This window comes from Burkholderia sp. AU19243 (assembly GCF_018148075.1).
In the GTDB taxonomy this organism is placed as follows: Bacteria; Pseudomonadota; Gammaproteobacteria; order Burkholderiales; family Burkholderiaceae; genus Burkholderia; species Burkholderia latens_A.
The window spans coordinates 283,286-506,705 of record NZ_JAGSTV010000001.1 but is presented as its reverse complement, the minus strand read 5'-3'; the positions used below and the strand labels follow the sequence as shown (position 1 = coordinate 506,705).

The 223,420-nt window shown below is 66.4% G+C and carries 228 protein-coding genes, 6 tRNA genes and 1 riboswitch; of the genes, 105 read left to right on the top strand and 129 right to left on the bottom strand.

Translation table 11 applies throughout. The annotated features are described in order from the left end of the window. Positions 1-164: 164 nt before the first annotated feature. Positions 165-791: a flavin reductase family protein gene (locus KDW55_RS02530; RefSeq protein WP_209821580.1), complete on the bottom strand. Its 627-nt coding sequence runs from the start codon at positions 789-791 to the stop codon at positions 165-167. 490 nt (positions 792-1,281) lie between these two features. On the opposite strand from KDW55_RS02530, the gene KDW55_RS02525 reads away from it, so the two are divergent. After that, entirely contained in the window at positions 1,282-1,545 is a 264-nt protein-coding gene (locus tag KDW55_RS02525; protein ID WP_212159931.1) for a hypothetical protein, read from the top strand. Here KDW55_RS02525 and KDW55_RS02520 read toward each other — a convergent pair. From KDW55_RS02520 to KDW55_RS02495, 6 genes are all read right to left on the bottom strand, one after another. Continuing rightward, complete coding sequence (locus KDW55_RS02520) at positions 1,525-2,157, bottom strand: lipase (protein WP_212197854.1); 633 nt, start codon at positions 2,155-2,157, stop codon at positions 1,525-1,527. The two genes, KDW55_RS02525 and KDW55_RS02520, sit on opposite strands and share 21 nt — an antisense overlap. Continuing rightward, the gene (locus tag KDW55_RS02515; RefSeq protein ID WP_212159929.1) at positions 2,154-2,600 is read right to left on the bottom strand and encodes a hypothetical protein; all 447 of its coding nucleotides are present in this window, start codon (positions 2,598-2,600) and stop codon (positions 2,154-2,156) included. The genes KDW55_RS02520 and KDW55_RS02515 overlap by 4 nt, the downstream gene beginning before the upstream one ends. 43 nt (positions 2,601-2,643) lie before the next feature. Continuing rightward, positions 2,644-2,850: a hypothetical protein gene (locus KDW55_RS02510; RefSeq protein ID WP_212197853.1), complete on the bottom strand. Its 207-nt coding sequence runs from the start codon at positions 2,848-2,850 to the stop codon at positions 2,644-2,646. Between the two features lie 2 nt (positions 2,851-2,852). Further along, complete coding sequence (locus KDW55_RS02505) at positions 2,853-3,485, bottom strand: hypothetical protein (RefSeq protein ID WP_212197852.1); 633 nt, start codon at positions 3,483-3,485, stop codon at positions 2,853-2,855. Between the two features lie 61 nt (positions 3,486-3,546). Further along, positions 3,547-4,179 carry a glycoside hydrolase family 19 protein gene (locus KDW55_RS02500; protein WP_212197851.1) on the bottom strand — a complete coding sequence of 211 codons (633 nt, stop codon included), beginning with the start codon at positions 4,177-4,179 and terminating at the stop codon, positions 3,547-3,549. Then, a complete protein-coding gene (locus KDW55_RS02495) occupies positions 4,161-4,484 on the bottom strand; it encodes a hypothetical protein (RefSeq protein WP_212197850.1) in 324 nt (107 codons plus the stop codon). The genes KDW55_RS02500 and KDW55_RS02495 overlap by 19 nt, the downstream gene beginning before the upstream one ends. Before the next feature lie 106 nt (positions 4,485-4,590). On the opposite strand from KDW55_RS02495, the gene KDW55_RS02490 reads away from it, so the two are divergent. After that, complete coding sequence (locus KDW55_RS02490) at positions 4,591-5,673, top strand: acyltransferase (protein ID WP_212197849.1); 1,083 nt, start codon at positions 4,591-4,593, stop codon at positions 5,671-5,673. On the opposite strand, the gene KDW55_RS02485 is transcribed toward KDW55_RS02490, so the two are convergent. The 34 genes from KDW55_RS02485 to KDW55_RS02320 all read right to left on the bottom strand — a co-directional run bounded on the left by KDW55_RS02485 (position 5,670) and on the right by KDW55_RS02320 (position 32,396). Further along, the gene (locus tag KDW55_RS02485) at positions 5,670-7,955 is read right to left on the bottom strand and encodes a hypothetical protein (RefSeq protein WP_212197848.1); all 2,286 of its coding nucleotides are present in this window, start codon (positions 7,953-7,955) and stop codon (positions 5,670-5,672) included. The two genes, KDW55_RS02490 and KDW55_RS02485, sit on opposite strands and share 4 nt — an antisense overlap. A gap of 55 nt (positions 7,956-8,010) precedes the next feature. After that, a complete protein-coding gene (locus KDW55_RS02480; protein WP_212159923.1) occupies positions 8,011-8,223 on the bottom strand; it encodes a hypothetical protein in 213 nt (70 codons plus the stop codon). Continuing rightward, positions 8,223-8,969, bottom strand: coding sequence for a hypothetical protein (locus KDW55_RS02475; protein ID WP_212197847.1), 747 nt, complete (start codon positions 8,967-8,969; stop codon positions 8,223-8,225). The genes KDW55_RS02480 and KDW55_RS02475 overlap by 1 nt, the downstream gene beginning before the upstream one ends. Then, positions 8,966-9,868 (bottom strand): hypothetical protein, encoded by a 903-nt coding sequence (locus tag KDW55_RS02470; RefSeq protein ID WP_212197846.1) that lies wholly within the window; start codon positions 9,866-9,868, stop codon positions 8,966-8,968. The genes KDW55_RS02475 and KDW55_RS02470 overlap by 4 nt, the downstream gene beginning before the upstream one ends. A gap of 2 nt (positions 9,869-9,870) precedes the next feature. Then, on the bottom strand, positions 9,871-11,283 hold the full coding sequence (locus tag KDW55_RS02465) for a baseplate J/gp47 family protein (protein ID WP_249181303.1): 1,413 nt from the start codon (positions 11,281-11,283) through the stop codon (positions 9,871-9,873). Beyond that, on the bottom strand, positions 11,280-11,627 hold the full coding sequence (locus KDW55_RS02460; RefSeq protein ID WP_212159920.1) for a hypothetical protein: 348 nt from the start codon (positions 11,625-11,627) through the stop codon (positions 11,280-11,282). Before KDW55_RS02460 ends, KDW55_RS02465 begins: the two co-directional genes overlap by 4 nt. 12 nt (positions 11,628-11,639) lie before the next feature. After that, positions 11,640-12,296 carry a hypothetical protein gene (locus KDW55_RS02455; protein ID WP_212197845.1) on the bottom strand — a complete coding sequence of 219 codons (657 nt, stop codon included), beginning with the start codon at positions 12,294-12,296 and terminating at the stop codon, positions 11,640-11,642. Next, on the bottom strand, positions 12,289-13,260 hold the full coding sequence (locus KDW55_RS02450) for a hypothetical protein (RefSeq protein WP_249181302.1): 972 nt from the start codon (positions 13,258-13,260) through the stop codon (positions 12,289-12,291). The genes KDW55_RS02455 and KDW55_RS02450 overlap by 8 nt, the downstream gene beginning before the upstream one ends. A 3-nt stretch (positions 13,261-13,263) precedes the next feature. Beyond that, complete coding sequence (locus KDW55_RS02445) at positions 13,264-13,542, bottom strand: hypothetical protein (protein ID WP_212159918.1); 279 nt, start codon at positions 13,540-13,542, stop codon at positions 13,264-13,266. After that, on the bottom strand, positions 13,539-14,273 hold the full coding sequence (locus KDW55_RS02440; protein ID WP_212159917.1) for a hypothetical protein: 735 nt from the start codon (positions 14,271-14,273) through the stop codon (positions 13,539-13,541). Before KDW55_RS02440 ends, KDW55_RS02445 begins: the two co-directional genes overlap by 4 nt. A 5-nt stretch (positions 14,274-14,278) precedes the next feature. Then, a complete protein-coding gene (locus KDW55_RS29695) occupies positions 14,279-16,021 on the bottom strand; it encodes a lytic transglycosylase domain-containing protein (protein WP_212197844.1) in 1,743 nt (580 codons plus the stop codon). A gap of 120 nt (positions 16,022-16,141) precedes the next feature. Then, the gene (locus KDW55_RS02430; protein WP_349252587.1) at positions 16,142-16,720 is read right to left on the bottom strand and encodes a hypothetical protein; all 579 of its coding nucleotides are present in this window, start codon (positions 16,718-16,720) and stop codon (positions 16,142-16,144) included. Positions 16,721-16,749: 29 nt separating this feature from the next. Further along, positions 16,750-17,196 carry a hypothetical protein gene (locus KDW55_RS29285; RefSeq protein ID WP_249181301.1) on the bottom strand — a complete coding sequence of 149 codons (447 nt, stop codon included), beginning with the start codon at positions 17,194-17,196 and terminating at the stop codon, positions 16,750-16,752. Between the two features lie 12 nt (positions 17,197-17,208). Continuing rightward, on the bottom strand, positions 17,209-18,531 hold the full coding sequence (locus KDW55_RS02420) for a hypothetical protein (protein ID WP_212197842.1): 1,323 nt from the start codon (positions 18,529-18,531) through the stop codon (positions 17,209-17,211). Positions 18,532-18,549: 18 nt separating this feature from the next. Beyond that, positions 18,550-18,843, bottom strand: coding sequence for a hypothetical protein (locus KDW55_RS02415; protein ID WP_212197841.1), 294 nt, complete (start codon positions 18,841-18,843; stop codon positions 18,550-18,552). A 5-nt stretch (positions 18,844-18,848) separates the two neighbouring features. Next, the gene (locus tag KDW55_RS02410) at positions 18,849-19,808 is read right to left on the bottom strand and encodes a hypothetical protein (RefSeq protein WP_212159912.1); all 960 of its coding nucleotides are present in this window, start codon (positions 19,806-19,808) and stop codon (positions 18,849-18,851) included. Next, positions 19,808-20,242 carry a hypothetical protein gene (locus tag KDW55_RS02405; protein WP_249181300.1) on the bottom strand — a complete coding sequence of 145 codons (435 nt, stop codon included), beginning with the start codon at positions 20,240-20,242 and terminating at the stop codon, positions 19,808-19,810. The genes KDW55_RS02410 and KDW55_RS02405 overlap by 1 nt, the downstream gene beginning before the upstream one ends. Continuing rightward, entirely contained in the window at positions 20,242-20,700 is a 459-nt protein-coding gene (locus tag KDW55_RS02400; RefSeq protein WP_212197840.1) for a hypothetical protein, read from the bottom strand. Before KDW55_RS02400 ends, KDW55_RS02405 begins: the two co-directional genes overlap by 1 nt. 99 nt (positions 20,701-20,799) lie before the next feature. Continuing rightward, positions 20,800-21,318 (bottom strand): hypothetical protein, encoded by a 519-nt coding sequence (locus tag KDW55_RS02395; protein ID WP_212197839.1) that lies wholly within the window; start codon positions 21,316-21,318, stop codon positions 20,800-20,802. A 79-nt stretch (positions 21,319-21,397) separates the two neighbouring features. Next, the gene (locus KDW55_RS02390) at positions 21,398-22,423 is read right to left on the bottom strand and encodes a DUF2184 domain-containing protein (RefSeq protein WP_212197838.1); all 1,026 of its coding nucleotides are present in this window, start codon (positions 22,421-22,423) and stop codon (positions 21,398-21,400) included. A gap of 12 nt (positions 22,424-22,435) precedes the next feature. Next, positions 22,436-23,032 (bottom strand): hypothetical protein, encoded by a 597-nt coding sequence (locus KDW55_RS02385; RefSeq protein ID WP_212159909.1) that lies wholly within the window; start codon positions 23,030-23,032, stop codon positions 22,436-22,438. Positions 23,033-23,035: 3 nt separating this feature from the next. Further along, positions 23,036-24,523, bottom strand: coding sequence for an NUDIX hydrolase (locus KDW55_RS02380; protein WP_212197837.1), 1,488 nt, complete (start codon positions 24,521-24,523; stop codon positions 23,036-23,038). 1 nt (position 24,524) lies between these two features. After that, positions 24,525-25,361, bottom strand: coding sequence for a hypothetical protein (locus KDW55_RS02375; RefSeq protein ID WP_212197836.1), 837 nt, complete (start codon positions 25,359-25,361; stop codon positions 24,525-24,527). Between the two features lie 3 nt (positions 25,362-25,364). Beyond that, positions 25,365-26,822, bottom strand: a complete 1,458-nt coding sequence (locus KDW55_RS02370) for a phage portal protein (RefSeq protein ID WP_249181299.1) — start codon at positions 26,820-26,822, stop codon at positions 25,365-25,367. Continuing rightward, positions 26,823-28,094, bottom strand: a complete 1,272-nt coding sequence (locus KDW55_RS02365; RefSeq protein WP_212197835.1) for a terminase family protein — start codon at positions 28,092-28,094, stop codon at positions 26,823-26,825. Further along, positions 28,075-28,566 (bottom strand): terminase small subunit protein, encoded by a 492-nt coding sequence (locus tag KDW55_RS02360; RefSeq protein WP_212197834.1) that lies wholly within the window; start codon positions 28,564-28,566, stop codon positions 28,075-28,077. The genes KDW55_RS02365 and KDW55_RS02360 overlap by 20 nt, the downstream gene beginning before the upstream one ends. A 318-nt stretch (positions 28,567-28,884) precedes the next feature. After that, positions 28,885-29,478 carry a DNA-binding protein gene (locus KDW55_RS02355; protein ID WP_212197833.1) on the bottom strand — a complete coding sequence of 198 codons (594 nt, stop codon included), beginning with the start codon at positions 29,476-29,478 and terminating at the stop codon, positions 28,885-28,887. 6 nt (positions 29,479-29,484) lie between these two features. Then, the gene (locus KDW55_RS02350) at positions 29,485-29,955 is read right to left on the bottom strand and encodes a RusA family crossover junction endodeoxyribonuclease (protein ID WP_212197832.1); all 471 of its coding nucleotides are present in this window, start codon (positions 29,953-29,955) and stop codon (positions 29,485-29,487) included. Beyond that, positions 29,952-30,125, bottom strand: a complete 174-nt coding sequence (locus tag KDW55_RS02345) for a hypothetical protein (protein WP_212197831.1) — start codon at positions 30,123-30,125, stop codon at positions 29,952-29,954. The genes KDW55_RS02350 and KDW55_RS02345 overlap by 4 nt, the downstream gene beginning before the upstream one ends. After that, positions 30,122-30,607, bottom strand: a complete 486-nt coding sequence (locus KDW55_RS02340; RefSeq protein WP_212197830.1) for a hypothetical protein — start codon at positions 30,605-30,607, stop codon at positions 30,122-30,124. Before KDW55_RS02340 ends, KDW55_RS02345 begins: the two co-directional genes overlap by 4 nt. Then, positions 30,604-31,476: a hypothetical protein gene (locus KDW55_RS02335; RefSeq protein WP_212197829.1), complete on the bottom strand. Its 873-nt coding sequence runs from the start codon at positions 31,474-31,476 to the stop codon at positions 30,604-30,606. Before KDW55_RS02335 ends, KDW55_RS02340 begins: the two co-directional genes overlap by 4 nt. A gap of 85 nt (positions 31,477-31,561) precedes the next feature. Beyond that, positions 31,562-31,816, bottom strand: a complete 255-nt coding sequence (locus KDW55_RS02330; protein WP_212197828.1) for a hypothetical protein — start codon at positions 31,814-31,816, stop codon at positions 31,562-31,564. Beyond that, positions 31,813-32,136, bottom strand: coding sequence for a CII family transcriptional regulator (locus KDW55_RS02325; protein WP_212197827.1), 324 nt, complete (start codon positions 32,134-32,136; stop codon positions 31,813-31,815). Before KDW55_RS02325 ends, KDW55_RS02330 begins: the two co-directional genes overlap by 4 nt. Further along, the gene (locus KDW55_RS02320) at positions 32,133-32,396 is read right to left on the bottom strand and encodes a Cro/CI family transcriptional regulator (RefSeq protein WP_212197826.1); all 264 of its coding nucleotides are present in this window, start codon (positions 32,394-32,396) and stop codon (positions 32,133-32,135) included. Before KDW55_RS02320 ends, KDW55_RS02325 begins: the two co-directional genes overlap by 4 nt. A gap of 51 nt (positions 32,397-32,447) precedes the next feature. On the opposite strand from KDW55_RS02320, the gene KDW55_RS29280 reads away from it, so the two are divergent. The 29 genes from KDW55_RS29280 to KDW55_RS02175 all read left to right on the top strand — a co-directional run bounded on the left by KDW55_RS29280 (position 32,448) and on the right by KDW55_RS02175 (position 47,196). After that, a complete protein-coding gene (locus tag KDW55_RS29280) occupies positions 32,448-33,248 on the top strand; it encodes a S24 family peptidase (RefSeq protein WP_249181298.1) in 801 nt (266 codons plus the stop codon). Positions 33,249-33,254: 6 nt separating this feature from the next. Continuing rightward, a complete protein-coding gene (locus tag KDW55_RS02310) occupies positions 33,255-33,587 on the top strand; it encodes a hypothetical protein (RefSeq protein WP_212197825.1) in 333 nt (110 codons plus the stop codon). A 597-nt stretch (positions 33,588-34,184) separates the two neighbouring features. Next, positions 34,185-34,628, top strand: coding sequence for a hypothetical protein (locus KDW55_RS02305; RefSeq protein ID WP_212197869.1), 444 nt, complete (start codon positions 34,185-34,187; stop codon positions 34,626-34,628). Between the two features lie 26 nt (positions 34,629-34,654). Then, positions 34,655-34,966: a hypothetical protein gene (locus tag KDW55_RS02300; protein ID WP_212197824.1), complete on the top strand. Its 312-nt coding sequence runs from the start codon at positions 34,655-34,657 to the stop codon at positions 34,964-34,966. 28 nt (positions 34,967-34,994) lie between these two features. Next, positions 34,995-35,192: a hypothetical protein gene (locus KDW55_RS02295; protein WP_212197823.1), complete on the top strand. Its 198-nt coding sequence runs from the start codon at positions 34,995-34,997 to the stop codon at positions 35,190-35,192. 48 nt (positions 35,193-35,240) lie between these two features. Continuing rightward, positions 35,241-35,585: a hypothetical protein gene (locus KDW55_RS02290; RefSeq protein ID WP_212197868.1), complete on the top strand. Its 345-nt coding sequence runs from the start codon at positions 35,241-35,243 to the stop codon at positions 35,583-35,585. Beyond that, complete coding sequence (locus KDW55_RS02285; protein WP_212197822.1) at positions 35,582-35,896, top strand: hypothetical protein; 315 nt, start codon at positions 35,582-35,584, stop codon at positions 35,894-35,896. The genes KDW55_RS02290 and KDW55_RS02285 overlap by 4 nt, the downstream gene beginning before the upstream one ends. 172 nt (positions 35,897-36,068) lie before the next feature. Further along, positions 36,069-36,218: a hypothetical protein gene (locus KDW55_RS02280; protein ID WP_185734029.1), complete on the top strand. Its 150-nt coding sequence runs from the start codon at positions 36,069-36,071 to the stop codon at positions 36,216-36,218. Next, positions 36,215-36,358 carry a hypothetical protein gene (locus KDW55_RS02275; protein WP_185734030.1) on the top strand — a complete coding sequence of 48 codons (144 nt, stop codon included), beginning with the start codon at positions 36,215-36,217 and terminating at the stop codon, positions 36,356-36,358. The genes KDW55_RS02280 and KDW55_RS02275 overlap by 4 nt, the downstream gene beginning before the upstream one ends. 32 nt (positions 36,359-36,390) lie before the next feature. Continuing rightward, positions 36,391-36,675 (top strand): KTSC domain-containing protein, encoded by a 285-nt coding sequence (locus KDW55_RS02270; protein WP_212197821.1) that lies wholly within the window; start codon positions 36,391-36,393, stop codon positions 36,673-36,675. A 38-nt stretch (positions 36,676-36,713) separates the two neighbouring features. Then, positions 36,714-37,736, top strand: a complete 1,023-nt coding sequence (locus KDW55_RS02265) for a hypothetical protein (protein WP_212197820.1) — start codon at positions 36,714-36,716, stop codon at positions 37,734-37,736. Then, on the top strand, positions 37,736-38,359 hold the full coding sequence (locus KDW55_RS02260) for a hypothetical protein (RefSeq protein WP_212159888.1): 624 nt from the start codon (positions 37,736-37,738) through the stop codon (positions 38,357-38,359). Before KDW55_RS02265 ends, KDW55_RS02260 begins: the two co-directional genes overlap by 1 nt. Beyond that, positions 38,310-39,122, top strand: coding sequence for a hypothetical protein (locus KDW55_RS02255; protein WP_212197819.1), 813 nt, complete (start codon positions 38,310-38,312; stop codon positions 39,120-39,122). The genes KDW55_RS02260 and KDW55_RS02255 overlap by 50 nt, the downstream gene beginning before the upstream one ends. Beyond that, positions 39,119-39,742, top strand: a complete 624-nt coding sequence (locus KDW55_RS02250) for a 1-pyrroline-5-carboxylate dehydrogenase (RefSeq protein ID WP_212197818.1) — start codon at positions 39,119-39,121, stop codon at positions 39,740-39,742. The genes KDW55_RS02255 and KDW55_RS02250 overlap by 4 nt, the downstream gene beginning before the upstream one ends. A gap of 213 nt (positions 39,743-39,955) precedes the next feature. Next, on the top strand, positions 39,956-40,405 hold the full coding sequence (locus tag KDW55_RS02245; RefSeq protein ID WP_249181297.1) for a phage N-6-adenine-methyltransferase: 450 nt from the start codon (positions 39,956-39,958) through the stop codon (positions 40,403-40,405). A gap of 20 nt (positions 40,406-40,425) precedes the next feature. Then, entirely contained in the window at positions 40,426-40,704 is a 279-nt protein-coding gene (locus KDW55_RS02240) for a site-specific DNA-methyltransferase (RefSeq protein ID WP_212197816.1), read from the top strand. 15 nt (positions 40,705-40,719) lie between these two features. Continuing rightward, the gene (locus KDW55_RS02235) at positions 40,720-41,109 is read left to right on the top strand and encodes a hypothetical protein (protein ID WP_212197815.1); all 390 of its coding nucleotides are present in this window, start codon (positions 40,720-40,722) and stop codon (positions 41,107-41,109) included. 30 nt (positions 41,110-41,139) lie between these two features. Continuing rightward, a complete protein-coding gene (locus KDW55_RS02230) occupies positions 41,140-42,522 on the top strand; it encodes an ISL3 family transposase (RefSeq protein WP_212197814.1) in 1,383 nt (460 codons plus the stop codon). Between the two features lie 29 nt (positions 42,523-42,551). Further along, positions 42,552-42,998 (top strand): site-specific DNA-methyltransferase, encoded by a 447-nt coding sequence (locus KDW55_RS29580; RefSeq protein ID WP_212197813.1) that lies wholly within the window; start codon positions 42,552-42,554, stop codon positions 42,996-42,998. Positions 42,999-43,016: 18 nt separating this feature from the next. Continuing rightward, complete coding sequence (locus tag KDW55_RS02220) at positions 43,017-43,988, top strand: hypothetical protein (RefSeq protein WP_212197812.1); 972 nt, start codon at positions 43,017-43,019, stop codon at positions 43,986-43,988. Continuing rightward, on the top strand, positions 43,985-44,155 hold the full coding sequence (locus KDW55_RS02215; RefSeq protein ID WP_212197811.1) for a hypothetical protein: 171 nt from the start codon (positions 43,985-43,987) through the stop codon (positions 44,153-44,155). The genes KDW55_RS02220 and KDW55_RS02215 overlap by 4 nt, the downstream gene beginning before the upstream one ends. Then, a complete protein-coding gene (locus KDW55_RS02210) occupies positions 44,152-44,466 on the top strand; it encodes a hypothetical protein (RefSeq protein ID WP_212197810.1) in 315 nt (104 codons plus the stop codon). The genes KDW55_RS02215 and KDW55_RS02210 overlap by 4 nt, the downstream gene beginning before the upstream one ends. Beyond that, positions 44,463-44,702 (top strand): hypothetical protein, encoded by a 240-nt coding sequence (locus KDW55_RS02205; RefSeq protein ID WP_212197809.1) that lies wholly within the window; start codon positions 44,463-44,465, stop codon positions 44,700-44,702. The genes KDW55_RS02210 and KDW55_RS02205 overlap by 4 nt, the downstream gene beginning before the upstream one ends. Continuing rightward, a complete protein-coding gene (locus KDW55_RS02200) occupies positions 44,699-44,944 on the top strand; it encodes a hypothetical protein (RefSeq protein ID WP_212197808.1) in 246 nt (81 codons plus the stop codon). The genes KDW55_RS02205 and KDW55_RS02200 overlap by 4 nt, the downstream gene beginning before the upstream one ends. Further along, positions 44,937-45,320: a hypothetical protein gene (locus tag KDW55_RS02195; protein ID WP_212197867.1), complete on the top strand. Its 384-nt coding sequence runs from the start codon at positions 44,937-44,939 to the stop codon at positions 45,318-45,320. The genes KDW55_RS02200 and KDW55_RS02195 overlap by 8 nt, the downstream gene beginning before the upstream one ends. Then, positions 45,320-45,790, top strand: a complete 471-nt coding sequence (locus KDW55_RS02190) for an XF1762 family protein (RefSeq protein ID WP_212197807.1) — start codon at positions 45,320-45,322, stop codon at positions 45,788-45,790. The genes KDW55_RS02195 and KDW55_RS02190 overlap by 1 nt, the downstream gene beginning before the upstream one ends. Next, complete coding sequence (locus KDW55_RS02185) at positions 45,790-46,293, top strand: hypothetical protein (RefSeq protein WP_212197806.1); 504 nt, start codon at positions 45,790-45,792, stop codon at positions 46,291-46,293. The genes KDW55_RS02190 and KDW55_RS02185 overlap by 1 nt, the downstream gene beginning before the upstream one ends. A gap of 325 nt (positions 46,294-46,618) precedes the next feature. Then, on the top strand, positions 46,619-46,951 hold the full coding sequence (locus tag KDW55_RS02180) for a DNA-binding protein (RefSeq protein WP_212197805.1): 333 nt from the start codon (positions 46,619-46,621) through the stop codon (positions 46,949-46,951). Next, the gene (locus tag KDW55_RS02175) at positions 46,948-47,196 is read left to right on the top strand and encodes a hypothetical protein (RefSeq protein WP_006401152.1); all 249 of its coding nucleotides are present in this window, start codon (positions 46,948-46,950) and stop codon (positions 47,194-47,196) included. Before KDW55_RS02180 ends, KDW55_RS02175 begins: the two co-directional genes overlap by 4 nt. Here KDW55_RS02175 and KDW55_RS02170 read toward each other — a convergent pair. Continuing rightward, positions 47,181-48,218 carry a site-specific integrase gene (locus tag KDW55_RS02170; RefSeq protein WP_212197804.1) on the bottom strand — a complete coding sequence of 346 codons (1,038 nt, stop codon included), beginning with the start codon at positions 48,216-48,218 and terminating at the stop codon, positions 47,181-47,183. The two genes, KDW55_RS02175 and KDW55_RS02170, sit on opposite strands and share 16 nt — an antisense overlap. Positions 48,219-49,044: 826 nt before the next feature. Here KDW55_RS02170 and KDW55_RS02165 point away from each other — a divergent pair. The 7 genes from KDW55_RS02165 (at position 49,045) to KDW55_RS02135 (ending at position 56,435) form a co-directional block, all read left to right on the top strand. Next, positions 49,045-50,070 carry a substrate-binding domain-containing protein gene (locus tag KDW55_RS02165; RefSeq protein WP_040143855.1) on the top strand — a complete coding sequence of 342 codons (1,026 nt, stop codon included), beginning with the start codon at positions 49,045-49,047 and terminating at the stop codon, positions 50,068-50,070. Between the two features lie 89 nt (positions 50,071-50,159). Beyond that, on the top strand, positions 50,160-51,188 hold the full coding sequence (locus KDW55_RS02160; protein WP_212159872.1) for an ABC transporter substrate-binding protein: 1,029 nt from the start codon (positions 50,160-50,162) through the stop codon (positions 51,186-51,188). 16 nt (positions 51,189-51,204) lie between these two features. Then, a complete protein-coding gene (locus KDW55_RS02155; RefSeq protein ID WP_069241169.1) occupies positions 51,205-52,029 on the top strand; it encodes an ABC transporter permease in 825 nt (274 codons plus the stop codon). 10 nt (positions 52,030-52,039) lie between these two features. Next, positions 52,040-52,936, top strand: coding sequence for an ABC transporter permease subunit (locus KDW55_RS02150; RefSeq protein WP_040143852.1), 897 nt, complete (start codon positions 52,040-52,042; stop codon positions 52,934-52,936). A gap of 24 nt (positions 52,937-52,960) precedes the next feature. Continuing rightward, positions 52,961-53,992, top strand: coding sequence for an ABC transporter ATP-binding protein (locus KDW55_RS02145; protein WP_069241167.1), 1,032 nt, complete (start codon positions 52,961-52,963; stop codon positions 53,990-53,992). A gap of 38 nt (positions 53,993-54,030) precedes the next feature. Next, positions 54,031-54,855 (top strand): phosphodiesterase, encoded by an 825-nt coding sequence (locus KDW55_RS02140; protein ID WP_069241166.1) that lies wholly within the window; start codon positions 54,031-54,033, stop codon positions 54,853-54,855. A gap of 380 nt (positions 54,856-55,235) precedes the next feature. Further along, on the top strand, positions 55,236-56,435 hold the full coding sequence (locus tag KDW55_RS02135; RefSeq protein WP_212197803.1) for an MFS transporter: 1,200 nt from the start codon (positions 55,236-55,238) through the stop codon (positions 56,433-56,435). Between the two features lie 21 nt (positions 56,436-56,456). Here the strand turns inward: KDW55_RS02135 and KDW55_RS02130 are convergent, their stop codons facing one another. Then, positions 56,457-57,638 (bottom strand): EamA family transporter, encoded by a 1,182-nt coding sequence (locus KDW55_RS02130; RefSeq protein ID WP_040143849.1) that lies wholly within the window; start codon positions 57,636-57,638, stop codon positions 56,457-56,459. Between the two features lie 490 nt (positions 57,639-58,128). Between KDW55_RS02130 and KDW55_RS02125 the strand changes: the two genes are divergently transcribed. Further along, positions 58,129-58,482, top strand: a complete 354-nt coding sequence (locus tag KDW55_RS02125) for a type II toxin-antitoxin system RelE/ParE family toxin (protein ID WP_212159967.1) — start codon at positions 58,129-58,131, stop codon at positions 58,480-58,482. Beyond that, on the top strand, positions 58,479-58,760 hold the full coding sequence (locus KDW55_RS02120) for an XRE family transcriptional regulator (RefSeq protein ID WP_059543716.1): 282 nt from the start codon (positions 58,479-58,481) through the stop codon (positions 58,758-58,760). The genes KDW55_RS02125 and KDW55_RS02120 overlap by 4 nt, the downstream gene beginning before the upstream one ends. A gap of 26 nt (positions 58,761-58,786) precedes the next feature. Here the strand turns inward: KDW55_RS02120 and KDW55_RS02115 are convergent, their stop codons facing one another. From KDW55_RS02115 to KDW55_RS02105, 3 genes are all read right to left on the bottom strand, one after another. Continuing rightward, entirely contained in the window at positions 58,787-59,575 is a 789-nt protein-coding gene (locus KDW55_RS02115) for a molybdopterin-dependent oxidoreductase (protein WP_069241163.1), read from the bottom strand. A 30-nt stretch (positions 59,576-59,605) separates the two neighbouring features. Continuing rightward, the gene (locus KDW55_RS02110) at positions 59,606-60,238 is read right to left on the bottom strand and encodes a cytochrome b/b6 domain-containing protein (protein WP_040144910.1); all 633 of its coding nucleotides are present in this window, start codon (positions 60,236-60,238) and stop codon (positions 59,606-59,608) included. Between the two features lie 102 nt (positions 60,239-60,340). Next, positions 60,341-60,589, bottom strand: coding sequence for a pentapeptide MXKDX repeat protein (locus KDW55_RS02105; RefSeq protein ID WP_059543720.1), 249 nt, complete (start codon positions 60,587-60,589; stop codon positions 60,341-60,343). A gap of 268 nt (positions 60,590-60,857) precedes the next feature. Further along, positions 60,858-60,974: riboswitch (TPP riboswitch) on the top strand. A 124-nt stretch (positions 60,975-61,098) separates the two neighbouring features. Between KDW55_RS02105 and thiC the strand changes: the two genes are divergently transcribed. From thiC to KDW55_RS02080, 5 genes are all read left to right on the top strand, one after another. Continuing rightward, positions 61,099-63,030 carry a phosphomethylpyrimidine synthase ThiC gene (gene thiC, locus KDW55_RS02100; RefSeq protein ID WP_212148742.1) on the top strand — a complete coding sequence of 644 codons (1,932 nt, stop codon included), beginning with the start codon at positions 61,099-61,101 and terminating at the stop codon, positions 63,028-63,030. A 255-nt stretch (positions 63,031-63,285) separates the two neighbouring features. Continuing rightward, the gene (locus KDW55_RS02095) at positions 63,286-63,501 is read left to right on the top strand and encodes a glycine zipper 2TM domain-containing protein (RefSeq protein ID WP_040143843.1); all 216 of its coding nucleotides are present in this window, start codon (positions 63,286-63,288) and stop codon (positions 63,499-63,501) included. Between the two features lie 215 nt (positions 63,502-63,716). Continuing rightward, complete coding sequence (locus KDW55_RS02090) at positions 63,717-63,965, top strand: hypothetical protein (protein ID WP_069241162.1); 249 nt, start codon at positions 63,717-63,719, stop codon at positions 63,963-63,965. Positions 63,966-64,124: 159 nt separating this feature from the next. Then, entirely contained in the window at positions 64,125-65,051 is a 927-nt protein-coding gene (locus tag KDW55_RS02085) for a DMT family transporter (RefSeq protein WP_040143841.1), read from the top strand. Between the two features lie 241 nt (positions 65,052-65,292). Next, complete coding sequence (locus tag KDW55_RS02080; protein WP_040143840.1) at positions 65,293-66,573, top strand: EAL domain-containing protein; 1,281 nt, start codon at positions 65,293-65,295, stop codon at positions 66,571-66,573. 49 nt (positions 66,574-66,622) lie between these two features. Here KDW55_RS02080 and arfB read toward each other — a convergent pair whose 3' ends face one another. From arfB to recC, 4 genes are read right to left on the bottom strand one after another with little or no spacing between them, the layout of a single operon-like run. After that, a complete protein-coding gene (arfB, locus tag KDW55_RS02075; protein ID WP_209821574.1) occupies positions 66,623-67,027 on the bottom strand; it encodes an alternative ribosome rescue aminoacyl-tRNA hydrolase ArfB in 405 nt (134 codons plus the stop codon). Next, complete coding sequence (locus KDW55_RS02070) at positions 67,024-69,360, bottom strand: AAA family ATPase (protein WP_212159868.1); 2,337 nt, start codon at positions 69,358-69,360, stop codon at positions 67,024-67,026. The genes arfB and KDW55_RS02070 overlap by 4 nt, the downstream gene beginning before the upstream one ends. Continuing rightward, complete coding sequence (recB, locus tag KDW55_RS02065; RefSeq protein WP_069241159.1) at positions 69,357-73,061, bottom strand: exodeoxyribonuclease V subunit beta; 3,705 nt, start codon at positions 73,059-73,061, stop codon at positions 69,357-69,359. Before recB ends, KDW55_RS02070 begins: the two co-directional genes overlap by 4 nt. Next, positions 73,058-76,381, bottom strand: a complete 3,324-nt coding sequence (recC, locus tag KDW55_RS02060; RefSeq protein WP_212159867.1) for an exodeoxyribonuclease V subunit gamma — start codon at positions 76,379-76,381, stop codon at positions 73,058-73,060. Before recC ends, recB begins: the two co-directional genes overlap by 4 nt. A 180-nt stretch (positions 76,382-76,561) precedes the next feature. Between recC and KDW55_RS02055 the strand changes: the two genes are divergently transcribed. Together KDW55_RS02055 and KDW55_RS02050 are read left to right on the top strand one after the other, a co-directional pair. Next, positions 76,562-78,853, top strand: coding sequence for an FUSC family membrane protein (locus KDW55_RS02055; protein WP_059543729.1), 2,292 nt, complete (start codon positions 76,562-76,564; stop codon positions 78,851-78,853). Positions 78,854-79,234: 381 nt separating this feature from the next. After that, positions 79,235-80,602 (top strand): amino acid permease, encoded by a 1,368-nt coding sequence (locus KDW55_RS02050; protein WP_212159866.1) that lies wholly within the window; start codon positions 79,235-79,237, stop codon positions 80,600-80,602. 167 nt (positions 80,603-80,769) lie between these two features. Here KDW55_RS02050 and KDW55_RS02045 read toward each other — a convergent pair whose 3' ends face one another. After that, positions 80,770-80,937, bottom strand: a complete 168-nt coding sequence (locus tag KDW55_RS02045) for a hypothetical protein (RefSeq protein WP_014897547.1) — start codon at positions 80,935-80,937, stop codon at positions 80,770-80,772. Positions 80,938-81,178: 241 nt separating this feature from the next. Here KDW55_RS02045 and KDW55_RS02040 point away from each other — a divergent pair, with 241 nt between their 5' ends. Genes KDW55_RS02040 through KDW55_RS02030 form a run of 3 tightly spaced genes read left to right on the top strand, consistent with a single transcriptional unit; the run spans position 81,179 to position 84,666 of the window. Further along, positions 81,179-82,222: a Fe(3+) ABC transporter substrate-binding protein gene (locus tag KDW55_RS02040; protein ID WP_059543730.1), complete on the top strand. Its 1,044-nt coding sequence runs from the start codon at positions 81,179-81,181 to the stop codon at positions 82,220-82,222. Continuing rightward, positions 82,212-83,888, top strand: coding sequence for an iron ABC transporter permease (locus tag KDW55_RS02035; protein WP_040143832.1), 1,677 nt, complete (start codon positions 82,212-82,214; stop codon positions 83,886-83,888). Before KDW55_RS02040 ends, KDW55_RS02035 begins: the two co-directional genes overlap by 11 nt. Positions 83,889-83,892: 4 nt before the next feature. Further along, positions 83,893-84,666 (top strand): ABC transporter ATP-binding protein, encoded by a 774-nt coding sequence (locus KDW55_RS02030; RefSeq protein ID WP_040143831.1) that lies wholly within the window; start codon positions 83,893-83,895, stop codon positions 84,664-84,666. A 202-nt stretch (positions 84,667-84,868) separates the two neighbouring features. On the opposite strand, the gene KDW55_RS02025 is transcribed toward KDW55_RS02030, so the two are convergent. From KDW55_RS02025 to KDW55_RS02010, 4 genes are all read right to left on the bottom strand, one after another. Further along, positions 84,869-85,339, bottom strand: a complete 471-nt coding sequence (locus tag KDW55_RS02025; protein ID WP_209825068.1) for an Lrp/AsnC family transcriptional regulator — start codon at positions 85,337-85,339, stop codon at positions 84,869-84,871. 298 nt (positions 85,340-85,637) lie between these two features. Next, entirely contained in the window at positions 85,638-86,279 is a 642-nt protein-coding gene (locus tag KDW55_RS02020) for an NAD(P)H-binding protein (protein ID WP_209825067.1), read from the bottom strand. Positions 86,280-86,420: 141 nt separating this feature from the next. Continuing rightward, the gene (locus KDW55_RS02015; protein WP_040143828.1) at positions 86,421-86,876 is read right to left on the bottom strand and encodes an Rrf2 family transcriptional regulator; all 456 of its coding nucleotides are present in this window, start codon (positions 86,874-86,876) and stop codon (positions 86,421-86,423) included. A gap of 92 nt (positions 86,877-86,968) precedes the next feature. Continuing rightward, the gene (locus KDW55_RS02010; protein ID WP_059544027.1) at positions 86,969-87,397 is read right to left on the bottom strand and encodes a hypothetical protein; all 429 of its coding nucleotides are present in this window, start codon (positions 87,395-87,397) and stop codon (positions 86,969-86,971) included. 191 nt (positions 87,398-87,588) lie between these two features. Here KDW55_RS02010 and KDW55_RS02005 point away from each other — a divergent pair, with 191 nt between their 5' ends. The 8 genes from KDW55_RS02005 (at position 87,589) to KDW55_RS01970 (ending at position 101,688) form a co-directional block, all read left to right on the top strand. Then, positions 87,589-87,924, top strand: a complete 336-nt coding sequence (locus KDW55_RS02005) for a hypothetical protein (protein ID WP_040143826.1) — start codon at positions 87,589-87,591, stop codon at positions 87,922-87,924. A 265-nt stretch (positions 87,925-88,189) separates the two neighbouring features. After that, positions 88,190-89,383 carry an ammonium transporter gene (locus tag KDW55_RS02000; protein ID WP_212159865.1) on the top strand — a complete coding sequence of 398 codons (1,194 nt, stop codon included), beginning with the start codon at positions 88,190-88,192 and terminating at the stop codon, positions 89,381-89,383. Between the two features lie 195 nt (positions 89,384-89,578). Next, the gene (locus tag KDW55_RS01995) at positions 89,579-91,537 is read left to right on the top strand and encodes an alkaline phosphatase PhoX (protein ID WP_069241154.1); all 1,959 of its coding nucleotides are present in this window, start codon (positions 89,579-89,581) and stop codon (positions 91,535-91,537) included. A gap of 640 nt (positions 91,538-92,177) precedes the next feature. After that, a complete protein-coding gene (locus KDW55_RS01990) occupies positions 92,178-93,002 on the top strand; it encodes an IclR family transcriptional regulator (protein ID WP_040143823.1) in 825 nt (274 codons plus the stop codon). Between the two features lie 242 nt (positions 93,003-93,244). Further along, positions 93,245-94,618 (top strand): MdtA/MuxA family multidrug efflux RND transporter periplasmic adaptor subunit, encoded by a 1,374-nt coding sequence (locus KDW55_RS01985; RefSeq protein WP_209821567.1) that lies wholly within the window; start codon positions 93,245-93,247, stop codon positions 94,616-94,618. 15 nt (positions 94,619-94,633) lie between these two features. Beyond that, positions 94,634-97,753, top strand: coding sequence for an MdtB/MuxB family multidrug efflux RND transporter permease subunit (locus tag KDW55_RS01980; protein ID WP_040143821.1), 3,120 nt, complete (start codon positions 94,634-94,636; stop codon positions 97,751-97,753). Positions 97,754-97,857: 104 nt separating this feature from the next. Further along, the gene (locus KDW55_RS01975) at positions 97,858-101,166 is read left to right on the top strand and encodes an efflux RND transporter permease subunit (protein ID WP_040143820.1); all 3,309 of its coding nucleotides are present in this window, start codon (positions 97,858-97,860) and stop codon (positions 101,164-101,166) included. Between the two features lie 138 nt (positions 101,167-101,304). Further along, complete coding sequence (locus tag KDW55_RS01970) at positions 101,305-101,688, top strand: VOC family protein (protein WP_040143819.1); 384 nt, start codon at positions 101,305-101,307, stop codon at positions 101,686-101,688. Positions 101,689-101,926: 238 nt separating this feature from the next. Here the strand turns inward: KDW55_RS01970 and KDW55_RS01965 are convergent, their stop codons facing one another. Beyond that, entirely contained in the window at positions 101,927-103,381 is a 1,455-nt protein-coding gene (locus tag KDW55_RS01965) for an NYN domain-containing protein (RefSeq protein WP_212197802.1), read from the bottom strand. Positions 103,382-103,642: 261 nt separating this feature from the next. Between KDW55_RS01965 and KDW55_RS01960 the strand changes: the two genes are divergently transcribed. Next, positions 103,643-104,269 (top strand): SDR family oxidoreductase, encoded by a 627-nt coding sequence (locus KDW55_RS01960; protein WP_040143817.1) that lies wholly within the window; start codon positions 103,643-103,645, stop codon positions 104,267-104,269. Positions 104,270-104,358: 89 nt separating this feature from the next. Here KDW55_RS01960 and KDW55_RS01955 read toward each other — a convergent pair whose 3' ends face one another. Then, positions 104,359-104,910 carry a peroxiredoxin gene (locus KDW55_RS01955; protein WP_040143816.1) on the bottom strand — a complete coding sequence of 184 codons (552 nt, stop codon included), beginning with the start codon at positions 104,908-104,910 and terminating at the stop codon, positions 104,359-104,361. Positions 104,911-105,189: 279 nt separating this feature from the next. Here KDW55_RS01955 and cdpA point away from each other — a divergent pair, with 279 nt between their 5' ends. Both cdpA and KDW55_RS01945 read left to right on the top strand, forming a co-directional pair. Further along, the gene (gene cdpA, locus KDW55_RS01950; protein WP_212148732.1) at positions 105,190-106,929 is read left to right on the top strand and encodes a sensor domain-containing phosphodiesterase; all 1,740 of its coding nucleotides are present in this window, start codon (positions 105,190-105,192) and stop codon (positions 106,927-106,929) included. Between the two features lie 27 nt (positions 106,930-106,956). Beyond that, on the top strand, positions 106,957-108,477 hold the full coding sequence (locus KDW55_RS01945) for an HDOD domain-containing protein (protein WP_040143814.1): 1,521 nt from the start codon (positions 106,957-106,959) through the stop codon (positions 108,475-108,477). Between the two features lie 106 nt (positions 108,478-108,583). Here the strand turns inward: KDW55_RS01945 and KDW55_RS01940 are convergent, their stop codons facing one another. The 16 genes from KDW55_RS01940 to hpnI form a co-directional block, all read right to left on the bottom strand. Further along, entirely contained in the window at positions 108,584-109,378 is a 795-nt protein-coding gene (locus tag KDW55_RS01940) for an ABC transporter substrate-binding protein (RefSeq protein WP_059543741.1), read from the bottom strand. Between the two features lie 353 nt (positions 109,379-109,731). After that, positions 109,732-110,781 carry a succinylglutamate desuccinylase gene (gene astE / locus KDW55_RS01935; RefSeq protein ID WP_212148798.1) on the bottom strand — a complete coding sequence of 350 codons (1,050 nt, stop codon included), beginning with the start codon at positions 110,779-110,781 and terminating at the stop codon, positions 109,732-109,734. A 7-nt stretch (positions 110,782-110,788) separates the two neighbouring features. Then, positions 110,789-112,129, bottom strand: a complete 1,341-nt coding sequence (astB, locus tag KDW55_RS01930) for an N-succinylarginine dihydrolase (RefSeq protein ID WP_040143811.1) — start codon at positions 112,127-112,129, stop codon at positions 110,789-110,791. A gap of 14 nt (positions 112,130-112,143) precedes the next feature. Next, entirely contained in the window at positions 112,144-113,607 is a 1,464-nt protein-coding gene (astD, locus tag KDW55_RS01925) for a succinylglutamate-semialdehyde dehydrogenase (RefSeq protein ID WP_212159863.1), read from the bottom strand. A 7-nt stretch (positions 113,608-113,614) separates the two neighbouring features. Further along, complete coding sequence (gene astA, locus KDW55_RS01920) at positions 113,615-114,661, bottom strand: arginine N-succinyltransferase (RefSeq protein ID WP_212159862.1); 1,047 nt, start codon at positions 114,659-114,661, stop codon at positions 113,615-113,617. Then, complete coding sequence (aruF, locus tag KDW55_RS01915; RefSeq protein ID WP_059543746.1) at positions 114,658-115,710, bottom strand: arginine/ornithine succinyltransferase subunit alpha; 1,053 nt, start codon at positions 115,708-115,710, stop codon at positions 114,658-114,660. The genes astA and aruF overlap by 4 nt, the downstream gene beginning before the upstream one ends. Positions 115,711-115,741: 31 nt before the next feature. Next, positions 115,742-116,974 carry an aspartate aminotransferase family protein gene (locus tag KDW55_RS01910; RefSeq protein WP_040143807.1) on the bottom strand — a complete coding sequence of 411 codons (1,233 nt, stop codon included), beginning with the start codon at positions 116,972-116,974 and terminating at the stop codon, positions 115,742-115,744. Between the two features lie 1,039 nt (positions 116,975-118,013). Beyond that, complete coding sequence (locus tag KDW55_RS01905; RefSeq protein WP_040143806.1) at positions 118,014-119,057, bottom strand: GlxA family transcriptional regulator; 1,044 nt, start codon at positions 119,055-119,057, stop codon at positions 118,014-118,016. A 21-nt stretch (positions 119,058-119,078) separates the two neighbouring features. Next, positions 119,079-119,879, bottom strand: coding sequence for an ATP-binding cassette domain-containing protein (locus tag KDW55_RS01900; RefSeq protein ID WP_006488736.1), 801 nt, complete (start codon positions 119,877-119,879; stop codon positions 119,079-119,081). A 21-nt stretch (positions 119,880-119,900) separates the two neighbouring features. After that, positions 119,901-120,614, bottom strand: a complete 714-nt coding sequence (locus tag KDW55_RS01895; protein ID WP_040143805.1) for an ABC transporter permease — start codon at positions 120,612-120,614, stop codon at positions 119,901-119,903. Further along, entirely contained in the window at positions 120,611-121,300 is a 690-nt protein-coding gene (hisQ, locus tag KDW55_RS01890; RefSeq protein ID WP_040143804.1) for a histidine ABC transporter permease HisQ, read from the bottom strand. Before hisQ ends, KDW55_RS01895 begins: the two co-directional genes overlap by 4 nt. A gap of 266 nt (positions 121,301-121,566) precedes the next feature. Beyond that, positions 121,567-122,121, bottom strand: coding sequence for a hypothetical protein (locus KDW55_RS01885; protein ID WP_059543748.1), 555 nt, complete (start codon positions 122,119-122,121; stop codon positions 121,567-121,569). Between the two features lie 96 nt (positions 122,122-122,217). Then, positions 122,218-123,261 (bottom strand): lysylphosphatidylglycerol synthase domain-containing protein, encoded by a 1,044-nt coding sequence (locus KDW55_RS01880; protein WP_040143802.1) that lies wholly within the window; start codon positions 123,259-123,261, stop codon positions 122,218-122,220. Further along, positions 123,258-124,142 (bottom strand): hopanoid biosynthesis-associated protein HpnK, encoded by an 885-nt coding sequence (gene hpnK, locus KDW55_RS01875; RefSeq protein ID WP_212159861.1) that lies wholly within the window; start codon positions 124,140-124,142, stop codon positions 123,258-123,260. The genes KDW55_RS01880 and hpnK overlap by 4 nt, the downstream gene beginning before the upstream one ends. Before the next feature lie 3 nt (positions 124,143-124,145). After that, positions 124,146-125,588 (bottom strand): hopanoid biosynthesis associated radical SAM protein HpnJ, encoded by a 1,443-nt coding sequence (gene hpnJ / locus KDW55_RS01870; protein WP_306427094.1) that lies wholly within the window; start codon positions 125,586-125,588, stop codon positions 124,146-124,148. 172 nt (positions 125,589-125,760) lie between these two features. Continuing rightward, complete coding sequence (gene hpnI / locus KDW55_RS01865; protein ID WP_040143799.1) at positions 125,761-126,936, bottom strand: bacteriohopanetetrol glucosamine biosynthesis glycosyltransferase HpnI; 1,176 nt, start codon at positions 126,934-126,936, stop codon at positions 125,761-125,763. Between the two features lie 635 nt (positions 126,937-127,571). On the opposite strand from hpnI, the gene KDW55_RS01860 reads away from it, so the two are divergent. Continuing rightward, positions 127,572-128,570: an LLM class flavin-dependent oxidoreductase gene (locus KDW55_RS01860; protein ID WP_040143798.1), complete on the top strand. Its 999-nt coding sequence runs from the start codon at positions 127,572-127,574 to the stop codon at positions 128,568-128,570. Between the two features lie 25 nt (positions 128,571-128,595). Here the strand turns inward: KDW55_RS01860 and KDW55_RS01855 are convergent, their stop codons facing one another. Continuing rightward, positions 128,596-129,651: an alpha/beta hydrolase gene (locus KDW55_RS01855; protein WP_069241145.1), complete on the bottom strand. Its 1,056-nt coding sequence runs from the start codon at positions 129,649-129,651 to the stop codon at positions 128,596-128,598. 171 nt (positions 129,652-129,822) lie between these two features. Here KDW55_RS01855 and pdxY point away from each other — a divergent pair, with 171 nt between their 5' ends. The 3 genes from pdxY (at position 129,823) to KDW55_RS01840 (ending at position 134,666) form a co-directional block, all read left to right on the top strand. Further along, on the top strand, positions 129,823-130,683 hold the full coding sequence (gene pdxY, locus KDW55_RS01850; RefSeq protein ID WP_040143796.1) for a pyridoxal kinase PdxY: 861 nt from the start codon (positions 129,823-129,825) through the stop codon (positions 130,681-130,683). A gap of 324 nt (positions 130,684-131,007) precedes the next feature. Further along, a complete protein-coding gene (locus KDW55_RS01845; RefSeq protein WP_069241144.1) occupies positions 131,008-133,161 on the top strand; it encodes a phospholipase C, phosphocholine-specific in 2,154 nt (717 codons plus the stop codon). 356 nt (positions 133,162-133,517) lie between these two features. Then, entirely contained in the window at positions 133,518-134,666 is a 1,149-nt protein-coding gene (locus KDW55_RS01840; RefSeq protein ID WP_040143794.1) for a branched-chain amino acid ABC transporter substrate-binding protein, read from the top strand. Positions 134,667-134,933: 267 nt separating this feature from the next. Here the strand turns inward: KDW55_RS01840 and KDW55_RS01835 are convergent, their stop codons facing one another. Beyond that, positions 134,934-135,695 (bottom strand): FadR/GntR family transcriptional regulator, encoded by a 762-nt coding sequence (locus KDW55_RS01835; RefSeq protein WP_040143793.1) that lies wholly within the window; start codon positions 135,693-135,695, stop codon positions 134,934-134,936. Between the two features lie 419 nt (positions 135,696-136,114). On the opposite strand from KDW55_RS01835, the gene gudD reads away from it, so the two are divergent. Then, the gene (gudD, locus tag KDW55_RS01830) at positions 136,115-137,467 is read left to right on the top strand and encodes a glucarate dehydratase (protein ID WP_040143792.1); all 1,353 of its coding nucleotides are present in this window, start codon (positions 136,115-136,117) and stop codon (positions 137,465-137,467) included. A 72-nt stretch (positions 137,468-137,539) separates the two neighbouring features. On the opposite strand, the gene KDW55_RS01825 is transcribed toward gudD, so the two are convergent. The 3 genes from KDW55_RS01825 to KDW55_RS01815 all read right to left on the bottom strand — a co-directional run bounded on the left by KDW55_RS01825 (position 137,540) and on the right by KDW55_RS01815 (position 140,153). Continuing rightward, a complete protein-coding gene (locus tag KDW55_RS01825) occupies positions 137,540-138,004 on the bottom strand; it encodes a DUF2214 family protein (RefSeq protein WP_040143791.1) in 465 nt (154 codons plus the stop codon). Between the two features lie 35 nt (positions 138,005-138,039). Beyond that, complete coding sequence (locus tag KDW55_RS01820) at positions 138,040-138,852, bottom strand: hypothetical protein (RefSeq protein WP_212159859.1); 813 nt, start codon at positions 138,850-138,852, stop codon at positions 138,040-138,042. A 236-nt stretch (positions 138,853-139,088) separates the two neighbouring features. Further along, positions 139,089-140,153 (bottom strand): glycosyltransferase family 4 protein, encoded by a 1,065-nt coding sequence (locus tag KDW55_RS01815; protein ID WP_040143789.1) that lies wholly within the window; start codon positions 140,151-140,153, stop codon positions 139,089-139,091. Positions 140,154-140,718: 565 nt separating this feature from the next. Here KDW55_RS01815 and KDW55_RS01810 point away from each other — a divergent pair. Beyond that, positions 140,719-142,548: an ABC transporter ATP-binding protein gene (locus tag KDW55_RS01810; protein ID WP_040143788.1), complete on the top strand. Its 1,830-nt coding sequence runs from the start codon at positions 140,719-140,721 to the stop codon at positions 142,546-142,548. Between the two features lie 136 nt (positions 142,549-142,684). Here the strand turns inward: KDW55_RS01810 and otsA are convergent, their stop codons facing one another. Both otsA and otsB read right to left on the bottom strand, forming a co-directional pair. Then, positions 142,685-144,064: an alpha,alpha-trehalose-phosphate synthase (UDP-forming) gene (otsA, locus tag KDW55_RS01805; protein WP_040143787.1), complete on the bottom strand. Its 1,380-nt coding sequence runs from the start codon at positions 144,062-144,064 to the stop codon at positions 142,685-142,687. Beyond that, positions 144,061-144,813 (bottom strand): trehalose-phosphatase, encoded by a 753-nt coding sequence (otsB, locus tag KDW55_RS01800; protein ID WP_040143786.1) that lies wholly within the window; start codon positions 144,811-144,813, stop codon positions 144,061-144,063. Before otsB ends, otsA begins: the two co-directional genes overlap by 4 nt. Positions 144,814-145,095: 282 nt before the next feature. Between otsB and KDW55_RS01795 the strand changes: the two genes are divergently transcribed. From KDW55_RS01795 to KDW55_RS01785, 3 genes are read left to right on the top strand one after another with little or no spacing between them, the layout of a single operon-like run. Further along, complete coding sequence (locus KDW55_RS01795) at positions 145,096-145,746, top strand: SCO family protein (protein ID WP_212159858.1); 651 nt, start codon at positions 145,096-145,098, stop codon at positions 145,744-145,746. Between the two features lie 16 nt (positions 145,747-145,762). Further along, positions 145,763-146,203: a copper chaperone PCu(A)C gene (locus KDW55_RS01790; protein WP_212159857.1), complete on the top strand. Its 441-nt coding sequence runs from the start codon at positions 145,763-145,765 to the stop codon at positions 146,201-146,203. 10 nt (positions 146,204-146,213) lie between these two features. Next, a complete protein-coding gene (locus tag KDW55_RS01785) occupies positions 146,214-147,086 on the top strand; it encodes a cytochrome c oxidase assembly protein (protein ID WP_040143784.1) in 873 nt (290 codons plus the stop codon). Positions 147,087-147,105: 19 nt separating this feature from the next. Here KDW55_RS01785 and KDW55_RS01780 read toward each other — a convergent pair whose 3' ends face one another. Then, complete coding sequence (locus KDW55_RS01780; protein ID WP_040143783.1) at positions 147,106-147,597, bottom strand: GNAT family N-acetyltransferase; 492 nt, start codon at positions 147,595-147,597, stop codon at positions 147,106-147,108. A 124-nt stretch (positions 147,598-147,721) separates the two neighbouring features. Then, positions 147,722-148,588 carry a pirin family protein gene (locus KDW55_RS01775; RefSeq protein ID WP_212159856.1) on the bottom strand — a complete coding sequence of 289 codons (867 nt, stop codon included), beginning with the start codon at positions 148,586-148,588 and terminating at the stop codon, positions 147,722-147,724. A gap of 110 nt (positions 148,589-148,698) precedes the next feature. Here KDW55_RS01775 and KDW55_RS01770 point away from each other — a divergent pair, with 110 nt between their 5' ends. Then, a complete protein-coding gene (locus KDW55_RS01770) occupies positions 148,699-149,616 on the top strand; it encodes a LysR family transcriptional regulator (RefSeq protein WP_040143781.1) in 918 nt (305 codons plus the stop codon). Between the two features lie 145 nt (positions 149,617-149,761). Next, on the top strand, positions 149,762-150,268 hold the full coding sequence (locus tag KDW55_RS01765; RefSeq protein ID WP_040143780.1) for a GAF domain-containing protein: 507 nt from the start codon (positions 149,762-149,764) through the stop codon (positions 150,266-150,268). 125 nt (positions 150,269-150,393) lie between these two features. On the opposite strand, the gene map is transcribed toward KDW55_RS01765, so the two are convergent. Together map and KDW55_RS01755 are read right to left on the bottom strand one after the other, a co-directional pair. Continuing rightward, positions 150,394-151,200 carry a type I methionyl aminopeptidase gene (map, locus tag KDW55_RS01760; protein ID WP_059543767.1) on the bottom strand — a complete coding sequence of 269 codons (807 nt, stop codon included), beginning with the start codon at positions 151,198-151,200 and terminating at the stop codon, positions 150,394-150,396. Further along, entirely contained in the window at positions 151,200-151,436 is a 237-nt protein-coding gene (locus KDW55_RS01755) for a ParD-like family protein (RefSeq protein ID WP_040143778.1), read from the bottom strand. The genes map and KDW55_RS01755 overlap by 1 nt, the downstream gene beginning before the upstream one ends. A 145-nt stretch (positions 151,437-151,581) precedes the next feature. On the opposite strand from KDW55_RS01755, the gene KDW55_RS01750 reads away from it, so the two are divergent. Continuing rightward, entirely contained in the window at positions 151,582-152,241 is a 660-nt protein-coding gene (locus tag KDW55_RS01750; RefSeq protein WP_059543769.1) for a helix-turn-helix domain-containing protein, read from the top strand. After that, positions 152,238-152,786, top strand: coding sequence for a GNAT family N-acetyltransferase (locus KDW55_RS01745; RefSeq protein WP_212159855.1), 549 nt, complete (start codon positions 152,238-152,240; stop codon positions 152,784-152,786). Before KDW55_RS01750 ends, KDW55_RS01745 begins: the two co-directional genes overlap by 4 nt. A 152-nt stretch (positions 152,787-152,938) precedes the next feature. Here the strand turns inward: KDW55_RS01745 and KDW55_RS01740 are convergent. The 6 genes from KDW55_RS01740 to uvrC form a co-directional block, all read right to left on the bottom strand. Continuing rightward, positions 152,939-153,012, bottom strand: a tRNA-Cys gene (locus KDW55_RS01740). 101 nt (positions 153,013-153,113) lie between these two features. Beyond that, positions 153,114-153,189: transfer RNA gene (locus tag KDW55_RS01735), tRNA-Gly, on the bottom strand. Between the two features lie 51 nt (positions 153,190-153,240). Continuing rightward, positions 153,241-153,316: transfer RNA gene (locus KDW55_RS01730), tRNA-Gly, on the bottom strand. Between the two features lie 53 nt (positions 153,317-153,369). Next, positions 153,370-153,445, bottom strand: a tRNA-Gly gene (locus tag KDW55_RS01725). 144 nt (positions 153,446-153,589) lie between these two features. Further along, complete coding sequence (gene pgsA / locus KDW55_RS01720; protein ID WP_040143775.1) at positions 153,590-154,177, bottom strand: CDP-diacylglycerol--glycerol-3-phosphate 3-phosphatidyltransferase; 588 nt, start codon at positions 154,175-154,177, stop codon at positions 153,590-153,592. 108 nt (positions 154,178-154,285) lie between these two features. Further along, positions 154,286-156,334 carry an excinuclease ABC subunit UvrC gene (uvrC, locus tag KDW55_RS01715; RefSeq protein WP_059543773.1) on the bottom strand — a complete coding sequence of 683 codons (2,049 nt, stop codon included), beginning with the start codon at positions 156,332-156,334 and terminating at the stop codon, positions 154,286-154,288. A 76-nt stretch (positions 156,335-156,410) separates the two neighbouring features. On the opposite strand from uvrC, the gene earP reads away from it, so the two are divergent. The 3 genes from earP to KDW55_RS01700 all read left to right on the top strand — a co-directional run bounded on the left by earP (position 156,411) and on the right by KDW55_RS01700 (position 159,959). Next, positions 156,411-157,607 carry an elongation factor P maturation arginine rhamnosyltransferase EarP gene (gene earP / locus KDW55_RS01710; protein WP_212159853.1) on the top strand — a complete coding sequence of 399 codons (1,197 nt, stop codon included), beginning with the start codon at positions 156,411-156,413 and terminating at the stop codon, positions 157,605-157,607. Between the two features lie 139 nt (positions 157,608-157,746). Beyond that, positions 157,747-158,304 (top strand): elongation factor P, encoded by a 558-nt coding sequence (gene efp / locus KDW55_RS01705; RefSeq protein ID WP_034206788.1) that lies wholly within the window; start codon positions 157,747-157,749, stop codon positions 158,302-158,304. A 269-nt stretch (positions 158,305-158,573) separates the two neighbouring features. Beyond that, complete coding sequence (locus tag KDW55_RS01700) at positions 158,574-159,959, top strand: sigma-54 dependent transcriptional regulator (RefSeq protein WP_040143772.1); 1,386 nt, start codon at positions 158,574-158,576, stop codon at positions 159,957-159,959. A 165-nt stretch (positions 159,960-160,124) separates the two neighbouring features. On the opposite strand, the gene nagZ is transcribed toward KDW55_RS01700, so the two are convergent. The 22 genes from nagZ to KDW55_RS01590 all read right to left on the bottom strand — a co-directional run bounded on the left by nagZ (position 160,125) and on the right by KDW55_RS01590 (position 179,999). Next, positions 160,125-161,153: a beta-N-acetylhexosaminidase gene (nagZ, locus tag KDW55_RS01695; protein ID WP_040143771.1), complete on the bottom strand. Its 1,029-nt coding sequence runs from the start codon at positions 161,151-161,153 to the stop codon at positions 160,125-160,127. 28 nt (positions 161,154-161,181) lie between these two features. Beyond that, positions 161,182-161,610: a holo-ACP synthase gene (gene acpS, locus KDW55_RS01690; RefSeq protein ID WP_040143770.1), complete on the bottom strand. Its 429-nt coding sequence runs from the start codon at positions 161,608-161,610 to the stop codon at positions 161,182-161,184. Positions 161,611-161,679: 69 nt separating this feature from the next. Beyond that, positions 161,680-162,456: a pyridoxine 5'-phosphate synthase gene (pdxJ, locus tag KDW55_RS01685; protein WP_040143769.1), complete on the bottom strand. Its 777-nt coding sequence runs from the start codon at positions 162,454-162,456 to the stop codon at positions 161,680-161,682. Beyond that, complete coding sequence (gene recO / locus KDW55_RS01680) at positions 162,453-163,292, bottom strand: DNA repair protein RecO (RefSeq protein WP_040143768.1); 840 nt, start codon at positions 163,290-163,292, stop codon at positions 162,453-162,455. Before recO ends, pdxJ begins: the two co-directional genes overlap by 4 nt. After that, positions 163,279-164,178, bottom strand: a complete 900-nt coding sequence (gene era, locus KDW55_RS01675) for a GTPase Era (protein ID WP_040143767.1) — start codon at positions 164,176-164,178, stop codon at positions 163,279-163,281. The genes recO and era overlap by 14 nt, the downstream gene beginning before the upstream one ends. 60 nt (positions 164,179-164,238) lie before the next feature. Beyond that, positions 164,239-165,510: a ribonuclease III gene (rnc, locus tag KDW55_RS01670; RefSeq protein ID WP_059543777.1), complete on the bottom strand. Its 1,272-nt coding sequence runs from the start codon at positions 165,508-165,510 to the stop codon at positions 164,239-164,241. Between the two features lie 153 nt (positions 165,511-165,663). After that, complete coding sequence (lepB, locus tag KDW55_RS01665; RefSeq protein WP_040143765.1) at positions 165,664-166,557, bottom strand: signal peptidase I; 894 nt, start codon at positions 166,555-166,557, stop codon at positions 165,664-165,666. A 16-nt stretch (positions 166,558-166,573) separates the two neighbouring features. Next, on the bottom strand, positions 166,574-168,367 hold the full coding sequence (lepA, locus tag KDW55_RS01660) for a translation elongation factor 4 (RefSeq protein WP_040143764.1): 1,794 nt from the start codon (positions 168,365-168,367) through the stop codon (positions 166,574-166,576). A gap of 219 nt (positions 168,368-168,586) precedes the next feature. Further along, positions 168,587-168,823 (bottom strand): glutaredoxin family protein, encoded by a 237-nt coding sequence (locus KDW55_RS01655; RefSeq protein WP_040143763.1) that lies wholly within the window; start codon positions 168,821-168,823, stop codon positions 168,587-168,589. A gap of 7 nt (positions 168,824-168,830) precedes the next feature. Continuing rightward, positions 168,831-170,330: a DegQ family serine endoprotease gene (locus tag KDW55_RS01650; RefSeq protein WP_209821548.1), complete on the bottom strand. Its 1,500-nt coding sequence runs from the start codon at positions 170,328-170,330 to the stop codon at positions 168,831-168,833. Between the two features lie 16 nt (positions 170,331-170,346). After that, positions 170,347-171,399, bottom strand: a complete 1,053-nt coding sequence (locus KDW55_RS01645; RefSeq protein ID WP_059543781.1) for a MucB/RseB C-terminal domain-containing protein — start codon at positions 171,397-171,399, stop codon at positions 170,347-170,349. Positions 171,400-171,404: 5 nt separating this feature from the next. Next, on the bottom strand, positions 171,405-172,022 hold the full coding sequence (locus KDW55_RS01640) for a sigma-E factor negative regulatory protein (RefSeq protein ID WP_209821725.1): 618 nt from the start codon (positions 172,020-172,022) through the stop codon (positions 171,405-171,407). An 88-nt stretch (positions 172,023-172,110) separates the two neighbouring features. Then, complete coding sequence (gene rpoE, locus KDW55_RS01635) at positions 172,111-172,710, bottom strand: RNA polymerase sigma factor RpoE (protein ID WP_014897654.1); 600 nt, start codon at positions 172,708-172,710, stop codon at positions 172,111-172,113. Positions 172,711-172,801: 91 nt separating this feature from the next. Next, the gene (locus tag KDW55_RS01630; protein WP_212159852.1) at positions 172,802-173,266 is read right to left on the bottom strand and encodes a hypothetical protein; all 465 of its coding nucleotides are present in this window, start codon (positions 173,264-173,266) and stop codon (positions 172,802-172,804) included. 12 nt (positions 173,267-173,278) lie between these two features. Next, entirely contained in the window at positions 173,279-174,511 is a 1,233-nt protein-coding gene (gene fabF / locus KDW55_RS01625) for a beta-ketoacyl-ACP synthase II (protein WP_209821547.1), read from the bottom strand. A 161-nt stretch (positions 174,512-174,672) separates the two neighbouring features. After that, complete coding sequence (acpP, locus tag KDW55_RS01620) at positions 174,673-174,912, bottom strand: acyl carrier protein (protein ID WP_004197638.1); 240 nt, start codon at positions 174,910-174,912, stop codon at positions 174,673-174,675. 144 nt (positions 174,913-175,056) lie between these two features. Next, entirely contained in the window at positions 175,057-175,806 is a 750-nt protein-coding gene (gene fabG, locus KDW55_RS01615) for a 3-oxoacyl-ACP reductase FabG (RefSeq protein WP_040143757.1), read from the bottom strand. 36 nt (positions 175,807-175,842) lie between these two features. Next, positions 175,843-176,775 carry an ACP S-malonyltransferase gene (gene fabD, locus KDW55_RS01610; RefSeq protein ID WP_209821546.1) on the bottom strand — a complete coding sequence of 311 codons (933 nt, stop codon included), beginning with the start codon at positions 176,773-176,775 and terminating at the stop codon, positions 175,843-175,845. A gap of 85 nt (positions 176,776-176,860) precedes the next feature. Next, positions 176,861-177,850, bottom strand: coding sequence for a beta-ketoacyl-ACP synthase III (locus KDW55_RS01605; protein ID WP_212159851.1), 990 nt, complete (start codon positions 177,848-177,850; stop codon positions 176,861-176,863). Continuing rightward, on the bottom strand, positions 177,851-178,957 hold the full coding sequence (gene plsX, locus KDW55_RS01600) for a phosphate acyltransferase PlsX (RefSeq protein WP_059543782.1): 1,107 nt from the start codon (positions 178,955-178,957) through the stop codon (positions 177,851-177,853). 129 nt (positions 178,958-179,086) lie between these two features. Then, complete coding sequence (rpmF, locus tag KDW55_RS01595; RefSeq protein WP_006051932.1) at positions 179,087-179,266, bottom strand: 50S ribosomal protein L32; 180 nt, start codon at positions 179,264-179,266, stop codon at positions 179,087-179,089. Positions 179,267-179,363: 97 nt separating this feature from the next. Then, positions 179,364-179,999: a DUF177 domain-containing protein gene (locus tag KDW55_RS01590; RefSeq protein ID WP_040143753.1), complete on the bottom strand. Its 636-nt coding sequence runs from the start codon at positions 179,997-179,999 to the stop codon at positions 179,364-179,366. 257 nt (positions 180,000-180,256) lie between these two features. On the opposite strand from KDW55_RS01590, the gene KDW55_RS01585 reads away from it, so the two are divergent. Together KDW55_RS01585 and KDW55_RS01580 are read left to right on the top strand one after the other, a co-directional pair. Continuing rightward, positions 180,257-180,886, top strand: coding sequence for a Maf-like protein (locus KDW55_RS01585; protein ID WP_040143752.1), 630 nt, complete (start codon positions 180,257-180,259; stop codon positions 180,884-180,886). Next, positions 180,883-181,605 (top strand): SAM-dependent methyltransferase, encoded by a 723-nt coding sequence (locus KDW55_RS01580; protein ID WP_069241134.1) that lies wholly within the window; start codon positions 180,883-180,885, stop codon positions 181,603-181,605. Before KDW55_RS01585 ends, KDW55_RS01580 begins: the two co-directional genes overlap by 4 nt. Before the next feature lie 89 nt (positions 181,606-181,694). On the opposite strand, the gene KDW55_RS01575 is transcribed toward KDW55_RS01580, so the two are convergent. Genes KDW55_RS01575 through KDW55_RS01560 form a run of 4 tightly spaced genes read right to left on the bottom strand, consistent with a single transcriptional unit; the run spans position 181,695 to position 184,777 of the window. After that, positions 181,695-182,687, bottom strand: a complete 993-nt coding sequence (locus KDW55_RS01575) for a S49 family peptidase (protein WP_040143750.1) — start codon at positions 182,685-182,687, stop codon at positions 181,695-181,697. A 12-nt stretch (positions 182,688-182,699) separates the two neighbouring features. Then, entirely contained in the window at positions 182,700-183,110 is a 411-nt protein-coding gene (locus KDW55_RS01570) for a Rieske 2Fe-2S domain-containing protein (protein ID WP_040144908.1), read from the bottom strand. After that, positions 183,107-183,766, bottom strand: coding sequence for an HAD-IA family hydrolase (locus tag KDW55_RS01565; RefSeq protein WP_040143749.1), 660 nt, complete (start codon positions 183,764-183,766; stop codon positions 183,107-183,109). Before KDW55_RS01565 ends, KDW55_RS01570 begins: the two co-directional genes overlap by 4 nt. 6 nt (positions 183,767-183,772) lie before the next feature. Continuing rightward, entirely contained in the window at positions 183,773-184,777 is a 1,005-nt protein-coding gene (locus tag KDW55_RS01560; RefSeq protein ID WP_040143748.1) for an RluA family pseudouridine synthase, read from the bottom strand. Positions 184,778-185,501: 724 nt separating this feature from the next. Between KDW55_RS01560 and KDW55_RS01555 the strand changes: the two genes are divergently transcribed. The 6 genes from KDW55_RS01555 (at position 185,502) to KDW55_RS01530 (ending at position 192,798) form a co-directional block, all read left to right on the top strand. Continuing rightward, a complete protein-coding gene (locus KDW55_RS01555; RefSeq protein WP_212159849.1) occupies positions 185,502-188,708 on the top strand; it encodes an Rne/Rng family ribonuclease in 3,207 nt (1,068 codons plus the stop codon). Between the two features lie 138 nt (positions 188,709-188,846). Then, on the top strand, positions 188,847-189,959 hold the full coding sequence (gene moaA, locus KDW55_RS01550) for a GTP 3',8-cyclase MoaA (protein WP_212159848.1): 1,113 nt from the start codon (positions 188,847-188,849) through the stop codon (positions 189,957-189,959). 28 nt (positions 189,960-189,987) lie between these two features. Then, positions 189,988-190,605: a molybdenum cofactor guanylyltransferase MobA gene (mobA, locus tag KDW55_RS01545; RefSeq protein ID WP_209821540.1), complete on the top strand. Its 618-nt coding sequence runs from the start codon at positions 189,988-189,990 to the stop codon at positions 190,603-190,605. 105 nt (positions 190,606-190,710) lie between these two features. Next, positions 190,711-192,003 (top strand): gephyrin-like molybdotransferase Glp, encoded by a 1,293-nt coding sequence (glp, locus tag KDW55_RS01540; RefSeq protein WP_212159847.1) that lies wholly within the window; start codon positions 190,711-190,713, stop codon positions 192,001-192,003. A gap of 37 nt (positions 192,004-192,040) precedes the next feature. Next, positions 192,041-192,316 carry a hypothetical protein gene (locus KDW55_RS01535; RefSeq protein WP_006476519.1) on the top strand — a complete coding sequence of 92 codons (276 nt, stop codon included), beginning with the start codon at positions 192,041-192,043 and terminating at the stop codon, positions 192,314-192,316. After that, on the top strand, positions 192,313-192,798 hold the full coding sequence (locus tag KDW55_RS01530) for a GNAT family N-acetyltransferase (RefSeq protein WP_040143743.1): 486 nt from the start codon (positions 192,313-192,315) through the stop codon (positions 192,796-192,798). The genes KDW55_RS01535 and KDW55_RS01530 overlap by 4 nt, the downstream gene beginning before the upstream one ends. Positions 192,799-192,896: 98 nt before the next feature. Here the strand turns inward: KDW55_RS01530 and rmuC are convergent, their stop codons facing one another. The 5 genes from rmuC to pncB all read right to left on the bottom strand — a co-directional run bounded on the left by rmuC (position 192,897) and on the right by pncB (position 198,863). Further along, entirely contained in the window at positions 192,897-194,372 is a 1,476-nt protein-coding gene (gene rmuC, locus KDW55_RS01525) for a DNA recombination protein RmuC (protein WP_040143742.1), read from the bottom strand. Next, on the bottom strand, positions 194,369-195,358 hold the full coding sequence (locus KDW55_RS01520; protein ID WP_212197801.1) for a D-glycerate dehydrogenase: 990 nt from the start codon (positions 195,356-195,358) through the stop codon (positions 194,369-194,371). Before KDW55_RS01520 ends, rmuC begins: the two co-directional genes overlap by 4 nt. Positions 195,359-195,439: 81 nt before the next feature. Continuing rightward, positions 195,440-196,867 (bottom strand): sodium:proton antiporter, encoded by a 1,428-nt coding sequence (locus KDW55_RS01515; protein WP_069241128.1) that lies wholly within the window; start codon positions 196,865-196,867, stop codon positions 195,440-195,442. Positions 196,868-196,913: 46 nt separating this feature from the next. Further along, entirely contained in the window at positions 196,914-197,576 is a 663-nt protein-coding gene (locus tag KDW55_RS01510; protein ID WP_040143740.1) for a lactate utilization protein C, read from the bottom strand. An 87-nt stretch (positions 197,577-197,663) separates the two neighbouring features. Then, positions 197,664-198,863 carry a nicotinate phosphoribosyltransferase gene (pncB, locus tag KDW55_RS01505; protein WP_040143739.1) on the bottom strand — a complete coding sequence of 400 codons (1,200 nt, stop codon included), beginning with the start codon at positions 198,861-198,863 and terminating at the stop codon, positions 197,664-197,666. A 267-nt stretch (positions 198,864-199,130) separates the two neighbouring features. On the opposite strand from pncB, the gene fdxA reads away from it, so the two are divergent. The 8 genes from fdxA to KDW55_RS01465 all read left to right on the top strand — a co-directional run bounded on the left by fdxA (position 199,131) and on the right by KDW55_RS01465 (position 203,503). Further along, positions 199,131-199,454 (top strand): ferredoxin FdxA, encoded by a 324-nt coding sequence (fdxA, locus tag KDW55_RS01500; RefSeq protein ID WP_009688972.1) that lies wholly within the window; start codon positions 199,131-199,133, stop codon positions 199,452-199,454. 104 nt (positions 199,455-199,558) lie between these two features. Continuing rightward, positions 199,559-199,634, top strand: a tRNA-Asn gene (locus KDW55_RS01495). Between the two features lie 73 nt (positions 199,635-199,707). Beyond that, positions 199,708-199,783 (top strand) — tRNA-Asn (locus KDW55_RS01490). A gap of 107 nt (positions 199,784-199,890) precedes the next feature. Beyond that, complete coding sequence (locus KDW55_RS01485) at positions 199,891-200,376, top strand: CreA family protein (protein ID WP_040143738.1); 486 nt, start codon at positions 199,891-199,893, stop codon at positions 200,374-200,376. A gap of 60 nt (positions 200,377-200,436) precedes the next feature. After that, positions 200,437-201,339, top strand: coding sequence for an AraC family transcriptional regulator (locus KDW55_RS01480; protein WP_212149512.1), 903 nt, complete (start codon positions 200,437-200,439; stop codon positions 201,337-201,339). A gap of 121 nt (positions 201,340-201,460) precedes the next feature. Beyond that, positions 201,461-202,234 carry an AzlC family ABC transporter permease gene (locus tag KDW55_RS01475; RefSeq protein WP_040143736.1) on the top strand — a complete coding sequence of 258 codons (774 nt, stop codon included), beginning with the start codon at positions 201,461-201,463 and terminating at the stop codon, positions 202,232-202,234. Next, on the top strand, positions 202,231-202,569 hold the full coding sequence (locus KDW55_RS01470) for an AzlD domain-containing protein (RefSeq protein ID WP_040143735.1): 339 nt from the start codon (positions 202,231-202,233) through the stop codon (positions 202,567-202,569). The genes KDW55_RS01475 and KDW55_RS01470 overlap by 4 nt, the downstream gene beginning before the upstream one ends. A 160-nt stretch (positions 202,570-202,729) precedes the next feature. Beyond that, positions 202,730-203,503 carry a DUF4088 family protein gene (locus tag KDW55_RS01465; RefSeq protein WP_040143734.1) on the top strand — a complete coding sequence of 258 codons (774 nt, stop codon included), beginning with the start codon at positions 202,730-202,732 and terminating at the stop codon, positions 203,501-203,503. A gap of 117 nt (positions 203,504-203,620) precedes the next feature. Here KDW55_RS01465 and KDW55_RS01460 read toward each other — a convergent pair whose 3' ends face one another. Next, the gene (locus KDW55_RS01460) at positions 203,621-204,022 is read right to left on the bottom strand and encodes a hypothetical protein (RefSeq protein WP_040143733.1); all 402 of its coding nucleotides are present in this window, start codon (positions 204,020-204,022) and stop codon (positions 203,621-203,623) included. A gap of 276 nt (positions 204,023-204,298) precedes the next feature. Here KDW55_RS01460 and KDW55_RS01455 point away from each other — a divergent pair, with 276 nt between their 5' ends. From KDW55_RS01455 to fumC, 3 genes are all read left to right on the top strand, one after another. Further along, the gene (locus tag KDW55_RS01455) at positions 204,299-204,517 is read left to right on the top strand and encodes an RNA-binding S4 domain-containing protein (RefSeq protein WP_006753074.1); all 219 of its coding nucleotides are present in this window, start codon (positions 204,299-204,301) and stop codon (positions 204,515-204,517) included. Between the two features lie 140 nt (positions 204,518-204,657). Continuing rightward, a complete protein-coding gene (norM, locus tag KDW55_RS01450) occupies positions 204,658-206,046 on the top strand; it encodes a multidrug efflux MATE transporter NorM (RefSeq protein ID WP_040143732.1) in 1,389 nt (462 codons plus the stop codon). A gap of 141 nt (positions 206,047-206,187) precedes the next feature. Beyond that, on the top strand, positions 206,188-207,582 hold the full coding sequence (gene fumC, locus KDW55_RS01445; RefSeq protein WP_040143731.1) for a class II fumarate hydratase: 1,395 nt from the start codon (positions 206,188-206,190) through the stop codon (positions 207,580-207,582). Between the two features lie 45 nt (positions 207,583-207,627). Here the strand turns inward: fumC and KDW55_RS01440 are convergent, their stop codons facing one another. Together KDW55_RS01440 and KDW55_RS01435 are read right to left on the bottom strand one after the other, a co-directional pair. Continuing rightward, positions 207,628-208,140, bottom strand: coding sequence for an acyl-CoA thioesterase (locus KDW55_RS01440; RefSeq protein WP_040143730.1), 513 nt, complete (start codon positions 208,138-208,140; stop codon positions 207,628-207,630). 121 nt (positions 208,141-208,261) lie between these two features. Continuing rightward, positions 208,262-208,402: a hypothetical protein gene (locus tag KDW55_RS01435; protein WP_167432636.1), complete on the bottom strand. Its 141-nt coding sequence runs from the start codon at positions 208,400-208,402 to the stop codon at positions 208,262-208,264. A gap of 181 nt (positions 208,403-208,583) precedes the next feature. Here KDW55_RS01435 and KDW55_RS01430 point away from each other — a divergent pair, with 181 nt between their 5' ends. Both KDW55_RS01430 and KDW55_RS01425 read left to right on the top strand, forming a co-directional pair. Beyond that, positions 208,584-209,294 (top strand): helix-turn-helix transcriptional regulator, encoded by a 711-nt coding sequence (locus tag KDW55_RS01430; RefSeq protein ID WP_040143728.1) that lies wholly within the window; start codon positions 208,584-208,586, stop codon positions 209,292-209,294. 162 nt (positions 209,295-209,456) lie between these two features. Next, on the top strand, positions 209,457-212,075 hold the full coding sequence (locus tag KDW55_RS01425) for a DUF6600 domain-containing protein (protein ID WP_212159846.1): 2,619 nt from the start codon (positions 209,457-209,459) through the stop codon (positions 212,073-212,075). 92 nt (positions 212,076-212,167) lie between these two features. Here KDW55_RS01425 and KDW55_RS01420 read toward each other — a convergent pair whose 3' ends face one another. Together KDW55_RS01420 and KDW55_RS01415 are read right to left on the bottom strand one after the other, a co-directional pair. After that, entirely contained in the window at positions 212,168-213,139 is a 972-nt protein-coding gene (locus KDW55_RS01420; RefSeq protein ID WP_040144906.1) for a thymidylate synthase, read from the bottom strand. Positions 213,140-213,180: 41 nt separating this feature from the next. Next, a complete protein-coding gene (locus tag KDW55_RS01415; RefSeq protein WP_040143726.1) occupies positions 213,181-214,578 on the bottom strand; it encodes a sigma-54 dependent transcriptional regulator in 1,398 nt (465 codons plus the stop codon). Positions 214,579-215,075: 497 nt separating this feature from the next. On the opposite strand from KDW55_RS01415, the gene KDW55_RS01410 reads away from it, so the two are divergent. Together KDW55_RS01410 and KDW55_RS01405 are read left to right on the top strand one after the other, a co-directional pair. Continuing rightward, the gene (locus KDW55_RS01410; RefSeq protein ID WP_212159845.1) at positions 215,076-215,402 is read left to right on the top strand and encodes a hypothetical protein; all 327 of its coding nucleotides are present in this window, start codon (positions 215,076-215,078) and stop codon (positions 215,400-215,402) included. A 292-nt stretch (positions 215,403-215,694) separates the two neighbouring features. Then, entirely contained in the window at positions 215,695-216,195 is a 501-nt protein-coding gene (locus KDW55_RS01405) for a dihydrofolate reductase (RefSeq protein ID WP_212159844.1), read from the top strand. A 93-nt stretch (positions 216,196-216,288) separates the two neighbouring features. On the opposite strand, the gene pmbA is transcribed toward KDW55_RS01405, so the two are convergent. Then, positions 216,289-217,659, bottom strand: a complete 1,371-nt coding sequence (gene pmbA / locus KDW55_RS01400; RefSeq protein ID WP_059543806.1) for a metalloprotease PmbA — start codon at positions 217,657-217,659, stop codon at positions 216,289-216,291. A 127-nt stretch (positions 217,660-217,786) separates the two neighbouring features. Between pmbA and yjgA the strand changes: the two genes are divergently transcribed. Further along, entirely contained in the window at positions 217,787-218,401 is a 615-nt protein-coding gene (gene yjgA, locus KDW55_RS01395; RefSeq protein ID WP_282972480.1) for a ribosome biogenesis factor YjgA, read from the top strand. After that, complete coding sequence (gene mog, locus KDW55_RS01390) at positions 218,385-218,999, top strand: molybdopterin adenylyltransferase (protein ID WP_059543808.1); 615 nt, start codon at positions 218,385-218,387, stop codon at positions 218,997-218,999. The genes yjgA and mog overlap by 17 nt, the downstream gene beginning before the upstream one ends. A gap of 34 nt (positions 219,000-219,033) precedes the next feature. Here the strand turns inward: mog and orn are convergent, their stop codons facing one another. Continuing rightward, on the bottom strand, positions 219,034-219,654 hold the full coding sequence (orn, locus tag KDW55_RS01385) for an oligoribonuclease (protein ID WP_040143720.1): 621 nt from the start codon (positions 219,652-219,654) through the stop codon (positions 219,034-219,036). Positions 219,655-219,771: 117 nt separating this feature from the next. Here orn and KDW55_RS01380 point away from each other — a divergent pair, with 117 nt between their 5' ends. Genes KDW55_RS01380 through KDW55_RS01370 form a run of 3 tightly spaced genes read left to right on the top strand, consistent with a single transcriptional unit; the run spans position 219,772 to position 222,345 of the window. Next, positions 219,772-221,031: a M48 family metallopeptidase gene (locus tag KDW55_RS01380; RefSeq protein WP_040143719.1), complete on the top strand. Its 1,260-nt coding sequence runs from the start codon at positions 219,772-219,774 to the stop codon at positions 221,029-221,031. Next, on the top strand, positions 221,028-221,969 hold the full coding sequence (rsgA, locus tag KDW55_RS01375) for a ribosome small subunit-dependent GTPase A (protein ID WP_040143718.1): 942 nt from the start codon (positions 221,028-221,030) through the stop codon (positions 221,967-221,969). The genes KDW55_RS01380 and rsgA overlap by 4 nt, the downstream gene beginning before the upstream one ends. A 58-nt stretch (positions 221,970-222,027) precedes the next feature. Further along, a complete protein-coding gene (locus KDW55_RS01370; protein WP_212149521.1) occupies positions 222,028-222,345 on the top strand; it encodes a DUF2007 domain-containing protein in 318 nt (105 codons plus the stop codon). A gap of 77 nt (positions 222,346-222,422) precedes the next feature. On the opposite strand, the gene KDW55_RS01365 is transcribed toward KDW55_RS01370, so the two are convergent. Beyond that, positions 222,423-223,361, bottom strand: coding sequence for a CobD/CbiB family protein (locus KDW55_RS01365; protein ID WP_040143716.1), 939 nt, complete (start codon positions 223,359-223,361; stop codon positions 222,423-222,425). Positions 223,362-223,420: the final 59 nt, after the last annotated feature.

Genomic DNA, 223,420 nt, shown 5'->3' with positions numbered 1-223,420 from the left:
AGCGCGTGGACAGCGAGATCGCAGGCCGGCAAGGCGCACCGGGCGGGATCATGTCGGGGTCCGGAAACAGAAAACCCCGCGAAATCCGTGATTTCAGCGGGGTCTTTTTGCGGAAGCGGCGGCGTCAGGGTCAGCGTGCCAGTGGTTTCAGGCACGGCGACGCATCACGCGTCGGGGCGCGCGATGTCGAAGCGGCTGTCGGGCTGGATATGCGCGTACGCGGTCGGCCCGCCCGCACGGAGAATGATTCCCGCGCCGAAGGTATCGAAGATGCCGTCCTTCAGCAGGTCATGGCGGATATGCACCGCGATGACTTCGCCGAGCACCAGCGTGGCCGGCGTGTCGACGCCGCGATGATCGCGCAGCCGGACCACGTCGGTCACCTTGCATTCGAAATTGACGCCGCTTTCCGCGACGCGCGGCACGTCGACGAGACGCGACGGAATTGCGGTGAGGCCGCCAAGCTCGAACTCGTTCACGCCGTACGGCACCGCGGCGCAAGTCTGGTTCATCCGGTCGGCGAGATCGCGCGTCGCGAGGTTCCACACGAATTCGCCGGTCTCCTGCACGTTGCGCAGGCTGTCCTTCGCGGCGACGCTCGAAAAGCCGATGATCGGCGGATGATAGTTGAACGCGTTGAAGAAGCTGTACGGCGCGAGGTTGACCGTGCCGTCGCTGCCGCGCGAGGAGATCCAGCCGATCGGCCGCGGACCGATGATCGCGTTCAACGGGTCGTGCGGCAGGCCGTGGCCTTGCGCGGGTTCGTAATAGTGGTGGGTTGAGTCGGGCATGGGCGGGTGGTCGTGCGAGAGGCGGACTGCGTTTGATTGCGTCGGTGACAGGCGAACCGATCGCGGCAAAGGCGATCGGTGTGGCATGTGCATCAAGTATCACATGGCGCAGCTTTCGTCGCAGCGAAGTGCCTCGCGCAGACCCGTACGCGCCGGCGTACCGAAGCATGAACCCGAGCCAATAAAAAACCCGCGAGCGCATGGCTTCTCGCGGGTTTTCAGACCCTGGTCGAATCGCAGCGAAGCGATCGATGGTGCCGGGGACCGGAAACTAGAAGCGTGCCGAATCAAGCGGTTGCGGCAGCATGGTGCGGATTTGTAGCAGGAGCATGGAAGCGACGCCAACTGCGGGGTGGGACGGGGATGTCTGTCTCGCGATCCCCGCCGCCAAGAAGCGACGATAGCAGACGAACAGAGTCATCGACTGACTTGGCATCCAGAGGGCGGGTATAGTACGACACGTCGACGGACATCCGTAATTTCGGGGATCATGATGCTGAAAATTAAGAATCTGACGCCCATGATTCGCCTGAACGGTGCCATGCGCTCGCTTACAACACTTGCTGCGCGCTTGTGCGGCCCTGCTTGTCCATGGGGCGAGGATGAACTTCAGGCTTCGCCTGCCTTCGATGCCGGATTGCGCGCCTCAGAAGATGGCGATCCCAAGAAAAATCCACACCGGAAAGGATCTCTCGAATGGCACGCCTGGAGCGCCGGATGGGAATACGGGAATTTATTGGCGCGGCAGTGGTAACGCCGAAACGTCAGATCCGGTGATGGCGTCTTTCGGGAAAGCTGCAATCACACGCGCAATCGCATGATCCGCGATATTCGGAAACGGCAGCGACGGCTTGCCGATTTGCTGGATTGGCCCGGCATGCTTCCAGTCAAGCGGAAGGTCCGGAACGATATCGTTCCCGTTCTTGAACAGGTTCAGCGGCACCTTCGCCAGAACCGCCGCCACGCTCCCGTTTGTACTCACCCTTGGCGGCTCGAAGCCATAGACGGCCGCTGGTGGATTCCCGCCGACCACCATCGCCGCGGCGCCCATGATCGCGATCGCGGCGCCGAGCGAGTGCCCGACGAACGTCACCGGCCGGCCGTCGATCGCGGCGAGTACGTCGACGGCGATCGCGCCCCACGCCTTCCAGAACCCGTGGTGCACCTGCCCGATGCCGATCACGTCAATCGGATGCGCGTCGAGATCCGCGGCGACGCAGTCGAGGTTGTCGGTGCCCGGAAAGGCGACGACCAGGCCGGCGGCTATCTGCCGCACGATCGCGCGCGAGGCGCTGTCCGCTTTGCCGATATCGGGCTTGGCCGAATACGCCTCTTGCGCGAGCAGCGCGAAGTCGCGCGCGGTCATTGCAACGGCGCGCCCGCGAGCGGCGTCGAGGCGGCGGCCGGCGGCGTTGCGGCCGCCTGGTGCATCGAAATCGCCACGTTGAATGCAAGGATCGCCGTGTCGATCGCCGCGTCAGCCGCCGCCTTGTTCGGGAGCGACGATGCATCGATCAGCGCTTTGACGGCCGGCAGCGTGCTGTCGACGATCGTCTGAAGGTCGAGCGACGTCACAGTCGCGCCGACGGCGCACACTTTCGCAATGGCCGGCTGAACGGTGTCGTTCAGCGTGGCAGCCGCGCCGCCGGTGAATACGCCATCAGCTTTCAGGATGGCGATCTCGCCGTTCGCCGCGCCGCACGCGATCGCGACCTGTTGCGGGAACGTAAGCGATGGCGCGGCGCCGCAGCCGGCGAGGATAGAAACGGACGCGACAACGCCTGCCGCGAGCAGCATGAGCTTCTTCATGGGTGATCCTTCTGGAGTGGTGCCGCGGCGCGCGGCGGGAGGGTTACTGCTGGGCGGCCTTGGCGGCCGCGCGCGCGACGAGCGCGTTGTAAGCGGCATGCAGGCCGGCGACGATCAGAGTCGCGACGAGCGACGACGCGCTTGTCGGCACGGGGCCGTGGAAGCCGCCGAGCGCCCAATCGACGGTCGGGATGAGGTCGGTAACGCCGAGCGTGATGCCGCCGCTGACGAGGCTGGATTTCATGGGCATGGCTACTCCTTTGCGGGTTGGACGAGCTCGTCCGGGGTGAAGACGAACCCGGCCTTGCGCGGGAACGCCTGGAACACGAAGGTCGGGAACGAGCGGTGATGGATTCCGTGAGTCGGCGAGCGATGGAACTTCGCCGACAGCGGCAGCATGTTCGTCATCGCGTCGACGAAGGTCTCGGGCTTGGCCGGATCGAACGCGTGCCAGTCAAAGCCGCGCAGCTCGACCAGCTTGCAGACGAGCCAGATGAACGATTCCTCAACCGGATACAGTTCGGCCGTCGGCTTGTCGGTCGCCGGATCGAGTACCGGAATCTGCTTGACCTCGCCCAGCGCGATGCCGCGCACGGCCGCCCAGTCAATCGCATCGGAATAGGCCCACTCGCAGAACAGGTGGTGATACTCGGGATCCGGCTGGCCGCTGATCGCGCATCGCAGGCCGGCCGCGTGCCCCTCCTTCTTCGTGCGCCGGAATGTCGCCGACTCGGTGCGCGGCGGATGGTCGGGGTAATACTCGATCTCGACTTCGGTCGCACGAACGGCGTGCTCGCCGGCGATCTTCGGTAGGCTCGCGAGCCCCTCGGCTGTGCAGTGCTCGCACGGATGCTCGAGGGGCACGTCATGGCTGCATCGGGTCATGTCTGCTTCCAGAAACGAAAAAGCCCGGCGCGCGGCCGGGCGGGATTGAGATGCGCGCGCGTCAGGCGATGCCGAGCGCGCGCTTCGCCGCGCCGTACAGGAAGAGGCGCTGCGAATAGCCGTTCAGGCCGCCGTTGATCGCGCGGGTGATCTGCTGGAACTGGCCGGCGTCGGCCAGCGCATTCAGGCCGTGCGCCTTCCACCACCAAGCGGCCGACATGGCGGCGTTCGCCGGGTCGACGAGCAGGTCCGGTTGCTGCACCAGCGGCAGGCCAAGCGCCACGCCGCAGAGCTGGTAGTTGTCGTGGAACGTGATCTGCATGAGGCCGCGGCCGCGGTACCGCCAGCCGTCGCCACTCGCCTCGTCGCCATTCCCGTACCGGCCGGCATAGACGCGGTTCGCAATGGCCGGCGGCCGCCGCGCGTACTGCTGCGCCTCGTCCTCGCTGAAGTACTTCGGGAACGTCGCGAGCAGCCCTTCCGCGCTGTAATTCAGGTTCTCGGCGACAGCGGACAGGCGCGCGCTCTCGACACCGACCTGCGCCAGAAACGCGGCCGCGCGCAACGGCGTGCTGATCTTCTGCGCATCGCATGCGGCCTGCAGCGGCGCGACCCACTGCGCCGCGCGCGCCGGCGCGGCGCCGCACCCGGCGGCGACGATCGCGGCGGTCAGGTTCACGACTGCCCCGGCCATTCCGGCCACTTCCCGTGCAGCAATGCCCAGAGCGCCGTGCCGATCGTGATGAACGGCCCGAGCCAAATCACCAGCTTGCGCAGGAACCGCCCGAGGCCGGCGAAGAAACTGATGCCGCTGCTCGCGAACTGCATCAGCGCGATCAGCTCGGCCGTGTTTGATTCGACCCGTTGCGTCACCTGTGTATTCCGCGAAAGTTCGTCGTGGTAGGAGGCGACCTGTTGCTCGAGAGTGCTCATGCGAATCTCCAGATCCGAGATGCGGCTCGGCGTTACGCTTTCCGCTGGTGTGTGTTGATGGTTCATGGGCCCCGAGAAAGAAAAAGCCGCTCTAAGGCGGCTGGACGGTTCGTCAGGCTTTTCTGATCTGATGTAAGATTCGCCCGGCTATAAGATGAAGATTGAGAGAACCATGAAAGAAAACGCCAACCGATTGCAACATCTGGATTCGCTGCGGGCCGTGGCGGTTCTTTTCGTGATATGGGCTCATTACGCTGAAATATTCAGTCGCATATCGAGCTCTTGGAATTTTCTGAATACCGTTCAAGCTGAATTTCGGTTCGGCGTGATCGGCGTGACCATCTTCTTCTGCATCAGCGGAATGCTCATCCCGAGCAGCCTGAAAGGGTCGCGGCGCACGGGAACCATTTCCTTCATCATCAAGCGATTTTTCCGGCTCTACCCGGCGTATTGGTTGTCGATGCCGCTCGGATATTTCGCGCTCTGGTACCTGTTTGACCGCCCCATTGACTTCACGATCTGGTGGCAGAACTTGACCATGATCCCGTTGAAGATCGGTTCGCCCGCCATTCAGGGGCAATACTGGACGCTTCAGCTCGAGCTGACCTTCTATCTGCTGTGCGTCTACCTGTTCGTGAGCGGAATGCTCAGCCGCAAATGCATTGCCGCAATCGCAGTATGGCTGTCGATCTGGTACGTCGCCGGCGCCATCCCGATCCTTCACATGGAGTTCGCGCCGGGCGACAACGACCTATACGTGAATCTGCTCGTCATGTTTTGGGGCGCGTGCTTTCGTTACGGCTATGACGACCCCGAATATCGGCCCGTCGTCTGGAAAGTCGGGGCATGCGCAGTCGCCGCCATTCTCCTGATGTCGCTTCACAAGTTTCGACATGGGGATATCGAGAATGCACGCGTAGCGCTGGTGCAAGTGGCGTCGATCGGCATGTTCGCGCTTGGCGCGACGATCCTGAAGATCCATTCCGGCGTCATGCAATGGATCGGTCGCATCAGCTACTCGATTTATCTGCTGCATCCTGTCCCGCTCTACATCGTATTTTGGGCGGCGCAGCACTACGGCAAAACGGGTTATCCGATGCCCGTCTATATCGCGATTTCGCTCGGAGCGACACTGCTTATGTCGTGGGCGATGTTCCGGTGGGTCGAAGCGCCAACCAACGCTTTCGGGCATTGGCTGACGCATCGCGTGAAGAAAAACGCGCCCATTCGCGAGCGCGTTGAAGCGGCCAGTTAATGGCGCCACATTTCGTACCACGTATTTGTCGCTTGCCAATACCACAAGGCCAACGTCGAACCCTGAGACGTTGAGAAGTTGGCGCCGCCTGTGAGCTGAAGGCCCGTTCCGTTCGTCACGGTCAATGCTTGGTTGAACGTCAGGATGATGCGACGATCGTTCCAAGTACCCAGGATCGACGTGATGTTTGTCGTTCCGGTAACGAGGAAATGGTCATAGCCAGGCGGTAGCGAAAGTGATGCCGCGCTCGCGACGGTCGGCAACGTGTTCGTGTTGCCGCCGATGATCGAGCCAGCCGACGCAAGGTCGGTTGACGTGATGCGTCCGATCTGAATCTGATCGCTTGTTCCGCCCGACGCGGCTGCGATATACGCTCCCGAACCGATGCCGCGGAGAATCGCGTTACCCACCGATACGCGCGCGTACACGGTGCCGACGTTGATGCCGTAGCTGGTCGAACCTTCGATATCCAGGTTCGCGATGTTCATCCAAATAGCATTCGTTCCGCTGCCGAGCGCCAAGCACTGCGCCGAAGCGACGCCGTTCGTGTTGCAGAAGTACGAGTTGATGTCGAAGCTGCCAGGGCCGTTGAACACCGCGCCGCCGCCCGAGTAGACCCACATCGAATCGATGATCGTGCCGCCGCCGTTCGTGAAAACGACGCTGCTGCCGGAGTTGTTGTCGGCCCAAATGCGACGGAAGTGCATGTTCCCGTTCGCGGTCGACGACAGCGCCGTCGCATGGCCGAAGTCCATGATGTCGAACTGCGTGTCGTCCTGGTTGCTCGACAGGATTTGCGTGCCGATGCCGGTGCGCGTGAGCTGCGGCGACGTCGGGTAGCCCACCGTCCCCCACGGGTACGTGCGCACGATGATGCGCGACGTGTCGAAGGACGGTCCGACGATGACGGAGCCGACGCCCGCCGACGGATTGCCGTCGCATTCGATGACCCATCGCTGGCGATCGCCGCCATTTGTCCCGTCAACGCAGGTCGCAAACCCGACGATCAGCGCATTGATCTGGATGTCGTTGGCGCCGCCGCCCGTTGCGAGCTTCAGCGCCGTGCCGGCGTATGCCGACGGCGTTTGCACCGGGATCGTCATGCCGCTGCGCAAAATCGTGCCGGTAAAGCCCGAGTTGCTCGACAGCGTGATCGATGCGCTGCTCGACAGGTTGATGTGCGGGTTGTTCGCGATCGGCGACGACGCCCAGTCCACGCCCGGGTTGCCCCACGGCGCCCCTTGTCGGCAGTGCTGCACGGTGACGTTCGCGGGGATCGTCACGTTCGACAGGATCGCGTAGTTCTTTGCGCACGACAGCATCACCGTGCCGCCGGCCGTGCCGAGCGCGGCCATCGCGTTCGTCAGCGGCGTGCTGTCATCGCTCGTGCCGTTGCCGGCGGCGTTGTAATCGTCGATGCTGACCGTCCGACCGAGCACCGTCGAGAGCGCTTGCGACGTGCCGCCCGTGCCGCTTGCCGTGTACGTGAGGCTCGTCGACGGGATCGTCATCGTCCCCGAGAACGTGCCGTTGAGCGTGGGATTGCTCGCCGTCGGCGACGTGAGCGTCGCGGTTGCGATTGTGGGCGACGTGGCAAGCACCATGCCGCCAGAGCCGGTCACGGCATTACCGAGCGCGGCAGTCACACCGGTGCCGGTGCCGGCCAGCCCGGTCGACACGGGCAAACCCGTCGCGTTCGTGAGCACCGCCGCCGACGGTGTGCCGAGGTTCGGCGTCGTGAGTGTGGGCGATGTGGCGAGCACGGGAGCACCGCTGCCGGTCGCGGCGTTCGCAAGCCCCGCCGCGACGCCGGCGCCGAGTCCCGATACGCCGGTAGAGATCGGCAGTCCGGTAGCGTTTGTCAGCGTCAGCGAAGTCGGCGTGCCAAGGTTCGGTGACGTCAGCGTCGGCGACGCGATGGTCGGCGACGTGGAGAACACCGGCGAACCCGAACCGGTTGCCGCATTCGCGAGTCCGGCGGCGACACCCGTACCGAATCCAGTGATGCCGGTTGAGAGGGGGAGGCCCGTGCCGTTCGTCAAAGTGACGGCGGAGGGCGTGCCGAGATTCGGCGTGGTGAGCGTCGGGGAATTCGACAGAACGGCAGAGCCCGTACCCGTCGAGCTCGTCGAACCCGTCCCGCCGTTCGCCGCGGTCAACGGATTGATCAGCGTCAGGCTGTTGAAGGTCGGCGAGGGGTAACTCTGGGCGTTGACCAAAGTCGGCGACAGCCCGCACGCGAGCAGCGCAGCAGCAGCGGTCAGTGCGATGATTTTTTTCATGAGCGGAAATGAAAAAGGCCCTCCGGAGAGGGCCTGTTGCACGATGGGGATGCCTTCAGGAAATCGAGACGACGCCGTTGTTGTTCCAGGGAATACCTGGAGCCGTCGGTTCATCGGTGGAAAGGTGCGCGGCCCATGAAGCCGGCCCGAAAAGAGAAGCAAGCGCCGACAGAGGCATCGAGCACGTCGCGAGCAAATCGCCCTGCTTTTGCGTGATCGTCACCAGTTCATCACCTGTCAGCGGTTGAGGAAGACCGTAAATTTCCATTAATACCCCACTGCGATTACACGAAAACCGAATGTGCCCGTTGCGCTCGCCGGCCCGACCCACCCTGAGCCGGTCCAGTAAAGACCGGCCGCGACGAACTGTGTTGCCGTGAACGATTTGATGGCGTAGATCGTGGCATTTCCTGTTACCCAAGTTCCGGCGCCGGCCTCGACGATCACTGCCTGAAGGCATGCATTCGGGAACGGGATCGGGAAGTTTTGATTAGGCGCGACACTGCCCGCCCAACTGGCGGCCGGAATGCTGTAGGACGCAAACTGCACAATGAAGCCGCCTGGAATCTTGGCATACCCGTTTCCCGTCAGCGAATTCACGAACTGCCCCAGCGCGACCGGATCATTCGGATTCACAGCATCGGGGATCGTAACCTCCCCTGTGAACGCATTCGTGCCGCTCCAGATATTCGCTGCACCGAGCTGACCGAATGAACGCTCTTGTCCGGCCGTCGGCCCGCAGTATGCGTAATCGCCGACGAGCCATGCGAGCGGCGACGTGCCCTCTTGGCCGCGCGTAACCGTCAAGGTCGCGCCCGAGACGGCCGTCGCATAGACGATCTCGGTGTTCTGTCGCGTCGCCGCGTCGCGCAGCGTAATCGGGAGGACATAGCCGGCCGGGATCGATGTCGGCAGATTCGCGGTGCTCGCGAGCGTGATTGTGGTCGCGCTGTTCGAGACGGCGCCGGCCAACGTCGTCGTGACGTCGTTGGCGAAAATGAAATTGGTTGTCATGTCCCGTCCGAGATGCAGATGAGGCCGCCGTTATTCCACAGCTGGTTCAAGTTGTGCGGGTTGCTCGTCGGCAGTCCGCCTCCGCCGATCGACAGCAGCTCGGCCGCAGTGATCGCGCCGAAATATCGCGGCGTGCCCGCGCCGGAACCGCCCGGAATCACGCCGATCGTGCCGCCGTTGTACCAAACGGCACCCGCCGCCAAGCCAACAGGACTCGTCGGATAGTTCAGTGGCGCGGTCATCCAAAGCACACCGCCATCATTCAGGAAGCTGACTCCGACGAAAGCGAATGAGTACTGGAACGGCACCGAAAGCACGCCGTTCGCGATGCACTCCTGCAGCGCGGTGAACACTGAATCTTCGAACGACGTGATCGTGAACGTCGTGCCGGATACCGTGATCGAGGGAGGGTTGTTCAGCACCGGGTAATCAGTCCCGCCCGCACCGTTGATGAACCGATTCACGCGGTTCTTCAGCCATCCCATCGTGAATACCTGCCCGTCTCCGCGGTACAGGTTCCACGTCATCGCGCGCTTGTAAATGTCGTCGGTTGCGATCTCCGCGGTGCCCGACGACGTGAATTGCATGCCGTTATACGGCAGCGTGTTGTACGGCACGCTGTTATAGCCGGCCGTGATCGTTGAGGTCTGCGTCGACAGTACCGGGCGCGGAATCCCGTAGATCCCGTTGCCGATCCAGTCCAGCAGCGGACCGAAGATCGAAGGCGACGTGTACACCGCGAGCGGCGTGTTGTTGAACCAGTCGAGGTATCCTTGCGCGATCGAGTTCGCCGAGGCGATGAACGCCTGAAGGTCCGGATCGTCCGCGTATTCCTGATACAGGTAGGCAGGAATGATCTGCTGCAGCGGCAGCGTCGAGAATGATTCAATCGCGCCCATCGTCAACCTTGCGTGACCGTGACGGCCGTCGAACTCGCGAAGAAATACCCTTCCGGATCACCAGGGATGATGCTGGTCCCGGCGGTCGGCGTCGCCGGAACGCCGTTGATCGTCACAGCATATTGGAGCGTGGTGATGTTGTCCGCGCTGATCACCGAGGCGACCGCATCCTGGAACACGGCATCCATCGCCAATTCGTTGATCGGCTGACCGACGTAAATCGAATTCAGATAGGACTGCAGCGCCGGCGCCGCGAGCTGGTTCACCGATTCGCCGGCCGTGAAGCTCGGCAGCGTCGTGTTCCATGTCACGGCGAGCGTGACGACCTGCTGCGGCGGATTCACGAACGGGATCAGATACTGATCGGGATTCTGGAACAGCGATACCGAGACGTTGCGCGGGTTTGGCGAGAAAATCGCGCCGCCCGTGTACGCGCCGAAACCGCTGCCGTTCCGCGTAGTCGTGATGGTCGTGCCCGATATCGAGCCGACGGTGTACGTCCCGTTGTAAGCCGACGGCGTCGCGTTGGCGATCGTGAACGTCTGCCCCGGTGCGTACCCGCTCGCCAGGTTCGTTGAGATGACGACCGGATTAGCCGCGGTCATGCCGGTGATGCCGAGCTGCGACCCCTGCAGCGTCGCGATGTCGCCGACGCCTTGCAGGATGGCGTTCGCCACCGAATACGCGTCGCCGCCCCCGCAGATCACGCGCCAGCCGCCCGTCGCTTGCTGGATCGATACAAGGCGCGCTTGCACACCCGTAATCTTCTCGAGCAGCGTTTTCAGATACGCCGGCGTGCCGGTCGCGGCAACGACGCCTGCTTGCATTACGCGCGCGCGATAGCCCGGCACGCTCTCGGCTGAAGTTGCTGGCGTCCCGGCCTGCGGATTCGTGACCGTGATGCTGCTGTATGCGCTCGGCACAGACGTGACGAGCTGCGTCACGGTCCCGGGCGGAATCGCGAATGTGCCGCTCGTCGTCGACACCGCGAAAGCGAGTGGCGAGACGCCGCTCGACTGAATCACGGTGCCATCCTGCAACGCATACTGATGCGTGCCATCACCGACCAGAAAGCCTTTCTGGAACACGTAACCGGCCGGCCCGGAGAACTGCACGTACACGCTGCCGTTCGCGCTCACCCCTTGCGGGATGCCGAACTGCTGGCCGAGCTGCGCCAGCACAAACGCATTTGCACCGTTGGGCGTGACGTTGTTCAGCGAATCGACGCGCGCCTGATCCATCGTCGCGATCGCGCCGACCGATGTCGATGCGACGTCTTCGATCAGGCCGCCCGGCAGGTTCGCCGTATAGTCCGGGTTCGTCGCGGCCACGCCGTCGACGAGGGTCTGGCGGATCGTGGTCGGCGGCGTCGGCACCGGGCCGGCGGTGGTCATCACGAGAGGAATCTGGCTCATATCGCTACGGTCGCGGTCAGGATCGCGCCGCTATGCGCGACGGCCTGGATGTTGTAGACGGGCGGGAAACTGCCGGGCACGCGCACGATCGCGAGCGATGCGAAATACGGCGCGAACTGCTGCTGCGTCGCCATTGCATAAAAATCGGGGAACACCTGCGTGACGACGGTCTGCTGCGCCGGGATTCCGTAGTTCGCGTAAAACGGCGACTCGCCGAGGTTCAGACGCAACACCTGACAGAGCGTCGTCAGATACACGTTGTCGTTGTAGCCGTTGGCGTCGGTCGACACCTGAACCCACCGATACGAGCCGTCCTCGTTATAGAGCCTGCCCCATGTGCGCACGCTGTCGCTCCCTCAATTGATGGGCGGATCGGTCTGCGTCTTCGATCCGGTGCCCGGAAAGTACCCGTGCGTGTGGTTCTCGTAGCTGTTGCCGTCGATCGACAGGCCCGATGCATCGAGCGTAATCGTGTGACCACCGAAGCTCATGACGATGCCGGCCGCCGTCAGCGAAAGCGACGCGCCGCCATACGTCATCGATACGCCGCTCTGGTTCACGACGCACGACGACGGTGTCGTGCCCTGCGTGGTGCGCGCGATCATGCCGTTCGGGCCGCATACCTGCGCTGCGTTCGGGTCATCCGGCGGCGCGCCCGCGTTGCTCACTGGCACGAACACGAGCGCAGTCAGGTTGCCGCGGCGCCGGAAATCGGCGGTTCCGCCGCCGAGGCCGGAGATGCCGCCGAGATACGCGTCGGCTGGCATCGTCACGCCTTTATCGCCGATCTGCGTCGGCATGCGGATCCACGGGCTTTCCGCTTTCGGGATCGTGACTTCCGGCAACGTCCACGTGCCTTCCATCTCGAACTTCACAGTCACGACCGCCCCGGATACCGCCACGACGCTGCACGGCAGCGCGTTGCCCGTATCCTCGATCGCCTGCGCCGCGCGCGCGATCGCCATGCGATTCAGCGATCGCTGAAGCGGCAGCTTCGAATAGTTGTCAGCCATTGCTCATCACCGCGCAATTTGCGACCGTCGCCCACGACGCGCCATCGAGCGCGCGGAAGTTGCCGATATGGCGCAGCTCGATCACCGAGAACTTGCCCTGAAACGCACTCTTGTATTTCAGGCTCGATGGCAGCGATGACGACGATGTCAGAACGATGCCGGGCGTGTTCTGCAACCCCTGCGGCATCAGCAGCTCCGATCCGAGCTGAATGTCGGCGCGCATCACAAGCTTGACCTGCATCACATTCGGCGCAATCCACGTCGGCTGACCGACGAAATCCGTGAACGCGAGCTGCACGGTATTCGGCTTGTACGTGCTGTCGTAGACGACGATCTGGCCGGCCTGAATCGTCATCTGCACGCCCGCATAATCGGTGCCGAGGAAGTTTCCCTGCGTGATCTCCGTGAGCAGCTGCGCGAGCTGCTCGAGCGTCGAGCAGCGATGCACCTCATCATGCGACTGCACGAGCGACGAGCTGATGTTGATCAGCGCAGGCATCGTCGGATAGGCGGTCGACAGCGTCTGTGCGAGCGCGCTCGTGAGCGTCGCGCCCGCCTTCCAGTTCAGCACGATGTTGCCGGGCTGGTCGAGCGTATAGACCGCTGGATTCAGCACGAGATCGAGCGTCATCTCGGTGCCTTCCCAGTTGCCGAACGACTGCCAAATCTGGCCGGCCGCAATCAGCCCAGCCTGCTTCGGATTCGCCAGCGGAAGCCCCGCCTGCATGCCGCCCTTCATCGTCAGGTTCATGCCGGCGAACTGCTGCGCTTCCAGCAAATCCCCGAGCGGCACGCCTTCGATCAGCAGCGACTGGCCGCCGATCGGCGTCCCATACGTGGCTACCGGAATATCGAATTCGATGTTCAGCGCGCCCGGATCGAACGCGCCATTCGGGTGCGACGTCCAGCGCCGGATCGGCTTCGTGCCGCCTTCCGGCGTGATGGTGATGTCGTAGTAGCGCATCGATTACGGCGTGATCTCGAAATTGCCCGTGTCCTCGCGATACAGCAGCGTCGAGGTCGAAAAGATGCCCGGCGCGAGCAGGATGTCGAAATCGAGCGGCGATCCAGCCATCGCGCCGCACCACGTGACGTTTCCGTTCTGGTCGGTCAGCGTGACGTACCAGCGCATGCCCGCGATGTTCCACGTCACCGACAGCGAATAGGCGACCCCGTCGAGCGTGACAGTCGCCTGAAACGGCGGCGTTGTCGCGTTGGACGGCAGGAAAGGAACGAGCGTCGTCATAGTGCCGGCTGCGAGAGGAACTGATTCACGACGCCGGCCATATTGCCGACGCCTTCGAGCGCGCCCTGCACTGCCGAGCCGGCCGCGGCCACCGCGCCGGACCATGCTGGCGACGTCACCTGCTGGCCACCGGCGAGCTTGCTCATGAGCGCGCTGAATGCGCTGCTCGCCGCCTGTTGCGTCAACAGCGGCTGCACGAAGTCGAGCTGCCACTGGATCTGTTGTTGCTTGCCCTCGCCGCTCGTGACGTCGGTCATCGATGTCAGGATGCAGTTCGTGTAGATGCGCGCGGGCGTTGCCACATGAAACGTGCCGCCGGCGGCGCAGTGCGCCTCGAGCGAGCTTTGCAGCGACGTGAAGATCGCGGTCTTCGTAAGATAGCCGCCCGTGTCCTTCACGGGCGCGATCATCAGCAGCGAAACGTTTTTCGGCTGCATCACGATCGCGTTGCCGGCAACCTGCTGGTTCGCGAACGGATACGTGCCGACCGCGTTGTTGATGATCGTCCCGCCAGGCAGCACCACGAACCGCGCGAAGAAGTTGTCGAGGCCGATGCTGCCGCTCGACAGGACGCTCTGCGCGAGCGCGCCGAGTTGCCCCACAAGACCGATGATCGGCATCATGCCGCCGAGCGTGTTCGCGACGATCCCGCCGTTCAGGATGATCGGCGAAACCTGAAAAGACAGGTCGTACGCCGATCGGAAGCCTGAAGAAAGGTCGAGTCCCGCCATATCGATTACCTCGGCGCCGCCGCGTTAGCCTGCACGGCGACGCGGGCGGACGTGTTGTTGCTCACCTGGACCTGCACCTTCACGGCGCTACGCTTGGCGACCTCACCGGCGATCTGCGCGATGTAATTGCGCGTCTCGGTGGGAAGATGCGAATCCCACTGGCCGCCGTTCTTCGCGATGTCTTTGTCAAGGTTGCCCGGACCCCAGTTGTACGCGGCGAGCGCCTTGCGGATATCGCCGCCGTACTTGCGCATGAGCGACTGCATGTAGCGCCCGGACGCGCCGGCTTGATCCTTGAAGCTGAACCGGTCGCCGCCGTTGCCCCAATCGTTCCACGTGCCCGAGGTGAACTGGAAGTCACCGATCGCCTGATCGCCGTTCTTCAGAAGCGGGCCGACCAGATTCTTCCCGGACTTCGACTCAACCTGCCACATGCGCGACAGCGTTCCGGGCGGCAGCCCGCGCTGCTTTTCGATGTTCGCGAGATAGCCTGCCGGGTCGCCCGGCATCGTCAGCGCGTGCCGCGTATAGCCAAGCGCTTTCTCGGTCGACGAGATGCCGCCGGTACTCCAGTCGTTCGCGCCGCTGCCGAGATCGAAATTCCCGACATCGGCGTTCGACGTCGACGACGTGTCGATTCCGAAGAAGCGAGCGGCCTTGCGAATCGCGCCGGCGACCAATCCGATCAGACCGGCGAAGTCCCGCATGTCCTGCTGGAACGTCGGCGACCCGAGATAGTTCGTCAGCCCGGTGATTCCATCCTCGACCGCTTTCAGGTTCTTCGGCGTGAAGATGTCGTTGATCAGCTGGTCCGCGTCCTTCGTCAGCGTCGTCACGAAACTGCGCAGCGACGGCGCGAGCTCGACCAGCCGATTCGTCAGCGATGTCTCGAGCGTGCGGCCCGCGAGCGAGATCTGTCGATCGAACTCATACCAGGCCTGCGTCGTCCCGTTGCTGACGTTCAGCGAGCGCTGATCACTGCCGTACTGCGCGCGCGCGGATTGCAGTTCCGACAGCGGCGTATTGCCGAGCCGGCGCACGTCCTCGAGCGTTAGGCCCGACTGCGTGAAGCCGGCGGCGGCCAGATTCTCGGCCGTGCGCTGCGACGATGGCGTCTTCGTCCACCAGTCGTGCGCGCGCGTGGCGAGGCGCATCGCGAGTTGGTCTGGACCTTGGTTCGCAACAGCCTGCGCGCCGAGGCCGGTCGCAAGGCCCAGCCACACGCGGCCCTGATAGCTGTTCTGCGCGTCCGCGACATGCGACAGGATGCTCGGGTCGAGGAAGCGCCCGAAATCCATCCCGAACGCCTTGTACTGACCCGGCGTCAGGCCGACGCCGCGCGCACCGCGCTGCTCGGTCACGGCCGAATGCGCGAGATCACGCAGGCTGATCGCGCCGAGGATGCCCCCCAGCCCCGCTATACCGCCGCCGATGGCGCCGATCTTCAGCAGCCACTTGCCGATGTCGAACACCGCCTTGCCGACGTTGCTGGCCTCCTTCGCCATCTTCGACATCGTGTGCAGGCCTTCGCGCGCCATGATGTTGAACTGGCGCTGCGCCTCGGTCGACGACTGAATACCGCTTGTGAGCGACTTCGCTGTCGCCGCGCTGCGGCGCATCGATGTGTCGATCTGCTGCCACTCCTTCGGCATGCTCGCGACCTTGGCCTCGAACTGCTCGTACAGCTCGTAGAACGCCTTGAACTGCTCGGCATTCACGTCGATGCTGATGATCGGCTTATTAGCCACTTGCGCCTCTCAGGGTTCGGATCAGTTCGAGGATGTTGCGATCGCGGAAATCACGCGCGCTGCGGTATTCGAAGCCGTGACGCTGCACTGTTTCCGCGAAGCCCTCGCCGGCGACGAACCTCAGGATGGAACCGACGACACCGCCTGTTGTGCCGAAGGTGCGGCCTTCGTCGAGTTCGGCAAGGAATCGGCAAATTCCATAGGTGGCAAGGAGGTAATCGACCCCTTCAGCAGGTAAGCCGTGCTGTTCGCCTGTTTCTTCCGTTCCGCCTTGCTCGCGAGCGAGCAGATGCAGGTAAAAAAAACGATCGCCGACTCCGTTTCGGCCTGGTCCTCTTCATCGATCTTTCCGGCCGCGACCGCGCCATCGATCGGCAGGAGATCCCAGCCGCCCGGACCCGGCACCAGCACCATCGTCAGGCGGCGAATCTCGGCCATCAGCGCCGGCGTCGCCTCGTCGAGAACGGTCTTTCCGTCCTTCGCGTAGCTGCCGCGCGCCTCAGCCTCGCGCATGCCCTCGTCAAGCAGCGTGAGTGCTGCGATGCGCGGGCCCGAATCCATCATGTAGATGCCGCCGCGGCTCATTAGCGACGCTTTCGTCGCCGCGAGCACGCGGTAGTTCGCCTCGAACACCTGCCGCGAGATCGGCGTGTGATAGGCCCATACCTTCACGCCGGCCTCATCGGCGACGACCGGCACGACGAGGTTCATCGCCTCGTTGATCTGGATCACGTCATGCTCCACAGGTCATTGTTGGTGTAGTACGTGCCGCGCAGCACCAGCATGCAGACCGCATCCATGCCGTCGAACGCATTCGGGTCGAAGTGGCGGATCGCGGTGTCGTACAGCGTGAACGAATCGAACGCGGCCGAATCACTGTTGACCTTGACCTGGCCGAGCACGCTGTTCGATTCCCACTGCGCGCGCCATGCCATCGACAGCGCCTGCGTGCGCAGAATGCCGACGGTGATCGTCGCCGGCACGTACGGTGCCGGCGAGTTCACGAGGCCCGTCCCGGTGCCGGTCTGATCAGTGAAGTCGCCCTCGAACGCGATGCGCGCGAACGACTTTCCCATGTACGGCGCCGTGATGTTCAGCGACGTGAAGGCCGGCACGATGACCGAGCACCGGACGCGGTTCAGGGTGCCCTGGCTGACAAGCGGATTGGTTGCCATCTGAGGCTCTCCTTAGAACTGCACTGCGTCGATGTTGAAGGTCACGGTCAGGAACCCGTTCTGTCCGACCACCGTCGCGGCGAGGCCGTTGTAGATGCCGGCGGCGTAATCGCCCGGGTTCTGCGTGGTGTACTGCAGGAAGCTCGTGGCCGAGATCGACACCGACTGCGCGCAGCCGAAGCTGACGGCGCTCGAACCCGTGTTCTCGGCGACGGCCTCGATCGAGTTGATGCCGGGCTGGTCATAGAGCAGCGGCGGGTTGCTGTTTGAACCATTGATGATGGCCGCGGCGATCGCCTGCTTCGACTGGATCTGGAACCAGTCGATCCCATACCACCAGCTCGCCTGATCGCCGCTCATCAGCATGCCCTTGAACACGCATGCCGTCGAAATGCCGCCTTCGGCGCCCGTGAGCACGATGTTCCCGTGGCCGCTCAGGATCGTCGTGATCTGCGCGTTGTAGCCTTGCGCCGGCCACGCCGTGACGCCATACAGGTAGCGGTAAGCCATCGGCGCGAGCTTGTTCGCCGCGCCGGGCTGGTTGACGAGCCACTGGTAGAAGAACGCGGCCGCCGTGAACTCCGTCGACGGCGCAAGCGGGCTCGGCACCACCGCGAACACCGATTTCAGCGTCGAGTAGTTCGCGAGGTTCGTCGAGCTCGTCGTGACGAAGAAATACGTCTTGCTGGTCGGCGACGAGTACAGGCTGGCGAGAATGTTCAGTGCCGATGCCAAGTTCGCCGTTGCGACCGCGCCCGTGCCGCCGCCGCCCGAGAACGAGACGGTCGGCGCCGCGGTGTAGCCAGAGCCCGGATTCGTGATCGTGACGGCCACGACCTTGCCGTTCTGGATGACGGCCGTGCCGGTCGCGGTCGTGCCCGACGTCGGCGCGGAGAACGTGACCGTCGGCGCGGACGTGTAGCCCGAGCCGCCATTCGTCACGATGACGCTGCCGACCTCGTCCTTCGAATAGTCCCATGCCGCCGGCACGAGGTACGCGTAGAACACGTTCGGGTTGTTCGAGATCCACGTTTGCAGCAGGCCGATGCCTTGATCGACGCCGGTTTCGGCGCCGAGCTCGAGCACGTAGAAGCCGATAGCCGAACCCTGCGCGAAGTGCGTGTTCGCCATGTTCGCCAGCTCGGTCGAGTTGCCCGACCCGCTGAGAATGGACGTGAGATCGCTGACGAGTCCGCAGTACTGGTACGTGCCGGGGGTAAGCGTCGTGCCGCCCACCGAGACGATCGCACCGCTGCGCTGAAGCTGCGACGGCACGGGCGCCCGGGTGACGGTGACGTTCAGATTGACGATCGTCGAGGTGATGGTTTGCGCCATGGTGGGCGGCTCCTGAAGTTACGCGTACGACACCGAGACGACTTGCCCCGTGCCCGGCACGATGAGAATGCCGTTCGCGCACGGCCATTCGAGGTAGTAGATGCCGACGGTGTTCGGGATCGCAGCGATCAGGTTTGCGGCCGTATTGCCGCTCGTAGCGGAGGCGTCGTAAGCGGCGCCTGCGGCCGAGCCGGCCGTCGTCACGCTCACGCGCCAAAGCGTTCCCGGTGCTGCCTTGACAACATCAGCGGCCGAAATGTTGAGCGCGGACAGCGCGCCGCCCGGGCGCGGAACGATGGGGTTCTGGGACATTTCGATTACTCCTGGATGGTGGTGGTGATGCTGGCCGACAGGATCAGCCGCCGCGCGATCGCGTCGGCGGTTCCCTGGTAGTACGACGCGAGGATCGTCAGGGTCTTCTTCATCGCGAGCGCAGCGATCTCAACCTGCATGCGCTTCTCGTCGCGGATCGCCGGCGAATTGCAGAAGCCGAAATCGTCGGTGTTCAGCGAGTAGTCGATCAGCGACGCGTAGAACTGGATCGCGCGCTGATTCGTGAATCCGTAGAACGTGAGCCGCACGGTGTCGCGCATCAGCTGCGCGCTCGCCATCTGCTGCAGCGCCGTGGGCGGCGTCGGCGTGCCGGGCCATGTGTACGTCGGGAACGCCTGCAGCGCGATCGTCTCGCCCGGTTCGATATGCGCCGTGACATACGGCGGCTCGACGTTGTCCGGCACGAGGAACGACGGATAGACCGGCGCGCCGGCAAGGCTCGCCAGCGATAGCCAGATCGGCAGGCTGTTCGAGACGATCGGCTCGACCGGCAGATCGGCCGCGCTCGCAACGAGCTGCGACGCCAGCGCCGGGTAGACGGCGAAGCCGCGGTAATGCCAGAGTCCGGCCTGCTGATAGTTCAGCCCCGTCTCGGCGAACGCGACCTGCAGAGTCGCCCCGTCGACCTGCCACGTGCCGATCCACATCGTTCCCGGCGCGATCGTGTTGAGCTGCGAAATCTCCTGCTCAGCCGTGAACAGCAGCTTGTTCGCGGCGATCGTCTGGTCTTCTTCCTGCCGACGGTCGGTCAGGATGTGCAGCGAGCCGCTGAACTGCTGCGCGGTGCCGGTCGCCACCCAGAACACGTATCCGTCCGTGGGAAGCGTCGACTTCGTGTACTGCTGGAACGTGACGGACTGGTTGCGCGAGAGCTGCTCGACGCCGGCCTCAAGTGCCGCGGCGAGATCGCCCGGCGCGGCCGCTGCTTCATCGATCAGTCCCATCAGTCAGTCACCCATGCACGAAACGACGCCTGGTAGAGGCCCGTGTCGACGAATTCCGGCCGCGCCGGGTTCTCCGCGGCGTATGGCCGCTTCTTCCGATGATTCACGCCTTCGTCGGCGGCCGCGACTGTCTGCGCGCTTGCCTGCTTCCACTCGCGCGCATCAAGGAAGTCCCGAAACAGCTCACCGATCTTCCCCGTCGACACGTCGACCGACAGGCGCCCGACCGGCTTGCCGTGCGCGATGCTTTCGATCTCGCCGGCGATGTCGTTCGCCAGCAGCTCGCCGATCTCTTCCTCGTACATCTCGAGGAACACGCGCATCACGTGGTACTCGTCCTCGATGAACGTCGCGACGTCGCCCGTGGTGACGCCGGGCTTTGCGTCCGGCCCGGTATAGGCAACGTCGATCACGCCGAGGTGCAGAGTGGGCATCAGGAAACTCCGACAACGTCCGGGCCGTACTGCTGCGCGTAGGCCAGATATTCGCGGCCCCACGGCGTTTTCAGCAGGTCGAGGTCCTGCATCGTCAGGTTCTTCATGAAGTCGGGCACGACGAGGCTGTTCGACGTGCCGTTGTCCGCCGACGACTGCACGACGCCGCCGACGAACGCCATCAGCTTGAACGCCGTGCGCTGCGTCGTGAAGAACGTCGCCGGCGGGGTGTCCTGCGCGACCTTCAGCAGCCGGTGCATGCCGAGGTTGTACACGGCCAGTACGTAGACGATTGACGGCACGCTGCACGGCGGCACGAGCGCGAGGTTCAGCGCCATCGTGTACGCCCACTGCAGGTACTGCGAGTCCGTCGGCAGGTCAGTCTGCGGAACGCCCTGGTTGTAGACGAACGTCGTGAAGTCCGCGAGATTCGGCTGGGTCGGGTCGACGAAAGCCATATCAGACGTCCAGGATTGCGGCAACGATCGGGATCGCGAGGATGGCGATGCTCATGAGAATCGCCGTTCCCCACGGAATATGCTGGACGCAGTCCATGCTCAGACCGGCAGCTTGGTGTCGGTGCGGCCGTCCGGCGCCACCGACAGCGAGAAATTCACTTCGTCACCGGTCGGCTTCTGGCCGGGCGGGACGTCCTGCTTCACTTCGACCGAGGTCACGCTCGCCATGCGCCGGCCCTTGCCGCCACCCTTCTTGTCGCGCGTGGCGCTGTCGAAGGCGAGCGCGCTGCGCGTCGCTTCCTGCGCGGAGCGATGCTCCTGCGTGTCGACGAGCTGGTCGTGCGCGGTGACGATGTGCGTTTCCGTTACGGGCTTGCCGACGCGGTAGAGGTAGCCCGAGAACTCGCTGATCTTGCCGTTCACCTCGGCCGCGTTGCGGAAGCCAAACTGCTCGAGGTGTCGCACTAGTGCCTCGATGGCAGCGCTCGACGCGCCGCACGCGATCTCCCGCTGCTGGCCCGACGGGATGTGCACGACCTGAGCCTTGCCGGCGTGTTCGGGCGAGCGGAAGTGATGATCAAGATGCTGCTTCGTGCAGTTGGCGATGAAAATCGACATGTCGTCCTCGGGAAAAAGAAAGGGGCACCGCGCGGGTGCCCCTTCAGGGTGGTGATGCTGACTCTTACTGCGGTGGTGCTCAGTGCGGCATCGACAGGATCGTGATGCCCTCGGGGCGAACGCCCCAGCCGGACGTAACGCGCAGCTCCTGCACTTCGGTGATGCCACCGTCCGGGATCGGCGTCGGAATCTTGATCGGCGCCGCGGCGTCCGCGTACATCAGGTTCACCGCCTTCATGTTCGGCGTGATGTCCGCCGCCACGTTGGTGTTGATGCCCGGGATGTCCGGCTTCTCGATCTCGGGGATCGTGAGGATCACCGCGTCCGAGCCGCCTGCACCCTTGCCGATCAGCGTGTCGTCGAAGTACCACTCGATCTCGTCGCCCATTTCGTCGACGACATTCTTCACGACCTGGCCGACCGTGGCCGTACCGGCGCCGGGACGCTGATACTGCACGACCTGCACGATCGAGCCGTAGTTGAGCTGCAGGAACACGCGCTGCGGGCTGACGATGCGGATCTTGCTGTGGATGTTGCCGCCCGACTGGAACATGCGGGTCTTCAGCGACACGATCTGCGCGAGGATCCACAGCGACATCTCGCCGTTGTCGTAGGTCGACACCGACGTGTTGCCGTAGCTGTCCGGCGGCAGCGTCACGGCGGTGGCACCGACCGTGTTCATCAGGCCTTCACCGTTCGCCGGGTTGAAGCCGTACAGCAGGCCCGTGCGCATCTGCTGGAAGATGCCCTGACGCTGCGCGAGATCCTGCGCGGCCGGCAGGCCGACCGAGTACGCGGCCGCAGCGGCCGTATCGTGGTGGTCCCACTGCGCACGCGTGCGGATCAGATACGTCGCCGTACCATAGAAATTCGCAGTCAGAGTTGCCGACGGCAGCAGGTTCGGCGCACCCTGCGATGCCTGCATTTCGGTGCGCAGGTCGAGCGTGTTGATGTAGACGAAGAGGTCTTCGCTACCGATCTTCACGCGCGGCTTGCCGCCCGGAAGCGCGTTGAACGCGCCAGAAGGCTGCGCGTAGGTGACGATCAGCTCGGGCTCCGAGAAGCTCGGCGCGACCTTGGCCTGAGCCGGGAAGTAATTTGCCATTTCGGAGGCTCCTTAGATCTGGATGATCGCTGCCGGACCCTGGGTCCAGGTGAGCGCACCGGTCCCCGAGTTGTAGCTGACGATCTTGCTTTTCGTGTTGACGGAGAGCACCTTGCACGCGAGTGCGCCGACGCCCGAGCTGTACGTAATCAGTTTCTGGTTCGTGAAGTCCCACGAGACCTGCTGATTGATCGCGCCCGGATTGAGGTTGCCGGCCAGCGTCGCATCGCATTGCACCGCGATGCGCGCGTTCGAGCCGAGGCGATAGAACATCGCCGTCATGCCCGCCATCAGCTGCGGCACGTTGTTGCCCGGCGTCAGGATCGCGTTGTACGACCGGTTGATGACGGTGAAGCCCGTCACGCCAGCGTTGTTCGCGGCGATCACCAGCGAGTTGCCGAGGCCGTTTTGATCCGGCACGGCAATGTTCTCGGTGACGGCCATGCCGCCCCAGACCGGGCTGGTGACCGACGCGGCGATAATCGCGCTCGCGAGCCACATGTTTGACGACGGATCGTCCATGACGGCGCCCTGGACATAGCCTTCCGTATCGACGCGGAAGGTGCCAGTCGGCGAGCTCGTCACCATCGGGTTGAACGAAATCGACATGGCTTATGCCCCCTTGGCTTGGCGGTTGAGCTTGCAGACGACGCCGGGTGCAGTGAAGTGCTGCATCCACGATGCGATGTCGCCCGTGAAGCGGGTGATCTGGCGGCCCGCCTCGTCGCGCGAGACGATCGGGATAAGGCGGCCGGCGGGTGCCGCGGCCGGGTTCATCGCAGCGGTCTGGGCGTCCGCGTAGATGCGGTCCTCGACCAGCTTGAACGCGGCGCCGTCGAGCGCGTCGAGCTTCACACCCTTCATTTCCGGGCTGTGCGACGCGAGCTTCGAGGCGAGGCGCCGGCGATAGTCGATCGGGCTTTCGCCATGCAGCGGCGCGGTCGCGTTCTGGCCGAACATCTGCATCACCGAGTCGGCGCGCATCTGGGCGGTCGCGAGCGCGTCGCGGTCTTCGGCCGACAGCGGCTTCGTCAGCGTCGACAGTGTGCCGTCCATGCGCTGGATCTGGGCGCGCAGCTCGGCGTTCTCGCGGGCAAGACGCTGCGAGTCGGCGCGCGCAGCGGAATCCGCACGCTCCTTCTCTTCCTCGTCCTTCTTCTCGGCCGAGTCAGCACGTTCCTCGTCGCGGTGCTCGGCAGCACCAGCACGTTCTGCTTCCGCCAGTTCGCGCGCGGCAGCGTGCTCGTGCTCCATTTCCTTCTCGCCTTCGCGCTCGGCCGCGCCTTCCGCTGCATCGGCCGCGAGCGGCTCTGCCGGCATCTTGTCGCCACCCTTGTTCTCGATGGCGTCCATGCGCGAGCAGACGCTGTCCATGCGCTTCATCAGCGCATCGGCCCATGCCGGGGCCTGTTCTTCCATACCATCCATTTCAGGATCTCCTGTGTTGACTCCGCTGGGCTCGCCGCCTTTGTCCCACACGCCCTCTTCGCAGATTGCGAGGTGGTCGAGATAGGACGGCTTGCCTTCGATGAGGACCGATTTACCGTCGACCTCGACGGCTTCGGCTGAGCCCGCGTCGCGGAAGATCACCGCGGGACTGGTCGACGCGTGCGACGTGCACATCAGTGCCGCCGCGTCCACGTCGAATATCTTGGCGATGCCCCAAACCTCATCGCCCTTGATGTACGGGAGGACGATCGTGCCGATTGCTCGCGCGCGATATTCCTCGGTGCTGAGAATCGATTTCTCGGGATGCTCGAAGATGACCGGCAGGCCATAGCAGCGCTCCCGGAATTCCTCGGTCAGGAAGTTCTCGGGCGGCCGATACACGAACTCGTCGTGCTCGGTTCGATAGCTGGTGCCGGTACCGGTGATGCGCAGGTCGAACAGCCAGACGTTCTCGTACTGTTGCGGGCTGCTCAGTTCGCCATCGCGGATCGCCTTGGCCACGTCAAGCTCGGTCGTGCCGCCCTCGGCGGAATCCGCACGCTTGTCGGCGTTCACGAATTCCTCGCCGACCGACTTCGGAATGCCGAGCGTGCTGTGGCCGTGTGCCGCGCTCTCCATGGCACGGTGCTGACGTTCGCTCACAGATGGCATTTCAGGGTTTCCGGATTCGGGTTTCTTCGAGCGCCCGCCGCCCCTTCTCGGTCAGCATCTCGGGCGGCAGGTCGCGCAGGTTGTTCACGTACACGCCATAGCAACGGCAGAAAGGTTCCTCGGCCGGCTGCGTGATCTCGTCGAGGTATCCGTCGCCCTTCGTGATCAGCCCCTGCTGAAGCGCCCACGAGCCGCGCACCACGTAGAAGCGCTTGTCGCGCTCCTTGTGGTCAGGCCGATAGTCGTAGCCGGCCTGCCGCCAGTGCGAGCGCCACATCATCGCGATCGCCTGCGTCTGCTCGGCGATGACCGCGTTGATCGACGACATGAGCTTGTGCCCTTGGTCGATCGAGACGCGGCGTTCCTCGTAGCGCAGTTGCCGGATCGGCTTGGCAATGCTCTCGCGCACGTCGGCCTTCTCGACCGCGCGCGAGCCGCCGGCGGGCACCGACGACACCCAGCCGGCGAGACGCTGCAGCGACTGCTCGACCGCGCGCTCGCGGTTCAGCTTGATCAGGTCGACGCTCGCGCGCACGCGCTTGTCGAGCTCAGGGCGCAGCGACGGCGTGATCCTCTCGATCGTGAATCGCGGCACGCCGGGGTGATACCGCAGCGCGCCGGTCTTCGACAGCGTGCGGCGGAACACCGCGTCCATCGCGACCTGCATCCGGTTGCGCATCTCGGCGTCGGTCGGCAGATCGGCCATCGCAGCGAAGCGCAGCCGGCGCAGCCATTCCTGCAGCCGGGCCGGATCGTCGTAACCGTGTTCGGTGATGTCGCGGATGGCCTCGGTCAGCACGTCGTGAAACGTGCGGTTGATTGCGGGGCGGACGCTCATCGGTTACTCGTGCGACGATTCAACGATCGGATGCGGCTCCGTCGGGGGTTGCGGCGGCTCGTACGACTTCAGCGCTTCGAGATCAATCTCGAGCGGCGCCGAGAACATGAGCTTGCGCTCGTTCATCACCTCGGCCAGCCATCCGATCGCCATCGCCTTGTTCTCCGGATCCAGCTCGGGGAGCATCACCTCGATGCATGCAATCGCCGCCTTCGTGATCACGTCGTCGGTCTTGATCTTCTCGCTGTCCGGCTCGACGAGCAGATTCGGCCACGTCGCGGTGAAGGCGTTTTTCCACTCCATGAACGCCGTTGCGTACGGCATGTTGCCGTACAGGCTCGGATGCTTGCGCTGCATCGACGCGTAAAACTCGGGGCTCCACGCGCGGCGCATCACGATCGGGTCGAGGAAGTCGTACGCCGGGCCCATCTCGATCCGCACGCGGTCGATGAAGCGCGCGATCAGCTTCGCGTCCTCGGTGCCCTCGCCGAACCCTTCGGTCAGCGTGTCCTGCGCGAGCATCACGGCCGGCATCTTCGCCGACGTCGCGATGTTCTTGATCACGTTCATGCGCGCGAACTCCGCGGCGTCACGAATGTTCTTCAGGTCAATCGACTCGATGCTTTCCTCGAGGCCGATCGACATCACGTTGCCCGTCTTCGCGCCCTTCAGCATGCGGCGCTTCAAGCTGCCCCACGCGAGCGCGACCTTGTCGAGCACCGCGCCCGGCGACTTCATCTTGTAGACGAGCAGCCCCGACTTCTCGATGATCGCGTTGTCCGTGATCATCGCCTGCACATACGACTTTAGCGGGTACAGCGCGCGCTGGTAGACCGAGCGGCCGACGAAGCCGAAGGCGCTGTTCGTCCACTCGATGTAGATCGGCGCCTCGTTCAGCGCGATCACCGCGCGCGACGGGTGGTAATCGTGGTTCGCCACCCGCAGGAACTGCGGCTTCTGGAAGTCCGGCGCGTTCGGGTTCTGGTTCAGCACCAGCGAGCCGGCCGTGTTCAGCGGGTCGAGGATGTTGAAGTACAGGTCGAGCTCGTGCATGCGCTCGATCGGCAGCGGCTCATCTGTCGGAAAGTCACGCGCGCCGACGATCAGCGAGGCAATGCCGTAGACGCGCTTGAGCGTCATGAAATTCTTGATGATCTCGTCCGCGCCAACGCCGCCCAGCTTCTTCCATTCCTTCCGGAACGCCTGCACAAGATCATCCTCGGGCGCGCCGGGGATCGTGATCTCACGCTCCTGCGACAGCGCTTCCTCATACGGCGCCTCGGCCATCTTCGCGCCCAGCGGGTGGTAGCTGTAGATGACCTTGCACATCTCGTACGACGGCGGCGAGCCAGGCTGCAGATCGTCAGCGCCTAACAGACGCATGAGCTCGGCGGACATGGCCGTGCCGACGTTCAGGCTCGCTTGCGAGCTGTCGTCCGCGTCGCCGTAGTAACCGCCCATCTAGTAGCCCTCTGAGTCGCCGAGGCTAATCGCCACGCCGTAGGTGAATGTGTCCAGCAAGTCCATGTGGTGCGGCGTCTTCGTGCCGAGACGAAAGCCGCACACCTGCGAAATCAGGTGATTCCGCGTCTGGCCCTTGTAGTTCGTGACCTTGTCGTGCGCGTAGCGGCTGATCTTCACCTCGCCGCGGTGCACGTAGCCGCTCACCGACAGCGCACGCCCCTCCTTGCCGAGGTCGACCAGCTTTTCCTCGATCGGGTGGAACGGCAGGCTGCGCCGCCTGGCCTGCTGCAGCAGCACGATGCCGCTCGCCTTGTCTTCGATCCAGCCGCCGAGGCTGCCCTGCCGGGCGCCGACCTGCGCGGCCAGTTCTTCGCAGCGCTGGGCCACCGTCGGAAGCCACGATTCGAGCAACGCGCCCTCGATCTGCAGCACGTCCCAATCGAGGATCGTCAGCGGCGTGCCGGTGATGACGTTGCGCGCGAAGTATGTGACGGCCGTGCCGTCGTGCTCGAGGCCGTCCTTCAGCGCGGTGTCGACCACTGCGAAAACTTGATCGCAGCGCGCCGGGTAATCGACCGGCTCGCCGTCGACAAGCAGCGATTCCTCGCTGAAGAAAGCGGCGCCGTTCCAATCGACGAAGTCGGCGAGGTATTCCTGCTGGAACACCAGCGGCATGTTCGATGCGCGGATGCGCTCGAACTCGTCCTGCGGCAGATGCGGGTTCGTGTTCGACGGCGCGTGATACTCCGTCCAGCCGAGCGCTGGGTTCGTGCAGACCTGGTAGAACCAGTTGTCCGGGTCCGAACCGTTCGGCGTCGACATCGCCCACGCCCAGCCGCGAAAGTCGAACAGCGTCGGCGCGATCGCTTTCGCCCAGATGTCCGACATGTCGTCGCCAGCGAATGCCGCTTCGTCGACCAGCACGCCGTGGTATTTCCGCGACCGGCCCGCCTTCGGGTTATTCAGCGTCCAGAAGTCGATGCGCCCGCCAGAGATCAGGCGGATCAGACCATCGGTCTTGTTCGAGTGCGCAGTGACCGGAGCGAGGGCTTCCTCGAGCTCTCGGTACGTCTCCGACATGATCTTGTAGTCGGGCGCGAAGATGCCGATGTACTCGCCATGCGTCGCTTGAGTGCCGGCGATCGCGATCGCCATCTGCGTCTTGCCCCACCGTCGCCCGCAGCGCAGCGCGTTGAAGCGCTTGCGCTTGTTCCACGCGGCCATCTGACCGCTATGAAGCGTCGGCAGGTTAATCTCGATTCGGGGCATCTGGCAGTCCGCCGTTGATCACGACGACCGTTTTCCCGCCATCCGGATCGGTTGAATCGGCCGGGCCGCGGTCGCGGTCAGGCACACCGTATTTCTTCGGAGCTCGCTTCGACAGCAGCCATTTCCGCGCCTCGACGCGCAGCGCGGAGCGGCGGATTGCCTCGCCGTTCTCGCGCCACCCGACCGCGTTACCGTCACGATCGTGCTGTTCCATCCAATCGTTGCGGCCGTCGTCCGCGATTTCCAGGATCTCGTCGGCCATGTCCTCGGCCTGGATTTCCCGCGCGCGCACGTATTGGGCCTGAAACTCGGCCTTATCCTCGTCCTGCAGCCACCGCAGGATCGTGCTTTTCGCCGGCATACCCGGCAGCGCGCACACCTGGCGCAGCGTCATCCCGTCGATGATCGCAGCGCAAATCGCTTTCGCGAGCTTGTGGGTGTAGGCAGTCGGGCGTCCTGTCTTCTTTGCCATGTCCGTGCCCCATCAAGGGCATGCGGCCCGTTCTCTCGTCATGGTTGCCCGCGCCTGCCGGTTTCACGACGGAGAGGACGTTGCCATCGGATCGCCACATCGCGGACTGCGGGTGTTTTTGCGCACTGGCCCGCTTGCGCTTGCCATTGCGGCGGTGGAAAAGAAAAAGCCCGGACGAGCCGGGCTGAATCACGCGGGGGCGCGTGGTGGAGACATCGAGGAAACGAAAAAGCCCGCTGGCTTTTGGCTCAGCGGGCTTTGGAGACACTTTCGACGTGTATCGAATGACGCGGATTATTGTGGGTCAAACACACATTGTCAAGCAGTTTCGCTTTCGACCAGCAATCCGGCCATCGAAAGACGCCGCTCGACCGCCATCCAAGCGACCTGAATCACGCCCGGCGTTTCCGGTTTGGCTTTGCGATCACCCTCAAGCCATTTCCGCACCGCAGCGTTCTGCTTGCTAACCGTGTTCACGTGCGCCTCGCAGTCCTTCGCGATCTCGACCAGATCGGATTTCACGCCGAAGACGCGCTCGACGATTGCGCGACGCACCCGGTAATGCGAGAAGCCCGAGCAGTAAGCCGCGGATGCGCCCGTGAGCCAGCCAATCGCCGCTTGCCATTCGAGATTCGGCGTGCGGCCGCTGCAACATGACGAGCCGCAGGAGCACGGCAGATCATGCGGCGCCGCATTCGCCACAATCGCCGACAGGTGCAGCTCAGGCAATTCCTCGAGCTCGCGCCGGATCATCCCGGCCTGCGCCGCCCCCTCGAGCCCGACCAGCCCGATCCCGCCGCTGCTCGGTGGCCGCAGTCGCTTTGCCATGAGCGTTTCCCCGTACTGCTGGGCCGAATAGCAAAGTGCGAACCGCACTGCGTCGAATGCCGATTTGAATTCGATGTTGTCCATGCGCCCTCACGCTCGTTGCAAATTCAGTTCGATGGCCTCGATGCGAACGCCCGGCGTGCGTGCGTACCGCTTCGAGATCCATAGATCGACCACCTGTCCGTCGTCGACGTACACCACGCCGTTCATTCCGTCCTTCAGCGCCTTCACGACGTTGTCGGCATCCGGCTTCTTCGTCGCGCCGATCGCGCCGGCCGCGGCCGCTTCCTGCTTCTTCATCGACCAGCTCGACGGAATCGGCAGGCCGATGTGCACGATCAGGCGGATCGGGCCGGCGTATGGCTCGTCATCGCGCATCGCCGCGCGCGCGGCCATCTTCACGAGGTTCTCGTACCGTTCGGTCTTCTCGGGGGTGTACGTCGTCACATGCGCGCCGCGGCGCGCGAATTTCGGGCGCCCCTTCGCGACTGGCGTACCGGGAATGACGAACTCGACGCGGCTGGCGACGACCGGCGCGCCGATGAGCGATTGCTGCGTCATGCCCGCACCTCGCGCGCGTGCTGCACCGCCGTCTCCGTCGGCTTGTGCATGTTGCAGTAATCCCGCCCCTTGTGCGTCCAGTGCGCTTTCACGCGCGGCCCGTGCGCTGAGCATTCGCAGCAGTAACGGTGGCCGCCGGCCTTGATCATGTCTTTCGTGATGCGCTTCATGCCGCCTCCTGATCGTCGTTCGCGTATGGGCTGAACCCCGAGGCGTGCGTCGGCCCGATGACCGTCCCCGTCTTCACAATTCCGCTCGGACCTTGCTGCCGTCCGGCGGACGCCGTGAGCTTGATCAGCTCCGATTCGAGGCGCGCGAGCCATGCGCGCACGATCGGCTTGCCGGGCTTGTGCGGCGATTCGTCCGCCTTGCCGAGCAGCAGGTCGCGCCGATCAGCCTCGATGAGCCGTTGCTGAATGCGTCGGTACGCGTCCGGCGCATCGACAAATGAGCCGAAGTGTCGCCGGATGTCGAGCGTCGCCTGCACGATCGCCCATGCAGCATCGCTACGCAGAATGCTCGTGATGTCGTCGTTCGACCCATTGGAGCGGTTCGCATGGCAAAAGCAGTACCACTTGTCGCCGCCCATCGTGCCGAGCAGCGGGCACCCATACGCGGAGCACATACCCCAAGCCTGTCCGGAATCGCTCATGCTGCAATCTCCCGCGCCCGCTGGCGCATCACGCTTTCGCACTTCTCGAGCAACCACGCATGGTCGCGGCCTGCCGGACACGCAATGCCCAGCTCAGATGCTTTTCGCTCTATGCCGGCGTTCGACCGCTTCCACGAGTTGTCCTCGCGCGGCGGCCGCGGCTTCGGCGGATTGAGCACCTGCTGCAGGCAGGAATTGACGAGCCCGACGTTGACGGGCGATGAATCGCCGTCAGCTTCGCGGCGCGCGACCGCCATCTCGTATGCCAAACGGAGCTGCTCGTCGGTGATGCCGAGGTTCAGCCATTCGACGAAGGTTTGTTCGCTGGGATTGCAACGAATCAGCTTTTTCCGCTCACGCTCCCAGCGGATGAGCAAAGTCGAAAATTTCGCTCCGGAAACGACCGGCGAATCCAAACTCGAATCGTCGTGCGTGCCAGGTATACCGCCGTCGTTGTTAGAAAGATGGTTTTCTTCCTTTCCTTTCCCTTCCTTTCCCTTCCTTTCCGTCAATGAGGGCTCAGTGAGTGTTGTAGGAGTACTACCGGAATCCGGCATGGGAAGGCCTGTTTTTGACGGGCGATTGATCACCTGATGCTTGCGGAAACCCTTGATGTGCAAGTACTTCTCGCCATTCACGTCATACTCACTGAGCATTCCGTGAGCAATCAATGATTGAATGATGGGTTCGCAGTCGATGGCGTCGGCCGGAAAGATTTGCATCTTCAGTTTCTTGGCCGAGCGCTGCAGGTTTCCGTTGTCGTCTGCGAAATTCCATGAGCCGATGAAGAACAGCCGAGCTTCGAATGAAAGCTCGACGATCTTCTCATCCGTCCAGAAGTCGGGTTTGATGGTGCGAATACGGGCCACGCCTACCTCCGCATGAGCCAAGCGAGCAGCCCTGTCAGGATTGCGAGGAGCGCGATATAGGCGAGCAATGCGATCACGAGCGGGCTCATGCCGTCACCTCGTCTTTGAGGTCGTCGGTGATGGGAAGGCCGGAGATCGGACGCAAGTCAGCATCGCGGACCATGATCACTTCGGTAATGGCTCCCGACCCGTCCATGAACGGACGATCGCCCTTACACAGCCATGACCATTCGGAATCTCCGGAAGCGCCAACCACAATACAAATCCTTCCGATGTTCGGGACAGTCCACGGCCATGAGGCTCCGATGATGATCGCCAAATCTCCAGGTTTGCAGTTCATGACCGCCCTTCCTTGACGCGCTGCTGCTGCCGCGTCTCCAGATACTTGAACGCCATGCTCTCGAGCGCGGTCAGCTCGTGCGCGTCGACGACCATGGAATCGACCGGAACGACCTGCAGGCCGGCGGCCGCGAGCAGCGTCGCCCAGCGGTTCAGGTCTTCCAGCGTGCGGCTGATGGTGCTGGCCGAGACGCTCATGCAATCGGCTACATGCGCCTGCGTGACGCGCGCAACCGCGCGCAAGATCTCGGATTCATTGCGTGCACCGAGCATGCGTGTGTTTTCGATCTCGTCCGGCGAGACTATTTCAACGGTACTCATGCGGGCACCTGAGCAAATTGGAGCGCGGGCGGCAAACCGTCGAGCTCGTTCGGGTAGATTTCCGGACAAAGCTGGTGCGGCGTCTTGCGCCACCCGGTTTGCTCAGCCAGCCACAGAACCCGACCCGGCGGGATGCTCTTGCGCCACTTGCTGATCGCCCACGGGCGAACGTTGAGAAGGCGCGCGACTGCGCTGTCGCCGCCGAGCAAGTCAAGCGCCTCGGCGACGTTCGGATTGGGGGTGTGATTGAGCGTGTCCATGCGCCGCAGAGTACTACTTAAAGTAGATTTCCGCAAGGACAGAAAGTAGAAATGACGACCGACACTGCGATTGATAGACTTCTACCCATGGTAGAAAGCAAACAACTCCCGATCCGATACCCCGAATTCGCGTCCCGCCTGTCGCAAGCAATGGCGGCCGTCCCGATCGAGGTTCAGGGGATCGTCGACTTTTTCAAAGCGCGCGGCGAAAAGATCACCTACGAGATGGTCCGCCGCTACACGCTTGGACAGGCCATGCCGCGCCAGGAGAAGTTGAACCTGATCGCCGAGGCGGTTGGGCGCAGCGCATCCGAGCTGGTCTATGGCGCCAGCGAAACGAAGCCAGGGAAGCACACGCTTCCCGAAGATCAGGGAAATGTCCTGGTGTGGGAGCATCCGGACGACCTGCCCCCAGACGAAAATCGCGTCTGGTTGGATACATACGATTACAGGTTCAGCGCGGGGACTGGTTTGATTCAGTGGGAAATTCGGCAGAAGAAGGCCCTGCCATTCGATATTGGCTTTTTCCGCGCACTTGGTTCGAAACCCAAGGATTGCAGGCTGGTGAGGGTCCACGGCGACAGCATGGAACCTTACCTTTTCGATCGCGACATGATCATGGTCGACACTGCCAAGACGAACATTCGCGACGGCAAGGTGTATGCGATCTACTTCGCCGACGAGCCGCTCGTGAAGCAGATCTTCAAGATGGCGGGCGGCGCGATTACGCTGCATTCGATCAATTCAGGAAAATACCCGGACAAGACCATCAACCCGGAGCATCTCGATTCCGTCTCGATCATGGGTGAAGTGATCTATCGATCCGGCTCGGGCTGGGCCGGAGGCAACTGATTCGCCATGAAGCGCTTTGCCTGCTTCGCTATGGCCTTCTGGATTCTCGGCGCGCGGGCCGCGCCGGTCCCCGATGATGTCGCGGCGAAATGCACTGACTCCGCGTCCGCTTTCAGTTTCGCCGCGACCTTCCGCGATACCGGGATCTCGCCGCAGGACACCCTCGCCCATATGAAGGCACCGGCCTTCCGCCGCGACCTTCCTGACGGCGCGCTGAAGGAAATCATCAATCTGGTCTACTTCGATCCTGATCTTTCCCGATGGCCGGCCCGCCGCATCTACGCGGTCGTCTCGCATGACTGCATGTTCCCGCGACAGACCGCCGAGCCGCTGCAATAGCGCGCCGCCGCCGGCCCGACAAACCCGCTTCGGCGGGTTTTTTTACGTCCGCCGCCAGGCACTTCTACTTTCGAGTGAACGTGTTCTACTTTTAGTTGTTGACTTCCCGCCTACTTAAAGTAGAATTCCAATCAACGCAGCACACAACGCGCTGCGCCACCGCCCCGGCGGCCAATCCGGGAAGCAACAGAAGCAATGCGCGTGGCCGCGCAGAACAAATCGCCCGTGAAGCCTGCCCGCGTGAGAAGGGAATGCCTAGCCCAGGCTGTAACTGGGTGGACCGGATGAACCGGCGAAGGAGCCGGGGACGCGACAGAGCCGAACGGTCGGCGCGTGCACACGCGTTGACCTGACGGGCCGGAAAGCACGGTCCACCTGGCGCCTGAGCGCGTCGCCGGACGAGAGTACCCGGCAGCACTGCCCTGATGGACGGGTATGCGGCAGTGACGGCTGGGCCCCGTCACAAACCCTGTTTTTGATGAGTCTGAAGACACGCTTGCCTCGCGAAAACGCTGCCTTATGCGAGTGTCGCGTATCCGTCCACCAGTGCAGTGAGTATCGCCGGAATGTCTTCCGGCAAACCTGTTAGGAGTGCATATGCTCAATCTTCAATTAACCGAGCGCGCCGCCGAATTCTTGACGGATCGCCAGCATCAGCAGTTCAACGATGCGGCCGACGCCGAAGCGGAACGCGCTGAAACAATCACTGCGATGGCGCTGGAGCGCTTGAAAGCGAAGATCGCCGCGCTGACCGAGCAAGACCTGATCAGCGGCATGCACAGCGTCACGAAGGAAAAGCACGGCCGCGCACTGCGCGCCGCATGGCTTGAATCGCCGGAGGCGCTTGGCGATCTGGTCATGTCGATCGTCGTTCACGCGATGCGCGAGGACGCGGAGCTGGAGGCCGAGGAATCGCTCGACAACGAGCGGCCGCGCTTCGCGACGACGTTCTGCTCGTCATGCGGCCGGAAGTTCGGGGCGGGCAATGCCGGGTTCTCGAGCTGCGCCGACCACATTGGCCGCCGGGCGCTCGCCGACTGACCAACGCAACACGAAGGAGAGAGACGATGGCACTCGATCACGGTCTGCTCAATCTGCCGCTTGCAAAGCGCGGCGACATCGACGCCCAGATTGATGCGTACAAGCGCGACCAAGCGGCGGCCGAGAAAGCTGCGCGCAAAGCGCGGGCCGCGCAGCTGAAGCAGGACAAGGAAGCCGCGGCGCCCATCCTCGCGCGACTCGTCGCTGATGTCGAGTTGCTCAATCGCAAGGCAGCGGAAATGAAAGTCACGCCGAAGACGCTTCGCGATCAGCTCAAGAGCTGGGCGACGTGGCAACCGAAGAACCTGATCGCGCTCGGCGCGAAGTGGCTCGCCTAATAACCGCGCACGTTACAGGAGAAAGACCGTGAGCAATTCGAAAATCCGCCGCCAATCCCGTTACGCGCATGCGGCGTTGCGCAAGCTGCGCAACATCGAGCGCCACGGATCGCGCCGCGCCAAAGTGTTCGCGAAGCGCGCAAGACGGTTGGGCTGGACCGCTGAAAGCATCGTGGCCGCGCTTTCGTATGGCTTCGAACACTTCCGCGCTCCCATCGAGTTCTGACCAACCGCGCCCGCTACGGCGGGCAATCACACCACACCGAGGGACCACATGAACGAGATCAAGCATACGGGTGGGGTCTGGATTTTGGATCACTGCGACTCCGGCAGACTTTATGTCGCGCAGCAGTATGGCGATACGCCGGGTGGCCGGATATGTGAAGTTTTCGAGAATTGTCTTGTCCGCGGACGAGAACGCGAAGCCAACGCTCGGTTGATCGCCGCCGCCCCCGGCATGGCCGAGATCCTCGAAATCATCGCAGCAGACGCAGACGCTGGCGAGATCCTGCTGACCTCGGGCATCCGCATGGCCCTCGACGCTGCGCTGATCAAGGCCGGCCGCAAGGCTGCACCTACGCCGGTGCGGCACGTGACGATCGCGGGGGTGGATCGATGAAAGCGCCCCGCTACGTCATCGAAGGCACGTGGGCCGGCTATCGGTCGAGCCAAGACCGCGTCGTACATCGGTCGGTTCACGGCGGTGCAGAAAAGAAGCTGCGCGAGTGGGCCGAGCGCACGTTTTCGATCGCCTACACGGACGGGACGAAGCTGATTCTGTCGGTACGTGACTGTGCGCCGCGTGAGCGTGTCGATGTACGCGCCGGCTACATGAAGCTGATCCGCGACTGCGCTTTCCACGATGTATCCACTGTCGAGGCGCTCATCGCAGCAGAGAACGCGTTCAAGAACCGCGCGAGGGAGGCATGATGCGCGCCCCCCTCAACAGCCTATCGCCTGTATTGCGCGCATACAAGCCAGCGCCTGTATCGCGCCTGCGCTACGTCCTCGAAGGCTCGGCGTGGGCCGCAGCATACGGCGTCGCCATTGGCTTTCTCTGGTACGGCGCGCTGATCGCCGGTCCCTATCTGCGGAGTCTCGGATGAAGTCCCTCCTGCGCAAGGTCGGCGAGCTGGTCGGCCTGTGGGTCGTCGTCGCGACGATCCTGTTCGTCTTCGTCTGGCTCGTCGTGCCGAAGCTGATCAGCGCACCGGATGACGCGCCCGTCACCGTTTCTACGAGGCCTTCATGAGCCGATTCACCGATCACACCGAGCGGTTCGAGATTCAGCATCCGCGCGCGGCGCGCGTGGTGGCGCTGGCCGTTCTCGTGCTCGTCGCCCTTCTCGCCTACGCGATCGACAGCGTCACGAAGGCATTCGGCATCCAGTAACGCCCCACTCAACCATCGAGAGGATTCACGAAATGAGCACCATCGAAATGCAGCCGGTCGAATCGTCGCAGATCCACAGCATCGGGTATGACGCGGCGAGCGAGACGCTGGCGATTCGGTTCAAGAACAAGGCGAACGATCCGTCGTCGCTTTACCACTACTCGCAGGTCACGCAAGCGAACTTCGACGCGTTCAAGAACGCCGAGTCGATCGGCTCGCACTTCTACAAGTTCATCAAGCCGTTCCCCGAGCGCTTCCCGTACGTGTGCATCGAGAAGATGCCGATCCCGGCGCCGATCGTTCTGATGACTGCGTAACGCCCGCTTTCCCCTTTCACCCATTTCCAGAGGATTCCATGTCCACACCCGCCGTTATCGAGCAACCGCGCGCGTCCGTCCCGGTCCGCGCCGGCTTCTTCGACCTCGAAGGTTTCGAACTGCTGCAGCGCGTCGCGAAAGCGTTCGCATCGTCGACGCTGGTTCCCCAGCAATTTCAAGGGAACATGGCCAACTGCATGATCGCGCTGAACCTCGCCGAGCGCCTGAAGGCCGACGCATTAATGGTGATGCAGAACCTGTACATCGTGCATGGCCGGCCGGGATGGTCGGCGAAGTTCCTGATCGCGACGTTCAATCACTGCGGCCGCTTCACTGCCGTGAAGTACGAGTTTTTCGGCCAGCCGAACACCGACGAATGGGGTTGCCGCGCATCGTCGACGGAAATCGCGAGCGGTGAAAAGATCGTTGGCCCCGATGTGACGATCAAGATGGCGAAGGACGAAGGCTGGTACGGCAAGAACGGCTCGAAGTGGAAGACGATCCCACAGCTGATGTTGATGTACCGCAGCGCCGGCTGGATGATCAACACGGCCGCGCCGGAAATCTCGATGGGTCTGCCGACGCAGGAAGAACTGCACGACATCATCGACGTGCGGCCGGACGGCACCGTGTCGTTCGGCGGCGTCGAGGAAGGCAGCACGCGCGCGCCGGCCGCTGTCGAAGTGCCGCAGCCGAAGTCGAAAAGCGAGCGCGCCGCCGAGACGCCGGCAATCGCGCAGGCTGATTCGGATGGCGTCATCGAAATGGCGGCAACGCAGAAACAGCCCGAGCCGGTGCAGCAGGCGCGATCGGCGCGCCGCGCCGCCGCCGACAACACGCAACCGTCCGCCGCGCGCGAACCGGGCGGCGATGACGATCAGGGCGATCTGATTGGCGAACCCGTCAGCGAAAGCGTGCTGCGCATCCTCAAGACGAAGATGGAACAAGCCGCGCTCGGCGAGGCGGACATGCGCAAGCGCTTCCAGTTCGGCTACGACGGTGTGACGAAGGCGAACTATAACGATGTCGTCGCCTGGATCGAGAACCCGATGGAGGCGTGATGGCCGCGCTGCAATTCGATCCGGCCGAACACGCCTACACCGTCGAGGGGCGGCGCGTGCCAAGCGTGACGCAGGTGCTCGCGCCGCTCGTCGACTATTCGAAGGTGCCGCGCGACACGCTGGAACGCGCGCGGCAGCTCGGATCGGCAGTTCACCGCATGACCGAGCTTTACGACCTCGACGACCTCGACATGGACAGCCTCGCGGACGAGCTCCGGCCGTATCTCGCGGCATGGATCAAATTCCGCGCGGAAACCGGGTTCGTGCCGGAAACGATCGAGCAGCGCATGTTCCACCCTGCTCTGCGCTTCGCCGGCACGCCGGACCGATCCGGGTTGATCAGCGGCCGCCGCGCGGTAGTCGACATCAAAAAGATGCTGACGCTCGGGCCGGTGATCGGCCTGCAGCTCGCCGCCTACAGCGAACTATTCGCGAAGAATGGCACCGTCATCGAGGACCGCTACGGCCTCGGCCTGCGCGCCGACGGCACGTACCGGCTCGTGCCGTACACCGACAAAAGCGACTGGCCCACGTTCCTGTCGCTTCTCACTCTCCGAAACTGGAAGGAAAAACATGGACACGCAATCGACCCCTCTGGTGAATTTGCAGGTGCCGCGCCCTGAAGATGCATTGTTCAAAGGCGCCGAGCGCGCGCTCGCGAGCGCGAAGGTGTTCGAAGTGGATTGCGACGAAGTGCGCGATCTGGCGGTGCAGGATCTGACGAAGGTCAAGGGGTTGCAGAAGGAGCTCGAAGCGAAACGCAAGGGCATCACGCAGCCGATCGACGCCGCAAAAAAGGCGGTCATGGACCTGTTCCGCGCGCCGACCGATTACCTCGACCAGGCCGAGGCGCTGCTGAAGAAGGCGATCCAGACCTACGATCGCGAGCAGGAGCGTTTGCGCATCGCCGAGCAGGCGCGTCTCGAGGAGGCGGCGCGGCAGGAGCGCGCGCGTCTCGAACAGGAGGCGGCCGCGCGTGAAGCGGCGGCGCAAGCCGAAGCGCAGGCGATTCAGCGGCAAGCCGAGCAAGCAGCGGCCGCCGGCGATGTCGAAGCGGCCGCGCGTCTGAATGCAGAAGCAGAAAGCCGGGTCGAGCAAGGCGCGGCCGAGGTTGCCACGTTGCAGACCACCGCGACGCTCGTTACCGCGCCGACGGTGGCCGCGCCGGTGCGCACCGCTGGCGTCTCGACGCGCAAGGTCTGGAGGGCGGAGGTCAGCGACAAACTGGCGCTGATTCGCTTCATCGCCACGCACCCCGAGTACGTCGACCTGCTAGACGCGAACATGCCGGCCATCAACAAGATCGCGCTCGCGCTCAAGGCGAATTGCCCGCTCGATGGCGTGCGCGTGTTCGAAGACAACGTGATTGCTGCGAGGGCTGCATGAGATCCGACATCGAAACCTACCTCGGCAAGGTCGTCGACTCGACCGCGAAGAAGATCGCGGCGAACGTCGGCCTCGACCAGCTCGACGTCGCGAAAGAGCTGAACCGGATGCACGCCGATGGCGTCGTCGAGCGCGAGAAGCGCAACGGCAACGAGTATGCGTACTGGCTTACGCGTGGCGAGAAGGTGCCCCCGGCAGCGGCTGAGAACGTGCCGACGGCAGTCGCGATCGTGGAGCGGTCGGTGGATCCGGAGACGAAGGCGATCGAGCCAGCGGACGCCACGGAGAAGCCGTACAAAACGTCGTTCTCTGTCGCGATCGAGGCTCCCCTTCTTGAAGCGCTTCGCGCCGAAATCGAATCTCTGAAGGAAATGAACGAGCGCCTGAAGGCCAACAACGCCGACCTCGAAAAGCGCATCGACTCGCTCAGTGGCGACGTGCGTCTGCCGGGTTCGATGTTCGTCACCATGGGCCGGGCCACGAAGCCCATGCGCCACGCGACGATCGAGAAGGCTCAGCGCCGCGCGTCGGCGCTCATTCGGTCGGAGCGGGAATCGGAGGTTCTGGTGCTCGAGCCGATCGGACGCATGGTCCGCGGCAGCGAGTGGCGGGATCGATGAACCGCCAGCCGCGCGGCATCCGTCGCGCGGCAACCACCGGCCTCAACGGTGGGTGCTCGGAGTGACGGGTGGGCGCCGTCACAACGCCACAGGTTCTGCAGCGCGGCGCTTTCATGCAACCAGCTGCCACATGCTAGCCGAGCACCCGCCATTGAGGCTTGATCTACTGATTTAGAGGATGCGATGGGACTGTCGTCACACCAAAGCGCGCGAATGAAAAACGACGAATGGCTGACGCCGCCGGAGTGGATCCAGGCGCTTGGGCCATTCGAGCTTGATCCATGCGCCCCAGTCGTTCGCCCGTGGAATACGGCTCGACTCCATTTCACCGTTGAGGACAACGGGCTCGCTCGGGAATGGCTCGGCCGCGTCTGGTGTAACCCGCCGTTCGGTCGCGAGGCCGCGAAGTGGCTCAAGCGTATGGCGGACCACAACAACGGTATCGCGCTTATCCCGGCCCGCACCGAGACGGCGATGTTCTACGAGAGTGTATGGTCCCGCGCCGACTCGGTGTGCTTCGTCCGCGGCCGGCCGCACTTCCACTACGTCGACGGCCGGCGCGCGCCGTTCAACTCTGGTGCGCCGATTTGCCTTGTCGCCTATGGGCGTGCGAACACGATCGCACTGCTCGGCAGCCGGCTCGGCCACGTCGTCGAAACCTGACCACCTGAGGACCAAACACCATGACGACAGAGAAGGTGCAGATCGGTGACGCTACGCTTTTTCTCGGCGACTGCCGGAACATCCTGCCGACGCTGCCGCGCGTGGATGCGGTGATTACTGATCCGCCGTATGGGATTCTCAATCTCGCTGGCAACGTCGCGGGCGCGGTGGTGCGTAAGTCTCCGCGACAACTGGGCTCCGGAACACTGAAGAACCGATTGCTGAATCAGTCGAACGTCGAATGGGATATTGCGCCCTCTCCGGAAACGGGTAATCGGAATAACGTGTGGAAACCATGATGCTGAAGTATACTCATGGAACGGAATTTCGTGTGGAAGGAAACCATGAACGCTCGCCTTGAATCTACCAATCTTGAGTTGTTCCCTGCTGATGCGGCAGCGGAGCTCGCCTATGCCAAGACGCTCACTGATGGCATGGAACTTTCGCCTGAAGCGCAGGCGCTTTACGAGAAGGAAGGCGCAGAACGCTTCCGACAGTTCCATGGCCGGCGGGTGCTTCGCCTCGAAGTGACAAAAGAGCAGAAAGAAAGCATTGATGCCGCATGGCGCATCTGCGCATACCCTGGCGGGCGTGTGATTCATTCCGCGGATTGGTGTCGGCGCTTTGACGATGCCGTAACCGACATCCTTGGATTCAGTCCGCCGGATGAGTACACGCTCGTCGAAAAGAAGGAATCCAACTGACAAAACGGATTTCCACACTAAAATCCGGGGATGAGAGACATTCTGGATATGGACGGTTGGACACTGACCGACAAAAGGACCGAGGGGTTGGTAGAGACCTTCTCGGCGGAATACGTGCACGAGCCCATCGCCTGCTCCAAGTGCGGCGGCATCAAGCTGTACCGGCATGGAACCAAGAAGACGACGTACGCGGACGCGCCGCTGCGCGGCTTTGCAGCCAAGCTGGAAGCGACGGTGCGCCGCTACCGGTGCCGGGACTGCGGTGAGACGTTCCTGCAACCGTTGGGCGGCGTTCTGGACGAGCGTCGCATGACGATACGGTGCGCGGAGTTCATCGCCCGGCAGGCGCTGAAACATACCTTCGTCCATGTCGCCCGCGAGGTCGGCATCGACGAGAAGACGGTACGGGCCGTGGCCACCGAACGCATGGGCGAACTTGAGGCCCAGCACAAGCCACGGCTGCCGAGGGTGCTTGGCATCGATGAGACGAAGATTGCAGGCGAGCTTCGGCTTGTTCTGACGGACGTGGAAGGCCGTCGCCTGCTGGACATGCTCCCATCCCGAGACAAGGACACCCTGGCTGCCTGGTTGTGGCAGTTCAAGGACCGCAACGCCGTCAAGGTCGTAACCATTGACATGTGGCGCCCGTACCAGCGTCTCGCCGCCGAACTGCTGCCAAACGCCGTCGTGGTTGTGGACAAGTTCCACATCATGCGAATGGCTGGCGAGGCAATGGACCGCGTACGCATTCGGCTGGCCAAGGTCAAACAGCCGGAGGTGCGGCGGCACTGGGTTCGTTCCAAGGTGATGCTCAACAAGCGACCGCACAACCTGACCGAGAAGCAGCGCTTCAATCTGGAAATGTGGCTGGACAACGAACCCGAGATTGCGGCGGCCTATCGTGCCAAGGAAGCGTTTTACAGCCTGTTCGACCTGCCGAAGGACGAGGCCATCCGTGCCTTCGACGGTTTTGCTGCTTTGGTCGAGTCGTCTGTCAAGCCGGAGTTCAAGCCGTTGCTGACGGCCATGCGGAACTGGCGCAGCGAGATTCTGGCTGTCTTCGACCATAAGTACACGAACGCCTTCACCGAGTCTCTGAACAATCTGACCAAGCACATCGTCAAGGCTGGGCGCGGGTACAGCTTCGAGGTGTTGCGCGCCCGCATCCTTGCGAACTACGGCGACCCGGCGAAGACACCGCTCTTTTTCGAGTTCCTGCTGAAGGACGACGGGAACCCATGCGCGAACTGCGGGCTGCCGTGCAGAGCTGAGGATATGCACCTCGTGACGTTGCCGCCAGTGACTCGCGGACAGCGTGCGAAGCGCGCCCTGGTCTGCGAGGTTTGCGAGGCGCGTTTCAACACGGAGAAGGTTATTGCTCATCGCAAGACTTCCACACGGAAAACCGGATAGCCCCGGAAACTTTCGATGCGCTGCGCAACATGTCGAGCTGGCAGATTATCTGGGGCGGCAATTACTTTGCACTTCCGCCCGCGCGCGCGATCCTGGTGTGGGATAAGGAGCAGCCGTGGGAGAACTTTTCTCAAGTCGAACTCGCGTGGTCGAACCTATCTCGGCCAGCAGCCATCTTCAAGGAAAGCGCGACGCGTGGAACGCCAAATAAACAGCACCCGACCCAGAAACCGCTTTCTTTGATGGCGTGGTGCGTGGCGTTTGTGCCGGACGCGAGAACGATCTTTGACCCATACATGGGGAGTGGCACGACTGGCGTTGCTGCCGTCCAGCAGGGTCGTTCGTTCATAGGTATCGAGCGCGAACCGAAGTACTTCGAAATCGCATGCCGCCGCATCGAAGACGCCCAACGCCAAGAAACCCTGTTCGAACCTCCCGCGAGAAAGCCCGAGCAAGCCGGGCTTGATCTCGCCTGACCCACTGAGGACACCACCATGACCACCGACAATAGCCGCGCTGATGCGCTGACGGACGAACAGCGTAACGCTATCGGCTACGCCGCACGAATGCTTGAGAAATTCTCAGACGGCAGAGCTACGGCTGCAATCCGCACACTTTCTGCAATGCTCACCGCATCCCCTGTCTCGCAACCCGCAGCAGCGCCGATCGGCGACAACCAAATTCAGGTGACGCACACGATTGCGACTGAAGCCAACGCAGCAATAATCCTGCATGGCTTGCTCGATTCGTTCGTGGAAGTGGCGGCCAGCTTCCCGAGCGCGGTGATTGATGAGCGCCTCGCAGGACAGGTGCGCGTCTATCTACCCGCACCCTCGCCGGCGGACGAGCAGGCGGACGAGCGGGCGGCGAAGATGGCACATGACCTGCGTTGCGCGGGGGTCGCCGGGACAAAGGCTGGCGATCTGCTGCACGCTGCTGCGGCAATGATCGAGGAGCTTGCAGCCCGCGCCGCATCTGCCAACGAGACGGGGGCGGAAGGGGCTGCCATCCCTTACGGTCACGAGTTTGCGGACATGGACGGAGAGCGCCACTTTAAACGCGGCCTGCTGCCAAGCTATGCGCAGTCCAACATCGTCCCGCTTTACGCCGCCCCGCAGCCCGCGCAGGCAGACGCTCGGGTCGAGCTGACGGTAGATGCCGCGATGGCCTGTTTCCGCGAATCTCTCATCGAGCAGAAATGGAATGTGACGGCCTCTGAGATTTCAGCGGTGTTGACACATGCCCGTGTCCTTCTCGCGACACCGCAACCGGAGCCGCGCGCCGAGGTGACGGACGACGATGCGTCGCTCTGGCGATATGTGGCGCAGCATGCCGTCATCGTGGATGGCTCGGCCGAGGGAATGGTCGTCCTGACTATCGCCAAAGACGCTGATTCTGGTGCTCTCGAATTGGCGACACGCAATGCGGTGGAATCTCTTGCCGCCCGCACCGGAGCCTCATCATGAAAGATACGATGCCGAACGCGCTGTGGATCGTCTCAGGGCATGTGTTCAACGTTGCCGGGCTGGTTGGATCGTTCGCCGCAAATTCAGCTTGGGTTCTGACGGGAACGTTACTCATCACAAGTCTGATTCTGGCGATTGCTGCTGTAGACAAGGAAGGCCAATCATGAAAGAGCCGATTCTGTCGCGCGAGGAAGTACAAGAGATCCAGCGCAAATGTGACATCACGTTCTTCGTTCCGGACGACAGTGAAACGTGGCCTGGCACGTACATCAACCTGCAACAGCTTCGCGACTACACCGCAAGAATCGAAGCCGCCATTCTGGAGAAGCTGTGCGGGGAGCCAGTGGCGTTCGTGTGTTCGTCCGACGACGATTTTGCGCCGATCGTGCGCAGCAAATCGGCAGCGCAAAAATTATCGGACGAGCACGGCGACGGCAAGATCGTTCCGCTCTACGCCCTCAACCGGAGCGATCTATGAGTAGAAATCTTCTGCACAAAACCAAGTTGAAGCCCTTCAAAGCATGGATGGACTCTTATGGGATCGAGCATCGCCCCGGACGCGGGGACTTCCAAGTCTTGCAGATCAAGACGAAGAACGGTCAGTGGCAATGCGTATTTGATCGCATTGAAGCACCCGAGCACTACACGGTTGCATGGCCGCTTGAGCCTATCGTGCGTCGGTTTATCCGAGCAACCAAAGAGAGCCAATCATGAAGATCACCGATGACATGCTGACGGAGTGGTTTGATCCGGATACCAAACCGGTTCACCGAGGCGTCTATAAAACCGAACTCATCATATGCGGCCTTGTTAAACGGGGCTTCTCATATTGGAACGGCAGGCAGTGGAGCAATGTGAAAGACACGGCAGAAGAAGCCTCGAAGTTCGCAAAGCGATTCCTCCCGGGCATCCAGTTCAAGTACTGGAAAGGCCTGAAGGAGAAGCATCATGGATGAGCGCGAGATGTTGACTGAGGAGTGCCTCCGCAAACTGCTGTCGGACGTTTGGAATCTCGGGCAAACGTACTGGCGTCAGGCAGACAGCGAGTTCGCATCCGATAACCGTCGGTCGGACGATACGTACAAGAAGTATCGCGCCATCGTCGACGAATCCTGTGAGAGGTTGGCCGACGCCGCCCGCCGCACCACGCCCGACAGGGAGGCGATCATCGAGGAGTGCGCGAAGGTGTGCGAGGAATTGTCGGCTGGATTCAGTGAGCCGGGAAAGCGCAGGACTCGCATGACAGCAGCTGCGATGCAAGGCGCTCTGACGTGCGCATATGCCATCCGCGCCCTCAAGACCGCCCCCACTAGCGATAAGGGAGGTGCGTGATGAGTTTGGTCGTCGTGCCGATCTCGCTGGAAGAGGCGAATGTATTCGTCGCTGAGCACCATCGTCACCACGCGCCCGTGGTTGGACACAAGTTCAGCATCGCCGTCGCAGACGACATGCTGATGGGCCGAGACGACTGCACTGGCATTTGTGGGGTTGCGATCGTCGGCCGGCCGATCGCGCGCGGCAATGACGACGGCTGGACGCTCGAAGTCACGCGCTGCTGCACGGACGGCACCCGCAATGCATGTTCGGTTTTGTACGGTGCGACATGGCGTGCGGCCCGCGCACTCGGTTATGCGCGCCTGATTACTTACACGCTTCCAGAGGAAGGTGGGGCGAGTCTTAGAGGTGCCGGGTGGCGTCTGGTAGGTCAGCGTGGCGGCGGTAACTGGAATACGCCGGCTCGGCCGCGCGTCGATACCGCTGCGCACCTGCGCGGACAGAAATCACTTTGGGAGGCAGTCTGATGATCGACCAAGACACGATGCGATTCATGGCAACGCGCCTCCGAGCCATGCAACTGACTACATGCGACGAAGCCGCCGACGCCATCGACGCCCTACTGGCAGAGGTGGAGGCCATCGAGCAAGCCATCCTCGACCCCGAGAATCAGCCGAGCCAGTACGGGACGGTTTTGTTGGAATCCGCTAGGAAAGAAAGCGATTCGCTGATGAGCGCACTGGCCGAATGCCGCGAAGCTATGCCGCATCGTGACTCGTGCGATGCAGAGTTGATGCAAGCGATTGGTGATCCCGGCGCAGTGCCGATCTACGTGAAGGCCGTCGTAGCTACACTCCGCGCCGAGCTGGAAGCCGCTGCAGCTGATAAGCGGGATGCGGATCGGTATCGGTGGTTGCGTGACGATAACGCATATGCGCCCGAAGAAGCTTGCATAAAGGGCGGAGCTGATCTTGATGAACTGTGCGACGACGGGATCGCCCTCGCGCAACGACAGGGAGAAGGATCGTGAGCGAACTGAAGCCGTGTCCGTTTTGCGGGAGTGCCGCGATGCGCTATCCGGACGGTGACATGGAAGGATATTCCGTTATGTGCAGCGGCGATCGATTCACCTTATTTGGGGGAAGTCGTCGCGATTGCCCGATGAATACATTCGGTTATTCATCTCAGGAAGAGGCTGACTCCGCATGGAACCGCCGCACCCCTGCTAGTGAGGGAGATAGGATTCCATGCCACAAAGATGACTGCCCATTCCAAATCGCTCGCGTCGGGGAGCCAAACACAATCTGCCCCATAGAGCGTTGTGGAATGCTGATCGTTGCCAAGGAGAGCGAATCATGAGCAGCCGCCGCATCAACAGCACCGCTGTCTTCAATGTGCTGCTCACCGGAACGCACACCGCGCGCGAGATCGCGAAGAAGCTCGAGACGTCGACGGCGTTCGTACAGAGCTTGATCGACACGCTGTTTCATGCCGGGCGCATCCGGATCGATCGACGCGTGCACACGGATACGGCGTACGAGGTGACGCCGGCCGCATTGCCGCGCATGCCACTCGATACGCCGGCCGCCGGCCCGCGTCTCGCACCCAACCTGCAATCCACGCTCGCCGGCTACGATCGCGAGATCAGCCGCCGCGTCGAGCTCGCCATGACCACGAGGGGAAAATGACCGAAATCACCGAACTGGCTCAGGAAATCGCCGCGCGCCTGACACCGCACGCGCTTTGGGATCTCGCCGAACTGGCGAAATACCTGCACCGCAGCGAACAACACACGCGGCAGTGGATCATCACGCAGGAGGGCTTCCCGCGCCCGATCCGTATCCCGTCAGGCAAGAGCGCAACCGAGCGCGCCCGGCCGCTCTGGCGCGCGAAGGACGTGATCGCGTGGGCCGAATCTCACGTCGAAGCCTGATGGAGCTTATCGGCAAGATCAGCGGCATGCGGCGCGTAATACACGGCCTGCAGGATGCGCAGGTCGCGATGGCCGCTGATCTTCGCCAGCTCCATCACATTGAAGATTTTCGACAGACGGGTGAGTGCCTCTCGGCGCGCGTCATGGAAATGCAGATCGCTCAGTGCTGCGGCTGTCTTCGCTTTCCGAAATAGCGCGTCGCGCGCGGCCGCATCGACGCCGAACACATTTCCCTCGAATTCCTTCTTCAGCGGCGCGACTTGGTTCAGGATCGCGAGCGCCCGCGGCGACAGCGGAACGTCGCGCGCCACGCCTGTTTTCGTGCGCGGCAGGTGCACGTAGCGCTTCTTCAAGTCGACCTCGTCCCACGTCATTCCCTCGATCTCGCCGGCGCGCATCGCCGTTTCGATCGCGAACACGAGCATTGCGCCAATGCGCGCCGACTTCGTGACCGGCGTCTCGTCCGCACGGTAGCCGAGGCGCTCGAGCAGCAGCTCGACCTCTTCGTCGGTAATACGCCGCTTGCGCGGCTCCGGCTCGGTCGGTCGGCGCATGCCAGTCAGCGGGCTCTCGGCGATCCACTTCCACTCGTCACGCGCGGTCGTGAACACGTGCGACAGCAGGTTGATCTCGCGCAGCACCGTCGCCGTGCCGACCTTCCCGCGGCCGGTTTCCTCATCGCCGGCGAGCCGCGCGTCGCGCCACCGCCCCATGTGTTCGGCCGTCACATCGGCGAGCGGCATCGCGGCGAGGTCCGGGAAATCGCGGACGAATGCAGCGAAGCGGATCGCTTCCCACCGCGCGGTGCGCTTCGTCGGGCTGACGCGTTTCTCGTACTCGCGCAGAGCATCCGCGAGCGTGTGCTTCGTGCCCGGCGTCAGCTTGCCGACGTTGATCTCGTGCTCGATCCGCGTCGCCCATGCGACAGCATCTGCCTTGCTCGCGAACGTCTCGGACATGCTGATGCCCTTGCGGCGTACCTGCGCGCGCCACACGCCGCCGCGCTTCGTGTATGTCGCCATCCTGCCCCCTGGTGCAAATCGTGGTGCATTTCTGGTGCACGCGGGTGCAAAAACGGCTTGTTTTCGCTACAACGCGGCTACCTTCCCGGATCGGGAAGATAGCACGGAAAGCCTTGTTGGGATTGGGTTTGCTACAGGCAGGATAGCTTGCGCTACAGAATTGGATGGTGCCGGGGACCGGACTCGAACCGGCAAGCCAGTTAAGGCGGCGGATTTTCGTCACACTGCTTCTTTCAAAGCCGGCGTCGCGTGCGCGGACCGTTCGTGCGCTGGACTATGCCTTCACCGTCGCGCGCGGGCGGGATTGCCGCCCATGCGCCTTAGGTGCCCCCCGTCTAGTCTCTACACCTTCCTCGCTTGAGCTGTACCGCGAGGCTTGGCTCGGCGTTGCCTCGACGCGCGCACGCATCAGGGGTTTCGCCGAATTTGAAGGGTTCTGCACCGGTCGTTTCCGGCCGGGCACTCAATCGTTTAAGTCCGCTATGTTTACCAATTTCATCACCCCGGCAAAAGGGCGGACGCGATTCTACCATTGCTTGCACATGCGTTAGCTGATTCGCGCGCGGAGTAGCGCGATGCAGCACGTTCGTCCGCCCCATCGGCGCCCGAATCGATGGCCCGCCGCCGACATCGATACGACACCTCCAGCGATTTCTCCCCGCGCCGCAACAACCGCCGATACAATCGCATCCGCCGCGCTCACCGGCCATCAAACGTCTGATGTTTGTATCGTAATTTTTGCGAAACAGACCTCCCGCGCGTCATCGCGAAGTCACAAACGTTTTCGATAATTTCCCCGTCGAAAACGTTTACATCGCGTCACGCCATGCCGCCCACCATCAAGGATGTCGCCGCCCTCGCGGGCTTCTCGATCGCCACCGTCTCGCGTGCGATCAACGCGCCGCATACCGTCAGCCCCGCAACGCTCGCGACGATCCGCTCCGCGATCGACACGATGCAGTTTCGCCCGAGCCCGCTCGGCCGGCAACTGCGCGGCGAGCGCACGCGACTGGTCGGCGTCGTGCTGCCGACGCTCTCGAACCCCGTGTTCGCCGACTGCCTGCACGGCCTCGACGAACTCGCGACGGCCGCCGGCTTCAAGCTGATCCTGATGACGACGGAATACGATGCCGCGCGCGAGCGCCACGCGATCGAGACGCTGCGCGAGCAGCGCGTCGAAGGGCTGATCCTGACCGTGGCCGACGCGGACACGCATCCGCTGCTCGACATGCTCGATCGCGACGGCCCGCACTACGTGCTGATGCACAACGACACGCATCGCCGCCCGTCGGTGTCGGTCGACAACCGGCGCGCCGCGTACGACGGCGTGCAGCTGCTGACCGCGCGCGGCCATCGCCGCGTGCTGATGCTCGCCGGCTCGCTCGCCGCTTCCGATCGCGCCCGCCAGCGTCATCTCGGCTATGCGCAAGCGCTCGAGGAAGCCGGCGTCGCGCCGCTGCCGCCGGTCGAAGTCGACTTCAACGCCGCGGAGCTGCCTGACGCGGTGCTCGCGCACCTCACCGCGCAAGCCACGCGCCCGACGGCCCTTTTCTGCAGCAACGACCTGCTCGCGATGGTCGTGATGCGCGGCCTGCGCCGTGCGGGCTTCTCGATTCCCGACGACCTGTCGGTGCTCGGCTTCGACGGAATCGCGATCGGCGAGCTGCTCGCGCCGCCGCTCGCAAGCGTCGCGACGCCGAACCACGACATCGGCCGCCACGCCTGGCAACGTCTCGTCGAATGCATCGGCGGCGCGACGATCGAGCGCACGTCGCTGATCCTGCCGCACACGGTGCGCGACGGTGCGACGATCGCGCCGCCGGCCGCCAATCTGCAGTTTCGTCACGCGTGAACGCGCGCGCCGCGCCATCGCGCGCGGCGTCGCGCAATGCGCGGCGAGATACCCCACGTATGCCCCCACTACCCGCCCGGAGACCCACCGTGTCCATTCGCCTCACCTCGCTGCTGCGCATGCTCGCAGCACCCGTTGCCTGCGCCGCCCTCGTCGCGTTCGCACCCGCGGCCCATGCCGACGACACCGCGATCTGCTACAACTGCCCGCCGGAATGGGCAGACTGGGCCGCGCAAATCGCGGCGATCAAGCAGAAGACGGGCATCCGCGTGCCGTTCGACAACAAGAATTCGGGCCAGGCGATCGCGCAGCTGATCGCCGAGCAGAAGAGCCCGGTGGCCGACGTCGTCTACCTCGGCGTGTCGTCGGCGTTCCAGGCGAAGGACAAGGGCGTGATCGCGCCGTACAAGCCCGCGCACTGGAACGACGTTCCCGCGAACCTGAAGGATCCGCAAGGCTACTGGTTCGCGATCCACTCGGGCACGCTCGGCTTCTTCGTGAACAAGGACGCACTCGACGGCAAGCCGGTGCCGCGCTCGTGGGCCGATTTGCTGAAGCCGGAATACAAGGGGATGGTCGGCTACCTCGATCCGTCGAGTGCGTTCGTCGGCTATGCGGGCGCGGTCGCCGTCAACCAGGCGCTCGGCGGCAGCCTCGACAACTTCAAGCCGGGCCTCGACTGGTTCCGCAAGCTGAAGGCGAACGCGCCGATCGTGCCGAAGCAGACCGCGTATGCACGCGTGCTGTCCGGCGAGATTCCGATCCTGCTCGACTACGACTTCGACGCGTATCGCGCGAAGTACAAGGATCATGCGAACGTGGAGTTCGTCATTCCCGCGGAGGGCACGATCGCGGTGCCGTACGTGATGAGCCTCGTGAAGGGCGCCCCGCACGACGCGAACGGCAGGAAGGTGCTCGACTTCGTGCTGTCCGACGAAGGCCAGAAGCTGTGGGCGAACGCGTACCTGCGTCCGGTGCGCGCGCAGACGCTCGGCGCCGACGTCGCAGCCAAGTTCCTGCCGGCGAGCGAATACGCGCGTGCCAAGCCGGTCGACTTCGGCAAGATGGCGGCCGGCCAGCAGACGTTCGGCCAGCAGTATCTGCAGGTGATGCAGTAAGCAGCCGGACGACGTCATGCTCGACCTGACTTTCCCGTTGCGCTGGCGCGTCGTGCTCGTCGCGCCAGCCCTGGCGGTGTTCGCCGCGTTCTGGCTGCTGCCGATGGTGTCGCTCGTGCGGGTGTCCGCCGACGGCGCATTCTTCACGCAGTACGCGGCGCTGCTCGGCAACGCGCGCTACATGAAAAGCCTCGGCGAAACGGTCGCGCTGTCGGCCGGCGTCACGCTCGCGACGCTCGCGCTGTCGACGATCTCCGGGCTGCTGCTCGCGCGCCGCGAATTCGCCGGCAAACGCGTGCTGCTCGCGCTGCTCACCTTCCCGCTCGCGTTCCCCGGCGTCGTGGTCGGCTTCATGGTGATCATGCTCGCCGGCCGGCAGGGGCTGATCGGGATGCTGTCCGCGAAGCTGACCGGCGACAAATGGGTGTTCGCGTATTCGGTGGCGGGGCTGTTCGTCGGCTACCTGTACTTCTCGATTCCACGCGTGATCGTCACCGTGATCGCGGCCGCGTCGAAGCTCGACGCGTCGCTCGAGGAAGCCGCGCGCTCGCTCGGCGCGTCGCCGTGGCGCATCTTCGTCGACATCGTGCTGCCGGCGCTCGCGCCTGGCCTGATCGCGGCCGGCGCGATCTGCTTCGCAACCGCGATGGGCGCGTTCGGCACCGCGTTTACGCTCGCTACCGACCTGAACGTTCTGCCGATGACGATCTATACCGAGTTCACGCTGAACGCGAACATCGCGACGGCGGCCGGACTGTCGATCGTGCTCGGCATCGTGACGTGGGCCGTGCTCGCGCTCGCACGCCGCTTCACCGGACACACCGCCGCTGCCGCGGCCTGAGGAATCCTTCATGCAATCGCTTTCCGGTTCGTCCTCGCCGTCGCCGGCGCCAGCGTCGTCGCATGCGAGCAGCGTCGCACGGCGTGCGCCGCGCGTGTCCGGCGCGCGCGCGATCGCCGCGCTGCAATGGAGCATCACGCTGCTGTTGTGCGCATTCCTGATCGTGCCCGTCGTGATGTCGGTGCTCGCGGGCCTCACCGTCAACTATTTCCGCGGACTGTCTAGCGGCCTGACGCTGCGCTGGCTCGAACAGGTGTGGCAGCAATACCAGGGTTCGGTCGCGCTGTCGCTCGGCGTCGCGTTCGCGACGCTCGCGATCGTGCTCGCGATCGGCGTGCCGGCCGGCTATGCGCTCGCGCGCAGCAAGAGTCGCGCGGCCCGCGCGATCGAGGAGGCGCTCGTGCTGCCCGTCGCGCTGCCCGGACTCGCGTCGGCGCTCGCGCTGCTGGTCGTCTACGGCGGCTTCACCGCGTTCCGGATGAGCCTGTGGTTCATCGTCGTCGGCCACGTCGTGTTCACGCTGCCGTTCATGGTGCGCGCAGTCGCAGCGGTCGCGGCCGGCGCCGACCTGCGCACGCTCGAGGAAGGCGCGGCGAGCCTCGGCGCGTCGTTCGTCACGCGCTTCGTCACGATCGTGCTGCCGAACCTGCGCCCCGGGATCGTCGCGGGCGCGCTCGCGGTGCTCACGCTGTCGATCGGCGAATTCAACCTGACGTGGATGCTGCATACGCCCGACACCAAAACGCTGCCCGTCGGGCTCGCCGATACATATGCGTCGCTGCGTCTCGAAGTCGGCAGCGCTTACACGATCGTGTTCCTGCTGATGACGCTGCCGCTGCTCGTCGCGATGCAGTGGCTCGGCGTCGATCCGTCCGGCACGCGCGCGGTGAAGCGCCGCCCGCGCTGAACCCGTGCAGAACTTCTCGCTCCCATGAAACTCGATTCCACTCCGATCACCCTGACCCGCTGCGCGAAAACGTTCCGCGGCACGCGCGTGCTCGAACCGCTCGACCTGTCGATCGGCGCGGGCGAAACGCTCGTGCTGCTCGGCCCGTCGGGCTGCGGCAAGACGACGACGCTGCGCCTGATCGCGGGCCTCGACACGCCGGACGCCGGCGGCACGATCGCGTTCGGCAACGACGACGTCACCGCGCTGCCGATCGAACGCCGCCAGGTTGGCATGGTGTTCCAGAACTACGCGCTGTTTCCGAACCTGACGGTGCGCGGCAACGTGGGCTACGGACTCAAGATCCGCAAGACCGATCCGCGCGCGCTGCGCGAGCGCGTCGACGAACTGCTCGCGATGATGCGGCTCGACGCGCATGCGGATAAACCGGTCGATCAACTGTCCGGCGGCCAGCGCCAGCGGGTCGCGCTGGCGCGCGCGCTCGCGGTGCGCCCGCGCGTGCTGCTGCTCGACGAGCCGCTGACCGCGCTCGACGCGAAGCTGCGCGACGTGCTGCGCCGCGACATGAATGCGCTGCTGCGCGAGCTGGGCGTGACGACCGTCTACGTGACGCATGACCAGGCCGAGGCGATGGAGCTCGGCGACCGGATCGTCGTGATGGGCGCAGGCCGTATCGAGCAGATCGGTACGCCGCGCGACATCTACTATCGGCCGGCGAACCGCACGGTCGCGCAGTTCATCGGCACGCTGAACCGGCTTGCGGGACAATGGCGCGACGGCGCACTCGTGACGACGGGCGGTTCGATCGCGACGCCGTACGCCGCCGACGAGTGGTTCTTCCGGCCGGAAGACGCGCAGCTCGCCGATCCCGCGCATGCGCCGCTGCGCGGCGCAATCGGTGCGTGCGCGTTCCTGGGCGAGCGCACGCGACTCACGATCGAGCACGCGGCGCCCGACGCGCTCGTAGTCGACGTGCCGGGCCGCATCGAGCTTGCGCGCGGCACGGCGGTCGGGGTCGCAATCGCGGCGGAAGGGCTGATCGCGCTTGCCGCGTAGTACTGCCCCACGATAACCAGACATTCCGAGGAACGACGATGCTGCTTGCTCAAATCAGCGATCTTCATATCAAGCGTCCGGGCCAGCTCGCGTACCGGCGCGTCGACACGGCCGCCGCGCTCGCGCGCTGCATCTCGAAGCTGAACGCGCTGGTGCCGCGGCCCGACGCGGTGCTCATCACGGGCGACTTGACCGATTTCGGTCACGACGACGAATACCGCCATCTGCGCGAGCTGCTCGCGCCGCTCGAAATTCCGTATTACCTGATGGTCGGCAACCACGACGATCGTGCGGGACTGCGCCGCGCGTTCGCCGATCGTCCCGAACTGCACGGCGGCAAGTTCGTGCAGTACGCGCTCGACGTGGGCGACGTGCGTGTGCTCGCGCTCGATTCGCAGGTGCCCGGCACGAGCCACGGCGACCTGTGCGACGCACGGCTTGCGTGGCTCGCCGCGCAGCTGGACGCAGCGCGCGACCGGGCGGTGATCGTCGCGCTGCATCACCCGCCGTTCGTATCGGGAATCGGCCATATGGACGCACTGCGTCTCGCACCCGCCGCTGCCGCGAAACTCGATGCGCTGCTACGCGGCTACCCGAACGTCGAACGGGTGCTGTGCGGGCACGTGCATCGGACGATGTTCACGCGCTTCGGCGGCACGCTCGCGTCGGCCGTGCCGGCGCCCGCGCATCAGGTCGCCTTCGACGTGCGCGCGGATGCGCCATCCGCGTTCCGGCTCGAACCGCCGGCGTTCGCGGTGCACCTCCATACGCCGGACGCGGGAATGACGTCCCATCATGTGTATGTGGACGAAGGCGACGGACCGTATCCGTTCTATGAACCGAATGGGGAACTGGTCGACTGACCGTGCATCGCTCCCGCGTGACGGCGGGTGATGTCCGTCGCGATGCGTTGCGGCGGATTGCGACTGCGGACGATTGTGGGCGCTCACGCACGCCGTCGAGCCGCCAGCGCGCCGGGCGGGCAGTCGGCTTTCTGTCCGCCTTCAGGCTTCCGCCTTCCGCCTTCGCCTGCCGCCTGCCGCCTGCCGCCTGCCGCCTGCCGCCTTCCGGCCACCGACGTCCGCCTTCAGGCGGTCCAACCGCCCGGCTCCGCATCCGCCCGGCAACGCAGAATTTCCGCTGCTCCGGTATGATCGGCAGCCTCGACCGGCACTACGGCCGCCCGCGCAACCGCAGTCGCGCCGCACGCCCGCGCGCCGCCCCACTCCGTTCCGTCGCAGCCATGTCCTCCGCCTCCACCGACCGTCCGACCGACGCCGTCTCGCCCCATTACTCGCGCAGCCTGCTGTTGCTGCTCGCGACGATCGCCGGTGTGTCGGTCGCGAACATCTACTACAACCAGCCGCTGCTCGACAGCTTCCGCTCGGCCTTTCCCGACCGCGCGTCGTGGATCGGCGCGGTGCCGACCGCGACACAGCTCGGCTACGCGGCCGGGATGTTCCTGCTCGCGCCGCTCGGGGACCGCTTCGACCGCCGCGGGCTGATCCTGCTGCAGATCGCGGGCCTGTCGCTCGCGCTGATCGCCGCCGCGAGCGCCCCTTCGCTCGCGGTGCTTGCGGTCGCGAGCCTCGCGATCGGCGTGCTCGCGACGATCGCGCAGCAAGCCGTGCCGTTCGCGGCCGAGATCGCGCCGCCGGCCGAACGCGGACAGGCAGTCGGGACCGTGATGAGCGGCCTGCTGCTCGGGATTCTGCTGGCCCGCACCGCAGCCGGCTTCGTCGCCGAATATTTCGGCTGGCGGGCCGTGTTCGGCGCATCCGTTGCGGCGCTCGTCGCGCTGGCCGCGGTGATCGTGCTGCGGCTGCCGCGCAGCACGCCGACATCGACGCTGTCGTACGGCAAGTTGCTCGGCTCGATGTGGCATCTGGCGATCGAACTGCGCGGGCTGCGCGAGGCGTCGCTGACGGGCGCCGCGCTGTTCGCCGCATTCAGCGCCTTCTGGCCGGTGCTCACGCTGCTGCTGGCCGGCGCGCCGTTCCATCTAGGCCCGCAGGCCGCCGGACTGTTCGGCATCGTCGGCGCGGCCGGTGCGCTAGCCGCGCCTTACGCGGGCCGTTTCGCCGACAAGCGCGGCCCGCGCGCGATCATCTCGCTCGCGATCGCGCTGCTCGCGGCATCGTTCGTGATTTTTGCGCTGTCGGGGACGAGCCTCATCGGGCTCGTGATCGGCGTGATCGTGCTGGACGTCGGCGTGCAGGCCGCGCAGATCTCGAACCAGTCGCGCATCTACGCGCTGAAGCCCGAAGCGCGCAGCCGCGTGAACACCGTGTACATGGTGTGCTACTTCATCGGCGGCGCGCTCGGCTCGTCGGCCGGCGTCGCCGCGTGGCATGCATTCGGCTGGATCGGCATGTGCACGGCCGGCCTGCTCTTCACCGCGCTCGCGGGCTGGTGTCATTCCCGGGGCGCACGGCGCGGCTGAACCTCGCCGGACGCGCCGGCGTCACGCGTCGGCGCGCGACGCGGCCGGTTCGCCGTCCGGCGGCGGCGTGAATGCCGGCGCGGGATCCATGACGGCGGCCGGGTCGACGACGGCGCCGGGCGCCGGCACGGCGAGCGGTACCGCCGAAGGCGCGAGGATCGGCGCCGGATCGGACATTGCGGGCTGATCCGGGGCAGCTGCCGGCACCGCTGCCGACTCGGCGGCGGCGGCGCCCGCGCCCGACGAAACGTCGGCCGATGCGTGCGCCGCAGGCCGGCGCGCGGGATCGAACACGAACGACAACCCGACGCTGCCCAGAATCGCGACGGTCGCGACCACCGTCGCCGTCGTCACCGGCTCGCCGAGCATCAGCGCGCCCAGCGCGACCGCGACGATCGGGTTCACGTACATGCAACTGCTCGCGATGATCGGGCTCGTATGGCGGATCAGGTAGCCATACGCGACATACGCGGCCATCGTGCAGAACACCATCAGGTAAAGGAACGCGAACACCGGCGCCGCCGCGACCTGCTCGATGCGCTCGCCCATCAGCCATGCGGCGAGCGTGGACATCAGGCCGCCAAGCCCGATCTGCAGCGACGTCGACAGGAACAGGTCCGACGGCAGCTTGAGCCGCGTCGCAAGATGCGCGCCGCCCGCCCAGAACAATGCGCCGGCCAGCACGCAAATCGTGCCGAGCGCCGAGTTCGCGGCCGCCGCGCCGCCCGAGTTCAGCACGACGATGCCGACCATCCCGAGCGCGACGGCCGCCCACTCGCCCTTCGTCACCGGCCGCCCGGCGACCGCCGCGATCACGGTCGCGAACAGCGGCACCGTCGCGACCATCACCGCGGCCGAGCCGCTGCTGACGGTGCGCATCCCGAGCGCGATCGTGCCCGACGACAGCGCGACCAGCATCGTGCCGACGATCGCGGAGTTGCGGATTTCCAGCAGCGTCGGCCATTCGGGCTTGCGCCGCAGCGCGAAGATGAACAGGCCGATGCCGCCGAGCAGGTTGCGCAACCCCGACAGCAGCAGCGGCGGGAACGACTGCAGCGCGAAATGCAGCCCGCTGTACGTCGAGCCCCAGACGAAATAGATGAACACGAGGGCCAGCGCGACGCGGCCGCCGCGGCTTTGCGGCAGACGGATCCGGATCGGCAGGCGGGCGAGGAAATCGAGCAGGCGGTCGAGCGGAGTCATCGTTCAGCCCGCCCGCACGATGAGTCGCGTGCTCCGCTGGGTGGCGTCGGCGAGGCCGGCAAGCGGCCCCGACGGGACCAGGAAGGCGGAAGCGAACGTGCGGAACGACATGGCAGTGCGAACGGCGACGAATGAAAACCGGCGAGCGGCGGCAGAGGATCGAGAAAACGTGCGTGAACCGCTTCGGTTGCACACGCTCGGCATTATGGCATCAAGGATTCGAAAGCACCGTCCGACCTGTCTGAAAGGATATCGACTGATGTTTCGGCGCGACATTCGCGGCCACCGCGCGCGTTGAAGCCGCGGCCGAACACGCGTCGCGCAGGCAGCCCCGCGCTCGTCCACGCATCGCGATCGACACCTCGGGCCGACGGCCGGTCATGCGGTTCACGGGCCGCATTGCGTTTATGGCGTGACCGTTGTGACGCGCGGCATGCCCTTTCGGCGGCCGGCGTCCTGCCGATTCCACCGACACTACGCATACAAAATTTTGTATGCTGCCGCCCTCCTTCCGCCGAAACCGGTCGTTTTCTTGGGCAGCGGGCTGGACGCGCTTCGCGGCTTTCCGTTGCCGGCACGCCATGAAGCCGGTCACCAGTTCGACCCGGTGCAGCCCGGGATGACACCCGCCGACTGGAAGCCGATGCGCAACGTCGGGCCTGGCGTACGAGAAATCCGCCTGGGGGATGCAAGCGGCGCATTCCGGATCATCCACGTCGCGACGTTCGCCGACGCGATCTACGTGCTGCACCGCTCTCGCACGCAGTCGGCGCGCACCTGTCAGGCCGATATCGCGCCGGCCGCCCGGCGCTACCGGGCACTGACGTTGGAAACGAAACGATGAGCAACGAACGGCATGCGAGCGTGTGGCACGCAATCGAAAGCCGGCCGGCCGACGCCCGCAACATGAAGCTGCGCTCCGAACTGATGATCGCGCTCAAGCAGCGCATCGCGCCGCTCGAGCTCAGCCCGGCTCAGGCCGCGAAGCCGCTCGGCGTCACGCAGCCGCGCGTGTCCGATCTGCTGCGCGGCAAGATCAACCTGTTCGGGCTCGACGCGCTCGTGAACATGGCCGCGGCGGTCGGCCTGCGCGTCGAGCTGAAGGTGCGCGAATCCGCGTAACGCACGCGTCACGGCGCGTGCGCCGCTCACGATCCGCCGAACCAGTTGTAGCCCTGGTCGACCCAGTAGCCGCCCGGATAGGTGTCGGTCACGAAGATTTCCATGATGTGCTTCGGATTTTTGTAGCCGAGCTTCGTCGGCATTCGCAGCTTCATCGGAAAACCGAACTCCGGCGGCAAGCGACGGCCGTCGTATTCGAACGCGAGCAGCGTTTGCGGATGCAGCGCGGTTGGCATGTCGATGCTTTCGTAGTAATCGTCCGCGCATTTGAAGCCGACGTATTTCGCGTGCGTATCGGCGCCGGCGCGTGCGAGAAACGCACCGAACGGCGTGCCGCCCCAGCGGCCGATCGCACTCCATCCTTCGACGCAGATATGCCGCGTGATCTGCTCCGCGTGCGGCAGCGCGTACAGTTCGTCGAGCGTCCACACGCGCTTGCCGGTCACGCGGCCCGACAGCACGAGCCGGTACGTCGACGCGTCGACATGCGGCACGTCGTCGATGCCGTAGTACGCGTTGAACGGGAACGGCCGCGTGATGTCGGCTTCGGTGTAAGTCGGCGCGAGCCGCTCGCCGCTGAAGAGCCATGCCTGCACGCGATCGTTCAGCCGCGATACGCGCTCCAGAAACGTGTTGACCGATGCATCGTCATGCAGCGTGCAGCCGGTCAGCATCGTCAGGCCGCCGAGCGTCAGGATGCGCCGGTTGAACAGCCGCCGCGACGGCATTTCCAGCTCGCGGCGCACGTCGAGCGCGAGCGAGTGGCGGTCGAGCGCCCAGCGCGAATCGTCGCGCTTGATTTCGGATTCCGACATGATGATTTCCTTCGTCCGGGATTCGACGGATCAGCGGCCGCGCAGCATCGCCAGCAGCGAGCGCGGCACGAGCAGCGCCATCGCGACGTGCACGACGAAGAACGCAACCAGCAGCGACATCGCCCAGAAATGCACGACGCGTGCGTTGTCGTAGCCGCCGAACAGTTCGCGCAGAAGCGGGAACTGCACCGACTTCCAGATCGTCAGCCCCGACAGCACCAGTACGATCAGATCGACGATCGCGATCAGGTACGCGGCACGCTGCACGGCGTTGTAGACGCTCAAATCGTCGTGCGCGAGGCGCCCGCGCAACGCGGCGCGCACGTCTCGCCACACCGACGCCGGCGTGACGGGCAGCATCTTGCGCGCGAGGCGTCCGGTCGCGATTGCCATCGTCAGATAGAACAGCCCGTTGCCGACGAGCAGCCACATCGCCGCGAAATGCCATTGCAGCGCGCCGCCGAGCCAGCCGCCGAGCGTGATGCCGTGGGCAAACGTGAATGACGGATAGATCGGCGATGCGTCGTAGATTCGCCAGCCCGACAGCGCCATCAGGATCGCCGCGAGCGCGTTGAGCCAGTGGCTCACGCGCACCCATAGCGGATGAATCGGGCGCGCGGGCGGCGCGGCGGCCGCGCGGTTCGTGGCGGGGACGGTTTGCATGATGAACACTCCCGAAACGGGTCGAACAAACGCAACGAGACAAGACGCGGCGCGCGCGGCCGGCGATCGTCGAGCACGCGCCGGCCGCCCGCGCCGGCGGCGTCAGTTGGACGGCGCCATCTTGTCGCCCGACGACTTGCCCATCGCGTCGTGCGACATCGCGTCCTTCTTCATCGCATGCTTCTTCATGGCGCCCTTCTTCATCGCGCCATCCTTCGCCATCGCGTCGTGGCCCATCGCATCCTTCGACATCGACGAACCGTTTTGCGACATCGCGTCGTTCTGCGCATACGCGCCCGTTGCAAGGGTGGCGAAAGCGGCGACGCAGGCGGCGACCAGTACGTTTTTCATGACATTTCTCCGAAACATGGGTTTGAGGAGCCCAATAGACGGACGACGTCGCAGGAAATGACAGCCGGTCCGAAAATATTTTTCGACCGGCCGGACGCCATCGCGATGCTGCACTGCTACGCCACTGCCGGCCGCATGGCCGGCGCGGGCAACGGCTATCGATGATGCGGCGCACCGTCGGCACGCGACGCCAGCATGCGCGGACCGGTGCCCGCGCATGCTGGCGTCGCCGGTTGAAACCGCCGCCAAGCCGGTGTATCGTGTGCCCTTGCTAACGCGGGGGTCCTGCAATGCGTTCGGTCAAACAACCGGCATTGCGGGTGAGAAATACCCTTTGAACCTGATCTGGATAATGCCAGCGCAGGGAAGCGTACGGATTCCGCCGCCACTCTTCTGACGAATCCGCCGCCTCACCAAGCCTCGTCTCCTGCTTAGCTCGAGCCCCCCAATTCGTCAAGGGCTCCGGGCAAGCGCCGCCGCGCGTGTCCGGCGCCCGCACAGGAGATTGCATGAACGCCAATCCGAAGTTTCTGTCTGCCGACGCTCACGTCGACGCCGCTGCCGTCGCCCCGCTGCCCAATTCGCGAAAGGTTTATGTAACCGGCTCGCAGCCCGACATCCGCGTGCCGATGCGCGAGATCACGCAGGCCGACACCCCGACCGGCTTCGGCGGCGAAAAGAATCCGCCGATCTACGTATACGACACGTCGGGCCCGTACACCGATCCGGACGCGAAGATCGACATTCGCGCGGGCTTGCCCGCGCTGCGCCAGCGCTGGATCGAAGCGCGCGGTGACACCGAGGTGCTCGACGGCCTGTCGAGCCGGTACGGCCGCGAGCGCGCTGCCGACCCGGCCACCGCCGACCTGCGTTTCCCGGGCCTGCACCGCAACCCGCGCCGCGCGCAGCCCGGCAAGAACGTCACGCAGATGCACTACGCGCGTCAGGGCATCATCACGCCGGAAATGGAATACATCGCGATCCGCGAGAACCAGCGCCGCGCCGAATACATCGAGAGCCTGAAGTCGAGCGGCCCGAACGGCGCGAAGCTCGCCGCGATGATGGGCCGTCAGCACCCGGGCCAGGCGTTCGGCGCCGCGGCCTTCGGCGCGAACGCACTGACCGAGATCACGCCCGAGTTCGTGCGCGACGAAGTCGCGCGCGGCCGCGCAATCATCCCCGCGAACATCAATCACCCGGAATCGGAGCCGATGATCATCGGCCGCAACTTCCTCGTAAAGATCAACGCGAACATCGGCAATTCGGCCGTCACGTCGTCGATCGGCGAGGAAGTCGACAAGATGACGTGGGCGATCCGCTGGGGCGGCGACACGGTGATGGACCTGTCGACCGGCAAGCACATCCATGAAACGCGCGAGTGGATCATCCGCAACAGCCCGGTGCCGATCGGCACGGTGCCGATCTATCAGGCGCTCGAAAAGGTCAACGGCAAGGCCGAGGACCTCACGTGGGAAATCTTCCGCGACACGCTGATCGAGCAAGCCGAACAAGGCGTCGACTACTTCACGATCCATGCCGGCGTGCGCCTGCAGTACGTGCCGCTCACCGCGAACCGGATGACGGGCATCGTGTCGCGCGGCGGCTCGATCATGGCGAAGTGGTGTCTCGCGCATCACAAGGAAAGCTTCCTGTACGAACACTTCGAAGAGATCTGCGAGATCATGAAGGCGTACGACGTGAGCTTCTCGCTCGGCGACGGCCTGCGGCCCGGCTCGATCTACGATGCGAACGACGAAGCACAGCTCGGCGAGCTCAAGACGCTCGGCGAGCTCACGCAGATCGCGTGGAAGCACGACGTGCAGGTGATGATCGAAGGCCCCGGCCACGTGCCGATGCAGCTGATCAAGGAGAACATGGATCTCCAGCTCGACTGGTGCAAGGAAGCGCCGTTCTACACGCTCGGGCCGCTGACCACCGACATCGCGCCGGGCTACGACCACATCACGTCGGGCATCGGCGCCGCGATGATCGGCTGGTTCGGCACCGCGATGCTGTGCTACGTGACGCCGAAGGAACACCTCGGGCTGCCGAACAAGGACGACGTGAAGGAAGGGATCATCACGTACAAGCTCGCCGCGCATGCGGCCGACCTCGCCAAGGGCCATCCCGGTGCGCAGGTGCGCGACAACGCCCTGTCGAAGGCGCGCTTCGAGTTCCGTTGGGAAGACCAGTTCAACCTCGGCCTCGATCCGGACAAGGCGCGCGAATTCCACGACGAAACCTTGCCGAAGGATTCGGCGAAGGTCGCGCATTTCTGCTCGATGTGCGGCCCGCACTTCTGCTCGATGAAGATCACGCAGGACGTGCGCGAGTTCGCGGCGCAGCAAGGGGTGTCCGAAAGCGAGGCGCTGCAGAAGGGGATGGAGGTCAAGGCCGTCGAATTCGTGAAGACCGGCGCCGAGATCTACCACCGCCAGTAATCCGGCGAGCGAGCGATGCGGTCCATGCGGGCCGCGTCTTCGCGCACTGAACGAAGCCCGCTTCCGAGCGGGCTTTTTTGCGGGCGCGCCCGCATCGGGCGTGCCTGTGACGGCCCGCGAAACAATTGATTACGAAACCGCAAGCGCCTTAACAAGTCCTTACAGCAGCCGCAGGAGGCGGCGCGTAGATTGGGTTCATGCGCGGCCGCGAGCCGGTCGCGCGACCTCCCATTCACTACCACAAGGACAACGATCATGAGCTATTCGATTCGGCGTTTTGGGGTATGCGCGCTGCTCGTTGCGACGGTAGCCAGCCTGTCGGCCTGCGATTCGATGTCGCGGCGCCAGCGCGATACGGCAATCGGTGCCGGGGTCGGCGGTGTAGCGGGCGCGGCGATCGGTGGCAATGCGCTGTCGACGCTCGGCGGCGCGGCCGCAGGCGGCCTCATCGGCAACCAGATCGGCAAGTAAGCCGGGCCGCGCCCGCGGCTCCGGGCGCGAGGCGGTTCCATCGGACGGCGTTTCCGCGATGCGGAAGCGCCGTTTTTGCATCGCGCGGCGCGCCGGGGGCGGCGAGGCGCGCGATCCTGTGCGGAAATGATCCGTTACCGTTTTGCGCCCCCTGTCATCGTTCGACGGCCTAAGCTTAAGCATCTGCCGATTGCCGGCCGCGCCGGAGAGACATCATGAACAGGACCCTCGTCGCCGCGGCGGTCGCGTGCGCGACACTCGCGGGCTGCTATTACCCTTACGGCTACTATCCGTCCGGCTATTACACGGCCGCGCCGGTCCAGCCCGCGCCCGTGTACGTCGACCCCGGCCCTGCGTACTACTATCCGGCGCCCGTCTATGCGCCGGCATGGGGCGGTTACTGGGGCCCGGCGCTGTCGCTGAACTTCGGCTTCGGCGGACGCGGGGGCTGGCGCCATCATTGAGCGAACGAGCCGGCCCGCGCTCGGCTGCCGGGCGGGTTCGCGCCGGCGGCACGTGAACGACGTGGATCGTCCGTTTCTTGTCGTTTCATCCGATCGTGAAACGACGCCTCGGTAACGCGGTGTAAGATTCATCGCATCCCGTCCCTGCCCGCCCCGCCGATGTCGCCCAAGAACGCATTTCTGCTGACCGTCCTCGCCGCCCTGTGGGGCGCGTCGTTCCTGTTCATCCGGGTGGGCGTCGCCGAACTCGGCGTCGCGCCGTTGATGGCGCTGCGGGTGGGTATCGGCGCGCTGTTCCTCACCGGCCTCGCGCTGACGCGCTTCAAACCCGCGGAGCTCGGTGCGCGGCTGCGCCGGCACGCGTGGCCATTGTTCGTCGTCGGCGTGCTGAACTCGGGCGCGCCGTTCTGCCTGTTCGCATATGCCGAACTGACGCTGTCGGCCGGCGTGACGTCGGTGATCAACGCGACGACGCCGCTGTGGGGCGCGCTCGTCGCGTATCTGTGGCTCAAGGACAAGCTGTCGCTCCCGCGTGCGCTCGGCCTCGTGATCGGTTTTGCCGGCGTGCTTACGCTCGTATGGGATCAGATCGCGAACGCGCATGGCAGCGCCGGTGCGAGCGCGACCGCGCTGGCGGCCGCCGCCGCGCTCGGCGCGACGCTGCTGTACGGCATCGCGGCCAACTACACGAAGCGCAAGCTTAGCGGCGTCGATCCGCTCGTCAACGCGACCGGCAGCATGATCGGCTCCACCGTGCTGTTGCTCCCGTTCGCGATTGCGACCTGGCCGGCGACCGCGGTCGGCGCACATGCGTGGGGCGCCGTGCTCGCGCTGGGCGTCGCGTGTACGGGCATCGCTTACTTCATCTTCTTTTATCTGATTGCTCATGTCGGCCCCGCCCGCGCGATCACCGTAACGTTCGTGATCCCAGTGTTCGGCCTGCTGTGGGGTGCGCTGTTTCTCGGCGAACACGTTTCGGTCGTCATGATCGAAGGCTGCGCGATCGTGCTGGTCGGCACCGCGCTCGCGACTGGCGTGATCAAGCGGATTCCCGGGTTCGGTTCGCGCGGCGGCGAAGCGGCCTGAGCGGTACGGCGGCCTTTCCGTCCCGCATTCCGGCGCCGGCCGCGTGGCGCGAACGCCGGTGTAGCGTTTGCGTCTGGAGTTACCCTGATACGCGCGCCGCGCCATTCCCGTTACACTCGAGACACTCATCCGCAGAAGGCGGTCACGATGCACCACGTTTTTTCGCGTCCACCTGCGCGTGCGACGGCTTTTGCGTGGCGGCACGACATCCCCCTTCGTTCGCCGCCGGGCGCCCGTTGACATGAAGCCCTCCCGCGACCTCTCGCTCGATTCCCTGCTCGAACGCCTCACGCCGACACCCAGCGGCTGGATCGCCACGTACCGCGACACGACGCTGCGCAGCGTGTTTCAACCCGTGCTGTCGATCACGCACAAGCGCGTAGTCGGGTACGAAGCATTGCTGCGCGTCGTCGATCCGAACGGCACGCTGGTGTCGCCCGTCGCGCTGTTCGACAAGACGCGCGCCGCCGCGGATGCGCTGCTGCTCGACCGGCTCGCCCGCTGTCTGCACACGGCCAACTTCGTCGCGCAAGGAATCGGCGACGGCTGGCTGTTCCTGAACGTGACGCCGCGCGTACTCGATTCGGGCCTCGTGCAGCGGGAATTCGTCGAGGCGCTGTGCCGGCATTTCGCGCTGCCGCCGAACCGGATCGTGCTTGAAGTCGTCGAGCAGCCGTCGCGCGACGAAGCCGCGCTCGCGCGCACGATCGACATGATCCAGCATCGCGACTTCCTGATCGCGATCGATGATTTCGGCACCGGCTTCTCGAATTTCGATCGCGTGTGGCGCGCAAGGCCCGATATCGTCAAGCTCGACCGCTCGCTCGTCGAGCGGGCGAACGCGTCGGCCGACGATCGCCGGATCATGCATCACCTCGTATCGATGCTGCATCAGGCCGGCGCGATGGTGCTTGCCGAGGGTGTCGAAAGCGACGACGCGCTGCAGACGCTCATGGAGGCCGACATCGATTTCGTGCAGGGCTTCCAGTTCGGCCAGCCCGACGCATCGATCGCGCACGCGAGCGCCGCGGCACCGGCGATGCTCGACGCCGCATGGCAACGCTTCATCGCGCGGCGGCACACGCCCGCGATCGCCGAGCAGCCCGGCTTCGATGCGATCGAGCGACTCGTGCTCGCCGGCGCGACCGCATTTTCCGCAAGCGGCAACCTGCAGGACGCCGCGCGACGCGTATTCGCGGTACCGGCTGCGCGACGCGTGTTCGTTACCGACGAGATCGGCGAACAGTTCCTGCCGTCGATCAGCGCACATCCGGAAGACAGCCTCGCAGGCGGCACGCGACTCGCACCGCTGTTTCCCGAAACGCACAGCAACTGGTCGCGACGCCCATATTTCCAGCGTGCGATCGCGGCGCCGGGGCGCGTCGCATTGATGGGCCCGCACTTCTCGCTGACCGAAGGCCGCGACTGCTACACCGCCGCGGTCGCGATCCGTGCGCAGGGGCGTCTCGTCGTGTTCTGCGTCGACTTCGTACTCGACAGCGCGGGAACCGTGATGCGATAGCGCTTGGCGACGGACATTCGCGCACTGCGCTCGCCGAGCCCGCATTGCGTCAGTCGATCACCCTTCCCCTTCCCGACTTCACCATGCTGCGGCGCGACTTGTGCTCGAGTCGCCGCTCCTTCGATGCGCGCGTCGGCCGCGTCGCGACCCGCGCTCGCGGCGTGAACGCAACGCCGCCGATCAGCGCATCGAGCCGCGCGAGCGCGGCCTCGCGGTTTTTCTCCTGCGTGCGGTATTCCTGCGACTTGATTACGACGACCCCGTCGCGCGTGATGCGCTGGTCGGACAGCGCGAGAAGCCGCTCCTTGATGACAGGCGGCAGCGACGACGCGCGGATGTCGAAGCGCAGATGAATCGCGCTCGACACCTTGTTGACGTTCTGGCCGCCGGCGCCCTGCGCGCGCACGGCGGTCCACTCAACTTCGGCCGGATCGAGCGTATAGCGGATCATCATCGCGACGTCTCCCTGCGGCGCCGCGCGAGCGCCTCGTCCACACGGGCGGCGAGGCCCGAATCGCGTTGTGTGCGCGTCGCGACCGCCTGTGCGAGCACGCGTCGCGGGCCGATCACCTGCACGCGCGTACGAGCGCGCGTGACGGCCGTATAGACGAGCTCGCGCGTGAGCACGCGGCCGAACGATGCCGGCAGCACGAGCGCAGCCTCGTCGAATTCGGAGCCCTGCGATTTATGGACCGTCAGCGCGAATGCGGTTTCGTGCGGCGGCAGCGCGGCGGGCGAAACCGCCCGCGCGGTGCCGTCGGCACGCCGGAACCACACGCGCAGCACGCCGTGCGCGTCCGGCAACGCAATGCCGATGTCGCCGTTGAACAGGCCGAGTGCGTAGTCGTTGCGCGTGACCATGACCGGCCGCCCGGCGAACCAGTGGGCGCCGACCGCGAGCGGCACGCGTGCGACATGCCGCACGTGCGTCGCCACCAGCGCATTGACGTGCTCGGCGCCTCGCGCACCCGCGCGCGTCGCGCACAGGATCCGGAAGCGGTTGAGCGCATCGAACAACGGCAACGGATCGCGCACCGGCTCGGACAACGCAGTACGCAATGCATCGAGATATGCGCCGAACCGCCGCGCCAGCCGCTCGACCGTCGACGCCGACAGCGTATCGCCCGCGTCGTCGTGGAACGACGCGGCCGCGGTATCGTCGGCAGGCAGTGCATCGAGCGCGGCCTGCACGTCGCCGCGACGGATCGCAAGCGACAGGCGGCCGATCGGCGAGTCGAGCCCGAAGCGGTAGTTGCGTTCGAGCCATACGACGCAGTCCGCGAGCGGTGCGGGTGCGGGTGCGGGTGCGGGCGACGCTGCGGCGATGTCGTCGGCTCGCGGTGCGGCAGCCGGGGCGAGCGCAGGATCGAACGGCGCAAGCTCGACCGCATCGAGCCATGCAAGTTCGTCGGCCTCGATCCATGCGGGATCGGACGCTGCAACTCCGTTCCCGGTGTCGGTGTCGGCCGGCGTCGGCTGCGCGAGTGGCGGTGAAGCCGCGGGCGGCGCGATGTCGGCACGACCCGGCGGTTCGTCCGACGGCTCGTCGTCAAACAGCGACGCCTGGCGCGCATCCACATGCCGCCGCGCTGCCGGCTTGCGTGCGGCCGTCGCGGGCAACGATGCGGTGGGTGGATTTGAAGCCGAAGCCGAAGCCGAAGCCGGGGCGGAGGCCGAAGCCGGCATTCGGGCGTCAACCTCGCCTGCCGTGTCGCCGTCAGGCACTGGCAACGCGGCAACGAATGCCGCCTCGTCGATCCCGAGCGCCTCCGCGATCCGGGCACGCGCCGCGGGCGTGAACGTCGGCCGCGCACTGAGTTCCGCGAACACCGCGCCGGCCTCGACCGCGGCGAGCTGATCCTTGTCGCCGAGCAGCACGAGCCGCGCGCCCGGCGCGAGCGCGTCGAGGAGATGCGCGGCGAGCGCGACGTCGATCATCGACGCCTCGTCAACGACGATCAAGTCGTACGGCAGCGGATTGTCGCGATGATGACGGAAGCCCGCCGCCCCGCCGCCGCCGAGCAGGCGATGGAGTGTGTACGACGTGTCGGGCAGCCGCGCGGCCAGTTCCGGCGGCAGGTCGCCCGCACGCGCATGCAGCGCTTCCTGCATTCGCTGCGCAGCTTTGCCGGTCGGCGCCGCCAGCGCGATGCGCAGGCCCGGATGCGCGTCCAGCAGACATGCGAGCACGCCGACGACGGTAGTCGTCTTGCCGGTGCCGGGGCCGCCGCTGACGATGGTCACACGCCCCGTCAGCGCAACGATCGCCGCGACGCGTTGCCAGTCCACGTCGCCCGTCGCCGGCCCGAAATAACGCTCGAGGCTGTCGCGCAGCCGTTCGGGCGCCAGCGCATCGGCCGGCGCGGCGACGCCGGCCTGCGCGACCAGCGCATCGGCGAGCCGCCGCTCGTAGTCGAAATAGCGCGACAGGTATAGATGATCGTGCCGGTCGACGATCAGCGGCCGCTCGTCGCCGCGCGCGAGCGCGCCGAACGCCACCAGCCCGCTCGCCGCAAGCGCCGCGCGCACGTTGTCGACCGATTCGTCGTAGCGTTGCGCAAGTGCGGCAAGCGATACGCACACATGGCCAGCCGCGGTCGCGCGGCTCGCCGCGAACGCGGCACGCGCCGCCCAACGCGCGGCGGCGGCTGGCGCCCCCGCGCGGCGCGACAGTTCACCGATACGGCGTGCAAATCCTTCCGCGAGCGCAATGCCGAAATCCGCGGGCTCGGGCAGACGCGCGACGAGGCCGCCGGCGAATTCGAGCGTATCGTCGGGCGCGTTCATGCGCGGCCCCCTTCCATCATCCTGTCGAGCGCGTCGACGAGTTCGCGCGCGGGCCGCCGCGCGTGCACGCCGGCCGGCTCGCCGCCGCTGCGCCAGTCGGGCCGCACACCGCGAACGAACAGATACAGGTAGCCCGCGATGTGCGCGTCGTAGTCGTAGTCGGGCAATCGCCCGCGCAGATAGCGATGCAGCGCGACCGTATAAAGCAGTGCCTGCAAGTGATACGCATGATCGGCCATCGCGACGTCGAGCGCGCGCGGGCCGTACGCATCGGGCGTATTGCCGAGGTGGTTCGACTTCCAGTCGACGATCCAGAACCGGCCGTCATGTTCGACGATCATGTCGATGAAACCCTTGATGAAACCGGCCAGCATGCCCGCGTCCAGCGCAACGTCCGGATAGCCGTACGCGACCAGCAGCCGGCGCAGCGCGCCCAGATCCAGCGACGGCGCCGGAAACAGGAACCCCATTTCGTCGAGACGCTTCGCGGGATCGAGATCCGCAAGCCGCATGCCCGGCACGAGTTCCGTTTGCACGACGTCGCCGACGAGCCGCGCCATCATCGCGGGCAGCCGCGCGGCGAGTTCGGGCTCGGCCTCGACCGGCCGGTCATGCAGTGCACCGAGCGCGGCCTGATGCCAGGAATCGGGCTCCGCAAACCGGCTGAGCTCGAACAGGCGGTGCAGGCACTCGCCTGCCGCCGCGCCGCGCGGGAACACGAGGATGTCGTCGTCGGGCGGCTCGGTCGCAACCGCATCTTCCAGCGCGAACGCACCGTCGGGCGTCACCGCCGCGAGCGCATCGTGATCGGGACGCAATTCGTCGTCCGGCACGACCGCGACGCCCGCCTCCTCGCGCGCCATCGACGCGGTCAGCGAACTGAAGCTCGCCATCCGCCACGCATCGCGCAGCACGCGTGTCGCATGGCGCGCCGCGAGCGTCTGCGACGCATCGTGGCCGGCCGCAAGCCGTTCGCGGCGCACCGGCACCGGCAACGGCGCGACGCTCACCGGCCCGCCGGCCAGCGCTTGCCACGCCGCGTCCAGCACCGCTTCGTCGGGCGGCTCGTCGAGCCACGCGTCGAACGTCTGGCCGGCGCCGGCCACGAGCCAGTTCAGCACGCTGCGCCGCGCCTCGCGGGTCGAGCGCGACGACAGATACGGCCCGGCGACGAGATAGCACCGATAGACCGCACGCGTGAGCGCCACGTAGACGAGCCGCGCGCGCTCCGCCGCCTGCTCCCGCAATGCCTGACGCGCTGCATGCTCGGCGGCTGCGTCGTCGCAGCCGTAATGCAGGACCGCATCGCCCGCATCGTCGTGATATTCGCGCGCGTCGGGCAACCCCGACGCGGGCGGCTCGCGCAACGCGCCATCGTTCAGGAACGGACAGAAGACGACCGCGTATTCGAGGCCCTTCGACTTGTGCACGGTCACGATCTGCACGAGGTTGCGATCGGATTCGAGACGCAGCTGGGCTTCCTCGCCGCCGCCGTCGAGCCGTTGCGCGGCAAGCCAGCGCAGCGTCGGCGCGATGCCCGGCTGCGCGGACGCGCGTGCCTGCGTCAGTTCGGCCAGATGGTTGATGTCGGTCACGCGACGCTCGCCGTCCGCACCGGCCATCAGACGTTCGGCGATCCGCAGCTCTCGCGTGAACGTGCGCCACATCACCGCAAAACCCCGTTCGCGCCACAGCAGTCGGTAGCGCGAGAAGCGCTCGACCCAGCTCATCGCATCCGCACTGTCTGCCGCTTCGCGCGACGCGTCGCCGTCGCCCTGCTCCATGCGCCACAGCGCGCCAGCGTCCAGGCCGAACCAGTCGGCCGCGAGTGCTGCGCGCAGCCGCCGCAGATCGCCCGGCGCGTCGATCGCCGCCAGCACGCGCTCGAGCTGCTCCGCGTCGCCGGTCGAAAACACCGATGCCTGCGCAAGTTCGACGCTGCCGATTCCCCACGTGGCGAGCACACGCTTCACGAGGCTGCCCTGCCGGTGCGTCTGCACCAGCACCGCGATATCGCCCGGCGACAACGGCGTGTCGCCGAGCCGCGCATGCCCTTCGCGTGCGCCGCGCATCAGGCGCGCGATCTCGGCAGCACATGCCTGCGCGGCCTGCGCCTGCGCGTCGCGCTTGAGCAGCGTGCCGTCGCCGCCCGGCAGCGACCAGATCCGGAAATCGCCGCCCGGCCCGGAATCGGTCTCGTCGACAAACGGCGGACGCACGCGCGTGCCCGCCCGCACCGCGTAGTAGTCGAGCCCGTCGAGCACGAACGCGCGCGGGTTCGACATGAAGAAGCGGTTGCACGCATCGACGATCGCAGGCGTCGAGCGCTGGTTGACGGCGAGCGTGTAGCACGCGCTCGCGCTTGCGCGCGCAGCGAGATAGGTGTGCAGATCCGCTGCACGGAAACTGTAGATCGCCTGCTTCGGATCGCCGACGAGAAAGAGCGGGCCGCCCGGCGCGAAGATCCGGTCGAAGATCGCGAACTGCAGCGGGTCGGTATCCTGAAATTCGTCGATCAGTGCGGCAGGATAGCGTGCGCGCAGCGTGTCCGCGAGCCACGGATGCGCATGCAGTGCGTGGTACAGATTCGCGAGCAGGTCGTCGAACGACACGATTCGACGCGTGCGCTTGCGCTCGGCCAGCTCGGCCGGTGCCGTGTCGAGCCACTCGGCGATCAGTGCGAGCCAGCGCCCGCGCTGCGCGGCCTCGGCCGCGGCCACTGCCGCTTCGAGCGCATCGGCCACGTCGAAGAACGCGTGTTCGGGCGTTGCGCCGCCTTTCTTCGTCGCTTTCACGAGCGCGGTGCGCGTCAGCTTGAGCGCGGCTTTCGGAAGCGCGGCCTGCGCATTGCCCCGTGCGAAATGCGCGGACCACGCAGCGAGTGCGTCCGCGACTGCATCCGGCTTGTGCGAGCGCTGGTTCAGCGCGGGCTGCGCGGTGCGCAGCAACGCGTCGATCGCGTCGCGCTCGTCGGCCCACATCCGCGCGGCCTCGGCAAAACATTCGTCGGCAGCGGCCTCCGCCGATTCGTCCGGCTCGACGACGCCGTCCCAACGCAGCGCAGCGAGCGGCTTCTTCAGCCGCCGTGCGAGTTGCGCATCCAGCGCGGCCGGCCCCGCCCCCGAATCGACGAGCCAGGTCGCGAAGCCCGGCCAGCGGCCGGCCATCGGTTCGACGCGCGTGCGCCAGAAGTCCGCCGCGAGTTCGAAGCGCAGCGCCGCATCGTCCGCCTGCATGTCGAACGCGAACGGCATGGCAGCCGCGAACGGCGCTTCCTGCAACGCACGCTGACAGAACGCGTGGATCGTGTGGATCGCCGCCTGGTCGAATGCACGCAGCGCTCGGCGGATCCGCTTCGCCGCCGTCTCCGGATCGAGCGCGCCCGCCTCTCCGAGCGTCGTCTCGACCAGCCGCGCGACGAATGGATCGCCGCCGTCGTCGCCGGTATCGAGCGCATGTGCGAGCTGCGCGAGCCGCCCGCGGATCCGTTCATGCAATTCCGCCGTTGCCGCCTTGGTAAACGTGACGACGAGGATTTCGTCCGCACCGAGATCCTTTTCGAGCAGCAGGCGCACGTAGAGCGCGCAGATGTTCCACGTCTTGCCGGTACCGGCGGACGCCTCGATCTGGTTGACGCCATCGAGCGGGCACGCGAACACGTCGAGTTCGAGCGCCGCCTGTGGCCGGGTTGCGGCGCTCATGCGTCCTCCTTCAGATGTTCCCGCATCGGCTCGAACACGAGCCGCGCGAGCGTGCCGAACGGCTCGTCGAGCGACGGACGGGCGCCCCGCCATGCGATCGCGATGGCCGGATCGTCGGCTTCGCTCGCCACGCGTTCGTTGATCCACACCGTCGCGGCCTTGGCCTCGCCGTCGGACACGCGCGCCCACGCACTGCGCGGAAAGAATCGCAGCGGCATGCGCCGGCCCGCGCGGAACAGTGCGGCTAACGGCCCGAGGTGTTCGAGCGGCGCCGCGACGGGCGTGAGTTCGAACGCGCCGCCGCTGCCGAACCACAGCGTGCGGCGCGGGCCGCCGGGCTCCACCGCGCAGTAGACGAGGTGCGCGAGCCACGCGGACAGGTAGTCGCGCGCGCTCGGCCGTGCGTAGCGGTAAATGATCTGGCCGGTCGGCGTCACCCTGTTCAGCGTGCCGTGCAGTTCGAGCGGCGCGCTCACCGCATCTTCGGACAGCATCGCTTCATCGGCGCCGAACAGCGCGTGGCCGGTGTCGGGCCATGCAGGTGCGATCTCGAGCGTGAACGGCCGCCGCTCCGCTCCGTCGGCCAGTGCGCGGCGCACGCTCGACGCCAGTTGCATCATCGAGTCGAGCGCCTGGTCGCGCCAGACTGCGCCCGTCGCGCCGCCCGGCAGTTCCGGGCTGGCATCCGCGATGCGCAGCGCGTGGTCGTGTGCGCCGCCTTCCTCCGTTTCAATCAAAAGCGGCAACACGCGCTCGGCAAGCGCATCGCTGCCCGCGAAGTCCAGCGCGAACGGCTCGGTGTCGAGCAGTTCGGACTGCGCGTCGGACAGCACGATGCCGAGCCGCGCGCGCAGCAGCGCGCGGGCGGGATGCCGCCAGAAACGCTCGAATTCGCTAAACGCGACGGGTTCGACCGGCTCCGCCGGCAGCGGCTGCGCGAAGAACGGCTGCTCCCGCGCCGTTTCGACCGCCAGCAGCGACGCGAGCGCAGCACGCTCGGCGTCGTACGACACCAGTTCGCTCCCCGGCCGGAAATACTCGGCCGCGAACGGCTGCAGCGGATGCTCGACGATGAACGCGCGGCGCGCGGCATCGACCTCGTCCGGCGCGGCATCCGCGCCCGCCGTGACGATTGCGAGGTGATCGAGCAGTTCGTCGACGAGCGCCGCGGGCGGTAGTGGCGCGTTGTCGCGAATGCTGCGCCCGGTGTACGCGATCAGCAGCCGGTCGCGCGCGGCGAGCAGCAGGTCGAGGAACAGGTTGCGCTCGTCGTCGCGACGCTGCCGGTCGCCAAGCTTCGGCAGTACGGCCATCAGGTCGAATTCGTCGGCGCGCGCGAGACTCGGCAGCACGCCGTCGTCCATCCCGAGCAGGCACACCACACGGTACGGCAGCCCGCGCAGGCTTGTCAGCGACGAGAACGTGACGCCGCCCCACGGCACGCCGCCGCGCGCCGGATCGTCGAGCGCGGCCGCCAGCCCCGCGCGCACGACGGCCGCGGGCAATGCTTCGTCGGGCGCGCCTTCCGTCATCGCGGCAAGCATCGCGTCGAGCGCGTCGCGCACACCCGCGAGCGCATCCGCATAAGCGGCGCCGGAGTCGAAAAATCGCGCCAGCGTGTCGGCGAACAGCTCGCTCCACGCGCGCGGCGTGTGCGCGTCGGCAAGCCGCCGCGCGAAACCGTCGAGATCGTCGGTGAAACGGGCGAGCCGGCCGAGCAGTTCTGCCTCGCTGCCGGTGGCCGCCTCGATCGGCAGCCACGCGCCGACAGGTGCCGCGCCTTCGGGCATCGCATAGCCGAGGAACAGTCGCGCGAGCGCATCGGAGAACGTATGGCGCGGCGCCGGCACAGCCGCATCGTCGCTCGCCGCCGGCGAGAGCCCGCGGCGTGCGCCGGCGGCGGCGAGCCACGTTTGCACCGTTTCCAGCGCGGCCGCGTCGATCCCGTAGCGCGCGGCCACTGCGTCGACGCGCAGCCACTCGACCAGCTCCGGCGCGCCGACCTGCCGCTCCGGCAATGCGAGCCATTCGAGCAGCACGCGCGCGATCGGGTTCGCCTGCGACGGCGGCAGCCCGGTGATCCGGTAAGGCACACGCGCACCGCTGCTACCCGCCGTGCCGAATACCGCGTCGATCAGCGGGCCCGCCGCCGCGAGATCGGCGACCGCCACGAGCACGTCGGACGGCTGCAGCGTCGAGTCGGCATCGAACCACGCGAGCAGGCGGTCGTGCAGCACCTCGAGCTGACGTGCGAGGCTGTGACACACGTGCACCTCGATCCCGCGCTCGGCCGGCGCGTCGCCGAGCTCGGCTTCCGGCTGCAGCTCGAGAATCGCGTTCTGCACGCGCGCAAGCCAGGTCGGCGCGGGATTCGCAACGTACCGCGACGCATCGCCTGACGCAGCGCTTTCAGTCAGCTCATGCAGCATGTGCAACTGCGCCTGCGTCTGCCGGCCCCACTCCGCAAGCAGCGGATGGCCGACTTCCTGATAGTCGAGCCGGCCGGCTGCATCGAGCGCCTCGGCATGCGCGGCCGTGACGATATCGAACCAGAATTCGCGGCACGGGTTCAGCGCATAGACGCGCACGTCGATCCACCGCGACAGCTCGCGCAGCAGCGCAACGTGCAGCGGCGGCATCGTCGGCAGCGCGAACACGCTGACCGATTCCGGCCACGCCGCGCGCGCGACGGTTTCGGCATCGAGGTGGCGCGCTTCGACGAGAAAGCGATGTGCGGGCGGCGTGCCGCTGTCGCTCAGTTCAGCGAGCAGCGCACGCCACAGCGCGGCCTGCCACTGCTCGTCGTCACGTGCGGCGTCGCTGATCCCGCGCGGTGCGGCGTCGCCCGCCAGCACCGATTCGCCGGCCTGCCATGCGGCCAGCCATTCGGGCCGGTAGGTCAGGTAATGATCGAGCACCGCGGCAACGCGCTGCGCGAGCTCGTAGCGCATCGCGTCGTCGGACGCGGACAGATACGCGGCGAGCCGCGGCGACGCGAGCCACGGCGCGCCGCCCGCGGCCTGCGCGAACAGCCGGTAGCACCGCCACACGAGGCGGTCGGGCGCGAACGGCGAGCGCGCAGGCACCGTCAGCACCCGACCGATCTGCGCCCACAGCCATTGCGCGAGGTACGTAAACTCGACGTTCGCGCACACGCCGTGGCGCACGGCGATGTCGAGCTCGAGCCGGCGGCGCAGCGCCGCGCTCGGGACGATCACCTGTTGCGGGACCCACGGGCTGCGGGCCGGAAACGCGGCCAGGTCGTCGAGCAGCGCGTCGGCCAGCGTTTCGTGACGGTTCGAATAGAAGAGATGGAGCATGAAGCGGGTGTCTGGGCGTCGCGCGGCCGGGCCGCACGAACGGGAGCACCAAGGATAGCAAAAGGACCGCCGCGGCGAACCTCGTCCGAAAGGCCAGGTTTTGCGGACCGCGAAATACGATAGACTCGTCGCCAGTCAATACGCCGCTCCGGGCGTCTTCGTCTGTCATTCAGCCCATCGATGCGCTATTCGGTCGAAATCAGAAAGTTTCTTTACAGCCAGTACTTTTTCGGCGGCCTGCGGATCGCGGTCGGCGTGTCGTTGCCGGCCGTGCTGTGTCTGATCGTATTCAACAACCGGGAGCTCGGCTTCACGATCTCGACCGGCGCGCTCGGCGCCTGCGTGGTCGACATGCCGGGCCCGCTGAAGTACAAGCACAACGAAATGCTCGCGTGCAGCGTGATCGGCTTCCTGGCCGCGCTCGCGACCGGCCTCGCGACGCCGAACATCTTCGCGCTGTGGCTGACGATCGTGCCGCTCACGTTCGTGCTGTCGCTGATCGTCGTCTACGGCAACCGCTGGCCGCAGATCAGCTTCGCGACGCTGTTCATGATGGTGATGACGCTCGAGGAAAAATTCACGCCGCTGCAAGCGTTCGTCAACGCCGGATGGATTCTCGCCGGTGGCCTCTGGTACACGTACTGGGCGACCGTGGTGTCGCAATGGCAGGCGCGCAGGATCGAGCAGCAGGCGCTCGCCGAGAGTCTGTTCGCGTGCGCGGACTACCTGCTCGCGCGCGCGCAGTTCTACGATCTCGACGCCGATCTCGACGAGTGCTATCGCAATCTGGTTGCCAAGCAGATTACCGCGGTCGAAACGCAGGAAACCGCACGCGACATCGTGCTGCGCAACCTGCCGAAGCTGCGCCGCGGCAAGCTCGATCCCGGCCGCACGACGATGTACAACCTGTTCATCAACAGCGTCGACCTGCACGAGCTGTTTGTCGGCGCGCATACCGACTACCCGCTCGTGCGCAATACGTTCGGCGGCTCGGACCTCATCATTTTCTATCGCGATCTGATCCGCAAGGCGGCCGCCGATCTCGAAGAGATCGGTCTCGCGGTGCTCGAGAACCGCGCGCCGCATTCGCGCATCAGCGTGAAAGCCGAACTGCGCGCGATCGAGTACGAGATCGAGCTGATGCGCAAGAAGAACTTCCCGGCGAGCAATGCGGAAGCGTACGCGGCGGTGCTCGCGACGTTCCGGCGCATCTGGAGCGCGACGCGGCTGATCGACCGGATGCGCCGCAATCTGTCGGGCCATGCCGACCCGCAGCAAACGGAACTGAAGATCGACAAGGCGCTCACGCGCTTCCTGCAGCGGCGCCGGATGTCGCCGCTGCTGATCTTCTCGAACCTGAACATGCGCTCGCCAAGCTTCCGCCACGCGCTGCGCGTGACGATCGCGGTGGCGGTCGGCTTCTGGCTCGGCCGGCTGCTGCCGCTGACGAACGCGTACTGGATCGTGATGACGACGATCATCATCCTGAAGCCCGGCTATTCGCTCACCAAGCAGCGCAATGCGCAGCGGATCGTCGGTACGCTGATCGGCTGCGCGGCGAGCATCGCGCTGATCTACACGGTGAAGGAGCCGCACCTGCTGATCGCGATCATGTTCGGGTCGATGGTGATGAGCTACAGCCTGCTGTTGTTCAACTACGCGGCGAGCGTCGTGTTCACGTCGTCATACGTGCTGCTGATGTTCCATCTGCTCGCGCCGGGCAGCATGCGCATCATTGGCGAGCGCGCGATCGACACGGTCGTGGGCTGCATGATCGCGATCGCGGCGAGCCGGCTGTTCCCGTACTGGGAATACCGGCTGATGGGCAAGCTTGTCACCGACATGCTTACGTCGACGCGCAAGTATTTCGAGGCGGTGTGGCGCGCCGGGCGCGGTGCGTCGCCGCCGCCGGTGCCGGCCGGCGACGGCGCGGCCGTCGTGGGGGTCGTCGCCGCGGCAATCGAAACGCCGGCCGGCACGCTCGACGACGATTATCGCTACCGTCTCGCGCGCAAGGACGTGCACATCGCGTTCGCAAACCTCGGCCAGGCGTTCCAGCGGATGATGATCGAGCCGAAGGCGCACCAGCGCTTCGTGCCGGAGCTGAACGATCTGCTCGTGCAGACGCACGTGCTCGGCGCGCAGATCACCGCAGCCGCGCCGTTGATCCGCAGCGCGTGCGCGGCCGACGAGCATCTCGCGCACGACGACGCATTGCACCGCGCACTGTCGGCGGTGCTCGAGAACCTCGAGAAGGCGGAGGCCGGCGAGCCGCCGCCGGCCGACCGGATCGAAGCGACGAAACAACTCACGCGCGACCTCGATGCAATGGTCGTGTCGGCGGAAAAATCCGAAGCGGTCGGTGCGGACCTCACGCATGACCTGAAGGTGCTCGCGCACCAGTGCAAGCAGATGCTCGCGTCGTCGCTGCTGATCCGCAAGGACGCAAGCGTGATCCGGCTGCCCGCATGAACGTGTGACATTGCGCTGCTGTCGCCGGCCGGCCCGCACACGCACGCGGGTCGGCCGGCGGTGCTTGCGCCGTTCGCGCCCAACCGTACCTGAAGCATGGCCAACCACCGGACGGGCGACGCCCCGCACCGTTCCCGGCGTTTCCGCCGTTCCTGCAACGTTCTCCGCGAAGCATGATCCACCCGCCCCACGCGGCCGGCTCGCACATATCGCTGCGGCCGCACGCCCGATTCCTCCGCTCGCGCCAGTCAGGGAATACCCGATTCCGCTCGCGTAGCCCCGCTTGTTATTATTCGTTCACGTTCAAGTTGTATATACAACTTAAGCCAACAGGACCGGCCCCGCTCGCCAGGTCCGCCGCATAACGATATCGGAGACTCGATGAAAAACTTGCAGCGCCATCTGGGCGCGCGGCACATCCGCTTTCTCGCGCTGGGCTCGGCAATCGGCACCGGCCTGTTCTACGGCTCCGCGTCGGCGATTCAGCTCGCGGGCCCGGCGGTGATCCTGGCCTACATCGTCGGCGGCGCGGCCGTCTACATGGTGATGCGCGCACTCGGCGAAATGGCCGTGCGCGAACCGGTAGCAGGCTCGTTCGGCCACTACGCGAGCGAGAACCTCGGCCCGTTCGCGGGTTTCGTCACCGGCTGGACCTACACGCTGGAAATGGTGATCGTCGCGATTGCCGACATCACCGCGTTCGGCATCTACATGGGCTTCTGGTTTCCGGACGTGCCGCAGTGGATCTGGGTGCTCGGCGTCGTCGCCGTGATTTGCGGGCTGAACCTGTGCCACGTGAAGGTGTTCGGCGAGCTCGAGTTCTGGCTGTCGATCATCAAGGTCGGCGCGATCGTCGCGATGATTGGCGGCGGCGTCGCGATCCTGCTGACCGGTATGCATTTCGGCCATTCGGCCGACGTGCCGACGATCGCGAACCTGTGGAACCATGGCGGCTTCTTCCCGAACGGAATCGGCGGGCTGATCGCGTCGCTGTCGGTCGTGATCTTCGCGTACGGCGGCATCGAGGTGATCGGGATGAGCGCCGGCGAGGCGAAGGATCCCGAGCGCGTGATTCCGCGCGCGATCAACGCGGTGCCCGCGCGGATCCTGCTGTTCTACGTGCTGACGATGGTCGTGCTGATGTCGATCAGCCCGTGGACCGGCGTAGGCGGCGACGGCAGCCCGTTCGTGCAGATCTTCTCCGCACTCGGTGTGAAGTCGGCCGCGACGATCCTGAACCTCGTCGTGATCAGCGCGGCGATTTCGGCGATCAACAGCGACATCTTCGGTGCGGGCCGGATGATGTTCGGGATGGCACGGCAAGGCCAGGCGCCGCGCGTGCTGATGTCGACGTCGCGGCACGGCGTGCCGTGGGTCACGGTGCTCGTGATGGCCGGCGCGCTGCTCGTCGGCGTGCTGCTCAACTACCTGATGCCGAAGGATGTGTTCCTGGTCGTGGCCGCGATCGCGACGTTCGCGACCGTCTGGGTGTGGCTGATGATCCTGCTGTCGCAGGTCGCGATGCGCCGGCGCCTGTCGCACGCGGAAGTCGCGGCGCTGAAGTTCAAGGTGCCGCTGTGGCCCGCTGCGCCCGCGCTGACGATCGCGTTCATGGGATTCGTGATCGTGATGCTGGGCTGGTTCGACGACACGCGCGTCGCGCTCTACGTCGGCGCGGCATGGCTCGCCCTGCTCGCGGCGGTGTTCTACGTCCGGATCCGCCCGAAGTTCGCGGCTGCGTCACGGTGACGCACGAGTAACTTTCCACGCGGTGCGCCGGCTTCGGCGCCCGCGTTTTCCGCGTCAATTGCGGCGTGATGTGACGCATCACCCGCCACAGCTCCCGCCCTCTCCTTGCTGCGCATCGCCGCCAGACCGAAGGCCCAAGCAGCAATCACGCGGCGGGTCACACAACGTCAGTGCGACGCGGCGCTCGCACTCGCAGCCTCGGCCGGATGGGCCTCGTCGTACGCGCGCTTTTGCGAGATCGCGTTGTACAGGATCGTCCCGATCACGAGCAGCACCGCCACGACGATCAGGATGCTCACGTTGCGGACAGGGTTCTTCTTGCGCTGATCGTTCATGGTCGGGGCGGCTCCGTCGGATTCGTTGAAGCGGGCATTCTACGCGCTTGTACCCGTGCCGCGCCCAGCCGTTGCGTTAACCGACCTTCACCTTCCCGCCGCCTTTCGCACGCTTTCATTTGATAATCATTCCCATTTCGATTTAGAATCGCAAATCTTTCGTTTTGTAATGTTTCGGGCCGCTCGGGCGGCAGGCACGTCCCGAAACGCTTCCTCCTCCGCCTGCCTCACTGGAGTCACCATGTCGAATCCGCGCACCCGCCTGCTGCCGCTCGCCGGCGCCCTCGCCGTTGCCGCCGCCGCGTTCGCGCCGCTTGCCCAGGCCGCCGAGGAAGTGAGCCTGTACACGACCCGCGAGCCGAAGCTGATCCAGCCGCTGATCGACGCGTTCACGAAGCAGAGCGGCGTCAAGGTCAACACGGTATTCGTGAAGGACGGCCTGCTCGAACGCGTGAAGGCCGAAGGCGCACAATCGCCGGCCGACGTGCTGATGACGGTCGACATCGGCAACCTGCTCGACCTGGTCGACGGCGGGCTCGCGCAGCCGGTGCGCTCGAAGGTGCTCGACGACGCGATTCCCGCGAATCTGCGCGGCGCGCAAGGCGACTGGTATGCGCTGTCGCTGCGCGATCGCGTGTTGTACGTCGAGAAGGACCTGAAGGTCGACACATTCCGCTACGAAGATCTCGCCGATCCGAAATGGAAGGGCAAGGTCTGCATCCGCTCCGGCCAGCATCCGTACAACACGGCGCTCGTCGCCGCGATGATCGCGCACGACGGCGAGGCTGCGACCGAAAAGTGGCTGCGCGGCGTGAAAGCGAACCTCGCACGCAAGGCGACCGGCGGCGACCGCGACGTCGCGCGCGATATTCTCGGCGGCATCTGCGACGTCGGTCTCGCGAACGCGTACTACGTCGGTCACATGAAGAACGCGGAAGCCGGCACCGATGCGCGCAAGTGGGGCGATGCGATCAAGGTCGTGCGTCCGACCTTCGCGAACGCGAAGAGCGGCGGCACGCACGTGAACATCAGCGGCGCGACGGTCGCGAAGCATGCACCGCACAAGGCCAACGCGGTGAAGCTGCTCGAGTACCTGGTATCGCCGGAAGCGCAGGCGCTGTATGCGCAGGCGAACTACGAATATCCGGTGCGCGCGAACGTGAAGCTCGACCCGGTGATCGCGAGCTTCGGCCCGTTGAAGATCGACCCGCTGCCGCTCGCCGACATCGCGAAGCATCGCAAGGCGGCCAGCCAGCTCGTCGACAAGGTCGGCTTTGACAACTAACGCACCTTTCGTCCGCGCGCGTCGCCAGCCGTTCCGGTTGCGCGCGGGCGGCGTCTGGCTGGCTGCGGCCGTCGCGATCGCCGCGGCGGTCGCGGCGCCGCTCGCGGTGCTGGTCGCCGCCGCGTTCGGCGCCGATCTCGCTCACTGGGCGCATCTTGCCGAATTCGTACTGCCGCAGGCGCTCGTCAATACGCTGATGCTGCTCGCGGGCGTCGGCGCGATCGTCACGGTGATCGGCACCGGCTGCGCGTGGCTCGTCACCGCGTACGACTTTCCCGGCCGCCGCGTGCTGACCTGGGCGCTGCTGCTGCCGCTCGCGGTACCCACCTATATCGTCGCGTTCGCGTATCTCGACCTGCTGCACCCGATCGGCCCCGTGCAGGGCACGATTCGCTGGCTGCTCGGCTTCGACAGCCCGCGCCAGTTCCGCCTGCCCGATCTGCGCTCGCTTCCGGGCGCGATCTTCGTGCTCGGCTTCGTGCTGTATCCGTACGTGTACCTGAGCACGCGAGCGATGTTCGTCACGCAGTCCGCAAGCCTGCTCGAAGCCGCGCGCACGCTCGGTGCCGGACGCATCGTCACGTTCTGGCGCGTCGTCGTGCCGCTGGCTCGGCCCGCGATCGCGGTTGGCGTGAGCCTCGCACTGCTCGAAACGCTAAACGACATCGGCGCGTCCGAATTCCTCGGCGTACAAACGCTGACGGTGTCGGTCTACACGACGTGGGTCACCCGCTCCGATCTCGCCGGTGCCGCGCAGATCGCGCTCGCGATGCTCGCGATCGTCGTCGGCATGATCGCGCTCGAACGCTACGGGCGCCGCCGCCAGCGCTACGCGCACGGGCGGCGCATGCGGCCGATCGCGCCGCGCACGCTGACCGGCGCAACCGCCTGGTGCGCGGCCGCGTTCGGCTGGCTGCCGGTTCTGCTCGGCTTCGGCGCGCCGGCCGCGTATCTCGCGGTCGAAACCGGCAAGCGGGTGCACCTGGTCGGCGGCGTATCGGCGCAGTTGCTGACCGGGCTCGCGAACACGTTGTCGATCGCCGCCGCCGCGACTGCGGCCACGCTCGCGTGCGGGCTCGTCGTCGCGTGGGCGGCGCGCGCGCAGCGCGACAGCGCACGTGCGGGCCCGGCCCGCGCATGCGCGCGGATCGCGAGCCTCGGCTATGCGGTACCGGGTACCGTGCTCGCGATCGGGCTGCTGATTCCGTTCGCAGCGGCCGACCGGCTGCTCGGCGCCGCACTCGGCCGGGACGGGCTGCTGCTGATGGGGTCTGCGGCCGCACTCGTGATCGCGTACACCGTGCGCTTTCTCGCGATCTCGGCCGGCAGCATCGAAGCCGGACTCGCGCGCATTCCGCCGTCGCTCGAACATGCCGCGCGCTCGCTCGGCGAGACGGCCGGCGGCACGCTGCGCCGCGTGCATCTGCCGCTGCTGCGGCCCGCACTCACGACGAGCGCGCTGCTCGTGTTCGTCGATGCGATGAAGGAGTTGCCGGCGACGTTGCTGCTGCGTCCGCTGAATTTCGACACGCTCGCGACGTGGCTGTATGCGGAAGCCGCGCGCGGCACCTACGAAGAAGGCGCGGTCGCCGCGCTCGCGATCGTGCTGGCCGGGCTCGTGCCCGTGATCCTGCTCGCGCGCACCCGCCACAAGATCGGAGCCTGACACCGTGACCCTGCTTGAACTTGACGACCTCTGCGTCGCCTACGACACACCGAGCGGCCGCCGCATGGTAGTCGACGGGCTGAGCCTCGCGCTTCCGCGCGGCGACATCGGCTGCCTGCTCGGCGCATCGGGCTGCGGCAAGACCACGGTGCTGCGCGCGATCGCCGGCTTCGAGCCGGTGCGGACCGGACGCATCGTGCTGGACGGCATGCCGGTCGCGGCGCCATCGCTCGACGTGCCGCCCGAACGGCGGCGTATCGGAATGATGTTTCAGGACTACGCGCTGTTCCCGCACCTGAGCGCGGCCGACAACGTCGCGTTCGGGTTGCGGCGGATGCCGAAGGCCGAACGGCGCGCGCGGGTCGCCGACATGCTCGAACTCGTCGGGCTCGCGCAATCCGGCAACGCCTACCCGCACGAGCTGTCGGGCGGCCAGCAGCAACGTGTCGCGCTGGCTCGCGCGCTCGCACCGTCGCCGGAATTGCTGCTGCTTGACGAGCCATTCTCGAACCTCGACGTCGACACGCGCGAGCGTCTGGCGTTCGAGCTGCGCGACATCCTGAAACGTACAGGTCACACCGCGATCCTCGTCACGCACAACCAGGCGGAAGCATTCGCGATCGCCGACCGGATCGGCGTGATGAAAGATGGGCGGCTCGCGCAATGGGACACGCCCTATGCGCTGCACCATCATCCGGCGAACCCGTTCGTCGCCGAATTCGTGCGCCGCGACGCGCTCGCGGACGAACGTGCGCGCGCGTTGGCGCGCGGCCGTTGAGCGCACGGGGCGCACGTCGACGGCGCGCGGCGGCAGCGGCGGCACCCGGATGCGCACGCATGGATAACGGCGCACGATACGTCGCCATTAACATGCCGCACGCGGCCGACTGCACGCTGACGAATCGGTGGCTACGGCACGCGCGGGCAGCGGCCTCAAGCGCTGCGGCAGCGCGGCCGACCGACACGCGGCGTCCCGCGCGCTACACCGGCTCGGACAGGTCGCGCACCGGCAACGCAGTCGAATACTTGATCTGCTCCATCGCGAACGACGAACTCACGTCGAACAGCGGCACCGCGCGGATCAACTGCTTGTACACGCGATCGTAGTCGTCGATGCCGGTCACCACGACGCGCAGCAGATAGTCGGTCTCGCCGCTCATCCGGTATACCTCGACGACTTCCGGCATGTCGCGCACGGCTTGCGTGAAACGCTGCGCCCATTCCTCGGTGTGCTGATTCGTGCGAATCGCGACGAACACGGTCGTTCCGACGCCGAGCTTGCGCGGATCGCACAGCGCGACCTGTGCGCGAATCGCACCGGTCTCCTTGAGCCGCTGCACACGCTTCCAGCACGGCGTCTGCGACAGGTTCACGCGCTGCGCGAGTTCCGCGATCGGCAGCGTCGCGTCTGCTTGCAACAGCTCCAGCAGCTTGCGATCGATGGCGTCCATTTACCCAGTCCCTCGTAGATAGAAATTTTTTCTATGCATCGTGCACGACGGGGAACAATATGAAAACCACTCCGCGGCGTCGACCGGGATAAACACTGATCGCGCAAAGAGCCGGCGGCCATGTGTACGGTCCGCGTACGCCGGGCTGCCTAGCGGCGCAAGAGCAGACGAAACAGGCGATTCCGCCCGTCAAGGGGGAACCGCCTGAAGTCGTCGATCGCACGGGGCGCATGCGCGCCCTACGCGCACATACGGCGCATGATGCGGGAGCGCTGCGTGTGCGCCGCCGTCCCTTCGCTCAATACGCGACCGTCGCGACTTCGCGCACGAAGCTCCGATGCTCGAGCGCATCGACGAATGCGACCGCGTAATCTTCCGCCGAGATCTTGCTATTGCCCTGCGCGTCCGCGATCAGCTTGCCGACGCCCGTGCGGAACGTACCCGTGCGCTCGCCCGGTGCGATCTGTGCGGCCGGCGCGAAGAAGGTCCAGTCGAGATCGCCGACGGTCTGCAGGTATCCGAGCGCGTCCCGGTGAGCGAGCGCGACCGCCTTGTATGCATCGGGGAAACCTTCGGTATCGACGAGCTGCTTGCCCGGTGCGACTTCCAGCGAACCCGCGCCGCCCACGACGACGAGCCGCTTCAGCCCCGCCTGGCGAACGCCGGCCACGAGGGCCCGCGCCGCCGCGACGACCTTCGCGGCATCGTCCTGCTGCGGGCCGTACGCACTCGCGACGACGTCGTGACCCGGCAGTGCGGCCGCGATGCTGGCCGCATCGAATAGATCGGCCGCCTTCGCGGTAATGCCGTCGCCGGCCGCGCCGGGATGGCGCGACAGCGCGGTCACGCGATGGCCGCGGCGTGCGGCCTCCGTCGCGATCCGCGAGCCGATCATGCCGGTGGCGCCAAACAGCGCGATGTTCAAGCTACGTTGCGTCATGTCGATTCTCCATCAATAAAAGTAACTAAAGCGATTACATATAAAGCCGAAAAAAAACGGAGCGGAACTCCGTCGTGCCGGTCGCCGCGCGTGTGCGTCGCCCGGCATCCCGCCCGGTGTGATGCGCGTCGCGGCCCGTGCTTAGCCGCTGGCGCTACCCGCCGGCCGGTTGCGCTGCTCGGATTCGAGCACGTCCGCCGTGACGTCAGCAAGCGTTCGCGTGGCGAGTGACGCTTCCATTGCCCGCTGCGCGTCGCCGATGTAGTCGATCAGCACACCCTGGATGTGCCGGCCGACGACGCACGCGGGATTCGGCGCTTCACGGTGCAGCGCGAACAACTGCGCATCGTCGACCGCGCGGTACACGTCGAGCAGCGTAATTTCGCCGGGCTCCCGCGCGAGCAACGCGCCACCGCCCGCGCCGAGTTGCGACGTGGTCAGCCCCGCGGCCGCCAGCATCGAAAGCAACCGACGGATCAGCGCCGGATTCGTGTTCACGCTGCCCGCAATGATGTCGGACGACAGCGGCACACCTTCCTGCATCGACAGCAACGCAAGAACGTGAACGGCAAACGCAAACCGGCTGCTGGTATTCATTCCTCGTCCATTCGGCGACGCCGGCCCGAACCGCAGCCGGCGACAATGTGTAACCACTATAATTACATTTTGCGCATCGCGCAAGCGCCCGATTACTCGCCGCTGGCGGGCTTTGCGCCGGCCGCGTTCTGCTGGCTCCACTGCTGGAGCTTCTTGCCGGCCTCCGCCATCCGCGCGCCCGCTTCGGATGCGGCGTGGGCGACGACAGCCGATGCGGCCGCGTCGAACTGCGCCTGCGCAGCGGATGCGAGGCCGCTCGCCGACAACGGCGGCACGGCCGACGCCGCGGACGCGATGCCGGCCTTCGCGGCATTGATCTGCTGGTTGACCGTGCTCGCCACCTGATCGAGCGCCTTCGCCGCATTGTTGGCGGCATCGGCAGCCGCGCTCGCGGCCGTGTCGGGCTGCGAGGCCGGCGCGCCGGACTTCTCGCAGCCGGCCAGCAACAACACCGCACCGGCGGCCGCAACTGCCAGCACCGCTCCGGACGCGCGACGCGCCCGCCAAGTCTTCATCTTCATCAGCAATCTCCGGCCGTGCGCCGCACGGCCTGAATGGTTGGACCGACGTCGATGATACCGCCTGTGGAACAACGGAAATGACCACTGCCGCTTGAAGATGCACTGCAATTTCGGATTCGTCTGATTCAATCCCGGTCGCGGCGACACTAAAGTGGGCCCTTCAACCCGCTCCGTCTGCTTTCCGCCTCATCATGGCTTTCCTCATCGACTGGTTCATCGCGCTGGCCGCCCTGCTCGCCGCCACGCTCTTCCTGTGTCTTCGCGCGCCGTCCGTGCGGTGCCTGCGCGCGTCGGGCCGTCCGCGCCGCGTCGCCGCCGCGCGCCTGCTCGCGCAAGCCGTGATCGGCTTCTGGACGGCTGCGCTGATCGTCACGCAAGGCATCCTCGGCCCGAGCGGCGACGAGCAGTCGCTCCCCGGCTTCGCCGCACTGGCCTTCGCCGCGCTCGGACTCGTTACCGTCGCCGCATACTGGTGTCTGTGCGCATTGCGGCTGCGCCGGCCGCCGGCGCTGTTCGCGCGCCGCTGACGCGCCGGACCGGTGCATCGCGGCGCACCACCTCGAGCCCCGACGCGCACCATACGCACCAGTTGCGTACGTGTCGCACCATGCGCGTGCAAGGCCCCCACGCCTATTGCGGCAGCATACGTGCCCCGCTTCCGTGCACGCTTCGTCGGGATGCCGCGCCGCACGGCGCTCCGGGCCACCATCCGCACCAATTGAACGCAGTCGTTCACCAACTTGGCCCGATACTTGCATTCCTTGCCCGTTTTTTGCGCAAGGAAGCCCCGGCATGGATGGTCTGAAATCCGGCGTCGATACACTGTTCCTGTTGATCGGCGCCGTCATGGTGCTCGCGATGCACGCGGGCTTTGCATTTCTCGAGCTTGGCACGGTCCGCAAGAAGAACCAGGTCAACGCGCTCGTGAAGATCCTCGTGGACTTCTCGGTGTCGACGCTCGCTTACTTCTTCATCGGCTACACGATCGCGTACGGCGTCGAGTTCTTCGACGACATCGGCACGCTGTCGCAGCACAGCGGCTACGCGCTCGTGCGCTTCTTCTTCCTGCTGACGTTCGCGGCAGCCATCCCGGCGATCGTGTCCGGGGGCATCGCGGAACGCGCGAAATTCAATCCGCAACTCGTCGCGACGCTGATCATCGTCGGCTTCATCTATCCGTTCTTCGAAGGGATTGCGTGGAACGAGCGCTTCGGCGTGCAGGCGTGGCTCACGCACGCGTTCGGCGCGCCGTTCCACGATTTCGCGGGCTCGGTCGTCGTGCACGCGTTCGGCGGCTGGGTCGCGTTGCCGGCCGTGCTGCTGCTCGGCGCGCGCCACGGCCGCTATGCGAAGGACGGCCGGATCGCCGCGCATCCGCCGTCGAACATCCCGTTCCTCGCGCTCGGCGCGTGGGTGCTGGCCGTCGGCTGGTTCGGGTTCAACGTGATGAGCGCGCAGACGCTCGACAAGATCAGCGGCCTCGTCGCGGTGAACTCGCTGATGGCGATGGTCGGCGGCACGCTCGCCGCGTGGATGGCCGGCCGCAACGATCCGGGCTTCACGTACAACGGACCGCTCGCCGGTCTCGTCGCCGTGTGCGCGGGCTCCGACGTGATGCACCCGATCGGTGCGCTCGTCACCGGCGCAGCGGCAGGTGCACTGTTCGTCGCGATGTTCACCTGCGTGCAGAACAGGTGGCGCATCGACGACGTGCTCGGCGTGTGGCCGCTGCACGGGATGTGCGGCGCACTCGGCGGGATCGCGGCCGGCGTGTTCGGCCAGCCCGCACTGGGCGGCCTCGGCGGCGTATCGTTCGCGTCGCAGTTCATCGGCACGCTCGGCGGCATCGTCATCGCGACGGCGGGCGGCGCGCTGGTGTACGGCGCGCTGAAGGCGACCGTCGGCCTGCGGCTCGATCGCGAAGCCGAATTCGACGGCGCCGACCTGTCGATCCACCGGATCTCGGCGACGCCCGAACGCGAGTGAGCATCGCCGCTGCATGCGCCGGGCTTGCGCGAGTCCAGCGTCACGCACGCCGGCGCATCATTACGTTTTCAATTCAAAAAACTTTCATGTAGGGTGCCTACACTTCCGTCCAGTTTTCAACTTGCCTTCGCGAAGCTTGCCGAGCGCCTGCGTGTCGCGAAGGCCATTCTTCCAACATCTGAAACTGGACTCCACATGCCCGCGTTGCCCAATGCTTCCCGTCGTCAGGCCCTGAAGATCCTCGCCGGCGCGCCCATGCTGCCCCTCTCCGGCCTCGCGCTGCCGGCCCTGCTGACGGGCTGCGGCGGTGACGACGGTCCGACCGCTACGACGCCGGCCGCCGCATATACGTCGGCGGCGTTCTCGGCGATGGCCGCGCCGACGCTCGACAATGCGGCCGCGATGGCCACGACGACCGTCGGCTCGACGCTGTCGGTGTCGTTCTCGGACGGCTCGTCGCGCAACTTCAAGCTCGCGTACCGGCCGTTCTTCGTCACGGGCGACATGGTGCCGGACGGCAACGGCGGCACGATCCTGGCCGGCGGCTACTACGACATCAACAACCAGCCGATCATCGACCGTTCGGTCGCGGGCAAGGAGCGCCAGTTCTATTCGGACTGCCCGGACGGCAGTTCGCTGTTGACGCTGAAAAACGCGAACGTGCCCGGCGTGAAGGGCAATACCGTGTTCGCGGTCGTGCAGTTCGAATACACGACGCGCGACCAGGCAAGCGCGTCGCAGTACGGCCAGCTGCCGTCGCCGATCGCGGTGATCACGCTCGACCAGGATCCGTCCAGCGGCGCGCTGAAGGTCGTCAAGTATCACAACGTCGACACGTCGAAAGCGCACGGGCTGTGGATCACCTGCGGCGCGAGCCTGTCGCCGTGGGGCACGCATCTGTCGAGCGAGGAATACGAACCGGACGCGACGAAGGCCGCGACCGACGCGCAGTTCAAGGCGTTCAGCAAGAACACGTTCGGCGACGAGACGAAGGCGAACCCCTACCACTACGGCCATCTGCCGGAGATCACAGTGAACCCGGACGGCACCGGCACGGTGAAGAAGCACTACTGCCTCGGCCGCATCTCGCACGAGCTGATCCAGGTGATGCCGGACCAGCGCACCGTGATGATGGGCGACGATGCGACCAACGGCGGCCTGTTCATGTTCGTCGCCGACAAGGCGGCCGACCTGTCGGCCGGCACGCTGTACGTCGCGAAGTGGACGCAGACGTCGTCCGCCGGCGCGGGTAGCGCGACGCTCACGTGGCTGAAGATCGGCCACGCGACCAGCAACGAGATCGAGACGCTCGCGAACACGCTGAAGGCGTCCGACATCATGGACCTGACGACGACCGACCCGAACGACGCCAGCTACACGAAGATTCACTTCGGCGGCAAGTTCAACTGGATCCGCGTGAAGCCGGGAATGGAAAAGGCGGCAGCATTCCTCGAGACGCATCGCTACGCGGCGCTGATCGGCGGCAGCATGGCGTTCACGAAGCTCGAAGGCACGACGGTCAACGCGAAGGACAAGATCGTCTACACGGCGATGTCGCGGATCGAGACGTCGATGGTCAAGGGCAATACGGTGTCGCGCGACGTCGCGCTGGACAAGAAGATCGCCGCGGGCGCCGTCTACGCGCTGAACCTGAAGGGCGGCCAGCGCGACACGTCGGGCGCCGCGATCGACAGCGAATGGGTGCCGGTGGACATGAGCGCGCCGGCCGCGCTCGTCGGCGAGGATCTCGCCGCGGCGGACGCGCTCGGCAACCTCGCGAACCCGGACAAGATCGCGAACCCCGACAACCTGAAGTTCTCGGAGAAGCTGCGCACGCTGTTCATCGGCGAGGACTCGGGGATGCACGTGAACAACTTCCTGTGGGCGTACAACGTCGACACGAAATCGCTCACACGCGTGCTGTCGTGTCCGGCCGGCGCCGAATCGACGGGCCTGCACGCGGTGGACGAGATCAACGGCTGGACCTACATCATGAGCAACTTCCAGCACGCGGGCGACTGGGAGTCGCCGCTGCACGACAAGGTGAAGCCGACGCTCGATCCGCTCGTGCGCGCAAACTACAAGGACCGATTCGGCGCGAGCGTCGGCTACCTGACGGCCGAGCCGACCAGCATCAAGCTCGCGAAGGCGTAATCGCGTCGCGCGAGCGGCGCGCGCTGCCCGCGTGCCGTCGCCGCGCGTCCGCTGACGGGACGTCCCTGACCGGGCGTCCCTGACCGGGCGTCCCTGACCAGGCACCATCTTCATCACGTTTCATTCGTCGGCGCTCCACGCCGGTTCTTGCGCGATGCCCATCCGGGCGTCGCGCTTTTTTTCGCGCGTGCGCCGCCGACACGGATGCACGCGGCGTACGCGCGCCGGGTCGAAAGAACGGTTTTCAGCGATCGGGGATAATACGGGCCTGACGCGTCCGGGACGGACGGGCAAAAAAAAGCGCCACGGAGACCGTGGCGCTAAAAAAGTTCTAGCCATTCCGAGGGCCGTGCTAGAACCTGAGAGACTGCGCGAAACACCGTTGCCGGTTAAACTCCTGAAACGATGTTTCGAAAACGTGAGACATTCTTTCCGTTTCCGCCCGACAAGTCAAGCGGTATTTGCACCGGTTTCTGCACTTTCCGGCAATGCACATTTGAGCGCTTTCCTAATAAACCAAGGGTGAACCCGTAAAATCTCATCGGATGAACGATTCACCCATGGAACATGCATACTTTGACAATCATCGTACAATATCAACAAAATTGAAATTGCGTTTCGGAAATAGAGAGAAATCCCCGTGTCGACACCTGTAACGCCTCCCGCGCCCCGAGATCGCGAATCGTCGCCCGACGAGATCACCGCACTCGCACGCGGCCTCGCCGTGCTGCGCCGGATCGCGGCCGCCGACGCCCCGGTCAGCAACCGCGAACTGACGGAATTGACGGGCATTCCGAAGCCTACCGTGTCGCGCATCACGGCGACGCTCGTCAGCGCCGGCTTCCTGTTTCAGCTTCCCGACAGCGAGCGCTTCGTGCTGACCGCGTCGGTGCTGGAGCTGAGCCATGGCTTCCTGCGCAATTTCGACATCCGGGCGCGCTCGCGGCCGTTCATGATCGAGCTCGCCGAGCGTACGTCGCTGTCGGTGCATCTCGCGGTGCGCGACCGGCTCGACATGGTCGCGATCGACGTGATCCGCCCGCGCTCCGCCGTGCTGGTCACACGCCTCGAGATCGGCTCGCGGATGGACATCGCGCGCACCGCGGTGGGCCGCGCGTATCTGGCTGCGCTCGAGGACGACGAGCGCCGCACGCTGCTCGACGCGCTGCGCGCCACGGCCGGCGACGACTGGCCGCACGTATCGGCACGGCTGAACCCGGCGCTCGACGATGCGATGCGCGACGGCCACGCGATCGCGGTCGGCGAATGGCGCGAAGGGCTGAACGCGGTCGCGGCCGGTTTCATCGGCCCGTCCGGCCAGCGCTATTCGGTGAACTGCGGCGGCGCGTCGAGCCAGTGCCCGCCCGAGTGGCTGCATGAACACGTCGTGCCCGCGCTGCGCGAATGCATTGCAAAGATTACCCGCGAGATCGGCGGCGCGCCCGCCCGCCGCAGCGCCGTGTAATCGTTTCGTCATCGCACCGTCGCGTTCTGTAACGACCGTAACCCGTTGAAAGATAGACTGCTGGACTGTAACGGGGACGGGACGTAGCATCATGCCCATCGTCGCGCCGCATTCGCGCAGCGCACCGCTCTTTCCCGCGCGAACCGGAAGGGCCGGACCGAGCCGGCCTTCCGAACCGCCTATCCACGCGCCGCTCCAAGCCCGTTTCCCGGCACGCCGCGCCGTCTTCCTGACAGCACACGATGGACAACCAACAAAAGCCCACGCCCCCTTCGAAGGACCCTGCTTCGCCCGCACCGCGCCGCCCGCGCCGAACGCTGGCGCTCGGTACGCTCGCGGTCGTCGTCATCGGCGGCCTGCTGTGGTGGCATCCGTGGAACCGTACGCCCGCGGGCACGCCCGCCGCAGGCAGCGGCGCATCGGCCGCAAGCGCCGGCGGCGGCCATCGCGGCCGTGGCGGCCCCGCCGCGATGGCGAACGTTCCACAACCCGTGTCGGTCGCGACCGCGACGCAAGGCGAGATGCCGATCGTGCTGTCGGCGCTGGGCACCGTGACGCCGCTCGCGAGCGTGACGGTCAAGACGCAGCTATCGGGCTATCTGCAGTCGGTCGCGTTCCAGGAAGGCCAGATCGTGAAGAAAGGCGACCTGCTCGCGCAGATCGACCCGCGCCCGTATCAGGTCGCGCTGGCAAACGCCGAAGGCACGCATGCGCGAGACGCGGCGCTGCTCGCAACGGCCCGCATCGACCTGAAGCGCTACCAGACGCTGCTCGCGCAGGATTCGATTGCGTCGCAGACGGTCGACACGCAGGCGTCGCTCGTCAAGCAATACGAAGGGACGGTGAAGACCGACCAGGCGGCGATCGATTCCGCGAAACTCAATCTCGCGTACGCGCGCATCACGGCGCCGGTGTCGGGCCGCGTCGGCCTGCGCCAGGTCGATCCCGGCAACTACGTGACGCCGGGCGACACGAACGGCATCGTCGTGATCACGCAATTGCAGCCGATGAGCGTGATCTTTACGACATCGGAAGACAACCTGCCGCAGATCGTCAAACAGGTGAACGCCGGCCAGAAGCTGTCGGTCACCGCGTACAACCGCAACAACACCGTGCCGCTCGAAACGGGGACGCTCGAAACGCTCGACAACCAGATCGATACGAGCACCGGCACGATCAAGCTGCGCGCAACGTTCGCGAACAAGGACGGGCTGCTGTTCCCGAATCAGTTCGTGAACACGCGGCTGCTCGTCGACGTGATGCGCAATGCGACGATCGTGCCGACGTCCGCGGTGCTGACCGGCTCGATCGGACAGTTCGTCTACATCGTGAAACCCGACAACACGGTGACGGTGCGCAAGGTCAAGGTCGGCCCGGTCGACGGCGAGCGCACGAGCATCGTCAGCGGCGTCGCGCTCGGCGAGCGCGTAGTCACCGATGGCTCCGACCGGCTGCGCGAAGGCTCGAAGATCACGATTCCCGCCGACAAGCCGAGCGGCGCATCGGGCGCACGCGGCGGCGCCGCGCCGGGCGCATCCGGCGCATCGGCCGCGGCCGGCCATCGCGGCGGGCACAGGCACGGCGCGTCGCAGGCAGCGGCCGCCGCGGCCCAGTAACGCGCGGGCCGCTCGATGAATCCGTCCCGTCTCTTCATTCTCCGGCCGGTCGGCACCGCCCTGCTGATGGCGGCGATCATGCTGGCCGGTCTCGTCGCACTGCGCTTCCTGCCGCTCGCCGCGCTGCCCGAGGTCGACTACCCGACGATCCAGGTCCAGACCTTCTATCCGGGCGCGAGCCCGGAGGTGATGACGTCGGCGGTCACCGCGCCGCTCGAGCGCCAGTTCGGCCAGATGCCGTCGCTGAACCAGATGTCGTCGCAGAGCTCGGCCGGTGCATCGGTGATCACGCTGCAGTTCTCGCTCGACCTGCCGCTCGACATCGCCGAACAGGAAGTGCAGGCCGCGATCAACGCGGCCGGCAACCTGCTGCCGTCCGACCTGCCGGCCCCGCCGATCTACGCGAAGGTGAACCCCGCCGACGCGCCGGTGCTCACGCTCGCAATCACGTCGAAGACGCTGCCGCTCACGCAGGTGCAGGACCTGACCGACACGCGCCTCGCAATGAAGATCTCGCAGATCGCGGGCGTCGGCCTCGTCAGCCTGTCGGGCGGCAACCGGCCGGCCGTGCGGATCCAGGCTAACCCGACCGCGCTTGCACAGTACGGGATGAACCTCGACGACCTGCGCACGACGATCTCGAACCTGAACGTGAACACGCCGAAGGGCAACTTCGACGGCCCGACGCGCGCATACACGATCAACGCGAACGATCAGCTCACGAGCGCCGACCAGTACAACGATGCGGTCGTCGCGTACAAGAGCGGCCGCCCGGTGATGCTGACCGACGTCGCGAAGATCGTCGCCGGCTCGGAGAACACCAAGCTCGGCGCGTGGGTCAATTCGGAGCCCGCAATCATCCTGAACGTACAGCGCCAGCCGGGCGCGAACGTGATCGCGACCGTCGACGCGATCAAGGCGCAGTTGCCGAAGCTGCAAGAGACGCTGCCCGCCGCGCTCGACGTGGAGATCGTCACCGACCGCACGACGATGATCCGCGCGGCCGTGCGCGACGTGCAGTTCGAGCTGCTGCTCGCGGTTGCACTCGTCGTGCTGGTGATGTACCTGTTCCTCGCGAACGTGTACGCGACGATCATCCCGAGCCTGTCGGTGCCGCTGTCGCTGATCGGCACGCTGGCCGTGATGTACATGGCCGGCTTCTCGCTGAACAACCTGTCGCTGATGGCGCTCACCATTGCGACCGGCTTCGTCGTCGACGATGCAATCGTGATGATCGAGAACATCGCGCGCTACGTCGAGGAAGGCGACACGGGCCTCGAGGCCGCGCTGAAGGGATCCCGGCAGATCGGCTTCACGATCATCTCGCTGACGGTCTCGCTGATCGCGGTGCTGATCCCGCTGCTGTTCATGGGCGACGTGGTCGGCCGGCTCTTCCACGAATTCGCGATCACGCTCGCGGTGACGATCGTGATCTCGGCGATCGTGTCGCTCACGCTCGTGCCGATGATGTGCGCGAAGCTGCTGCGCCATTCGCCGCCGCCCGAAAGCCACCGCTTCGAGGCCCGGGTGCACCGTGCGATCGACTGGGTGATCGCACGCTACGCGGTCGCGCTCGAATGGGTGCTGAACCGCCAGCGCTCGACGCTCGTCGTCGCGCTGCTCACGCTCGCGCTGACCGCCCTGCTCTACGTGTTCGTGCCGAAGGGCTTTTTCCCCGCGCAGGACACCGGCGTGATCCAGGCGATCACGCAGGCGCCGCAGTCGATCTCGTACGGCGCGATGGCAGAACGCCAGCAGGCGCTCGCGGCCGAGATCCTGAAGGATCCGAACGTCGACAGCCTCACGTCGTTCATCGGCGTCGACGGCAGCAACATCACGCTGAACAGCGGCCGGATGCTGATCAACCTGAAGCCGCGCGACGACCGCACCGAAACCGCCGCGCAAATCATCCGCGGACTCCAGCAGCGCGTCGCGAACGTGACCGGCATCACGCTGTTCATGCAGTCGGTGCAGGACCTGACGATCGACTCGACCGTGAGCCCGACGCAGTACCAGTTCATGCTGACGAGCCCGAATCCGGACGAGTTCGCGACCTGGGTGCCGAAGCTCGTCGCGCGGCTTCAGAAAGAGCCGTCGCTCGCCGACGTCGCGACCGACCTGCAGAGCAACGGCCAATCGGTGTACATCGAGATCGATCGCGCGAGCGCCGCGCGCTTCGGCATCACGCCGGCGACCGTCGACAACGCGCTGTACGACGCGTTCGGCCAGCGCATCGTGTCGACCATCTTCACGCAGTCGAACCAGTACCGCGTGATTCTCGAGTCGGAGCCGAAGGAGCAGCATTACGCGCAATCGCTGAACGACATCTACCTGCCGTCCGCCGGCGGCGGCCAGGTGCCGCTGTCGTCGATCGCGTCGTTCCACGAACGGCCGTCGCCGTTGCTCATTTCTCACCTGTCGCAGTTCCCGTCCACGACGATTTCCTTCAACCTCGCACCGGGCGCGTCGCTCGGCGAAGCGGTGAAGGCGATCGGCGCGGCCGAGAAGGACGTCGGCCTGCCCGGCTCGTTCCAGACGCGCTTCCAGGGCGCGGCGCTCGCGTTCCAGGCGTCGCTGTCGAACCAGCTGTTCCTGATCCTCGCGGCGGTCGTCACGATGTACATCGTGCTCGGCGTGCTGTACGAGAGCTACATCCACCCGATCACGATCCTGTCGACGCTGCCGTCGGCCGGCGTCGGCGCGCTGCTCGCGCTGATGATCACCGGACACGATCTCGACATCATCGGGATCATCGGGATCGTGTTGCTGATCGGCATCGTGAAGAAAAATGCGATCATGATGATCGACTTCGCGCTCGAGGCCGAGCGCGTCGAAGGCAAGCCGCCGCGCGACGCGATCTATCAGGCGTGCCTGCTGCGCTTCCGGCCGATCCTGATGACGACGCTCGCCGCACTGCTCGGCGCAGTGCCGCTGATCGTCGGCTCGGGCGCCGGTTCCGAGCTGCGCCAGCCGCTCGGGATCGCGATCGCGGGCGGCCTCATCGTGTCGCAAGTGCTGACGCTGTTCACGACGCCGGTGATCTACCTCGGCTTCGACCGCCTCGCGCGCCGCGCGCGCGGCTGGTTCGAGCGGCACGGCCCCGGCCGCGACGCAGGCAAGCAAACGGGCGCATAAATGACACAACCCCCACGCTCACTTCGTTCGCGTGGGGGGGCGCAGCCCCCCCATCTTCCGAAAACGCATCCGTCGGAACACGCGGCGGCCCGGCGAGTGCCGACATGAACCTGTCGCGCCCCTTCATCACCCGCCCCGTCGCGACGACGCTGCTCGCGCTCGGCGTCGCGCTCGCGGGCCTGTTCGCGTTCATCAGGCTGCCGGTGTCGCCGCTGCCGCAGGTCGACTTCCCGACCATCTCGGTCCAGGCGTCGCTGCCCGGCGCGAGCCCGGAGACCGTCGCGACCAGCGTGACGAGCCCGCTCGAGCGGCACCTCGGCTCGATCGCCGACGTCAGCGAAATGACGTCGACGAGCACTGTCGGCAACGCGCGGATCATCCTGCAGTTCGGGCTGAACCGCGACATCGACGGCGCCGCGCGCGACGTGCAGGCCGCGATCAACGCGGCGCGCGCCGACCTGCCCGCGTCGCTGAAGAGCAACCCGACGTACCGCAAGGTGAACCCGGCCGATTCGCCGATCATGGTCGTGTCGCTCACGTCGGAAACCGCTTCGCCCGCAAAGGTCTACGACGCCGCGTCGACCGTGCTGCAGCAGTCGCTGTCGCAGATCGACGGAATCGGCCAGGTGACGGTCAGCGGCTCCGCGAACCCGGCCGTGCGCGTCGAACTCGAGCCGCATGCGCTGTTCCACTACGGGATCGGCCTCGAGGACGTGCGCGCGGCGCTCGCGTCCGCGAACGCGAACAGCCCGAAAGGCGCGATCGAGTTCGGCCCGAAGCGCTACCAGCTCTATACGAACGACCAGGCGTCGAAGGCGTCGCAGTACGCGGATCTCGTCGTCGCGTACCGCAACGGCGCGGCCGTGCGGCTGTCCGATCTGTCGGAGGTCGTCGACGGCGTCGAAGATCTGCGCAACCTCGGCCTGTCGAACGGCAAGCGCGCGGTGCTCGTGATCCTCTACCGCTCGCCTGGCGCAAACATCATCGAGACGATCGACCGCGTGCGCGCGGCGCTGCCGCAGCTTACCGCGTCGCTGCCGGCCGACATCACGGTCACGCCGGTGCTCGACCGTTCGACCACGATCCGCGCATCGCTGAAGGACACCGAGCACACGCTGCTGATCGCGGTCAGCCTCGTCGTGATGGTCGTGTTCCTGTTCCTGCGCAACTGGCGCGCGACGCTGATTCCGAGCGTCGCGGTGCCGATCTCGATCGTCGGCACGTTCGGCGCGATGTACCTGCTCGGCTTCTCGATCGACAACCTGTCGCTGATGGCACTGATCGTCGCGACCGGCTTCGTCGTCGACGATGCAATCGTCGTGCTCGAAAACATCACGCGCCACATCGAGAACGGCAAGCCGCGGCTGCAGGCCGCCTTCGACGGTGCGCGCGAAGTCGGCTTCACGGTGCTGTCGATGAGCATCTCGCTCGTCGCAGTGTTCCTGCCGATCCTGCTGATGGGCGGGATCGTCGGGCGGCTGTTCCGCGAATTCGCGCTGACGCTGTCGCTTGCGATCGGCGTGTCGCTCGCGGTGTCGCTCACCGTGACGCCGATGATGTGCGCGCGGCTGCTGCGCGAGCCGCACGACGCGCACGAGGAGGGCCGCTTCGGCCGCTTCCTCGAGCGTTTCTTCACGCGGATGCAGCGCGGCTACGAGCGCTCGCTGTCGTGGGCGCTGCGCCGGCCGATGCTGGTGCTGCTGATCCTGTTTGCCACGATCGGGCTGAACGTGTACCTGTACGTCATCGTGCCGAAGGGCTTCTTCCCGCAGCAGGACACGGGGCTGATGATCGGCGGCATCCAGGCGGACCAGTCGACGTCGTTCCAGGCGATGAAACTGAAGTTCGCCGAGATGATGCGGATCGTGCAGGCCAACCCGAACGTGAAGAGCGTCGCGGGTTTCACCGGCGGCACGCAAACCAACTCCGGCTTCATGTTCGTCACGCTGAAGGATCGCACCGAGCGCAAGCTGTCGGCGGACCAGGTGATCCAGCAGTTGCGCAAGCCGCTGTCGGACGTCGCGGGCGCGCGCACGTTCCTGCAGGCTGCGCAGGACATCCGCGTCGGCGGCCGGCAGAGCAGCGCGCAGTATCAGTTCACGCTGCTCGGCGACTCGAGCGCCGAGCTGTACAAGTGGGGGCCGCTGTTGACGGAAGCGCTGCAAAAGCGCCCCGAGCTGACCGACGTGAACTCCGACCAGCAGCAAGGCGGCCTCGAGGCGATGGTGACGATCGACCGCGCGACCGCAGCCCGCCTCGGCATCAAGCCCGCGCAAATCGACAACACGCTGTACGACGCGTTCGGCCAGCGCCAGGTCTCGACGATCTACAACCCGCTGAACCAGTACCACGTCGTGATGGAAGTCGCGCCCAAGTACTGGCAGAGCCCGGAGATGCTGAACCAGGTGTGGATCAGCACGTCGGGCGGCAGCGCGAACGGCTCGCAAACCACCAATGCGGCGGCCGGCACCTTCGTCGCCACGTCGGCCGGCACGTCGAGCGCGGGCACGGCCGCCACCAGCGCCGCGGCGATCGCGTCCGATTCCGCGCGCAACCAGGCGCTGAACTCGATCGCGTCGAGCGGCAAGTCGAGCGCGTCGTCGGGCGCGGCAGTGTCGACGTCGAAGTCGACGATGATCCCGTTGTCCGCGATCGCGACCTTCGGCCCGAGCACGACGCCGCTGTCGGTGAACCACCAGGGGCTGTTCGTCGCGACGACGATCTCGTTCAACCTGCCGCCGGGCGTGTCGCTGTCGCAGGCGACCCAGGTGATCTACCAGACGATGGCGCAGATCGGCGTGCCGCCGACGATCGTCGGCAGTTTCCAAGGCACCGCGCAGGCGTTCCAGCAGTCGCTGAACAACCAGCCGATCCTGATCCTCGCGGCGCTGCTGGCCGTCTATATCGTGCTCGGGATCCTGTACGAAAGCTACATCCATCCGATCACGATCCTGTCGACGCTGCCGTCGGCCGGCGTCGGCGCGCTGCTCGCGCTGCTGCTGTTCAAGACCGAGTTCAGCATCATCGCGCTGATCGGCGTGATCCTGCTGATCGGTATCGTGAAGAAGAACGCGATCATGATGGTCGATTTTGCGATCGACCAGACGCGCAACAGCCACAAATCGTCGTTCGACGCGATCCACGAGGCGTGCCTGCTGCGCTTCCGCCCGATCATGATGACGACGATGGCGGCGCTGCTCGGCGCGCTGCCGCTCGCGTTCGGCCATGGCGACGGCGCCGAGCTGCGCGCGCCGCTCGGGATCGCAATCGCCGGCGGCCTGATCATGTCGCAGGTGCTGACGCTCTATACGACGCCGGTCGTCTATCTGTACATGGACCGGTTGCGCGTGTGGAGCGAAAAGCGCCGAAACCGCCGCGGCAATTCCGGCGGACCGGCGGTGGCGGGCGAGTAAGGGCGTCACGAGCGGCCTGACCAGGCGCGGGAATGTGCAAGCGGCCGTCCGACGCGACCGCTTGCGTCCTTGCGCAGCCGCCGCGATCAACTATCGTATGTCGATGTCCATTCTTGCGCCCGCGCGCGGGAAACCGCCATGAACGTCCAGCTCAACCATACGATCGTCTGGTGCCGCGACAAGCACGCGTCGAGCCGTTTTCTTGTCGAGCTTCTGGAACTGCCGCCGCCCGCGCCATTCGGCGCGATGCTGGTCGTTCGGCTCGACAACGGCGTTTCGCTGGATTTCTACGAGAAAGGGGGAGACATCACCGCGCAGCACTACGCGTTCCTGATCGACGAAACCGCCTTCGATCGCGTGTACGCGCGCATTCGCGAACGCGAGCTCCCGCACTGGGCGGATCCGGCGAAGCGGCAGCCCGGCGAGATCTACCGCCACAACGGCGGGCGCGGCGTGTACTTCGACGATCCGGACGGACACTTCCTCGAAGTGATGACGCAGCCGTACGCGCTGAACGGGTGACGACGCGCGCCGGCCGGCGTCGAACCTGCGCCGGCCGGCACGCACCTGGCGGCTGACGAGAGCGTGCGGTGACGCTCGCGCTCCGGCGCGTCACGCCGGTGGTGCGAATGTGCATGGCACGAAGTCAGCGGCGCCGCGGACCAGCGCGGCGCCCGCTGCGATCGAAAGGACGCTGGCCAGTGTGATGACGTGAACGCCGCTGGCGACGTCGGGCGGACGCCGCCCCGGCGCGCGGACCTTACTCGGTGGCGGCAGCCGTCTTGCGTGGGCGGCGCGCGCGGGTCGCCGTCTTGCGGGCCGGCTTCTTCGGCTTGGCGTCGATTGCGGGTTCGCTCGCTGCTTCGCCGGCGGATTCGGCTACCGGTGCTGCAGGGGCCGCGTCGGCCGCCTGCTGCGCGCCAGCCGCCGGTTCCGCGCCGCGCCGATCGTCCCGATGGTCCGCATCGCGATGCGTCGCCTCCACATGCTGGGCTGGCGCGTGCGGATCGTCGCCGTGCTTCGACCCGCCGTGCGCGCTGTCGTCAGGCTTGGCCGCCGCCTGGCGGCCGCTCTTCGCGTCGCCGCCCTTCTTCGCGCCGGCCTTCTTCGCCGCGCTCTTGCGCGCGCGCTTGCGGCCGTCCTTTGCGTCGCCGTGCGGCTCGTTCGCTTCGACCGCGTCCGCCGTGGCTGCCGGCACTTCGCTCGCGACGCCAACGTCCACGGCGACGGCCTCTTCTACCTCGGCCTGCACCGTTTCCTCCGCGGCCGTTTCGGCACGCTTTCCGCGATGGCGCGACTCGCGCTCCGCGTGGGCGGCTTCCGCGTGACGTGCGCCGTGCCCGTGTTGCACGGCCGCGGCGTCGCGTGCCGCTGCCACAGGCTCGGTCACGGCCGGCTGCCGCGGTCGCGACACGAACGCGCCCGACTTGTCGTCGCGCCCCACTTCGAGCAGGCCGCGCGCCTGCGCTTCGTCGAGCAGGTTGCCGAACGCGCGAAAACCGTAATACGACTCGTTGAAATCCGGCTTGCGGCGCTTGATCGCGCTCTTGAGCACCGACGCCCAGATCTTGCCGACGTCGTCGCGCTCGGATGCCAGCGCGTCGAACGTCTCGACCGCGAGGGCAATCGCCTCGCTGCGCCGCGCCTCGAGTTCAGGCTTGCGCGACGGCTCGTCGGCGCGCTTCGCGCCGCCGTTGCCGGTGCGCTGCTGTTCGCGCTTCGCGAGCGCGCGCTGCTGCTCGCGCACCAGGTCGTCGTAGAAAATGAATTCGTCGCAGTTCGCGACCAGCAGGTCCGACGTCGACTGTTTCACGCCGACGCCGATCACCTTCTTCGCGTTCTCACGCAGCTTCGACACGAGCGGCGAAAAATCCGAATCGCCGCTGATGATCACGAACGTGTCGACGTGCGACTTCGTGTAGCAGAGATCGAGCGCGTCGACGACGAGCCGGATGTCGGCGGAATTCTTGCCCGACTGACGCACGTGCGGAATCTCAATCAGCTCGAAGCTCGCTTCGTGCATCGCCGCCTTGAAGCCCTTGTAGCGATCCCAGTCGCAATAGGCCTTCTTCACGACGATGCTGCCCTTCAGCAGCAGCCGCTCGAGCACGGGCTTGATGTCGAATTTCTCGTACTTCGCGTCACGTACGCCGAGCGCGACGTTCTCGAAGTCGCAGAACACGGCCATGCTGACGTTGTCCAGGGGTAATGCCATGTGTACTCCAACCGGTTGGCCGCCGCGTTGTATTGCGTAGCGGCGAAAAATGCATCGCGCACATGATAGCCGGTCGGCGCAGCGATCCCGCAATCGGCGCATGCGACGGCGCGGCCGGCGGGGCGCCGCGCCGCGTGGCAGCGAGCGCGCAGTGGTATCGCCCCAATTACCCGCGCGCCGTCGGCCCAAATCGACATACACTTGAGTATCGGTCGTCCGTCCCTATCTGGATGGATGACGCATCGAGCGAGGAGCGGTTTCATGACGACGAAGGTACTGCTGATTGGCGCGACCGGCCGCACGGGCCAGGCCTGCGCGGATCTGCTGCTCAAGCAGCCGGAATTCGAGGTCACTGCGCTGGTGCGCCGGCACGGCTATACGCTGCCGGGCGCAAAGGTCGTCGAGGCCGATCTGACGGGCGATTTCTCGCACGCGTTCCAGGGCGTCACGCACGTGATCTACGCGGCCGGCTCGGCCGAATCGGAAGGCGCGACCGAAGAGGAGCAGATCGACCGCGACGCGGTCGCGCGCGCGGCCGAGCATGCGCTCGCGTACAACGTGCAGAAGCTGGTCGTGATCAGCTCGCTGACCGCTTACTGGCCGGAACGCAGCGGCGCACTGCGCCATTATTCGCAGATGAAGCGCGATGGCGACGAGCGCGTGATCGCGTCGGGCATCGATTACGTGATCCTGCGCCCCGGCCCGCTCGCGGACGGCCCGGGCGTCGGCAAGATCGCGCTGACCGAGGAGCGGCTCGACGCGGCGCCGCCGGTGTCGCGCCAGGATGTCGCGTGGGCCGCGATCGAGGCGATCAAGCTCGGCATTTCCCGCAAGGTCATCGGCTTCGTCGGCGGCAGCGTGCCGATCGAACAGGCGTTGCGCGCATGACCGATGCGCGCGGCTATCGCGGCCGCGCGTTTCGTCGTGCCGGCGGCCCGCGATGCGGGCCGCTTTACTATAGGCTTACTGCTCGCGACTCACGGCTTCGGATGCGCGTCGGCCCACGCCTTCACCGCGGCGAGCGTGTTCTCGACGTGCTTGTCCGGCGACAGGCTCGTGTATTCGTACAACACCTTCCCTTCCGGCGAAATTACGTACGACACGCGGTTCGCGCGATCGAGCGCGGGCAGCTTCGCGTCGTATTCGCGGATGATCTTCGCGTCCGGATCGGCCGCGACCGGGAACTTGCTGCGGCACTCGCTCACCGAGAACTTCGTCAGCGTATCGATGTTGTCGGCCGATACGCCGATCACCGTCGCCCCGTAAGCCTTGTAACGATCGACCGCATCCGCGAACGCATGCGCCTCGATCGTGCAGCCCTTCGTGAACGCGGCCGGATAGAAATACAGCACCACCGGCCCGTGCTTCAGCGCATCGGCGAGCGAGTACGTGTAGGTCTTGCCGCCCAGCGACGCCTGCGTCGTGAACCGGGGCGCCGGATCGCCCGGCTTCAGTTGCGCCTGTGCAACCACTGCATGACCGGCAACCAGCAGCGCCGCCGCGGCGCCCGCCCATAGTTTTCGCTTCATCTGCGTCCTCGTTTCTTATAAAGTCAGCCCGAAGTAGGCCACACCGGCGTTCGCGTGTCGAACACCGGGATGCATGACCGGCCGGCGGCAGCGCCCCACGTTGCCGCCGACCGGTTAAAGATTCCGCGCAAGCTGCCGTTAATCTTTCCGGACAACCGGTTCCAGCCCTAATCGTCAGCGAGAAACATGGAAGCCAACAGGAAACAGACGCCACGCAAGGGCTCCTGGCGCAGCGCCTTGCATACGCTGCGCCGCTTCGCCTGGTCAGGCGGCGCGCTGATGCCTGCGCGCGCCGGCGCGCCGCGTCGCGACGATACCGTGCGGAACTGGCTGGAACAGACGGTCGGCACGGTGGACTTCCTCGCGCACGTCGACCGCGAGCTGCGCTTCCTGTACGTATCCGATGCGAGCCTGCGCTTCATCGGCTACCACCGCGACTACCTGCACACGCTGACGCTGCGCGACCTGATCGCGGAACAGGATACCGCGGCGCTCGAAGGCCTGCTTGCACGCGCCGCGCGCTCGGGTCAGGTCGAGAAGGCGACGCTGTGCATCGTCAAGTCGCTCACGTACCCGCTCGATGTCGAAATCCGTGCGTTCAAGAGCCGCCACCACGGCGTCGACGGCTTCGCGATCGCCGCGTTCGACGTATCCGCGTGGCGCGCGCTCGAGGCGCGGCTCACGTACGAGATGCACCACGATCCGATGACGGGGCTCGACAACCTGTCCGCGCTTGTGCCCGCGCTGATGCGTGCGCAGCAGGCCGCCGACGCGGCCGGCACCTGCGCCGCGCTGCTGCTGCTCGACCTCGACGACTACCAGCGCATCAATCGCGCGCTTGGCTACGACGCCGGCGATGCGCTGCTGCGCCAGACCGCGCAGCGGCTGCAGGCGCTGGTTACGTCCGACGAGCAGCTCGCGCGTGTCGCGAGCGACAAGTTCGCGATCGTGTTCACCGCCCCCGACCGCGCGCGCGCCAGCGACGCCGCCGACGCACTCGCGCGCAGGCTGCAGGCCGCCGTGCGCGAACCTTACGTGTACCAGGGGCAGACCGTCCATTTGTCCGCGAGCATCGGCATCGCGCTGTACCCGGACGAACGCGCGGCGCCGCACCGCGCTCAGCATCACAGCCCGCTGCTGCGTCGCGCCGACCATGCGCTCGCGCAGGCGAAGGCGTCGGGCGGCAATGCGCTCGCGTTTCATGCGCCGGTCGACGATCCGGCCGACGCCGAACGGCTCAAGCTCGAGGCCGACCTGTACGACGGCGTGCGCAACGGCGAGTTTTCGCTGCACTTCCAGCCGATCACGCGCAGCCAGTCGGGTGCGGTGGTCGGCGTCGAGGCACTGATCCGCTGGCGTCATCCGGTGCACGGGCTCGTTCCGCCGGCCACTTTCATACCGCTCGCCGAATCGATCGGCTTGATCAACTACCTCGGCAACTGGGTGCTCAAGGCCGCGTGCATGCAGCTCGTCGCGTGGGACAGCCAGGGGCTCGCGCTGCAGTACGTGGCCGTCAACGTGTCGCCGCAGCAGTTTCGCGACCCGCGCTTCACGCAGAGCGTGCGCGAGGCGATCGCGCTGACGGGCATCGACCCGCGCCGCATCGTGCTCGAAATCACCGAAAGCCTGCTGATGCATGATCCCGCGCAAGCCAAGGCGCTGCTCGAGGAATTGACCGAGCTCGGCATCCGTTTCGCGATCGACGATTTCGGCACCGGCTATTCGAGCCTCGCTTATCTGCAGCGCTTCCCGCTCGCGAAGCTGAAGATCGATCGCAGCTTCGTCGAGAATCTGCTGACGTCGCGCAACGACCGCGCGATCGTATCGGCCGTGGTCGGCCTCGCGCAGACGCTCGACCTCGAGCTCGTCGCGGAAGGCGTCGAGACGGAAGCGCAACGCGAGCTACTGACGGAGATGGGCTGCAATCACATCCAGGGCTGGCTCGTCTGCCAGGCGCTGCCTTCCGAAGAGCTCGCACGGCGCTTCGAAGCGCAGCAACTGCGCCTGCACGCCGCCTGACGCGCACGGCGAACCGGACGAATCCGTATGTCAATCACCGCACACCTGCCCCGCACGGCGCTGCTCGACAAGCTGTGGGCCCGGATGAACGAACGGGGCGACTTCCCGCTGCTGTCGGAATCGCTGCGCGCAACGATGGCCGCGATGAAGAACGACGATCTCGACTTCACCGCGCTCGTGCGCGTCGTGCTGTCCGATTTCGCGCTCACGCAGAAAGTGCTGCGGCTCGCGAATTCCGCGATGTACATGGCGTTCGGCGGCAACATCACGACGGTCACGCGCGCGCTGATGGTGCTCGGCATGGACACCGTCGGCCATCTCGTCGTCGGGCTGAAGCTGGTCGACCATTTCCACCAGAGCACGCCGCGCCGCATCGACGCGAAACTGGAGCTGAATCGCGCGCTGCTGTCCGGCTGCGTCGCGCGCAAGCTGACCGAGCACGCGGAGCTGCGCGGCGGTGAGGAAGCCGTCGTTTGCACGCTGATGCGCCAGGTCGGCAAGCTGCTCGTCGTCTGTTATCTCGACAGCGAATGGGACCGGATCCGCCGCCGCGCAGCCGAGCTGGACGGCGACGATGCGGCCGCGTGCGTCGACGTGCTGGGCGTCAGCTTCGAAGAGATCGGTGTCGAGGCCGCCGCGAGCTGGCGGCTGCCGGACGTGATCCGCGCGGGGATGTCGGACGGCAACGACCGCCGGGCGGACGCTGGCGGCGCGGACGACGACGACGATCGCGACGATCCCCGGCGGCCGCGTGACGCACACGCCGACGACAGCTCCGAGCGAGTGCACTGGCTGCGTGCCGTGAGCCGCTGCTCGACCGATGTCGCGGGCGCGCTGACGATGCCGGAGAGCCCGCAGCGCGACGCGCACATCGCGGCGCTCGCACAGCATTACGGCGCGGAGCTGGAGATCGAGGCCGACGAACTGGTCGAAATCGCGAATCGGCTCGCACGCGAGGAAGCCAGCGACACCGTGATGCGCGAGATCGTCGAACTGCGCGCGAACGCGGACGCGATCGCGCGCGCGCAGACCGAACCCGAGGCGTGCCTCGAAGCCGGCCTCGCCGACCTGCGCGCGCTGCCGTCCGAGCACGTGCTGACACCGGTGCTCGCGCTTGCGTCGGAGAGCCTGCTCGCGGGCCTCGCGTTCACGCGTACCGTGATGTTCGTGCGCCGCGGCGACGGCACGTTCGCCGCGCGTCTCGGCTTCGGGCCGGACGTCGACGCGGCGCTCGACCGGCTCGCGTTCGACGAGCGCTTCGAGCCGGACGTGTTCCATCTCGCGATCACGAACTCGGTCGGCATTTTCATCGAGCAGGCGCAGGACCCGAAGATGGTCAAACGGCTGCCCGCGTGGTATCTCGAAGCGCTGCCCGATACGCGCGCGTTCGTGCTGCTGCCGGTGCGGGCAGGCACGTCGACCGTCGCGCTGCTGTACGGCGACTGGGCCGGCGCGCAGCCCGCGCGCAAGATCACGCAGCAGGAGATGAGCGTGCTCAACGAACTCGCGCGCGAACTCGGACGGTTCTTCCCCGCGCAACCGGCGTAATGCGCGTGGCGGCCCGCCCGCCGGCCGGCGCACGCCGAACATCCGCGGCCCCAAAGCAAACCGGCCGCGAAGGCGGCCGGCTGCATCGTACGAAGGATCGAAACGCTTACTTGAGCGTGACCGGCACGCTGAAGTACTTCTTCGCGAGGGCGTCGATCGTGCCGTCCGCCTTCAGATCCTTCAACGCCTGATCGAGCGCGGTCTTCAACGCCGCGTCGTTCTTGCGCAGGCCGAAGCCGACGCCCGAGCCGAGGATCTCGGCATCGCTGACCGTGCCGCCGGCAAAGCCGAAGCCCTGGCCTTGCGGCTTCGACAGGAACCCCTTCGAGCCCGCTTCCGAATCCTGGAACGTCGCGTCGAGACGGCCCGACTTCAGGTCGGCATACGCGAGATCCTGCGTCTGGTACGGCACGACTTCGACGCCGGCCGGCGCCCACTTCTTCTTCGCGTACGCTTCCTGGATCGTGCCCTGCAGCACGCCGACGCGCTTGCCCTTCAGCGATTGCGGCGTCGGCAGCAGGCCGCTGCCCTGCTTGGCGATCAGCTGGTTCGGGATCGTGTAGATCGGATCGGTGAATGCGATCGCGTGCTTGCGCTGGTCGGTGATCGTCATGTCCGAGTTGATCGCGTCGAACTTGCGCGCCTGCAGCGCGGGGATCAGGCCGTCGAAATCGTTCTCGACCCACACGCACTTCGTCTTCAGCTTCGCGCACACCGCGTTGCCGATGTCGATGTCGAAGCCGGTCAGCTTGCCGTCGGGCGTCTTGTATTCGAACGGCGCGTACGAGGCCTCGACGCCGAAGCGGAGCTCCTTCAGATCCGCTGCCATCGCGCTGCCTGCCGCCACGGCCGATGCCGCCACTACCGCGTGCGCGGCCACTTTACGCCAATCCAACTTCATCAGGTGTTCTCCTCGATACTCGAATGTTCCGGAACTACGGGCGCATGCATCATTGCAGGGTCGAATGACACCCGCAATCGCGATGCCGCGCCTTGATGCGGCGCAACAGCCGCAAGGCCGCGATTGTACCAATCCGCGCGGCCCGGCATGGGAAAGCGGCGGCCGGCCTCCGATGGTGCGCTGCGGGTGCCGGCGTCACCGGCCGCGCTCGGCGAACTTGCAAGACGATGTCGCAAATACGCAAGCGCGCCGTATAAGCTGCCGGCGTGGCGGCCGCGCTCCCCGCGAACACGAACATCGGGGACGCGCTGCGCGGGCTGCGGGCCGCCGCGGCCGCGCGCGAGCGGCCACGTTCAGACGAGCGCGGCGAGCGTGTCGCGCGTCGTGTCGACGACGAGCAGGCCCGCGCGCAACCCCGGCTTTACGGCCGGATTCGGAAAGACGATCCGCTCCTCGTCGTGCTTGACCGTGTAGCGATACTCGCCGTCTTGCGCGAGCACGGTGCCGCGCGGGAACGCCGTGAAGTTCGCGACGTCGGCGGCGACGAACAGCTCGAGCGCATCGCTGCGCTTCGTGATCTGATCGATCACGGTAAACACGCGCGGCAACGGCGGACGGTCGCCCTCTTCGGCGGCGTCACCCCGGTTGCCCGACACGAGCTTGCGCACCGCACGATCGGCCGGCGCGAACCGGCTGAGGTCGTTCTGGCCGAACGGCCGAACCTTGCCGAGTTCGAGCGTGCATGCAAGCGCGCCGCAGTGCTCGGCCGTGAAATGCGAGTACGTGTTGCCCTTCGCGGTATGCAGCAGCACGGCGGCGATGCGCGCATCGCCGAGCCATTCGACCATTGCGCGCGTCGGCGGCGAGCCCGTGTGGGGCAGCAGCGCGAATTGCTCGAACACCGATGCGCGGATCGCCGTGTGCATGTCGATGTGCCAGCGCGCGCTGCCCGCCGGCGCCGCCGCGAAGAATGCGGCGGCCGCGTCTTCGAGCTGCGCGGCGCGCGGCGCTTCGCGGCTCGCCGGCACCTGCGCGTGACGGCCGCCGAACAGCCGGTTCAGGTCGTCGTCGAGATAGCGTGTGCCCGCACGCATCGCCGGCACGTTGCCGAGCACGACGAGCAGCCGGCACGCGAGCGGCAACGTGCCGGCGGCGATGTCGTGCACGAGCATCGACAGCAGTTCGATCGGCGCGGTCTCGTCGCCGTGCACGCCGGCCGACACGAGCACGCTCGCGCGCGCGGCGTCACCGGTATCGCGCGCACCTGGCTCGAGCGCGAGCAGCCCGTCGCCGCGCCATTGCCAGCGTACCGCGCCGTTCGCACACGCGCCGTCCGTGACGGCCGGCGCGTCGCCCGCGAGCGTGAACGCGAGGAAGTCGTCGAACAGCGCGGCCGCCGGCATGCGCGACTCAGCGCTGGAAGTCATACAGCGATCCCACGCGCAGGATCTGCGTGAGCTCGTCGAGGGCCGTGCGCGATTCTTCGAGCAGTGCCGGATCGGCGAGGTCTTCCGGCGCGAGACGATCGCGGTAGTGCTTGTCGATCCACGCGTCGAGCGACGCGAACAGCGTGTCGTTGATCCACACGTTCGACGTGACGGCCGCGCGCTCGGCGTCGTTCAGCACGACGCGCAGGCGCAGGCACGCGGGGCCGCCGCCGTTCTTCATGCTTTCGCGCAGGTCGAACACAAGTACGTCGCGAATCGGGCCGTTGCCGGCCGCGAGCCGGTCGAGATAAGCGGCGACGTTCGCGTTCTCGCGGCACTCCTGCGGCACGACGAGCACCTGCGAGCCGTCCGCGCGCGACAGCAGCTGGCTGTTGAACAGATAGGACGTGACGGCGTCGTTCACGCTCACCGCCGCATCGGGCACCTCGATCACGTTCAGCCGCGCGCCGCGCGCATCGAGCGCGGCCGTCAGCGTGTCGTAGATTGCCTGCTTGTTGACGAACGCACGCTCGTGCGTGAACAGCGTGTCGCGGTTGCCGACCGAGATCACGTCGTTGTGGAACACGCCCGCATCGATCACGTCCGGATCCTGCTGCGCATAGACCGTCGCTTCTTCCGCGAGCCCGTGGCGATGTGCGACCGCGCGGCTCGCCTCGAACGTCTGGCGCGCGGGGAAGCGCTTCGGCTCCGGCCCGCGGCGGTATTCGGCGCGGCCGTACACGAAGAATTCGACGCCCGGCTTGCCGTATTCGGCGCAAAAGCGCGTGTGGTTCGCCGCGCCTTCGTCGCCGAGCGCCGGCGTGCCCGTCAGCGCGTCGTGCACCGCGAAACGCGCGGGGTCCGCGAACAACGTCGACAGCGTGCGGCGCGTCGCTTCATGCTCGATCGCACGATGCAGCTTGCTGCACAGGTTGGCCGGCGTGAAATGCACGCGGCCGTCGCTGGTGTCGGCCGACGGGCTGACGGTCGCCGCGTTCGCGGTCCACATCGCCGACGCCGAGCTCGCGGCGGCGAGCAGTTCGGGCGCCTGCTTCGCGGCCTTCGCGATCACGTCCGCGTCCTTGCCGGAGAAGCCGAGCTCGCGCAACAGGCGCAGCGACGGTCGCTCCTGCGGCGGCAGCACGCCTTGCGCGAAGCCGAGATCCGCGAGCTGCTTCATCTTGCGCAGCCCCTGTTTCGCGGCCGCCTTCGGATTCGCGGCCGACTTCTCGTTGTTCAGCGACGCCACGTTGCCGAACGACAGCCCGGCGTAGTTGTGGGTCGGGCCGACGAGTCCGTCGAAATTGGCTTCTTGTGCGTTCATCGTCGTTCCCTCGATCAGAAATGCAGGCCCGGCGACAGGCTCGCGGGCAAGGTAAGTTGCGCGCTTTCCACCGACGCCATCGGATACGCGCAGTAGTCGGCCGCGTAGTACGCGCTCGGCCGATGGTTGCCCGAGCGGCCCGTGCCGCCGAACGGCGCGGCCGACGATGCGCCGTTGGTCGGGCGGTTCCAGTTGACGATCCCCGCGCGGATCGTGCGGCGGAAGTGCGCCCATGCGTGTGCGTCGTCGGCGAGCAGGCCGGCGGACAGGCCGAACGCGGTGTCGTTCGCGCGCTCGATCGCTTCGTCGAACGTCGCGTAGCGGACGATCTGCGCGAGCGGGCCGAAGTGCTCTTCGTCCGGCAGGTTCGCGACGCCGGTCACGTCGATGATCGACGCGTTCACGAAGCCGAGGCGCGGATCGCGCTGCGTCATCGCGATGATCGGTTTCGCGCCGTGCTCGATCAGGCGCGACTGCGCATCGACGAGCTTCGCCGCCGCGCGCGCCGAGATCACCGCGCCCATGAACGGCTGCGGATCGGCGTCGAACACGTCGGCCGTGATTTTCGACGTGACGTCGGCGAAGCGCGCGAGGAAGCGGTCGCCGAACGCGCCGTGCGGCACGAAGATGCGGCGTGCGCACGTGCAGCGCTGGCCGGCCGACAGGAACGCCGACTGGATCGTGTGATGTACGGCCGCGTCGATGTCCTCGACTTCGCCGATCACGAGCGGGTTGTTGCCGCCCATTTCGAGCGCGAGCACGATTTCCGGACGGCCGCCAAACTGCTTGTGCAGCAGCGTGCCGGTGTCCGAGCTGCCGGTGAAGAACAGGCCGTCGATCTGGCGGTGATTCGCGAGCGCGATGCCGGTGTCCTTCTCGCCCTGCACGAGGTTCAGCACGCCGGCCGGCAACCCGGCGTCGTGCCACACTTCGACCGTTGCGCGCGCGACGCCCGGCGCAAGCTCCGACGGCTTGAACACGACCGTGTTGCCCGCGATCAGCGCCGGCACGATATGCCCGTTCGGCAAATGGCCGGGGAAGTTGTACGGGCCGAACACCGCGACGACGCCGTGCGGGCGATGGCGCAGCACCGCGACGCCGTCGGCCATGTCCTGACGCTTCTCGCCGGTGCGCTCCTGGTACGCCTGGATCGAGATCCCGACCTTCGCGGCCATCGCCGCGACTTCCGTGTGGGCTTCCCACAGCGGCTTGCCGGTCTCGCGGCCGATCGCGGTTGCGATCGCTTCCTTGCGTTCGGTGAGCAGCGCCGCGAAGCGCTTGACGATCTCGCAGCGTGCTTCGAAGTCGAGCGCCGACCAGCCGGCAAACGCGCGGCGTGCGCTCGCGACCGCGCGGTCGACGTCGGCCGCGGACGCGCTCGCGCCCTGCCATGCGATCGCGTCGGTGCCCGGGTTGCGCGAGGCGAAGACGGGGCCCGAGCCTGCGACCCACGCGCCGTCGATGAAGAGTTCCGTCATGATTCGTTTATCCCTGTTTGACTTTGAGCGGCAGCACGCGGACCGGATCGCCGGCCTTCACGTCGAGCGCGGCGGCATCGTCGGCCGACAGCACGAACGCGCCATTCGCGACCACGCCCGGTGCGACGCCGACGCGGAAATCGTTGAGCGACGTGTTCGACACGAGCGACGCCGGCGCATGGCTGCCGCGCGCGTCTTCGCTTGCAACCGGCACGCCGATCGCGACCGGCACGACGACGCTTTCGCGGACCGTGCGCAGGTCGTTGATGTGGCATTCGAGCACCGGGCCCGCGTCGAAGATGTCGACGTGGTTCTGGTAGCGCAGCCCTTCGGCTTCGAGCATCTTGCGGGCCGGCAGCGTATCGCGGTGCGTGAGGCCGACTGCATCCTGCGCGTCCTGCGGCAGCAGGTCGACGTACACCGGATAGCGCGGCATCAGTTCCGCGAGGAACGACTTGCGGCCGTGCGAGCTCAGGTAGTCCGCCGCGTTGAAATCGATCTGATAGAAGTGCGAACCGACTGCGCACCAGAACGGCGACGTGCCGTCCTCGTCGAAGTGGCCGCGCAGTTCCGCGCAGATGCGCTCCGGGAAGCGGTCGCGGAATTGCGCGATGAACATGAAGCGCGAGCGCGACAGCAAGCCGCCGACGCCGCCCGTTCGATAGCGCGGGCTCAGGAACAGCGAGCACACTTCCGCGTAGCCCGTAAGGTCGTGCGAGATGTTCAGCGCGGACATGCGCGTCCACACGCCGAGCTCCTGGCTCGCGTGCACGACCGTGCTCACGCGATAGTTGTAGAACGGTTGCTCGAGGCCGACCTGCGTCTCGATTCCGCACACGCCGGCGATGTCGCCCGTCTTCGAGTCTTCCATCACGAAGAAGTAGCCGGCTTCGCCGGGCGCGGCGTTGCCGTCGAGCGTGCGGCGCGCGCGTTCGATGCGTGCGGCAAGCGCGTCGCGATCAGGCTTGAACGTGGTCAGGCCCGGCCCGGTTTCCTGCGCGAGCGACACGAGCGCGTCGACGTCGCCCGTTTGTACGACCCGAACGACGATCATGCTGCGTCCCCCTTCAATTCTTCATCGTCGCGGCGATGCAGCGGCACGCAGCGCACGACATCGCCATCCTTCACATCGAGCGCCGCGCGCACGTCGCCGTCGAGCGGCGCCTCGTGCGTGTCGCCCGGCAGATCGGCCAGCACGCAGCGAAACGATTCGCCGCTGCCCGTCGACACCATGTACGCGACGTCGCCCTGCTGACGCGCCGCTTCGCGCACCGTGCGCTCCGCGCCGTGCTTCACGCATGCGGTGCGGTCGACCTGTGCGGTCAGCACCGGACCCGCGTCGAAGATGTCGACGAAGCGGTCCGGCTCGAAGCCTTCCTCGAGGTGGATGTCGTACGCGAGCAGTGCCGTTTCGTTCGGCTCGCCGAGTACGCGCTGCGCAGCTTCCGGCAACAGCGGCACGTACAGCGGGTACGCGGGCATCACTTCCGCGATGAATGTGCGGCTGCGGCCGCCCGACGCGATGTCGACGTCGGTGAAATCGCGGCCGAAGAACTTGCGGCCCACTGCTTCCCAGAACGGCGACGCGCCCGTGTCGTCGCTTACGCCGAGCAGCAGCGTGAAGACTTCCGGCGTGAAGCGGCGGCGGTTCGCGGCGATATACATCATCCGCGCGCGCGAGATCAGGTGCGCGGCCGCGTCGCCGCGCAGCGACGGGTCGACGTAGAAGCCGGCGAGCCGGCTCTTGCCGGTCAGCTCGTGCGACATCGTGAGCGCGTGGATCTTGCGGTTCACGTGCAGCTCGCGCGACGCGTGGATCAGCGCGTCGTTGCGAAACGCGTAGAACGGTTCCGAGTAGCCGGCCGCGGCCACGATGCTCGCCGTGCCGAGCAGCTTGCCGGTCGACGAATCCTCGAGCACGAAGAGGTAGAACTCTTCGCCGGGGAAGTCGACGTCCGCGCGAAACGAATCCTCGGACAGCGCGACGCGCGCTTCGAGCGCCGCGCGGTCGTGCGGCAGCGAGTGCAGGACCGGCTGCGCGGTGCGCGCCATGTGCGCGAGCGCATCGAGATCCGTGAGTTTGCCGGGGCGAACAAATAGCATCGTCGTTCCTGTCTGCGATGGGGTGCGCCGATCAGCGCGCGGTGGCTTCCTGGGCCGCGAGCACCTGCTCGACTGCCTTCTCGAAGCGCTTCACGCCTTCGTCGAGCAGGTCGAACGGGATCACGAGCGACGGGACGAAACGCAGCACGTTGGGGCCGGCGATCAGCATGATCAGGCCGTTTTCCGCGGCGGCCGTGACGAAGTCCTTCGCGCGGCCGTCGAATGCGGCGGTGAGTTCCGCGCCGACCAGCAGGCCCTTGCCGCGGATGTCCTTGAAGATGCCGAAGCGTGCGTTGATGCGTTCCAGTGCGCCCTTCAGCCGCACGCTGCGTTCGCGCACGCCTTCGAGCAGTGCCGGGTCGGCGATCAGTTCGACGACCTTGTCGGCGATCGCCGACGCGAGCGGGTTGCCGCCGTAGGTCGTGCCGTGCACGCCGACCTTGAAGTGCGCGGCGAGTTCGTTCGTCGTCAGCATCGCGCCGATCGGGAAGCCGTTGCCGAGCGCCTTGGCGGTCGTCAGGATGTCCGGCGTGACGCCCGTGTCCATGTATGCGTAGAAGTGGCCCGTGCGGCCGACGCCCGTTTGCACTTCGTCGAAGATCAGCAGTGCGTCGTTTGCATCGCATGCTTCCCGCAGTGCCTTGAGGAAGGCCGGATCGGCGGGAATCACGCCGCCCTCGCCCTGCACCGGCTCGACGATCACGGCGCAGGTCTTCGGGCCGATCGCGGCTTTTGCGGCTGCGATGTCGTTGAACGGCAGGTGCTTGATGCCGGCCGGCACGGGGCCGAAGCCTTCCGAGTATTTCGGCTGGCCGCCGACGCTGACCGTGAAGAATGTGCGGCCGTGGAACGACTGGACGAACGATACGATCTCGTATTTGTCTGCGCCGTGGCGGTCGAACGCGACGCGGCGTGCGAGCTTCAGTGCGGCTTCGTTCGCTTCCGCGCCCGAGTTCGCGAAGAATGCGCGGTCGGCGAACGTCAGCGCTTCGAGGCGCTTCGCGAGGCGCAGCACCGGCTCGTTCGTGTAGCCGTTGCCGATGTGCCAGAGCTTGCGGCCTTGTTCGTCCAGCACCTTCAGCAGTTCCGGGTGGCCGTGGCCCAGCGACGTGACCGCGATCCCGCACGCGAAATCCACGTATTCGCGGCCGGCCGTGTCCCACACGCGGGAACCCTCTGCGCGGTCCGGCACGAACGGTGCGGGGGAAAATACCGGCACCATCACTTCGTCGAATGTCTGGCGGGTCACGGTCGAGGTCGTCATGGTCGTTCCTTTCGGTTTCGTAAGAGGGTTCAACAGGATCAAGTTTAGGTAAGGGTGACGCAAGCGTCTTGCGGATTTGCGACGGGTTCTATCGGAAGCGGATAGTGCGCTTATTTTGCCCTTCGGGCGCGGGGCCAGGCATGAGGCCGTTTTTGCCGTTTTTGCCCTTTTTGCCGTTGGGTGGGGAGATCGCGGTTGGCGTGAAGCACCTGTGATCGTGTCGGTCTATTAGCGTCGCCCCTGCGCGGGGCGGCGGTCACTTTTCTTTGTCTTGCCAAAGAAAAGTAACCAAAAGAAAGGCGCCCGGATAACGCATGACTTCCCGGTGCCGTGGTCGCCGGAGTGGCCACCGCCTAAGTGTCCGCGCCAGGCAAGAAACCGGAGTGGTTCGAGCAATGGTTCCGACATCACGCACCACCCAACAAAGCGGTATACCACCCGCTAGCTCCGTCCTCGCTTCGCTCGGCCGACAGGTGCACCCCTGCGACACACGTCATCTCGATTTGCCTATGCGATCGTGGCGCTCAGCGAATGATGTAATCAAACAGGACATCATTCTTGCTGCGGACAGTGACACATCGCACTCCTTTGCGGTGGATCCGCCCATCGCGATATGCAATTGCGGGGCAATGGATGCAATCGATTCCGCTTTGCAATGTGAACCAACCTGCAGTTGCGACCCCAGTGCTTGGCATACGCGTGTGGCATACGGCAATGCGAGCGGCGGACCTTGCAGCCGAGCGAAGCGAGGATGGAGCTAGCGGGCGGTATACCGCTCAGTTGGGTGGTGCGTGATGTCGGAACCATTGCTCGAACCACTCCGGTTTCTTGCCTGGCGCGGACACTTAGGCGGCGGCCACTCCGGCGACCACGGCACCGGGAAGTCATGCGTTATCCGGGCGCCTTTCTTTTGGTTACTTTTCTTTGGCAAGACAAAGAAAAGTGACCGCCGCCCCGCGCAGGGGCGACGCTAATAGACCGACACGATCACAGGTACTTCACGCCAACCGCGATCTCCCCACCCAACGGCAAAAAGAAATCAATCCTTTCCCCCACGCTCGACCAACGCGCCCCCGCGAGGCTCCCCCCCGCCGCCGGTTTGCTTCTCGAGCCAGGCTCGCCGATCTTCCCGTGGCGTAACGCCGAACCGCTCGCGATAAGCGTTAGAAAAATGCGCAGCAGAAGAAAACCCGCAGGCGAGCGAAACCTGAACGACCGACTTGCTGGTCCGCTGCAACTGAGTGCGCGCCTTGAGCAACCGCAGATTGAGGTAATACTTGGAGGGCATGGCGCCGAGATACTGCCGAAAGAGCCGTTCGAGCTGCCGCCGCGACACGCCGACAAGCCCGGCGATCTCATCGGTGGTCAACGGATCCTCGACATTGGCTTCCATCAACAGCAACGCATCGTTGAGCCGAGGATGCCGCTCACCGGGCGCGGTAACAAAAGGAATCCGCTGCCGCTCCTCGCCGCTGCGCAGCGTCCCGGCTCCAAGCGCATCGGCAATCCGCTCCGCGAGATCGGCCCCATGTTCGCGGCCAATCATGGCCAGCATGAAATCGACAGTCGCCTGCCCGCCGGCACAGGTCGCCCGATCGCGATCGATCTCGAAGATCTGCTGCGTGACGATCGACCGCTCGAACTGCTCGGCGAACTGCTGATACGTCTCCCAGTTCACGCTCACGCGATACCCGGAAAGCTGCCCGGCCATCGCAAGCCACCACACGCCGTGGTGAATGCCCGTCACGACCGGCGTACGCTGACCGACCCGCGCGAGACTCGCCAGAAACAACCGATAGTCGGCAAACTGCTGAAACCGCTCCGACACGACGATCAGCCAGTCGCACGCGATCGCGTCGTTGAACGCCGCATCGGCATGCCACTGCGCGCCGCCCGCCAGCGGCACCGGCCGCCCGTCCCACGAACACACCTGCCAGCGATACAGCAACCGCCCGTCGATCTCGTTCGCAAGATTCAACGCATCGACGATCGGACCCACACCCGACATCGACACGGGCGGCAATGCAACGATCGCCACCTGCATCGTGCGGGTGGCGCCTGCGGGACGAGACACCGGTACCACGTATGAAACCCGCCTTTCGCGTTACTTCAGACTGCCCGACAGGAACTGCTTCAGACGCTCGCTCTGCGGGCGCACCAGCACCTCCTTCGGATCGCCCTCTTCCTCGGTCCGCCCCTGATGCAGGAACATCACATGATTCGACACGTTGCGCGCAAAACCCATCTCGTGCGTAACGACAATCATCGTCCGGCCTTCCTCGGCCAGCTTCTGCATCACCTTCAGCACCTCGCCGACGAGCTCCGGATCGAGCGCAGAAGTCGGCTCGTCGAACAGCATCACGTCCGGATGCATCGCAAGCGCACGCGCAATCGCGACACGCTGCTGCTGGCCGCCAGACAGGTGCGACGGATACTGCTTCTCGACGCGCGGCGGCAAGCCGACCTTTTCCAGGTACTCGCGCGCACGCTCCTCGGCTTCCTTCTTCGAAATGCCAAGCACGTGCACCGGCGCTTCCATCACGTTCTCGAGCACGTTCATGTGCGCCCACAGATTGAAGTGCTGGAACACCATCGCGAGCTTCGTGCGGATGCGCTGCAACTGCTTGTGATCGGCGACCTCGAGCGCGCCCGCGCGGTCCGTCTTCGTGCGCACGGCCTCGCCGTCGACGACGATCTGCCCCGCATTCGGCCGCTCGAGAAAATTGATGCAGCGCAGGAACGTGCTCTTGCCCGACCCGCTCGCGCCGATGATGCTGATGACGTCGCCCGCCTTCGCGTTCAGCGACACGCCCTTGAGCACCTCGTTGTCGCCATAGCGCTTGTGAATGTCGACCGCGGCAAGCTTGACGGAAGCGGACGCGCTCGTTTGAGTGATCTCGGCCAACTGGCTCTCCTCGAAGTGAAATCAATGACGGCCGGCCGCGAGATACGCGAGCCAGTGGCGCTCCGCCCGGCGAAATGCCGCGACGAGTGCGAAAGATACCGCAAGATAGATCAGCGCGGCGATTCCGAACGACTGGAACGCCATGTAGGTCGCGGAATTGGCATCACGCGCGACCTTCAGCACGTCGGGCACGGTCGCCGTAAACGCGACGGTGGTCGCGTGCAGCATCAGGATCACCTCGTTGCTGTACAGCGGCAGCGCGCGGCGCAGCGCCGACGGCAGGATCACGCGGCGGTACATCGTGAACGGCGACATCCCGTACGCCCGCGCGGCCTCGACCTCGCCGTGCGGAATCGCGCGAATCGCACCCGCGAAGATCTCGGTCGTGTACGCGCACGTGTTCAACGCGAACGCGAGAATCGCGCAGTTGAAGCCGCTGCGGAAGAACGCGTCGAGCAGCGAGTGCGACCGCACGAACTCGAGGCTGTACATGCCCGTGTACATCAGCAGCAATTGCACGTAGAGCGGCGTGCCGCGGAACACGTACGTATAGAACCGCACCGGCATCGACAGCCATTTCTTCTTCGACACGCGCGCGACCGCGAGCGGCACCGCGCACACGAAGCCGAGCGAAATCGACGCAACGAGCAGCCACAGCGTCACCGCAAGGCCGGACAGGCGCTGGCCGTCCCAGTAAAGGAACGCCTTGCCGAATTCCTGGAGGATCTCGATCATAGTTCTGCGTGCCGCACGCCCATGGAATAACGCTTCTCGAGCTGGATCAGCACGAGGTTGGAAACGGTCGTGATCGCGAGGTAGATCAGCGCCGCGACGAGAATGAAGAAGAACATGTTGAACGTGCTCTTGCCCGCATCCTGCGCGGCCTTCACGACGTCCGCGAGGCCGATGATCGACACCAGCGCGGTCGCTTTCACGAGCACCTGCCAGTTGTTGCCGATGCCCGGCAGCGCGAAACGCATCATCTGCGGAAACATGATCCGCACGAACACGCGCATCCCGCTCATCCCGTACGCCGCGCCGGCCTCCAGCTGCCCGCGCGGCACCGACAGGAACGCGCCGCGGAACGTCTCGGTGAAATACGCGCCGTAGATGAAGCCGAGCGTGAGCACACCGGCGACGAACGGATCGATGTCGATCTGGTCCCAGCCGACGACGTCGGTGAGCTGGTTCAGCCAGATCTGGATGCTGTAGAACAACAGCAGCATCAGGACGAGATCGGGCACCGAGCGGATCAGTGTCGTATAACCGGTCGCGATCGCTCGCAGCACCCGGTTGTGCGACAGCTTCGCCACCGCGCCGATCAGCCCCAGCGCCACCGCAGTGGCGAGCGACAGCAACGACAGCTCGATGGTCTGCACGGTGCCGGCCCACAGGACGGGACCAAAGCCGTAAAGGAACACGCGCGTCTCCAGTGTTGAAAGGAACACCGGCGCGCATGACTGTCCGGCGCCGGGCTGACGCGGATAGTCGCAAGCGAAATTGTTTGCCTCAAATCACCGCACGTCCGGATGCTGCGTCGCAACAATTCGTCGCATCATTTCCGTGCGCGGCCTACGCTGCTGTTTCAAAAGGAAAAAACCCGCTTCCTGACAGTCCGATGACACGCCGGGAAGCGGGTTTTTTGCAATTTTCCGGTCGCTTTTTCGATATAGCGCCGAACGCCGGTTTAGCGCCCTTTCAGGATGTCGGAGCGCGAAGTCGTATAGACAAGCCCGTCCGGGCCGAAATGGACGTTGAAGAACGCGTCGGTGTTCACGCCGTCCTCGAGCCAGCGCCAGCTCCACACGGTCTCGGGCTTCAGCGGGTACTGCGCGATGTCGCCCGGCTTGCCGAGCAGGCGCCGCACCTCGTCCTCGTTCATTCCCGGCGTCACTTTCGCGAAGTTCTCGGCGGTCAGCACCTGCGTCGCGCCCATGTAGTGGCCGCTCGCGTCGAGATCGACGAACCAGGTCTGGTTGCCCATCGGGCCGCGCGGGTACTCGAGGCGCTTGGAGCCGTCGGTGAAGGTGCGCTCGGTCTCGGGTTTGCCCATCGTGCCGCGCACGTCGGCCTCGGTCGAAACGCCGGCCTTCAGCCCTTTCAGGAGCAGCGGCGCGGGCTTGATCGCGGTGAAGAAGTCCTTGATGCGTTGCACGTCGAGATGGCCTTGATCGTCGCAGCCGGTCAGCGCCAGCGCGGCGGCCAGCATCGTCACGGGAAACAGCCGGAAACGAAAAATCATCGGAAGAAATGCGCGTCGAGAAAACACGCGGCAAGGATACCCGCGCCGCGCCGAAAGCGCGAGAAGGACTGCGGGACCGCACGGCCCGTGCCGCGCTCAATGCGTCGTTTCGGCCTGCTTGTCGGCGTCGCGGCTCGCCGCGCGGCGTGCGTCCGACGCGGCCGGCGCCGTGCGGATCCGGCGGCGCGTGCGCACGAGCTCGGCCAGCTGCCACGAACCGAGCGCCGCGCATCCGAACAGCACCTCGCGGCCGCGCTTGACCAGCGCGAGCGACAGCGCCGTGTCGCGATCGACGCCAAACATCTGCGCGAGCAGCACGACGGTCGCCTCCTGCACGCCGAGGCCGCCCGGCACCATGAACGCAGCGTGCCGCACGGCCTGCGTCATCGCCTCGATCGCGATTGCGCCGCCGATCGACACCGGATGGCCGAGCAGCGCGAGCGCCCAGTAGATTTCGAGCGCGCCGAGCACGTAGCCGGCCAGCTGCCAGAAGAACGCGCTGAACAGCAACGCGGTGCGCGACATCAGCGCATCGATGTCGGCATCGAGCCGTCTACCGTCGACGCCTTGCAGCAACCGGTGCGAATCGCCGAGCAGACGCCCCGCGAACCGCTCGATCGCATGGAAGATCCCGCCGCGACGCATCAGCACGACGCCGAGCACCGGCAACGGCAGCGTCAGCAGCAGCGCGATGCCGATCGTGCCGCCGCCCATGTCATGCGTGGTCGCGAGCAGCAGCACGAGGCCGAGCGCCGCAAACGCATACTGGACGACGATCGTCACCAACACCTCGACGATCACCGATGCGGTCACGCGGCTCGCGTCGGGCACCTGCCACCGCGCCATCCGGATCCCGACCAGCTCGCCGCCGATGCCGACCACCGGCAGCAGCCGGTTCACGGCCTCGCGCACGGTCGCGATCCACCACAGGAACGACAGCGACGCGCGGCGGTCGAGCAGCTGGTGCCACGCATAGGCGTCGAGCAGCAGCGGCAGCGCGTGGAACGGTACGAGCCACAGCAACGCGAAGCCGGCGCGCTCGAGCATCTGCGTCACGTCGCCGATGCCTTCGTGCAGGCCGAGCGCGAGCAGGATCCCGATGCCGATCGGCCAGCCGAGCCATTTGATCCACTTCGTCATGACGGCTGCGCCCCCGGTTCGCGCGACGGGCGCACGCCGCGCGGCGCCCCGCGCTCGCCGAATACGTCCGCGAACCCGCCGGTCGCCACGCCCGCCGCCTTCAGCGCGGCCGCGACGCGCGGCGACAGCAACGCGTCGAGCTCGTCGACCGGACGGTAATCGGCCATCGTCGGTGTGATCGGGCCATCGCCGGCCTCGGCCGGATGACAGTAGATCTCGCCGACGCCATCCGGCAGCGCGGCGAGCGCGTCGAGCAGCACGGCCTCGTCCATCGCGCCCGTATGCTCGATACCGATCACGTAGTCGTTGTGGGCGAGCCCCGCGCGGTCGAGCCGCGCGCGCACGAGCGCGATCCACGGCTTGAGCAGCGCGGGCGCGCTCGCTTCGTAAGGCAACCGCACCGCGCGCAGCCCGTAGTCGCGGCCGATCTCGATGATCATCGACAGCACGGTCGGATGCAGATGGAAATGCTTGTGCGCGTTCACGTGGTCGAGCGGCAGCCCGCTCGCCGCGAACGCGTCGAACTGCGCGCGGATCTCGCGGCGCAGTTGCGCACGCACGTGCGGCAGGAAGAAAAAGCGGCAGCCATCCTTCGCCATCGCGTCGCCGAAGCGCCCGTCGGCGCCGACGAGCGCGGGGATCTCATGCGCAGGCAGGGTGGCCGGCCCGTCCGCGAGCACCAGATGCAGACCGACCGCGAGCGACGGCAGCCGCCTCGCACGTTCGATCGCATCCTGCGCCGCGGGCGCGCCGACCATCAGGCTCGCGGCGTTCAGCACGCCGTCGCGATGCGCGCGCTCGACCGCCGCGTTGACGCGCGGATGCAGCCCGAAGTCGTCCGCGGTGAAGATCAGCGCCCGCGCCGCCCGCTGCGTCGCCACGAATCAGGCCTCGTGCGCGCGCAGGAAGCGGAAGAACTCGACGCCTTCGCGCAGCCGGCGCTTCATCATGTCCCAGCTCGTCAGCATCTCGCGAACGATCTCCCAGATCTTCGACGGACGGAAGTAGAACTCCCGATAGAACTGTTCGAGATGGTGATAGATCTCGTCGCGCGACAGGTGCGCATAGCCGATCGCCGCGAGCTGCACGCCCTCCTTGCTCACCAGGTTGATGGTCTTGTTCTCTTCCATCCAGCCGTTTTCAACGGCCTGCTTGTAGAGCGTCGTGCCCGGATACGGCGCGGCGAGCGATACCTGGATCGTGTGCGGATTGATTTCCTTCGCGTACTCGATCGTCTTCTTGATCGTTTCCTTCGTTTCGCCCGGCAAGCCGAGGATGAACGTGCCGTGGATCTTGATGCCGAGCTTCTTGCAGTCCGCGCTGAAGCGGCGCGCGAAATCGGTGCGCACGCCCTTCTTGATGTTCACGAGGATCTGGTCGTCGCCGGATTCGAAGCCGACCAGCAGCAGGCGCAGGCCGTTTTCCTTCATCACCTTCAGCGTCTTGTACGGCACGTTCGCCTTCGCGTTGCACGACCAGGTCATGCCGAGCTTGCCCAGACCAATGGCGATGGCTTCGGCGCGCGGCAGATCGTCGGTGAAGGTGTCGTCATCGAACATCAGCTCCTTCACTTCCGGCATGTTGTCGCGGATCCACTTCGCTTCCGCGAGCACGTTCTCGACCGAGCGGGTGCGGTAGCGATGGCCGCTGACCGTCTGCGGCCACAGGCAGAACGTGCAGCGCGACTTGCAGCCGCGCCCCGTGTAGATCGACACGTACGGATAGTTCAGGTAGCCGATGAAGTAGTTGTCGATCTTCAGATCGCGCTTGTAGACGGGCGCAACGAACGGCAGCTCGTCCATGTTCTCGAGGATCGGACGCGCTTCGTTGTGCTCGATCGAGCCGTCCTTCGCACGCCAGCTCAAACCCTTGATCTCCGCGAACGGCTTGCCTTCCGCGAGTTCCTTGCAGGTGTAGTCGAATTCCTCGCGGCACACGAAGTCGATCGCGTCGCTCGCGGTCAGCGAGTTGTGCGGATCGACCATCACCTTCGCGCCCACCATGCCGACCAGCATCGACGGCTTCATCTTCTTGAGGTCCTGCGCGAACATCGCGTCGGTCGGGAACGACGGCGTGCTCGTGTGGATGATCACGAGGTCGTAGTCGTTGGCGATCTTCAGCGTTTCCTCGACCGACAGCCCGTCGGCCGGCGCATCGACGACGCGGCTGCCCGGCACGAGCGCGGCCGGCTGTGCGAGCCACGTCGGGTACCAGAAGGAACGGATTTCGCGCTTCGCCTGATAGCGCGAGCCGGCTCCGCCGTCGAAGCCGTCATACGAAGGGGCCTGCAAGAACAGCGTTTTCATGAATGCTCCGGTAGCCTGCATAGTTCGATTCGTTTCAACGATTCAGTCAATCAACCGCGGGCCGCCGTGCCGGCGCCCGCCTCTCTGTCATGTCGCGTCGCGCGGCGATGCCGCGCGGCGCGTCTCGGCCCGCGGGCCGGATTCGTCGCGGAACCGGCTCGTCCCGATTCCTCGTGGTTCGCGCGCCGGTGCGCTAGCGGCCGTCCGCGCCTTCCACCGCCGCCGCCGCGCGCTCGCCGCCGACGACCGTCATCCGCGCGCCGCGCCACACGACGTGCGTGCCGAACGCGGCAGCTAGCCATTCCAGCGCGAGCAGCGTGTCGCGCACCGCGATGAGCGGCAGGTCGCGCCAAAATGCGCGCCAGCCGTCCTCGCCGCGCGCATGCAGCACGACGCGGCCGAACGCGCCCACGACGGCCGCGCCGCCCGCGAGCGTGCCGGCGACGGTGCCGTCCAGGCGCAGCGCGAGCGCCGCGCCGACGGCGAGCCACGGCGCGGTAAACGTGATGAACAGGAACGCGAAGCCCGCCGGATTCAGCGAACGGATCGTGCGCAGCCAGCGTGTCTCGCGGTGCCACAGCGGCCCGAACGACGGCTCGATCACGTCGGTCGCGACCTCGACCTCGGACAGCACCGTGCGGCGGCCGAGACGGCGCGGCAGCTCGGCCAGCCAGAAATCGTCGGCCAGTTCGTCCTTCAGCGCGAGCAAGCCGCCGATCCGGTCGAGCGTGTCGCGCGTCAGCGCGAGCGTCGCGCCGAAGCCGAAGCGGCTCGAGCGGCCGAGGTGCGCGATTCGCACCGACGGCGCGAACCATGCGTCGACGAACTGCGCGCCGATCCGCGTCCAGAAGCCGCCGACGCTGCGCGCATGATACAGGCACGTGACGACGCCGACCGACGCGTCCGCGAGCGGCGCCGTCACACGCTCCAGATAGTCGGGCTTCACCGCGATGTCGCTGTCCGCGATCACGATGCGGTCGTACTTCGCGCGTTCGGCGAGATTGATCAGGTTGCTGACCTTCAGGTTCTTGCCGTGCACACGCGCGTCGATCACAAGCGTGATGTCGCAGTCCGGATAGTCGGCGCGCAGCCGCTCGACGACCGCGATCGCCGGATCGGACGCCGACGCGACGCCGAACAGCACTTCATGGCGCGGGTGGCGCTGCTCGCAGAACGTCGCGAGGTTCTCATACAGATGCGGCTCCGCGCCGCACAGCGGCTTGAGCACGCTGACCGGCGCGAAGCCGTCGCGCGCGGCGGTGCGGGGCGTGCGCGGGGGCGGCGCGAACGCCGCGACGAGCGCATAGCCGGCGGCGGCGAGCGTGAACGCGATCAGCAGCCAGTCGAGCAGCGTGACGGTCGGCGTCATGCGCGATGCCTCCCGGCGACGCGGGCGCCATGCCGATCGCTCGAACCGGATTGAACGTGATGGGAAATTCCGACAGCAACGAACGCGGGCACGACCCGACTCCTTGTTCCAGCAGCGTCTGTGTAGGGAGGCATGGCTCATTCGCCGAAGCGACCATGCCCGGATTCGCGTGGCACATCCTCACGCGCTGCCCGGACGGGATGCGGGAAGATTCGAATGGCGACCATCGGCACAGCATGGGCAAGCGCCGGATTTTAGCAGTCCGCGCCTGCCCGCGCGCAGCGCCGCGTGAAACGGACTGGTGCGATTTCGGCAAAGCTGCCAGGCCGGCGAACCATTCTGGTGCAACCGCGTTCACGTTAGCGTAAGCCCTTTGCAGGCGTATTGCAGTCTTCAAAATCAAACGTTTCGTGCAAATTTGTATGTCGATGCGAAGACGTGCGCAATCGCCGTAAACATCGGTAATTGTTCGTCGATTGAATCGATTTTTGCAACGATCGAAAGGGCGAGCCTTGCATCCCTGAAAGGCGCATGGGTATCTGCGCGTCGCCAGCGCGTTCGGGAACCCTTTGGCAAAATCGTCGGTATCTGTTGCGCATTCGCATCACCGCGCCCCTCCCTTTCGAAGGCACCCGATGATTCCGTTCTCCGTACTCGATCTTGCCCCCATCCCCGCCGGCGCCGACGCCGCGCAGGCGTTCCGCAACACCGTCGACCTTGCACAGCATGCGGAGCGCCTCGGCTATCGGCGCTACTGGCTCGCCGAGCATCACAACATGCCGGGCATCGCGAGCGCGGCCACCGCGGTGGTGATCGGCCACGTCGCGGGCGCGACGAAGACGATCCGCGTCGGCTCGGGCGGGATCATGCTGCCGAACCACGCGCCGCTCGTCATCGCCGAGCAGTTCGGCACGCTCGCGTCGCTGTATCCGGGGCGCATCGACCTCGGGCTCGGCCGTGCGCCCGGCACCGACCAGACCACGTCGCGTGCGTTGCGCCGCGATCTGATCGGCAGCGCCGATTCGTTCCCGGACGACGTGGCGGAATTGCAGCGCTACTTCGCCGAACCGGTGCCTGGCCAGCGCGTGCGCGCGGTGCCCGGCGCGGGGCTCGACGTGCCGGTGTGGCTCCTCGGTTCGAGCCTCTTCAGCGCGCAGCTGGCCGCGATGCTGGGGTTGCCGTTCGCGTTCGCGTCGCACTTCGCGCCCGACTACCTGATGCGCGCGCTCGAGCTCTACCGCGCGCAATACCGGCCGTCGGCCGCGTGGCCGAAGCCGCATGCGATGGTCGGCGTCAACGTGTTCGCAGCCGATACCGACGACGACGCGCGGCGCCTGTTCACGTCGCTGCAGCAGCAGTTCATCAACCTGCGCCGCGGCACGCCGGGCAAGCTGCCGCCGCCCGTCGACGTGCTGGAGGCAAGCGAATTCGAACTGGCGAACGTCGCGCACGCGCTGTCGTTCGCGGCCGTCGGCTCGCGCGACACGGTGCGCGACAAGCTGCGCGACCGGATCGCGCAGACAGGCGCGGACGAGCTGATCATCACCGCGCAGATCTACGATCACGCGGCGCGCGTGCGCTCGTTCGAACTGGCCGCACAAATCCGCGACGAGCTCGCCAACGAATCGCACTGAGCCGGCGCGCGCGCGGGCCGCGGCATCACTGCGGATGTACGGCGCTCATTCCGTCGAGTAGCGCCTTGTGGAACGTATCGGGATCCTGGATTTGCGGCGCGTGTCCGAGCGCCGGGAATTCGACGAGCTGCGCGCCGGGGATCGCCGCCTGCGTGCGCTTCGCGAGTTCCGGGTAATGGCCGAGCTTCGCGTGCACGTCGGGCGGCGCGGCATCCTTGCCGATCGCGGTCGTGTCCTTGTCGCCGATCAGCAGCAGCGTCGGCACGCGGATCGCGCCGAGCTCGTAGACCACCGGTTGCGTGAAGATCATGTCGTAGAGCAACGCGGAGTTCCACGCGACCGCGTCGCGGCCCGGGCCGCGGTACATGCCGGCGAGCATCTGCACCCAGCGTTCGTACGACGGCGCCCATTTGCCCGCGTAATAGGTCGCCTGCTCGTAGCGGCGGATGCCGTCGGCGCTGGTCTTCAGCTCGCGTGCATACCAATAGTCGACGGACAGCGGCGGCACGCCGAGCGCCTTCCAGTCCTCCAGCCCGATCGGGTTCACCAGCACGAGCTGGTCGGTCGCCTTCGGATACATCAACGCGTAGCGCATCGCGAGCATCCCGCCCGTCGAATGGCCAACGAGCGTCGCCGACTTCACGCCGATCGATTCGAGCAGCGCGTGCGTGTTGCGCGCCAGTTGCTGAAAGCTGTACTGGTAGCGCTCGGGCTTCGACGATTTGCAGAAGCCGATCTGGTCCGGCGCGACCACGCGGTAGCCGGCACGGCTCAGCACGCCGATCGTGTCCTCCCAGGTCGCCGCGCAGAAGTTCTTCCCGTGCAGCAGCACGACCGTGCGGCCGTTCGGGTGCGCCGGCTGCACGTCGAGGTAGACCATCTCGAGCGTTTCGCGCTGCGACACGAACGCGTAGCGATGCTCGGGCTGCGGATAGGCGAAGCCTTCCAGGCGCGGGCCGTACGCGGGGCCGTCGTTGCCGGCGGGCGCCGGGACGGCGGCCGATGTCGCGCACGCAGCGGCGACACCCGCGCCGAGCACGGCGGCGCGGGCCAGGGACAACATCTTGCAAATCGAAGGCATGGCGATCACGGTAAGGGGAAACGCATACGGGCACACGGGCCTCGCGCCCCGCGATTCTACGCGGTCGCGCTGACGACGGCGCGCAACAGTCGGCCGTCGCACGACTTTCGCGCGCGCGACGATCTCGGGTATCGTGTGACGTGACCCTGAAACGCCTGCAGGCGGATCTCCATGAAAAACGTCCTCAGCATTCAGTCGCACGTCATCTACGGCCACGTGGGCAATAGCGCGGCCGTGTTCCCGATGCAGCGCCTCGGCGTCAACGTCTGGCCGCTCAACACGGTCCAGCTATCGAATCACATGCAGTACGGCCACTGGGCCGGCAGCGCGATCGATGCCGCGAAGATGGAGCAGCTCGTCGACGGCGTCGCGGCGATCGGCGCGCTCAAGCGCTGCGATGCGGTGCTGTCCGGCTTCGTCGGCTCGCCCGCGCAGGCGCGCGCGACGGTCGAAATCGTGCGCGCGGTGAAGGCGATGAACCCGAACGCATGGTACTTCTGCGATCCGGCGATGGGACAGACGGGCGGCATCCGGCCCGAACCCGGCGTCGAGGAATTCATCGTCCAGGAAATGCCGGCGCTCGCCGACGGCATGTCGCCGAACCACACCGAGCTGCAGAAGCTCGCCGGGCGGCGCATCGAGACCGTCGCCGAAGCGGTCGACGCGTGCCGCGCGCTGATCCGCCGCGGCCCCCGGATCATCCTCGTCAAGCACCTGCACGACCGCAACAGCCCGGCCGATCGCTTCAACATGCTCGCCGTCACCGAAACCGAAGCGTGGATCGGCCAGCGCCCGCTGTATGCGTTCCCGCGCCATCCGGTCGGGGTCGGCGACCTCACCAGCGCGATCTTCGTCGCTTGCCGGCTGCGCGGCGACTCGGTGCGCGGGGCGTTCGAGCACACGCTCGCGGCCGTGCACGCGGTCGTGAAGGCGACCTACGACGCGCGTCGCTACGAGCTCGAACTCGTCGCCGCGCAGGACGAAATCGCGCGGCCGAGCGAATGGTTCGGCGCCTGGGTGACCGACGCGTGACGCACGCGCGTCGCGATCGTCACCGCTGCCGCCCTTCTCAGCCTCCCGCCCTTCCCGCCGCTCTCCGTTCTTCCGGCGTGCGCTCCGCCGCCCGCCGCGTGCGTACCGGCCAGGCTCGCCCGCCGCGGCGCCTTCGTCGGCGCATGGCCGGCCGCGTGCAATCCGGCGCGCGTGCAAACGTTTCCGGACTTCACGGGAATGACACCGAATCCCGGCTATGCTCGCGTCGGCACGACCGTCGCAGCCGCATCCTGCGATCCGGGCGCGCCCGCTTTTTTGCGCATGTCCCGCCAACTGGCTCCCCCTTTATGCACGATAACGACCATGACCCGATCGAACCGTCGTGACTTCCTGCGCGTCGCCGCCGGCACCGCCGGCGCCGCCGCGCTGAATCTGTTTCCGCCCGTGATCCGCGATGCGCTCGCCATTCCCGCGAACCGCCGTACCGGCACGATCCGCGATATCGAACACATCGTGATCCTGATGCAGGAGAACCGCTCGTTCGACCATTACTTCGGCACGATGCGCGGTGTCCGCGGCTTCGGCGACCCGCGCCCGCTGCGCCTCGCGAACGGCAAGTCGGTGTTCCATCAGCCGGTCGGCCCGGCCGAGCTGCTGCCGTTCCACCCGGGCGCCGACAAGCTCGGCATGCAGTTCCTGCAAGATCTCCCGCACGGCTGGCAGGACATGCATGCCGCATGGAACAAGGGCCGCTACGACCAGTGGGTGCCGAACAAGGGCACCACGACGATGGCGTACCTGAAGCGCGACGACATTCCGTTCCACTATCAGCTCGCCGACGCGTTCACGATCTGCGACGCGTACCACTGCGCGATCCCGAGCTCGACCGACCCGAACCGCTACTACATGTGGACCGGCTACGTCGGCAACGACGGCACGGGCGGCGGCCCGGTGCTCGGCAACGAGGAAAAGGGCTACGGCTGGACGACCTATCCGGAAGTGCTCGAGCAGGCCGGCGTGTCGTGGAAGATCTACCAGGACGTCGGCACCGGCCTCGACGCGAACGGCTCGTGGGGCTGGACGCAGAACCCGTACATCGGCAACTACGGCGACAATGCGCTGCTCTACTTCAACCAGTACCGCACCGCACTGCCCGGCACGCCGCTGTACGACAAGGCGCGCACCGGCACCAACATCAGCGCCGGCGGCACGCTGTTCGACGTGCTGCAGCAGGACGTGAAGAACGGGACGCTGCCGCAGGTGTCGTGGATCTGCGCGCCGGAAGCGTATTCGGAGCATCCGAACTGGCCGGCCAACTACGGCGCGTGGTACATCGAGCAGGTGCTGAAGGTGCTCGTGTCGAATCCGGACGTGTGGAGCAAGACCGCGCTCTTCATCACCTACGACGAGAACGACGGCTTCTTCGATCATGTGCCGCCGCCGTTCGCGCCGCAGTCGCGCGACAACGGGCTGTCGACGGTCGCGACGACCAACGAGGTATTCGGCGGCGACGCGTCGCACATGGCCGGCCCGTACGGCCTCGGGCCGCGCGTGCCGATGCTCGTCGTTTCGCCGTGGACCAAGGGCGGCTGGGTCTGCTCGCAGACCTTCGATCACACGTCGCTGCTGCAATTCATCGAAGCGCGCTTCGGTGCGCAGTATCCGGTGACGGCCGCCAACGTGTCGCCGTGGCGACGCGCAGTATGCGGCGACCTGACCTCGGCGTTCGACTTCACGACTGCCGACGCGGCATGGCCGACCCTGCCCGACACGAGCGGCTACGCGCCGCCCGATCGTCTGCGCCACCCGGACTACATTCCGGTGCCGCCCGTCGCGCAGCAACTGCCGAAACAGGAACCGGGGCTGCGTCCGGCGCGCGCGCTGCCGTACGAGCTGTTCGTGCACGGCCGCGTCGAAGCCGCGAACGGCCAGTTCCGCCTCGCCTTCGCGAACACCGGCCGTGCGGGTGCCGCGTTCCAGGTGCAGTCGCGCAACCGCGCCGACGGCCCGTGGACGTACACGGTCGAAGCCGGCAAGCGGATCGCCGACACGTGGAGCGCCGCCGCGTCGCTCGGACTGTACGATCTCGACGTGTACGGACCGAACGGCTTCTACTGTCACTTCCGCGGCCCGTTCGCGACGGGCGCCGGCAGCGCGAACACGAACCCCGAGGTGATCTACGGCTATGACGTCGCGAACGGCAACATCACGCTGCGCCTGATGAACCGCGGCCACAAGGCCGTGCGGCTCAAGGTGACGAATGCGTACGGCCACGGCGGCGCGCGCACGTTCGAGCTTGCGCCGGGCGCGCACGTCGACGATTACTGGGATCTGCGCGGCAGCCACGGCTGGTACGACCTGACCGTCAGCGACGGCAGCCTCCTCGGCTTCTTGCGTCGCTTCGCGGGCCACGTCGAGACAGGCCGCCCGAGCACCAGCGACCCTGCCATCCGCACGAGCGCATCGCACGGCGCTCCCGAAGCGGCCGACGCCGCGTCGGACGCGCTGTCCGACTGACGACGGCGCACGGCGGCGCGGCCTCCTGCAAGGCCGCGCCGCCCGCCCCGCACCCGCTCCCGTCCGTTCGTGACGGGAAACTCCCGATACCGGCCGCCCGTGCACACGCGGAAGCTATGCGCAAATCCGCATCGAATGCGCGGCAAATTGCCAAGACCCGTGCATATCGGCGACCTATATATCGAGGCGATCGGGGCTCCTCGCAGAGCCTGACGGGAGAACGTTCCGGGAATCATCAGCATGCCGAGCTCCCCGCCCGATTAAGAGAAGCGGTCGAACCGCCCGCCCGTCGCACGTGTCCGGCCCGCCGGCCGCGTGCGGTACCCACCCGCTGGTGTAGAACAAGAGGAACGAACATGAAATTCCGTCATTCCCTGTTGTCGGTATCGGTCGTATCCGCAGTAGCCCTCCTCTCGCAACAGGCCGCGCAGGCCGCCGACGCGACCGACGTGAAAGTCGGCTTCGCGGCGCCCCTCACCGGCGTGAATGCCGGTTACGGCAAGGATCTGCAGAACGGCGTGCAGCTCGCGCTCGACGATGCCGTCGCGCAGAAGGTGCAGATCGCCGGCAAACCCGCGCACTTCAACCTCGTCGTGCAGGACGATCAGGCCGACCCGCGGATCGGCGTGCAGGCCGCGCAGGCGCTCGTCGATCAAAACGTGTCGGTGGTGGTCGGCCACTTCAATTCCGGCACGACGATTCCGGCGTCGGTGGTCTACGACAAGGCCGGCATTCCGGTCATCGACCCGGCCGCCACGAACCCGACGCTCACGTCGCGCGGGCTTGCGAACATGTTCATGGTGATCGCGACCGACGGCCAGAACGCGGGCAATGCAGGCAAGTACGCGGTCGATGTGACCAAGGCCAAGCGCATCGCGATCATCGACGATCGCACCGCGTTCGGCCAGGGCGAGGCGGACGAGTTCGAGAAGGCCGTGAAGGCGGCCGGCGGCAACATCATCGGCCGCGAGTTCACCAGCAACCAGGCGGTCGACTTCCGCGCGCAGATCACGAGCCTGAAGGGCAAGAACCCCGACCTGATCTTCTTCGGCGGCCTCGATTCGCTCGCCGCGAACTTCATCAAGCAGATGCGCCAGCTCGGGCTGAACGCGCAGTTCGTCGGCGGCGGCGGCGTGAAGGACAACGAGTTCATCAAGATCGCCGGCCCGGCCGCGGAAGGCGCGATGGCGTGGGAATACGGGCGCCCGCTCGACGAGCTGCCGCAGGGCAAGGATTTCGAGCAGCGTTTCAAGAAGCGCTTCGGTGTCGACGTGCTGTCGTACGCACAGTTCGGCTACGACGCCGCGTGGGCCGCGATCAAGGCGATGCAGGCCGCCAATTCGACCGATCCGAAGGTCTATCGCCCGGCGTTGAAGAAGATCGACTTCGAAGGCGTCACCGGCCGCATCTCGTTCGCGAACGACGGCTCGCTCAAGAGCGGGATGTCCACGCTGTACCAGGTGAAGAACGGCGCGTGGAAGACGATCGTGACGAAGGGAGGCTGATTGCGACGAGCCGGCGGCCCGGGTAGCCGGGCCTGTCGGCGCGGGCGGCGGTGCGAACACCGTCCGCCTGCGCCCGTATGACCCGCGAACGTGCGTGCTGCGCGCGACCCATGGCCGGCGGCAGGCCGCGCCAATCTCATACGATGACTGATGTTATGGCTGGCACGCTCTCGACGCGATGCGCGTGCCCCGGGGCGTGCCCACAGGGCTACCCTCCGGCCAATCGATCTTCCGATCAACCGCTCTTCGGGCAAGTCGCCCTCGCGCTCAGCTGGCCTGCGTGTCGCGCTCCGCTTCGGCGGCCTCGTGCGCGCGGCGCAGCCGCTCGCGGCTGTTGGTCAGATGCGTGCGCATCGCGGCGCGTGCGGCTTCCGGGTCGTGACGCGCAATCGCCTCGTAGATGTCCTCGTGCTCGTGATTCAGCCGGCCGACGTAGCGTTCGAGATCGTCACCGGCGAAGCGCGCCGAGTTCACCCGCGTGCGGGGGATGATCGATGCGCCGAGCTGCGTCATGATGTCGACGAAATAGCGGTTGCCGGTGGACTGCGCGATCTGCAGGTGGAACTGGAAGTCGAGCTGCGCGGTGTCGCGGCCGCCGCCGGCCCCCGACGCGATCGCGTCGAGCGCGCGCCGCAGCGCGGCCAGATCGGTGTCGTTCGCGCGCTGCGCGGCGAGGCTCGCGCATTCGCTTTCGAGGCTGATCCGCAATTCGAGCACTGCGAGCACGTCGCGCAGCGTCGTGATGGTCGCGGGATCGATGCCGAGCGTCTGGCGGCGCGACGGCTCGAGCACGAAGCTGCCGATGCCGTGGCGCGTCTCGATGAGGCCGCTCGCCTGCATACGCGAGATCGCTTCGCGCACGACCGTGCGGCTGACGCCCTGCGCCGCCATGACTTCGGTTTCGGTCGGCAGCTTGTCGCCGGGACGCAGCGTGCCGTTTTCGATCTGCGCGGTCAGCGCGTCGACGACATCTTGTGCGAGGCTGCGTGCGCGACGGCGCGGCGCTGCGGGAAGCGTGGGCACGGACATGAGGCCGGTTCCTTTCGAATGATCGTAATGTGAGCCGAGGGTTTACGCGGGGTTTGAGCGAACGCCGATGATTCATTATACTGCGTCACAAGTCATCCGACGACTGATGATCTCGACACGGATCTCCTGTCGACCTCGGCACACACGCTGTACGCACCGGGTCCCGTAGTCGCGATCGGCCCGCTCACGCGCTTCAGCACGCGAGCCGGTACCCGGTTTCGCGGTCGACCGAAATGCGCGTACGCGCTTGCTCCGGGCCACCGCGACACCGGCGTCGAGCTGGGTCGCCCCCCTGCGGATTGCTGTCGACCTGCTGGGCTAGCGCGCCGCGCACGTCGGTTGTCGAATGATCGCACCTCCCGCCGCGCGCGGCAAAGCTTTTGCCGCACGGCATCGCCCACTCTTTCGCCATCGCCGCCATGAACGCCGTCACTGCCTCGCCTTCCCACGACACGCCGCGCATCGTCGACCTGCAAGCCATTCCGGTCGCCGGCCACGACAGCATGCTGCTCAACCTGAGCGGCGCACACGGCCCGTTCTTTACCCGCAACCTCGTCATCCTCAAGGACAGCGCGGGCCGGACCGGCGTCGGCGAAGTGCCGGGCGGCGAAAGCATCCGCCGCACGCTCGACGACGCGCGTGCGCTCGTCGTCGGCCAGCCTGTCGGCAATTACCATGCGGTGCTCAACGACGTGCGGCGCACGTTCGCCGATCGCGACGCGAGCGGGCGCGGGCTGCAAACGTTCGACCTGCGCACCACGATCCATGCGGTCACCGCGCTCGAAGCCGCGTTGCTCGACTTGCTCGGCCAGCATCTCGGCGTGCCCGTGGCTGCGCTGCTCGGCGAGGGGCAGCAGCGCGAGCGCGTCGAGATGCTCGGCTACCTGTTCTACGTCGGCGATCGCACCCGGACGGCGCTGCCGTATCGCGACGGCCGCGGCGCGACCGACGACTGGACTCGCGTGCGCGACGAAGCCGCGCTGACGCCCGAGCAGGTCGTGCGACTCGCGGAAGCCGCGCATGCGCGCTACGGATTCAACGATTTCAAGCTGAAAGGCGGCGTGTTCGAAGGCGCGCGCGAGGTCGAGGCGGTGACGGCGCTCGCCGAGCGCTTCCCCAATGCCCGCGTGACGCTCGACCCGAACGGCGCATGGTCGCTCGACGAGGCCGTGCGGCTGTGCCGCGACCTGCACCACGTGCTCGCGTATGCGGAAGATCCGTGCGGCGCGGAAAACGGCTACTCGGGCCGCGAGGTGATGGCCGAGTTCCGCCGCGCGACCGGGCTGCCGACGGCGACCAATATGATCGCGACCGACTGGCGCCAGATGGGCCACGCGGTGCAGTTGCAGGCCGTCGACATCCCGCTCGCCGACCCCCACTTCTGGACGATGCAGGGCTCGGTGCGCGTCGCGCAGATGTGCCGCGACTGGGGCCTCACGTGGGGCTCGCATTCGAACAATCACTTCGACGTATCGCTCGCGATGTTCACGCATGTCGCCGCTGCGGCGCCCGGCCAGGTCACGGCCATCGACACGCACTGGATCTGGCAGGACGGCGAACGCCTGACGCGCGAGCCGCTGAAGATCGAGAACGGGCTTGTGGAGGTGCCGAAGCGGCCGGGTCTCGGCATCGACATCGACATGGATGCGGTCGCGCGTGCGCACGAGTTGTACAAGCAGCACGGGCTCGGCGCGCGCGACGACGCGGCGGCGATGCAGTATCTGATTCCGGGGTGGACGTTCAACAACAAGCGCCCGTGTCTCGTGCGCTGAGCGCGGCACGCGCGGGGCGGCGAATCCGCGCGGTCGGCGGCCGATGTGGAGCGCTTGCCTACGCGTCGGCCGCTACCCGGCCAGCCCGATGCCCCGCGCCATCCCCGACGCGGCGAACACGATGACCATCACGAGCAGTGCCTGCCAGTGGCCGATCCGTACGTAGGTTCGCGCACGGCCGAGATCGGGCATCTGCTGCTTGCGGGCGTCGATGCGCCAACGGATCAGCCCGAGCATCGGCACAATTTCGAGCAGCAGGATCAGCACCAGAGCGGTCATCTTCACGTGAAAGAGCGGCTCGTGAAGGTAATACGCCGAGCCTTTCTCGAAACCGCCGAATGCGCGCGTGAGCCCCGTCGCGATCAGGACCAGTGCAGACAGCCCCCACACTGCGTCGGCCTTGAACACGCCGGGCAGGTCGGCGGCCTGTGCCGATGCGATGACCCGGCGCAGCGCACGATTACGCCCCGCGATCGCCGCGAACGCGACGCCGAACGCCATCAAATGCACGGCCGCAAGCAACCAACGGACGATCATTGCGCCTCCTCGTTGCCTGCGCCACGCAGGCGAAATCAGACGATCTGCTTGAGCGCCGCGTCGAGCGCGAGCACCGCGACGCGATCGCCCTCGGTTGCGAGCGGCGTGCGCATCACGATCTGCCGGTTATGGCCGACGGCGGCGGGAGAATCCCACAGCAGTTCCACCTTCGGGCGCCGGAACAGGCTGCCGCGTCGCGGCGGCAAGGCAGCGGCCGGCTGCGCGACGGGCTCGCCCTGCCCGCCGCCAGCCGGGGCCGCCTGGCCGGGCCAGCGCACCGATAATTCGCGTGCGTCGTACTGGCCGACCTTGCGGCTTTCCATCCACACGATCGCGGTGCGCGTGAGCGTATCGAGCGAAATCGCGTAACGGCCGACCGCGAACCGGCGGGCGGCCACGTTGGTGCGCCACAGCGACCGCGGGCGGCACATCCATACGATTGCCCCATACAGTGCGGGGGCGGCGACGAGCCAGCCGTTGGTGGCCGTCACCGCGTGCAGTGCGCGACGCCAGCCGGCTGCCCACACGAATGCGCCGATCGACCACACGGCGAACAGGAAACCGATCAGCGCGAGTACGCGCAGCGCCTGCCGCAGCCACTGGGGCAGCGGATGGAACGGCCGTTCGGCACGCGCAGCGGCGCCCGGCAGCGCGAGCAGCAGGAAGATCAGGACCAGATAGACGAACGCCCACGGCGACGACACCATCGCCGACAGCGACGCGCGATAACCCATTTGCGACATCGAGAACAGCCAGCGCGCGAACAGCACGAGACCGATCGCGCGCAATGCGAAGATCACGCCGGCACCGGGGGCCGGCGCTGCACGCGTGGTTTTCGTTCTCGCCAAGACTGCTCTCCTCTCGATGATCGTGCGGGGCCGGATTTCACGGCACGGCCATTATAGGGACATTACCGTCTGGACAGACGCCCGGATCGCGCGGCGGACCGCTTCCGCGGCCGTTCGCGGCGCCGGGCGCGGCGAGAATACAACAGATCGGCGCCGCAGATGTGACAACGCCCCGCCGGGTACCCGGACGGGGCGTCGATGACGGCCTCGGCCGCAATGCGGCCGGCGGCCCGGCGTCAGCCTGCGTTGACTTCGCGCAGCACGGTGCGGCGCTTCTGGCGCAGCAGTTCCTCGTAGACCTTCACGTAGTTCTGCGCCATGACCTTCGACGAGAAGCGTGCTTCGAATGCAGCGCGGACCTTCTCGCGCGGCAGCGTATCGAGGCGCTTGAGCGCCGCGACGGCCGACAGTTCGTCTTCGACGACGAAGCCCGACACGCCGTTCTCGATCACTTCCGGCACCGAGCCGCGCTTGAACGCGATCACCGGCGTGCCGCACGCCATCGCCTCGATCATCACCAGGCCGAACGGCTCCGGCCAGTCGATCGGGAACAGCAGCGCGTGCGCGTTGCCCAGGAATTCGGTCTTTTCCGACTCGCTGATCTCACCGATGTACTCGACGTGCGGCAGCGCGAACAGCGGCTTGATCTTTTCTTCGTAGTAAGCGCGATCGGCCTTGTCGAGCTTCGCGGCGATCTTGATCGGCATGCCCGCCTGCTCGGCGATACGGATCGCGGTGTCGACGCGCTTTTCCGGCGAGATGCGGCCGAGGAACGCGAGGTAGCTCGGCTTAACGTTCGGGATCGGCGTCAGCAGGTTCTCCGGCAAGCCGTGATAGACGGTCGACAGCCAGTTCGCCTGCGGCAGCGGGATGCGCTGGTTGTCGGAGATCGACACGACCGGCACGTCGCTGAACGCATTGAAGATCGGCTGCAGTTCCGGCAGGTCGAGACGGCCGTGCATCGTCGTCAGATGCGGAACCGGCTGGCGCGAGAACAGCGAGAACGGATAGTAGTCGATGTGGCAGTGCAGCACGTCGAACTCTTCCGCGCGGCGGCGCACCTGCTCGAGGAGCAGCATGTGCGGGGCCATCACGTCGCGGATCGTCGGGTCGAGGCGCAGCGCCTGCGGCCAGCACGCTTCGAGCTTCGCGGACGTTTGCGAATCGCCGCTCGCGAAGAGCGTGACGTCATGCCCCATCTCGACGAGCGCTTCGGTCAGATAGGACACCACTCGCTCGGTCCCGCCGTAAAGCTTCGGGGGAACCGCTTCATGCAACGGAGCGATTTGGGCGATTCGCATGCGTAACTCCTAAAAAATCGGCTAAAAACCAGGTATGGGTCGGCAACCTGCCGCCGGTCCGGGCCGGATGGACTCGTCCGATGATCGGACGAATTACCTGCCAGGAGCGTCGAAACCCGCGCTGCTCAAGGAGCGTCGGCGACGCGACAGGCATAGAACGTTTGAAACGAAGACCCGTTGACAGGGGTTCGTAAAAACCTGGAATCGAACCCGGAGCCGATTATCTAGGGTTAATCCCGATACGGCGCGCGACATTTCAAACACTTTACTTTGTTACAAAGGTGCAACACTTTGCAACCCGCGGACTCGGGCGTCCGTTCTAGAGTGGAAGGCCCTTTTGGCGTTCCTTGTCATCTCGTCGCCGCCGGCATCGCGATTCCGGCGCATGCGGCAGGACGGGATGCCGGATTTTATCTCAAAATTGTCCGCGCACCGGCCTGATCCAGGCAAGATTCGCGCAGCGCAATGCACGGCGTTGTTTACAATGCCGGATTGTTCAGTCCGGGCGATTCGCCGGCCGCAACCCGGCCGACGCGCCCACTCACCGAATCACCGCACGCATATTTTGGAATCTCTCACCCCCGCCCAGCGCAACGCCCACAACGCGAAGCTGTCGAGCTACGCGCATCGGCCGATCGCGTTCCTGTTCCGCTACATCCGCCTGCATCCTGTCGCGCACCTGGTCGTGCTCTGCAGTGTGCTGGCCGCCGTCGGCTGCGCGCTCGGCTCGCAATACGCGATCAAGCACCTCATCGACGTGCTTGCGACCGGGCGCCATCATCCGGGCCCGCTGTGGAGCGCGTTCGCGCTGCTGGTCGGACTGATCGCAGCCGACAACCTGCTGTGGCGCGTCGGCGGCTGGGTCGCCGCGCACACGTTCGTCGCGGTCACCGGCGACCTGCGGCGCGATCTGTTCCAGTATCTGATCGGCCATTCGCCGACGTACTACTCGGAAAAACAGCCGGGCACGCTCGCCAGCCGCATCACCGCGACGTCGAACGCCGTCTATACGTCGGAGAACACGATGGCGTGGAACGTGCTGCCGCCGTGCATCGCGGTGCTGGGCGCGATCCTGATGATCATCGTCGTGAATCCGCTGATGGCCGCGGGCCTGCTCGGCTGTTCGGCCGTGCTCGCTATCGTGCTGTTCAAGCTCGCAGGACGCGGCTCCGCACGCCATCACGCGTTCGCGGCGAAGGCAGCCGCGGTCGACGGCGAGCTTGTCGACGTGATCGGCAACATGGGCCTCGTGCGCGCGTTCGGGATGACGCTGCGCGAGCAGAAGCGCTTCAGTGCGACGGTGAAGGCCGAGATGGACGCGCGCCAGCAAAGCCTGCTCTATCTCGAGAAGCTGCGCCTGCTGCACGCCGTGATCACCGCGATGCTGTCCGCCGGCCTGCTCGGCTGGGCGCTGTGGCTGTGGGACCAGGGCCGCGCGACGTCCGGCGATATCGTGCTCGTCAGCTCGCTCGGTTTCACGATCCTGCACGGCACGCGCGATCTCGCAGTCGCGCTCGTCGACGTCACGCAGCACATCGCCCGCCTGTCGGAAGCCGTGAAGACGCTGCTCGAGCCGCACGGAATGCCGGACCGCTCCGACGCGCAGCCGCTGTCGCCCAAGGGCGGACGCGTCGATTTCGAACGCGTGACGTTCGCGTATCCGCACCGTCGCGCGATCCTCGACCACTTCGACCTCCATATCGAGCCCGGCCAGCGTGTCGGCCTGATCGGCAAGTCCGGCGCCGGCAAATCGACGGTGCTCGCGCTGCTGCAGCGCTTCTACGACACGCAGGACGGCGCCGTGATGGTCGACGGCCAGGACGTGAAGTCGATCACGCAGGACAGCCTGCGCCAGGCGATCGCGCTCGTGCCGCAGGACATCTCGCTGCTGCACCGGACCATCTACGACAACATCGCATACGGTCGCCCGGACGCGACTCGCGACGAAGTGCTCGCCGCCGCGCGCGACGCCCGCTGCTCGGAGTTCATCGAGGCGATGCCGGAAGGTTATGACACGATCGTCGGCGACCGCGGCGTGAAGCTGTCCGGCGGCCAGCGCCAGCGCATCGCGATCGCGCGCGCGATCCTGAAGGACGCGCCGATTCTGCTGCTCGACGAAGCGACGTCGGCGCTCGACAGCGCGTCCGAAGAAGCGATCCAGAGTGCGCTCGACCGGCTGATGATCGGCCGCACGGTGATCGCGATCGCACACCGGCTGTCGACGCTGCGCAATTTCGACCGGATCATCGTGATGAGCAACGGCAAGGTGATCGACGACGGCAGCCCCGACGTGCTGCGCAGCCGCCCGGGCCTGTACCGCGACCTGCTCGCGAAACAGCAGGGCCGCCATCACGTGCCCGACGGTACCGCACCGAGCGGCGAACGCGTGGCATAACGTCGTGGCAATCGCAAACCGATAAAACCGCCGTCGTACTTCGCCAAACCGAACCCCAAAAGTTGGACGCCAACTTTTGGGGTTTTTTCATGGTACCGGCCAGTTTCCGCGCGACATCCGCCGCGCGGTGCGCCGGTCACGCGCGCTGCAAATCGCGCAAGAAATTGTCCCGCCACACCGACACGTTGTTCTCGCGCAGCTGCGCGATCATGTCCGAATAACGCGCGCGCCGCTCGGCGAGCGGCATCGTCAGCGCCTGCGACAGCGCATCGGCCATCCCGTCGATGTCGATCGGGTTGACGATCAGCGCGCCCGTCAGCTCGCGCGCGGCGCCGGCGAAACGCGACAGCACCAGCACGCCCGGATCGTCCGGATTCTGCGCGGACACGTATTCCTTCGCGACGAGGTTCATCCCGTCGCGCAGCGGCGTCACGAAGCCGACGCGAGCGAGCCGATACAGCGCGGCCAGCACCTGCCGGTCGTATTGCCGGTGAATATAGAGAATCGGCGCCCAGTCGAGCTCCGCGTAGCGGCCGTTGATGCGCCCCGACTCCGCTTCGAGCTGCAGCCGGATGTCCTGGTATGCGCGCAGGTCGGCCCGCGTCGACGGCGCGATCTGCAGGAACGACACGCGATTGCGGATCGACGCCTGATGCTCGAGCAGCTTCTCGAACGCGCGGAAGCGCTCGACGAGCCCCTTCGAGTAATCGAGCCGGTCGACGCTCATGATCAGCTGGCGCCCGCGCAGCGACGTCGCGAGCGTGCGCACGGCCTTGCCGGTCTCGCCCGCCTGCGCGAGCGACGCGATCTCGTCCGGGTAGACGCCGATCGGATAGGCGGCCGCGCGCAGCGAATTGCCGAACGCATTCACGCGCACCGTTCGTTCTTCGCGCACGACTTCGCCGCCGGCCTCGAACTCGACATAGTCGCAAAAAGCCCGCAGATCGGGTTCGGTCTGGAAACCGAGCAGGTCGAACGCGCACAGCGACTCGACCAGCTCGCGATGCGGCGGCACGTTGACAAGCACCTGCGCGGCCGGAAACGGAATGTGCAGGAAGAATCCGATGCGATTCTTCACCCCGGCCGCGCGCAGCGCACGCGCGAACGGGATCAGGTGATAGTCGTGCACCCAGATCACGTCGTCGTCCTGCAGCAGCGGCACCAGTTGCTGCGCGAGCCACACGTTCACGCGGCGGTATCCGTCGAACTCGTGGCGGTCATACTGGATCAGATCCGCGCGGTAATGGAACGCGGGCCACAGCGTCGCGTTCGAGAAACCGCGGTAGTACTGATCGTAATCGCGGCGCGACAGGCCGATCGTCGCGAACGTCACCGGGCCATGCTCGTCGACGCGAATCTGCGGCGCACCGGACGCGACGACTTCGCCGCTCCAGCCGAACCACATGCCGCCCGTCTCCTTCAGCGCGTCGTAGACGCCGATCGCGAGGCCGCCCGCCGCCGGTTCGCCTTCCGAAATCGGTGCGACGCGGTTTGAAACGATGATGAGTCGGCTCATGCGCCCGGCTGCTCCACACCAAGCCAGCGGGCGATCTGCGCGTGCAGCGCGTCGACCGAATCAAGCCGCATGCGCGCCGACGTCTCGCCCGCGCCGACCTTGATCGACAAGCCGCCGCGCGCGTTGACCACAGCGAAACCCTTCTCGTCGGTCAGGTCGTCGCCCGCGAACAGCGGCACGCGGCCCGCGAACGGCGGCTCGTCGAGGAACGCGGCCAGCGCACGTCCCTTGTCGACGCCCTTCGGCTTGATCTCGAACACCATCTTGCCGGGTTGCAGCACGTAAGCGTCCGCATATTCGGCGACGAGGCGCTCGGCCGCTTCGCGCGCGGCCGGCTCCCGCTCCGGCGCGTTGCGATAGTGCAGCGCGACGGCCGCCCCCTTGATTTCGAGCAGCATGCCAGGATGGCGATCGACGACGGCCGCGAGTTCGCGCTCGATGCGCAGCAACCGTTCGTCGTTGAAGCCGATGCGCTGCGTGTCGCCGTTCGCGTCGCGGCGCTCGGCGCCGTGCAGGCCCGCGATCGGCAGGTCCGGCATGTTCAGGAACGTGTCGAGGTTGTCGATCCCGCGCCCCGACACGACGGCAACCGCGCCGTGCGAGCGGCGCCGCAGCGCGTCGAGCAGCGTCAGCAGCGACGGCGGCACATGAATGCTGTCGGGCGTCGGCGCGAGCTCGACGAGCGTGCCGTCGAAGTCGAAAAAGAACGCGGTATCGGTCAGGGACAAGGAAGCCGGAACGGATTGCATCGAGTCGATGGTCTGAGGAGCGGCCTGCAGGCGCGGGCCGCCGCTGCGAGAATGGAATTGTGCGCATATTACCGCGCCTGCGTACCGAGATGGGCGAATCCGGCGCTCGACGCGTCGTGCGCGGCGGCCCTCGTCAACTGCGACATATTGCCCCGCCAGCTCGTACCGTACGGGTTTCGAAAGGACGCGGGCGCGGGAATTGCGTTACAGTCGGCAACCGCCGGCCGCGCGACGCATGGCGCCGCGCCGGCCGGCGACCGTTCCGTCCGATCGAGCCCCAGGATGTCGTCTGCCCGTTCCGCGCCGCACCGGCGTTTCCCCCGCCTTAGCCGCTTCCTCGTTCGCGCGATTGCCGCGCTGGGCGCCGCTGTCGCGCTCGCCGCGTGCACGCACGACGAACCGAACTGGCACTTGACCAACGTCACCGGCCACCTGCCGGACCTGTCGTTCACGCTGACCGGCGGCGACGGTCGTCCGGTCGATGCGAACGCGTTCCGCGGCCGCGTCGCGCTGGTCTACTTCGGCTACACGCACTGCCCGGACGTCTGCCCGGAAACGATGGCGCGACTGATGGAAGTGCTCGCGAAACTCGGCCCGCAGGCGAACGACGTGCGCATCCTGTTCGTGTCGGTCGATCCCGCACGCGACACGCCGCAGGCGATGCAGTCGTACGTTGCGGCATTCGACGCCGCGCACGCGCGCGGCCTGACGGGCAGCGACGGCCAGATCGAATCGCTCGCGAAACGCTATCGCGTCGCCTACCAGATGGAGCAACGCGATCCGTCCGGCGGTTACGAGGTCACGCATAGTTCGGCCGTCTATATTTTCGACGCGAACGGCCGCGCGCGCCTGCTCGCCACCGACGGCGACTCGCCCGACGCGATCGCCGCCGACGTGCGCCGGATCATCGACACCGCCCCCGCCATCTCCTGAAATGCTCAACACCGACATGAAGACGACCCTGAAAACGCTCGCCCTCCTCGCCGCGCTGTACACCGGTGCGACTGCGTACGCCGCTGGCGCGATCACCGCGCACAACGGATGGGTACGCTGGCTGCCGAACCAGCTGCCCGCCGGCGGGTACGTGACCATCGTCAATGCGAGCGACAAGCCGGTCGATCTCGTCGACGTCGACAGCCCCGACTACGGAATGGCGATGCTGCACCAGACGGTGTCGAACGGCTCGACGCAAAAGATGGAAATGGTCGACAAGCTCACGATCCCGGCGCGTGGCAAGGTCGACATCGCGCCGGGCGGCTATCACTTCATGCTCGAGGAGCCGAAGCATGCGATCAGGCCCGGCGACACCGTGCGCCTGCGCCTGAAATTTTCCGACGGCGAAACGATCGACGCGCCATTCGCCGTGAAGTCGCCGGCGCAGGCGAAGTGATGCGTACGCGATGAACGTCCTGTACTGGCTCGATCCATGGGAACCGTCGCCGACCGTGGTCGTCGCGGTGCTGGCGGCCGCCGTGCTGTTCGCGCGCGGCGTGAAGAAAGCGAAGGTGTCGCCGCTGCGCCAGCTGTCGTTCTGGTTCGGGCTGACGGCGCTCTACATCGCACTGCATACGCGGCTCGATTACTTCTTCGAGCATGAATTCTTCATGCATCGCGCGCAGCATCTCGTGCTGCATCACCTCGGGCCGTTCTTCATCGCGCTCGCCTACCCGGGCGCGGCAATCCGCGCCGGCATTCCGTTTCGCTGGCGGCAGCGCTTCGTGCGCCCCGCGCTCGCATGGGCGCCCGTACGCAAGACGCTCGACGTGCTGTTCCATCCGGTCGTCGCGGTCGTGCTGTTCGTCGGGCTGATTTATTTCTGGCTGCTGTCGCCGATCCACTTCATCGCGATGCTCGACTGGCGTCTGTATCGCGTGATGAACTGGAGCATGGTGATCGACGGGCTGCTGTTCTGGTGGCTCGTCGTCGATCCGCGGCCCGCACCGCCCGCGCGGCTTTCGCCGGGCCGCCGGATCCTGATCGTCGTCGCGGCGATCCCGCCGCAGATCGCGCTCGGCGCGCTGATCTTCTTCACGCCGCACGAGCTGTATCCGATCTATTCGATCTGCGGCCGCGCGTTCACGTGGCTGAGCCCGCTGCGCGACCAGCAGATCGGTGGGCTGCTGCTGTGGATTCCGGGTTCGATGATGAGTGTGATCGGCGCACTGATCGCGCTGCGACACTGGCTGCGGCTGTCCGCGCGCGGCCGGCTGATCGACGAACGCGCCGCCGCACGGCGCACGGAACGCCCGTCGGAGACGCGCGCCGCCCACTGAGCGCTTGCCGCGCCGCGGCTCAGCCGCGCGCGCGGGTCATCCACACGTGCGGGATGCCGTCCTCGTCGTGCACGTCCGAGCTCGGCGTGAAACCGAACGCTCCGTAAAAGCGCTGCAGATGGGCCTGCGCATGCAGGCTCACCTGCGTATCCGGCCACTGCGCGTCGATGTGCTCGAGCGCGCGCGAAATCAGTGTGTTGCCGAGGCCCGCGCCACGAAACGGCGCGGTCGTCAGCACGCGGCCGATGCGCACGTCGGTGTGCTGCGCATCCGGCAGCAGCACGCGCAGATAGCCGGCAAGACGTCCCGCCGGATCGTATGCGGCCAGATGCCACGCCGCCGGATCCGCATCGTCGATGTCGCGATACACGCAGTTCTGCTCGACCACGAACACGGCGCTGCGTGCGTCGAGGATCGTATAGAGCTCGCGCGTCGTCAGCGCGTCGAAGAATTTCCAGCGCCAGTCCAGATCGGCGGCGCGCGGGGATGCGGCGAGTGCTGAAGCGTTCATGTGCGGTCCTGATTCGGGCGCGCCGGCCGGCGCGCGGCAATCGTCGATTATGCCTCGAAGCGCACATGGCGCGCGACGGCACGCGCGCATGAAAAAAAGCCCCGCATCGCGCGGGGCTCGTCGGTCAGGCCGGCATCCGGCCGAAGCGGCCGCTGTTGAAATCGTCGATCGCGGTCCGGATTTCCTCTTGCGAGTTCATCACGAACGGGCCGTAACCGACGACCGGCTCATCGATCGGCTCGCCGCTCAGGATCAGCAGCTTGGCGTCGCCGTTCGCTTCGAGTTCGACGTCGCGGCCGTCGCGGCTCAACTGCACGAATTGCGCTTCGCGGGCGATCGTCTCGCCGTTCACCAGCACCGCACCGCTCAGCACGACCACCGCGAGCGTGCGCCCTTCGGCGATCGGCAACCGTGCGCGTCCACCGGCCGCCAGCCGCACGTCCCACACGTCGATCGGCGTATGCGTGCGGGCCGGCCCGCGCCGGCCGTCGAACTCGCCTGCGATGATCCGCGCACGGCCCGCGCCGTCCGGCAGGTCGACCACCGGGATATCGGCGTTCAGGATCGTCTGATAGCCGGGCGCATTCATCTTGTCGGCGGCGGGCAGGTTCACCCACAGCTGCACCATCTCGAGCGGCCCGCCGCGCTTCGTGAATGCGTCCGAGTGGAACTCTTCGTGCAGGATCCCGCTCCCGGCCGTCATCCATTGCACGTCGCCCGGACCGATCGTACCGCCCGCGCCGGTCGAATCGCGGTGAGCGACTTCGCCGTCATAGACGATCGTCACCGTTTCGAATCCGCGGTGCGGGTGCTGGCCCACGCCGCGCGGTGCCGAAGCCGGCTCGAAGTTCGCGGGCCCGGCATAGTCGAGCAGCAGGAACGGGCTCAGGTGGGCGCCGTGAGACTGATAGCTGAACATCGACCGCACCGGGAAACCGTCGCCGACCCAATGACCGCGCGGCGCGCTATAAACACCCTGGATCTTCTTCATTTGCCTTCTCCGAATTGCGGCGAAACACGTGTTTCGCATCCTGAGTACGAATATAGTGATGGAACGATCGATCCGGTAGACTGCCGAAATCGCACTCAGCGTTCTATTTGATGAACGATAACGAACGGGATCTGAACGATCTCTATTACTTCGTGCAGGTGGTCGAGCACGGCGGGTTCGCGCCTGCCGGGCGCGCGCTGAACATGCCGAAATCGAAGCTGAGCCGGCGCATTGCGTTGCTCGAGGCGCGGCTAGGGATGCGGCTGATCCAGCGCTCGACGCGCCGTTTCACCGTCACCGACGTCGGTCAGACGTATTACGCGCATTGCCGCGCGATGCTCGTCGAGGCCGATGCCGCCGACGAGGCGATCGCGCTGCTGCACGAGGAGCCGCGCGGGATCGTGCGCATCAGCTGCCCCGTCGTGCTGCTCGACTCGCTGGTCGGCGCGATGATCGCCGCGTTCATGGTCGCGTGCCCGCGCGTCGAGATTCATCTGGAGGCGACCAACCGGCGCGTCGACGTGGTCGGTGAAGGGATCGACGTCGCGATCCGCGTGCGGCCGCCGCCGCTCGAAGACAGCGATCTCGCACTGCGTGTGCTGGCCGAGCGAGGCCAGTGCCTCGTCGCGAGCCCTGCGTTGCTGCACGAGCATGGCGTGCCGGCCGTGCCGGCCGATCTCACGCGCCTGCCGAGTCTCGATCACGGCGTGCCGCAGGCCACGCATGTATGGCGGCTGCGCGGCCCCGCCGGCGCGCAAGCGGAGATCCACCACCAGCCGAGGCTCGTGACGGGCGGCATGCTCGCGTTGCGCGCGGCTGCGGTCGCGGGGGTCGGCATCGTGCAGTTGCCGACGATGATGGTGCGCGACGAAGTCGCGCGCGGTGAACTCGTCACCGTGCTGCCGGACTGGGCGCCGCGCCGCGAAATCGTGCATGCGGTATTCGCGTCGCGGCGCGGGCTGCTGCCGGCCGTGCGCGCGTTGCTCGATTTCCTGGCCGAGCGGTTCGCCCAGCTCGAACCCGATTGAGCGGCATTGCAAGCGCCGTCGCGGCGCATTCGCCACCGCGCCCCTGAGCCGGGCGCTGCACACAGGCCGCGCGTGCCGTAGACTGCGGGACGCGCACCGCGCTTTTCGCAATCCGCTGTTCATCACACTCTTTTGCCATCCAGCCATGTTCACGCTGTCCACCGACCCTCACGCCTCCAAGACCGAACTCTATGCCACGCTCGTCGAGCAGGCGCGCGCACTTGTCGAATCGGAGCGCGACCTCATCGCGAACGCCGCGAATTTCTCGGCGCTCGTCTATCACTCGCTCGACCGTCTGAACTGGGCCGGCTTCTATTTCTTCGACGGATCGGAACTCGTGGTCGGACCGTTCCAGGGCAAGCCCGCGTGCGTCCGGATCGCGCTCGGCAAGGGCGTGTGCGGCACGGCCGCGCAGACCCGCGAGACGCAGGTCGTGCGCGATGTGCATGAATTCCCGGGCCATATCGCGTGCGACGCGGCCTCGGAATCGGAAATCGTCGTGCCGCTGGTAGCCGCCGACGGCACGCTGATCGGCGTGTGGGACGTCGACAGCCCCGTCGCCGCACGCTTCGACGACGAAGACCGTAACGGAATGGAAGCCCTGTGCCGTGTGTTCGTCGAACACGCCTGGGAGAAGACGCGCGACCGATAAGCGTCGCGCGGGTGGCCACGTCTGCAAAGACGCTCGCTTGCCGACCGCACCGCGCACGCGTCAATGACAAGGGCCCCTGACGGGGCCCGTCGTACGTTGCGGCATGCGCGAGCATGCCGTGGCCGTCAGGCTGCGTGCGTGCCCGAAACAGCTGCGAATGCTTTAGGCGTCACGTCGTCCGACAGGATCTCGACGCCCTGCTCCGTGACCACGACCATGTGCTCCCATTGCGCAGACAGCGAGTGGTCCTTCGTGACGACCGTCCAGCCGTCCGCCAGCACGCGCGTATCGCGCTTGCCCGCATTCAGCATCGGCTCGATCGTGAAGATCATGCCGGGGCGCAGCGGGACGCCGGTGCCGGGGCGGCCATAGTGCAGCACTTGCGGCTCGTCGTGGTAGACGTCGCCGATCCCGTGCCCGCAGTACTCGCGGACCACGCTGAACCCTTCGCGATGCGCGACCTGCTGGATCGCGTAACCGACATCGCCGAGCGTTGCGCCAGGCCGCACCGCACGAATCCCCGCATGCATCGCCTCGTAGGTCACCGCGACGAGACGCCGCGCCAGTTCGCCCGGCTCGCCGACGAAGTACATGCGGCTCGTGTCGCCGAACCATCCGTCCTTGATCACCGCGATGTCGAGGTTGACGATGTCGCCGTCGCGCATCGGCCGCGACGACGGAATGCCGTGACAGACGACGTGATTGACCGACGTGCACAGCGTTTTCGGATAGCCGTGGTAGCCGATGTTCGCCGGAATCGCACCGAGTTCGTCGACGATGTATTCGCGGCAACGCGCATCGAGTTCGTCAGTCGTGACACCCGGCTTCACGTGGTCGGTGATCATCGTCAGCACCTGCGACGCGAGCTTCGCGGCCTCGCGCGACTTGGCGATTTCCGCAGCACCGCGGATCGGAATTTCGCGCTTCGCCATCACGCCACCTGCTCGATGCCGTGAGCCACCGGTTCCGCCGCGCCCGCATCACCGCCGCGCGCTTCGGTCTCGATCAGCATCCGGCAGATATCGCCGTAGGACAACGACGGATTGAGTTCCGACAGCATCCCGACGCGCAGCCAGTGCTCGGCCTGCGCATTGATCGAGCGGCTCAGCGCGGTACTGGTCGAGCGCAGCCGTTCGTGCATGTGCTCGGAGATCTTGATGATTCCCATATGTCTCCAATTAAACGAAATATAGTCGTTTCGTATATTACGCTCGCATCGTCGGGTGGGCAAGCGAAGGATTGTTGGCCCGTCGGTCCAGCCGTCGGGATGGCCGTTGACTTCCAATTCCAGTTTGCTGGAGAATCGATCCATCATGCAAGAATTAGCCAGCACACCCGCCGACGACAGTGGCATCAACGATCGCATCGCGCGGCGCGTGCGCGAGCTGCGCACGCTCCGAGGCTATACGCTCGATGCGCTCGCCGCGCGTTCCGGCGTCAGCCGTTCGATGATCTCGCTCATCGAGCGCGCGTCGGCAAGCCCGACGGCCGTCGTGCTCGACAAGCTCGCGGCGGGCCTCGGCGTGTCGCTGGCCGGGCTGTTCGGCGGCGATCGCGGCGACGCGCCTGCGCAACCGCTCGCGCGGCGCGCGCAGCAGACGGAATGGCGCGATCCGGCGTCCGGTTACGTGCGGCGCAACCTGTCGCCGGCCGGCTGGCCGTCGCCGCTCCAGCTCGTCGAAGTCGATTTCCCGCCCGGTGCACGCGTCGCGTACGACTCCGGCGGCCGCGAAAGCGCATTGCACCAACAGGTGTGGGTCGTCCATGGGCGTGTAGACGTCACGTTGGGCGATCAGCTGCATGCGCTTCACGAAGGCGACTGTCTGGCCATGCGGCTCGATCAGCCGCTGATTTTCAGCAACCCGTCGTCGCACGCCGCGCGCTACGTCGTCGCGATCTGCGATGCATCCGCCGCCGTCGGCGCACGCAGCATCTCATCCGTTCAAAGCCGACAGGCGCAGGAGCCCCTATGAATTCCCCGACACCGCGCGACGACGTGCGCCTGATCGATTGCAACGAGGCCGACCACGCCGCGGCCATCCTCGACATCCTGAACGATGCGATCGTGAACTCGACCGCGCTCTACGATTACCGGCCGCGTCCGCCGGAAGCGATGGTCACATGGTTCGCGACGAAGCGCGCGGGCGGTTTTCCTGTCGTCGGCGCTGTGGACGAAGCGGGCACGCTGGTCGGTTTCGCGAGCTGGGGTACGTTTCGCGCGTTTCCTGCGTTCAAGTACACGGTTGAACACAGCGTCTACGTACACCGCGACCATCGCGGCCGCGGGCTCGGCGAACTGCTGCTGCGCGAGTTGATCCGGCGCGCGCGGGACGCGCAAGTGCACGTGCTGGTCGGCTGCATCGACGCGACGAACGGCGGCAGCGTCGCGCTGCATACGCGGCTTGGCTTCGTACACGCGGGCACGATCGCCGAAGCGGGCTTCAAGTTCGGGCGCTGGCTCGACGCGGCGTTTTATCAGCTCAGGCTCGATACGCCGGCGCAGCCGGTGGATGGTTGATCGTCGGGTTCGCGCAGGGGGATGCGGCGGCTTCGATCAGCGCCCCACCGCCCTGCGCACGGTGATGACGCCGATGCTCATCGGCATCACGAGTCGGCATTCGCGCGCGCAAAAGAAAAGCCCCGCCGAAGCGGGGCTTTTCTCATACTACCTGGAGGCGCGAGCCGGAGTCGAACCGGCCTAAACGGCTTTGCAGGCCGCTGCATAACCGCTTTGCTATCGCGCCAAAAGCGGACTGTCCGCATGCCGTATCGGCAAACGACAGATTCTTTATTCGATGACCATCAGTCCATCAAATAAAAAGGGAAGCGTGGCTTCCCCATGACTTGGAGCGGGAGACGAGTCTCGAACTCGCGACCTCAACCTTGGCAAGGTTGCGCTCTACCAACTGAGCTACTCCCGCATTGTCCTGCACCTGCAGCGCTTTGCCACCCAACACGCTGCCAGAAAAATCTGGAGCGGGAGACGAGTCTCGAACTCGCGACCTCAACCTTGGCAAGGTTGCGCTCTACCAACTGAGCTACTCCCGCATGGGTCCTGCATCTGCAGCGCTTTGCCGCTCAACACGCTGCCAGAAAAAATCTGGAGCGGGAGACGAGTCTCGAACTCGCGACCTCAACCTTGGCAAGGTTGCGCTCTACCAACTGAGCTACTCCCGCATATGCTGCACTGCTACTTCCCCGTCACACACTTACTTCGTCGTGCAGCGGAGAAGCGAGATTATGTCGAAGGCACATTCGTATGTCAAGGGCTTTTCCAGCCCTTTTTCCAAAAACCTGCGCCGCCTGCTGCCCTGACGACGATCATGCGCCGCCGCGCTCACGAATCTGCGGCCATGCGAGCTTCATGTAGTACAGCATCGACCAGATCGTCAGCACCGCCGCGAGATACATCAGCCATTCGCCCCACACGCGCGTGTCGATCGTCGCGATGCCGAGCGGCAACGGGCCGTAGTACAGCAGCATCGGGATCGCGACCATCTGGCACGCGGTCTTGAACTTGCCGAGCTGGTTCACCGCGACGCTCTTCGACGCACCGATCTGCGCCATCCACTCGCGCAGCGCCGAGATCGCGATCTCGCGGCCGACAATCACGAGCGCGATCGCCGCATCCACCCGCGCAATCTGCACGAGGATCAGCAACGCCGCCGTTACCATCAACTTGTCCGCGACAGGATCCAGGAATGCGCCGAACGACGAAGTCTGGTTCCATTTTCTCGCGAGAAACCCGTCGAACCAGTCGGTCAGCGCGGCCAGGATGAAGATCGCCGCCGCCGCGAGATTGCGGTGCGCACCGCCCATCATCGTGTCCGGCAGATAGAACACGCCGACGACGAGCGGGATCAGCACGATCCGGACCCACGTCAGGAAAATCGGGAAATTGAACGGCATGGCTTGCGGGTCAGTAAAGGATTCGCAATTGTGCCGTGTCGACCGGCCTGCCACAAGAACGCGGGAAACGCGGGCTCGCGGGCAGATGCAGCCGGTCGCACGGCCTCGTCAATGAAGCTGCTTGTAGATCTGCTCGGCGAGCGCATGCGAGATGCCGTCGACGCTCGCCAGTTCCTCGACGCTGGCCGCGACGACGCCGCGCAGCCCGCCGAATCGCGCCAGCAGCCGCTGCCGGCGCTTCGCGCCGACGCCTTCGAGCTCCTCGAGCCGCGACGTCTGGCGCGCCTTCGCCCGCTTCGCGCGCATTCCGGTGATCGCGAAGCGGTGCGCCTCGTCGCGGATCTGCGCGACGAGCATCAGCGCGGCGCTCTCCTTGCCGAGTTCGAGCGGCGTGCGGCCGTCCGCGAACACCAGCGTCTCCAGCCCGACCTTGCGACCCTCGCCCTTCGCGACGCCGACCAGCATCGACGTGTCGAGCCCAAGCTCGGTGAAAACCTGGCGAGCGATTTCAACCTGCCCCTTGCCGCCGTCGATCAGCACGATGTTCGGCAGCAGGCTCGATGCTTCGGCCCGGTGCGTCGATTCGCCGTCGATGCCCGCCGCGTCGTCGGCAGCCGCTGCCTGCGCGGCCTGCTCGACCATCTTCTCGTAGCGACGCGTAAGCACCTGCCGCATCGCCGCGTAATCGTCGCCGGGTGTGATGCCCGTGATGTTGTAGCGCCGGTACTCGCCCGACTGCATCTTGTGATGGTGATAGACGACGCACGACGCCTGCGTCGCCTCGCCCATCGTATGGCTGATGTCGAAACATTCGATGCGCAGCGTCGCGAGATCGTCGCATTCGAACCCGAGCGTCTCCGCCAGCGCGCGGGTGCGCGCCTGCTGCGAGCCCTGTTCGGACAGCAGCCGCGCGAGCGCGAGCCGTGCATTCTGTTCGGCCATCGTCAGCCATGCGCGCCGCTGCCCTTGCGGCTGCCGCACCAGCGACACCTTGTGGCCGGCCTGCTCGGACAACAGCTCGAGCAGGTCGCGGCTTGCCGGTACGTGGCTCACGACCAGCACGGGCGGTACGCGGTTGCCGAGATAATGCTGCGCGATGAACGCGTCGAGCACTTCCGCTTCGATCGATGCGCCGGCGTCGCGCGCGCCGGCCGGCTCCTCCGCAGGCTGGTCGGGCAGCGCAGCGGTGCTCGCGTCGAGCGTGTCCGAGGTCGCCGCTGCATTCGCCGCGTCCGCATCGTCGCCGAGGCCGCCCTCGGCCAGCGTGAGCGCGCTTTCGACGTGCGTCGGGAAATAAGCCTTGTCGCCAAGGTGCCGGCCGCCGCGCACCATCGCGAGGTTCACGCACACGCGTCCGCCCTGCGCGACGACCGCCAGGATGTCGACGTCGCTGTCGCTGCCGACTTCGATCGCCTGCTGGTGCAGAACCGTCGCAAGCGAGCTCATCTGGTTGCGCACCGCCGCGGCCTGCTCGAACTTCAGCTCGGCCGCGAATGCGTGCATCTTCTGCTCGAGCTCCTTCATCACTTCCGACTGCCGGCCGAGCAGGAAGCGCGCGGCGTTCGACACGTCGACCGCGTAATCGTCCTCGGAGATCGCACCGACGCACGGCGCCGTGCAGCGCCCGATCTGATGCAGCAGGCACGGCCGCGTGCGGTTGTTGAACACCGAGTCCTCGCACGTGCGCAACTGGAACACGCGCTGCAGGATCTGGATGCTCTCGCGCACGGCCCACGCGCTCGGGAAAGGCCCGAAATACTGGTTCTGCTTGTCGACCGAGCCGCGGTAGTACGCCATGCGCGGAAAGCGGTGCGCGGTGAGCTTCAGGTACGGATACGACTTGTCGTCGCGAAACAGGATGTTGTAGCGCGGCGCGAGCGCCTTGATCAGGTTGTTCTCGAGCAGCAGCGCCTCGGCTTCCGAACGCGTGACGGTCGTCTCGATGCGCGCGATGCGCGTGACCATCATCGCGATGCGCGGCGACAGCTGCGTCTTCGTGAAATAGCTCGACACGCGCTTCTTCAGGTCGCGCGCCTTGCCGACGTAAAGTACGGCGCCCGCGGCGTCGTAGTAGCGGTAGACGCCCGGCATGTGCGGCAACTGCGCGAGGATTTTCTTCGGTTCGAACGGGAGGTCGGCGGCTTCTGGGGATGTCATGCGTGATCCGGGCGCCTTGTGGCGCGGAGCGGGTCCATTAGAATCGCCAGTTTAGAGCATTCACCGGCCCGCTTCGATGCCCAGCACCGCCCCCGCCTCCGCCCCCCGCCCTGCACCGCTCTCGCCCGGCGAACCGATTGCGTGCGACCTTTTCTGCACCGTGATCGACAACTTCGGCGACATCGGCGTGTGCTGGCGGCTCGCGCGCCAACTCGCGCACGAACACGGGTGGCAGATGCGCCTCTTCATCGACGACCTGCGCACGTTTGCGCGGCTGCAGCCCGGGGTCGATCCCGATGCGGCGCGGCAGACGATCGACGGCATCGTCGTCGAACACTGGCATGCGGAAGTCGGCGACGCGCTCGAGATCGCCGATGTCGTGATCGAAGCGTTCGCGTGCGAGCTGCCCGGCGCCTATCTCGCGGCGATGGCCCGCCGCGCGCGCCGCCCGGTGTGGATCAACCTCGAATATCTGAGCGCGGAGGACTGGGTTGCCGATTTCCATTTGCGCCCGTCTCCGCACCCGCGCTATCCGCTGCTGAAGACATTCTTCTTCCCCGGGCTGTCTGCCGGCACCGGCGGCGTGCTGAAGGAGCGCGATCTCGACACGCGCCGCATCGCGTTCGAAGCCGACGCGGCCGCACGCGCCGCGTGGTGGCAACGCGCGACGGGCAGCGCGCCGCCCCCCCGCGGCACGACGGTCGTGAGCCTGTTCGCGTACGAGAATCCGGCCGTGGACGCGCTGCTCGCGCAATGGCGCGACGGCGCGTCCGCCGTCGTCGCGCTCGTGCCGGCCGGTCGCGTATCGCCGGCCGTCGCGCGCTTTTTCGGGGTTGAGTCGTTTGGCGCCGGTGCGCGCGCGACGGCCGGAAACCTCACCGCGTACGGGCTCGCGTTCGTCCCGCAGGCCGACTACGATGCGCTGTTATGGGTCGCCGACGTCAATTTCGTGCGTGGCGAGGACTCGTTCGTCCGCGCGCAGTGGGCGCGCAAGCCGTTCGTGTGGCACATCTACCCGCAGGCCGACGATGCGCACCTGCCCAAGCTCGACGCCGCGCTCGCGCACCTGTCCGCCGGGCTCGACGCCGCGCCGCGCGCGGCGCTCGAGCGCTTCTGGCATGCTTGGAACGGCGCCGGCACGCCGGACTGGCCGGATCTGCTGCAGCACCGTGCAGCGCTCGACGCGAATGCAGCCCGCTGGGCGGACGCGCTCGCGCGCGTCGGCGATCTCGCCGGAAAGCTGGCGGAATACGCAAAATCTCAGTTAAAATAAGCGGTTATCCGACGGCTGACCACGCAAGCGCTCGCATTCGAGCCCGGGGCGCCCCCGCCGGAACGCATCCCGCTTGCGCCGTCAGCCGTTGCGCCACGCTCAGGCACCTATTTATTTGATTGGATCAGGACAGTTTTTTATGAAGACCGCACAGGAACTCCGCGTAGGCAACGTCGTGCAGATCGGCAGCGACGCATGGGTCATCGCGAAGACGGAATACAACAAGTCGGGCCGTAACGCCGCCGTCGTCAAGATGAAGATGAAGAACCTGCTGACGAACGCAGGCCAGGAATCGGTCTACAAGGCCGACGACAAATTCGACGTCGTCGTGCTCGACCGCAAGGAAGTGACGTACTCGTACTTCGCCGACCCGATGTACGTGTTCATGGACGCCGACTACAACCAGTACGAAGTCGAAGCGGAAATGATGGGCGAAGCGCTGAACTACCTCGAAGACGGCATGGCGTGCGAAGTCGTCTTCTACAACGAGAAGGCGATCTCCGTCGAACTGCCGACGATCCTGGTCCGCGAGATCACGTACACGGAACCGGCGGTCAAGGGCGACACGTCGTCGGGCAAGGTGCTGAAGAACGCGAAGCTCGCAACGGGTTTCGAACTGCAAGTGCCGCTGTTCTGCAATACCGGCGACAAGATCGAAATCGATACGCGCACGAACGAATACCGCAGCCGCGCGTAATCGCTGCGATTTCCGTGTCGAACAAAGCGCCCTTCGGGGCGCTTTTTGTTTGTCCGCCGCCAACAGCAGCACGCTTCGGTGTCATCACGAACACAAAATCCAGCACTAAAGGTATTCAATTTGTATCATCGGTAACTGTTTTATAGCGACGAAGAAATAATGCGCGTCAGGCGTTCAGCGGGGCATAGAATCAGTCTTTAATCTGACATGCGGCTGCGGCCGGCTCCGTGGCCGACAGCTCGCCTCTCTTGACTCGACTCGCGTCCACCATGCCACACGCCCTGATTGTCGAAGACGATCCCAACAGTCTGTCCGGCCTGACCGCGCTGCTCGCTGCAGACGGCTTCTCCGTCGACACGGCCACGTCGCTCGCCGAGGCGCGCACGGCGCTCGGCCGCTCGATTCCCGACGTCGTCCTCGTCGACCTGAACCTGCCGGACGGCAGCGGGTTCGACCTGCTCCAGCATCTGCCGCAGCAGCAGCCGAACGGTTCGCTGCCGGTAATCGTGCTGACGGGCAACGCGACGGTCGAGAGCGCGATCGAAGGCCTGCGCCACGGCATCTGGGACTACCTGTTGAAGCCGATCAACATTCCGCGCCTGCGCAGCCTGCTGGCCCGGATTCCTCGGCCGTACGAACTGATCGACGAAGTCCAGACGCTGCGCGCGTCGCTGCGCCATCTCGGCCGCTTCGGCGCGCTGGTCGGCCGAAGCGAGGCGATGCAGCACGTGTACGACATGATCGAGCACAACGCGCGCACCGAAACGGCCGTGCTGTTCTCGGGCGAAGCCGGCACCGGCAAGAAACTGGCCGCGCGCACGCTGCACGACCTGAGCCGGCGCCGTAAAGGGCCGTTCGTGTCGTTCGACTGCCGGACGCTCGCGCAGGCCGGCCGTCACGGCGCCTCCCTCGACAGCGTGCTGTTCGGCCATGAGCGCGGCGCGTTCGACGGCGCGGAGCGCCGCGAATCCGGCCTGTTCGAACAGGCCGGCGGCGGCACGCTGTTTCTCGACGAAATCACCGCACTGCCGCTCGTGTTGCAGGAAGCGTTGCTGCATGCGCTCGACTCGCAGAACTTCATGCGCATCGGCGGCACCAGTTCGATCGCGAGCGACTTCCGGCTGATCGCGGCGACGCGCCGCCCGGCCCGCGAGGCGGTCGCAAACGGCACGCTGCGGGAGGATCTGTGGCTGCGCCTCGATGCGGCATCGATTACGATGCCGCCGCTGCGCGAACGCGACGGCGATGCGCTCGCGATCGCGGACGCGTTGATCGACGAACTGAACCGTGAAGCGCGCGCGACCGGCCGCAGCACCACCGACAAACGCGCGGCGCCTGGCTTCGTGCGCGAATGCTTGACGTACGAATGGCCCGGCAACGTGCGCGAACTTCAGGAGCGCGTGCGCTTCGCGTATGACGCGTCCGGCGATTTCATCGAGACGCTCCGTGCCGGCGAAGCAAGCTTCGCGGCCGGTGCCGCGCTGAACGGCAGCAGCGTGCAGATCAAGGTCGGCACGCCGCTGTCCGACGTCGAGGATCTGTTGATTCGCGCAACGCTCGACGCGGTCGGCGGCACGCGCCATCGCGCAGCGACGCTGCTCGGCATCAGCCCGAAGACGCTGTATAACAAGCTGCAGCGGATGAAGGTCAACTGACCGGCCGGCGCTCGTTGCGGGCGCTGTCGACGACCGACCGTTAGTTGCGCGATAGACTGCCAGCCTCTCGCACTCCCATGAAAAAGCCGCGCAAAAGCGCGGCTTTTCGTTTCCGGCGACTGTTTCGCCGACTGGAACGACGCGACGTTACGCCGCCCTACCGGTTCACGCGAGCGCGCTGCTCAACAGCGCCTGCGCGCTCACATACTCGGGCTGCTCGATCAGCTTGTCCCACTTGAGCGCCTTGCCGCGCGCGCGCATCCGCTTGATGCGCCGCACCGACTCGGGCGACGCCTGCGCATTCAGTTCGTTCAGCACGACCTCCGCCGCGTCCGGCTGGTTGCATACGAGCACCATGTCGCAACCGGCGGCAAGCGCCGCATCGGCCGCCTGCGTGAGTGTGCCGCCTTCGCGCGCCGCTTCCATCGACAGGTCGTCGCTGAAGATCGCGCCGGTAAAGCCCAATCGACCGCGCAAGATGTCCTGCAGCCACACGCGCGAGAAGCCGGCCGGCCGCTTGTCGACCTGCGTGTAGATCACGTGAGCGGGAATCACCGCGGACAGCGAAAGTCCGAGCCAGTCGTACGGTGCGACGTCCTGGTCGAGGATCGCATCGAGCGGCCGGTCGTCGGTCGGCAGCGCGACGTGCGAGTCAGCCTCCGCGAAACCGTGCCCGGGGAAATGCTTGCCGCAGTTGGCCATGCCGGCGAGCGACAGCCCGTGGTTCAGGCTTTTCGCGAGCAGCGTGACGACACGCGGGTCGCGATGGAACGCACGATCGCCGATCACCTTCGAGTGCCCGTAGTCGAGATCGAGCACCGGCGTGAAGCTCATGTCGAATCCGCACGCACGCAATTCGGCGGCCAGAATATAGCCGACCGCGGTCGCGACCTTGGTCGCGAGCAGCACGTCGCGATCCCACAGCTCGCCCAGCCGGCGCATTGCCGGCAGCACGGTGAAACCGTCGGTGCGGAACCGCTGCACGCGACCGCCTTCGTGATCGACCGCGATCAGGATGTCGTCGCGCACCGCGCGGATCGAATCGGTCAGCGCGATCAGTTGCGCGCGGTCCTGGAAATGCCGCGCGAACAGGATCACGCCGCCGGTGTTCGGATGCGCAAGGCGCCGCGCATCGTCGCGCGACAGCGTCGTGCCCACGACGTCGAGCATGACCGGGCCGGGAGTCGTTTTCATCGAATCGGGAAGTCTGTCAGGGAATGGTTCAAGGAACGAGTGGAGGCGGTGCCGGCGGCGCGGCATCGGTTTCGGCGATCACGAACGACACCGCGTAGTCGCGTTCGTCGCTGACCGTCACGCGTGCGGTAATGCCGCGCGCGGCGAGCCAGCCGGCCAGTTCGCCGGACGCGACGACGTACGGCTCACCGCTGCGCTGATTGAGGGTCTGCAGTGCGCGCCACGTCATCGGCCAGTGCATGCCGAGACCGATCGCCTTCGAGAACGCTTCCTTCGCGGAGAAGCGGGTCGCGAGAAACGCGATGCCGCGTGCCTCGGAGCGCGCGCGGCGCGCGTGGAACACGCGCAGCTCGTCCGGGCCGAGCACCTTCTCGGCGAACCGGCCGCCCGTGCGCTCGAGAACGGCAGCGATGCGGCTCACCTGAACGACGTCGGTGCCGATACCGTAGATCGCCATGTCAGTTCCTGCGGCGATGAACGGGCGATACCGGCTCGCGATCGATCGGCGTGCGCGCGCGACGCATCGTCATCGAACTCCGCCGTGCAGCGCGGCGACGCGAGCGGCGACCATGATCGCCTTCATCTCGCGCACCGCGTTGTCCCAGCCCGCGAAGATCGCATGCGCGACGATCGCGTGGCCGATGTTCAGTTCGACGATGCCGTCGATCGCGGCGATCTGCTGCACGTTCGTGTAATGCAGACCGTGACCGGCGTTGACCTTCAGCCCAAGTTGCGCGCCGGCCTGCACGCCGGCGACGATGCGTTCGTATTCGCGCTGCTGCTCGGCTTCGTCGTGCGCATCGGCGTAGCGGCCGGTATGCAGTTCGACCACCGGCGCACCCGCTTCGTGTGCGGCGCGGATCTGCGTTTCGTCGGGATCGATGAACAGCGACACGCGCACACCGGCGTCGGCAAGCTGCTTGCATGCGGCGCGCACGGCCTCGAAGCGGCCCGCGACGTCGAGGCCGCCTTCGGTCGTCAGTTCCTCCCGCTTCTCGGGCACGAGGCACGCGTCGTGCGGACGCACGTCGCATGCGATGTCGAGCATCTCGGCCGTCACCGCGCATTCGAGGTTCATTCGAGTCTTCAACAGCGGACGCAGCTTGCGCACGTCTGCGTCGACGATGTGACGACGGTCCTCGCGCAAGTGCAGCGTGATCGCGTCCGCGCCGGCCTCTTCGGCCGCGAGCGCCGCTCGGATCGGATCGGGATAGCGCGTGCCGCGCGCGTTGCGCAGCGTCGCGACGTGGTCGATGTTCACGCCGAGGTCAATGACGGTGGGCGTTGTCAGGAAAAAGCTCATAGATTTTGCAGGTCGATCAGGATCTGACGCGTGGCAAGCGGCGTGCCGCCGAGATAGGTGTTCAGCAGGAAGCGCATGAGCGTCTTGCTTTGCGCGACCGTCTGGGCTCGATGGTAATCGTCCTGCTCCATGTCGAGCAACGTCTGTCCGGTAATCACCGGCCAATGCGACGGCACGTCGTCGTCCGCGTTGCGCACGCCGCGCTCGGGATCGAACACGTAGCTCCGATCGGGTTCGACCGCGCGGCGTGCGACCGTTCGTGTCAGCGCCATCGCGTAGCCGGTCTCGCGCAGCAGCACGCGCTCGAACGAGCGCAGCACCTGCACCGCCGGTTCGCCGTGCGCAAGGCGCGTGAGCGTCAGCACGTAATGATTGAAGAGCGGCGGCTGCGGATCCTCGCGCGCGCAGAATTTCACCAGCAGCTCGTTCGCGTAGAAGCCGCACAACAGCCCGTCGCCGCCGAGCGGCAGCATCCCGCCGACCCATTCGGCGCCCGTCAGCGTGCGCACCTCGGATTTGCCCGACCACGACAGCAGCAGCGGCTGGAACGTCTGCAGCACACCGCGCAGCGCGGAGTGCGGGCGCTTTGCGCCTTTCGCGACGAGCGCGAGGCGGCCGTGATCGCGCGTGAGCACGTCGATGATCAGGCTGGTTTCGCGGTACGGATAGCTGTGCAGCACGAACGCCGGCTGCTCGGTCACGCGGAAATCGGACGTGCGAGACGTCGCGCGCCGCGCCTTGCGACGCGGCGGTTCGGGCGGTGCCGGCAGCGGCGCGTCGTTCGCGCCGGCCGTCACCGCGTCTTCGGTCGACGTCAGCGCGTCATTCGTACCCATAGGCGCGCAGCCCCGCCTCGTTGTCGGCCCAGCCGCTCTTCACCTTCACGAAGGTCTCGAGATACACGGGGCCGTCGAACAGCTTTTCCATGTCCATCCGCGCTTCGGTGCTGATCTGCTTGAGCTTCTCGCCTTTCTTGCCGATCACCATCGCCTTGTGCGAATCGCGCTCGACGAGAATCGTCGCGAAGATGCGCTTCAGGCGCCCTTCCTCTTCGAACTTGTCGATCAGCACGGTGCTCGTGTACGGCAATTCGTCGCCGGTCCAGCGGAACACCTTCTCCCGCAGGATTTCGGCCGCAAGAAAGCGCGAGCTGCGATCGGTCAGCTCGTCCTCGCCGTAGATCGGCTCGCCTTCCGGCAGATATGGCTTGATCGTGTCGAGCAGGCGCTTGATGTCTTCCGGACGCTGCGCGGACAGCGGCACGAGTTCGGTGAACTCGCGCAGTCCGCTCATCTGCTGCATGAACGGGAACAACGATGCCTTGTCGGCCACACGGTCGATCTTGTTCGCGATCAGCAGCGTCGGCATGCCGGGCGGAATCAGGTCGAGGACCTTCTGGTCGTCCGGCCCGAAGCGGCCCGCCTCGATCACGAACAGGATCACGTCGACCGACGTGAGCGTCGACGTGACCGCGCGATTCAGCGAGCGGTTCAGCGCGGTGCTGTGGCGGGTCTGGAAGCCCGGCGTGTCGACGAACACGAATTGCGCGTCGTCGAACGTATTGATGCCGGTGATGCGATGGCGGGTCGTCTGCGCCTTGCGCGACGTGATGCTGATCTTCTGGCCGACAAGTGCGTTCATCAACGTCGACTTGCCGACGTTGGGACGGCCCACGATCGCGATCATGCCGCAGCGGAAACCGGTAGGAGCGGGAGTGTTCATATCGTTTGGGAGACAGGTTCGGAACCGGCCGCGCGGCGCGCGGCGCGATCGATGGGCAATTCAGTGGCCGGCATCGGCCGCACGCGCCTGGGCGGCAGCGAGGCTCGCACCGCCGGCCGGCGTCTCGGTGTCGGACGTCGCGGCATCGCGCGCGCGCGGAGCGGGCCGCGCCGCGACGTCGGAACCCGAAGCCGGCTTGTCGGCCGGCGTCGCGGCGGGGTCGGCCGGCGAAGCCGCCGACTTGTCGCCGGCGCGGGGACCTTCCGCGGGCTTGTCGGCGCGTTCGGACGGCTTGTCCACGGCGCGCGGGCCCGCCTCGTTGCGATCGGACGTCTTCTCCGGCGGTTTCTCGGACGGCTTGTCCGCAGGTTTGTCGGCCGACTGCTTTGCGGGCCGGTCGGCCTTGTCCGCGCCCGTTTCCACGTGCGCGGCGCGAATCGCCGCCATGGGAGCCTGCGCCGGCCGCTCGGCCGGCTCAGCACCGGCGCCGGACGCTGCGGCCGCTGCCTTCGCATCGCGCGCCGCCGCACGCTCCTTTCGTTCCGGAGAACGAAGGTCGAGCGCTTCCTGTACGCCCTTCACGCCGGGCACGATTTCAGGCTCCGCATGCTTCGATCCGCGCGCGTTTTTCGAACGCTTCGGTTTCGCCGCAAGCATCGGCGCAGCCGCCAGCACCTCGTCGAGCGCCTTCTTCGCGGCCGCCTGCTCCGCCGCACGGCGGCTCGCGCCGGAACCCGACACCTTCACGTCGAGCTTCGGCACCGTGCATTCGACCTCGAACTGCTGATTGTGCGCCGCACCATGCGTCGCGACGACCGTATAGGTCGGCAGCGCGATCTTGTGCCCCTGCAGGTATTCCTGCAGCAGCGTCTTCGCGTCCTTGCCAAGCGTGCGCGGATCGATGTGGTCGAGAATCGGGATATAGAGACGCTTGATGACCCCTTGGGCGGCTTCGAAGCCGCCATCGAGGAACACGGCCCCGATGATGGCTTCGAACGCGTCCGCGAGGATCGACGGGCGGCGGAAACCGCCGCTGCGCAGCTCGCCCTCGCCCAGCCGCAACCCTTCGGAAATATTCAGGGCCTGAGCGATTTCGTACAGGGACTGCTGCTTCACGAGGTTGGCGCGCACGCGCGACAGATCGCCTTCGTCCAGCTTGCCGAAACGCTGGAACAAAAGGGCCGCCACCGCGCAATTCAGAACGGAGTCGCCGAGAAACTCGAGCCGTTCGTTGTGCGTGGCGCTGTGACTGCGATGGGTCAAAGCCTGGCGCAACAATTCCGCATTGCGAAATTCGTAGCGCAGCCGGCTTTCCAACTGGGATAGGGGCATGTGCAGGAGTATAACGCGGGCGCCGGTCGGGCCGAAACGGCACGGCCGGACGCGAAAAGGCGTGACGAGACGGTGTTACCGCCGGTTCTTAAAGTAGTTCGGCAATACGCGACGCGGCCCGTGCGTCGCGTATTGCATGCGAGTCGAACGCGATCAGTTGAAGGAACCGATGCGCTTGAGATCGCCGAAGTTCATCCAGATGAAGAACGCGCGGCCGACGATGTTGTTGTCCGGCACGAAACCCCAGTAGCGGCTGTCCGCGCTGTTGTCGCGGTTGTCGCCCATCATGAAGTAGTGCCCGGGCGGCACCTTGCAGATCACGCCGCGGCTGTTGTACGTGCAGTTGTCGCGATACGGATAGTCGTAGGCGCCCATCACGAACGGCGGCACGGCCGGATTGTTGAGGATCGCGTTCTTCTTCGTACCGATCGTTTCCTCGAACTGCTTCGCGTAATTCTGGCGCTCGTCGTCGAAGTAGTCGGGCAGCGGCGTTTCAGGCACCGGCTGGCCGTTGATCGTCAGCTGCTTGTCCTGGTAGGCAACCGTGTCGCCCGGCAGGCCGATCACGCGCTTGATGTAGTCGACCGACTCGTCCTTCGGATAACGGAACACGACGACGTCGCCGCGCGACAGCGGGCTGCCCTGCGTGATCTTCGTGTTCGTGACCGGCAGGCGCAGCCCGTATTCGAACTTGTTGACGAGGATGAAGTCGCCGACGAGCAGCGTCGGCACCATCGAGCCGGACGGGATCTTGAACGGTTCGACGATGAACGAACGCACGACGAACACAGCGAGGATCACCGGGAAGAAGCTCGCGGTGTACTCGAGCCACCAGGGCTGGCGCAGCTTTTCGTCACGCAGCTTCGAACGCGTCTGCGCCGCGTTTTCGTCCGCGAATCGCTTGTCGATGCGCGATTGCTGCCGATCGAACTCCTCGATCGCCGAGTCGGCCGCCTTGCGACGCCGCGGCAGGAACACCAGTTTGTCCAACACCCACGCTACGCCCGTCACGACGACGAGCACAAAAAGAATCAGCGCAAAATTCATAAAAGGATCAGTCCTGTTATTTGTCTTCGACGCGCAAGATCGCGAGGAACGCCTCCTGCGGGATCTCGACCGAACCCACCTGCTTCATGCGTTTCTTACCTTCTTTCTGCTTCTCGAGCAGTTTCTTCTTTCGCGTGATGTCGCCGCCGTAGCACTTCGCGAGCACGTTCTTGCGCAGTGCCTTGATGTTCTCGCGCGCGACGATGTGCGCGCCGATCGCGGCCTGGATCGCAACGTCGTACATCTGGCGAGGGATGATCTCGCGCATCTTCGCGGCCACTTCACGGCCGCGATACTGCGACTGCGACCGGTGCACGATGATCGACAGCGCGTCGACCTTGTCGCCGTTGATCAGCATGTCGACCTTAACGACGTCCGACGTGCGGTATTCCTTGAACTCGTAGTCCATCGACGCGTAGCCGCGCGACACCGACTTCAGGCGATCGAAGAAGTCGAGCACGATTTCGGCCATCGGGATTTCGTACGTGAGCTGCACCTGGCGTCCGTGGTACTGCATGTTGATCTGCGAGCCGCGCTTCTGCTCGCACAGCGTGATCACCGAGCCGACGTAGTCCTGCGGCATGTACAGGTTCACGGTGACGATCGGTTCGCGAATCTCTGCGATGCGCGCCGGCTCGGGCATCTTCGCCGGGTTCTCGACCATGATCGTCGAGCCGTCGCTCTGCACCACCTCATAGACGACCGTCGGTGCGGTCGTGATGAGGTCCATGTCGAATTCGCGCTCGAGCCGCTCCTGCACGATTTCCATGTGCAACAGCCCGAGGAAGCCGCAACGGAAACCGAAGCCGAGCGCCTGCGACACTTCCGGCTCGTACTGGAGCGACGCATCGTTGAGCTTCAGCTTCTCGAGCGATTCGCGCAGCGCGTCGTACTGGTTCGCCTCGACCGGATAGAGGCCGGCGAACACCTGCGGCTTCACTTCCTTGAAGCCCGGCAGCGGTTCGGTCGCGGCCTTCGTCGCGTGCGTGACGGTGTCGCCGACCTTCGCGGCCGTCAGTTCCTTGATGCCGGCGATGATGAAGCCCACCTGCCCCGCCGACAGCGATTCGAGATTGCGCGACTTTGGCGTGAATACGCCGATATGCTCGACCGGATACTGCGCGCCGGTGGCCATCATCTTGATCTTGTCCTTCGGACGCAGCGTGCCGTTGACGATGCGCACGAGCATCACGACGCCGACGTAGTTGTCGAACCACGAGTCGATGATCAGCGCCTGCAGCGGCGCGGCCGGATCGCCCTTCGGCGGGGGCACCTTCGCGATCAGCGCCTCGAGCACGTCTTCGACGCCGAGCCCCGTCTTCGCGCTGCAGCGCGTCGCGTCGGTCGCGTCGATGCCGATCACGTCCTCGATTTCCTCGATCGCGTTCTCGGGGTTCGCGGCCGGCAGGTCGATCTTGTTCAGCACCGGCACGACTTCAACGCCCAGTTCGATCGCGGTGTAGCAGTTCGCGACCGTCTGCGCCTCGACGCCCTGGCTCGCATCGACGACCAGCAGCGCACCTTCGCACGCGGACAGCGAACGGCTCACTTCGTACGAGAAGTCGACGTGCCCCGGCGTATCGATCAGGTTCAGGTTGTAGACCTTGCCGTCGCGGGCGCGATAGGACAGTGCGGCTGTCTGCGCCTTGATCGTGATGCCGCGCTCGCGTTCGATGTCCATCGAATCGAGCACCTGCGCTTCCATTTCACGGTCGGCGAGCCCGCCGCATACCTGGATGATGCGATCCGCGAGCGTCGACTTGCCATGGTCGATGTGCGCGATGATCGAGAAATTGCGAATATGATCCATTCAGTGCCGATCAAGCGAAAAAGGCGCGCTCGACGACTGCGGAGCACGCCTTGTAAGTCGGTGAAAAAACGGCCTATTTTAGCCGAAAAGGCCTGTGCCGGGCGGTAATTTGGGACGACCGGTTAGAGACGCCCGGTCAGCGCCACATCCGAAGCATCAGGCCGGCCAAGCCCATCCCCGCGCCCCGATGGGGCACGATCGATCGGCGCCAGACAAGGTTCAACGCCGGGCCGCGAGCGCGCCGCGCACTTTCGCGTCGTCGAAACGATGACGACACACTTCCGCGCCGTCCAGCAATAACACCGGCACGTCCTCGTCATAGCGGGCGACGAGCGCCGGATCGGCATCGATGTCGACGTAGTCGACCGCGACGCCGAACTCGGCCGCCACCGGCGCCAGTGCATCGCGCATGTCGTCGCACAGATGGCACCAGCCGCGGCCGTAGAGTGTGAACATCGGCGCGTTACTTCTGCGTCGGGCGCGGACGCACCGGCACGAACTGCGTGTTGTCGCCGCGCCGCACGAGCACCGCGACGGCCTTCTGCGGATCGAGCTGCGACGTCACGTCGGCGAACTGCTTCGCGCTCGTGATGTCCGTGTCGCCGACGCGCAGCACGATATCGCCGCGCTGCAGCCCCGCACGCACGGCCGGACCGTCGACACCGTCGATCTGCACGCCGTTCTTCAGCTTCAGCGACTTCATCTGCTCCGCCGGAATGTCACTGACCGTCAGGCCGAGCGAATTGGCCTGACGCGGCTTTTGCGGCACGTTCTTGCGCTGCGCTGTCTTCGCGGTCGTGTCCGTCGGCGTCTCGGCGATCGTGATCGGCAGATCGCGCGCCTGACCCTTGCGCCACACGCTGACGGTCGCCTTCGTGCCCGGCTTCGTGTCGCCGACCATGCGCGGCAGATCCGACGCGGCATCGACCGGGCGGCCGTTGAATTTCAGGATGATGTCGCCCGGCTGGATGCCAGCCTTGTCGGCCGGCCCGCCCGGTTCGACGCTGCTGACGAGCGCGCCTTCCGCCTTCGGCAGCCCGATCGAGTCGGCCACGTCCTTCGTCACCTCGCCGATCGCCACCGCGATGCGGCCGCGCGTGACCTTGCCCGTCGCCTTCAGCTGGTCGGCCACGCGCATCGCCTCGTCGATCGGGATCGCGAATGAAATGCCCATGAATCCGCCGGTGCGGCTGTAGATCTGCGAATTGATGCCGATCACCTCGCCTTGCATGTTGATCAGCGGGCCGCCGGAATTGCCCGGGTTCACCGCGACGTCGGTCTGGATGAACGGCAGGTAGTCGCCGGTATTGCGGCTCTTCGAGCTGACGATGCCGGCCGTCACGGTGTTGTCGAGGCCGAACGGCGAGCCGATTGCGACGACCCACTCGCCCACCCGCACCTTGTTCGAATCGCCGATCGCGACAACCGGCAGGTTCGACGCCTGGATCTTGACGACGGCCACGTCCGTGCGGTCGTCGACGCCGATCAGCTTCGCCTTGAACTCGCGCTTGTCGGTCAGCGTCACGTAGATGGTGTCCGCATCGTCGACGACGTGCGCATTCGTCATCACGTAACCGTCCGCCGACACGATGAAGCCGGAACCGACGCCGCGGTTCTGCTCGGTGTCGGGCCCGTTATCGGGCGCCGGCGCGTTTTTCGGACTCCCGTTGCCGCCACCGTTGCCCGGCGCCTGCGGCAGCGGGATGCCGAAGAAGCGCCGGAAGAATTCCGACATGTCGCCGTTGTCGAAGCCCGGCGGCAGCGCGCCGCGCGGGCCGGGCACCGGCACGTTCGCGGTGGTCCGGATATTCACGACCGCGGGCCCGACCTTTTCAACCAGGTCGGCGAAATCGGGAAGGCTGGCAGCGGGAGGCGTGACAGCGGCCGCGGTTTGCGGGACGAGCGGCAGGCAGGCACACAGCGCCGCCGCCGCGAGCACTTTACGCAGCGTGAGTTTCGTCATGTCGGAAGCCGTAGCGTTACTTGGAAGCCTTGTATTCTATGGCAGACGCGAACTGCTGCAACGTGGCCGGCGGCACTTCGCCGAGTACGGTGATCCAGTAGTCGCCGCGACGCTTCACGAGAACGTGGGTCGCACCGGTGCTGCCCGCGCCTTCCTTGCGCGTATTCTTTTCGGCCGGTTCGATGAACACCGAAATTGTTGCGAGACCATCGGTGAAGACGGCCTGGTCGACCGGAATCGGCGGATCGCCGGCGTCGCGCGCGGCCATCGGCCGGCGCACCTCGCGAATCTTCCGGAAGCCGGCGATCGTCGGTGCAATCTGCCACCCCTGCGCCTCCATGTCGACCGTCGCGACCGGCGGGCGGACGACCGTCCAGCCGCTCAGATTACGGATCCCGGCCGCGATCGCGGACTTGTCGCCGGTGGAACCGCCCGTCTGCAGTTGCGAGAACGCGACCTGCTCGAGCACGTGATCGTTCGCGTCGAGCGTCTGCGATCGCAGCAGAAGCCCGGTGCGGGCATCGGCCCACAGCTTGTACGTGAAGCGGTACGCATCCTTGGGAACGAGCTCGACGACCTGCGCGTCGATCCCCGCGACGCGATCCTTGCCGAGCAGCTTCGCGTCATAGACGGACATCACGTGCTCGCCGCCCGCGCCGAGCAGCGCGGGAAACGAATCGCGCGTCTGGCGGCGTTCGACCACGCAGAGTTTGCGCTCGGGCACGAACGTGTACAGCTCGTCGTTGTGCCGCAGTACCTTGCGCGGCTTGCCGTCGAGCGATTCGATCCGCTCGAACTCGCCGTCGCGGGATGCCACGTGCGCGATGCGCGACGACTGTACGTACGCGCCGCGCTGGTAGACGAACGTGCCCTCGTAGCTTTGCTGTTGCGCGGCCTGCTGGATACGGTCGAGCCACTCCGCCGCACCCTTGCGGGTCGCGACGGGATCGTCCGGTTGCTGGGCGCTGGCTGGGAGGGATTGAACGGACAACAGGGCGGCTGCGCAAAGCAGGAGGGCCGGCAGCCGCTTCCATCCGGAGATGGCGTGATTCAACTGCAATGTCCGCATCGGGTTTATTGGCCTGGCGTGGTGGTCACGGCAGCGCGGATCAGCGGCATCGAACCCGTGACGACGGGCTGCTGCGCGAATTGCTGGTGCGCTTCGAGGTATTGGTCGAGACTCGCGTCGCGGATGATGTTGACGTCCTGCAGGCCCGGCTGAGCCGATGCCTGCGCAACCGTCAAGCGCTGCAGGCCGCCATTCTGCGGCGCGCCTGCCGACGCAACCTGGACGGCGCCAGGCGAACCAGCCGTTTGCATCTGCGGGACGACGATCCAGGTCAGCGTGGCGGCCGCGGCGGCCACCGCGAATGCGGGCACGACACGGCGGCGCAGCGACAGCAGCTTGCGGGCGACCGGCGCTGCAGCCGGCGCGAGCAGGTGCGGCTCGCTTTCGAGCGCGGCCGACATGCGTGCGGTGAACGCGGCGCTGGTTGCCGGCGACAGCGCGAGCTCGTCGGAGCGCAGCGCATCGCCGATCAGGTGGTAATGGGCCCACGCAGCGCGATCCGCGCGGTCGAGCTCAGCCAGAAACTGCCCGTGATCCGGGCCGTCGAACAGTTCACCGTCGACCAGAGCGGAAAGGCGCTCGCCGCGCGAGCACGCTTGCGACTGCGTATTGACCGACCCCATGATGCTCCCCATCTTGCACACACCCCGTCGTGATTCCACGACTCTATCCGTAACTAGACCCCGACCCGCGTCGTTGCGCCCATCGCGCTTACCAGCGCTTGCCTTCGGGCGTATCGAGCAGCGGACGCAATTTCGCCGCGATCGCCTCGCGCGCACGGAAGATTCGCGACCGGACCGTCCCGATCGGACAATCCATCATTTCCGCGATCTCTTCGTAGCTCAGGCCTTCGATCTCGCGCAGCGTGATTGCCTGGCGCAGTTCTTCGGGCAACAGAGCCATCGCAGCGTTGACCGTCTCGGCAATCTGCTTGCTCATCAACATCGACTCAGGCGTGTTGATATCCCTTAGTTGGTCTGCGTCGGAGAAAGTTTCAGCTTCCTCGGCATCGGCCTCGGTCGAGGTCGGCGCCCGGCGGCCCTGCGTCGCAAGGTAGTTCTTCGCCGTATTGACGGCAATCCGGTACAACCACGTGTAGAACGCCGACTCGCCGCGAAATTGCGGCAGCGCACGATACGCCTTGATGAACGCGTCCTGGGCCACATCCTCGACCTCGGCGGGATCCCGCACGAGGCGCGAGATCAGCCGAATGATCTTGCGGTGGTATTTGGAGACCAGGAGTTCGAACGCTGCCTTGTCGCCCTTCTGTACGCGCTCGACCAGAGCCTGATCGATTTCTTTTTCACTCACCTGACAAATCCGTTAACTAGGGATGCAACGCGGAGCGTTATTGTAGCGTTCCGGCGCTGGCCGCTGGTTACGGTCCGTAACCGCGCCGCCATCACGCCCGCCCTGCTGCGCCGGCGGTACGCGCCAGCACCGACAGCGCGCTGAACGACGCGGCGTCGAGCGCATCGGCCGGAATCAGCAGCGGCCGCGCTGGCCGGGCACCCTGCCCGACCGACAGCACGAGCAGCAGGCTGCTCCAGTGCGCATGGCCTGTTACGCGACCGCGGGCCAGCAGGCACCCGGTGCGACCAAACGCCGCAATCTCCCCGAACGCATCGATCTGCAGCTCGGCAGGCAGGCGGCGCGCACAAGCCCGTGCGGCGCACACAGCCAGCAGCGCGGCCGTGGCCGCGGACACGCACGCGCCGGCAACCGCGCCGGCCCGCGGCGCCCAGAACAGGTACGCGGAAGCGGCGGCGGCCGCGACGAATACGGCCAGCACGAAATACAACACGGCCGAGGTCCGCAACGCAAAGCGCTGCGGACGCCCGGCCGGAGCATCGAATGGACTCGTCAAGCGATTGCTGCGTCAGACGCGCTTGAACACCAGCGTGCCGTTGGTACCGCCGAAGCCGAAGTTGTTCTTCACGGCCACGTCGATCTTCATGTCACGCGCGGTGTTCGCGCAGTAATCGAGATCGCACTCGGGGTCCTGGTTGAAGATGTTGATGGTCGGCGGCGACACGTTGTTGTGCAGCGCGAGCACCGTGAACACCGACTCGAGGCCGCCCGCGCCACCCAGCAGGTGGCCCGTCATCGACTTCGTCGAGTTCACGACGATCTTGTACGCATGCTCGCCGAACGCCGCCTTCACCGCGTCCGACTCGTTCTTGTCGCCGAGCGGCGTCGACGTACCGTGCGCGTTCAGGTACTGGACTTCATCCGGGTTCACGCCGGCGTCGCGCAGCGCCGCGACCATGCAGCGGCGCGGGCCATCCATGTTCGGCGCGGTCATGTGGTACGCATCGCCCGTCATGCCGAAGCCGGAGACTTCCGCATAGATCTTCGCGCCACGCGCCTTCGCCGCTTCGTACTCCTCGAGCACCATCACGCCCGCACCCTCGCCCAGCACGAAACCGTCGCGGTCCTTGTCCCACGGACGGGACGCGGTGGCCGGATCGTCGTTGCGGGTCGACAGCGCACGTGCAGCCGCGAAGCCGCCAATGCCGAGCGGCGACACAGTCGATTCGGCACCACCGGCGACCATCACGTCGGCGTCGCCGGCCTGGATCAGGCGCGCGGCGAGGCCGATGCTGTGCAGACCGGTCGTGCAGGCTGTGACGGCGGCGAGGTTCGGGCCCTTCAGGCCGAACATGATGCTCAGGTGGCCCGAGATCATGTTGATGATCGAACCCGGCACGAAGAACGGCGAAATCCGGCGTGCGCCGCGATCGACGTACGTCTGGTGCGTGTCTTCGATCATCGGCAGGCCGCCGATGCCGGAGCCGACCAGCACGCCGATTCGTTCAGCATTGGCTTCGTTCACTTCGAGACCGCTGTCCCGGATGGCCTGGACGCCGGCTGCGATGCCGTAATGGATGAACGTATCCATGTTGCGGGCTTCCTTCGCCGGAATGTATTCCTCGGCGCTGAAACCCTTCACCTCACCCGCGAAATGGCAAGCGAGGTTCGACGGATCGAACTTCGTGACGGTGGCGATGCCGGACTTGCCGGCGAGGAGATTGGCCCAGCCGTCGGCAACATTATTGCCAACAGGCGAAATCAGCCCCAGGCCTGTAACGACAACACGACGGCGGCTCACGGTAACCTCTTTTCCATTGGATGACAAAAGCAAAAGCCACAGTGGCCACAGGAACCAGCCCTGCGAGCCCTGTGGCTGTTAGTCCGTCCGGCGCGGTTGCCGGCAGGATGGCGCGTCAAACGCGAAGATCGCGGCGACGTGGCAGTCAAGCGCGAAGGCGCTTACGCCTTGACGTTCGCGCGAGCGTAGTCGATCGCTTGCTGAACCGTCGTGATCTTCTCTGCTTCTTCGTCCGGGATTTCCATGCCGAACTCGTCTTCCAGAGCCATCACCAGTTCGACGGTGTCGAGCGAGTCGGCGCCCAGGTCGTTCACGAACGAAGCTTCGTTCTTGATCTCGGCTTCGGCGACGCCCAGTTGTTCGGCGACGATCTTCTTGACACGTTGTTCGATGTTGTCCATTACCCCTCCGAGGGAAAGTTCAGATTTACAAGTGCGCGCATTTTATCAGGTTTGCTGACGCCAAAACGCGCGTTGGCTTGATGGTCGATCAAGCGCCGTTCCGCCTGAAAAACCGGATACGGCGCGGATGGTAAACGAAAACCGTTACGACATGTACATGCCGCCGTTCACGTGCAGCGTCGTGCCGGTGATGTAACCGGCCTGCGGCGATGCGAGGAACGCGACGGCATGGGCGATGTCTTCCGGGCTGCCGAGGCGGCCGAGCGGAATCTGGGTCTTGAGCGCGGCCTGCTGTTCTTCCGGCAGCGTCTTGGTCATGTCGGTATCGATGAAGCCCGGCGCGACGCAGTTCACCGTGATGCCACGGCTGCCGATCTCCCGCGCGAGCGCGCGGGTCATGCCGGCCACGCCGGCCTTCGCGGCCGCGTAGTTGGCCTGGCCCGGATTGCCGGCCGAGCCGACCACCGACGTGATGTTGATGATGCGGCCGCCGCGGGCCTTCATCATCGGGCGCAGCACCGCGCGCGACAGGCGGAACACCGACTTCAGGTTGGTGTCGATCACCGCGTCCCAGTCCTCGTCCTTCATCCGCATCGCAAGCTGGTCCTGCGTGATACCCGCGTTGTTGACCAGCACGTTGAGCGCGCCGAATTCCTTCACGGTCGCGTCGATCAGCGCCTCGGCAGCCGCCGCGTCGTTGACGTTCAGCACCGCGCCGCGGCCCGTCACGCCCGCTTCCGCGAACCCGGCGGTGATCGCGGCAGCGCCCGATTCGCTCGTCGCCGTGCCGATCACCGTCGCGCCGAGACGCGCGAGTTCGAGCGCGATCGCCCGGCCGATGCCGCGCGATGCGCCGGTCACGATCGCAACCTGTTTATCGAGAGTCTTTTCCATGAATCGATTATCCGTCTCTTGAGGAAAGGCGCCGCGTCAGGCGGTCGCGAGCTTCAGCGCTTCGTCGAGCGAAGCCGGATCGAACACCGAGGCGCCCACCAGGTTGCCGTCGATGCGTTTCGTCAGGCCTGCCAGCACCTTGCCCGGGCCGCATTCGATCACGTGCGTGACGCCCGCACCCGCGATGTGCTGCACGCATTCGACCCAGCGCACCGGTCCGGCGGCCTGGCGCACCAGCGCGTCCTTGATCGCGGCCGGATCGCTGACCACGGCGACGTCGATGTTGTTCACGACCGGAATCTGCGGCGCCTTCACGTCGACGTTCGCGAGATAGTCGCGCAGTTGATCCGACGCCGGTTTGAGCAGCGACGAGTGGAACGGCGCCGACACCGGCAGCGGCAACGCGCGCTTCGCGCCCTTCGCCTTCGCGATTTCGCACGCCTTCTCGACGGCAGCCTTCGCGCCCGCGATCACGACCTGCGCCGGCGCGTTGAAGTTCACGGCTTCGACGACGCCCGCTTCTGCGGCTTCGGTGCATACCGCACGCACCGTGTCGTCATCGAGCCCCAGGATCGCGGCCATGCCGCCCTGCCCGACCGGCACGGCCGTCTGCATCGCCTGTGCGCGGAAACGCACGAGCGGCACCGCGTCCTTGAACGCGATCGCGCCCGCGGCGACCAGCGCCGTGTACTCGCCGAGGCTGTGCCCCGCGACGATCGACGGCGCCGGGCCGCCGGCCTGCTGCCACGCGCGATAGCACGCGTACGCGGCCGTCAGCATCACGGGCTGCGTGTTGGTGGTCAGATTCAGCTCTTCGGCCGGACCTTCGGCGATCAGCTTGCCGATATCCTGATTGAGTGCATCGGATGCTTCCTGGAGCGTCTCGCGCACGACGGCCAGGTCGGCGAAGGCGTTGAGCATGCCGACCGACTGCGAGCCCTGCCCCGGAAATACGAATGCAAATTTCATATCGTCCCCAATTGAATCGATTCGGACGGCGCGCGCGAACGGCGCGCCGGTTCGAGATCCGCGCGCAGCCATTGCGCGCCGCGGATCAGAAGCGGAAGACCGACGCGCCCCAGGTGAAGCCGCCGCCGACACCTTCGATCAGCACGTGCTGACCGCGCTGGATGCGGCCGTCGCGCACCGCGGCGTCGAGCGCCAGCGGGATCGATGCAGCCGACGTGTTGCCGTGCTGATCGACCGTCACGACCATGCGCTCCTGCGACAAGCCGAGCTTGCGGCAGGTGCTGGTCATGATGCGGATGTTCGCCTGGTGCGGAATCAGCCAGTCGATCTGCTCAGGGGCGAGATTCGCCTTCGCGAGCGCCTCGATCGCGACCTTTTCGAGCACGTTGACCGCGAGCTTGAATACCGCCTGCCCGTCCATGTGCAGGAACGCGCTGCCGTCGATCACGCCGCGATTGACGTTGCCCGGCGTGCAGAGGATGTTCGAGTAGCTGCCGTCCGCATGCAGCGCGCTGCCGAGCACGCCCGGCTCTTCCGACGCGGACAGGACCACGGCGCCCGCGCCGTCGCCGAACAGCACGCAGGTGGTGCGGTCCTTGAAATCGAGAATGCGCGAGAACGTCTCCGCGCCGACGATCAACGCCGTGCGGTGCTGGCCGCTGCGGATGAAGCTGTCGGCCGTGGCCATCGCATACGCGAAGCCCGAGCATACGGCCTGCACGTCGAACGCGGCGCCGCCGTTCTTGATGCCCAGCTTGTTTTGCAGCAGGCATGCGGTGCTGGGGAACACGAAATCGGGGGTCGAAGTCGCGACGATGATCAGATCGATCGACTGCGGATCGATGTCGGCCGCCTCGATCGCCCGCCGCGACGCTTCGAGCGCGAGATCGCTGGTCGTGACGTCCGGCGCGGCGAAATGGCGCGCGTGGATGCCCGTGCGCGCAACGATCCATTCATCGCTCGTCTCGATGCCTTCCTTCGCGAGACGATCGGCAAGCTGCTGGTTCGTGACGCGGTCGGGCGGCAGATAGCTGCCCGTGCCGAGCACGCGGGAGTAGAGAGTCGATTGGGCCATTTATGCTTTAGAGGATTGCGCAGCGGAAGGTTCGGCGTGATGGCCTGCGGCCGGGCTCGCATGGCCCGCGCCGCCTGCGTCGTGTTCGCCGTCGCCGAGCGACACCGAATTGTCCGCCATCGCGCGCGTAAGGCGCTCCAGCACGCCGTTTTTGACGGCATCATACCCGCGTTTGATCGCCCACTCAAACGCGTACGCGTCGGCCGAACCGTGGCTCTTGATCACGAGGCTCTTCAGCCCCAGGAGCGCCGCACCGTTGTACTGGCGGTGGTCGACGCGCTTCTTGAAACGCATCAGCACCGGCAGCGCGAGCACCGCCATCAGCTTCGACATCAGCGAACGGCCGAACTCCTCGCGGATGATGTCGGACAGCATCTGCGCGAGCCCTTCGGACGTCTTCAGCGCGACGTTGCCGACGAAACCGTCGCAGACGATCACGTCCACCGTGCCCTTGTAGATGTCGTTGCCTTCGACGTTGCCGCGGAAATTCAGCGTGCTCGCGCGCAGCAGTTCGCCGGCACGTTTGATCGTCTCGTTGCCCTTGATGACTTCTTCGCCGATGTTCAGGAGACCGATCGTAGGACGCTCCTTGCCTTCGAGCGCGGCGACGAGCGCGTGCCCCATCTCTGCGAACTGCAGCAGGTGCTGCGGCTCGCAGTCGACGTTCGCGCCGAGGTCCAGCATCATCGTGTAGCCGGTCGGGTTCGGCAGCGCGAATGCAATCGCGGGCCGCTCGATGCCGGGCAGCGTCTTGAGCACGTATCGGGAGACGGCCATCAGCGCGCCGGTGTTGCCGGCGGAGATGCAGGCCTGCGCCGCGCCTTCCTTCACGTGGTTGAGCGCGACACGCATCGAAGAATCCTTCTTCTTGCGCAGCGCGACTTCGACAGGGTCGTCCATCGCCACGACTTCGGTGGCGGGCACGATGGTCAGCGCGGGATCGTCGAGGGCTTTCAGCTTTTTCAGCTGAGCGCGAATCGCGCTTTCGATGCCGACGAGCATCAGGTGCGCATCGGGATGCGCGCGGACGAACTTGACTGCCGCGGGAACGGTCACGGACGGGCCGTGGTCGCCTCCCATGCAATCGATTGTGAGCTTTACGGTCATGGAATGCGACGAATTTCAGGCACAAAAAAGCGGCAGTTGAATGCCGCCTTTTTGTTGAGCCAGGAAAGTGTCAAGCGAACCAGTTGTCACGCGAACGGCGAGCGTAGCGCGCAACGCGTGACTTGACGCTTAGTCGTTCTTCGTCTTGACGACTTTCTTGCCGCGATAGTAGCCGTTCGGGCTGACGTGGTGACGCAGGTGCACTTCACCCGTGCTCGGCTCGACTGCCAGCGGCGCTGCCGTCAGGAAATCGTGCGAACGATGCATGCCGCGCTTCGACGGCGACTTCTTGTTTTGCTGGACTGCCATGACTAACTCCTAAATAATTTTCCGGATTCTAACACAGCCCGATCCGGCGCTTAACTACCCTGGCCCAAAGCCCTACGCCTTCCCGCGCCACAACTGCTTAGTGTTTCTTGCTGCCGTCTCCGCCCTTCTTCAGCGCTTCCAGCGCTGCGAACGGATTCGGCCGTTTGCCTTCGTCCTCGTCTTCGGCGAACTCGTCGTCCGCGTCTTCCGAAGGACCGCTCGCGCCCGACACGAGACTTTCGTGAACTGCCGGGCAAACCTCGTGCTTGGGCACGAGCGGCAGCGAAAGCAGCAATTCCTCTTCGATCAAGTCGACGAGATCGAACTGGCGCGAGCCCACGATCACATCGGCTTCATCGTCGTCGAGCGGAAATTCTTCAGCTTCTTCTTCGGTCGCGACGATCCGGTACGTCATGTCGACGTCGAACGTCTGGTCGTACGGGGTCATGCAGCGCTGGCACGTAAGCCACGCGTGGCCGTGCACCGCGAGACGCAGATACGGCTGCTGCCCGTCGGAGCCGTCGTCCTGCAACTCCTTCTGGGTGAACCCTTCGGCCTGCCACGTGAAGACCGTGTCGCGATCGGGCGCGTCCGCCGGCACTTCGTTCAGCATGCGCGGCATCTGCGAAAGGCGCACCGCCCCCGCTGCCTGCCGCCCGCTGCGGGCAAATTCGAACAGGTCGACTGCGTGCGGATCAAGCGCTGCCGCAGGCTTGCCAGAAGAAGTGTTCATGTTGCGCTCCTGTCCACGGGCTGACTTGCGGGATCCGGCTTGCCGACGTCGCGCATTCGGCGCCGCCGTCGTTCGTGATCTGGGCCACGCACGATTGACGTAACTTTACTTCCGAAGACCCGGCAGGCGCCACCACAACGAAAGCCTGCCGACGAAAAGCGGGAAAGCATACCTGTTTTACCTTTTACGGTCAATCACTTATGCTTGCGTCCGCGCAACGCCGCATCACACCTGACGATTCACCGACCCAATCGACCATGCCGGATACCGTTTGCCGCCTGCCGCGGCTGATTCTCGCCTCCAGTTCCCGCTACCGCCGCACGCTCCTCGAGCGCCTCGGCATACCGTTCGACGTCGTGTCGCCCGACATCGACGAAACCCCGCTCGCCGACGAAACGCCCGCCGCGACAGCGCTGCGGCTCGCGGCCGCAAAGGCGCGGGCCGTTGCCGCGGCCATCGATGCGCCGGACGGCGTGCTCGTGATCGGGTCGGACCAGGTCGCGACGTTCGACGGGCTGCAGATCGGCAAGCCGGGCACGCACGAGCGCGCCCTCGCGCAGCTCGTGTCGATGCAGGGTCGCGACGTCGAGTTTCACAGTGCGCTCAGCCTGTACGACAGCCGCACCGGCGAAACGCAGAGCGAGGACGTCGTTACGCACGTGCGCTTTCGCACGCTGCCGGAAGCCGAACTCGATGCGTACCTGCGCGCGGAAACGCCGTACGACGTCGCCGGCAGCGCGAAGTCCGAAGGGCTCGGGATAGCGCTGCTCGACGCGATCGACTCCAGCGACCCGACGGCCCTCGTCGGCCTGCCGCTGATCGCGCTCACGCGGATGCTGCGCGCGGCCGGCTACCCGGTGTTCGCTCACCAAGGAGATCGCGCATGACGGCCGGCACGCTTTATCTCGTCCCGAACACCCTCGGCGAAGGCGATGCATCGATGCTCGCCGCCGTGCTGCCCGCGGCCGTGCAGGCGCGCGCCGGCACGCTCGGCTATTACATCGGCGAGAACGCGAAAACGACGCGCGCGTTCCTGAAGAAGATCGGCACGACTCGGCCAATCCAGGAAATCGAGATCCGCGAACTGAACGTCAACACGCCGGCCGGCGAGATCGACCGCCTGCTTGCGCCGGTGCTGGCGGGCGCGGACGCCGGGCTCGTGTCCGAGGCCGGCTGCCCTGCGGTTGCCGATCCCGGTGCACTGCTCGTGCGTCGTGCGCACGAGCGCGGCGTGAAAGTCGTGCCGCTCGTCGGACCGAGCTCGATCCTGCTCGCGCTGATGGCGTCAGGGCTGAACGGCCAGAGTTTCGCGTTCAACGGCTATCTGCCGGTCGATGCGACCGCACGCGCAAAGCGTCTGCGCGAGCTCGAGCAGTTGTCGCGCAAGGCGCGCCAGACGCAAATCTTCATCGAGACGCCGTACCGCAATCACGCGATGCTCGACACGCTGGTCGCGACCTGCGCGCCGTCGACGCAGATCTGCGTCGCGGCCGACCTGACCCTCGAAACGGAGACGATCGCGAGCCGTTCGGTGGCCGACTGGAAAAAGGCGCCAGCGCCCAATCTGCACAAGCGTCCGGCGATCTTCCTGCTGCTCGCGAACTGACGCGCGCGCCCGCAGCCGTCACGGCGGCGCGGCGAAGCGGCGTTGCGCCCGGCCGTGTTCGCCGCCCGCGCGGACCGGCGGGCGGCCGCTCAGCGCAAGTTGAACGACGCGCCGCCCGCGGCGAGCGCCTTCATCGCCGCACCGCCGACTGCCGCGCCGAACTTGCGCGCAACGCGGTTGGTCAGGCTTTCCTTCACCGTATAGTCGACGAGGTCGGGCGCCTTCAGCACGTCGCGCGCGACCGTATCGGTCGTGCCATAGCCGTCGGCAAGACCGAGTTCGACGCTTTTCTCGCCCGTCCAGAACAAGCCGGAGAACATGTCGGGCGTCTCATGCAGCCGCTTGCCGCGGCCATCCTTCACGGCCTTGATGAACTGCGCGTGAACCTGATCGAGCAGTTCCTGTGCATGGGCGTCCATCTTCGGCGTCTCGGGCGAGAACGGATCGTAGAAGCCCTTGTTTTCGCCCGATGTGTGCAGGCGGCGCTCGACGCCGAGCTTGCCCATCAGGCCCGTGAAGCCGAAGCCGTCCATCAGCACGCCGATCGACCCGACGATGCTCGCCTTGTCGACGAAGATCTTGTCGGCTGCCGACGCGATGTAATAACCGCCGGATGCGCACATGTCGGTCACGACCACGTACAGCGGCTTGTTCGGATACTTGTTGCGCAGCCGGCGGATCTCGTCGTAGACCATCCCGGCCTGCACCGGGCTGCCGCCCGGGCTGTTGATCCGCAGCACGACGCCGGCGGTGCCGTCGTCGTCGAACGCGGCATCGAGCGCCGTGTTGATGTCTTCCGCGTTCGCGTTGGTGCCGGCCGCGATCTCGCCGTCGATCGTGACGAGCGCCGTATGGCGCCCACTCGTCGAGAACTTCGCGTCGCTCGAGAAATCGATCAGCGCGAACGCGAGCAACACGAACACGCCGAGGAACGCGAAACGGAAGAAGATCTTCCAGCGCCGCGCCGCGCGCTGTTCCTTGACGGCCGCGAGCGCGATCCGCTCGAGCGCCGCGCGCTCCCAGGTCGGTTCGCGGCTGTCGGAACGGGACGAGGAATCAGGAGTATTCGGTAGGTCGGCCATGCAGTGGTGTCGTCAATCGTTCGTGGCGGGAGCGGCCGGAGCCGCAGGACGCAGGTCGGCATCGGGCACCCAGAATACCGCACGGCCGTCGGGCGTGTCGCGCTCGTCGACTTCGACCGGCCGCAGACGGCCGCCGCGGCACGGGCCGCCGACGCATTTGCCGGTATCCGGCGCGTAGATCGCGCCATGCGTCGCGCACATCAGATAGAGGCCCGACGATTCGAAAAATTGCCCTTCGGCCCAGTCGAGTTCCATCGGCACGTGCGCGCAGCGGTTCAGATAGCCATAAGCGCGGCCGTCGTAGCGCACGAAGAAGACGACCGCCTGTTCGCCGCGCAATGTTGCGTCGACGCGCACGCCGGTGCCGCCGTCGATCAGCGCATCGGATGCGCACACGCGTACGGCTTGCGGCGCGCCGCTCATGCGTGCTCCCGCAGCCATGCGGCGAGCGCGACGACGTCCGGCGCAACGAAGCGCGGCGCCAGCGCGGCCAGCGCATCGGCCGTGTGCGCGCCATACGAGACGCCGACACCGGCCGCGCCGGCACTCGCGGCCATCTGAAGGTCGTGCGTCGTGTCGCCGATCATCACCGTGCGGGCAAGATCCTGCCCCAATTCGCGGGTCAGTTCGTGAAGCATGGCCGGATGCGGCTTCGAGAAAGTCTCGTCTGCACAGCGTGTTGCATCGAACATGCTCGTCAGCTTCGACTGATCGAGCACCCGGTTCAGCCCGACCCGGCCCTTGCCGGTCGCGACCGCGAGCAGGTAGCCCAGGTCGCGCAGCTCTGCGAGCAGTTCCCGCACGCCGGCAAAGAGCTCGATGCGCTGGTCGTCGAGCAGATAGTGATAACGATAGCGCTCGGCGAGCCGCGGGTAGTCGGATGGATCGAGGGTCGGAGCGGCAATCTGCAGCGCATCGCGAAGGCCGAGCCCGATGACGTAGCGGGACGCCTCGTCGGACGGCTTGGGCAGGCCGAGATCGCGGCACGCGGCCTGGATGCTGTACGCGATGTGCGCAGTCGAATCCATCAGCGTGCCGTCCCAGTCAAAGACGATCAGATCAAATTGCTGTCGAGCCATGCGAAGTCAGGCGGTATCGCGCAGAGCGCTGAGTTGGTCGAGAAAGCGCCTGCATTCGTCGGGCAGCGGCGCGTCGAACTGCAGCGCGTCGCCGGTCAGCGGGTGCGCAAGCTTCAGGCGGTGCGCATGCAGGAACATCCGTTTGAGCGATGGCTGCGCGTTCGCGCGCGCCAGCGCCTTGTTCAGTGCAAAATCGCCGTACTTGGCGTCGCCGGCGATCGGCAGGCCAAGATGCGCGAGGTGCACCCGGATCTGATGGGTGCGACCGGTTTTGAGTTCCGCTTCGACGAGCGCGTAACCGGGCCACGTGTCGAGCAGGTTGAACACCGTATGCGACGGCAGTCCGTCGTCCTGCACGCGCACGCGCCGCTCCCCTTCCGGGGTCGAATACTTGAACAGCGGCGCTTTCACCGCGCGGCGCCGACCCCAGTCGGGCTGCCATTCGCCATGTCCGCATGCGAAGTACCGCTTGTCCATCCGGTTTTCGCGGATCTGCTCGTGGAGGCCGACAAGCGCCGAGCGTTTTTTCGCGAGCATCAGGATGCCGGACGTCTCGCGATCGAGCCGATGCACGAGTTCGAGGAATTTCGCGCGCGGACGCGCTTGGCGCATCTGCTCGATTACGCCGAACGCGACACCGCTGCCGCCATGCACCGCGACCCCGGCCGGCTTGTCGATGACGAGCATTGCGTCGTCTTCGTAAAGCACGTCGAAGTGGGCGGGCGGCACGATCGGCGTGTCGGCGCGCGCGAGATCGGCGGCCGCGACGCGAACCGGCGGCACGCGCACGAGATCGCCGAATGCGAGGCGGTACTGCGCGTCGACCCGGCCCTTGTTCACACGCACTTCGCCGCTGCGCAGGATCCGGTAAATATGGCTCTTGGGCACGCCTTTACAGACGCGCAGCAGGAAGTTGTCGATCCGCTGACCGGCCGAGTTTTCGTCGATCTGGATCAGCGATACCTGGCCGCTTGCGACCGAATTCTGGGATATTTTGCCTAACTCATTCATACTGAATATAATTTTGCCCAGCCTGACGTTGAGGGTGGCCTGACAGGCCGGCCCCGGCTGAATCGGGCAAGGCGCAAGCGCAAACTGCTATTTTACTTGCGCCGGGGGTCCGCTGCTCGCCCCTAACCAAAGAGATGCAGCAAGTTGCACGCACGGCGCCGCCCGTCGGCAAGGATCGTGCCCACAGGCGGATTCGGTCGGCAAGGCGCCGCGGTAACGGAAAGTTGGTTGAAAAGAATTTGATCGGCAGCCCGACGGCGCGAAGTGTGTCCGCAGGCTGCCGGTTGCGAAAATTACGGCGTTGCGCCCGATTTGGCCCCGCGAAGCGTGCGGGGCTTGGCGACGTCAAACCAGGGAAGTACACCCCAGGCGGGAAAGTCGGGCTGGATTCGATACTCCCCGCTGCGGCCCAAGCCGCAGCATCTGCCGCCCGTCGGCGCGCGCGACGCATTGCGCGCGCCCCGTGGCAGTGCCCCGGTCTCAGGCTTAGCGCGCTTTTGCAGCGTGCGGTGTGTGGACGCCGTGCTTTGAAGCCGTGTTCGCAGGTGCCCTATGGCCGCCGGCCCCGTTTTTCGGGCCCAAGCGCCTCTTCAGGCAATTCTCCCCGCCATCCTTCCCGCTCCAGCGTGCTTGTGACAACACAACAAGGCGCGGCCTGCCGTCGTTCCCGCCCTCGCGACTGACAACCGCGAGGCGCCGGCAGCAGAGCCGCCTGGAGTCGTTCATGAAACGCATGCTGTTCAATGCGACGCAGCAGGAGGAGCTGCGCGTCGCCATCGTCGATGGGCAGAAGCTCATCGACATCGACATCGAGACAGCCGGGCGCGAACAGCGCAAGGGCAATATCTACAAAGGTGTCGTTACCCGCATCGAGCCGTCGCTCGAAGCCTGCTTCGTCAACTACGGCGAAGACCGCCACGGCTTCCTGCCGTTCAAGGAAGTCGCCCGCCAGTACTTCAAGGAAGGCATCGACATGCGCTCCGCGCGCATCCAGGATGCCCTGCGCGAAGGCCAGGAGCTGATCGTCCAGGTCGAAAAGGAAGAGCGCGGCAACAAGGGCGCAGCCCTCACGACGTTCATCTCGCTCGCCGGCCGCTATCTCGTGCTGATGCCGAACAACCCGCGCGGCGGCGGCGTCTCGCGCCGGATCGAAGGTGACGAGCGCCAGGAACTGCGCGAAACCATGGCGCAGCTGCAGATTCCGGACGGGATGAGCATGATCGCCCGCACCGCAGGCATCGGCCGCAGCGCCGAGGAACTGCAGTGGGATCTGAACTACCTGCTGCAGCTGTGGCGCGCAATCGAGGCGGCATCGCAAAGCGGCAATCCCGGCCAGCCGATGCTGATCTATCTGGAATCGAGCCTCGTGATCCGCGCGATCCGGGACTATTTCCAGCCGGATATCGGCGAAATCCTGATCGACACGACCGAGATCCACGATCAGGCCCGCGCATTCATGGACATCGTGATGCCGGACAACGTGTCGAAGGTGAAGCGCTACCACGACGACGTGCCGCTGTTCTCCCGTTTCCAGATCGAGCACCAGATCGAGACCGCGTACTCGCGCACGGTGCCGCTGCCGTCGGGTGGCGCGATCGTGATCGACCACACCGAAGCGCTCGTCGCGATCGACGTGAACTCCGCACGTGCGACCAAGGGCGCAGACATCGAGGAAACGGCGACCCGCACGAACCTCGAAGCGGCCGACGAAGTGGCCCGCCAGTTGCGCCTGCGCGACCTCGGCGGCCTGATCGTGATCGACTTCATCGACATGGAGTCGGCGAAGAGCCAGCGTGAAGTCGAGCAGCGCCTGAAGGACGCGCTCAAGCACGACCGTGCACGCGTGCAAATGGGCAAGATCTCCCGCTTCGGCCTGATGGAACTGTCGCGCCAGCGACTGCGCCCGGCGCTGTCGGAAGGCAGCCACGTGACGTGCCCGCGCTGTAACGGCACCGGCCACATCCGCGACACCGAATCGTCCGCACTGCAGGTGCTGCGGATCATTCAGGAAGAAGCGATGAAGGAAAACACCGCGGCGATCCACTGCCAGGTGCCGGTCGAGGTGACCGCCTTCCTGCTGAATGAAAAGCGTCAGGAAATCAACAAGATCGAGTCACGCTTCAAGGTCGGGATCGTGCTGATCCCGAACAAGCACCTCGATACGCCGCACTACAAGCTCGAACGCCTGCGCCACGACGACGCGCGCCTCGACGATCCGCGCGCATCCTGGAAAATGGCCGAGGAAGCCGCTCGCGAACTGGAGTCGGAAACCGGCTACAGCAAGCGCGCAGCCGACGTGAAGCCGAAGCAGGAAGCGGCGGTCAAGGGCATCACGCCCGAGCGCCCGGCACCGAGCCCGGCACCGCAGCGCCCGGTCGAGCCGGTTGCGGCGCCCGCGCCGGTCGTCCCGGCAAGCGGCGGCTTCATCGGCTGGTTGAAGGGTCTGTTCGGCATGTCGCCGGCTCCTGCGCCCGCGCCGGTTGCGCCGGCACCCGCGAAGGAACAGGCTGCACGTCCGGCCCGTGAGCGGACCGAGAAGACCGAGCAGCGCGGCGGCGATCGCAACCGCAACCGTCGCGGCAGCGCGCAACAGGCGCAGGGCGGCCGCGATCAAGCCGCGGCAAGCCGCGACAAGCCGCGCCAGGAACGCGAAGGCAAGGAAGCACGCGAGCCGCGTGAACCCCGCGAGGGTCGTGAACCCCGCGAGGGTCGTGAACCCCGCGAGGGTCGCGAACCGCGCGAAGCCCGCGAGCCGCGCGAAAACCGTGAAGGTCGTGAGGGCCGCGAAGGTCGCGAGGGCCGTGGCCCCCGCGAAGGCCGCGAAGCGCGCGAGCCGCGTGAAAGCCGTGAACCGCGCGAAAATCGCGAACCGCGCGAGCGCACCGAGCAGCCGGAAGCCGTCGAAGCAGCCGGCCGCGGCGAACGCCAGGAACGCGGCGAGCGTCGCGAGCGCGGTGAGCGCCGCAAGCCGACGCAACATGCGGCTACGCTCGAGACCGTGACCCGTGGCGAGAACCATCCGGAAGTCGACGCCGAACAGGCCGTCGCAACCGCCCTGCCGGGCGCCGAAGTCGCTGCCGACGCGGAAGCCGGTGCACGTGACGGCGAGGAACGTCGCCGCCGCCGCCGCGGTCGTCGTGGCGGTCGTCGCGAGCGCGAAGACGAAGGCGCAGTCGTCGAGCATGGCGCCGACGGTGAAGCCGCCGTGCAGGCCTTGACGACGGCAGACCCGAGCGCGATCGAGCCAGCCCACACGGCCGCACCGGCCGCGGTGGCAGCTGTCGCCGCAGCAGGCGCCGCGATTGCCGAAGCCGCAGTCGAGCAGCGCGCCGAAGCACCGGCGCCGGCACCGGCTGCAGTCGAGCCGCAATCGGCACCGGTTCGCGTCGAAGCGACGCCGGTCGCGCCGATTGCGCCGGTCGAGCAGCCCGCGCCGGTCGCGCCGGCAGCCGAACCGACCCCGGTCGCAACGGTCGCATCGGCCGCCGCAGCGGAGGCGGGTCCGGCTCCGGTCGAGGTGTCGCCGACCGACGCGTTCGAAGTGCCGGCCACGGAAGTGCCGGCCGCGCCGGTTGCCGTCGAAGTGCAGCAGTCCGCGCCCGTCGAGCAAGCTGCACCGGCCCCGGTCGCCGCGGCCGAAACGGCTCCGGCAGCTGTCGAACCGGCTCAGGTTGAAGCCGCACCGGTGCAAGCCGCTGTCGCACCGGCACTGGCGTCCGACCAATCGGCTGCTGCCGCCGCTCCGTCGAGCCTCGATGCCGTGCTGCAACAAGCGGGCCTCGTGTGGGTGAACACGGATGCCGACAAGCTTCGCGCCGCGCAGGAAGCCGCGTCGCGCCTGCCGCGTCCGGTTCGCGTGCCGCGCGAACGCAAGGCGCTGCCGCCGGTCGACCCGACCCCGATGCAGCAGGTCGAAACGTCGCAGCGTTAAGCGGCGCCGCATCGACCGACCACGAAAAGCCCGCCGCAGCCCGGCGGGCTTTTTCTTTTCCGCGCTGCGGGTTTGCGCCCACCGGCCCGGCCAGCCGCTTGCGGCTAGAATAGAGATCTAGCTCGCACTTCCTCCAACATGTCCCGACGCATCATTCCTCTCACCGACGTCAGCGGGATGCCGGATGTCTCCGGCGTCGCGCACGCGCCCGAGGGCGCCCTGGCCGACAGGTTCGCCCGGCCGCTGCGCGACCTGCGCATCTCGGTGACGGACCGCTGCAACTTCCGCTGCGTGTACTGCATGCCACGCGACGTGTTCGACAAGAATTATCCGTTCCTGCCGCACAGCGCGCTGCTCACGCACGAAGAAATCGAGCGGGTGGCACGGCTGTTCGTCGCACACGGCGTCGAAAAGATCCGAATCACCGGCGGCGAGCCGCTGCTGCGCAAGAACCTCGAATTCCTGATCGAACGCCTCGCACGCCTGACAACCCACGACGGCCGTCCGCTCGACCTGACGCTGACCACCAACGGCTCGCTGCTCGCGCGCAAGGCTCGCGCGCTGAAGGACGCCGGCCTCACGCGCGTGACGGTCAGTCTCGACGCACTCGACGACGCGCTGTTCAAGCGCATGAACGACGCCGACTTCGCGAGCGCCGACGTGCTCGACGGCATCTTCGCAGCGCAGGCTGCGGGCTTGGCGCCGGTCAAGGTCAACATGGTCGTGAAGCGCGGCACCAACGACGGCGAAATCCTGCCGATGGCCGAACGCTTCCGTGGCACCGGCGTGATCCTGCGTTTCATCGAATACATGGACGTCGGCACGTCGAACGGGTGGAACATGACCGAAGTGCTGCCGTCCGCGGACGTCATCGCGCGGATCGCCGAGCGGTTCCCGCTCGTAGCGCTCGAGCCGCACACGGCGGCCGAAACCGCGCAGCGCTGGGGCTATGCGGACGGCGGCGGCGAGATCGGCGTGATCTCGAGCGTCACGCGGGCATTCTGCGGCGACTGCACGCGCGCGCGGCTGTCGACCGAGGGCAAGCTGTACCTGTGCCTGTTTGCATCGACCGGGCACGACCTGCGCGCGCTGGTGCGCGGCGGCGCGAGCGACGCCGAGATCGCGACCGCGATCGCCCGGATCTGGCAGGCCCGCACCGACCGCTATTCGCAGCTGCGCGGCAGCACGGCCGCCGATGCCGCGGCCGACGGCGCGGGCAAGCGCGTCGAAATGTCGTACATCGGCGGCTGACGCGCGCCGGCTCCCCGGACTTCCCGCGATGTCCGCTTCCGTCTCGCCTTCCGTCGCCGCCCTGCTGCTCGCGGGCGGCCGCGCGACGCGCATGGATGGCGCCGACAAGGGCCTGCAACTGCTCGACGGCACGCCGCTCGCGCTGCACGTGCTGCGGCGGCTCGCGCCGCAGGTCGACGAAACGCTGATCAGCGCGAATCGCAACGCCGATCGGTACGCCGAGCTCGGCGCGCCGTTCGACGCGCGCATCGTCGCGGACGAGACGCCCGATTTCCCCGGCCCGCTCGCGGGCCTGCTCGCCGGGATGCGCGCGGCACGGGCACCGCTCGTCGCGTGCGCGCCATGCGACACGCCCTATTTGCCCACCGATCTCGTCGTGCGGCTGCGCGCGGCGCTCGACGCGCAGCACGCCGATATCGCGATGGCGGTGACCGTCGACGCACAGCGAGCGCGCTCGCCGCAACCGACCTGCGCGCTGCTGCGGACGTCGCTCGCCGACGACCTCGCCGCCGCACTCGCGACCGGCGAACGCAAGGTCCGTGCGTGGTACGCACGCCACAAGACGGTCGAAGTCGAGTTTCGCGACGAGCGTGCGTTTTACAATGCCAACTCCTGGCAGGAACTCGCTGCGCTTGCCCGCCGCTGACGGCCTGCGGCACCGTTCCCGCCCGCCGCATGCGCCTGCGCGCTCGGGCGCCGTCGTCGCGCCACCGGCCACGAACCCGATACGCCTTGCAGCGCAGTCCCACTGATGATCACGCACTCCTCGCCCGCCTCCCGAACCGCACCCGATTCCGCAGCCCCGCTGTCGCTCGCTGACGCCCAAGCGCTCGCGTGCCGATTCGCAGCGCCGGTCGACGCGTGCGAGACCGTGTCGCTGCATGATGCGCTGGACCGCGTGCTCGCGTCCGACGTGAACGCGCCGTTCGACATTCCCGCGTACGACAACTCGGCGATGGACGGCTATGCGTTCGACGGCGACGCCGCGGCGCTCGCGGCGGCAGCCGACATCGCGCTGACGATCGCCGGCGCCGCGTATGCCGGCCATCCGTTCGACGCGGCGGTCCCGCCCGGCGGATGCGTCCGCATCATGACCGGTGCGCCGATGCCGGCAGGTTGCGACACGGTCATTCCGCAAGAACGCGTGCACGTGGACGGGGACGTTGTCCGCTTCGCGCCGCGCGATGTCGCGCGCGGCGCAAACTGCCGCCGGGCCGGCGAGGATCTCGCGCGCGGCGCGTGCGCGCTCCCCGCCGGCCGCATCCTGCGCCCGTCCGATCTCGGGCTGCTCGCGTCGTTCGGCCTGCGCGAGGTCACGGTGCGCCGTCGTATACGCGTCGCCGTGTTCTCGACCGGCGACGAACTGCGCGAACCCGGCGAGCCGCTCGACCGCGGCGCGCTGTACGACAGCAATCGTGGGATGCTGATAGCGATGCTCGAACGGCTGCACGTCGACGCACTCGATTTCGGGATCGTCCGCGACGATCCGGCCGCACTCGAGCGCGCGCTGCGCGACGCCGTCGCGGCCCACGCCGACGCAGTGATCACGTCGGGCGGCGTGTCGGTCGGCGAAGCCGACTTCACGCGCGACGTGATGGCGCGGCTCGGCGACGTGACATTCGCGAGCCTCGCATTGCGGCCCGGCCGGCCGCTTGCCGCCGGCACGCTCGCGCGCGCCGGCCATGCCGGCCATGTGCTGTTCTTCGGGTTGCCCGGCAATCCGGTCGCGTCCGCCGTGACGTTCTACGCTATCGTGCGCCCCGCGCTGCTGACGCTTGCCGGCGCGCACGCAGCGCCGCCGGCGATGTATCCGGCCCGCAGTACGCAGGCGCTGAAGAAGCGCGCGGGCCGCACCGAATACCTGCGCGCGATCGCGACGCGCGCGGCGGACGGCGAGTGGCACGTCGCGCCGACCGGCTCGCAGAGCTCCGCATCGCTGAGCGGCCTTGCAGCCGCGAACTGCTTCATCGTCCTGGGCCACGATACCGCGGCAGTCGACGCGGGCGCCCGGGTCGACATCCTGCCGCTCGACGGCCTGGTCTGAATTCCAATCGGTATATCTCTACGGGGGCAATCCGCACATGAAGAAACAAATCTCGTCGATCGCCGCGGGGCAGACCGCGAAGGCGCTGATCCTCGTCTACCTGACGTTCAGCGTGCCGATCGTGCTGCTCGGCATCCTGGTCGCGTACATCCGCTACGGAATGGTCGAATTGAGCACGATCCTGAGCGCTCTGCTGCTGAACGCGATCCTCGGTTTCGTGCTGCTGTGGATCGCCTGCCACGCATACAACTGGGTCGCGTCGCGCTTCGGCGGCATCGAGATCGTGCTGTCCGATCCGCCGGAGGAAGCGTGAGCAACGTGCCGCTGATCCGCGCGGCGGAACTACGCGACGTAGGCGCGATTCTCGCGCTGATGCGCGAGCTGGCCGAGTTCGAGAAGCTCACGCACCTGTTCGTCGCCACCGACGCCGATCTTGCCGACGCGCTGTTCGGCGCGCACCCCGCCGCCGAAGCGCTGGTGGCTGAGCGCGACGGCGCGGTGGTCGCGTACGCGCTGTTTTTCCACAACTATTCGACGTTCCTCGGGCGTCGCGGCCTGTATCTCGAGGATCTGTACGTGCAGCCGTCGCAACGCGGCTCCGGGCTCGGCACCGCGATGCTGCGGCACCTCGCAGCACTGGCCGTCGAGCGCCGCTGCGGCCGCTTCGAATGGTCGGTACTCGACTGGAACACGCCCGCGATCGACTTCTACGAGAAGATGGGCGCTACCGTGCTGCCCGAGTGGCGCATCGTGCGAGTCACCGGCGATGCGCTGGATGCGCTCGCCGCACACTGAACGCCGGCCGGCTACGACGCCGGCACCGCTGCAAAACGAGACGGGCGCCGCGGCGCCCGTTTTTTATTCCCGCCGATTTCGGCCGCACACGCGCTGCGTCATGCGTCGTCGGCATCGGCGCCATCCGCGGCGTCCGCGCCGAGCAGCCCGGCCGCCGTCTCGCCCGGCAACGCCTCGACCTGCTTCAGCTTGCGGTTCATCACGCGAGTGCGCTGCTCGGCCGCCTCGATCGAGCGCGTGACCGTTTCGAGTTGCGCTTTCGTGCGCGCAAGCACGTCGCCGAACTTGCCAAACTCGGTCTTCACCGCGCCGAGCACCTGCCACACCTCGCTCGAGCGCTGCTCGATCGCGAGCGTACGGAAGCCCATCTGCAAGCTGTTCAACAGCGCGGTCAGCGTGGTCGGCCCGGCCACCGTCACCCGGTAGTCGCGCTGCAGCAGGTCGGTCAGCCCCGGACGGCGCAGGATCTCCGCATACAGTCCTTCGGTCGGCAAGAACAGCAACGCGAAATCGGTCGTGTGCGGCGGCGCGACGTACTTCTCGGCGATCGTGCGCGCCTCCATCCGCACGCGCGCTTCGAGCGCCCGGGCGGCTTCCTCGACCGCGACCGAATCGGCGCGCTCCTGCGCATCGATCAGCCGCTCGTAGTCCTCGCGCGGGAACTTCGCATCGATCGGCAGCCATACCGGCGGCGCATCGCGCGTACCTGCGTCGCGCCCCGGCAGCCGAATCGCGAATTCGACGCGTTCGCCGCTCTTGGGCACCGTCGCGACGTTCTTCGCATACTGATCGGGCGTCAGCATCTGTTCGAGCAGCGCCTCGAGCTGCACCTCGCCCCACGTGCCGCGTGTCTTCACGTTCGTCAGCACCTTCTTCAGATCGCCGACCCCGGCCGCGAGCGTCTGCATCTCGCCGAGTCCGCGGTGCACCTGTTCGAGCCGGTCGGACACGAGCTTGAACGATTCGCCGAGCCGCTGCTCGAGCGTCGCATGCAGCTTCTCGTCGACGGTGCGGCGCATTTCCTCGAGCTTCGCCGCGTTGTTCGTCTCGATTTCCTTCAGCCGCTGCTCGAGCGTCGCGCGCACTTCACCGATCCGCCGATCGTTCGCCTCCGTCAATTGCGTGAGCTGCCTGTTCAGCGTGTCGCCGAACAGGCGCAGTGCGACGGTTTGCTCGTCGCGCGCCTGCTGCGCCTGGCGCTGCGCGCTCTCGCGCATCGCATCGAACTGCTGCGCGTTCGCGGCGACGAGCTTGCCGAGCTGCTGCGCGAAACCGTCGATCTGGTTGTTCTGCACGGTCGCGATACTCGTCAGCTGCGTCGCGAGCGTCTGCTGAAGCTGCGAGAAATTACCGGCCAGCTCGGTGCGCGAGCCGCGGGCGTTCTCGACAATCTCGCCGCGCAACTCGCGTTCGAGTCGCTCCAGCGCCAGCGCCTGCGCGTGCGCGGCGTCCTCGATCTGGTCGCCGAGCACAGCCGCATCGTCGTGACGGCCGCCGCGCATGATCGCGACGATCGCCACCGCGAGCGCGACGGCCAGCACGACGACCGCCGCCAGCAACAACGTCGTCGTCATGCGCGCGACTTCCCGATCACGTCAGGGTTGATCGGATTCGGCGGCCGCCCCGCGCGCGGCCCTTCGCCGAGCGCGGCAATCAGGTTGTCGGCCGCGAGGTTTGCCATCGCGCGGCGCGTCTTCTCGGTCGCGCTCGCGATGTGCGGCGTCAGCACCACGTTCGGCACCTCGAGCAGCGCCGGATGCACGCTCGGCTCGCCTTCGTACACGTCGAGGCCGGCCGCGGCGATCTGCCCGTCGCGCAGTGCGGCGGCGAGCGCCGCGTCGTCGACGATGCCGCCGCGCGCGATGTTGGTCAGCGTCGCGGTGGGCTTCATCTTCGCGAGCTCGGCCGCGCCGATCGTGTGATGGTTCTCCTTCGTGTACGGCAGCACCAGCACGACGTGATCGGCGCGCGCGAGCAGCGCGTCCTTCGACACGTATTCGGCATTCAACTCGGCTTCGATCTCCGGCGCGACGCGCGAGCGGTTGTGATAGATCACCTGCATCCCGAAGCCGCGTGCGCGGCGTGCGAGCGCCTGGCCGATGCGCCCCATACCGATCACGCCGAGCGTCGAGCCGTAAATGTCGTTGCCGAGAAAGCCGTCGTACGCCCACTTCTGCCAGTGGCCAGCGCGCAGCCAGTGCTCGGATTCGGCGATTCGGCGCGCGGCGGCCATCATCAACGCCCAGCCGAAATCGGCGGTCGATTCGTTCAGCACGTCCGGCGTGTTGGTGCCCAGCACATTCGCTGCATTGAACGCAGCCATGTCGAAATTGTTGTAGCCGACCGCCATGTTCGACACGACGCGCAGGCGCGGCGCCGCCGCGAGCACGGCCGCGCCGACCGGGTCGCCGGCAGTCAGCGCACCGTCCTTGTCGGCGAGACGCGCGGCGAGCGCGTCGGGGCCGAGCGCGTCGCCGTTGTTCCAGTCGACTTCGAAATACTGCTCGAGCCGTTCGATCACGTCCGGAAAAATCGGACGTGCGACCAGGATCTTCTGCATCGCCATCTCCGCATGCCGCGGCCGGAGCGCGGCGCGACGTGCGCCGCCGGATCCACCCGCGCTTGGTTGAAAATCGTCAGCCTACGCCGTGAAGAAGATCCACGACGTCAGCAGGAATACCGGCACCAGTATCACGAGCGCCCAGCCGAGATACGCGAAGAAGCTCGGCATCTTCACGCCGCGCGATTCCGCGATCGCCTTCACCATGAAGTTCGGCGCATTGCCGATGTAGCTGTTCGCGCCCATGAACACCGCCCCCGCGGAAATTGCGGCGAGCGTCGTCGCACCCGTCGTCATCAGCGCTTGTGCGTCGCCGCCCGCGAGGTTGAAGAACACGAGATAGGTCGGCGCGTTGTCGAGGAACGACGACAGCAGGCCGGTCGCCCAGAAGTACATCGCATCGATCGGCTTGCCGTCGGGCCCCGTCACGAGATGGACGACCTGCGCGAACGCACCGTCGGCGCCCGCTCGCAAAATCACGATCACCGGCGCAATCGTCACGAAGATGCCCGCGAACAGCTTCGCGACTTCCTCGATCGGCGCCCAGTTGAATGCGTTGCCGTCGCGCGCCGAACGCGGCGTCAGCGCGAGCGACACGAGTGCGACGACGACGAGCGCGACGTCGCGCACGAGGTTCTGCAGCGCGACGTGCGTGCCCCACACGTCGAACGCGACGTCCGGTTTCCAGATGCCGCTCATCAGCACGAGGCCGATCACGGCCGCGAGCAGCACGAAGTTGATCTTGCCGTCGATCGACAGCGCGGTGTCGTCGGGTGTCGGGTCGAGCGCGGCCGGCCGCTCGTCGCCCTTCCGGTAGAAGTACGTATCGACCGCGAAGAACAGCGTCAGCAGCACCGCACAGATGAACAGCATCGGCAGCGCCAGGTGCGTGGTCGTCCAGAAGAAGCTCACGCCGTTCAGGAAGCCGAGGAACAGCGGCGGATCGCCAAGCGGCGACAGCGAGCCGCCCGCGTTTGCGACGAGGAAGATGAAGAAAATCACGACGTGCACGACGTGCTTGCGGTTGTCGTTCGCACGCAGCAGCGGCCGGATCAGCAGCATTGCGGCGCCGGTCGTCCCCATCACGCTCGCGAGCAGCGTGCCGAGCGCGAGAATCGCGGTGTTCAGCTTCGGCGTGCCGTGCAGGTTGCCGTTCACGCAGATGCCGCCGGCGACCGTATACAGCGCGGTCAGCAGCACGATGAACGGGATGTACTCTTCGAGCAGCGCGTGCACGAGCGTGCCGAACGCGGCGCCTGTGCCGAACGCGGCCGCGAACGGCACGAGGAATGCGATCGCCCACGCCGCGGCAATCTTGCCGAAGTGGTGATGCCAGAACACCGGCGCGACGAGCGGAAACACGGCGATCGATAGCAGGATCCCGGCGAACGGGATCCCCCAGAGTGCGGACAGCGTGGCACCGTCGAGCGTGGCGGCCGATGCGAGCGCGGGCGCGACGCCAAGCGCGGCTCCCGACGCCATGCCCGCCCAGGCGGCATGTCGTTTCATGCAGAACTTCCTTGTGCGAGTAAGAGGAATGGCAGCGGGCGCGTCGTCATGCGCCGCGCACGATGATCGCGTGAACGCGGTACGGGCCGTGGGCGCCGAGCACGATGGTCTGTTCGATGTCGCCCGTGCGCGACGGGCCCGATACGAAGTTGACCGCACGCGGCAGTTGCCCGCGCTCCGCGCGAATCAGCGCGAATGCGTCTTCATGGCCGGCCACGATGCGCGACGCCGGCACGATCGCGATATGCGTCTCCGGCAACAGGCCGGCCGATGCATAGGTGTCGGGGCCGGACAGCAGCACCAGCGACCCCGTTTCGGCGGTCGCGCAGAAGCAGCCGGTCACGCCGACCAGATCGCCGTCGCGCGGCTTGCGGCATTCTACCGACAGGCCGGCGCCGGCCCAGTCGAGCTCGGCCAGCGTGCGCCACGCGACGGCCTGCATCGGCAGACCATGAGCGGCAAGATAACGGGCGGCGGCGGCAGGCACGTCGGCCAGCGTCGCGACTTCGTCGACCGTGGTCGACAGGCGCCCCGCTTCGTCGACGAACGCCGCGACGAGATCGGCGGGCACGGGCGGGCGCGGCCCTTCGGGATGACGGGCGAGATAGTCGGCGACGCCGTCGCGCTCCGCTGCATCGGGTTCGGCCGCGCGCCCTTGCGCGGCGCGAATGCGCGCGAGGATCTGGCGACGGGCAGCGGAAGTGTCCATGAACGGTCCTCGTGACGGTGGCGTGCGATACGTCGGATTATACCGGCCGCCCCCGCCGCCACACACCCTCAGCCGAACGGCCGGCGCTTACTTCGACGCGTCTTCCTCGGCCGGCTGCGCGATGCCGAACACCTGGCGCAGGTACGCGAGATACGCCTTGTCGTCGCACATGCTCTTGCCGGGCGAATCCGACAGCTTCGCAACCGGCTGTCCGTTGCAGCGGACCATCTTGATCACGATCTGCAGCGGCACGTAGCCGAGGTCGTTCGTCAGGTTGGTGCCGACGCCGAACGCGAGCTTGCAGCGGTTGCGGAACCGTTCGTACAACTGCATGACTTTCGGGATGTCCAGCGCGTCGGAGAACACGAGTACCTTGGTGCGCGGATCGCAGCGATTTGCCTCGTAGTGGCGCAGCATGCGCTCGCCCCACTCGAACGGGTCGCCCGAATCGTGGCGCGCGCCGTCGAACAGCTTGCAGAAGTACATGTCGAAGTCGTTCAGGAACGCATCCATCCCGTACACGTCGGACAGCGCGATTCCGAGGTCGCCGCGATACTCCTTCGCCCACATCTCGAAACCGTAGGTTTGCGAATCGCGCAGCCGCGGGCCGAGCGCCTGACACGCCTGCAGGTATTCGTGCGCCATCGTGCCGAGCGGCGTCAGGCCGTGCTTCATCGCATAGAACACGTTGCTCGTGCCCGCGAACTGCGGCCCGAGCCCGTCGCGCAGCGTGAGCGCGACCTCCTCGTGCCACACCTTAGAGAAGCGCCGGCGCGTGCCGTAGTCGGCGATCTTGCAATCGGCGAACTCCGGTTTCGCGCCGAGCAGCTTGATCTTCTCGCGCAGCCGTTCGCGGCCCTCGCGGTAGTCGGGCTCGCGCTGCGTGTTGCGGAAGTAGACCTCGTTGACGATCGCAAGCACCGGGATCTCGAAAAGGATCGTGTGCAGCCACGGACCCTCGATCACGATGTCGATCTCGCCGTTGCCCTTCGGCGAAGGCGTGATCGAGATGTACTTCTCGTTCAGGTGGAACAGCGCGAGGAACTCGACGAAATCGCTCTTGATGAAGCGCATGCGCCGCAGGTAGTCGAGCTCGACGTCGGTGAAGCGCAACGAGCACAGTCCGCGCACCTCGTCGCGGATCTCGTCGATGTACGGCACGAGATCGACGCCGGGCGTGCGGCACCGGAAGCGGTACTCGACGTTTGCGGCAGGAAAGTGATGCAGGACGACCTGCATCATCGTGAACTTGTAGAGATCCGTGTCGAGCAGCGAAGTGATGATCATGATTGCGGCACCGCCAATATCGTGACACGGCCACGGCGCACCGCGCGCCGCCCGGTCTGCCGGCCATGTTACCCGAATGCGGGCCCGACCATCGTGAAACCGCCGGCCTGCCCGCTGCACACGACGCGCCGCCACCGCCCCATAAACTAATCACGAAACGATATAAGCCGGAAAGCCGACCACGCGATGCGGGTTTTGCGCTTCAGTTACAATGCCGCTTTTGGCGCAAACGCCACCCCATATATACCGCCAAGCAGGAGCGTTTTGATGACTCACGTTGTGACCGAAGGCTGCATCAAGTGCAAATACACGGATTGCGTGGATGTGTGCCCGGTGGATTGCTTCCGTGAAGGTCCCAACTTTCTCGCCATCGATCCGGACGAGTGCATCGACTGCGCCGTGTGCGTCGCCGAGTGCCCGACCAACGCGATCTATGCCGAAGAAGACGTTCCCGGCGACCAGCAGCAGTTCACTGCATTGAACGCTGAGCTGGCGAAGAACTGGCCGTCGATCACGAAGACCAAGCCGGCACCGGCCGACGCGGACGAGTGGAAGGACGTGCAGGACAAGCTGCACCTGCTCGAGCGCTGATCGCGCCCGCGGCGTCGTAAAATTTTTTGTACGTCGCCGCTCAAAGGTGTTGACAGGTTAGCCAACGCTCCATACAATCTCGTTTCTCTGCTGTTGTTGTTTGTTCCCCGATAGCTCAGTCGGTAGAGCGCCGGACTGTTAATCCGTAGGTCCCTGGTTCGAGCCCAGGTCGGGGAGCCAAAAACACAAAAGCCCGTTGCTGGTAAGCGGGATTTTTGTTGGTGACCAAACACACGCAGATGTACCGATTTATTCCCCGATAGCTCAGTCGGTAGAGCGCCGGACTGTTAATCCGTAGGTCCCTGGTTCGAGCCCAGGTCGGGGAGCCAGACAGCAAAAGGCCCGTCATTCGACGGGCCTTTTGTTTTTCCGGCACCTGTTGGCAACCGCCGCGCATGCTAGAGTTTCTGTCCTGCATTCGCCTCCGGTCCCGTCGATGAAGCACCGCCTTTTATCCGCCGCACCCATCGCCCTTCTCCTCTCCGCCGTGGCCGCGGCGCCGCTCGCGCATGCGGAGGAAGTCGGCAGCGTCAACACCCATTTCCGCGTGACGGGCTCCGACCGCGTGGTCGTCGAAGCGTACGACGATCCGCTCGTGACGGGCGTCACCTGCTACGTGTCGCGCGCGCGCACCGGCGGAATCAAGGGCACGCTCGGCGTCGCCGAGGATCCGAGCGAAGCATCAATCGCATGCCGGCAGGTCGGCCCGCTCAGCTTCAAGGAACCGCTGAAGCAGCAGACCGACGTATTCAGCGAGCGCATGTCGTTCATCTTCAAGACGCTGCACGTCGTGCGCGTGGTCGACAAGAAGCGCAACACGCTCGTCTACCTGACCTACAGCGACCGCATCGTCAGCGGCAGCCCGAAGAACGCCGTGACCGCCGTGCCGATGCCGGCCGGCACGACAATTCCGGTCAAGTAAGCGCGACTCGCCGGGCACGCGAACGATACACTGTCGACTCGACCGCCCCCGCGCCCGACCATGTCCGCCGCCCGCCTTCCCGACGCCGCACGCTACTGGCGCACACCGCTGCTGCCGGATGCGGATCTGCTCACGGCCACCTATCGAAACCATTCGTTCGCGCCGCACTGGCACGACGCATACACGATCCCCGTGATCCTCGAGGGCGCGGAACGCTACACCTATCGCGGGACCGGCCATGTCGCCGAAACGGGCACCGTGCCCGTGATCAATCCCGGTGAAGTGCACACCGGCTCGCGTGCGACCGACGAAGGCTGGTGCTATCGCGTCAGTTACGTGCCGGTCGACTTCATCCGTGCGCTCGCGAGCGCGATCGCTGGTCGACCGCAAGATGCGCCATGGTTTCCGTCCGGCGTGATCCGCGACACCGATCTCGCGGCACGGCTCGCGCTTGCGCACCGGATGATGGAAGCAGGCAGCGAATGCATGCGGCCCGGCCGCGCACACGCGCAACCACCCGGCGACGTGGCCGCAACCACCGAGCTGCGCGTGTATGATCCGCTCGCCGCAGAAACGGCAATGCTCGACGCGCTGTCGACGCTGATCGCGCGCCATGCCGACGCGCGGCTGCGGCCGGCGCGGGTCGCGGCCGACGAGCCGCGCGTCGAGGCGATGCGCGAGCGGCTCGCAGCCGACCTCACGAACCCGGTCACCCTCGACGACGTTGCGCAGGCCGCCGGCCTGTCGCCGTTTCATGCGGCGCGACTCTTCACCCGCACGACCGGCATGCCGCCGCATGCGTGGCGCAACCAGCTGCGGCTGCAGCGCGCGCTGGCGCCGCTGCGCGCCGGCGTACCGGTCGCCGACGTCGCCGCGGCCAGCGGCTTCGTCGACCAGAGTCACTTCACGCGGCATTTCAAACGGATGTTCGGCGTACCGCCCGGCCGCTGGCAGGCGCGCTGACGCGCGCGCCCCGTCACGGCCTTCGTCCATGCACGGCGCCGGCACGCGGCTTGCGGCGCGATACGCGGCGGGCGCAAGAACATACAAGCCGCCACGGCGACAGCCCGCTATCCTCCGTCACATGGAGAAGCGCCCCTTGAACCCTGTACCCGACTCTTCCCCCCCGCCGCGCCGGCCGCTCGACGAATGGCTCGACGGCGCGCGCGACACGATCCCGATGATGATCGGCGCCGCGCCGTTCGGCGTGATCTTCGGCACGCTCGTCGGTGGCGGCCCGCTTGCCGCCTGGCACGGCGCGCTGATGTCGCTCGCGGTGTTCGCCGGCTCCGCGCAGTTCATCGCGGTCGGGTTGATCGCCGGCAGCGCGAGCTTCGTCGTCGTGCTCGCGACGACGCTGATCGTGAACGTGCGCCACCTGCTGTACAGCGCGACGCTCGCGCCGTACGTCGCGCACCTGCCGCTGCGCTGGCGCGCGACGCTCGGCGCGCTACTGACCGACGAAGTGTTCGCGGTCGCCTACGCGCACTACCGGCACTTCCCGCCCGGTTCGATCGGCCCGCACTACTTTTTCGGCTCGGGCCTCGCGATGTACCTGAACTGGCAGGTCTGGACGCTCGCTGGCCTCGGTTTCGGCGCGGCATTCCCGGGCCTTCAGTCGCTCGGCCTCGATTTCGCGATGGCGGCAACCTTCATCGCGATCGTGGTCCCGCAACTGCGCACGCTCCGCTATCTGGCGGCCGCCGCGACAGCCGGCACGCTCGCGTATTTCTGGCAGGGATGGCCGTACAAGCTCGGGCTGCTCGGCGCGGTCGCGGCCGGCGTGCTGGTCGGCGTCGCGCTCACGCTGCTGCACGGACGTTCGCGCGCCGGCTCCCGCACGGAGACCGCATCGTGAGCTACGCGCTGCTGATCCTCGGAATGGCCGCGATCACCTACGCGATCCGGACGACCCTCTTCCTGTTCGGCGAGCGGCTCACGTTCCCGCCGCTCGTGCGAACCGCACTCGGCTTCGTGCCGGTCACCGTGCTGACCGCAATCATCGTGCCGATGACCGTCTCGCCGCACGGCGGGACGGCCGAACTGTCGTTGCGCAATCCCCAGCTCGTCGGCGCGCTCGCCGCGGTGCTCGTGTCCGCGACGACACGCCGGCCGCTTGTGACGATCGCGGTCGGGCTCGCGGTGTTCTTCTTCTGGCAAGGGATCGTGATGCCGCACTGGCTGGCGGCCTGAGCAGGGCTGCGCCGCTCCGCGCTCAAGTTTCCGTGCGGCGGGCCGATATCACGCATGAAGACCCGCCATCGGCCTCGGCGCGAACCGGTTCGTCGACGCTGCGCCCGCACCGGTGCGCGGTTCGGCGCGCCGGCCGCGCGGGCCGCCATCGAGACGATTCATGGGCCAGATCACGCTTTCCCTGAAGGACGACACGCTTGCGTCCCTGCGCAAGGACTACGACGCATTCGTGCGCGTATCGCTGAAACTCGACCCGCAGTTCGCGACGCCGTCGTTCGAGGATTTCCTGCGCGCCAAGCTGCTCGACAACATGGTGCCGCTGACCGAGCACGCCGTGCAGCGGATGCTCGAGGGCGGCCAGTACGCATGGGCGAAGCGCACGCTCGACAAGGAATTTCCCGACGTCGTCGCGATCCTGATGCGGCAGGCCGGCGAATTCGGCTTCGGCTTTGCGTCGCGTTCCGAATGGACGCCGGACGAACTCGCGAAGGCGTGCCGCGACTGGGCCAAGGCGATTGTCGCCGAAGCGCAGGGCGACCCGTCGCTCGTCGACCCGCTCGCCGCGCAAATCAAAAGCGCGGTGCAAGACATCCAGGCGCTCGAGGAAATGATGCAGACGCCCGCGTGGCGGCTCGCGGAATCGCTGCGCCAGCGCATCTACGAGGCAAAGCTCGCGTGCGAGATGAGCGTCGGCAGCGCCGCGCGCGACAAACTCGGCGAACTGCGCGGGCTGCTGCGGCTCGGGCTCGCGCACGGTTCATTCCAGAAACAGGAAGCGCAGCAGATCATGGAATATCTGCGGCTGCTGAAACCCGAGATCTTCGTCGACGAACCGTACGACGTGTTCGCGCGCCTCGCGGCATGGCTGCGCAGCGTGTTCGCACCGGTCACGCGGGCCGCGCCGGCACCGGGGACGGAGCAGCGCCGGCCATGACGGCCCGCCGCCGCGCATGAAGAACGGCCCGGTTCGCGTGCAGCGAACCGGGCCGTCGATCGATCGCCGTCACGACGCGCCGCCAGGCACGGGCGTTGCGCGGCGATCGCGCACCGCTTACTGCGTCGCGCCCGACGCGGACGCACCGCCCTGCACGCCGGTCGACGCACCGCCTTCGGCCGCCTCGTCGCCGACCTTCGACTTCGTCGAGCCGACATGGTGCTTGGCCGACTTCGCCGCATGCTTGGTGTGCTTCTTCGCCGAGTGGACGGACGACGCGGCCGTATCCTTCGCGCCATCCGCTGCCGTGCCGACCGCATCGGTCGCGGCGCCCGCCGTGCCCGACGTATTCGCGCCGGCGCCGCCTTGCATGCCTGCGCCTGCGCCAGCCGCGGGCGTCTGCGTCTGCATGCCTGCACCCGCGCTGCCCTGCGTTGCGGCGCCGGTCTGCGCAAATGCAGCCGAAGTGGCGAACGCCGTCAGCGCGGCACCGATCAGCATCGTACGAATCTTGGACATGACTATCCTCCTCAAGAAGTTGTGCGCGCGCAGCGCATCGATGCGCTCCGTCGCGTCCCCCGCCGCAACACGCAGCGGGTACGACGAAAGACCGGCCGCTCGCACGGTCGGTTCTCGAATCTCTCAGACTGTTACCCACCGTTTCATTTGCTGACGTATCAATCACACTCCTTAACAACCGCGGCGCGAGCGTGCGCGCGGCCGCGCTCGCGTGCCGGCCCGCAGTGCCGTATGATGCGGAGCGATTCCTTCCGCGCGTCGCGCGCCTCCCTCGTCATGCCCAATCTGGATTTCACGCTCACCGGCGAATACGTCGAGCTGCACAACCTTCTGAAAATCACTGGCCTCGCGGATAGCGGCGGCACCGCGAAGATGTTCGTCGCGTCCGGCGCGGTGAAAGTCGACGGCGTGGTCGAACTGCGTAAAACGTGCAAGATCCGCGCGGGCCAGGTCGTGCTGTTCGGCGATACGCGAATCGCGGTACACGACGCATAGCCGAAGCACGTAGCGTTCCCCTGCCCGCGACATGGCCATCGCCGCGCGCGTTCGACACCGTTCGAATAAAGCCGTAAGCTAGCCGTCTCTCAAAATAAATACAGACAGCGCGGGGCCGCACCCGCGCGAGCGCCCATTCCATGTCGCATTCCGGTCTTACGCGGACGGCCGCCGCGCCGCCGTCCCTGTCCACTCATGCCGCCGATACCGCGCGCCTCGCCGCACCGCTCGCGATCGCGCAGCTCTCGCAGATGGCGATGAGCGTCACCGACACGGTGCTGCTCGGCTCGCTCGGCCCCGATTCGCTCGCGGCCGGCGGCCTCGGCGCGAACTTCTTCTTCGTCATCGTGACCGTGCTGCAGGGCGTGCTGTCGTCGATCAGCGTGAGCGTCGCGCATGCGCGCGGCGCGCAGGCCGAACACCGCGTGCCGCACATCTACTGGACGGGCTTCGTGCTGTCGGTGCTGCTCGCGATTCCGGCCATCGTCGCGCTGTCGCTGTCCGAACCGATCCTGCTGATGTTCCACGAGCCGCCCACGCTTGCGCATCATGTCGGCGAGTACACCGGCATCCTGCGCTTCGCGGCGCTCGGCAGCCTGATCGGCGTCGGGCTGATGCGCGCGTTCCTGCCCGCCATCGGCGCCGCGCGGCGGCTGCTGTGGGTGTCGATCGGCGGCGTCGGGATCAACGCCGTGCTGAACTACGGGCTGATCCACGGTGCATTCGGCCTGCCGCGGCTCGGCTTCCTCGGCTCCGCGGTGGCGACGACCATCACGATCTGGCTCACTGCGCTCGCACTGATCTGGCTGCTGCACGGGCGCCAGCGGTTCCGCCATTTCGTGACCGCCGCACGTCCGAAGCTGCCGCTGATGGGCGAGCTGATCGGCATTGGCTGGCCGGTGGCAATCACGTATGGGGTCGAATCGACGCTCTTTCTCGCGACGGGCCTGACCGTCGGCGTGCTCGGCGCGACGTCGCTCGCCGCGCACCAGATCGCGCTGAACGTCGCATCGGTCGCGTTCATGGTGCCGCTCGCGATCGGCCAGGCCGCGAACGTGCGGGTCGGCTACTGGGTCGGCGCCGGCCAGCCGGTCGCCGCACGCCATGCGGGCTTCGTCGCGCTGGGCCTCGGGATCGCGTTCATGTCGCTGTCGGGCCTCGTGCTGATCGTCGCGCCGCATGCGATCGTCGGCCTGTACCTGCAACTCGATGACCCGGCCAATGCGGCGACCGTGTCGCTCGCCGCATCGCTGCTCGGCATCGCCGCAGTGTTCCAGATCGTCGACGGGATGCAGACGGTCGGCTCGGGCGCACTGCGCGGGCTGCGCGACACGCGCATCCCGATGCTCGCAGCGACCTTCGGCTACTGGGGCATCGGCTTCCCGACCGGTTACTGGCTGGCGTTCCATGCGGGCCTCGGCGCGCGCGGCCTGTGGTGGGGGCTCGCGGCCGGCCTCGCGAGTGTCGCCGTGCTGATGGCCTGTCGCTTCCACATGAAGACCGCGTCGCTCATCGCGTCCGCGCGCTGAGCGCGACACGACGGGAAATCCCCGCCGGCGCTATGCTTGTCGATTGAAGACCCACGACGCCGCGCGAGCGGCGCAACTGCCTCACGATACGCCAGACGCCGCGCGACGCGCGGCCTTTCCCATTTCCTGGAGGAGTGCATCATGAACGAAGCAGTTCGGATGGAACGCGACACGTTCGGCGAGATCGCCGTGCCGGCCGACCGGCTCTGGGGCGCGCAGACCGAGCGCTCGCTGCAGAATTTCCGGATCTCGACCGAGAAGCAGTCGCCCGAGCTGATCCATGCGCTCGCGATCGTGAAGCGCGCCGCGGCCGCCGTGAACCAGTCGCTGGGCGTGCTCGCCGACGACAAGGCGCGCGCGATCATCGACGCGGCCGACGAGATCATCGCCGGCAAGCATCCGCGCGAATTTCCGCTCGCGGTATGGCAGACAGGCTCCGGCACGCAGACCAACATGAACCTGAACGAGGTGATCGCGAACCGCGCAAGCGAGCTGCTCGGCGGCGAACGCGGCGAGGCGCGCAAGGTTCATCCGAACGACGACGTGAACCGCGGCCAGTCGTCGAACGATGTGTTCCCGACCGCGATGCACGTCGCAGCCGCATACGCGATCGTCAACCATCTGTTGCCCGCGCTGCGCACACTGCGCGCAACGCTCGACGCGAAATCGAAGGCCTTCGCCGACATCGTGAAGATCGGCCGCACGCACCTGCAGGACGCGACGCCGCTCACGCTCGGGCAGGAATTTTCCGGCTATGTCGCGCAGCTCGACCACGGCATCCGGCACGTCGAATCGGCGCTGCCGCACCTGTACGAGCTCGCGCTCGGCGGCACTGCGGTCGGCACCGGGCTGAACGCGCATCCGGAATTCGCAGTGCGCGTGGCCGACGAGATCGGCCGGCTGACGAAGCTGCCGTTCGTGACCGCGCCGAGCAAGTTCGAGGTGATGGCGGCCGCCGACGCGCTGGTGTTCGCGCACGGTGCGCTGAAGACGGTCGCAGCCGGCCTGATGAAGATCGCGAACGACGTCCGCTGGCTCGCGAGCGGGCCGCGCTGCGGGCTCGGAGAACTGTCGATTCCGGAGAACGAACCGGGCAGCTCGATCATGCCGGGCAAGGTGAACCCGACGCAGTCGGAGGCCGTGACGATGCTGTGCTGCCAGGTGTTCGGCAACGACGTCGCGGTGAACGTCGGCGGCGCGAGCGGCAACTTCGAGTTGAACGTATTCCGGCCGATGATCGCGCACAACGTGCTGCAGTCGGTGCGTCTCCTCGCCGACGGCGCGCAGAGCTTCAACGACCACTGCGCAGTGGGCATCGAGCCGAACCGCGCGCGCATCGACCTTCTGCTGAACGAATCGCTGATGCTCGTGACGGCGCTCAATCCGCACATCGGCTACGACAAGGCCGCGCAGATCGCGAAGAAAGCGCACAAGGAAGGCACGACGCTGAAGGCCGCCGCGCTCGCGCTCGGCTACCTGACCGAGGCGGAATTCGATGCATGGGTGCGACCGGAGCAGATGATCGGATCGCGGTAGACGGATACGATGCGATGGCGGCGCCGGGCACGGCGCCCGCTGCCGTCAGACCGTGCCTTTCGCGACTTCCTCGGGTTTCATCTCGACGATCTTGTCGAGCGCGGCGCGCACGTCGGCCGCATACTTCGCGAGCACCTTTTGCTCATCGGTTTCGGGCACGAACGGCGGCACCGGCACCGGGTTGCCGTTTTCGTCCACCGCGACGAACACGACGAGGCAGTCGGTAGTCTGGCGCAGCACGCCGCCCTTCGGGTCGCCGGCGTGCACCGACACGTGGATGTGCATGCTGGTGCGGCCCGTCGCGACGACGCGCGCCTTCAGCTCGACCAGATTGCCGACGAGGATCGGGCGCTGGAACCGGATGTTGCCGACGCTGACCGTCACGCAATAGCGGCTCGACCAGACGGCCGCACACGCATACGCGACCTCGTCGATCCACTTCATCAACGCGCCGCCATGCACCTTCCCGCCGAAGTTGACCGACGACGGCTCGGCGAGAAAGCGGAATACGGTTTCGGTGCGGTCGAGGGCAGCCGGTACGGGGGACGGGTGGGACATCTTGTGAGCTCCAGGCAGCGTGCGTACTGCGATCGGCGCATTATACGTTGCACTGCGACAACACGTCGCGGCCCCACTGCGCGGCGCCCGCGCCGCCGGACGCCGACTCGCTGGGCCGCCATCAGCGGCGCACCGTGATGCCCTGGTCGATGGTGCCGTACATTTCGAGGCTACCGCCCCGCTCGCCCGCGGCACCGCTGCCGCCCTGCGCACAGGCCGCGCAGACGAACGCGGCCGCCAACAGGCAAAAAATCGTCTTCATCGTCGTATCGTGCCCAGTCCGGCGGCCCGCTGCCGCCGCGTGCGACCATTCTACGCGGGCGCGCGCCGCTGCCACGGTTCGCATGCCACCGCCGCGCCGCATCCGACATTTCAGCCCAGCCCGAAACATCGAATGGCAACCGCGCCTACACTGCGATCATTGCACCGGACGAGACACGACGATGACCGATCAAGACGACCACCATTTTCCGGGCCTGAGCCGGATCGGCGCGCTGATCGCCGATCCGGGGCGCGCGGCGATGCTGTGGGTGCTGATGGACGGCAGCGCGCGGCCGGCCGGCGAACTCACGATGATCGCGGGGCTGTCGCCCTCCGCGGCGAGCGCGCATCTCGCACGCCTGACCGAAGGCGGGCTGCTCGCGCTCGAAGTCCGCGGCCGGCACCGCTACTACCGGCTCGCGTCGGCCGACATCGCGGCGTCGCTCGAGGCGCTCGCGAACGTGGCCCGAGCAGCCGCGCCGAACCGTCCCGTGCCGCCGCCGTCGCGCACGGTTCCGGCCGAGCTGCGCTATGCGCGCACCTGCTACGACCACATGGCCGGCGAGCTCGCGGTCCGCATCTTCGACGGACTCACGGCGCGCGGCTGGCTGCAAACAGGCGACGGCGACGCAATCGAGACCACCGAGCAGGGCACGCAAGCGCTCGCGCGCTGGGGCATCGACGTCGCGCAGCAGCGCACCCGCCGGCGCCGCTTCGCGTGCGGCTGCCTCGACTGGAGCGAGCGCCGCGCGCATCTCGGCGGTGCGCTCGGCGCGGCGCTGCTCGACAGCTTCTGCACGCACGGCTGGATCGAGCGTACCGCGCGGCCGCGCGTGCTGCGCGTCACCGTGCCCGGACAGCAGGTTTTCGACGACTGGCTTACGTCCGCTTGACGCACACATTGCGACCGCACGACAACGGCGCGCGATGGACAGGTTTTGTTACATCGCACGCTAGTCGATTTACAAAACACCGAGCACTGAAACAGGTCGAGCGGATATCGTGAACTGAACGGCGCGAATCGACGCGCCGCAATAACGACGAAGACGCTCACCATGGCTTCCCTGTTCATCCTCACGCGAAGCGCCCGCTGCACGCTGCTCGCGTTCGCCGCGCTAACCGCCCTGCCCGCCGCATTCGCGCAATCGCAGGCGCCGGTGTATGCACCCGCCCGGCAAGCGGGCGGCGACCCGCCGAGCCGCGTCGCACGGCTGAACTACATGTCGGGCGCCGTGACGACGGAGCCGGCCGGCACCGATACCTGGTCGTACGCAGCAGTCAACCGGCCGCTGACGACAGGCGACCAGCTCTGGAACGATGCGGGCGCACGCTCGGAGCTGCACATCGGCTCGACCGCCGTCCGGCTCGGCGAATCGACGAGCCTGTCGGTGCTGAACCTCGACGACACGACGACGCAGTTGAAGGTCGGCCTCGGCACCGTGTCGACTCACGTGCGCGCGCTGCCGCCAGGCGGCTCGTACGAAATCGACACGCCGAATCTTGCGCTCGGCATCACGGCCCCTGGCGACTATCGCGTCGATGTCGCACCGGACGGTGCGAGCACGACGGTCACAGTGCGCAGCGGCAGCGCGACCGTCTACGGCAGTAACGGGCAGTATCCGCTGTCGCCTGGGCAACAGATCGTGTTCACCGGCACCGACCTGCAGGTCGCGCAGCAATCGAGCGCGCCGGCCCCCGACGCGCTCGACCAGTGGGCCGCGAGCCGCGATGCGGCCGAGCAGCGCTCGGTGTCGGCCCGCTACGTGTCGCGCGACATTCCCGGCTACCAGGATCTCGACGCGAACGGCACGTGGCGCGAAACGCCGAACTACGGCGCGGTCTGGGTGCCGAACGACACGCCCGCCGGCTGGGCGCCGTATCACGACGGCCACTGGATCTGGCAGGCGCCGTGGGGCTGGACCTGGGTCGACGATGCGCCGTGGGGCTTCGCGCCGTACCACTACGGCCGCTGGGCCTATGTCGACGACGGCTGGGCGTGGGTGCCCGGCCCGATGGTCGTCAGCCAGCCGCCCGTCTACGCGCCGGCGCTCGTCGCGTTCGTGGGCGGTGGCAGCGGTCCCGACTGGAGCGTCGCGCTGACGGTGGGCGGCGTCGCCGCGGCCGGCTGCGCATGGTTCGCACTCGGCCCGGGCGAAGCGTGGCATCCGGCCTGGGGCGGCTGGAGTCCGCATTACTACGATCGCGTGAATCGCAACATCGTGGTCAACAACGTCACGGTGAACAAGACGGTGAACGTGACGAACATCACCAACATCACCAACATCACGAACATCAACAAGACGTACGTGAACTTCCGCGCGCCGCACGCGATCACGGCGGTGCCCGCGTCCGCGTTCGTGCACGGGCAGCCGGTGGCCCGCTTCTCGCAGCACGTCGATCCGCAGCAATGGCGCAACGCGCACGTGATGCCGGGCACGCCCGGCATTGCGCCGGTCCGGCAGAGCTTCACCGGCGCGCTGCGCGCCGCCAGCTACCGTCCGCCGGCGGCGATCGGCCAGCATCCGTTCGTCGCGACGCGCAATCCTGCCGTGCCGGCAGCGTATCGCGACCAGGCGGCCGCCCATCTCGCGCGACAGGGCGAGCACGTGCCGGGGGCTGGCACGCCGGTCGTCAGGACCAGCGTGCCGGCCGACTATCGGCCTCGCCCGGTCCGCGTGCCAGGCACCCCCAACGCCGGAGCGTGGGCGATGCGCAACGTGCAACTCGTGAATCCTCACGGCCCCGTCGTGCAGCCGGCGCACGCGCGTCGCGAGAGCGAACCGGCGCAGGCGCAGGCCCCGCGGCCGGGCATGCAGACGACTGCCGTTCCGAATGGCGTGCGACCGGGTACGCCGATCCCGGCGGTCCCGAACGGCTCCCGGCCGACGACCGATGAAGCGCTCAATGCGCGTTCGTCTCGGGTTCCCGATGGCGCCCCGCCGCGGGAGCCGGGCAATTCGGCTCCGCATCCGGCATTCGACGCCGGCAATGGCGTCCCGCATCCGCCGGCGGCGACCATCGTGCCGAACGGGCGCGATACCGCGCACGCAGCCGCGACGCCCGCGCCAGTCTGGATGCAGCCGCACACACCGATGAACCGCCAGCGCCCGACGGCCCCGGCCGCGCTCCACGCAGCCGGGCAGAACGCGCTGCCTCCGGTGCGCGGCACAGCGCCGAACCCGCATCCTGAAAGCGCGCCTGGCGCGCAACCCGGCGTGCGGCAGGACACGCCGCGCGCGCTGCCGCAACCGCGGCTCGACACGACCGCGCAACTCGAGCAGTCGCGGCCCCGCCCCGATTTCACGGCCCCGGCCCAACCTGCGCAACCGCGGCCGGAACGGGCGGCGCCGGCGCCGCAACCGCGCCCCGAATTTGCGCAACCTGCGCCTCATCGTGAAATGGCGCCGCCGCGAGCGAACGAGTATCGGCCGCCCTCGCCCGCCACACGCGAAATGCCGCGGCCGCAGCCACAGGCTCCGCGGGCGGAGCCACGGCCGCCGATGATGCCAGCGCCACGCATGGAACCGCGCCCGCAACCGGCCCCACGCATGGAGCCTCGCCCGGCGATGCCCGCGCCGCACATGGAATCGCGCCCGCAACCGGCGCCGCACGTTGAGGCACCGCATCCCGGCAATCCGCCGCCCGGCGGCCACGACGAGCGACGCCATCAGTAAGCGTCGCCCAGTGAAACGCAAAGGCCCGACCGGTTAGTCGGGCCTGCTTCAAGCTGCCCGCGCGACTGCTCGCCGCGCCGGGCTCCGCGGATTCAGACGGCCATCGGCGCCGTCAACGGCTCGTGGTGCCGGTAGCCGACCAGCGAGAAATCGGACGGCTCGACGCGTTCGAGCCATTCGGGCGCATAGACGCCCGTCTTCGCGTAATCGGGCACACGTTCGGCGATCTCGAGCCGCGGGCTGTCGTACGGCTCGCGCGTCAGTTGCTGCTGGAGCATGTCGAGCTGGTTCTCGTAGATGTGCGCGTCGCCGATGAAATACGTGAACCAGCGCGGCGTATAGCCCGTCAGGCGACCGACGAGCGACAGCAGTGCGGCGCCTTCCGTCAGGTTGAACGGCGTGCCGAGCCCGACGTCGTTGCTGCGGATGTACAGGCACAGCGAGATCTCGCGCTTCGTGACGTTCGGCAGGAATTGATACAGCAGATGGCACGCGGGCAGTGCGATCTGGTCGAGCACGGCCGGATTCCACGCATGGAACAGGATGCGGCGGTCGGCCGGGTTCTCCATGATCGTATCCAGACACTGGCGCAGCTGATCGATCGCCTTGTACAGCAGCACCTTCGGCGCGCCGTCCTCGTCGAAGCGCGTGACGATCCGGAAACCGCGGCGTGTCGCGTCGGCGATCTGCGCGTCGGCGCCCGCGTCGAGCACCTTGTAGCCGGGCCACTGGCGCCACTGGACGCCGTAAACGTCGCCCAGGTCGTCGACACCCTGGCGGTACGGGTTCGCCAGCCACTGCGCGTTGTCGTTCGCATTCGCGTCCCAAACCTTGCAGCCGAGCGCGCGGAAATCGGCCGCGCTGCGCGACGCACGCAGGAAGCCGACCAGCTCGCCGATCGCGGACTTGAACGCAAGTTTCTTGGTCGTGACGGCCGGGAAACCTTGCTGCAGGTCGAACCGCAGCATCGCGCCGGGCATGCTGATGGTGCGGATGCCCGTGCGGTTCTCCTGCCAGGTGCCGGTGTCGAGGATGGTGCGAACGAGGTCGAGATACTGTTTCATGCGGGTTCCTTCGGCCGCGAGGGCGGCCGCACCCGCCAATTTTAGCAAGCGTGGCGCGGAACCTCCGGCACCGGCGGCGTAAACGCACCCAAAGGGTCGCCGCGATCGCGCATGCCGTGCGCACACATCAACCGGTAAAGCGTTACGCGCGACACGCCGAGTTCGCGCGCGGCATCCGCGAAACGGCCGCGATGACGCAGCAGCGCCTGCTCGATCGCTTGCCGCTCGGCCGCTTCCCGCGCCTCGGTCAGCGACACTGGCGCGAGAATCGCGAATTCGTTCAACTCGAGATCGGCTGCGGTAATCATCCGACCTTCCGACATCACGATCGCGCGGCGCACGCGATTGATCAGCTCGCGCACGTTGCCGGGCCACGAATAGCCGTAGAGCGCGGCGATCGCGTCCGGGGAGAAGCCGCGCAGCCGGCGATGCGCATCGCCCTTGAAACGCTCGAGCATGTGCCGCGCCAGCAGTTCGATGTCCTTGCCGCGTGCGCGCAACGGCGGCTCCTCGATCTTCAGCACGCACAACCGATGGAACAGATCCTCGCGGAAACGCCCTTCGCGCAGCGCGGTCTCCATGTCCACGTGCGTCGCACATATCACGCGCACGTCGACCGGCACCGACACGTGCGCGCCGAGCCGCTCGATCTTGCCTTCCTGCAGGAAGCGCAGCAGGCTCGCCTGGCTTTCGAGCGGCAGATCGCCGATCTCGTCGAGGAACAGCGTGCCGCCGTTCGCGGCCTCGACGCGACCGATCTTGCGCTGGTTCGCACCGGTAAACGCGCCGCGCTCATAGCCGAACAGCTCGGCCTGCAGCAGCGTCGACGGAATCGCGCCGCAGTTGATCGCGACAAACGGCGCATGGGCGCGCGCCGAGCGCTCGTGAATCGCGACGGCCGTCAGTTCCTTGCCGGTGCCCGATTCGCCGGAGATAAAGACGGGTGCATCGGTCGTCGCGACGCGCCGGATCGTCCTGAAGAGTCCGAGCATCGCATCGCAGGTGCCGACCATCTCGCCTTCGGCACGCCCCGCGCCGACAGGCGACGCCACGGGATCGGTCAGCGCGACCATGCCGTGCGCATGGCCGACTGTCTCGACGATGCGCGAAGTCTCGTACGGCATCGTCACGTAGTCGAAGCAATAGTCGCGAATCAGATGTCGCAGCGTGGCGTCCTGCAACTGGCCGCGCCGGGTCGCCGCGATCCAGCCGATGTGCTGGATGGTCAGACACGGTTCGAGTTCGCGCAGATCGGCGGGCCGGAACCCCGGCGAGAAATCGAGCAGGCCGGCGGTCGCCACGCCGTGCTGCACGACACGCCGCACGTCGCGCGCGCTTTCCGCGAGATCGACGCGCCACCCGCATGCGTCGAAATGCCCGCGCAATGCGTCGTTCGGCTCGCGCGAAAAATAGATCACATGCCGCTGCTCGGCTCCCATATACCCACCCCGTTCATCAACCGTCTAACGATTGCCGCACGCAAGCCGCGTGCGAAAAAGGATCGAATCGGGTCAGCCGAAGCGGCTCGATTCGCCATGCCGATGCTCGGCAACGACCAGCCTTGCATGATGGCGCTTATATCGCGTCCAGTTGTTGTGTGGTCCCGACAGCTTGGTTATAGGCGCCGAGTACGACAATCTTATTGCGGCGCGAATGGGCGAGCGGTCGAATCGCTCAGTGGTCGACACAGGTCAATCATCTGCACAGAGCACGCGCAGCGGCCCGCAAATGCATCGACACACGCGCCGATTTTCATCCTTGGCGCGTAGCGGTTGAATCCGCAATATTCCGGAGCACGCTCGTTTCACGACTGAAACATTTCCGCGCATTTTGGCTCGCGACGCTCCGCGCTCGCTCGCGAAGCGCAAGCCCGGCAACGCTGTTCGCGCGATGGCATGCATTTCGCTGAATCCGTGACTGATCGGAGAACGCGACCATGCGAACAACTTTTTCACTGTCTTTCCGGCAGATGGCAATTGCATGCGCGCTTGCGTGTCAGTTCATGCCGGCACACGCGGAAGAAAGCGCGAAATCCGCACGCGCGCTGCTGCTTGCCGATAACACACCGGATGTGTATCACGACAAGCGGTCCGGCATCGTGCCGGTCGCCGTCCCGCGACCGCGTTCGTCCGACAAGACGTCGGTCACGCTGTGGGACGAGATCGCCCCGCCGGCGCGGCTGCCGGTACCGATGCCCGTGCCGCGTCCCGGCGATGCGCAGCACGCGATGGAGCACAGCGCACCCATCCGCGTCAATCAATGATCCGGCGACGACGGCCCGTGCATCGCAATCGTTGAGGATTACGTATCGAATGAACCATGGCGGCAACTCGCGCCGACTCCGCTGCGTCGACGTCGTGACGCGAACGTTTTTTGTGTCCGTCCCCCGGCGGGCACTCTTTTTATTGAGCAGGTGATGACGGGAAGCCCGCGCATCGCCGTCGCCGGTGGCGATACGCGGGCTTCGACGCTTGCCGGCGCACGCATACCGACGGTGTGCGCGCCGTCCTTCCGGTAGAATCGGCGCCATTCCGGCTTTCCTCCTTCCCGACTTCATGACGACGTTAACCCTGATCGTCGCCCGCGCCCGCAACGGCATCATCGGCCGCGACAACCAGTTGCCCTGGAAACTTCCCGAGGATCTCGCGTTCTTCAAACGCACGACGATGGGTGCGCCGATCGTAATGGGGCGCAAGACCCACGAGTCGATCGGACGGCCGTTGCCGGGCCGCCGCAACATCGTCGTCACGCGCGATTCCGCGCGCCGCTTCGACGGCTGCGACACGGTCACGTCGCTCGCCGACGCGCTCGCACTCGCAGCCCGCGACGGTGCAGCCGAAGCGTTCCTGATCGGCGGCGCGCAACTCTATTCGGAAGGTCTCGGGATCGCCGACAAACTGATCGTCACCGAGATCGACGCAGACTTCGACGGCGACGCGTCGTTTCCGGCACCCGATCCCGCGCACTGGCGCGAAGTGTCGCGCGACTCGCATCGGGCGGCCGTGCCGAACGCGTTCGGCTATGCGTTCGTCGTCTACGAGCGCAAGCGCGACTGACCCGCAACGCGCGACAAAAAAGCCCGACCGGCTCGCACGCGCCGGTCGGGCTGATCACGCATTTCGTTTTTCTGGCGGCCGCTGCCGCGCCGCTTACTGGCCGGCGATCGTCATCTGCTCGATCAACACCGAGCCGGTTTCCTTCGTGCCGCGCACGATCGAATCCGCACCGATCGCGACGATGTGCCGGAACATCTCCTGCAGCGTGCTCGCGACGGTGATTTCCTCGACCGGATACTGAATCACGCCATTCTCGACCCAGAAGCCGGCGGCCCCGCGCGAATAGTCGCCCGTCACGTAATTCACGCCCTGCCCCATCAGCTCCGTCAGCAGCAGGCCCGTACCGAGCTTCTTCAACATCGCGTCGAAATCGTCACCCGGTTGCGTGTTCGAGCTGCGCAGCGCGAGATTGTGCGAGCCGCCCGCGTTGCCGGTCGTCTGCGTGCCGAGCTTGCGCGCGGAATAGGTCGACAGGAAGTAGCCTTCGACGACGCCGTCCTTGACGACGCTGCGCGCGCGCGTGCGCACGCCTTCTTCGTCGAACGGCGCGCTGCCCATCGCGCGCGGCACGTGCGGATCCTCGACGATCTGGACGTGCGGTGCGAACACCGGCTTGCCGAGGCTGTCGACGAGGAACGACGTCTTGCGGTACAGCGCGCCGCCGCTGACGGCCTGTACGAACGCGCCGAGCAGGCCGGCCGCAAGCGGCGCCTCGAACAGCACGGGCACCTTGCGCGTATCGAGACGGCGCGCACCCATCCGCGCGAGTGCACGCTCGGCCGCGTAACGCCCGACGGCTTCGGGCGCCGCGAGGTCGACCGCGCTGCGCTTCGACGAATACCAGTCGTCGCGCTGCATGTGGCGGCCGCTGCCGGCGATCGGCGCGCACGCGATGTAGTGCCGCGAGTACGGGTAGCCAGCGAGGAAGCCGCGCGACGTCGCGAGCACGAACTGCGAGTGCTGCGCCGACACGCTCGCGCCTTCCGAGTTGCGGATCTGCGGGCTGACCGCAAACGCGGCGTCTTCCGCTCGGCGTGCAAGCGCGACGGCGTCGTCGGCCGTCAGCGCCCACGGATGATAAAGATCGAGGTCGCGCGGGTCGGTCTCAAGCAGCTCGGCTTCCGCGAGGCCCGCCGCATCGTCCTCGGCCGTGAAGCGCGCGATGTTGTACGCGGCGGCGACCGTATCCTTGATCGCGGCCGGCGAGAAATCCGACGTGCTCGCGTTGCCGCGCTTCTTGCCGATGAACACCGTCACGCCGACCATCTTGTCGCGGTTGTGTTCGATCGTCTCGACCTCGCCGCGGCGCACCGACACCGACAGGCCGTCGCCTTCGGAGATTTCGGTCGCGGCGTCGGTCGCGCCGAGCGCCTTCGCATGGCGGAGGATGTCCGACGCGATTTCCTTGAGCTGGTCCTGCGTGTGCGGGAAATAGCGCGCTTGTACGTCGAGATTGGCTGCCATCGTCTTGGTATCCGGTGGCGGGCGGGCGCCCGCATGTTCAAAATGTTGCGTATCCCGCGATCATAGCAAGGTCCGGGGCCACATACCGACAAGCTTGGGGTGTCCGTGCCGCGATACAATGCCGCCCATGACACGCAAAACCCGAATCCAGCCGATCGAGCATGCCGCCGAAGACGACGACAACGGCTACGATCGCCCCAGCAAATCCCAGTTGAAACGCGAGATGCACGCGCTGCAGGAACTCGGCCAGGCGCTGGTCGACCTGCCGAAAGACGCGCTCAAACGCATGCCGATGCCCGAAGATCTCGCGGACGCCGTGCGCGAGGCGCGCCGAATCACCGATCACGAAGGCAAGCGCCGCCAGCTTCAGTACGTCGGCCGCGTGATGCGGTCGCTGACCGACGACGAAACGGCCGCGCTGCGTACCGCGCTCGACGCCCAGCGAGGCGTGAACAAGGCCGCTACGGCGCGCCTGCACTGGATCGAGCGCACGCGCGAACAACTGCTCGCGAGCGACGACGCGCTGACAGAATTCCTCCGCAGGCACCCCGAAGCCGACATCCAGGAAGGCCGCACGCTGATCCGCAACGCGCGCAAGGAGGCGCAGCAAGGCAAGCCGCCGCGCTATTTCCGCGAGCTGTTCCAGTGGATCAAGACCGCCAGCGGCGCGGACGAAGCGGACGGCGACGCAGCGCCGGACGACGCCGGAGACGACCATGACGACCATGACGACGAAGCGTAATCACCCGGATGAACTCGTGGTCGGCCTCGTGTCGATCAGCGACCGTGCCAGCACGGGCGTCTACGAGGACAAGGGGATTCCGGCGCTGCAGGAATGGCTCACTGCCGCGCTCGTGTCGCCGTGGCGCGCCGAAACCCGGCTGATCCAGGACGACGCGCCGACGATCTCGGCCACGCTGACCGAACTCGTCGACGTTGCCGGCTGCGATCTCGTGCTGACAACCGGCGGCACCGGCCCCGCGCGCCGCGACGTGACGCCGGAAGCCACGCTTGCCGTGGCAACGAAGGAAATGCCGGGATTCGGCGAGCAGATGCGGCAGATCAGCCTGAATTTCGTCCCGACCGCGATCCTGTCGCGGCAGGTCGCGGTGATCCGCGAAACGGCCGGGGCCGACCACGCGGCGCTGATCATCAATTTGCCCGGCCAGCCGAAGTCGATCCGGGAAACGCTCGAAGGGCTGCGCGATGCCGACGGCAAGTCGACGGTACCCGGCATCTTCGCGGCGGTGCCCTATTGCATCGACCTGATCGGCGGCCCGTACATCGAGACCGACGACGCGGTGGTCGCGGCGTTCCGGCCGAAGAGCGCACGGCGCTGAACGCCGATCGAGTGCGGCACGGATGCCGGCCCGCTCAGGCGGCCGGCACGGAATCGCCCGCCGGCGCCGACGCGGCCGGAATCAGGAAATGCTCACGGTAGTACTTCAGTTCGTCGATAGACTCGTGGATGTCGGCGAGCGCCGTGTGCATCGCGCGCTTCTGGAAGCCCTTGTAGATCGCCGGCTGCCAGCGGCGGCACAGCTCCTTCAGCGTGCTCACGTCGAGGTTGCGGTAGTGGAAGAACCGCTCGAATTCCGGCATCCACCGCGCCATGAAGCGGCGGTCCTGGCAGATCGAGTTGCCGCACATCGGCGACTTGCCGGGCGACACGTATTGCGCGAGGAACGCCTGCAGCTGCGCGGCGGCCTCCGCCTCGGTCACGGTCGACGCGCGCACGCGGTCGATCAGCCCCGAACGACCGTGCGTCGACTTGTTCCAGTCGTCCATCTTCGCGAGCGTTTCGTCGCTCTGATGGATCGCGAATACGGGGCCTTCCACCGCGATGTCGAGCGTGGAATTGGTCACGACGACCGCGATTTCGATGATGCGGTCGTTATCCGGGTCGAGGCCCGTCATCTCCATGTCGAGCCAGACGAGGTTCAACTCGTTGCGCACGAGCGCGGGCTGGCTTGCGGAAGCGGCGGTATCGGTCATGAGTCATCCTGGAAAATGGCGGACGGCGCGCGGCGCCGCCCGGGCGGGCGGCATCGCGTGAGCGGGGCCGGTCCGCAAGAACATATAATTCTCGCATAGAACCCTTTGGCGCCTTCGATGTCACCCTTTTCGTTCACCCTGCTGTTCGCGATCGCCGTGGTCGCGATGGTCGTCACCAAGCTGTGGCTCGCGTCGCGGCAGATCCGCTTCGTCGCCGCGCACCGCAACGGCGTGCCCGAGCAGTTCAGCAGCACCATTCCGCTGACCGCCCACCAGCGCGCGGCCGACTACACGGTCGAGCGCACGCGGCTCGCGATGTTCGAAATCGTCGTCAGCGCGGCCGTGCTGGTCGGCCTCACGCTGCTCGGCGGCGTCGGCGTGCTGGACACGCTTCTGACGGGGTGGCTCGGCCGAGGCTACGGGCAGCAGGTCGCGCTCGTCGCCGCGGTGCTCGTGATCACGGGCGCGATCGACGTGCCGTTCGAGTACTACCGCCAGTTCGGGATCGAGCAGCGCTTCGGCTTCAATCGAATGACGAAGCGCCTGTTCTTCACCGACATGCTGAAAAACACGGTGCTCGGCGCGGTGTTGGGCCTGCCGCTGCTGTTCGTCGTGCTGTGGCTGATGAACCAGGCCGGCAGCCTGTGGTGGATGTGGACGTGGGCCGTATGGGTCGCGTTCCAGATGCTCGTACTGCTGATCTACCCGACCTTCATCGCCCCGCTCTTCAACAAGTTCGAGCCGCTGACGGACGAGGCGCTGCGCGCGCGCATCGAGTCGCTGATGAAACGCTGCGGCTTCGCGGCGAAAGGCCTGTTCGTGATGGACGGCAGCCGCCGCTCCGCACACGGCAACGCGTATTTCACCGGCTTCGGCGCATCGAAGCGGATCGTGTTCTTCGACACGCTGCTCGCGCGGCTGTCCGGTCAGGAAATCGAGGCCGTGCTCGCGCACGAACTCGGCCACTTCAAGCGCCGTCACGTGATGAAGCGGATGCTCGTGTCGTTCGTGCTCAGCCTCGTGCTGCTCGCGCTGCTCGGCTGGCTCGCGCAGCGTACGTGGTTCTACACGGGGCTCGGCGTCACGCCGTCGCTCGAGTCGAGCAATGCGGGCGCCGCGCTCGTGCTGTTCTTCCTCGCGATCCCCGTGTTCCTGTTCTTCGCGACGCCGTTCAGCAGCCTCACGTCGCGCAAGCATGAGTTCGAGGCCGACGCATTCGCTGCCAGCCAGACCGACGCGCAGGACCTCGTCAGCGCGCTCGTGAAGCTCTACGAGGACAACGCGTCGACGCTCACGCCCGATCCCGTCTACACGGCCTTCTACTACTCGCATCCGCCCGCGTCGCAGCGGATCGACCGCCTGATGCAGCACGCATGAGCCGGCCGACCTCCCGCAAGCCGGCTCCCCGCGCATCAGGTGCGCCGCGTGTCGAAGGCCGCGTGATCGCGGCGCACGGTCGCCACTACATCGTCGCGCCCGACGACGGCGGCCCGATGCTGCAATGCTTCCCGCGCGGCAAGAAGAGCGAAATTGCGGTCGGCGATCGCGTCGTGTACGAACAGGCATCGGCCGATCAGGGTGTGATCGTCGAAATCGGCGAGCGGCGCAACCTGCTGTACCGCTCCGACCAGTTCAAGTCGAAGCTGTTCGCGGCGAACCTCGACCAGTTGCTGATCGTGCTCGCGACCGAACCCTATTTCAGCGAGGACCTGCTCGGCCGGGCGCTGATCGCGGCCGAGGCGAACGAACTGAAACCGCTCGTCGTGCTGAACAAGATCGACGTCGAGGCCGCGCTGCCGGTCGCCCGCGAGCGTCTGGCACCGTACCGCGCGCTCGGCTACGACGTGCTCGAACTATCCGTGAAGGGCGCGCCCGACGATGCGCGCGCGCAGTTGATGCCGCACCTGGCCGGCCATTCGACGATCCTGCTCGGCCAATCGGGGATGGGCAAGTCGACGCTCGTGAACCTGCTCGTGCCCGATGCCGAAGCCGCGACCCGTGAAATCTCGGCCGCGCTCAACAGCGGACGCCATACCACAACGTTCACGCGCCTCTACCCGCTCGACGGCGGCGGTGCGCTGATCGATTCGCCGGGCTTCCAGGAGTTCGGCCTCTATCACCTGACCGAAGGCCGGCTCGAGCGCGCTTTTCCGGAGTTCCGGCCGTTGCTTGCGGACTGCCGTTTCTATAATTGCCATCATCTGCACGAGCCCGGCTGCGCGATTCTCGAAGCCGTCGCCGACGGCCGCATTGCGCCGTCCCGGCATGCGCTGTATGCGCAACTCGTGCACGAGGCAAGCCAGATCGTTCGCTGAGTTCTCGGCAGACGGAAGACGGCCGGACCGGAGCCGGCGTTCACCGACAGGAGCCGCGATGCGCTTCAAGGCCCCCGACCTCGCCACCGCGCAGCACTGGGCGAACGTGCTGCAGGCGGCCGGCATCGGCTGCGAGCTGCACAACTGCTACGCGACCGGCGCGCTCGGCGGCCTGCCGGCCGACGCGTGCACGCCGGAGCTATGGCTCGACGACGAGCGCGACGATGCGCTCGCACGGCGCCTGCTCGACGCTGCATCGCACGGCCCGTCGCCCGGTGCCGTCGCGTGGCGTTGCCGCCAATGCGGCGAGCTGCTCGAGGCCCAGTTCACCGCTTGCTGGCAATGCGGCGCGGTACGCGATCCGCTCGACGACTGAACACAATGAGCTGACCCACAGCGAAAAGGCCGGCATCGAGCCGGCCTTTGCATTTCATCGCGCGCCGCGCGAGCGTGTCACGAAACCCAGACTGCCAACGTCAGCATCAACAACAGGATCATCCACAGAATCACCGCGCGCCACACCAGGCCGACCGCCGACTGCAGCGTGCGCGGCGTGCAATCGTCGCCGACCGTCAGCGGGCCGCTGTCGCCGACCGCCAGCGCGTCGAGGCTCGACGGCTCCGCAAGCGGCCCCGCGAGGCGTGCGCCGAGCGCACCGCTGCCGGCCGCGAGCAGCACACCGTCGTTCGGATCGGGCCACTGACGTGTGTGATTGCGCCACGCGTAGATCGCGTCCTCGAAGTTGCCGACGATCGCGAAACCGAGCGCAGTCAGTCGCGACGGAATCCAGTCGATCACGAAGAATGCGCGCTGAGCGAACGTCGAGAACGCGACCGTGCGCTCGTCGCCCGGCGTCGACCAGCTGCGCGCGAGATATTCGGAGATGCGGTACAGCACGGCGCCGGCCGGCCCGATCGGCAGCACGTACCAGAAGAACACGCCGAACACGTGGCGATGCGATGCAACGACCGCATGAATCAGCGTATGACGGACGATTTCGCCGACCGGCATGTCGACCGTATCGAGGCCCGTCCACTCATGCAGAATCTCGCGTGCACGCGGCACGTCGTCGTTGTTGAGCGCGAGGTGGATGTCGGTGAAGTAATGGCTGAACTGGCGGAAGCCGAGCGTGAAATAGACGACGACGACGTTCCAGATGAACGCGAGCACGAAGCTCACCTTGTACAGCAGGAAGTAGATCAGTGCGACGACCAGTACCCATGGCAGCACGACCGCGAGCCACGCGAGCACGCCGTGTTTTTGCTTGCCGGCGTCGAGGCCATGCGCGACGGTTTCCGCATGAAACTGGAACAGTGCGAACACCGGATTGCTCGGCGACAACGCGCGGACCTGTTCGATGATGAGAGCGAGAAGAACCGAGAAGAAAGTCATGCGTGGCGCCGTCTTCGGAGTTATGTCATTTTTTGCATAACGATAGCACAGCGTAAGCA

Excerpts from the sequence above, each read along its gene's own strand:
- KDW55_RS01785 (WP_040143784.1), top strand. The coding sequence starts at position 146,214 with ATGAACGTCCTGTACTGGCTCGATCCATGGGAACCGTCGCCGACCGTG.
- KDW55_RS02500 (WP_212197851.1), bottom strand. The coding sequence starts at position 4,179 with ATGGCCGGGGCAGTCGTGAACCTGACCGCCGCGATCGTCGCCGCCGGG.
- KDW55_RS01775 (WP_212159856.1), bottom strand. The coding sequence starts at position 148,588 with ATGAAGAAGATCCAGGGTGTTTATAGCGCGCCGCGCGGTCATTGGGTC.
- KDW55_RS02135 (WP_212197803.1), top strand. The coding sequence starts at position 55,236 with ATGTCCTCCGCCTCCACCGACCGTCCGACCGACGCCGTCTCGCCCCAT.
- KDW55_RS02345 (WP_212197831.1), bottom strand. The coding sequence starts at position 30,125 with ATGAAGCGCATCACGAAAGACATGATCAAGGCCGGCGGCCACCGTTAC.
- KDW55_RS01605 (WP_212159851.1), bottom strand. The coding sequence starts at position 177,850 with ATGGCCCAATCGACTCTCTACTCCCGCGTGCTCGGCACGGGCAGCTAT.
- recB (WP_069241159.1), bottom strand. The coding sequence starts at position 73,061 with ATGAGCGCCGCAACCCGGCCACAGGCGGCGCTCGAACTCGACGTGTTC.
- KDW55_RS02485 (WP_212197848.1), bottom strand. The coding sequence starts at position 7,955 with ATGAAAAAAATCATCGCACTGACCGCTGCTGCTGCGCTGCTCGCGTGC.
- KDW55_RS01465 (WP_040143734.1), top strand. The coding sequence starts at position 202,730 with ATGGGCCAGATCACGCTTTCCCTGAAGGACGACACGCTTGCGTCCCTG.
- KDW55_RS02455 (WP_212197845.1), bottom strand. The coding sequence starts at position 12,296 with ATGGCTGACAACTATTCGAAGCTGCCGCTTCAGCGATCGCTGAATCGC.
- KDW55_RS01880 (WP_040143802.1), bottom strand. The coding sequence starts at position 123,261 with ATGACGAAGTGGATCAAATGGCTCGGCTGGCCGATCGGCATCGGGATC.
- KDW55_RS02185 (WP_212197806.1), top strand. The coding sequence starts at position 45,790 with ATGATCGACCAAGACACGATGCGATTCATGGCAACGCGCCTCCGAGCC.
- KDW55_RS02235 (WP_212197815.1), top strand. The coding sequence starts at position 40,720 with ATGGAACGGAATTTCGTGTGGAAGGAAACCATGAACGCTCGCCTTGAA.
- KDW55_RS01945 (WP_040143814.1), top strand. The coding sequence starts at position 106,957 with ATGTCAATCACCGCACACCTGCCCCGCACGGCGCTGCTCGACAAGCTG.
- KDW55_RS01985 (WP_209821567.1), top strand. The coding sequence starts at position 93,245 with ATGGACAACCAACAAAAGCCCACGCCCCCTTCGAAGGACCCTGCTTCG.
- KDW55_RS01435 (WP_167432636.1), bottom strand. The coding sequence starts at position 208,402 with ATGAAGACGATTTTTTGCCTGTTGGCGGCCGCGTTCGTCTGCGCGGCC.
- KDW55_RS02130 (WP_040143849.1), bottom strand. The coding sequence starts at position 57,638 with ATGACTCCGCTCGACCGCCTGCTCGATTTCCTCGCCCGCCTGCCGATC.
- lepA (WP_040143764.1), bottom strand. The coding sequence starts at position 168,367 with ATGGATCATATTCGCAATTTCTCGATCATCGCGCACATCGACCATGGC.
- aruF (WP_059543746.1), bottom strand. The coding sequence starts at position 115,710 with ATGCTATTTGTTCGCCCCGGCAAACTCACGGATCTCGATGCGCTCGCG.
- KDW55_RS02355 (WP_212197833.1), bottom strand. The coding sequence starts at position 29,478 with ATGGACAACATCGAATTCAAATCGGCATTCGACGCAGTGCGGTTCGCA.
- KDW55_RS01485 (WP_040143738.1), top strand. The coding sequence starts at position 199,891 with ATGAAGCACCGCCTTTTATCCGCCGCACCCATCGCCCTTCTCCTCTCC.
- KDW55_RS02300 (WP_212197824.1), top strand. The coding sequence starts at position 34,655 with ATGGCACTCGATCACGGTCTGCTCAATCTGCCGCTTGCAAAGCGCGGC.
- KDW55_RS02290 (WP_212197868.1), top strand. The coding sequence starts at position 35,241 with ATGAACGAGATCAAGCATACGGGTGGGGTCTGGATTTTGGATCACTGC.
- acpP (WP_004197638.1), bottom strand. The coding sequence starts at position 174,912 with ATGGACAACATCGAACAACGTGTCAAGAAGATCGTCGCCGAACAACTG.
- KDW55_RS02520 (WP_212197854.1), bottom strand. The coding sequence starts at position 2,157 with ATGACCGCGCGCGACTTCGCGCTGCTCGCGCAAGAGGCGTATTCGGCC.
- KDW55_RS02380 (WP_212197837.1), bottom strand. The coding sequence starts at position 24,523 with ATGCCATCTGTGAGCGAACGTCAGCACCGTGCCATGGAGAGCGCGGCA.
- gudD (WP_040143792.1), top strand. The coding sequence starts at position 136,115 with ATGAACGCCGTCACTGCCTCGCCTTCCCACGACACGCCGCGCATCGTC.
- KDW55_RS02115 (WP_069241163.1), bottom strand. The coding sequence starts at position 59,575 with ATGTCGGAATCCGAAATCAAGCGCGACGATTCGCGCTGGGCGCTCGAC.
- KDW55_RS02025 (WP_209825068.1), bottom strand. The coding sequence starts at position 85,339 with ATGGACGCCATCGATCGCAAGCTGCTGGAGCTGTTGCAAGCAGACGCG.
- nagZ (WP_040143771.1), bottom strand. The coding sequence starts at position 161,153 with ATGAAAACGACTCCCGGCCCGGTCATGCTCGACGTCGTGGGCACGACG.
- KDW55_RS01515 (WP_069241128.1), bottom strand. The coding sequence starts at position 196,867 with ATGAAACGACATGCCGCCTGGGCGGGCATGGCGTCGGGAGCCGCGCTT.
- KDW55_RS02420 (WP_212197842.1), bottom strand. The coding sequence starts at position 18,531 with ATGGCGCAAACCATCACCTCGACGATCGTCAATCTGAACGTCACCGTC.
- KDW55_RS02375 (WP_212197836.1), bottom strand. The coding sequence starts at position 25,361 with ATGAGCGTCCGCCCCGCAATCAACCGCACGTTTCACGACGTGCTGACC.
- KDW55_RS01520 (WP_212197801.1), bottom strand. The coding sequence starts at position 195,358 with ATGCAGAAGATCCTGGTCGCACGTCCGATTTTTCCGGACGTGATCGAA.
- KDW55_RS02445 (WP_212159918.1), bottom strand. The coding sequence starts at position 13,542 with ATGACGACGCTCGTTCCTTTCCTGCCGTCCAACGCGACAACGCCGCCG.
- fabD (WP_209821546.1), bottom strand. The coding sequence starts at position 176,775 with ATGAAATTTGCATTCGTATTTCCGGGGCAGGGCTCGCAGTCGGTCGGC.
- KDW55_RS02170 (WP_212197804.1), bottom strand. The coding sequence starts at position 48,218 with ATGGCGACATACACGAAGCGCGGCGGCGTGTGGCGCGCGCAGGTACGC.
- KDW55_RS01475 (WP_040143736.1), top strand. The coding sequence starts at position 201,461 with ATGGAGAAGCGCCCCTTGAACCCTGTACCCGACTCTTCCCCCCCGCCG.
- KDW55_RS02365 (WP_212197835.1), bottom strand. The coding sequence starts at position 28,094 with ATGCCCCGAATCGAGATTAACCTGCCGACGCTTCATAGCGGTCAGATG.
- otsA (WP_040143787.1), bottom strand. The coding sequence starts at position 144,064 with ATGAGCCGACTCATCATCGTTTCAAACCGCGTCGCACCGATTTCGGAA.
- KDW55_RS02505 (WP_212197852.1), bottom strand. The coding sequence starts at position 3,485 with ATGACCCGATGCAGCCATGACGTGCCCCTCGAGCATCCGTGCGAGCAC.
- KDW55_RS02470 (WP_212197846.1), bottom strand. The coding sequence starts at position 9,868 with ATGGGCGCGATTGAATCATTCTCGACGCTGCCGCTGCAGCAGATCATT.
- glp (WP_212159847.1), top strand. The coding sequence starts at position 190,711 with ATGATCACGCACTCCTCGCCCGCCTCCCGAACCGCACCCGATTCCGCA.
- KDW55_RS29280 (WP_249181298.1), top strand. The coding sequence starts at position 32,448 with ATGACGACCGACACTGCGATTGATAGACTTCTACCCATGGTAGAAAGC.
- KDW55_RS02085 (WP_040143841.1), top strand. The coding sequence starts at position 64,125 with ATGTCGCCCAAGAACGCATTTCTGCTGACCGTCCTCGCCGCCCTGTGG.
- KDW55_RS02220 (WP_212197812.1), top strand. The coding sequence starts at position 43,017 with ATGACCACCGACAATAGCCGCGCTGATGCGCTGACGGACGAACAGCGT.
- KDW55_RS02010 (WP_059544027.1), bottom strand. The coding sequence starts at position 87,397 with ATGAAGATGAAGACTTGGCGGGCGCGTCGCGCGTCCGGAGCGGTGCTG.
- KDW55_RS02370 (WP_249181299.1), bottom strand. The coding sequence starts at position 26,822 with ATGGGCGGTTACTACGGCGACGCGGACGACAGCTCGCAAGCGAGCCTG.
- KDW55_RS01780 (WP_040143783.1), bottom strand. The coding sequence starts at position 147,597 with ATGAACGCTTCAGCACTCGCCGCATCCCCGCGCGCCGCCGATCTGGAC.
- KDW55_RS02495 (WP_212197850.1), bottom strand. The coding sequence starts at position 4,484 with ATGAACCATCAACACACACCAGCGGAAAGCGTAACGCCGAGCCGCATC.
- KDW55_RS01425 (WP_212159846.1), top strand. The coding sequence starts at position 209,457 with ATGGCTTCCCTGTTCATCCTCACGCGAAGCGCCCGCTGCACGCTGCTC.
- KDW55_RS02340 (WP_212197830.1), bottom strand. The coding sequence starts at position 30,607 with ATGAGCGATTCCGGACAGGCTTGGGGTATGTGCTCCGCGTATGGGTGC.
- KDW55_RS02265 (WP_212197820.1), top strand. The coding sequence starts at position 36,714 with ATGTCCACACCCGCCGTTATCGAGCAACCGCGCGCGTCCGTCCCGGTC.
- KDW55_RS02210 (WP_212197810.1), top strand. The coding sequence starts at position 44,152 with ATGAAAGAGCCGATTCTGTCGCGCGAGGAAGTACAAGAGATCCAGCGC.
- KDW55_RS01415 (WP_040143726.1), bottom strand. The coding sequence starts at position 214,578 with ATGGGAGCCGAGCAGCGGCATGTGATCTATTTTTCGCGCGAGCCGAAC.
- otsB (WP_040143786.1), bottom strand. The coding sequence starts at position 144,813 with ATGCAATCCGTTCCGGCTTCCTTGTCCCTGACCGATACCGCGTTCTTT.
- KDW55_RS01895 (WP_040143805.1), bottom strand. The coding sequence starts at position 120,614 with ATGATCGAGATCCTCCAGGAATTCGGCAAGGCGTTCCTTTACTGGGAC.
- KDW55_RS01570 (WP_040144908.1), bottom strand. The coding sequence starts at position 183,110 with ATGAGCGGCGCGCCGCAAGCCGTACGCGTGTGCGCATCCGATGCGCTG.
- KDW55_RS01655 (WP_040143763.1), bottom strand. The coding sequence starts at position 168,823 with ATGTTCACACTCTACGGCCGCGGCTGGTGCCATCTGTGCGACGACATG.
- KDW55_RS02310 (WP_212197825.1), top strand. The coding sequence starts at position 33,255 with ATGAAGCGCTTTGCCTGCTTCGCTATGGCCTTCTGGATTCTCGGCGCG.
- KDW55_RS01815 (WP_040143789.1), bottom strand. The coding sequence starts at position 140,153 with ATGCGAATCGCCCAAATCGCTCCGTTGCATGAAGCGGTTCCCCCGAAG.
- KDW55_RS02465 (WP_249181303.1), bottom strand. The coding sequence starts at position 11,283 with ATGAGCCAGATTCCTCTCGTGATGACCACCGCCGGCCCGGTGCCGACG.
- KDW55_RS01560 (WP_040143748.1), bottom strand. The coding sequence starts at position 184,777 with ATGAATGAGTTAGGCAAAATATCCCAGAATTCGGTCGCAAGCGGCCAG.
- KDW55_RS02045 (WP_014897547.1), bottom strand. The coding sequence starts at position 80,937 with ATGAACGATCAGCGCAAGAAGAACCCTGTCCGCAACGTGAGCATCCTG.
- KDW55_RS01370 (WP_212149521.1), top strand. The coding sequence starts at position 222,028 with ATGCGCTTCAAGGCCCCCGACCTCGCCACCGCGCAGCACTGGGCGAAC.
- KDW55_RS02190 (WP_212197807.1), top strand. The coding sequence starts at position 45,320 with ATGAGTTTGGTCGTCGTGCCGATCTCGCTGGAAGAGGCGAATGTATTC.
- KDW55_RS02440 (WP_212159917.1), bottom strand. The coding sequence starts at position 14,273 with ATGGCGGGACTCGACCTTTCTTCAGGCTTCCGATCGGCGTACGACCTG.
- KDW55_RS01795 (WP_212159858.1), top strand. The coding sequence starts at position 145,096 with ATGTCGTCTGCCCGTTCCGCGCCGCACCGGCGTTTCCCCCGCCTTAGC.
- rpmF (WP_006051932.1), bottom strand. The coding sequence starts at position 179,266 with ATGGCAGTCCAGCAAAACAAGAAGTCGCCGTCGAAGCGCGGCATGCAT.
- KDW55_RS02415 (WP_212197841.1), bottom strand. The coding sequence starts at position 18,843 with ATGTCCCAGAACCCCATCGTTCCGCGCCCGGGCGGCGCGCTGTCCGCG.
- KDW55_RS02410 (WP_212159912.1), bottom strand. The coding sequence starts at position 19,808 with ATGGGACTGATCGATGAAGCAGCGGCCGCGCCGGGCGATCTCGCCGCG.
- KDW55_RS01420 (WP_040144906.1), bottom strand. The coding sequence starts at position 213,139 with ATGAAACAGTATCTCGACCTCGTTCGCACCATCCTCGACACCGGCACC.
- KDW55_RS01995 (WP_069241154.1), top strand. The coding sequence starts at position 89,579 with ATGCCCGCGTTGCCCAATGCTTCCCGTCGTCAGGCCCTGAAGATCCTC.
- KDW55_RS02350 (WP_212197832.1), bottom strand. The coding sequence starts at position 29,955 with ATGACGCAGCAATCGCTCATCGGCGCGCCGGTCGTCGCCAGCCGCGTC.
- rmuC (WP_040143742.1), bottom strand. The coding sequence starts at position 194,372 with ATGACGACGACGTTGTTGCTGGCGGCGGTCGTCGTGCTGGCCGTCGCG.
- plsX (WP_059543782.1), bottom strand. The coding sequence starts at position 178,957 with ATGACCGTAAAGCTCACAATCGATTGCATGGGAGGCGACCACGGCCCG.
- map (WP_059543767.1), bottom strand. The coding sequence starts at position 151,200 with ATGGCGAAGCGCGAAATTCCGATCCGCGGTGCTGCGGAAATCGCCAAG.
- KDW55_RS01645 (WP_059543781.1), bottom strand. The coding sequence starts at position 171,399 with ATGCGGACATTGCAGTTGAATCACGCCATCTCCGGATGGAAGCGGCTG.
- astB (WP_040143811.1), bottom strand. The coding sequence starts at position 112,129 with ATGAACGCACAAGAAGCCAATTTCGACGGACTCGTCGGCCCGACCCAC.
- KDW55_RS01585 (WP_040143752.1), top strand. The coding sequence starts at position 180,257 with ATGCCGGATACCGTTTGCCGCCTGCCGCGGCTGATTCTCGCCTCCAGT.
- yjgA (WP_282972480.1), top strand. The coding sequence starts at position 217,787 with ATGACACGCAAAACCCGAATCCAGCCGATCGAGCATGCCGCCGAAGAC.
- KDW55_RS02405 (WP_249181300.1), bottom strand. The coding sequence starts at position 20,242 with ATGCCCACTCTGCACCTCGGCGTGATCGACGTTGCCTATACCGGGCCG.
- KDW55_RS02195 (WP_212197867.1), top strand. The coding sequence starts at position 44,937 with ATGGATGAGCGCGAGATGTTGACTGAGGAGTGCCTCCGCAAACTGCTG.
- mog (WP_059543808.1), top strand. The coding sequence starts at position 218,385 with ATGACGACGAAGCGTAATCACCCGGATGAACTCGTGGTCGGCCTCGTG.
- KDW55_RS02095 (WP_040143843.1), top strand. The coding sequence starts at position 63,286 with ATGAGCTATTCGATTCGGCGTTTTGGGGTATGCGCGCTGCTCGTTGCG.
- KDW55_RS01640 (WP_209821725.1), bottom strand. The coding sequence starts at position 172,022 with ATGGGGTCGGTCAATACGCAGTCGCAAGCGTGCTCGCGCGGCGAGCGC.
- pmbA (WP_059543806.1), bottom strand. The coding sequence starts at position 217,659 with ATGGCAGCCAATCTCGACGTACAAGCGCGCTATTTCCCGCACACGCAG.
- KDW55_RS01855 (WP_069241145.1), bottom strand. The coding sequence starts at position 129,651 with ATGCCTTCGATTTGCAAGATGTTGTCCCTGGCCCGCGCCGCCGTGCTC.
- KDW55_RS01835 (WP_040143793.1), bottom strand. The coding sequence starts at position 135,695 with ATGTCCGTGCCCACGCTTCCCGCAGCGCCGCGCCGTCGCGCACGCAGC.
- KDW55_RS02510 (WP_212197853.1), bottom strand. The coding sequence starts at position 2,850 with ATGCCCATGAAATCCAGCCTCGTCAGCGGCGGCATCACGCTCGGCGTT.
- KDW55_RS02320 (WP_212197826.1), bottom strand. The coding sequence starts at position 32,396 with ATGGACACGCTCAATCACACCCCCAATCCGAACGTCGCCGAGGCGCTT.
- KDW55_RS02395 (WP_212197839.1), bottom strand. The coding sequence starts at position 21,318 with ATGTCGATTTTCATCGCCAACTGCACGAAGCAGCATCTTGATCATCAC.
- mobA (WP_209821540.1), top strand. The coding sequence starts at position 189,988 with ATGTCCGCTTCCGTCTCGCCTTCCGTCGCCGCCCTGCTGCTCGCGGGC.
- KDW55_RS02015 (WP_040143828.1), bottom strand. The coding sequence starts at position 86,876 with ATGAATACCAGCAGCCGGTTTGCGTTTGCCGTTCACGTTCTTGCGTTG.
- recO (WP_040143768.1), bottom strand. The coding sequence starts at position 163,292 with ATGGGTACGAATGACGCGCTGACGTCGACCGAAGACGCGGTGACGGCC.
- KDW55_RS02245 (WP_249181297.1), top strand. The coding sequence starts at position 39,956 with ATGAAAAACGACGAATGGCTGACGCCGCCGGAGTGGATCCAGGCGCTT.
- KDW55_RS01440 (WP_040143730.1), bottom strand. The coding sequence starts at position 208,140 with ATGTCCCACCCGTCCCCCGTACCGGCTGCCCTCGACCGCACCGAAACC.
- KDW55_RS01510 (WP_040143740.1), bottom strand. The coding sequence starts at position 197,576 with ATGGACACTTCCGCTGCCCGTCGCCAGATCCTCGCGCGCATTCGCGCC.
- KDW55_RS02240 (WP_212197816.1), top strand. The coding sequence starts at position 40,426 with ATGACGACAGAGAAGGTGCAGATCGGTGACGCTACGCTTTTTCTCGGC.
- KDW55_RS01650 (WP_209821548.1), bottom strand. The coding sequence starts at position 170,330 with ATGACGAAACTCACGCTGCGTAAAGTGCTCGCGGCGGCGGCGCTGTGT.
- KDW55_RS02165 (WP_040143855.1), top strand. The coding sequence starts at position 49,045 with ATGCCGCCCACCATCAAGGATGTCGCCGCCCTCGCGGGCTTCTCGATC.
- KDW55_RS01580 (WP_069241134.1), top strand. The coding sequence starts at position 180,883 with ATGACGGCCGGCACGCTTTATCTCGTCCCGAACACCCTCGGCGAAGGC.
- pncB (WP_040143739.1), bottom strand. The coding sequence starts at position 198,863 with ATGATCATCACTTCGCTGCTCGACACGGATCTCTACAAGTTCACGATG.
- KDW55_RS01365 (WP_040143716.1), bottom strand. The coding sequence starts at position 223,361 with ATGACTTTCTTCTCGGTTCTTCTCGCTCTCATCATCGAACAGGTCCGC.
- KDW55_RS02070 (WP_212159868.1), bottom strand. The coding sequence starts at position 69,360 with ATGAACGCGCCCGACGATACGCTCGAATTCGCCGGCGGCCTCGTCGCG.
- KDW55_RS01380 (WP_040143719.1), top strand. The coding sequence starts at position 219,772 with ATGTCACCCTTTTCGTTCACCCTGCTGTTCGCGATCGCCGTGGTCGCG.
- KDW55_RS01410 (WP_212159845.1), top strand. The coding sequence starts at position 215,076 with ATGCGAACAACTTTTTCACTGTCTTTCCGGCAGATGGCAATTGCATGC.
- KDW55_RS01765 (WP_040143780.1), top strand. The coding sequence starts at position 149,762 with ATGTTCACGCTGTCCACCGACCCTCACGCCTCCAAGACCGAACTCTAT.
- KDW55_RS02515 (WP_212159929.1), bottom strand. The coding sequence starts at position 2,600 with ATGAAGAAGCTCATGCTGCTCGCGGCAGGCGTTGTCGCGTCCGTTTCT.
- KDW55_RS02180 (WP_212197805.1), top strand. The coding sequence starts at position 46,619 with ATGAGCAGCCGCCGCATCAACAGCACCGCTGTCTTCAATGTGCTGCTC.
- KDW55_RS02330 (WP_212197828.1), bottom strand. The coding sequence starts at position 31,816 with ATGAACTGCAAACCTGGAGATTTGGCGATCATCATCGGAGCCTCATGG.
- KDW55_RS01455 (WP_006753074.1), top strand. The coding sequence starts at position 204,299 with ATGCCCAATCTGGATTTCACGCTCACCGGCGAATACGTCGAGCTGCAC.
- KDW55_RS02230 (WP_212197814.1), top strand. The coding sequence starts at position 41,140 with ATGAGAGACATTCTGGATATGGACGGTTGGACACTGACCGACAAAAGG.
- earP (WP_212159853.1), top strand. The coding sequence starts at position 156,411 with ATGCCCAGCACCGCCCCCGCCTCCGCCCCCCGCCCTGCACCGCTCTCG.
- KDW55_RS02325 (WP_212197827.1), bottom strand. The coding sequence starts at position 32,136 with ATGAGTACCGTTGAAATAGTCTCGCCGGACGAGATCGAAAACACACGC.
- KDW55_RS01405 (WP_212159844.1), top strand. The coding sequence starts at position 215,695 with ATGACGACGTTAACCCTGATCGTCGCCCGCGCCCGCAACGGCATCATC.
- KDW55_RS02390 (WP_212197838.1), bottom strand. The coding sequence starts at position 22,423 with ATGGCAAATTACTTCCCGGCTCAGGCCAAGGTCGCGCCGAGCTTCTCG.
- KDW55_RS02360 (WP_212197834.1), bottom strand. The coding sequence starts at position 28,566 with ATGGCAAAGAAGACAGGACGCCCGACTGCCTACACCCACAAGCTCGCG.
- norM (WP_040143732.1), top strand. The coding sequence starts at position 204,658 with ATGTCGCATTCCGGTCTTACGCGGACGGCCGCCGCGCCGCCGTCCCTG.
- lepB (WP_040143765.1), bottom strand. The coding sequence starts at position 166,557 with ATGAATTTTGCGCTGATTCTTTTTGTGCTCGTCGTCGTGACGGGCGTA.
- fdxA (WP_009688972.1), top strand. The coding sequence starts at position 199,131 with ATGACTCACGTTGTGACCGAAGGCTGCATCAAGTGCAAATACACGGAT.
- era (WP_040143767.1), bottom strand. The coding sequence starts at position 164,178 with ATGAACACTCCCGCTCCTACCGGTTTCCGCTGCGGCATGATCGCGATC.
- KDW55_RS01535 (WP_006476519.1), top strand. The coding sequence starts at position 192,041 with ATGAAGAAACAAATCTCGTCGATCGCCGCGGGGCAGACCGCGAAGGCG.
- moaA (WP_212159848.1), top strand. The coding sequence starts at position 188,847 with ATGTCCCGACGCATCATTCCTCTCACCGACGTCAGCGGGATGCCGGAT.
- KDW55_RS01700 (WP_040143772.1), top strand. The coding sequence starts at position 158,574 with ATGCCACACGCCCTGATTGTCGAAGACGATCCCAACAGTCTGTCCGGC.
- KDW55_RS01860 (WP_040143798.1), top strand. The coding sequence starts at position 127,572 with ATGATTCCGTTCTCCGTACTCGATCTTGCCCCCATCCCCGCCGGCGCC.
- KDW55_RS02155 (WP_069241169.1), top strand. The coding sequence starts at position 51,205 with ATGCTCGACCTGACTTTCCCGTTGCGCTGGCGCGTCGTGCTCGTCGCG.
- KDW55_RS01480 (WP_212149512.1), top strand. The coding sequence starts at position 200,437 with ATGTCCGCCGCCCGCCTTCCCGACGCCGCACGCTACTGGCGCACACCG.
- KDW55_RS02475 (WP_212197847.1), bottom strand. The coding sequence starts at position 8,969 with ATGACAACCAATTTCATTTTCGCCAACGACGTCACGACGACGTTGGCC.
- KDW55_RS01885 (WP_059543748.1), bottom strand. The coding sequence starts at position 122,121 with ATGATTTTTCGTTTCCGGCTGTTTCCCGTGACGATGCTGGCCGCCGCG.
- KDW55_RS01955 (WP_040143816.1), bottom strand. The coding sequence starts at position 104,910 with ATGAAGCGAAAACTATGGGCGGGCGCCGCGGCGGCGCTGCTGGTTGCC.
- pdxJ (WP_040143769.1), bottom strand. The coding sequence starts at position 162,456 with ATGAGCTTTTTCCTGACAACGCCCACCGTCATTGACCTCGGCGTGAAC.
- KDW55_RS01970 (WP_040143819.1), top strand. The coding sequence starts at position 101,305 with ATGAACGTCCAGCTCAACCATACGATCGTCTGGTGCCGCGACAAGCAC.
- KDW55_RS02040 (WP_059543730.1), top strand. The coding sequence starts at position 81,179 with ATGTCGAATCCGCGCACCCGCCTGCTGCCGCTCGCCGGCGCCCTCGCC.
- KDW55_RS01565 (WP_040143749.1), bottom strand. The coding sequence starts at position 183,766 with ATGGCTCGACAGCAATTTGATCTGATCGTCTTTGACTGGGACGGCACG.
- KDW55_RS02005 (WP_040143826.1), top strand. The coding sequence starts at position 87,589 with ATGGCTTTCCTCATCGACTGGTTCATCGCGCTGGCCGCCCTGCTCGCC.
- KDW55_RS02110 (WP_040144910.1), bottom strand. The coding sequence starts at position 60,238 with ATGCAAACCGTCCCCGCCACGAACCGCGCGGCCGCCGCGCCGCCCGCG.
- KDW55_RS01750 (WP_059543769.1), top strand. The coding sequence starts at position 151,582 with ATGCAAGAATTAGCCAGCACACCCGCCGACGACAGTGGCATCAACGAT.
- KDW55_RS01460 (WP_040143733.1), bottom strand. The coding sequence starts at position 204,022 with ATGTCCAAGATTCGTACGATGCTGATCGGTGCCGCGCTGACGGCGTTC.
- KDW55_RS29285 (WP_249181301.1), bottom strand. The coding sequence starts at position 17,196 with ATGGCAACCAATCCGCTTGTCAGCCAGGGCACCCTGAACCGCGTCCGG.
- KDW55_RS02080 (WP_040143840.1), top strand. The coding sequence starts at position 65,293 with ATGAAGCCCTCCCGCGACCTCTCGCTCGATTCCCTGCTCGAACGCCTC.
- KDW55_RS02480 (WP_212159923.1), bottom strand. The coding sequence starts at position 8,223 with ATGGAAATTTACGGTCTTCCTCAACCGCTGACAGGTGATGAACTGGTG.
- acpS (WP_040143770.1), bottom strand. The coding sequence starts at position 161,610 with ATGGCGATCTACGGTATCGGCACCGACGTCGTTCAGGTGAGCCGCATC.
- KDW55_RS02280 (WP_185734029.1), top strand. The coding sequence starts at position 36,069 with ATGAAGTCCCTCCTGCGCAAGGTCGGCGAGCTGGTCGGCCTGTGGGTC.
- KDW55_RS02205 (WP_212197809.1), top strand. The coding sequence starts at position 44,463 with ATGAGTAGAAATCTTCTGCACAAAACCAAGTTGAAGCCCTTCAAAGCA.
- KDW55_RS01975 (WP_040143820.1), top strand. The coding sequence starts at position 97,858 with ATGAACCTGTCGCGCCCCTTCATCACCCGCCCCGTCGCGACGACGCTG.
- pgsA (WP_040143775.1), bottom strand. The coding sequence starts at position 154,177 with ATGCCGTTCAATTTCCCGATTTTCCTGACGTGGGTCCGGATCGTGCTG.
- thiC (WP_212148742.1), top strand. The coding sequence starts at position 61,099 with ATGAACGCCAATCCGAAGTTTCTGTCTGCCGACGCTCACGTCGACGCC.
- orn (WP_040143720.1), bottom strand. The coding sequence starts at position 219,654 with ATGACCGATACCGCCGCTTCCGCAAGCCAGCCCGCGCTCGTGCGCAAC.
- KDW55_RS01845 (WP_069241144.1), top strand. The coding sequence starts at position 131,008 with ATGACCCGATCGAACCGTCGTGACTTCCTGCGCGTCGCCGCCGGCACC.
- KDW55_RS02000 (WP_212159865.1), top strand. The coding sequence starts at position 88,190 with ATGGATGGTCTGAAATCCGGCGTCGATACACTGTTCCTGTTGATCGGC.
- rnc (WP_059543777.1), bottom strand. The coding sequence starts at position 165,510 with ATGCCCCTATCCCAGTTGGAAAGCCGGCTGCGCTACGAATTTCGCAAT.
- KDW55_RS01840 (WP_040143794.1), top strand. The coding sequence starts at position 133,518 with ATGAAATTCCGTCATTCCCTGTTGTCGGTATCGGTCGTATCCGCAGTA.
- KDW55_RS01755 (WP_040143778.1), bottom strand. The coding sequence starts at position 151,436 with ATGGGAATCATCAAGATCTCCGAGCACATGCACGAACGGCTGCGCTCG.
- KDW55_RS02285 (WP_212197822.1), top strand. The coding sequence starts at position 35,582 with ATGAAAGCGCCCCGCTACGTCATCGAAGGCACGTGGGCCGGCTATCGG.
- KDW55_RS02175 (WP_006401152.1), top strand. The coding sequence starts at position 46,948 with ATGACCGAAATCACCGAACTGGCTCAGGAAATCGCCGCGCGCCTGACA.
- KDW55_RS01790 (WP_212159857.1), top strand. The coding sequence starts at position 145,763 with ATGAAGACGACCCTGAAAACGCTCGCCCTCCTCGCCGCGCTGTACACC.
- KDW55_RS02450 (WP_249181302.1), bottom strand. The coding sequence starts at position 13,260 with ATGCGCTACTACGACATCACCATCACGCCGGAAGGCGGCACGAAGCCG.
- KDW55_RS02140 (WP_069241166.1), top strand. The coding sequence starts at position 54,031 with ATGCTGCTTGCTCAAATCAGCGATCTTCATATCAAGCGTCCGGGCCAG.
- efp (WP_034206788.1), top strand. The coding sequence starts at position 157,747 with ATGAAGACCGCACAGGAACTCCGCGTAGGCAACGTCGTGCAGATCGGC.
- KDW55_RS01910 (WP_040143807.1), bottom strand. The coding sequence starts at position 116,974 with ATGACGACCTCGACCGTGACCCGCCAGACATTCGACGAAGTGATGGTG.
- pdxY (WP_040143796.1), top strand. The coding sequence starts at position 129,823 with ATGAAAAACGTCCTCAGCATTCAGTCGCACGTCATCTACGGCCACGTG.
- hpnJ (WP_306427094.1), bottom strand. The coding sequence starts at position 125,588 with ATGCAGGCTACCGGAGCATTCATGAAAACGCTGTTCTTGCAGGCCCCT.
- KDW55_RS02105 (WP_059543720.1), bottom strand. The coding sequence starts at position 60,589 with ATGAAAAACGTACTGGTCGCCGCCTGCGTCGCCGCTTTCGCCACCCTT.
- KDW55_RS02305 (WP_212197869.1), top strand. The coding sequence starts at position 34,185 with ATGCTCAATCTTCAATTAACCGAGCGCGCCGCCGAATTCTTGACGGAT.
- uvrC (WP_059543773.1), bottom strand. The coding sequence starts at position 156,334 with ATGACATCCCCAGAAGCCGCCGACCTCCCGTTCGAACCGAAGAAAATC.
- KDW55_RS01430 (WP_040143728.1), top strand. The coding sequence starts at position 208,584 with ATGACCGATCAAGACGACCACCATTTTCCGGGCCTGAGCCGGATCGGC.
- KDW55_RS01965 (WP_212197802.1), bottom strand. The coding sequence starts at position 103,381 with ATGGCATTACCCCTGGACAACGTCAGCATGGCCGTGTTCTGCGACTTC.
- rsgA (WP_040143718.1), top strand. The coding sequence starts at position 221,028 with ATGAGCCGGCCGACCTCCCGCAAGCCGGCTCCCCGCGCATCAGGTGCG.
- KDW55_RS02250 (WP_212197818.1), top strand. The coding sequence starts at position 39,119 with ATGAGATCCGACATCGAAACCTACCTCGGCAAGGTCGTCGACTCGACC.
- KDW55_RS02255 (WP_212197819.1), top strand. The coding sequence starts at position 38,310 with ATGGACACGCAATCGACCCCTCTGGTGAATTTGCAGGTGCCGCGCCCT.
- KDW55_RS02055 (WP_059543729.1), top strand. The coding sequence starts at position 76,562 with ATGCGCTATTCGGTCGAAATCAGAAAGTTTCTTTACAGCCAGTACTTT.
- KDW55_RS01960 (WP_040143817.1), top strand. The coding sequence starts at position 103,643 with ATGACGACGAAGGTACTGCTGATTGGCGCGACCGGCCGCACGGGCCAG.
- KDW55_RS02525 (WP_212159931.1), top strand. The coding sequence starts at position 1,282 with ATGATGCTGAAAATTAAGAATCTGACGCCCATGATTCGCCTGAACGGT.
- KDW55_RS02150 (WP_040143852.1), top strand. The coding sequence starts at position 52,040 with ATGCAATCGCTTTCCGGTTCGTCCTCGCCGTCGCCGGCGCCAGCGTCG.
- cdpA (WP_212148732.1), top strand. The coding sequence starts at position 105,190 with ATGCCTGCGCGCGCCGGCGCGCCGCGTCGCGACGATACCGTGCGGAAC.
- KDW55_RS02260 (WP_212159888.1), top strand. The coding sequence starts at position 37,736 with ATGGCCGCGCTGCAATTCGATCCGGCCGAACACGCCTACACCGTCGAG.
- KDW55_RS02020 (WP_209825067.1), bottom strand. The coding sequence starts at position 86,279 with ATGACGCAACGTAGCTTGAACATCGCGCTGTTTGGCGCCACCGGCATG.
- KDW55_RS02270 (WP_212197821.1), top strand. The coding sequence starts at position 36,391 with ATGAGCACCATCGAAATGCAGCCGGTCGAATCGTCGCAGATCCACAGC.
- astA (WP_212159862.1), bottom strand. The coding sequence starts at position 114,661 with ATGATCGTCGTTCGGGTCGTACAAACGGGCGACGTCGACGCGCTCGTG.
- KDW55_RS01940 (WP_059543741.1), bottom strand. The coding sequence starts at position 109,378 with ATGAAGTTGGATTGGCGTAAAGTGGCCGCGCACGCGGTAGTGGCGGCA.
- recC (WP_212159867.1), bottom strand. The coding sequence starts at position 76,381 with ATGCTCCATCTCTTCTATTCGAACCGTCACGAAACGCTGGCCGACGCG.
- fumC (WP_040143731.1), top strand. The coding sequence starts at position 206,188 with ATGAACGAAGCAGTTCGGATGGAACGCGACACGTTCGGCGAGATCGCC.
- astE (WP_212148798.1), bottom strand. The coding sequence starts at position 110,781 with ATGCCGGCGGCCGCGCTGTTCGACGACTTCCTCGCGTTCACGCTCGCG.
- KDW55_RS02120 (WP_059543716.1), top strand. The coding sequence starts at position 58,479 with ATGAGCAACGAACGGCATGCGAGCGTGTGGCACGCAATCGAAAGCCGG.
- KDW55_RS02530 (WP_209821580.1), bottom strand. The coding sequence starts at position 791 with ATGCCCGACTCAACCCACCACTATTACGAACCCGCGCAAGGCCACGGC.
- KDW55_RS01575 (WP_040143750.1), bottom strand. The coding sequence starts at position 182,687 with ATGGCCGACCTACCGAATACTCCTGATTCCTCGTCCCGTTCCGACAGC.
- KDW55_RS01980 (WP_040143821.1), top strand. The coding sequence starts at position 94,634 with ATGAATCCGTCCCGTCTCTTCATTCTCCGGCCGGTCGGCACCGCCCTG.
- KDW55_RS02145 (WP_069241167.1), top strand. The coding sequence starts at position 52,961 with ATGAAACTCGATTCCACTCCGATCACCCTGACCCGCTGCGCGAAAACG.
- fabG (WP_040143757.1), bottom strand. The coding sequence starts at position 175,806 with ATGGAAAAGACTCTCGATAAACAGGTTGCGATCGTGACCGGCGCATCG.
- KDW55_RS01825 (WP_040143791.1), bottom strand. The coding sequence starts at position 138,004 with ATGATCGTCCGTTGGTTGCTTGCGGCCGTGCATTTGATGGCGTTCGGC.
- hpnI (WP_040143799.1), bottom strand. The coding sequence starts at position 126,936 with ATGACGCCGACCGTCACGCTGCTCGACTGGCTGCTGATCGCGTTCACG.
- KDW55_RS02215 (WP_212197811.1), top strand. The coding sequence starts at position 43,985 with ATGAAAGATACGATGCCGAACGCGCTGTGGATCGTCTCAGGGCATGTG.
- KDW55_RS02200 (WP_212197808.1), top strand. The coding sequence starts at position 44,699 with ATGAAGATCACCGATGACATGCTGACGGAGTGGTTTGATCCGGATACC.
- astD (WP_212159863.1), bottom strand. The coding sequence starts at position 113,607 with ATGACGGAACTCTTCATCGACGGCGCGTGGGTCGCAGGCTCGGGCCCC.
- KDW55_RS01745 (WP_212159855.1), top strand. The coding sequence starts at position 152,238 with ATGAATTCCCCGACACCGCGCGACGACGTGCGCCTGATCGATTGCAAC.
- KDW55_RS02385 (WP_212159909.1), bottom strand. The coding sequence starts at position 23,032 with ATGTCGATTTCGTTCAACCCGATGGTGACGAGCTCGCCGACTGGCACC.
- KDW55_RS02275 (WP_185734030.1), top strand. The coding sequence starts at position 36,215 with ATGAGCCGATTCACCGATCACACCGAGCGGTTCGAGATTCAGCATCCG.
- KDW55_RS02050 (WP_212159866.1), top strand. The coding sequence starts at position 79,235 with ATGAAAAACTTGCAGCGCCATCTGGGCGCGCGGCACATCCGCTTTCTC.
- KDW55_RS02490 (WP_212197849.1), top strand. The coding sequence starts at position 4,591 with ATGAAAGAAAACGCCAACCGATTGCAACATCTGGATTCGCTGCGGGCC.
- arfB (WP_209821574.1), bottom strand. The coding sequence starts at position 67,027 with ATGATGATCCGCTATACGCTCGATCCGGCCGAAGTTGAGTGGACCGCC.
- KDW55_RS02090 (WP_069241162.1), top strand. The coding sequence starts at position 63,717 with ATGAACAGGACCCTCGTCGCCGCGGCGGTCGCGTGCGCGACACTCGCG.
- KDW55_RS01555 (WP_212159849.1), top strand. The coding sequence starts at position 185,502 with ATGAAACGCATGCTGTTCAATGCGACGCAGCAGGAGGAGCTGCGCGTC.
- KDW55_RS01770 (WP_040143781.1), top strand. The coding sequence starts at position 148,699 with ATGAACGATAACGAACGGGATCTGAACGATCTCTATTACTTCGTGCAG.
- KDW55_RS02400 (WP_212197840.1), bottom strand. The coding sequence starts at position 20,700 with ATGGCTTTCGTCGACCCGACCCAGCCGAATCTCGCGGACTTCACGACG.
- KDW55_RS29580 (WP_212197813.1), top strand. The coding sequence starts at position 42,552 with ATGTCGAGCTGGCAGATTATCTGGGGCGGCAATTACTTTGCACTTCCG.
- KDW55_RS01590 (WP_040143753.1), bottom strand. The coding sequence starts at position 179,999 with ATGAACACTTCTTCTGGCAAGCCTGCGGCAGCGCTTGATCCGCACGCA.